The 229131-nt window shown below is 65.7% G+C and carries 201 protein-coding genes, 2 tRNA genes, 6 pseudogenes and 2 riboswitches (1 of these 211 only partly in view); of the genes and pseudogenes, 112 read left to right on the forward strand and 97 right to left on the reverse strand.

All coding sequences use genetic code 11. The features are described from left to right. The 12 genes from NJF35_RS07830 to NJF35_RS07885 form a co-directional block, all read left to right on the forward strand. The coding region (locus NJF35_RS07830) for a hypothetical protein (RefSeq protein ID WP_253090963.1) at positions 1–114 on the forward strand (114 nt) is incomplete at its 5' end. 88 nt (positions 115–202) lie between these two features. After that, positions 203–1735, forward strand: a complete 1533-nt coding sequence (hutH, locus tag NJF35_RS07835; protein ID WP_225790883.1) for a histidine ammonia-lyase — start codon at positions 203–205, stop codon at positions 1733–1735. Between the two features lie 150 nt (positions 1736–1885). Further along, a complete protein-coding gene (locus tag NJF35_RS07840; protein WP_225790884.1) occupies positions 1886–3286 on the forward strand; it encodes an amino acid permease in 1401 nt (466 codons plus the stop codon). Positions 3287–3301: 15 nt separating this feature from the next. Then, complete coding sequence (gene hutI / locus NJF35_RS07845; protein ID WP_225790885.1) at positions 3302–4507, forward strand: imidazolonepropionase; 1206 nt, start codon at positions 3302–3304, stop codon at positions 4505–4507. 10 nt (positions 4508–4517) lie between these two features. Beyond that, complete coding sequence (hutG, locus tag NJF35_RS07850; protein WP_225790886.1) at positions 4518–5321, forward strand: N-formylglutamate deformylase; 804 nt, start codon at positions 4518–4520, stop codon at positions 5319–5321. 145 nt (positions 5322–5466) lie between these two features. Next, the gene (gene pip, locus NJF35_RS07855; protein WP_225790887.1) at positions 5467–6438 is read left to right on the forward strand and encodes a prolyl aminopeptidase; all 972 of its coding nucleotides are present in this window, start codon (positions 5467–5469) and stop codon (positions 6436–6438) included. Continuing rightward, positions 6435–6872: a D-aminoacyl-tRNA deacylase gene (dtd, locus tag NJF35_RS07860; RefSeq protein ID WP_225790888.1), complete on the forward strand. Its 438-nt coding sequence runs from the start codon at positions 6435–6437 to the stop codon at positions 6870–6872. Before pip ends, dtd begins: the two co-directional genes overlap by 4 nt. 261 nt (positions 6873–7133) lie before the next feature. Then, positions 7134–8855: a glucan biosynthesis protein gene (locus NJF35_RS07865; protein ID WP_317235048.1), complete on the forward strand. Its 1722-nt coding sequence runs from the start codon at positions 7134–7136 to the stop codon at positions 8853–8855. Then, entirely contained in the window at positions 8848–11421 is a 2574-nt protein-coding gene (gene mdoH, locus NJF35_RS07870) for a glucans biosynthesis glucosyltransferase MdoH (protein WP_225790890.1), read from the forward strand. The genes NJF35_RS07865 and mdoH overlap by 8 nt, the downstream gene beginning before the upstream one ends. Positions 11422–11769: 348 nt before the next feature. Beyond that, on the forward strand, positions 11770–12567 hold the full coding sequence (locus NJF35_RS07875; protein WP_225790896.1) for a transporter substrate-binding domain-containing protein: 798 nt from the start codon (positions 11770–11772) through the stop codon (positions 12565–12567). Between the two features lie 95 nt (positions 12568–12662). Continuing rightward, complete coding sequence (locus NJF35_RS07880) at positions 12663–13640, forward strand: amino acid ABC transporter permease (protein ID WP_262923773.1); 978 nt, start codon at positions 12663–12665, stop codon at positions 13638–13640. Next, positions 13633–14367 (forward strand): amino acid ABC transporter ATP-binding protein, encoded by a 735-nt coding sequence (locus NJF35_RS07885; RefSeq protein ID WP_225790897.1) that lies wholly within the window; start codon positions 13633–13635, stop codon positions 14365–14367. Before NJF35_RS07880 ends, NJF35_RS07885 begins: the two co-directional genes overlap by 8 nt. Before the next feature lie 93 nt (positions 14368–14460). On the opposite strand, the gene NJF35_RS24820 is transcribed toward NJF35_RS07885, so the two are convergent. The 11 genes and pseudogenes from NJF35_RS24820 to ubiE form a co-directional block, all read right to left on the reverse strand. Next, a complete protein-coding gene (locus NJF35_RS24820) occupies positions 14461–15333 on the reverse strand; it encodes a methyl-accepting chemotaxis protein (protein ID WP_410046044.1) in 873 nt (290 codons plus the stop codon). Further along, positions 15316–16422, reverse strand: a pseudogene (locus NJF35_RS24825) (methyl-accepting chemotaxis protein); the annotation flags it as partial. The pseudogene NJF35_RS24825 and the gene NJF35_RS24820, both read right to left, overlap by 18 nt. A gap of 54 nt (positions 16423–16476) precedes the next feature. Then, the gene (locus NJF35_RS07895; protein WP_225790893.1) at positions 16477–17184 is read right to left on the reverse strand and encodes a 16S rRNA (uracil(1498)-N(3))-methyltransferase; all 708 of its coding nucleotides are present in this window, start codon (positions 17182–17184) and stop codon (positions 16477–16479) included. Then, positions 17181–17972: a twin-arginine translocase subunit TatC gene (tatC, locus tag NJF35_RS07900; RefSeq protein ID WP_253081633.1), complete on the reverse strand. Its 792-nt coding sequence runs from the start codon at positions 17970–17972 to the stop codon at positions 17181–17183. Before tatC ends, NJF35_RS07895 begins: the two co-directional genes overlap by 4 nt. Continuing rightward, the gene (tatB, locus tag NJF35_RS07905; protein WP_253090946.1) at positions 17969–18337 is read right to left on the reverse strand and encodes a Sec-independent protein translocase protein TatB; all 369 of its coding nucleotides are present in this window, start codon (positions 18335–18337) and stop codon (positions 17969–17971) included. The genes tatC and tatB overlap by 4 nt, the downstream gene beginning before the upstream one ends. Before the next feature lie 3 nt (positions 18338–18340). Then, on the reverse strand, positions 18341–18619 hold the full coding sequence (locus NJF35_RS07910) for a twin-arginine translocase TatA/TatE family subunit (protein ID WP_225788828.1): 279 nt from the start codon (positions 18617–18619) through the stop codon (positions 18341–18343). Positions 18620–18744: 125 nt separating this feature from the next. Then, positions 18745–19080 (reverse strand): phosphoribosyl-ATP diphosphatase, encoded by a 336-nt coding sequence (locus tag NJF35_RS07915; RefSeq protein WP_225788829.1) that lies wholly within the window; start codon positions 19078–19080, stop codon positions 18745–18747. A gap of 1 nt (position 19081) precedes the next feature. Then, the gene (hisI, locus tag NJF35_RS07920; RefSeq protein ID WP_225788830.1) at positions 19082–19474 is read right to left on the reverse strand and encodes a phosphoribosyl-AMP cyclohydrolase; all 393 of its coding nucleotides are present in this window, start codon (positions 19472–19474) and stop codon (positions 19082–19084) included. A 73-nt stretch (positions 19475–19547) separates the two neighbouring features. Beyond that, the gene (gene ubiB, locus NJF35_RS07925) at positions 19548–21158 is read right to left on the reverse strand and encodes a ubiquinone biosynthesis regulatory protein kinase UbiB (protein ID WP_225788831.1); all 1611 of its coding nucleotides are present in this window, start codon (positions 21156–21158) and stop codon (positions 19548–19550) included. Then, positions 21155–21778, reverse strand: coding sequence for an SCP2 domain-containing protein (locus NJF35_RS07930; protein WP_225788832.1), 624 nt, complete (start codon positions 21776–21778; stop codon positions 21155–21157). The genes ubiB and NJF35_RS07930 overlap by 4 nt, the downstream gene beginning before the upstream one ends. Continuing rightward, positions 21778–22548 carry a bifunctional demethylmenaquinone methyltransferase/2-methoxy-6-polyprenyl-1,4-benzoquinol methylase UbiE gene (ubiE, locus tag NJF35_RS07935; RefSeq protein ID WP_225788833.1) on the reverse strand — a complete coding sequence of 257 codons (771 nt, stop codon included), beginning with the start codon at positions 22546–22548 and terminating at the stop codon, positions 21778–21780. The genes NJF35_RS07930 and ubiE overlap by 1 nt, the downstream gene beginning before the upstream one ends. 124 nt (positions 22549–22672) lie before the next feature. Here ubiE and NJF35_RS07940 point away from each other — a divergent pair, with 124 nt between their 5' ends. The 3 genes from NJF35_RS07940 to NJF35_RS07950 all read left to right on the forward strand — a co-directional run bounded on the left by NJF35_RS07940 (position 22673) and on the right by NJF35_RS07950 (position 24326). Next, a complete protein-coding gene (locus NJF35_RS07940) occupies positions 22673–22948 on the forward strand; it encodes a polyhydroxyalkanoic acid system family protein (protein ID WP_225788834.1) in 276 nt (91 codons plus the stop codon). Between the two features lie 186 nt (positions 22949–23134). Then, the gene (locus NJF35_RS07945) at positions 23135–23557 is read left to right on the forward strand and encodes a phasin family protein (RefSeq protein ID WP_225788835.1); all 423 of its coding nucleotides are present in this window, start codon (positions 23135–23137) and stop codon (positions 23555–23557) included. 10 nt (positions 23558–23567) lie between these two features. Continuing rightward, on the forward strand, positions 23568–24326 hold the full coding sequence (locus tag NJF35_RS07950) for a phasin family protein (protein WP_225788836.1): 759 nt from the start codon (positions 23568–23570) through the stop codon (positions 24324–24326). A 216-nt stretch (positions 24327–24542) separates the two neighbouring features. Here the strand turns inward: NJF35_RS07950 and NJF35_RS07955 are convergent, their stop codons facing one another. The 14 genes from NJF35_RS07955 to gshB all read right to left on the reverse strand — a co-directional run bounded on the left by NJF35_RS07955 (position 24543) and on the right by gshB (position 38380). Further along, positions 24543–25157 carry a TetR/AcrR family transcriptional regulator gene (locus NJF35_RS07955; RefSeq protein WP_225788837.1) on the reverse strand — a complete coding sequence of 205 codons (615 nt, stop codon included), beginning with the start codon at positions 25155–25157 and terminating at the stop codon, positions 24543–24545. A 4-nt stretch (positions 25158–25161) separates the two neighbouring features. Then, a complete protein-coding gene (gene phaC / locus NJF35_RS07960) occupies positions 25162–26844 on the reverse strand; it encodes a class II poly(R)-hydroxyalkanoic acid synthase (RefSeq protein WP_225788838.1) in 1683 nt (560 codons plus the stop codon). A gap of 60 nt (positions 26845–26904) precedes the next feature. After that, entirely contained in the window at positions 26905–27756 is an 852-nt protein-coding gene (gene phaZ / locus NJF35_RS07965; protein ID WP_225788839.1) for a poly(3-hydroxyalkanoate) depolymerase, read from the reverse strand. 63 nt (positions 27757–27819) lie between these two features. Then, positions 27820–29499 (reverse strand): class II poly(R)-hydroxyalkanoic acid synthase, encoded by a 1680-nt coding sequence (gene phaC, locus NJF35_RS07970; protein WP_225788840.1) that lies wholly within the window; start codon positions 29497–29499, stop codon positions 27820–27822. A gap of 352 nt (positions 29500–29851) precedes the next feature. Beyond that, positions 29852–30229, reverse strand: a complete 378-nt coding sequence (locus NJF35_RS07975) for a gamma-butyrobetaine hydroxylase-like domain-containing protein (protein WP_225788841.1) — start codon at positions 30227–30229, stop codon at positions 29852–29854. A 133-nt stretch (positions 30230–30362) separates the two neighbouring features. Beyond that, entirely contained in the window at positions 30363–31706 is a 1344-nt protein-coding gene (hslU, locus tag NJF35_RS07980; RefSeq protein ID WP_225788842.1) for an ATP-dependent protease ATPase subunit HslU, read from the reverse strand. Positions 31707–31779: 73 nt separating this feature from the next. Beyond that, positions 31780–32310, reverse strand: a complete 531-nt coding sequence (gene hslV, locus NJF35_RS07985) for an ATP-dependent protease subunit HslV (RefSeq protein ID WP_043207181.1) — start codon at positions 32308–32310, stop codon at positions 31780–31782. 150 nt (positions 32311–32460) lie between these two features. Then, entirely contained in the window at positions 32461–33738 is a 1278-nt protein-coding gene (locus tag NJF35_RS07990; RefSeq protein ID WP_225788843.1) for a dihydroorotase, read from the reverse strand. Next, on the reverse strand, positions 33735–34739 hold the full coding sequence (locus NJF35_RS07995) for an aspartate carbamoyltransferase catalytic subunit (protein ID WP_225788844.1): 1005 nt from the start codon (positions 34737–34739) through the stop codon (positions 33735–33737). Before NJF35_RS07995 ends, NJF35_RS07990 begins: the two co-directional genes overlap by 4 nt. 12 nt (positions 34740–34751) lie before the next feature. Continuing rightward, positions 34752–35270, reverse strand: coding sequence for a bifunctional pyr operon transcriptional regulator/uracil phosphoribosyltransferase PyrR (pyrR, locus tag NJF35_RS08000; protein WP_225788845.1), 519 nt, complete (start codon positions 35268–35270; stop codon positions 34752–34754). A gap of 48 nt (positions 35271–35318) precedes the next feature. Next, positions 35319–35750 (reverse strand): Holliday junction resolvase RuvX, encoded by a 432-nt coding sequence (gene ruvX, locus NJF35_RS08005; protein WP_225788846.1) that lies wholly within the window; start codon positions 35748–35750, stop codon positions 35319–35321. After that, a complete protein-coding gene (locus NJF35_RS08010; RefSeq protein ID WP_225788847.1) occupies positions 35750–36319 on the reverse strand; it encodes a YqgE/AlgH family protein in 570 nt (189 codons plus the stop codon). The genes ruvX and NJF35_RS08010 overlap by 1 nt, the downstream gene beginning before the upstream one ends. A 61-nt stretch (positions 36320–36380) precedes the next feature. Continuing rightward, positions 36381–37280, reverse strand: coding sequence for an energy transducer TonB (locus NJF35_RS08015; protein WP_225788848.1), 900 nt, complete (start codon positions 37278–37280; stop codon positions 36381–36383). A gap of 146 nt (positions 37281–37426) precedes the next feature. Next, on the reverse strand, positions 37427–38380 hold the full coding sequence (gene gshB / locus NJF35_RS08020) for a glutathione synthase (RefSeq protein ID WP_225788849.1): 954 nt from the start codon (positions 38378–38380) through the stop codon (positions 37427–37429). Between the two features lie 267 nt (positions 38381–38647). On the opposite strand from gshB, the gene NJF35_RS08025 reads away from it, so the two are divergent. The 7 genes from NJF35_RS08025 (at position 38648) to trhA (ending at position 48141) form a co-directional block, all read left to right on the forward strand. Continuing rightward, positions 38648–39049: a PleD family two-component system response regulator gene (locus NJF35_RS08025; protein WP_225788850.1), complete on the forward strand. Its 402-nt coding sequence runs from the start codon at positions 38648–38650 to the stop codon at positions 39047–39049. A gap of 47 nt (positions 39050–39096) precedes the next feature. After that, entirely contained in the window at positions 39097–39462 is a 366-nt protein-coding gene (pilH, locus tag NJF35_RS08030) for a twitching motility response regulator PilH (RefSeq protein ID WP_225788851.1), read from the forward strand. Beyond that, the gene (locus tag NJF35_RS08035; protein WP_225788852.1) at positions 39459–40013 is read left to right on the forward strand and encodes a chemotaxis protein CheW; all 555 of its coding nucleotides are present in this window, start codon (positions 39459–39461) and stop codon (positions 40011–40013) included. The genes pilH and NJF35_RS08035 overlap by 4 nt, the downstream gene beginning before the upstream one ends. A 10-nt stretch (positions 40014–40023) precedes the next feature. Beyond that, positions 40024–42084, forward strand: coding sequence for a methyl-accepting chemotaxis protein (locus tag NJF35_RS08040; RefSeq protein WP_225788853.1), 2061 nt, complete (start codon positions 40024–40026; stop codon positions 42082–42084). Positions 42085–42094: 10 nt separating this feature from the next. Continuing rightward, positions 42095–46969: an Hpt domain-containing protein gene (locus NJF35_RS08045; RefSeq protein ID WP_253090947.1), complete on the forward strand. Its 4875-nt coding sequence runs from the start codon at positions 42095–42097 to the stop codon at positions 46967–46969. Next, positions 46962–47450: a chemotaxis protein CheW gene (locus NJF35_RS08050; RefSeq protein ID WP_225788855.1), complete on the forward strand. Its 489-nt coding sequence runs from the start codon at positions 46962–46964 to the stop codon at positions 47448–47450. Before NJF35_RS08045 ends, NJF35_RS08050 begins: the two co-directional genes overlap by 8 nt. Positions 47451–47523: 73 nt before the next feature. Further along, on the forward strand, positions 47524–48141 hold the full coding sequence (trhA, locus tag NJF35_RS08055; protein ID WP_225788856.1) for a PAQR family membrane homeostasis protein TrhA: 618 nt from the start codon (positions 47524–47526) through the stop codon (positions 48139–48141). Here trhA and NJF35_RS08060 read toward each other — a convergent pair. Then, positions 48138–48857, reverse strand: coding sequence for a 16S rRNA (uracil(1498)-N(3))-methyltransferase (locus tag NJF35_RS08060; RefSeq protein ID WP_225788857.1), 720 nt, complete (start codon positions 48855–48857; stop codon positions 48138–48140). The genes trhA and NJF35_RS08060 overlap by 4 nt on opposite strands. 143 nt (positions 48858–49000) lie before the next feature. Further along, positions 49001–50407: an adenosylmethionine--8-amino-7-oxononanoate transaminase gene (locus NJF35_RS08065; protein WP_225788858.1), complete on the reverse strand. Its 1407-nt coding sequence runs from the start codon at positions 50405–50407 to the stop codon at positions 49001–49003. A 223-nt stretch (positions 50408–50630) separates the two neighbouring features. Here NJF35_RS08065 and NJF35_RS08070 point away from each other — a divergent pair. The 3 genes and pseudogenes from NJF35_RS08070 to NJF35_RS08080 form a co-directional block, all read left to right on the forward strand. Next, a pseudogene (locus NJF35_RS08070) lies at positions 50631–52148 on the forward strand (flavin monoamine oxidase family protein); the annotation flags it as partial. A 325-nt stretch (positions 52149–52473) separates the two neighbouring features. Beyond that, positions 52474–53025: a cytochrome b gene (locus NJF35_RS08075; RefSeq protein ID WP_225788859.1), complete on the forward strand. Its 552-nt coding sequence runs from the start codon at positions 52474–52476 to the stop codon at positions 53023–53025. Positions 53026–53059: 34 nt separating this feature from the next. Continuing rightward, positions 53060–53635: a YceI family protein gene (locus NJF35_RS08080; RefSeq protein ID WP_225788860.1), complete on the forward strand. Its 576-nt coding sequence runs from the start codon at positions 53060–53062 to the stop codon at positions 53633–53635. Between the two features lie 48 nt (positions 53636–53683). Here the strand turns inward: NJF35_RS08080 and NJF35_RS08085 are convergent, their stop codons facing one another. From NJF35_RS08085 to ahcY, 4 genes are all read right to left on the reverse strand, one after another. Beyond that, on the reverse strand, positions 53684–55567 hold the full coding sequence (locus NJF35_RS08085) for a DEAD/DEAH box helicase (RefSeq protein ID WP_225788861.1): 1884 nt from the start codon (positions 55565–55567) through the stop codon (positions 53684–53686). A 219-nt stretch (positions 55568–55786) separates the two neighbouring features. Continuing rightward, the gene (locus tag NJF35_RS08090; RefSeq protein WP_225788862.1) at positions 55787–56575 is read right to left on the reverse strand and encodes a substrate-binding periplasmic protein; all 789 of its coding nucleotides are present in this window, start codon (positions 56573–56575) and stop codon (positions 55787–55789) included. Positions 56576–56671: 96 nt separating this feature from the next. After that, positions 56672–57517: a methylenetetrahydrofolate reductase [NAD(P)H] gene (gene metF / locus NJF35_RS08095; RefSeq protein WP_225788863.1), complete on the reverse strand. Its 846-nt coding sequence runs from the start codon at positions 57515–57517 to the stop codon at positions 56672–56674. 169 nt (positions 57518–57686) lie between these two features. After that, the gene (gene ahcY, locus NJF35_RS08100; protein WP_225788864.1) at positions 57687–59096 is read right to left on the reverse strand and encodes an adenosylhomocysteinase; all 1410 of its coding nucleotides are present in this window, start codon (positions 59094–59096) and stop codon (positions 57687–57689) included. Between the two features lie 21 nt (positions 59097–59117). Then, positions 59118–59214, reverse strand: a riboswitch (S-adenosyl-L-homocysteine riboswitch). A 179-nt stretch (positions 59215–59393) separates the two neighbouring features. Between ahcY and NJF35_RS08105 the strand changes: the two genes are divergently transcribed. Continuing rightward, positions 59394–59795: an acyl-CoA thioesterase gene (locus tag NJF35_RS08105; protein WP_317235049.1), complete on the forward strand. Its 402-nt coding sequence runs from the start codon at positions 59394–59396 to the stop codon at positions 59793–59795. Between the two features lie 56 nt (positions 59796–59851). Here NJF35_RS08105 and NJF35_RS08110 read toward each other — a convergent pair whose 3' ends face one another. Continuing rightward, the gene (locus NJF35_RS08110) at positions 59852–61090 is read right to left on the reverse strand and encodes a cation:proton antiporter (protein WP_225788865.1); all 1239 of its coding nucleotides are present in this window, start codon (positions 61088–61090) and stop codon (positions 59852–59854) included. Positions 61091–61489: 399 nt separating this feature from the next. Between NJF35_RS08110 and NJF35_RS08115 the strand changes: the two genes are divergently transcribed. Together NJF35_RS08115 and NJF35_RS08120 are read left to right on the forward strand one after the other, a co-directional pair. Beyond that, entirely contained in the window at positions 61490–62323 is an 834-nt protein-coding gene (locus NJF35_RS08115; RefSeq protein ID WP_225788866.1) for an EamA family transporter, read from the forward strand. A 31-nt stretch (positions 62324–62354) separates the two neighbouring features. Next, positions 62355–62741 carry an MAPEG family protein gene (locus NJF35_RS08120; RefSeq protein WP_225788867.1) on the forward strand — a complete coding sequence of 129 codons (387 nt, stop codon included), beginning with the start codon at positions 62355–62357 and terminating at the stop codon, positions 62739–62741. A gap of 84 nt (positions 62742–62825) precedes the next feature. On the opposite strand, the gene NJF35_RS08125 is transcribed toward NJF35_RS08120, so the two are convergent. Continuing rightward, a complete protein-coding gene (locus NJF35_RS08125; RefSeq protein WP_225788868.1) occupies positions 62826–63977 on the reverse strand; it encodes a murein transglycosylase A in 1152 nt (383 codons plus the stop codon). A 117-nt stretch (positions 63978–64094) separates the two neighbouring features. Between NJF35_RS08125 and NJF35_RS08130 the strand changes: the two genes are divergently transcribed. Next, the gene (locus NJF35_RS08130) at positions 64095–64538 is read left to right on the forward strand and encodes a c-type cytochrome (RefSeq protein WP_225788975.1); all 444 of its coding nucleotides are present in this window, start codon (positions 64095–64097) and stop codon (positions 64536–64538) included. Positions 64539–64608: 70 nt separating this feature from the next. On the opposite strand, the gene NJF35_RS08135 is transcribed toward NJF35_RS08130, so the two are convergent. The 5 genes from NJF35_RS08135 to NJF35_RS08155 all read right to left on the reverse strand — a co-directional run bounded on the left by NJF35_RS08135 (position 64609) and on the right by NJF35_RS08155 (position 69610). Continuing rightward, positions 64609–65004: a DUF1090 domain-containing protein gene (locus NJF35_RS08135; RefSeq protein ID WP_225788869.1), complete on the reverse strand. Its 396-nt coding sequence runs from the start codon at positions 65002–65004 to the stop codon at positions 64609–64611. A gap of 132 nt (positions 65005–65136) precedes the next feature. Beyond that, positions 65137–65532, reverse strand: a complete 396-nt coding sequence (locus NJF35_RS08140) for a DUF1090 domain-containing protein (protein ID WP_225788870.1) — start codon at positions 65530–65532, stop codon at positions 65137–65139. Between the two features lie 59 nt (positions 65533–65591). Then, positions 65592–67259, reverse strand: a complete 1668-nt coding sequence (gene ligB, locus NJF35_RS08145) for an NAD-dependent DNA ligase LigB (protein WP_225788871.1) — start codon at positions 67257–67259, stop codon at positions 65592–65594. Between the two features lie 145 nt (positions 67260–67404). Next, positions 67405–68595: a methionine adenosyltransferase gene (metK, locus tag NJF35_RS08150; protein ID WP_225788872.1), complete on the reverse strand. Its 1191-nt coding sequence runs from the start codon at positions 68593–68595 to the stop codon at positions 67405–67407. A 19-nt stretch (positions 68596–68614) separates the two neighbouring features. Continuing rightward, positions 68615–69610, reverse strand: a complete 996-nt coding sequence (locus NJF35_RS08155) for an ArsR/SmtB family transcription factor (protein ID WP_225788873.1) — start codon at positions 69608–69610, stop codon at positions 68615–68617. A gap of 265 nt (positions 69611–69875) precedes the next feature. On the opposite strand from NJF35_RS08155, the gene tkt reads away from it, so the two are divergent. The 7 genes and pseudogenes from tkt to NJF35_RS08190 form a co-directional block, all read left to right on the forward strand. Further along, positions 69876–71873, forward strand: coding sequence for a transketolase (gene tkt, locus NJF35_RS08160; RefSeq protein WP_225788874.1), 1998 nt, complete (start codon positions 69876–69878; stop codon positions 71871–71873). 148 nt (positions 71874–72021) lie between these two features. Then, entirely contained in the window at positions 72022–73083 is a 1062-nt protein-coding gene (epd, locus tag NJF35_RS08165; protein ID WP_225788875.1) for an erythrose-4-phosphate dehydrogenase, read from the forward strand. Between the two features lie 12 nt (positions 73084–73095). After that, positions 73096–74259: a phosphoglycerate kinase gene (locus NJF35_RS08170; RefSeq protein ID WP_225788876.1), complete on the forward strand. Its 1164-nt coding sequence runs from the start codon at positions 73096–73098 to the stop codon at positions 74257–74259. A gap of 32 nt (positions 74260–74291) precedes the next feature. Continuing rightward, positions 74292–74510 (forward strand): hypothetical protein, encoded by a 219-nt coding sequence (locus NJF35_RS08175; RefSeq protein ID WP_225788877.1) that lies wholly within the window; start codon positions 74292–74294, stop codon positions 74508–74510. A 78-nt stretch (positions 74511–74588) separates the two neighbouring features. Further along, positions 74589–74918: an MliC family protein gene (locus tag NJF35_RS08180; RefSeq protein WP_225788878.1), complete on the forward strand. Its 330-nt coding sequence runs from the start codon at positions 74589–74591 to the stop codon at positions 74916–74918. A 99-nt stretch (positions 74919–75017) separates the two neighbouring features. After that, positions 75018–76082, forward strand: coding sequence for a class II fructose-bisphosphate aldolase (gene fba / locus NJF35_RS08185; RefSeq protein WP_225788879.1), 1065 nt, complete (start codon positions 75018–75020; stop codon positions 76080–76082). A 220-nt stretch (positions 76083–76302) separates the two neighbouring features. Next, positions 76303–77658: pseudogene (locus NJF35_RS08190) on the forward strand (diguanylate cyclase domain-containing protein); the annotation flags it as partial. A 1-nt stretch (position 77659) separates the two neighbouring features. Here NJF35_RS08190 and NJF35_RS08195 read toward each other — a convergent pair. The 8 genes from NJF35_RS08195 to NJF35_RS08230 all read right to left on the reverse strand — a co-directional run bounded on the left by NJF35_RS08195 (position 77660) and on the right by NJF35_RS08230 (position 87103). Continuing rightward, positions 77660–78679 (reverse strand): carbohydrate kinase family protein, encoded by a 1020-nt coding sequence (locus tag NJF35_RS08195; protein ID WP_225788880.1) that lies wholly within the window; start codon positions 78677–78679, stop codon positions 77660–77662. A gap of 41 nt (positions 78680–78720) precedes the next feature. After that, a complete protein-coding gene (gene xylB / locus NJF35_RS08200; protein ID WP_225788881.1) occupies positions 78721–80208 on the reverse strand; it encodes a xylulokinase in 1488 nt (495 codons plus the stop codon). Positions 80209–80225: 17 nt separating this feature from the next. Continuing rightward, complete coding sequence (locus NJF35_RS08205) at positions 80226–81701, reverse strand: mannitol dehydrogenase family protein (protein ID WP_225788882.1); 1476 nt, start codon at positions 81699–81701, stop codon at positions 80226–80228. Positions 81702–81725: 24 nt separating this feature from the next. Continuing rightward, complete coding sequence (locus NJF35_RS08210; protein WP_225788883.1) at positions 81726–82838, reverse strand: ABC transporter ATP-binding protein; 1113 nt, start codon at positions 82836–82838, stop codon at positions 81726–81728. A gap of 49 nt (positions 82839–82887) precedes the next feature. Next, the gene (locus NJF35_RS08215; RefSeq protein ID WP_225788884.1) at positions 82888–83721 is read right to left on the reverse strand and encodes a carbohydrate ABC transporter permease; all 834 of its coding nucleotides are present in this window, start codon (positions 83719–83721) and stop codon (positions 82888–82890) included. 10 nt (positions 83722–83731) lie between these two features. Continuing rightward, the gene (locus NJF35_RS08220; protein ID WP_225788885.1) at positions 83732–84655 is read right to left on the reverse strand and encodes a carbohydrate ABC transporter permease; all 924 of its coding nucleotides are present in this window, start codon (positions 84653–84655) and stop codon (positions 83732–83734) included. Between the two features lie 78 nt (positions 84656–84733). Further along, positions 84734–86044, reverse strand: coding sequence for an ABC transporter substrate-binding protein (locus tag NJF35_RS08225; RefSeq protein ID WP_225788886.1), 1311 nt, complete (start codon positions 86042–86044; stop codon positions 84734–84736). 153 nt (positions 86045–86197) lie between these two features. Further along, positions 86198–87103 carry an AraC family transcriptional regulator gene (locus NJF35_RS08230; protein WP_225788887.1) on the reverse strand — a complete coding sequence of 302 codons (906 nt, stop codon included), beginning with the start codon at positions 87101–87103 and terminating at the stop codon, positions 86198–86200. 107 nt (positions 87104–87210) lie between these two features. Here NJF35_RS08230 and NJF35_RS08235 point away from each other — a divergent pair, with 107 nt between their 5' ends. The 5 genes and pseudogenes from NJF35_RS08235 (at position 87211) to NJF35_RS08255 (ending at position 90285) form a co-directional block, all read left to right on the forward strand. Beyond that, positions 87211–87711 carry a M48 family metallopeptidase gene (locus NJF35_RS08235; RefSeq protein ID WP_225788888.1) on the forward strand — a complete coding sequence of 167 codons (501 nt, stop codon included), beginning with the start codon at positions 87211–87213 and terminating at the stop codon, positions 87709–87711. A gap of 12 nt (positions 87712–87723) precedes the next feature. Then, positions 87724–88020, forward strand: coding sequence for a helix-turn-helix domain-containing protein (locus tag NJF35_RS08240; RefSeq protein ID WP_225788889.1), 297 nt, complete (start codon positions 87724–87726; stop codon positions 88018–88020). Between the two features lie 72 nt (positions 88021–88092). Beyond that, positions 88093–88251, forward strand: a pseudogene (locus NJF35_RS08245) (PAS domain-containing protein); the annotation flags it as partial. Positions 88252–88259: 8 nt separating this feature from the next. Continuing rightward, on the forward strand, positions 88260–89237 hold the full coding sequence (locus NJF35_RS08250) for a threonine/serine dehydratase (RefSeq protein WP_225788890.1): 978 nt from the start codon (positions 88260–88262) through the stop codon (positions 89235–89237). 310 nt (positions 89238–89547) lie between these two features. Next, complete coding sequence (locus NJF35_RS08255; protein ID WP_225788891.1) at positions 89548–90285, forward strand: substrate-binding periplasmic protein; 738 nt, start codon at positions 89548–89550, stop codon at positions 90283–90285. 15 nt (positions 90286–90300) lie between these two features. Here the strand turns inward: NJF35_RS08255 and yccS are convergent, their stop codons facing one another. The 7 genes from yccS to NJF35_RS08290 form a co-directional block, all read right to left on the reverse strand. Beyond that, the gene (gene yccS, locus NJF35_RS08260; protein ID WP_225788892.1) at positions 90301–92484 is read right to left on the reverse strand and encodes a YccS family putative transporter; all 2184 of its coding nucleotides are present in this window, start codon (positions 92482–92484) and stop codon (positions 90301–90303) included. Between the two features lie 211 nt (positions 92485–92695). Then, entirely contained in the window at positions 92696–93877 is a 1182-nt protein-coding gene (locus tag NJF35_RS08265) for an NAD(P)/FAD-dependent oxidoreductase (RefSeq protein WP_225788893.1), read from the reverse strand. Between the two features lie 49 nt (positions 93878–93926). Continuing rightward, positions 93927–95264, reverse strand: coding sequence for an ATP-dependent RNA helicase DbpA (gene dbpA, locus NJF35_RS08270; protein ID WP_253080931.1), 1338 nt, complete (start codon positions 95262–95264; stop codon positions 93927–93929). Positions 95265–95376: 112 nt separating this feature from the next. After that, positions 95377–96804, reverse strand: coding sequence for a multidrug transporter subunit MdtD (mdtD, locus tag NJF35_RS08275; protein WP_225788895.1), 1428 nt, complete (start codon positions 96802–96804; stop codon positions 95377–95379). 120 nt (positions 96805–96924) lie between these two features. Then, positions 96925–98256: a TldD/PmbA family protein gene (locus tag NJF35_RS08280; RefSeq protein ID WP_253090948.1), complete on the reverse strand. Its 1332-nt coding sequence runs from the start codon at positions 98254–98256 to the stop codon at positions 96925–96927. Next, positions 98256–99698 carry a TldD/PmbA family protein gene (locus tag NJF35_RS08285; protein WP_225788897.1) on the reverse strand — a complete coding sequence of 481 codons (1443 nt, stop codon included), beginning with the start codon at positions 99696–99698 and terminating at the stop codon, positions 98256–98258. Before NJF35_RS08285 ends, NJF35_RS08280 begins: the two co-directional genes overlap by 1 nt. 34 nt (positions 99699–99732) lie before the next feature. Further along, positions 99733–101535 carry an acyl-CoA dehydrogenase gene (locus NJF35_RS08290; RefSeq protein ID WP_225788898.1) on the reverse strand — a complete coding sequence of 601 codons (1803 nt, stop codon included), beginning with the start codon at positions 101533–101535 and terminating at the stop codon, positions 99733–99735. 1461 nt (positions 101536–102996) lie between these two features. Between NJF35_RS08290 and NJF35_RS08295 the strand changes: the two genes are divergently transcribed. Both NJF35_RS08295 and NJF35_RS08300 read left to right on the forward strand, forming a co-directional pair. Then, a complete protein-coding gene (locus NJF35_RS08295) occupies positions 102997–103617 on the forward strand; it encodes a hypothetical protein (RefSeq protein ID WP_225788899.1) in 621 nt (206 codons plus the stop codon). A gap of 33 nt (positions 103618–103650) precedes the next feature. Beyond that, positions 103651–103815, forward strand: a pseudogene (locus NJF35_RS08300) (IS5/IS1182 family transposase); the annotation flags it as partial. Positions 103816–104060: 245 nt separating this feature from the next. On the opposite strand, the gene putA reads toward NJF35_RS08300, so the two are convergent. Next, complete coding sequence (putA, locus tag NJF35_RS08305) at positions 104061–108014, reverse strand: trifunctional transcriptional regulator/proline dehydrogenase/L-glutamate gamma-semialdehyde dehydrogenase (RefSeq protein WP_225788900.1); 3954 nt, start codon at positions 108012–108014, stop codon at positions 104061–104063. Positions 108015–108374: 360 nt separating this feature from the next. Between putA and putP the strand changes: the two genes are divergently transcribed. The 9 genes from putP (at position 108375) to NJF35_RS08350 (ending at position 119143) form a co-directional block, all read left to right on the forward strand. Further along, positions 108375–109853, forward strand: coding sequence for a sodium/proline symporter PutP (putP, locus tag NJF35_RS08310; protein WP_225788901.1), 1479 nt, complete (start codon positions 108375–108377; stop codon positions 109851–109853). Positions 109854–109979: 126 nt separating this feature from the next. Then, positions 109980–110816 (forward strand): 23S rRNA (adenine(2030)-N(6))-methyltransferase RlmJ, encoded by an 837-nt coding sequence (locus NJF35_RS08315; RefSeq protein WP_225788902.1) that lies wholly within the window; start codon positions 109980–109982, stop codon positions 110814–110816. Between the two features lie 175 nt (positions 110817–110991). Beyond that, entirely contained in the window at positions 110992–112749 is a 1758-nt protein-coding gene (locus NJF35_RS08320; RefSeq protein ID WP_225788903.1) for a carbamoyltransferase, read from the forward strand. Further along, entirely contained in the window at positions 112733–113863 is a 1131-nt protein-coding gene (locus tag NJF35_RS08325) for a glycosyltransferase (RefSeq protein WP_225788904.1), read from the forward strand. The genes NJF35_RS08320 and NJF35_RS08325 overlap by 17 nt, the downstream gene beginning before the upstream one ends. Next, positions 113863–114759: an antimicrobial resistance protein Mig-14 gene (locus tag NJF35_RS08330; RefSeq protein WP_253090949.1), complete on the forward strand. Its 897-nt coding sequence runs from the start codon at positions 113863–113865 to the stop codon at positions 114757–114759. Before NJF35_RS08325 ends, NJF35_RS08330 begins: the two co-directional genes overlap by 1 nt. After that, positions 114756–116159 (forward strand): PIG-L deacetylase family protein, encoded by a 1404-nt coding sequence (locus tag NJF35_RS08335; RefSeq protein WP_225788906.1) that lies wholly within the window; start codon positions 114756–114758, stop codon positions 116157–116159. The genes NJF35_RS08330 and NJF35_RS08335 overlap by 4 nt, the downstream gene beginning before the upstream one ends. A 47-nt stretch (positions 116160–116206) precedes the next feature. Continuing rightward, complete coding sequence (locus NJF35_RS08340; protein WP_225788907.1) at positions 116207–117163, forward strand: glycosyltransferase; 957 nt, start codon at positions 116207–116209, stop codon at positions 117161–117163. Positions 117164–117229: 66 nt separating this feature from the next. Continuing rightward, on the forward strand, positions 117230–118003 hold the full coding sequence (locus NJF35_RS08345) for a glycosyltransferase family 2 protein (RefSeq protein ID WP_225788908.1): 774 nt from the start codon (positions 117230–117232) through the stop codon (positions 118001–118003). Between the two features lie 48 nt (positions 118004–118051). Continuing rightward, complete coding sequence (locus NJF35_RS08350) at positions 118052–119143, forward strand: glycosyltransferase (protein ID WP_225788909.1); 1092 nt, start codon at positions 118052–118054, stop codon at positions 119141–119143. Between the two features lie 3 nt (positions 119144–119146). Here the strand turns inward: NJF35_RS08350 and NJF35_RS08355 are convergent, their stop codons facing one another. Next, positions 119147–119752, reverse strand: coding sequence for a toluene tolerance protein (locus NJF35_RS08355; protein WP_253090950.1), 606 nt, complete (start codon positions 119750–119752; stop codon positions 119147–119149). A gap of 103 nt (positions 119753–119855) precedes the next feature. On the opposite strand from NJF35_RS08355, the gene NJF35_RS08360 reads away from it, so the two are divergent. The 3 genes from NJF35_RS08360 (at position 119856) to hldE (ending at position 124406) form a co-directional block, all read left to right on the forward strand. Next, positions 119856–121031, forward strand: coding sequence for an O-antigen ligase family protein (locus NJF35_RS08360; RefSeq protein ID WP_225788911.1), 1176 nt, complete (start codon positions 119856–119858; stop codon positions 121029–121031). Between the two features lie 15 nt (positions 121032–121046). Next, a complete protein-coding gene (gene msbA / locus NJF35_RS08365; RefSeq protein WP_225788912.1) occupies positions 121047–122855 on the forward strand; it encodes a lipid A export permease/ATP-binding protein MsbA in 1809 nt (602 codons plus the stop codon). A 129-nt stretch (positions 122856–122984) separates the two neighbouring features. Further along, a complete protein-coding gene (gene hldE / locus NJF35_RS08370; RefSeq protein ID WP_225788913.1) occupies positions 122985–124406 on the forward strand; it encodes a bifunctional D-glycero-beta-D-manno-heptose-7-phosphate kinase/D-glycero-beta-D-manno-heptose 1-phosphate adenylyltransferase HldE in 1422 nt (473 codons plus the stop codon). Between the two features lie 174 nt (positions 124407–124580). Here the strand turns inward: hldE and NJF35_RS08375 are convergent, their stop codons facing one another. The 4 genes from NJF35_RS08375 to NJF35_RS08390 form a co-directional block, all read right to left on the reverse strand. Beyond that, entirely contained in the window at positions 124581–125549 is a 969-nt protein-coding gene (locus tag NJF35_RS08375; protein WP_225788914.1) for a metal ABC transporter ATPase, read from the reverse strand. Positions 125550–125586: 37 nt separating this feature from the next. Beyond that, positions 125587–126399, reverse strand: a complete 813-nt coding sequence (locus NJF35_RS08380) for an aldo/keto reductase (protein WP_225788915.1) — start codon at positions 126397–126399, stop codon at positions 125587–125589. Further along, positions 126396–127571 (reverse strand): NAD(P)/FAD-dependent oxidoreductase, encoded by a 1176-nt coding sequence (locus NJF35_RS08385; protein ID WP_225788916.1) that lies wholly within the window; start codon positions 127569–127571, stop codon positions 126396–126398. The genes NJF35_RS08380 and NJF35_RS08385 overlap by 4 nt, the downstream gene beginning before the upstream one ends. 120 nt (positions 127572–127691) lie before the next feature. Beyond that, the gene (locus NJF35_RS08390; protein ID WP_225788917.1) at positions 127692–128024 is read right to left on the reverse strand and encodes a DMT family transporter; all 333 of its coding nucleotides are present in this window, start codon (positions 128022–128024) and stop codon (positions 127692–127694) included. Positions 128025–128112: 88 nt separating this feature from the next. Between NJF35_RS08390 and NJF35_RS08395 the strand changes: the two genes are divergently transcribed. Both NJF35_RS08395 and waaA read left to right on the forward strand, forming a co-directional pair. After that, positions 128113–129003: a LysR family transcriptional regulator gene (locus tag NJF35_RS08395; RefSeq protein WP_225788918.1), complete on the forward strand. Its 891-nt coding sequence runs from the start codon at positions 128113–128115 to the stop codon at positions 129001–129003. A gap of 182 nt (positions 129004–129185) precedes the next feature. Then, on the forward strand, positions 129186–130457 hold the full coding sequence (waaA, locus tag NJF35_RS08400) for a lipid IV(A) 3-deoxy-D-manno-octulosonic acid transferase (RefSeq protein ID WP_225788919.1): 1272 nt from the start codon (positions 129186–129188) through the stop codon (positions 130455–130457). A 31-nt stretch (positions 130458–130488) separates the two neighbouring features. On the opposite strand, the gene NJF35_RS08405 is transcribed toward waaA, so the two are convergent. Beyond that, entirely contained in the window at positions 130489–131925 is a 1437-nt protein-coding gene (locus NJF35_RS08405; protein ID WP_253090951.1) for a TolC family outer membrane protein, read from the reverse strand. A 162-nt stretch (positions 131926–132087) separates the two neighbouring features. Continuing rightward, a riboswitch (TPP riboswitch) is annotated at positions 132088–132194 on the forward strand. A 152-nt stretch (positions 132195–132346) separates the two neighbouring features. On the opposite strand from NJF35_RS08405, the gene thiC reads away from it, so the two are divergent. Both thiC and cytX read left to right on the forward strand, forming a co-directional pair. After that, positions 132347–134233, forward strand: coding sequence for a phosphomethylpyrimidine synthase ThiC (thiC, locus tag NJF35_RS08410; protein WP_225788921.1), 1887 nt, complete (start codon positions 132347–132349; stop codon positions 134231–134233). 116 nt (positions 134234–134349) lie between these two features. Beyond that, positions 134350–135627 carry a putative hydroxymethylpyrimidine transporter CytX gene (cytX, locus tag NJF35_RS08415; protein WP_253090952.1) on the forward strand — a complete coding sequence of 426 codons (1278 nt, stop codon included), beginning with the start codon at positions 134350–134352 and terminating at the stop codon, positions 135625–135627. Here cytX and NJF35_RS08420 read toward each other — a convergent pair. Beyond that, the gene (locus NJF35_RS08420; protein ID WP_225788923.1) at positions 135596–136342 is read right to left on the reverse strand and encodes an RsiV family protein; all 747 of its coding nucleotides are present in this window, start codon (positions 136340–136342) and stop codon (positions 135596–135598) included. The two genes, cytX and NJF35_RS08420, sit on opposite strands and share 32 nt — an antisense overlap. Positions 136343–136526: 184 nt before the next feature. Here NJF35_RS08420 and NJF35_RS08425 point away from each other — a divergent pair, with 184 nt between their 5' ends. The 9 genes from NJF35_RS08425 to NJF35_RS08465 all read left to right on the forward strand — a co-directional run bounded on the left by NJF35_RS08425 (position 136527) and on the right by NJF35_RS08465 (position 145814). Further along, positions 136527–137144: an NUDIX domain-containing protein gene (locus tag NJF35_RS08425; protein ID WP_253081057.1), complete on the forward strand. Its 618-nt coding sequence runs from the start codon at positions 136527–136529 to the stop codon at positions 137142–137144. After that, positions 137135–137587 carry a DUF1249 domain-containing protein gene (locus NJF35_RS08430; protein WP_225788925.1) on the forward strand — a complete coding sequence of 151 codons (453 nt, stop codon included), beginning with the start codon at positions 137135–137137 and terminating at the stop codon, positions 137585–137587. Before NJF35_RS08425 ends, NJF35_RS08430 begins: the two co-directional genes overlap by 10 nt. A gap of 76 nt (positions 137588–137663) precedes the next feature. Continuing rightward, the gene (gene cpdA, locus NJF35_RS08435) at positions 137664–138479 is read left to right on the forward strand and encodes a 3',5'-cyclic-AMP phosphodiesterase (protein WP_225788926.1); all 816 of its coding nucleotides are present in this window, start codon (positions 137664–137666) and stop codon (positions 138477–138479) included. Between the two features lie 133 nt (positions 138480–138612). Continuing rightward, positions 138613–139221, forward strand: a complete 609-nt coding sequence (locus tag NJF35_RS08440; RefSeq protein ID WP_225788927.1) for a YqiA/YcfP family alpha/beta fold hydrolase — start codon at positions 138613–138615, stop codon at positions 139219–139221. Positions 139222–139256: 35 nt separating this feature from the next. Then, positions 139257–141161, forward strand: coding sequence for a DNA topoisomerase IV subunit B (gene parE, locus NJF35_RS08445; protein WP_225788928.1), 1905 nt, complete (start codon positions 139257–139259; stop codon positions 141159–141161). After that, a complete protein-coding gene (locus NJF35_RS08450) occupies positions 141158–142144 on the forward strand; it encodes an esterase-like activity of phytase family protein (RefSeq protein WP_225788929.1) in 987 nt (328 codons plus the stop codon). Before parE ends, NJF35_RS08450 begins: the two co-directional genes overlap by 4 nt. Next, on the forward strand, positions 142141–142659 hold the full coding sequence (locus tag NJF35_RS08455) for a TIGR02281 family clan AA aspartic protease (protein ID WP_225788930.1): 519 nt from the start codon (positions 142141–142143) through the stop codon (positions 142657–142659). The genes NJF35_RS08450 and NJF35_RS08455 overlap by 4 nt, the downstream gene beginning before the upstream one ends. Positions 142660–142669: 10 nt before the next feature. Then, positions 142670–144928: a DNA topoisomerase IV subunit A gene (gene parC, locus NJF35_RS08460; protein WP_225788931.1), complete on the forward strand. Its 2259-nt coding sequence runs from the start codon at positions 142670–142672 to the stop codon at positions 144926–144928. A 175-nt stretch (positions 144929–145103) separates the two neighbouring features. Continuing rightward, a complete protein-coding gene (locus NJF35_RS08465; RefSeq protein WP_225788932.1) occupies positions 145104–145814 on the forward strand; it encodes a membrane integrity-associated transporter subunit PqiC in 711 nt (236 codons plus the stop codon). A 461-nt stretch (positions 145815–146275) separates the two neighbouring features. Here the strand turns inward: NJF35_RS08465 and NJF35_RS08470 are convergent, their stop codons facing one another. Then, positions 146276–147709 carry a histidine kinase gene (locus tag NJF35_RS08470; protein WP_225788933.1) on the reverse strand — a complete coding sequence of 478 codons (1434 nt, stop codon included), beginning with the start codon at positions 147707–147709 and terminating at the stop codon, positions 146276–146278. A 136-nt stretch (positions 147710–147845) separates the two neighbouring features. On the opposite strand from NJF35_RS08470, the gene serB reads away from it, so the two are divergent. Then, a complete protein-coding gene (gene serB, locus NJF35_RS08475) occupies positions 147846–149057 on the forward strand; it encodes a phosphoserine phosphatase SerB (protein WP_253090953.1) in 1212 nt (403 codons plus the stop codon). 97 nt (positions 149058–149154) lie between these two features. On the opposite strand, the gene asd is transcribed toward serB, so the two are convergent. From asd to NJF35_RS08490, 3 genes are read right to left on the reverse strand one after another with little or no spacing between them, the layout of a single operon-like run. Then, positions 149155–150018 (reverse strand): archaetidylserine decarboxylase, encoded by an 864-nt coding sequence (gene asd / locus NJF35_RS08480; protein ID WP_225788935.1) that lies wholly within the window; start codon positions 150016–150018, stop codon positions 149155–149157. 17 nt (positions 150019–150035) lie between these two features. Then, complete coding sequence (locus NJF35_RS08485) at positions 150036–150845, reverse strand: rhodanese-like domain-containing protein (RefSeq protein ID WP_225788936.1); 810 nt, start codon at positions 150843–150845, stop codon at positions 150036–150038. Positions 150846–150891: 46 nt separating this feature from the next. Beyond that, entirely contained in the window at positions 150892–152427 is a 1536-nt protein-coding gene (locus tag NJF35_RS08490; protein ID WP_225788937.1) for an HDOD domain-containing protein, read from the reverse strand. A gap of 123 nt (positions 152428–152550) precedes the next feature. Between NJF35_RS08490 and motA the strand changes: the two genes are divergently transcribed. Next, positions 152551–153402, forward strand: coding sequence for a flagellar motor stator protein MotA (gene motA, locus NJF35_RS08495; RefSeq protein ID WP_253081062.1), 852 nt, complete (start codon positions 152551–152553; stop codon positions 153400–153402). A gap of 3 nt (positions 153403–153405) precedes the next feature. Beyond that, positions 153406–154425, forward strand: coding sequence for a flagellar motor protein MotB (gene motB / locus NJF35_RS08500; RefSeq protein WP_225788939.1), 1020 nt, complete (start codon positions 153406–153408; stop codon positions 154423–154425). A gap of 134 nt (positions 154426–154559) precedes the next feature. Here the strand turns inward: motB and rsgA are convergent, their stop codons facing one another. Next, the gene (rsgA, locus tag NJF35_RS08505; RefSeq protein WP_225788940.1) at positions 154560–155591 is read right to left on the reverse strand and encodes a small ribosomal subunit biogenesis GTPase RsgA; all 1032 of its coding nucleotides are present in this window, start codon (positions 155589–155591) and stop codon (positions 154560–154562) included. A gap of 145 nt (positions 155592–155736) precedes the next feature. Here rsgA and orn point away from each other — a divergent pair, with 145 nt between their 5' ends. Together orn and NJF35_RS08515 are read left to right on the forward strand one after the other, a co-directional pair. Further along, entirely contained in the window at positions 155737–156279 is a 543-nt protein-coding gene (gene orn, locus NJF35_RS08510; RefSeq protein ID WP_225788941.1) for an oligoribonuclease, read from the forward strand. 108 nt (positions 156280–156387) lie between these two features. Further along, on the forward strand, positions 156388–156999 hold the full coding sequence (locus NJF35_RS08515; protein WP_225788942.1) for a trimeric intracellular cation channel family protein: 612 nt from the start codon (positions 156388–156390) through the stop codon (positions 156997–156999). 66 nt (positions 157000–157065) lie between these two features. Here NJF35_RS08515 and queG read toward each other — a convergent pair whose 3' ends face one another. Next, a complete protein-coding gene (queG, locus tag NJF35_RS08520; RefSeq protein WP_225788943.1) occupies positions 157066–158136 on the reverse strand; it encodes a tRNA epoxyqueuosine(34) reductase QueG in 1071 nt (356 codons plus the stop codon). A gap of 65 nt (positions 158137–158201) precedes the next feature. On the opposite strand from queG, the gene NJF35_RS08525 reads away from it, so the two are divergent. The 13 genes and pseudogenes from NJF35_RS08525 to NJF35_RS24835 all read left to right on the forward strand — a co-directional run bounded on the left by NJF35_RS08525 (position 158202) and on the right by NJF35_RS24835 (position 172622). Continuing rightward, positions 158202–159062 (forward strand): NAD(P)H-hydrate dehydratase, encoded by an 861-nt coding sequence (locus NJF35_RS08525; protein ID WP_225788944.1) that lies wholly within the window; start codon positions 158202–158204, stop codon positions 159060–159062. Next, positions 159050–159523, forward strand: a complete 474-nt coding sequence (gene tsaE, locus NJF35_RS08530; RefSeq protein WP_225788945.1) for a tRNA (adenosine(37)-N6)-threonylcarbamoyltransferase complex ATPase subunit type 1 TsaE — start codon at positions 159050–159052, stop codon at positions 159521–159523. Before NJF35_RS08525 ends, tsaE begins: the two co-directional genes overlap by 13 nt. Then, the gene (locus NJF35_RS08535; protein WP_225788946.1) at positions 159524–160963 is read left to right on the forward strand and encodes an N-acetylmuramoyl-L-alanine amidase; all 1440 of its coding nucleotides are present in this window, start codon (positions 159524–159526) and stop codon (positions 160961–160963) included. Continuing rightward, a complete protein-coding gene (gene mutL / locus NJF35_RS08540) occupies positions 160960–162858 on the forward strand; it encodes a DNA mismatch repair endonuclease MutL (protein WP_225788947.1) in 1899 nt (632 codons plus the stop codon). The genes NJF35_RS08535 and mutL overlap by 4 nt, the downstream gene beginning before the upstream one ends. A gap of 1 nt (position 162859) precedes the next feature. Further along, entirely contained in the window at positions 162860–163831 is a 972-nt protein-coding gene (miaA, locus tag NJF35_RS08545) for a tRNA (adenosine(37)-N6)-dimethylallyltransferase MiaA (RefSeq protein ID WP_225788948.1), read from the forward strand. A 94-nt stretch (positions 163832–163925) separates the two neighbouring features. Further along, positions 163926–164186 (forward strand): RNA chaperone Hfq, encoded by a 261-nt coding sequence (hfq, locus tag NJF35_RS08550; protein WP_196176002.1) that lies wholly within the window; start codon positions 163926–163928, stop codon positions 164184–164186. A gap of 12 nt (positions 164187–164198) precedes the next feature. Then, positions 164199–165500 (forward strand): ribosome rescue GTPase HflX, encoded by a 1302-nt coding sequence (gene hflX / locus NJF35_RS08555; RefSeq protein ID WP_225788949.1) that lies wholly within the window; start codon positions 164199–164201, stop codon positions 165498–165500. A 96-nt stretch (positions 165501–165596) separates the two neighbouring features. After that, positions 165597–166775: an FtsH protease activity modulator HflK gene (gene hflK / locus NJF35_RS08560; RefSeq protein ID WP_225788950.1), complete on the forward strand. Its 1179-nt coding sequence runs from the start codon at positions 165597–165599 to the stop codon at positions 166773–166775. Continuing rightward, a complete protein-coding gene (gene hflC, locus NJF35_RS08565) occupies positions 166775–167644 on the forward strand; it encodes a protease modulator HflC (protein ID WP_225788951.1) in 870 nt (289 codons plus the stop codon). The genes hflK and hflC overlap by 1 nt, the downstream gene beginning before the upstream one ends. Before the next feature lie 290 nt (positions 167645–167934). Then, positions 167935–169122, forward strand: coding sequence for an ATP phosphoribosyltransferase regulatory subunit (locus NJF35_RS08570; protein WP_225788952.1), 1188 nt, complete (start codon positions 167935–167937; stop codon positions 169120–169122). 56 nt (positions 169123–169178) lie between these two features. Beyond that, complete coding sequence (locus NJF35_RS08575; protein WP_225788953.1) at positions 169179–170471, forward strand: adenylosuccinate synthase; 1293 nt, start codon at positions 169179–169181, stop codon at positions 170469–170471. A 1032-nt stretch (positions 170472–171503) separates the two neighbouring features. Further along, a pseudogene (locus NJF35_RS24830) lies at positions 171504–171716 on the forward strand (methyl-accepting chemotaxis protein); the annotation flags it as partial. 201 nt (positions 171717–171917) lie between these two features. Then, on the forward strand, positions 171918–172622 hold the full coding sequence (locus tag NJF35_RS24835; protein WP_410896976.1) for a methyl-accepting chemotaxis protein: 705 nt from the start codon (positions 171918–171920) through the stop codon (positions 172620–172622). A 106-nt stretch (positions 172623–172728) separates the two neighbouring features. On the opposite strand, the gene NJF35_RS08585 is transcribed toward NJF35_RS24835, so the two are convergent. The 4 genes from NJF35_RS08585 to NJF35_RS08600 all read right to left on the reverse strand — a co-directional run bounded on the left by NJF35_RS08585 (position 172729) and on the right by NJF35_RS08600 (position 175779). After that, positions 172729–174294: an ABC transporter permease gene (locus NJF35_RS08585; protein WP_225788955.1), complete on the reverse strand. Its 1566-nt coding sequence runs from the start codon at positions 174292–174294 to the stop codon at positions 172729–172731. Then, positions 174294–175307 (reverse strand): extracellular solute-binding protein, encoded by a 1014-nt coding sequence (locus NJF35_RS08590; protein ID WP_225788956.1) that lies wholly within the window; start codon positions 175305–175307, stop codon positions 174294–174296. Before NJF35_RS08590 ends, NJF35_RS08585 begins: the two co-directional genes overlap by 1 nt. A gap of 218 nt (positions 175308–175525) precedes the next feature. After that, positions 175526–175612: transfer RNA gene (locus NJF35_RS08595), tRNA-Leu, on the reverse strand. An 80-nt stretch (positions 175613–175692) separates the two neighbouring features. Beyond that, positions 175693–175779, reverse strand: a tRNA-Leu gene (locus NJF35_RS08600). A 16-nt stretch (positions 175780–175795) separates the two neighbouring features. On the opposite strand from NJF35_RS08600, the gene NJF35_RS08605 reads away from it, so the two are divergent. The 9 genes from NJF35_RS08605 to NJF35_RS08645 all read left to right on the forward strand — a co-directional run bounded on the left by NJF35_RS08605 (position 175796) and on the right by NJF35_RS08645 (position 185639). Next, on the forward strand, positions 175796–176050 hold the full coding sequence (locus NJF35_RS08605; protein ID WP_225788957.1) for a hypothetical protein: 255 nt from the start codon (positions 175796–175798) through the stop codon (positions 176048–176050). Further along, a complete protein-coding gene (rnr, locus tag NJF35_RS08610; RefSeq protein WP_225788958.1) occupies positions 176050–178614 on the forward strand; it encodes a ribonuclease R in 2565 nt (854 codons plus the stop codon). The genes NJF35_RS08605 and rnr overlap by 1 nt, the downstream gene beginning before the upstream one ends. Continuing rightward, on the forward strand, positions 178611–179357 hold the full coding sequence (gene rlmB, locus NJF35_RS08615; protein ID WP_225788959.1) for a 23S rRNA (guanosine(2251)-2'-O)-methyltransferase RlmB: 747 nt from the start codon (positions 178611–178613) through the stop codon (positions 179355–179357). The genes rnr and rlmB overlap by 4 nt, the downstream gene beginning before the upstream one ends. Positions 179358–179599: 242 nt before the next feature. Then, complete coding sequence (gene rpsF, locus NJF35_RS08620; protein WP_225788960.1) at positions 179600–180025, forward strand: 30S ribosomal protein S6; 426 nt, start codon at positions 179600–179602, stop codon at positions 180023–180025. Between the two features lie 29 nt (positions 180026–180054). Further along, positions 180055–180285: a 30S ribosomal protein S18 gene (gene rpsR, locus NJF35_RS08625; protein WP_009403887.1), complete on the forward strand. Its 231-nt coding sequence runs from the start codon at positions 180055–180057 to the stop codon at positions 180283–180285. 33 nt (positions 180286–180318) lie between these two features. Further along, on the forward strand, positions 180319–181212 hold the full coding sequence (locus tag NJF35_RS08630) for a hypothetical protein (protein WP_225788961.1): 894 nt from the start codon (positions 180319–180321) through the stop codon (positions 181210–181212). A 20-nt stretch (positions 181213–181232) separates the two neighbouring features. Then, complete coding sequence (gene rplI / locus NJF35_RS08635; protein ID WP_225788962.1) at positions 181233–181679, forward strand: 50S ribosomal protein L9; 447 nt, start codon at positions 181233–181235, stop codon at positions 181677–181679. 112 nt (positions 181680–181791) lie between these two features. Next, positions 181792–183189 carry a replicative DNA helicase gene (gene dnaB, locus NJF35_RS08640; protein ID WP_225788963.1) on the forward strand — a complete coding sequence of 466 codons (1398 nt, stop codon included), beginning with the start codon at positions 181792–181794 and terminating at the stop codon, positions 183187–183189. A 149-nt stretch (positions 183190–183338) separates the two neighbouring features. After that, positions 183339–185639, forward strand: coding sequence for a YgiQ family radical SAM protein (locus tag NJF35_RS08645; RefSeq protein ID WP_225788964.1), 2301 nt, complete (start codon positions 183339–183341; stop codon positions 185637–185639). A 36-nt stretch (positions 185640–185675) separates the two neighbouring features. On the opposite strand, the gene NJF35_RS08650 is transcribed toward NJF35_RS08645, so the two are convergent. After that, positions 185676–186263 carry a TIGR00730 family Rossman fold protein gene (locus NJF35_RS08650; RefSeq protein WP_225788965.1) on the reverse strand — a complete coding sequence of 196 codons (588 nt, stop codon included), beginning with the start codon at positions 186261–186263 and terminating at the stop codon, positions 185676–185678. 347 nt (positions 186264–186610) lie between these two features. Here NJF35_RS08650 and azu point away from each other — a divergent pair, with 347 nt between their 5' ends. Further along, positions 186611–187060 carry an azurin gene (azu, locus tag NJF35_RS08655; RefSeq protein WP_225788966.1) on the forward strand — a complete coding sequence of 150 codons (450 nt, stop codon included), beginning with the start codon at positions 186611–186613 and terminating at the stop codon, positions 187058–187060. 114 nt (positions 187061–187174) lie between these two features. Here azu and nadE read toward each other — a convergent pair whose 3' ends face one another. Together nadE and pncB are read right to left on the reverse strand one after the other, a co-directional pair. Further along, positions 187175–188002, reverse strand: a complete 828-nt coding sequence (gene nadE / locus NJF35_RS08660; protein WP_225788967.1) for an ammonia-dependent NAD(+) synthetase — start codon at positions 188000–188002, stop codon at positions 187175–187177. Positions 188003–188005: 3 nt separating this feature from the next. Then, positions 188006–189211 carry a nicotinate phosphoribosyltransferase gene (gene pncB, locus NJF35_RS08665; RefSeq protein WP_225788968.1) on the reverse strand — a complete coding sequence of 402 codons (1206 nt, stop codon included), beginning with the start codon at positions 189209–189211 and terminating at the stop codon, positions 188006–188008. 516 nt (positions 189212–189727) lie between these two features. Here pncB and NJF35_RS08670 point away from each other — a divergent pair. From NJF35_RS08670 to NJF35_RS08695, 6 genes are all read left to right on the forward strand, one after another. Next, a complete protein-coding gene (locus NJF35_RS08670) occupies positions 189728–190864 on the forward strand; it encodes a branched-chain amino acid ABC transporter substrate-binding protein (protein ID WP_225788969.1) in 1137 nt (378 codons plus the stop codon). Between the two features lie 154 nt (positions 190865–191018). Further along, a complete protein-coding gene (locus NJF35_RS08675; RefSeq protein WP_225788970.1) occupies positions 191019–191933 on the forward strand; it encodes an ABC transporter permease subunit in 915 nt (304 codons plus the stop codon). 2 nt (positions 191934–191935) lie between these two features. Further along, a complete protein-coding gene (gene livM, locus NJF35_RS08680; RefSeq protein ID WP_225788971.1) occupies positions 191936–193225 on the forward strand; it encodes a high-affinity branched-chain amino acid ABC transporter permease LivM in 1290 nt (429 codons plus the stop codon). After that, a complete protein-coding gene (locus NJF35_RS08685; protein WP_225788972.1) occupies positions 193222–194097 on the forward strand; it encodes an ABC transporter ATP-binding protein in 876 nt (291 codons plus the stop codon). Before livM ends, NJF35_RS08685 begins: the two co-directional genes overlap by 4 nt. Further along, entirely contained in the window at positions 194094–194810 is a 717-nt protein-coding gene (locus NJF35_RS08690; RefSeq protein WP_225788973.1) for an ABC transporter ATP-binding protein, read from the forward strand. Before NJF35_RS08685 ends, NJF35_RS08690 begins: the two co-directional genes overlap by 4 nt. Positions 194811–195420: 610 nt before the next feature. Then, complete coding sequence (locus NJF35_RS08695) at positions 195421–196188, forward strand: SDR family oxidoreductase (RefSeq protein WP_225788974.1); 768 nt, start codon at positions 195421–195423, stop codon at positions 196186–196188. A 25-nt stretch (positions 196189–196213) separates the two neighbouring features. Here the strand turns inward: NJF35_RS08695 and NJF35_RS08700 are convergent, their stop codons facing one another. From NJF35_RS08700 to NJF35_RS08710, 3 genes are all read right to left on the reverse strand, one after another. After that, entirely contained in the window at positions 196214–197323 is a 1110-nt protein-coding gene (locus tag NJF35_RS08700) for an AGE family epimerase/isomerase (RefSeq protein WP_253090954.1), read from the reverse strand. A gap of 132 nt (positions 197324–197455) precedes the next feature. Beyond that, on the reverse strand, positions 197456–198088 hold the full coding sequence (locus tag NJF35_RS08705) for a TetR family transcriptional regulator (protein ID WP_225790595.1): 633 nt from the start codon (positions 198086–198088) through the stop codon (positions 197456–197458). 122 nt (positions 198089–198210) lie between these two features. Beyond that, positions 198211–198666, reverse strand: a complete 456-nt coding sequence (locus NJF35_RS08710) for a phage infection protein (RefSeq protein WP_225790596.1) — start codon at positions 198664–198666, stop codon at positions 198211–198213. Between the two features lie 342 nt (positions 198667–199008). On the opposite strand from NJF35_RS08710, the gene NJF35_RS08715 reads away from it, so the two are divergent. Then, positions 199009–201072 (forward strand): AsmA family protein, encoded by a 2064-nt coding sequence (locus NJF35_RS08715; protein ID WP_225790597.1) that lies wholly within the window; start codon positions 199009–199011, stop codon positions 201070–201072. Positions 201073–201123: 51 nt separating this feature from the next. Here the strand turns inward: NJF35_RS08715 and NJF35_RS08720 are convergent, their stop codons facing one another. Together NJF35_RS08720 and osmE are read right to left on the reverse strand one after the other, a co-directional pair. Then, positions 201124–201654, reverse strand: coding sequence for a bacterioferritin (locus NJF35_RS08720; protein WP_225790598.1), 531 nt, complete (start codon positions 201652–201654; stop codon positions 201124–201126). A gap of 47 nt (positions 201655–201701) precedes the next feature. After that, positions 201702–202043 carry an osmotically-inducible lipoprotein OsmE gene (gene osmE / locus NJF35_RS08725; RefSeq protein ID WP_225790599.1) on the reverse strand — a complete coding sequence of 114 codons (342 nt, stop codon included), beginning with the start codon at positions 202041–202043 and terminating at the stop codon, positions 201702–201704. A gap of 121 nt (positions 202044–202164) precedes the next feature. Here osmE and NJF35_RS08730 point away from each other — a divergent pair, with 121 nt between their 5' ends. From NJF35_RS08730 to NJF35_RS08740, 3 genes are all read left to right on the forward strand, one after another. Continuing rightward, positions 202165–203055: an esterase/lipase family protein gene (locus tag NJF35_RS08730; RefSeq protein WP_225790600.1), complete on the forward strand. Its 891-nt coding sequence runs from the start codon at positions 202165–202167 to the stop codon at positions 203053–203055. A gap of 73 nt (positions 203056–203128) precedes the next feature. Next, a complete protein-coding gene (locus tag NJF35_RS08735) occupies positions 203129–203401 on the forward strand; it encodes a PsiF family protein (RefSeq protein WP_225790601.1) in 273 nt (90 codons plus the stop codon). Between the two features lie 78 nt (positions 203402–203479). Further along, entirely contained in the window at positions 203480–204487 is a 1008-nt protein-coding gene (locus NJF35_RS08740) for an AI-2E family transporter (RefSeq protein ID WP_225790602.1), read from the forward strand. Positions 204488–204721: 234 nt separating this feature from the next. On the opposite strand, the gene NJF35_RS08745 is transcribed toward NJF35_RS08740, so the two are convergent. Further along, positions 204722–205993, reverse strand: a complete 1272-nt coding sequence (locus tag NJF35_RS08745; RefSeq protein WP_225790603.1) for an Hsp70 family protein — start codon at positions 205991–205993, stop codon at positions 204722–204724. Between the two features lie 166 nt (positions 205994–206159). Here NJF35_RS08745 and cbpA point away from each other — a divergent pair, with 166 nt between their 5' ends. Continuing rightward, positions 206160–207107 (forward strand): curved DNA-binding protein, encoded by a 948-nt coding sequence (cbpA, locus tag NJF35_RS08750; protein WP_225790604.1) that lies wholly within the window; start codon positions 206160–206162, stop codon positions 207105–207107. A gap of 2 nt (positions 207108–207109) precedes the next feature. Further along, positions 207110–207415 (forward strand): chaperone modulator CbpM, encoded by a 306-nt coding sequence (locus NJF35_RS08755; RefSeq protein ID WP_225790605.1) that lies wholly within the window; start codon positions 207110–207112, stop codon positions 207413–207415. Between the two features lie 30 nt (positions 207416–207445). Here the strand turns inward: NJF35_RS08755 and NJF35_RS08760 are convergent, their stop codons facing one another. From NJF35_RS08760 to cbiE, 17 genes are all read right to left on the reverse strand, one after another. Continuing rightward, on the reverse strand, positions 207446–207964 hold the full coding sequence (locus tag NJF35_RS08760; RefSeq protein WP_225790606.1) for a GNAT family N-acetyltransferase: 519 nt from the start codon (positions 207962–207964) through the stop codon (positions 207446–207448). 31 nt (positions 207965–207995) lie between these two features. Then, positions 207996–208694, reverse strand: coding sequence for an urea ABC transporter ATP-binding subunit UrtE (urtE, locus tag NJF35_RS08765; RefSeq protein WP_225790607.1), 699 nt, complete (start codon positions 208692–208694; stop codon positions 207996–207998). Positions 208695–208784: 90 nt separating this feature from the next. Next, positions 208785–209642, reverse strand: a complete 858-nt coding sequence (gene urtD / locus NJF35_RS08770) for an urea ABC transporter ATP-binding protein UrtD (protein WP_225790608.1) — start codon at positions 209640–209642, stop codon at positions 208785–208787. Then, complete coding sequence (urtC, locus tag NJF35_RS08775; RefSeq protein WP_225790609.1) at positions 209639–210718, reverse strand: urea ABC transporter permease subunit UrtC; 1080 nt, start codon at positions 210716–210718, stop codon at positions 209639–209641. Before urtC ends, urtD begins: the two co-directional genes overlap by 4 nt. Then, positions 210718–212205: an urea ABC transporter permease subunit UrtB gene (gene urtB, locus NJF35_RS08780; RefSeq protein ID WP_225790610.1), complete on the reverse strand. Its 1488-nt coding sequence runs from the start codon at positions 212203–212205 to the stop codon at positions 210718–210720. The genes urtC and urtB overlap by 1 nt, the downstream gene beginning before the upstream one ends. A 119-nt stretch (positions 212206–212324) precedes the next feature. Next, positions 212325–213590, reverse strand: coding sequence for an urea ABC transporter substrate-binding protein (gene urtA / locus NJF35_RS08785; protein WP_225790611.1), 1266 nt, complete (start codon positions 213588–213590; stop codon positions 212325–212327). A 188-nt stretch (positions 213591–213778) separates the two neighbouring features. After that, a complete protein-coding gene (gene cycA / locus NJF35_RS08790) occupies positions 213779–215194 on the reverse strand; it encodes a D-serine/D-alanine/glycine transporter (protein ID WP_225790612.1) in 1416 nt (471 codons plus the stop codon). A gap of 231 nt (positions 215195–215425) precedes the next feature. Next, complete coding sequence (locus NJF35_RS08795) at positions 215426–216790, reverse strand: PepSY-associated TM helix domain-containing protein (RefSeq protein WP_225790613.1); 1365 nt, start codon at positions 216788–216790, stop codon at positions 215426–215428. Positions 216791–216850: 60 nt separating this feature from the next. Continuing rightward, positions 216851–218917 (reverse strand): TonB-dependent copper receptor, encoded by a 2067-nt coding sequence (locus NJF35_RS08800; protein WP_225790614.1) that lies wholly within the window; start codon positions 218915–218917, stop codon positions 216851–216853. A gap of 67 nt (positions 218918–218984) precedes the next feature. Continuing rightward, positions 218985–219407, reverse strand: a complete 423-nt coding sequence (locus tag NJF35_RS08805) for a DUF2946 domain-containing protein (protein WP_225790615.1) — start codon at positions 219405–219407, stop codon at positions 218985–218987. Positions 219408–219426: 19 nt separating this feature from the next. Then, a complete protein-coding gene (locus NJF35_RS08810) occupies positions 219427–219909 on the reverse strand; it encodes a copper chaperone PCu(A)C (protein WP_225790616.1) in 483 nt (160 codons plus the stop codon). A 48-nt stretch (positions 219910–219957) separates the two neighbouring features. Next, positions 219958–220347 carry a DUF2946 domain-containing protein gene (locus NJF35_RS08815; protein WP_225790617.1) on the reverse strand — a complete coding sequence of 130 codons (390 nt, stop codon included), beginning with the start codon at positions 220345–220347 and terminating at the stop codon, positions 219958–219960. Positions 220348–220697: 350 nt separating this feature from the next. Further along, entirely contained in the window at positions 220698–221555 is an 858-nt protein-coding gene (locus NJF35_RS08820) for an SPFH domain-containing protein (RefSeq protein ID WP_225790618.1), read from the reverse strand. Between the two features lie 26 nt (positions 221556–221581). Next, entirely contained in the window at positions 221582–222019 is a 438-nt protein-coding gene (locus NJF35_RS08825) for an NfeD family protein (RefSeq protein WP_225790619.1), read from the reverse strand. Between the two features lie 232 nt (positions 222020–222251). Continuing rightward, on the reverse strand, positions 222252–222989 hold the full coding sequence (locus NJF35_RS08830; RefSeq protein ID WP_225790620.1) for a cobalt-precorrin-6A reductase: 738 nt from the start codon (positions 222987–222989) through the stop codon (positions 222252–222254). After that, entirely contained in the window at positions 222986–224080 is a 1095-nt protein-coding gene (locus NJF35_RS08835) for a cobalt-precorrin-5B (C(1))-methyltransferase (RefSeq protein ID WP_225790621.1), read from the reverse strand. Before NJF35_RS08835 ends, NJF35_RS08830 begins: the two co-directional genes overlap by 4 nt. Beyond that, the gene (gene cbiE / locus NJF35_RS08840) at positions 224073–225284 is read right to left on the reverse strand and encodes a precorrin-6y C5,15-methyltransferase (decarboxylating) subunit CbiE (RefSeq protein WP_225790633.1); all 1212 of its coding nucleotides are present in this window, start codon (positions 225282–225284) and stop codon (positions 224073–224075) included. The genes NJF35_RS08835 and cbiE overlap by 8 nt, the downstream gene beginning before the upstream one ends. Before the next feature lie 133 nt (positions 225285–225417). On the opposite strand from cbiE, the gene cobG reads away from it, so the two are divergent. The 4 genes in view from cobG to cobJ are tightly spaced (at most 2 nt apart) and all read left to right on the forward strand, a layout consistent with a single transcriptional unit that may run on beyond the window. Beyond that, entirely contained in the window at positions 225418–226749 is a 1332-nt protein-coding gene (gene cobG, locus NJF35_RS08845) for a precorrin-3B synthase (protein ID WP_225790622.1), read from the forward strand. Next, positions 226742–227368 (forward strand): precorrin-8X methylmutase, encoded by a 627-nt coding sequence (locus tag NJF35_RS08850; RefSeq protein WP_225790623.1) that lies wholly within the window; start codon positions 226742–226744, stop codon positions 227366–227368. The genes cobG and NJF35_RS08850 overlap by 8 nt, the downstream gene beginning before the upstream one ends. Then, positions 227368–228099 carry a precorrin-2 C(20)-methyltransferase gene (locus NJF35_RS08855; protein WP_225790624.1) on the forward strand — a complete coding sequence of 244 codons (732 nt, stop codon included), beginning with the start codon at positions 227368–227370 and terminating at the stop codon, positions 228097–228099. Before NJF35_RS08850 ends, NJF35_RS08855 begins: the two co-directional genes overlap by 1 nt. Positions 228100–228101: 2 nt before the next feature. Then, on the forward strand, positions 228102–229131 hold the 5' portion of the coding sequence (gene cobJ, locus NJF35_RS08860) for a precorrin-3B C(17)-methyltransferase (protein WP_225790625.1). 671 nt of this gene lie beyond the right edge of the window; 1030 of the gene's 1701 nt are visible here — the first part of the coding sequence; the start codon lies at positions 228102–228104; its stop codon lies off the right edge, out of view.

Here is a 229131-nt window from a genome sequence, read left to right on the forward strand (position 1 = left end):
GTGCTGACCAACGACCCGGGCACCGGCGTGATGCGCCACGCCGACGCCGGCTATCAGATCGCTATCGACTGCGCCAAGGAGCAGGGCCTGGACCTGCCGATGATCACGGGCTGATCGACGTTCTTTGGGTTGTCGCCGAATTACGTTGATACTGAAATAACAAGAAGGGGCCTGCGGGCCCCCTGCGAATTGGAGTAGCGAAGTGACCGAACTGACCCTCAAGCCCGGCACCCTGACCCTGGCGCAACTGCGCGCCATCCATGCAGCGCCGGTGCGCCTGCAACTGGACGCCAGCGCCGGCCAGGCCATCGACGCCAGCGTCGCCTGCGTCGAGCGCATCATCGCCGAGGACCGTACCGCCTACGGCATCAACACCGGTTTCGGCCTGCTGGCCTCGACCCGCATCGCCAGCCACGACCTGGAGAACCTGCAGCGTTCCCTGGTGCTGTCCCACGCCGCCGGCATCGGTGCCCCGCTGGACGACGACCTGGTGCGGCTGATCATGGTCCTGAAGATCAACAGCCTCAGCCGTGGTTTCTCCGGCATCCGTCGCAAGGTCATCGATGCGCTGATCGCCCTGGTCAACGCCGAGGTCTATCCGCACATCCCGCTCAAGGGCTCGGTTGGCGCCTCCGGCGACCTGGCGCCGCTGGCGCACATGTCGCTGGTCCTGCTCGGCGAAGGCAAGGCCCGCTACAAGGGCCAGTGGCTGCCGGCCAGCGAGGCCCTGGCGGTCGCCGGCCTGGAGCCGCTGACCCTGGCCGCCAAGGAGGGCCTGGCCCTGCTCAATGGCACCCAGGCGTCCACCGCCTACGCCCTGCGCGGCCTGTTCCAGGCCGAAGACCTGTTCGCCGCGGCCATTGCCTGCGGTGGCCTGACCGTGGAAGCGGCGCTCGGCTCGCGCTCGCCGTTCGATGCGCGCGTCCATGAAGTGCGCGGCCAGCGCGGCCAGATCGACACCGCCGCGTGTTTCCGCGACCTGTTGGGCGACAGCAGCGAAGTGTCCCGGTCCCACGAGAACTGCGGCAAGGTGCAGGACCCGTATTCCCTGCGCTGCCAGCCCCAGGTCATGGGCGCCTGCCTGACCCAGCTGCGCCAGGCTGCCGAAGTGCTGGCGATCGAGTCCAATGCGGTGTCGGACAACCCGCTGGTATTCGCCGCCGAAGGCGACGTGATCTCCGGTGGCAACTTCCACGCCGAACCGGTGGCCATGGCTGCCGACAACATCGCCCTGGCCATCGCCGAGATCGGTGCCCTGAGCGAGCGCCGCATTTCGCTGATGATGGACAAGCACATGTCCCAGTTGCCGCCGTTCCTGGTGGAAAACGGCGGGGTCAACTCCGGCTTCATGATCGCTCAGGTCACCGCTGCCGCCCTGGCCAGCGAGAACAAGGCCCTGTCGCACCCGCACAGCGTCGACAGCCTGCCGACCTCGGCCAACCAGGAAGACCACGTGTCCATGGCCCCGGCCGCCGGCAAGCGCCTGTGGGAGATGGCCGAGAACACCCGTGGGGTGCTCGCCATCGAATGGCTGGGTGCCTGCCAGGGCCTGGACCTGCGCGAAGGCCTGAAGACCTCGACCAAGCTGGAGCAGGCGCGCCAGGCCCTGCGCCGCGAAGTGCCGCACTATGACCGCGACCGTTTCTTCGCCCCGGACATCGAAGCGGCCGCCGCGCTGCTGGCCAAGGGCTGCCTGACCGGGTTGCTGCCCGCGGGCGTATTGCCGAGCCTCTAGCTCTGCGGTGCCTCATCGCCGGCAAGCCGGCTCCCACAGGGCTGGCGCCGCTCCCAAGGTCGGCGCGATACCTGTGGGCGCCGGCTTGCCGGCGATGGGGCGCGAAGCGGCCCCTTCGCTTCAGGACCAGAACAAGAATAAGGACGCGATATGCAACAAGAAGGTCTCAAGCGCGGGCTCAATGCCCGCCACATCCGCTTCATGGCCCTGGGGTCGGCCATCGGCACCGGGCTGTTCTACGGCTCCGCCTCGGCCATCCAGATGGCCGGCCCCGCCGTGCTGCTGGCCTACCTGATCGGTGGCGCGGCCGTGTTCATGGTCATGCGCGCCCTCGGTGAGATGGCCGTGCACAACCCGGTCTCCGGCTCCTTCGGTCAGTACGCCAGCACCTACCTGGGGCCCATGGCCGGGTTCGTCCTGGGCTGGACCTACGCTTTCGAGATGATCATCGTCTGCATCGCCGACGTCACCGCCTTCGGCATCTACATGGGCTTCTGGTTTCCCGAGGTGCCCCGCTGGATCTGGGTGCTGGGCATCGTCTTCCTGATCGGCGGGCTGAACCTGTGCAACGTCAAGGTGTTCGGCGAGATGGAGTTCTGGCTGTCGCTGCTCAAGGTCGGCGCCATCGTCGCGATGATCCTCGCCGGGTTGGGCATCATGGCCTTCGGCCTCGGCCAAGTGGGTGCCGACAACGCTATCGGCCTGAGTAACCTGGTGGCCCATGGCGGCTTCATGCCCAATGGCATCGCCGGCCTGGTCGCTTCCTTCGCCGTGGTCATGTTCGCCTTCGGCGGCATCGAGATCATCGGCATCACCGCCGGTGAGGCCAAGGACCCGCAGCGGGTCATCCCCAAGGCCATCAATGCCGTGCCGCTGCGTATCCTGCTGTTCTACATCCTCACCCTGTTCGTGCTGATGTGCCTGTACCCCTGGCCGCAGATCGGCAGCCAGGGCAGCCCGTTCGTGCAGATCTTCAGCCACCTGGGGATCGGCTCGGCGGCGGCCTTGCTGAACGTCGTGGTGATCTCGGCGGCGGTGTCGGCCATCAACAGCGACATCTTCGGCGCTGGCCGCATGATGTACGGCCTGGCCCAGCAAGGCCATGCGCCACGCGGTTTCGCCCAGGTCTCCCGGCATGGCGTGCCGTGGCTGACCGTGTTGGTCATGGGCGCGGCGCTGCTGCTGGGCGTGGTGCTCAACTACCTGATCCCGGAGAACGTGTTCCTGCTGATCGCCTCGATCGCCACCTTCGCGACCGTATGGGTATGGCTCATGATCCTGGTGACCCAAGTGGCCATGCGCCGCAGCATGAGCCGCGAGCAGGTGGCGCAGTTGAAGTTCCCGGTACCGTTCTGGCCGTACGGGCCGGCCATGGCCATCGTTTTCATGTTGTTCATCTTTGGCGTGCTCGGCTACTTCCCGGACACCCAGGCGGCGCTGATCGTCGGCGTGCTCTGGGTGGTGTTCCTGGTCGCCTCCTACCTGCTCTGGTGCAAGCCGCGGGCCGGGCAGGGCGAACCGGTGCGCGAGCCGGCCGAGCTGCACCGCTAGACACGGAGACCTTTTATGAGAACCCTCTGGCAGCATTGTCATGTGGCGACCCTGGCCCAGGGCCGCTACTCGATCATCGAGGACGCGGCGATCATCACCAGCGCTGGCCTGGTCGAGTGGATCGGCCCGCGCGACGATCGCCCTGTGGTCGAGGCCGACCGCACGGTGGACCTGGGCGGTGCCTGGGTCACCCCGGGGCTGATCGACTGCCACACCCACGCGGTGTTCGGCGGCAACCGCAGCGGTGAGTTCGAGCAGCGCCTGCAGGGTGTCAGCTACGCCGAGATCGCCGCCCAGGGCGGCGGCATCGCCAGCACCGTGCGGGCCACCCGCGCGGCCAGCGAGGACGAGCTGCTGGCCAGTGCCCGCCAGCGGGTCCAGGCGTTGATGCGCGATGGCGTCACGACGATCGAGGTCAAGTCCGGCTACGGCCTGGACCTGGCCAACGAGCGCAAGATGCTGAAGGTCGCCCGGCGCCTGGGCGAGGAGCTGCCGTTGACGGTGCGCAGCACCTGTCTGGCTGCCCATGCCCTGCCGCCGGAGTATGCCGGGCGGGCCGACGACTACATCGCGCATATCTGCGACGAGATGCTCCCGGCCCTGGCCGGGGAAGGACTGGTGGACGCGGTGGACGCCTTCTGCGAGCACCTGGCGTTCTCGCCGGCGCAGGTCGAGCGAGTGTTCATCAAGGCGCGGGAGCTGGGCCTGCCGGTCAAGCTGCACGCCGAGCAGTTGTCGTCGCTGCATGGCTCGAGCCTCGCGGCGCGCTACCAGGCGCTGTCGGCCGACCACCTGGAGTTCATGACCGAGGAGGATGCCATCGCCATGGCTGCGGCCGGCACCGTCGCCGTGCTGCTGCCCGGCGCCTTCTATTTCCTGCGCGAGACCCAGTTGCCGCCGATGGATGCCCTGCGTCGCCACGGCGTGAAGATCGCCCTGGCCAGCGACCTCAACCCCGGCACCTCGCCGGCCTTGTCGCTACGGCTGATGCTGAACATGGGCTGCACCTTGTTCCGCATGACCCCGGAGCAAGCCCTGGCCGGCGTCACCCTGCATGCCGCCATGGCACTGGGCCTGGGCGACAGCCATGGTTCGCTGGAGGTGGGCAAGGTGGCGGACTTCGTCGCCTGGCAGATCGAGCGCCCCGCCGACCTGGCCTACTGGCTCGGCGGTGACCTGCCCAAGCGCGTGGTGCGCCTGGGCCATGAGATATCCAATTGAGCGAGGCGACATGGACAAGGTACTGAGTTTTCACCAGGGCCAACTGCCGCTGCTGGTCAGCATGCCGCATGCCGGGCTCGACCTGACCCCTGCGGTGCGCGACGGCCTGGTCGAGCAGGCGCGCAGCCTGCCCGACACCGACTGGCACATCCCGCAGTTGTACGATTTCGCCCAGGAACTGGGGGCCAGCGTGGTGGCGGCGCACTATTCGCGTTTCGTCATCGACCTCAACCGCCCGGACGACGACAAGCCGCTGTACGCCGGTGCCACCACGGGCCTGTACCCGGCGACGCTGTTCGATGGCGAGCCGCTGTTCAAGGCAGGTCTCGAGCCGTCCGCCGACGAGCGCAAGGCCTACCTGGAACAGGTCTGGCGCCCCTACCACGACACCCTCCGCCGTGAGTTGGCACGCCTGCGCGAGATCCACGGCTATGCGCTGCTGTGGGACGCCCACTCGATTCGTTCGCACGTTCCCCACCTGTTCGACGGCAAGCTGCCGGACTTCAACCTCGGCACCTTCAACGGCGCCAGTTGCGACCCGGCCCTGGCCGAGCGCCTGCAAGCGGTCTGCGCCGAAGCGCCGGGCTACAGCCATGTGCTCAACGGGCGTTTCAAGGGCGGACACATCACCCGTCACTACGGCGACCCGGCCAACGACATCCACGCCGTGCAGTTGGAACTGGCGCAGAGCACCTACATGGAAGAGGTCGAGCCGTTCACCTACCGCCATGACCTGGCCCAGCCGACCCAGGTGGTGCTACGGCGGTTGCTGGAGACGGTGCTGGCCTGGGGCAGGGAGCGCTACGGGCGCTGATCTGTCGGTCCTTTTCGCGGGCTTGCCCGCGAAGGGGGCGGTGAGACCGGCGCAAAACCCTGCTGATTCACCACGACACATGCTCAAAGCGCAATTCAGGTTTATGATGCCCAACGGCAGACTAAATCCTCACACGGAGTGCGCAATGCAGACCTTGTACCCGCAGATCAAACCCTACGCCCGGCACGATCTGGCCGTGGAAGCGCCGCATGTGCTGTATGTCGACGAAAGCGGTTCGCCGGAGGGTCTGCCGGTGGTGTTCATCCACGGTGGCCCGGGCGCCGGCTGCGATGCCCAGAGCCGCTGCTACTTCGATCCCAACCTGTACCGCATCATCACCTTCGACCAGCGCGGCTGCGGACGCTCCAGCCCCCACGCCAGCCTGGAGAACAACACCACCTGGCACCTGGTCGAGGACCTGGAGCGTATCCGCAAGCACCTGGGGATCGACAAATGGGTGCTATTCGGCGGCTCCTGGGGCTCCACCCTCGCCCTGGCCTACGCCCAGACCCACCCCGAGCGGGTCCATGGCCTGATCCTGCGCGGCATCTTCCTGTGCCGTCCCCAGGAGATCCAGTGGTTCTACCAGGAAGGCGCCAGCCGCCTGTTCCCCGACTACTGGCAGGACTACATCGCACCGATCCCGGCGCACGAGCGCGACGACCTGGTCAAGGCCTTCCACAAGCGCCTCACCGGCAACGACCAGATCGCCCAGATGCACGCGGCCAAGGCCTGGTCGACCTGGGAAGGGCGCACTGCGACCTTGCGCCCCAACCCGCTGGTGGTCGATCGTTTCTCCGAGCCGCAGCGGGCGCTGTCGATCGCCCGTATCGAGTGCCACTACTTCATGAACAACGCGTTCCTGGAGCCAGACCAGCTGATCCGCGACATGCCGAAGATCGCCCACCTGCCGGCGGTGATCGTGCATGGCCGCTACGACGTGATCTGTCCGCTGGACAACGCCTGGGAGCTGCACCAGGCCTGGCCGAACAGCGAGCTGAAGGTGATCCGCGATGCCGGTCATGCCGCGTCCGAGCCGGGCATCACCGACGCCCTGGTACGTGCCGCCGACCAGATGGCCCGGCGCCTGCTCGACCTGCCCCTGGAAGAAGCATGAAAGGGCTGCTGCAACGTGTCCGCGGTGCGCGGGTCGAAGTGGCGGGGGAGGTGGTCGGTGCCATCGACCAGGGCCTGCTGGTGCTGGTGGCGGTCGAGCCCGAGGACACCCGCGAGCACGCCGACAAACTGCTGCACAAACTGCTCAACTACCGAGTATTCAGCGATGCCCAGGGCAAGATGAACCTGTCGCTCAAGGATATCGGCGGCGGCCTGCTGCTGGTGTCCCAGTTCACCCTGGCCGCCGACACCCGCAACGGCATGCGCCCGAGCTTTTCCACCGCCGCGCCACCGGCCCTCGGCGCCGAGCTGTTCGACTACCTGCTGGCGCAGGCCAAGGCGGCCCATGGCGATGTCGCCAGCGGTCGTTTCGGCGCTGACATGCAGGTGCATCTGGTCAATGATGGCCCTGTAACATTAATGTTGCAAATGTGAGCTTAAAGAACCCTGTGGCTACATGAATCCAGGGGGTTCATACGATAAATAGTGTGTTCAGCCTGATGCGTTGTAACGCGGCCTGCTGGATAATCGCGCGCTGCGAGAGCCCCGTTCGTGGGCTCGTTTCACCTTGACTCGAGCATTGTCTGGATCCGTTTGGGGAATCATTGCGCCCGTACGGGGTCCGAACAGTGCTCGCCAACCCGGCATTTGTCGCTGGCCGTTGGTTTCATGATCTGTTTTCGGCGAGGGTTGCTCGTGATTGTAAGTCCCTGTAATGCACCAAGAATTCCCGGCAATCGGCTGCGCAAGGCCCTGGCGGCTGGCGTGGCGCTGGTCGGCCTGATGAGCGCTGGCCAACTCTGGGCATTCAATCTTGACGATGTTGCAGCCAAGGCAAAGGATCTGGCCGGCCAGAAGTACGAAGCACCGAAGAGCAACCTGCCGGAGGTCTTCCGCGACATGAAGTTCGCGGACTACCAGAAGATCCGCTTCATCCAGGAAAAGGCCGAGTGGGCCAAGGACAAGACGCCGTTCAAGCTGTCCTTCTATCACCAGGGCATGCATTTCGACACGCCGGTGAAGATCAACGAAGTCACCGCCACCACGGTCCAGGAGATCAAGTACGACCCGAGCCGCTTCGAGTTCGGCGACGTCCCGCATGACCCGGAAACCACCAAGCACCTGGGCTATGCCGGTTTCCGCGTGCTCTACCCGATCAACAAGGCGGACAAGCAGGACGAGATCATGACCCTGCTCGGCGCCAGCTATTTCCGCGTGGTCGGCAAGGGCCACGTCTATGGCCTGTCGGCCCGTGGCCTGGCCATCGACACCGCATTGCCGTCGGGCGAGGAGTTCCCGCGCTTCACCGAGTTCTGGGTCGAGAAGCCCAAGCCCAACGACAAGCACCTGGTGATCTACGCGCTGCTCGATTCGCCGCGTTCCACCGGCGCGTACAAGCTGATCCTGCGCCCGGGCAGCGACACCATCGTCGACGTCAAGTCGCGCGTGTTCCTGCGTGAGCCTGTCAGCCGCCTGGGCGTCGCCCCGCTGACCAGCATGTTCCTGTTCGGCCCCAACCAGCCGTCGAAAGTCATGAACTACCGCCCGGCCCTGCACGACTCCGAAGGCCTGTCGATCCATGCCGGCAACGGCGAATGGCTGTGGCGCCCGCTGAACAACCCCAAGCACCTGGCCGTGAGCAGCTTCACCGTGGAGAACCCGCGTGGCTTCGGCCTGATGCAGCGCCAGCGTGACTTCAGCCACTACGAAGACCTCGACGACAACTACCAGAAGCGCCCGAGCGCCTGGATCGAGCCGCGTGGCGACTGGGGCAAGGGCACCGTCGACCTGGTCGAGATCCCCACCGCCGACGAGACCAACGACAACATCGTCGCCTTCTGGAGCCCGGAGAAGCTGCCTGAGCCGGGCAAGCCGTTCGAGTACGACTACCGCCTGCACTGGACCATCGACGAGGCCCGCTTCCAGGCACCGGACCTGGGGTCGGTCAAGCAGACCATGCGCTCTACCGGCGACGTCAAGCAGTCCAACCTGATCCGCCAGCCCGATGGCAGCGTGGCCTTCCTGGTCGACTTCCAGGGCCCGGCGCTGGCGGCCCTGGCGGAGGACACCGCGCTGCGCAGCCAGGTCAGCGTCGGCGACAACGCCGAGGTGGTGGAGAACAACCTGCGCTACAACCCCGAGACCAAGGGCTGGCGCCTGACCCTGCGGCTGAAGGTCAAGGACCCGGGCAAGTCCACCGAAATGCGTGCCGCGCTGGTGCGCGACGTGCCGGTCGAGGCGCCCAAGCCAGCCAAGGCCAGCAAGCAGGACAAGGCCGTCGCCAAGCCCGTCAAGGCCGAGAAGGCCCGCGAGGCTGAACAACCTGCCGCCGATGCGGCGCCCACCAACGGGGCCCCGGCCACCACCGAGAAGGTGCTGACCGAGACCTGGAGCTATCAGTTGCCTGCCGATGAGTAACTCAAGCGCAAGGCCAGAATCGCTTGGCGAATACCTGGCCCATCTCCCCCTGAGCGACGAGCAGCGCGCGGAACTCGCCAGCTGCGCCTCGTTCAGCGAGTTGCACCAACGCCTGGCGGCCCATCCGGCCGCCAGCCCCGACGAGGCCGTGCAGGCCTCGATCGGCCCACGCCTGACCGTGGGCAGCGCCGCCGAGCTGGAGGACGCCGAGATGCTCGGCGTCGATGGCAACGGCCGGCTGTGCCTGAAGATCGCACCGCCGATCAAGCGTACCCGGGTGCTTCCCGAGCCCTGGCGCACCAATATCCTGGTGCGCCTGTGGCGTCGCCTGACCGGCCGCAGCAACGCCCCGCAGCCGCCCAAGCGCGAACTGCCGCCTGCGCGCTGGCGCCGGGTCGGCTCGCTGCGCCGCTACATCCTGTTGCTGCTGATGATCGGCCAGACCCTGGTCGCCGGCTGGTACATGAAGGGTATCCTGCCGTACCAGGGCTGGTCGTTCGTCGACCTCGACGAGATCCTCGCCCAGTCGCTGTGGGACACCGTGGTGCAGGTCTGGCCCTATGCCTTGCAGACCTCCATCCTGATCCTCTTCGGCATCCTGTTCTGCTGGGTGTCGGCGGGCTTCTGGACCGCGCTGATGGGCTTTCTCGAGCTGCTCACCGGCCGCGACAAATACCGTATCTCCGGCAGCGGTGCCGGCAGCGAGCCGATCGCGGCGGATGCGCGTACGGCCATCGTCATGCCCATCTGCAACGAAGACGTGCCACGGGTCTTCGCCGGCCTGCGCGCGACCTTCGAGTCGGTGGCCGCCACCGGTGACCTGGATCGCTTCGACTTCTTCGTGCTCAGCGACACCAACGACACCGACATCGCCGTCGCCGAGCAGCAGGCCTGGCTGGAGGTGTGCCGCGAGGCCAAGGGCTTCGGCCGCATCTTCTATCGCCGCCGCCGTCGCCGGGTCAAGCGCAAGAGCGGCAACCTGGACGACTTCTGCCGGCGCTGGGGCGGCGAGTACAAGTACATGGTCGTGCTCGACGCCGACAGCGTGATGAGCGGCGAGTGCCTGACCAGCCTGGTGCGCCTGATGGAGGCCAACCCGGATGCGGGCATCATCCAGACCGCGCCCAAGGCCTCGGGCATGGACACCCTCTATGCGCGCATCCAGCAGTTCGCCACCCGCGTCTACGGCCCGCTGTTCACCGCTGGCCTGCATTTCTGGCAGTTGGGCGAGTCGCACTACTGGGGCCACAACGCGATCATCCGCATGAAGCCGTTCATCGAGCACTGTGCCCTGGCACCCCTGCCGGGCAAGGGTGCCTTCGCCGGGGCGATCCTGTCCCACGACTTCGTCGAGGCCGCGCTAATGCGCCGTGCCGGCTGGGGCGTATGGATCGCCTACGACCTGCCGGGCAGCTACGAGGAGCTGCCGCCGAACCTGCTCGACGAACTCAAGCGCGACCGCCGCTGGTGCCATGGCAACCTGATGAACTTCCGCCTGTTCCTGGTCAAGGGCATGCACCCGGTGCACCGCGCGGTGTTCCTCACCGGGGTGATGTCGTACCTGTCGGCACCGCTGTGGTTCTTCTTCCTGGTGCTGTCGACCGCACTGCTGGCGACCAATACGCTGATGGAGCCGCAATACTTCATCGAGCCGTTCCAGCTCTACCCGCTGTGGCCGCAGTGGCACCCGGAGAAGGCTATCGCCCTGTTCTCCACCACCATCGTGTTGCTGTTCCTGCCCAAGCTGCTCAGCGTCATCCTGATCTGGGCCAAGGGCGCCACCGAGTTCGGCGGGCGCATCAAGGTCACCTTGTCGATGCTGGCCGAGATGCTGTTCTCCATGTTGCTGGCGCCGGTACGGATGATCTTCCACACCCGTTTCGTCCTGGCGGCGTTCCTCGGTTGGGCGGCGACCTGGAACTCGCCGCAGCGTGACGACGACTCCACCCCTTGGAGCGAGGCGGTACGCCGCCACGGCCCGCAGACGTTGCTGGGCATCGCCTGGGCGGCGCTGGTGGCCTGGCTCAACCCGAGCTTCCTGTGGTGGCTGGCGCCGATCGTCGGCTCCCTGGTGCTGTCGATCCCGGTCTCGGTGATTTCCAGCCGCGTGCGCTTGGGCCTTAGCGCCAAGGACGAGAAGCTGTTCCTCATCCCCGAGGAGTACGCCACGCCGCAGGAGCTGCTGGCCACCGACCAGTACACCCACGAGAACCGCTGGCACGCCCTGCACGACGGTTTCGTCCGGGCCGTGGTCGACCCACGGCAGAACGCCCTGGCCTGCGCCATGGGCACCGCCCGCCACGGCCAGGCCGCACCGATCGAGGCGCTGCGTGCCGAGCGCATCGCCAAGGCGCTGGAGGCCGGCCCCGACGGGCTGGACGGCAACACCCGCCTGGCATTGCTGAGCGACCCGGTGGCCCTCTCGCGCCTGCACGAGCGGGTCTGGGCCGAGCACAACGCGGCGTGGATCGATGTCTGGCGCAGCTCCATCGCCAACGATCCGCACTCGCCGTTGCTGCCATTGCATCCTGAGAACGAGGTAAGGCCTTCGCTGGTGGGGGCCTGATAGCCGCCGGGGCCGCTTTGCGGCCCAATCGCCGGCAAGCCGGCTCCCACAGTCCTCGTTGCTCTTTCGGCCGCTGTTCTGCGCGACAGCGCCGTCCAACGGGCTGGGTGATCCTCCACAGGTTCACCACTGCCCTTGGGCCTGGTGGAGTACCGGTGGAGGCCGGCTTGCCGGCGATTAGGGCTCCCCAATATGCGTGCCTGTATGGATTTTGGCCAACAAAGTCCCCCTCGGCTCTAGGTCCCAGGGCCACCATGCGTTAGCATCCGTCTCCGATATTCCGCTGCGGCCGGTACGGCCGTACCAACAATAAAATTCGCAATTTCTTTGCTAGGGGACCTGGTGATGATGAAGAAATACCTGTCGCGACTGCTGGTGGGTGTCACCGCGCTGGTCGCGGTCTCGGCCGCCCAAGCGGGCGCCATCGACGATGCGGTCAAGCGTGGCAGCCTGCGGGTCGGCATGGACCCGACCTACATGCCGTTCCAGATGACCAACAAGCGCGGCGAGATCATCGGTTTCGAGGTCGATATCCTCAAGGCCATGGCCAAGTCCATGGGCGTCAAGCTGGAGACCGTTTCCACCGCCTATGACGGCATCATCCCGGCCCTGCTGACCAACAAGTTCGACATGATCGGCAGCGGCATGACCCTGACCCAGGAGCGCAACCTGCGCCTGAACTTCAGCGAGCCCTTCATCGTCGTCGGCCAGACCCTGCTGATCCGTAAGGAACTGGCGGGCGAGATCAAGTCGTACAAGGACCTGAACAACGAGAAGTACCGCATCACCTCCAAGCTCGGCACCACCGGCGAGATGGTGGCCAAGAAGCTGATCAGCAAGGCCAAGTACCACGGCTACGACAACGAGCAGGAAGCGGTGATGGACGTGGTCAACGGCAAGGCCGATGCCTTCGTCTACGACGCGCCGTACAACGTGGTCGCGGTGGAGAAGGCCGGTGCCGGCAAGCTGCTGTTCCTGGACGAGCCCTTCACCTACGAGCCGCTGGCGTTCGGCCTGAAGAAGGGCGACTACGACAGCCTCAACTTCATCAACAACTTCCTGCACCAGATCAAGCATGACGGGACCTACGATCGTATCCACGACAAGTGGTTCAAGAACAAGGACTGGCTGAAGGAAATGGAATAAGCAGCTTCAAGCCGCAAGCTGCAGGCGGCAAGAAGAAGCGGATCGGTGCACGGCCCGCTTTTTCTTGCCGCTTGTAGCTTGCGGCTTGCCGCTTAATGGGAAGTATCCACGTGATCAAACACAAGAAAGCCCAGTGGCCCTGGCATGCACTGACCGCCCTGGTCCTGGTGGGCTTGGCGTTCAGCCTGTACCTGGCCACTTCGATGATCTCCTACGAGTGGCGGTGGAACCGCGTACCGCAGTACTTCGTCTACAAGGCCGAGGAAGCGCAGCGTGCCGCTGGCTACGGTACCGTGCAGGACATCGTCGTTTCCGGTGACAGCGCACGTGTCACGCTGAAGGACGAAAACGGCGACGAGCAGGTGCTCGATGTGGCCAAGGACAGCTTGCAACTGAGCCGCGGCGACGATGTCTCCGAGGGTGACCAGGTTGGCGTGACCCGCCACTGGGCCGCCGGCCCGCTGGCCTGGGGGCTGTGGACCACGCTGTGGATCTCGGTGGTCTCCGGCGCCCTGGGCCTGGTGATCGGCCTGTTCGCAGGCCTGTGCCGGCTGTCGAACAACCCGACCCTGCGTGACCTGTCCACGGTGTATGTCGAACTGGTGCGCGGCACGCCGCTGCTGGTGCAGATCTTCATCTTCTACTTCTTCATCGGCACCGTGCTCAACCTGTCCCGCGAGTTCGCCGGGGTGGCGGCGCTGGCGCTGTTCACCGGCGCCTACGTGGCCGAGATCGTCCGCGCCGGCGTGCAGTCGATCGCCAAGGGCCAGAACGAGGCGGCCCGCTCGCTGGGCCTGAACGCCGGCCAGTCGATGCGCCACGTGATCCTGCCCCAGGCCTTCAAGCGCGTGCTGCCGCCGTTGGCCGGGCAGTTCATCAGCCTGGTCAAGGACACCTCGCTGGTGTCGGTGATCGCCATCACCGAGCTGACCAAGAGCGGTCGCGAGGCCATCACCACGTCGTTCTCGACCTTCGAGATCTGGTTCTGCGTGGCAGGTCTGTACCTGCTGATCAACCTGCCGCTGTCGCACCTCGCCAGCCGGCTCGAGCGGAGGCTTGCGCAAAGTGATTGAAGTCCGTGACCTGGTAAAAGTCTTCGACACCCGTGGCCAGGTGGTGCGCGCGGTGGACAACGTCACCACCTGCGTGGCCAAGGGCGAGGTGGTGGTGGTGCTCGGCCCTTCGGGTTCGGGCAAGTCGACCTTCCTGCGCTGCCTCAATGGCCTGGAGCACTTCGACGAGGGCCATGTGTCCATCGACGGCCTGCCGCTGGACGACCCGAAGACCGACATCAACGCCTATCGCCGCGAAGTCGGCATGGTGTTCCAGCATTTCAACCTGTTCCCGCACATGACCGTGCTGGAGAACCTGTGCCTGGCGCAGAAGGTGGTGCGCAAGCGCAGCAAGGCCGAGCGCGAGGCCAAGGCCAAGGCTCTGCTGGAAAAGGTGGGTATCGGCCAGAAGGCCAACGAGTATCCATCGCGCCTCTCTGGCGGCCAGCAGCAGCGGGTGGCTATCGCCCGTGCCCTGGCGATGGACCCGAAGGTCATGCTGTTCGACGAGCCCACCTCGGCGCTCGACCCGGAAATGGTCGGCGAGGTGCTGGATGTCATGAAGACCCTGGCCCAGGAAGGCATGACCATGGTCTGCGTGACCCACGAGATGGGTTTTGCCCGTGAGGTGGCCGACCGCGTGCTGTTCTTCGACCATGGCAAGCTGCTGGAGGACTCCCCACCCCAGCAATTCTTCGCCGCCCCGAAGGACCTACGCGCCCAGGCCTTCCTGCGCCAGGTCCTCTGACTACCCCGGGCTGCAAGCTACAAGCTGCAAGAACAAGCCGAACGAGGATGGAACTGCCATCACCGCTCTGCTCTTTCTTGCAGCTTGTAGCTATCAGAGCCGGAAACGCCCCACCAGCCCCTGCAGGTGAGTGCCCAGTCGGGCCAATTCGACGCTGGAGCTGGCGGTCTCTTCGCTGGCGGCCGAGGTCTGGTCGGAGATATCCCGTACGTTCATCACGCTGCGGTTGATCTCCTCGGCCACGGCGCTTTGCTGCTCCGCTGCCGTGGCGATCTGCTGGTTCATCGCCTGGATCGACGACACGGTGCGGGTGATGGTCTCCAGCGAGCCACCCGCGCGGCGGGTCAGGTCGACGCTGCTGTCGGTCAGTGCCCGGCTGTTGTCCATGACGCTGGCGACATGCTGGGTGCCGTTCTGCAGGCCGGCGATCAACTCCTCGATTTCCTCGGTCGACTGCTGGGTGCGCTGGGCCAGGCTGCGCACTTCGTCGGCGACCACGGCGAAGCCGCGGCCAGCCTCGCCGGCCCGGGCCGCCTCGATGGCGGCGTTGAGGGCCAGCAGGTTGGTCTGCTGGGCCACCGCCTTGATCACGTCGAGCACGCTGCCGATCTTGTCGCTCTCGGCCTTGAGCTGGTTCATGGCCTCGCTGGAGTTGACCACCTCGCCGGCCAGGCGCTCGATCTGGGCGATGGCCTCGGCGACCACCCGGTCGCCTTCCCGCGCCTGCTGGTCGGCCATCACCGCCGCTTCCGAGGCCTGCTCGGCGTTGCGCGCCACCTCGTGGACGGTGGCGGCCATCTGGTTCATGGCGGTGGCCACCTGGTCGGTCTCGACCTTCTGGTTGTTGACCCCGGCGCTGGTCTGCTCGGTGACTGCGGAAAGCTCCTCGGCAGCGCTGGCGATCTGCGTGACGCCGTCGCTGATGCCACCGATCAGCTCGCGCAGGCCTTGGGTCATGCGCTGCATGCTGGCCTGCAGCTGGCCCAGCTCGTCGCGGCGCGCCACCAGCAGGTCCTGGCTCAGGTCGCCGTTGGCCACGCGCTCGGCGGCTGCCAGGGTCTGGCGCAGCGGTACGATGATCTGCCGGGTGATGGCCCAGGCCGCCAACACCCCCAGCAGTACCGCCAGGGCCGTGGCGCCGGCCAGGGTGCGCTTGGCCTGGCGGGTGCCCTGATCGCGCACTTCGGTTTGCGAAACGGTCATGGCCTGGCTGGTGTCCAGCAACACCGTGCCCTCCTCGGCCATGCGCTGCAGGGCCTGCTCGCTGGCGGCCTGGGCATTGCCGACCTGGACCACCGCATCGCGGTAGGCGGCCAGGGCGCTGGCGGCTTCCTGCAGGCTGCTGGCATGCTCGCCAGCCACCTTGTCGGGCAGCGCCTTGAGCACAGGCATGGCCTGGTCGATGGCCTCGAGCGCGGTCTGCTGGAATTGTGCCCGGCCACTGTAGGTGTAGCCGCGTACCTGGAAGCGCGCCTGTTGGAGCTGCGCGGCGACCTTCACGGCTTCATGGTATTGGCTGATATCGCCGGTCTGCAGCAGGCGCTGCTGGACCTTGTCGATCAGCTCGGCCGCCCGGTCGGCGCTGTCGCCCAGCACGTCGCGGCTGGCATTGCGGCGCTGGTCGGCCTGCCTGAACTCGGAGAAGGCCTGGCGATACTGGCGCACGGCCTCCCGCTGCTGCTGCAGGCGCTGCTGATCGGCGGGGTGCTCGATCTGCCCCAGCATGGCTTGCACCTGCTGCTCGAGGCGATCGAGGATCTTCTCCAGCTCTGTCGCGGACGCCGGGTCGCGGTTGCGATCGTACTGCTGCCGGGCAATGCGCAGCTCCTGGGTGCTCTCGTGGATCAGCGAGATGTTGCCCAGCTTGTCGCCACGGTCGATGACGCTGTCCAGGCCAAGCCAACCCGTCAGGGTAATGGCCAGGGTCAGCATCAGCACCAGCCCGAAGCCGAGGCCCAATTTGCGATTGACACTCATATTTCCCAGGAACTGGGCAAACCCACCATGCATGTTCGACTCCCCGGCAACTCGGCAGCAACTGTTGTTGTATTGCATAGACCATCGGCCTGTAGCGAGGAAACTTAATGGGCGATTGGTCTGATGAGAGTGTCAGAAAATTCGCGAAAGCAGGGCGGTCACGGCGGTTTCCACACGCAGGATGCGATCACCGAGTTGCACCGGCGACAGGCCGGCCTTGCCCAGCAGATCGACTTCATAGGGGATCCAGCCGCCCTCGGGGCCGATGGCCAAGGTCACTGGCCCTTCCACGGCACGTGGGCAGGCCGGGTAGGGGCCAGGGTGGCCGACCAGGCCAAGGGTGCCGGCGGCGATGGATGGCAGGCGGTCCTCGACGAACGGCTTGAAGCGCTTCTCGACGATGACCTCGGGCAGCACCGTGTCGCGGGCCTGTTCCAGGCCGAGGATGAGGTTTTCGCGGATCGCCGCGGGGGCGAGGAAGGGCGTCTGCCAGAAGCTCTTTTCCACCTTGTAGCTGTTGACCAGGATCAGCCGTGGCACGCCCAGGGTGGCGACGGTCTGGAACAGGCGGCGCAGCATTTTCGGGCGCGGCACGGCCAGGACCAGGGTCAGGGGCAGCTTGGCGGGCGGTGGCTGGTCGCAGACGACCTGCAGCTCGGCCTCGTGGCCCTCCAGGCGCAGCACCGTGGCCTTGCCCATCGGCCCGTCGATGCGCCCGACACGCAGGGTATCGCCCACCGCGACCCGGTGGATTTCCTGCATGTGAGTGAAGCGGCGGTCGGCCAGGATCACACGGTCGGCCGCGACGAAGTCGGCTTCCTCGAGTAGCAGCAGGTTCACGGCTGGGTCGCTGGTGGTTGGTCGTTGGGGTCGTCCGATGCCGTTTCAGGCGCCCGGCTGCGCTTGCGGATCAGGCTGCCGAACAGTATCCCGATCTCGAACAGCATCCACATGGGCACGGCCAGCAGGGTCTGGGAGAAGATGTCCGGTGGGGTCAGGACCATGCCGACGACGAAACAGCCGATGATCACGTAGGGGCGGATTTTCTTCAGGTACTGCACCTCGACCACGCCGATCCATACCAGCAGCACCACCGCCACCGGGATCTCGAAGGCGACGCCGAAGGCGAAGAACAGCGTCATGACGAAGTCCAGGTAGCTGGAGATGTCCGTCATCATCGCCACGCCTTCAGGCGTGGCACTGGCGAAGAAACCGAAGATCAGTGGGAATACCAGGAAATAGGCGAAGGCCATGCCGGCGTAGAACAGGAGGATGCTCGACACCAGCAGCGGAATGGCGATGCGTTTCTCGTGGCGATACAGCCCCGGCGCGATGAAGCCCCAGATCTGCTGGAGGATGAACGGGATGGCCAGGAACAGCGAGACGATCATGGTCAGCTTGAACGGCGTCAGGAACGGCGAGGCCACGTCGGTGGCGATCATCGTCGCATTGGCCGGCAGGTGCGCGCGCAGCGGCGCCGAGACCAGGGTGTAGATCTGCTGGGCGAAGGCGAACAGCCCAGCGAAGATCAGGAACACGGCGGCAACGCAGCGCAGCAGGCGGGTGCGCAGTTCGGTCAGGTGCGAGACCAGCGGCATCGGCTGGTCGGTTTCCGGTCTATCGCTCATGGGGCTCGTGGCGGTTGGGGCGGCTCAGGGGGCGCGGTCGGGGCCGCGGGCGTGCGGGTGTCGGGGGCGGCCTGGGTGTCGCCGCTTGCCGGAGGGCTGGCCGGTTGCGCGGGCGGCGTTTGCGGGTCGAGGATGCGCCGGGCTTCCTGTTCCATCGACAGGATGTGCTCGTTGTGCAACTGGCGGCGGATCTCGTCGGCACCGATCTCACGCTCGACTTCCATCTTGATGCTGTTGAAGCTGCGCTTGAGCCGGCCGATCCACAGGCCTGCAGTGCGTGCGGCGCCAGGCAGGCGCTCGGGGCCGAGCACCAGCAGGGCGACTAGGCCGACGAGCAGCAACTCGCCGAAGCTGATGCCGAACATGAGTCAGTCTTTCCGCTGCGGTTCTTGGGCCGGCTGGGCCTGGCCTTCGATGGTGTGCGGCGGGTTCAGCGGCGCGCTGTTTTGCTGCTGCGCCTGTTGGGTGGGCTGCACGGGGGGCGGAGCCTGCTCGGCCGGCTTGTGCTCTTCTTCGTTCATGGCCTTGCGAAAGCCCTTGATCGACTCACCCAGGTCGCTGCCGAGGTTCTTCAGTTTCTTGGTGCCGAACACCAGGACCACGACGATCAGCAGGACAACCCAGTGTTTCCAGTCAAAGATACCCATTTCGTACTCCTGAAAAATGTCGGTGGACCTTCGGGGCTGCTCCCACGAGGCCCTCTGTACGACGCAGCCCCCTGTAGGAGTGGCCTTGCGTCGTGAAGGGGGCGTTCAACACCCCCAGGATACCGTCAGGCAGAAGGCTGGCGCGCGGCCTTTTCATCATGCCCGGAAAGCCCGAAGCGACGTTCCAGTTCGTCGAGCACTGCCTGTGGATGCTGCCCCAGCGCACTGAGCATGACCAGGCTATGGAACCACAGGTCGGCGGTTTCATAGATGACATCGCTGCAATCCTTGCTGACGGCGGCGTCCTTGGCGGCGATGATGGTCTCGACGGACTCTTCGCCGAGCTTCTCCAGGATCTTGTTCAGCCCCTTGTGGTACAGGCTGGCCACATAGGAGCTGTCGGGCGCCGCTTGCTTGCGCTCTTCCAATACCTCGGCGAGGCGGTTGAGGGTGTCGCTCATGTCAGTGTCCTGCGCTGTAGATGGCATCCGGGTCCTTGAGGACCGGGTCGACGATTTTCCACTGGCCGTCTTCGAAGACGCGGTAGAAGCAGCTCTCACGACCGGTATGGCAGGCGATATGGCCCAGTTGCTCGACCATCAGGATGATCACGTCGGCATCGCAGTCCAGGCGCATTTCGTGCAGTTTCTGCACATGGCCCGATTCCTCGCCCTTGCGCCACAGTTTGCCACGCGAACGCGACCAGTAGATGGCGCGTTGCTCGGCGGCGGTGAGGGCCAGGGACTCGCGGTTCATCCAGGCCATCATCAGCACGCGCCCGGTCTTGTGATCCTGGGCGATCGCCGGTACCAGGCCATCGCTGTTCCACTTGATCTCGTCCAGCCAGTCTTTCATCGTCGACTCCAAAACCAGGCCCGCTCCCGTACCGGGCCCTTTGCGCTAGTGTGCCAGCCGGCAGCGCGGCTGGCTATCGGCGTACGATCAGGTACAGGCCCGCGGCCAGCATCAGCCAGGCCGGCCAGGCGCTCGGTGCGCTGAGGCTGACGGCTCCGGCGGCGAGCGTGGCGCCGCCAGCGAGCAGGCCGGCACCGAGCAGGCGCAGCGCCCAGCGGTCGCCCTGGCGGCGCCGCTCCGGCAGTTGCGGGTCGTGCAGGTGCGGTTGCGACAGGCGCTCGAGCAAGTCGCGGGTCATGTCGGCCAGGTGCGGCAGTTGCTCCACCTGGCTCTGCAGGTTGCCGAACACCGCTTTGGGGCTCATGCGCTCGCGCATCCAGCGCTCCAGGTACGGCTTGGCGGTGCTCCACAGATCCAGGTCGGGATACAGCTGGCGGCCCAGGCCTTCGATGTTGAGCAGGGTCTTCTGCAGCAGCACCAGCTGCGGCTGGACCTCCATGTTGAAGCGCCGCGCGGTCTGGAACAGGCGCATCAGCACCTGGCCGAAGGAGATGTCCTTGAGCGGCTTCTCGAAGATCGGCTCGCACACCGTACGGATCGCCGCCTCGAACTCGTTGACCTTGGTCTGCGCCGGCACCCAGCCTGAATCGATGTGCAACTGGGCGACGCGACGGTAGTCGCGCTTGAAGAAGGCGATCAGGTTGCGCGCCAGGTAATCCTGGTCCTCGGACGTGAGGCTGCCGACGATACCGCAGTCGATGGCGATGTACTGCGGGCTCCAGGGCTTGACCGTGCTGACGAAGATGTTGCCCGGGTGCATGTCGGCATGGAAGAAGCTGTCGCGGAACACCTGGGTGAAGAAAATCTCCACGCCGCGCTCGGCGAGCATCTTCATGTCGGTGCGCTGGTCGGCCAGGGTCGCCAGGTCGGTGACCGGTACGCCGTAGATACGCTCCATCACCAGCACCTTGGGTCGGCACCAGTCCCAGTACACCTGGGGCACGTACATCAGCTCGGAGCCTTCGAAGTTGCGCCGCAGTTGGCTGGCGTTGGCCGCCTCACGCAGCAGGTCGAGCTCGTCGTAGATGGTCTTCTCGTAGTCGCTGACCACCTCCACCGGGTGCAGTCGGCGGGCATCGGCAGACACCCGCTCGGCGCCCTTGGCGATCAGGAACAGCCAGGCCAGGTCCTGGGCGATCACCGGCTTGAGGCCCGGGCGCACCACCTTGACCACCACTTCCTCGCCGCTCTTGAGGCGCGCGGCATGCACCTGGGCCACCGAGGCCGAGGCCAGGGGCTCGACGTCGAAGCGGCTGAACACCTCGCCGACCTTGGCGCCGAGCTGCTCCTCGATCAGGGCGACGGCGTGCTGGGGGTCGAATGGTGGTACGCGGTCCTGCAGCAGCATCAGCTCATCGGCGATGTCGGTGGGTAGCAGGTCGCGGCGGGTGGACAGCAACTGGCCGAACTTGATGAAGATCGGCCCCAGGTCCTGCAGGGCCAGGCGCAGGCGCGCGCCGCGGCTGAGCTCGGAGGGCTTGCGTGGCAGCCAGCGCCAGGGCAGCAGCAGACGCAGGCTCATCAGCCACCAGGGCAGGGGCAGGTCGAACAGCAGGTCATCGAGGCGGTAGCGGATCACGACGCGCTGGATGCGCAACAGACGGCGGACGGCGAGCAGCTTCATGCGTTATCGCTGGTATCAAGGGATCGGGCGAGACGGCGCAGGCGCGCCTCGAGGCGTTCAGTGTCGACCTTCAGCGCATCGAGCTCGCTGAAGGCCGCTTCGGCTTCGCGCTGGCCGACCAGGGTACGGGATTCCTCCGCCAGGTACTCGGAGAGGTTCTGGGAGAAGCGTGCCAGGCCCTGGCGGGTCCAGCGGGCGCGCAGGCGCAGGTGGCCGGCGAGCAGCGAGGTGGCCACCGGGCCCAGCCAGCGCGACAGCTCGTATTCCCAGTCCAGCTCCAGGTCCTGCAGCACGCCGACCAGGTCCAGCAGCACGGCGCTATCGCCATGCAACTCGACCTGCGGGCTGTGCAGCACGGCGTTCTTGTCCCTGGCCAAGGCCAGCTGGGCCAGGCGGCCGGCGGGGGCGCGCAGGCTGCAGTCGACCTCGCCTTCCCAGTGGGCGGCGAGCATCAGGCCTTCGGCGTCGGGCAGGATGAACAGCTGCAGGGCCGGTTGCTGGCAGTCGATGGCGATCACCTTGCCCTCGAGCGCAGCCAGGCGCGGCAGCGCCGTGCTGTCCATGCGCAGGACACGGTTGAGCCCGTGCTCGACGCTGGCGAGCAGGCCGGCCAGGAGCATCAGGGCTTGATCCCCCGGTGCACGGCGACGATGCCGCTGGTCATGTTGTGGTAGGTGACGCGGTCGAAGCCGGCCTCGACCATCATGGCCTTGAGGGTTTCCTGGTCGGGGTGCATGCGGATCGACTCGGCCAGGTAGCGGTAGCTGTCGGCGTCGTTGGTGATCAGCTTGCCGGCCAGCGGCATGAAGGCGAACGAGTAGGCGTCGTAGGCGCGCGACATCAGCTTGTTGGTCGGCTTGGAGAATTCCAGCACCAGCAGGCGCCCGCCCGGCTTGAGTACGCGCAGCATCGAGCGCAGGGCATCTTCCTTGTGGGTGACGTTGCGCAGGCCGAAGGCGATGGTCACGCAGTCGAAGTGGTTGTCGGGGAACGGCAGCTTCTCGGCGTCGGCCTGGACGAACTCGATGTTGCCGGCCACGCCACGGTCGAGCAGGCGGTCGCGGCCGACCTTGAGCATCGATTCGTTGATATCGGCCAGCACCACCTGGCCGGTCGGGCCGACCAGGCGCGAGAACTTGGCGGCCAGGTCACCGGTACCGCCGGCGATGTCCAGCACCCGGTTGCCGCTGCGCACGCCGGACAGTTCGATGGTGAAGCGCTTCCACAACCGGTGCATGCCACCGGAGAGGACGTCGTTCATCAGGTCGTACTTGGCGGCCACGGAGTGGAAGACCTCGGCGACTTTCTTCGCCTTCTGGCTCTCGGGCACGTCCTGGTAGCCGAAGTGGGTGGTGGGTTCGGCGGGTTCGCCTTTGCGCTGGTCGTTCATATCGCTTCACCGAAAAAAATTACGGCCATTCTAGGGGCAACGGGCGGATTTGTCTTGGCGGGGTGTGTCGTGGGGCGGGCGCGGGCATAATGCGTTCATTGTCTTCATATCCAGGACCGCCCGCATGACCCAGATCAGCGTTGAACGCAAACACTCCCTCGGCCGCGAAGCCGCCCGGGCCAAGGCCGAGGCGCTGGTGGAAAGGCTCAGCCGCGAATACGACCTCAAGGCCACCTGGAACGGCGACCGCGTCGACGTGTCGCGCAGTGGTGCCAATGGCAGCGTGCATATCGGCGAAGACAGCATCCGTGTCGAACTCAAGTTGGGCATGATGCTGTCGATGCTCGGCGGAACCATCAAGGGCGAGATCGAGCGCGCGCTGGACAAGGCCCTGGCCTGACCCGGGCGGGCTACCAGCGACCAGCCGCAAGCTGCAAGATAAAAGCAAGGCGTGCACCATCCGTTTCTTCTTGCCGCTTTGTAGCTGCTCTTAGGGTGAGGATTCTAATTTTTCCCCCTACCTTGTGCTCAAGCCCTCGATCCCGGGGCCGTTTCTCCCTCCCTTTACGAGCATGAGGTGCAGCGCATGGCCAAAGTGAACCTGAAGAAAAAGGACGATGCCCCGGGCAATACCCTGGGCGAGGTGCGCGGCTACGCGCGCAGGATCTGGCTGGCGGGCCTGGGCGCCTATGCCCGCGTCGGCCAGGAAGGTTCGGAGTACTTCAAGGAGCTGGTCAAGGCCGGCGAAGGCGTCGAGAAACGCGGCAAGAAGCACATCGACCAACAGCTCGATGCGGCCAACAACCAGATCGACGAAGCGGGCGCGCAAGTGAGCCGCGTCAGAGGCCGGGTCGAGGTTCAACTGGACAAGATCGAAAAGGCTTTCGATACGCGGGTCGCCCGCGCCTTGAATCGCCTCGGCATTCCGTCTAAACATGACGTTGACGCGTTGTCCATCAAGCTCGAACAGCTGACCGAGTTGCTCGAGCGTGTCGCGCACAAACAATAAGGAGAGCAGGATGGCTGGCAAGAAGAGCACCGAGAAAGAAGGCAGTTCCTGGGTCGGCGGGATCGAGAAGTATTCCCGCAAGATCTGGCTGGCTGGCCTGGGTATCTACTCCAAGATCGACCAGGACGGTCCCAAGCTGTTCGAGTCGTTGGTCAAGGATGGCGAGAAGGCCGAGAAGCAGGCCAAGAAGAATGTCGACTCGGCCAAGGACAGCGCCAAGTCCGCGACTTCGTCGCGGGTCTCCGACGTGAAGGAGCGCGCACTGGGCAAGTGGAGCGAGCTGGAGGAGGCGTTCGACAAGCGCCTGAACAGCGCCATCTCGCGCCTGGGGGTGCCTAGCCGCAACGAGATCAAGGCCCTGCACCAGCAGGTCGACACCCTGACCAAGCAGATCGAGAAGCTGACCGGCGCTTCGGTGACCCCGGTTTCGGCCAAGAAGGCCGCTGCCGGCAAGAGCGCCGCCAAGCCTCTGGCCAAGGCAGCTAAACCTGCGACGAAGACGGCTGCGGCGAAACCGGCCAGCAAGGCGGCCAAGCCGGCGGCAAAACCTGCCGCGAAGACAGCGGCGGCCAAGCCTGCTGCCAAGGCTGCAGCCGCGAAACCGGCAGCGGCGAAGAAGCCTACGGTGAAAAAGGCACCGGCCAAGCCGGCGGCGACCAAGACTGCGGCACCGGCTGCCAGCGCGACCCCGGCCGCGACGCCGGCACCGAGCGCGGCCCCGGTCAGCAATACCCCGTCGGCACCGGTGAGCCCAGCCAACCAAGGCTGATGACCGCGTCGCCGTCTTCGCGAGCACCGGTGTATGGCAAGGGCGCGCTTCGCGCCCCATTGTCGGCAAGCCGGCTCCCACATGATCCTGCAAACCGCATCATTCGCGGTTGAGTCGGACCCTGTGGGGGGCAGCTTGCCGACAATGGGGCGCGAAGCGACCCCAAATGACTGACCAGCACCAGGGTGCCAGCCCAGCCACCGCAGGCCCAACGGCCTACCCCTCCAGATACTTCTCCGCCAATTGCTCCGCCGCCTTCTGCGCCGGCCCTTGCAGGTGCGGTGCCACCAGCATCATCACCTGGTACACCACGATCCCCACATCCCCCTCGCGCCCCAGCACCCGCTGGTAATCCAGGGAAAACATCAAGGTCAGGGTGATCTGCTCAACCAGTTGCCCCAGCGCCTGGGTCCCGCTGGTCACCAGCCCCTGGGCCTTGAGGCTGGCCAGCAGGGCGGCGAGAGTGCGCTTGAGGGCGTTGATCAGGCTGCGCATGCCACGGGCCAGCTTCGGCAGGCGGCCGGTCAGGTTCGACAAGTCCTGGAACAGGAAGCGGTACTGGGCCATGCGCTCGACGATCAGGTGCAGGAACAGCCAGTAGTCCTCGGCATCCAGGCGCACGTCCAGGGGCGGGTCGAGCAGGGGCACCAGCGCTTCCTCGAAACGCTCGAACAGCCCCAGCACCAGCGGCTCCTTGCCGTGGAAGTGGTAGTACAGGTTGCCTGGGCTGATGCCCAGTTCGTTGGCGATCTCCAGGGTCGAGACGTTGGGCTCGCCCTGCCGGTTGAACAACTGCAGGGCGCACTCGAGGATACGGTCGCGGGTTTTCATCGGTTCAGCGCGCCAGCACGTAGCTGCCTGGCGCGGGGCCCAGCACCGGGTAGGTGGCGTTGCCCAGCTCCACGCGCGGCGCCTTGAGGGGGCCGGAGCGTTGGCAGATCCACTCCAGCCACAACGGCCACCAGCTGCCGTCGCTGCGCGTGGCATCGTGGAACCAGGCCCGCGGGTCGCTGGACAGCCTGGAGTTATGCAGGTAGTAGGCCTTGGGGTTGCCGGGTGGGTTGATGATGCTCTGGATATGCCCGCTGTTGGCCAGTACGAAGCGCCGCTCGCCGCCGAGCAGGAGGGCCGAGCGGTACACCGCGTCCCACGGCGTGATGTGATCGTTGCTGCCGGCCACGGTGAAGCTGTCGATGGTGACCTGGCCGAGGTCGATCGGCGTGCCGCACACCTCCAGACCACCCGGCTGGGTCAGCGGGTTGAGCTTGAAAAAATCCAGCAACTCGCCATGCAGGGCGGCAGGCAGGCGGGTGTTGTCGGCGTTCCAGTAGAGGATGTCGAAGGCCGGCGGCGTCTTGCCGAGCAGGTAGTTGTTGACCCAGTAGTTCCAGATCAGGTCGTTGGGCCGCATCCAGGCGAAGATTCGCGCCACCTCGCCGCCGTCCAGCACACCGCGCTGGTACGAGCGACGCTTGGCCGCCTCGATGGTCTGTTCGTCGGCGAACAGGCTGGCGGGGCTGTCGAACTGACTGTCGAGCAAACTGACCAGGTAGCTGGCGCTGCGCACCCGGCGCAACTGGCGCTTGGCCTGCAGGTGGCCTAGCAGGGCGGCCATGGTCAGGCCACCGGCGCAGGCGCCCATGAGGTTGGGGTCGCGGTTGCCACTGATGCTGCGGCAGGCATTGAGCGCCTCTTCCAGCGCCTGCACGTAACTGGAGAACCCCCATTCGCGGTGGCGCGGGTCGGGGTTGCGCCAGCTGACCATGAACACCTGCAGGCCGTTCTTGAGCATGTACTGGACGAAGCTATTGTGTGGCCCGAGGTCGAAGATATAGAACTTGTTGATCTGTGGCGGTACCACCAGCAGCGGCCGGGCGTGCTGTTTCTCGCTCATCGGCTTGTACTGGATCAGCTCCAGCAGCTCGTTGCGAAACACCACCGCGCCCGGCGTGCAGGCCAGGTTGACGCCGACCTCGAAGGCGCGCTCGTCCACCTGGCGCGGCAGGCCGTCGTTGTGGCGCAGGTCGTCGAGCAGGTGGGCCAGGCCACGGACCAGGCTCTGGCCACCGGTGTTGAAGAGCTCCTTGACCGCCAGCGGGTTGAGCAGCGAGTTGCTCGGCGCCAGGGCGTCGTTGATCTGGTTGAACAAGAAGTGCGCCCGGGCACGGTCGTCATCGTCCAGCGAGCTTTCCTCGATCCACAGGCGGGTCTGCTTCTGCCAGGCCAGGTAGGCCTGCAGGCCGCGACGGTAGAAGGGGTTCTGGCTCCAGGTCGGGTCGCTGAAGCGGTTGTCGCGTGGGTGGGGCTGGTACGGAGTGTCGCCCAGCATCACTCGACCCAACTGGCCGCCCAGGGCCAGCAAATGATGGGCGGTGTGCAGCGGATTGCGCAGGCCAAGGCGGCCGACGTGGCGCAGGGTGGAGATCAGGTCGCGACCGCGCAGGCCGGCGATGGCGTTCTGTACATTGATCATCGTGGCGGGGACGGGGGGCACCCCTTTTGCCTTTTTGTCTTTCATGCCAACACTCCGTCGTCAGGCCATCATCCACAGGTTGTATCGAGCGCGCCCGGTGCGGCCTCAGCCACCGGAAGCGGGGCGGGGGTGCATGACCGCGCGCTGACGCTCTTGCTGGAGGAACTTCATGATGATCGGGGCGACGGCCTCGGCCCGGGTGATCAGGAACAGGTGGCCGTCGTCGATTATGTGTAGCTGGGCGTTGGGAATCCGCCAGGCCAACAGGCGCATGTTGATCAGGGGGATCAGCGGATCGTCGTCGCCGGCCAGCACCAGGGTGGGCTGGCGGATCTTGTGCAACCAGTGGATGCTGGTCCAGCCCAGGCCGGCGAACAACTGCCAGTAGTAGCCCATCTTGCCGCCGGAGCGCACCTTGGCGGCATGGTGCAGGGCCAGGTCGGGGTCGCGGCGAAAGCCACCGCCGTAGATCAACGGGGCGATGCGGATCACATGGGAGGGCTGTACGTAGCGCCGGGGGCTGGCCATCATCCACAGCACCTTGGGCTTGCCGGGCACCATGAAGGCGCCCGCGGCGGTGGCGGCCAGCACCAGCTTCTTGCAGCGCTCCGGGTAGTCATGGGCGAACTGCTGGGCCAGCGCGCCGCCCCAGGACACGCCGATGACATTGACCTGGCCGTAGTCCAGGTAATCGAGCATGCGCGCCGTCAGCTTGGCCAGGCCCGGGAAGCGATACGGGTGGCGGGGCGTGGACGAGCCGCCGACGCCCGGCACGTCGAAGGCGATGACCTCGATGTCCGGATCCAGCGCCTCGATGAACGGGAACACCAGCTCCAGGTTGGCACCGATGCCGTTGAAGATCAGCAAGGGCGTCAGGTGCGGCTTGCCTGGGCGGACGGCGGTGCGGATGGACTGGTTGTCCAGCTCGACGGTCCTGAAGATGTACGGTTGCGGCATGCACGGAACTCATGGGTGGGTAAAGCGCCATGGCCTGCGTGCGAGCGGCCATGGCGACGTGGTTCAACGCTCGTGGACGTAGGTCCCCGGCGCCGCCTCGCCTGCGGGATAGGCGCGATTGCCCAGGCGCGTGGGCGCTTTTTTCAGATCACCGGCACGCTCGCCCAGCCAGGCCTGCCAGTGCAGCCACCAGGAGTCGGCGTGCTTGACGGCATTCTCCTGCCAGGCCACTGGGTCGTCCGGGCGGTCCTCGCCGGTCATGAAGCGTGCCTTGGGGTTGCCCGGCGGGTTGAGAATGCTCTGGATATGGCCGCTGTTGGACAGCACGAACTCGATCTTGCCACCGAACAGGTGCGCCGAGCGGTAGCACGATTGCCAAGGGGTGATGTGGTCGGCGGTGCCGGCGACGCTGTAGATGTCGCACTGGACCTGCTTGAGGTCGATCGCCGTGCCGCAAACTTCCAGGGCGCCAGGGCGGGTCAGCGGGTTGTTCTTGAACATCTCGATCAGGTCGCCGTGGAAGGCCGCCGGCAGGCGCGTGGTGTCGTTGTTCCAGAACAGGATGTCGAAGATCGGGGGTTCGTTGCCGAGCAGGTAGTTGTTGACCCAGTAGTTCCAGATCAGGTCGTTGGGGCGCATCCAGGCGAATACCTTGGCCATGTCGCTGCCTTCCAGCACGCCGGCCTGGTAGGAATGGCGCTTGGCCGCCTCGAGGGTCTGCTCGTCGACGAACAGCGCGACCTGGGTATCCACCGTGGTGTCCAGCACGCTGACCAGCAGGGTGAGGGCGTTGACCTTGTGCTCGCCCAGTGCGGCGTAATGGCCGACCAGGGCGGTGCAGGTGATGCCGCCGGAGCAGGCGCCGAGCATGTTCAGGTCCTTGCTGCCGGTGATCGCCAGTACCGCGTCCACGGCCTCCTTGAGCGCGTCGATGTAGGTCGACAGGCCCCACTCGCGCTGGGCCTTGGTCGGGTTGCGCCAGCTGATGATGAAGGTCTGCTGGTTGGAGCGCAGGCAGAAGCGTGCCAGGCTCTTCTCCGGGCTCAGGTCGAAGACATAGAACTTGTTGATCTGCGGCGGCACCACCAGCAGTGGGCGGGCGTGCACCTGCTCGGTGATGGGGCGGTACTGGATCAGTTCCAGCACGTCGTTGCGGTAGACCACCGCGCCTTCGCTGGTGCCCAGGTTCTTGCCCACCTCGAAGGCGTCCATGTTCACCTGGCTGGGCATGCCGCCGTTGTTGACCATGTCCTTGGCCAGGTTGGACAGGCCGTCCAGCAGGCTCTTGCCGCCGGTTTCGAAGAAGCGCTTGACTGCGGCCGGGTTGGCCAGGGTGTTGGTCGGTGCCATGGCCTCGGTCATCAGGTTGATGACGAACTGGCCGCGGCTGATGTCCTGGGGCGAGAGGTCGCTGTTGCCGATCCAGTCGTGCAGCTCCTTGCGCCAGGCCAGGTAGGTCTGCAGGTAGCGGCGATAGAGCGGGTTCTGGCTCCAGGCCGGGTCGTTGAAGCGACGATCGTCGCCCTCGGGGCGCAGGGCGGACTTGCCCAGCAGGACGTTCTTCAATTCCAGGCCGAAATGCGCCACGTGCTTGGCGCTGTGCAGCGGCTGGCGAACGGCTTGGCGCAACACGGTGCGTGCCGATGTCAGCAGGTCCTTGCGGCGGATGCCGATGACCGGGTTCAGGCCCAGGGTGTTTTCCGAGGCTTGCCGCTGCAACTCATCGTTGTTCTTGTTACTCATCTACGACGCTCCGTTGTCCTGAGACGAGTACCGGTTGGCTGTGGCGGGTACACAGACGATTGCCCGGTACTGCTGCTCGGGTGACCAGTGATAAGAAACAGCGGTGCTGCGGGCCGGATGCATTCGGCGATGAGCTGCGGGTTTCTCTGCGTGTGAAGACAGCCTGCTTTCGCTCGCGACCTCTACATACCGGCCAAGCCCTGCCCGTGCTCGAGACGGTGCAGGAAACTTGCCAGCTCCATTGGTTACCCGACTTTCATGTAATGCGCAAGACAGCCCTTCACTGAGCCGTCAATCAGGCATTCAAGCAGATGCGTTTAGAAAATGCGCTCTAAAGCCTGGGGGCCTTGAGCTAGAGCATTAGTTTCACCACCGACTCGGACGGGTCGCGCGACTTGCCGGCCTTGTGCAGTTCATCGAGGTACTCGGCCCACAGCTGTTCCTGGCGCAGGCACAGCTGTTCGAGGTATTCCCAGGTGAACAATCCGCTGTCATGGCCGTCGTCGAAGGTCAGTTTCAGTGCATATTGGCCAGCCGGCTCCAGGCCCGTCAGGCCGACGTTGAGCTTGCCGTATTGCAGGATCGGATTGCCGTGGCCCTGGACTTCGGCGGAGGGGGAGTGCACGCGCAGGAATTCGGCGGGCAGGTGGTAGACCTCATCGGGGCCGTAGGTGAGGGTGAGGGTCCTGGAGGCTTTGTGCAGGTTGATGGCGGTGGGCAGGCGGGCCATGGGCTTCTTCTCTTGGGGCTACAAGCTTCAAGCTTCAAGCTACAAGAGGCGATATTCAAGCCACCGCGAAAAAATCATGCGGTCGCGTAGCTGCAAGCGAAGGAGATCAGCTTGCAGCTTGCCGCTCGAGGCTTCAGAGGATGTAGCGCGACAGGTCTTCGTTCTGCGCCAGCTCACCGAGGTGGCTGTTCACGTAGGCCGCATCGATACGGATCGGCGCTTCGTCGTGGGCGCTGGCCAGGTCGCCGGCGCTGAACGACACCTCTTCGAGCAGGCGCTCGAGCAGGGTGTGCAGGCGGCGGGCACCGATGTTCTCGGTCTTCTCGTTGACCTGGTAGGCGATCTCGGCCAGGCGCTTGATGCCGTCGGCGGCGAACTCGATGTTCAGGCCTTCGGTCTTGAGCAGTTCGCGGTACTGCTCGGTCAGCGAGGCGTGCGGCTCCTGCAGGATGCGCTCGAAATCTTCCGGGGTCAGCGCCTTGAGCTCGACGCGGATCGGCAGGCGGCCTTGCAGCTCGGGCACCAGGTCGCTCGGCTTGCTCAGGTGGAAGGCGCCGGAGGCGATGAACAGGATGTGGTCGGTCTTGACCATGCCCAGCTTGGTGTTGACGGTGCAGCCCTCGATCAGCGGCAGCAGGTCGCGCTGCACGCCCTCGCGGGAGACATCGGCGCCGCCGACGTTGCCGCGCTTGGCCACCTTGTCGATCTCGTCGATGAACACGATGCCGTGCTGCTCGACCGCTTCCAGGGCCTTGGCCTTGAGCTCTTCCTCGTTGACCAGGCGGCTGGCTTCCTCGTCGCGGACCATCTTCAACGCTTCCTTGACCTTGAGCTTGCGTGCCTTGCGGCGGCCCTTGCCCATGTTGGCGAACAGGCTCTGCAGCTGGTTGGTCATTTCTTCCATGCCGGGCGGGGCGGCGATCTCGACACCCATGGACTCGGCCACTTCGATCTCGATTTCCTTGTCGTCCAGTTGGCCTTCGCGCAGGCGCTTGCGGAACAGCTGGCGGGTGTTGGAGTCGGCGCTCGACTGCGACGCCTCCTCGGTGAAGCTGCTGACCCGGGCCTGGGGCAGCAGGGCGTCGAGGATGCGGTCCTCGGCGGCGTCCTCGGCGCGGTGGCGCACGCGGATGATCTCCTGCTCGCGGAGCATCTTCAGCGCGGCGTCGGCCAGGTCACGGACGATCGACTCGACATCGCGGCCAACATAGCCAACCTCGGTGAACTTGGTCGCCTCGACCTTGATGAACGGCGCGTTGGCCAGTTTGGCCAGGCGGCGGGCGATCTCGGTCTTGCCGACGCCGGTGGGGCCGATCATCAGGATGTTCTTCGGCGTGACTTCGCTGCGCAGTTCGGCAGGCAGCTGCATGCGCCGCCAGCGGTTGCGCAGGGCGATGGCCACGGCGCGCTTGGCGTCGTCCTGGCCGATGATGTGGCGGTTGAGTTCGTGGACGATTTCGCGGGGGGTCATGGACATGATGAATATGGTCCTCGGGCGGCGTGATCAGCGTGGAAAAGTCCCGCTGCGAGCGGGACGCCAGAACAGCTGATCACTCGGCCAGGTCCTGCTCCTCGATGGTCAGGTTGTGGTTGGTGAACACGCAGATGTCGCCGGCGATGTTCAGGGCGGTCTCGGCGATTTCGCGGGCCGAGAGGTCGGTCTTGTTCAGCAGGGCGCGGGCTGCGGCCTGGGCGTAGGCGCCGCCGGAGCCCATGGCGATCAGGCCGTCTTCGGGTTCGACCACGTCGCCGTTGCCGGTGATGATCAGCGAAGCGTCCTTGTTGGCGACCGCGAGCATGGCTTCCAGGCGGCTCAGGGAACGGTCGGTGCGCCATTCCTTGGCCAGTTCGACGGCGGCGCGTATCAGGTGGCCCTGGTGTTTCTCCAATTGGCCTTCGAACCGCTCGAAGAGGGTGAAGGCGTCGGCGGTGGCACCGGCGAAGCCGGCGATGACCTGGCCGTGGTACAGGCGACGGACCTTCTTGGCGTTGCCTTTCATCACGGTGTTGCCGAGGGAAACCTGGCCGTCGCCGCCCATGACGACTTTGCCGTGGCGGCGAACTGAAACGATGGTAGTCAAGGGAGAGTCTCCACGCAGCGGGGCGAAAATGCCTGTTGCAGACTCATATGGGGGGAGGGGGGAGCAGTTTCAAGCGCCAAGCTACAAGCGGTGAGAAAAAGCGGATCGGTGGAGGCCCTGCTTTCTCTCTTGCCGCTTGTAGCTCGCAGCTTACGGTTGGCTCTCGTGGCAGAGGTGCCCATCGACCAAGGTATAACGCACCGCACCCGGCAGGCAGTGGCCGATGAACGGGCAGTTCTCGCCGCGCGAGTACCATTGCTCGCCGGCCACGGTCGAGGCCTTCGGATCGAACAGCACCAGGTCTGCCGCGGCGCCTACCTTCAGTTCACCGGCGGGCAGGCGCAGGGCTGCCGCCGGGCCGCAGGTCAAGCGGGCCAGCAGGGTCGGCAGGTCGAGCAGGCCGTCCTCGACCAGGGTCATGGCCAGCGGCAGCAGCAGCTCGACGCTGCTGATGCCCGGCTCGGTGGCGCCGAACGGCGCCAGCTTGGCGTCGCGCTCATGGGGTTGGTGGTGGCTGGAGATCGCCTGGATCACCCCGGCCTTCACCGCCTCGCGCAGGCCGTCGCGGTCAGCGGCGGTGCGCAGCGGCGGTTGCACGTGGTACAGGCTGGAGAAGTCACGCAGGGCCTCGTCGGTAAGAATCAGCTGGTACAGGGCCACGTCGGCGGTGACCGGCAGGCCCAACTGCTGGGCCTGGGCGATCAGGCGCGCGCCGCGGGCGCTGGTGATCTGCGTGAAGTGCGCGCGCACGCCGGTCTGCTCGACCAGCAGCAGGTTGCGTGCCAGGGCCACGGTTTCGGCAGTTTCCGGGATGCCCGAAAGGCCGAGGAAGCTGGCCATGGCGCCTTCGTGGGCCAGGCCGCCCTGGGCCAGGTCGCGGTCCTGGGAGTGGAACACCACGGTAAGGTCGAAGGTGGCGGCGTACTCCAGGGCACGTACCAGGGTGCGGTTGTTGGCGATGCCCTGCAGGCCGTTGCCGAAGGCCACGCAGCCCGTGTCGCGCAGCGCCACCAGTTCGGCCAGTTGCTCGCCCTCCAGGCCCTTGGTCAGGGCGCCGATCGGGTAGACCTTGCTGTTGCCGGCCTCGCGCGCACGGTCGAGGATCAGCTCGGCGACTGCCGAGGTGTCCAGCACCGGGCGGGTCAGCGGCGGGCAGCACAGGCTGGTGACGCCACCGGCGACGGCGGCGCGGGTCTCGCTGGCGATGTTGCCCTTGCGGCTGTAGCCCGGCTCGCGCAGGGCGACGTCGAGGTCGACTAGGCCAGGAGCGGCGACCAGGCCATCGGCCTGGATCGTGCGGCTGGCGCTGAAGCCGGCCGGTGCGGCGCCGATGGCCTGGAGGCGGCCGCCGTCCAGGTGCAGGTCGGTGATCTGGTCCAGGCCGCTGTTGGGGTCGATGACCCGGGCGCCAAGAATGCTGATGCTCACAGGGCGTTCTCCTGGTCGAGTTGACGTTGCGCGGCCTGGCCGCTCATGGCCATGGACAGCACGGCCATGCGCACGGCGATGCCGTAGGTGACCTGGTTGAGGATCACCGACTGGGCGCCGTCGGCCACCGCCGACTCGATCTCCACGCCGCGGTTGATCGGCCCCGGGTGCATGACGATGGCGTCGGGCTTGGCGGCGGCCAGGCGCGCGGTGGTCAGGCCGAACAGGCGGTAGAACTCGCCTTCGCTGGGCAGCAGGCCACCGGCCATGCGTTCACGCTGCAGGCGCAGCATGATCACCACGTCGACGTCCTTCAGGCCTTGGGCCAGGTCGCTGTAGACCTTCACGCCGTATTGCTCGACGCCCACCGGTAGCAGGGTCTTCGGGCCGATCACGCGGATGTCGGGGCAGCCAAGGGCCTTGAGTGCCAGCATGTTCGAGCGGGCCACCCGCGAATGCAGGATATCGCCGACGATGGCCACCGAGAGGTTCTCGAAGCTGCCCTTGTGGCGACGGATGGTCAGCATGTCGAGCATGCCCTGGGTCGGGTGCGCGTGGCGGCCATCGCCGCCGTTGATCACCGCCACGTCCGGGCACACGTGCTCGGCGATGAAGTGCGCAGCGCCGGAGTCGGAGTGGCGCACGACGAACATGTCGGCGGCCATGGCCTCCAGGTTGCGCAGGGTGTCGAACAGGGTCTCGCCCTTGCTGGTCGAGGAGGTCGACACGTTCAGGCTGATCACGTCGGCCGACAGGCGCTGGGCGGCCAGTTCGAAAGTGGTGCGGGTGCGGGTCGAGTTCTCGAAGAACACGTTGCACACGGTCTTGCCGCGCAGCAACGGGACTTTCTTCACGGCCCGGGCGCCGACTTCCAGGAAGGAGTCGGCGGTGTCGAGGATCTCGGTCAGCAGTTCGCGGGGCAAACCGTCGAGCGAGAGAAAGTGGCGCAGCTGGCCCTGGTCATTGAGCTGCAGCGGGCGCTTGGCGTCGAATGGCGTCATCGCGAGGGACTCTTAAAGGGCGGAAGCGGTGGCGAGGTCCTGGCGCTCGAGGGCGAGCGGTGCGGGTCCGGTCAATTTTACCCGTTCATTGGGCGCCAGTGACAAGGTAGCGCCGAGCACGTTGGGGCGGATCGGCAGTTCGCCGGCATCCAGGTCGAGCAAGCAGACCAAGGTCACGCTGGCCGGACGGCCGTAGTCGAACAGTTCGTTGAGGGCGGCGCGGATGGTGCGACCGCTCATCAGCACGTCGTCCACCAGCACCAGGTGCTGGCCCTCGACCTCGAAGGGCAGTTCCGACGGGCGTACCTGCGGGTGCAGGCCGTTCTGGCTGAAGTCGTCGCGGTAGAAGGACACGTCCAGGGTGCCCAGCGCGCTGCTGTCGCCCAGTGCCTGCTGCAGGGCCTGGGCCACCCACACGCCGCCGGTGCGGATGCCGATGAAGCGCGGCTCGGCGATGTTGCGACGGGCCAGGTGGGCGCGAAGGTCGACGGCCATCTGCCGGATCAGGTCGGCGGGATTGGGTAGGCTCATTGCGTGCTCCTCGGGGCGCCGGGTTGGCCCGGCTGCAAAGCGGATGGGTTAGTGCCCGGTGTTGGCCTCCAGCCAGCCTTGCAGGAGCAGGGCGGCGGCGATGGCGTCGACCGGGTTGTCGCGGTAGCTGCCGCGCTGACCACCGCGGGCCAGGCGTTCGCCCTTGGCCTCGAAGGTGGTCAGGCGCTCGTCGTGGGTGTGCACCGGCAGGTTGTAGCGGCCGTGCAGGCGGCGGGCGAATTTCTCGGCACGGGCGCTCATCTCGCTGGGCGTGCCATCCATGTTCAGCGGCAGGCCGACGACGATGGCGTCGGGTTTCCATTCGTCGATCAGTTTTTCCACCTGGGCCCAGTCCGGCACGCCGTTCTGCGCCTTCAGGGTGCACAACTCGCGGGCCTGGCCGGTGATCACCTGGCCGACGGCCACGCCGATCTGTTTGCTGCCGTAGTCGAAGCCCAGCAGCAGGCGCAGTTCGGCCATCAGGCGTGGCCCGCCTGGCTGGTCAGCAGGCTGAGGTTGATCCCCAGGCTGGCGGCGGCAGCCTCCAGGCGCAGGTCGCTGGCCAGGCCGAAGATGATTTCCGGGTCGAACGGGCAGTTGAGCCAGGCGTTGTCGGCAAGCTCGGCCTCCAGCTGGCCGGCTTCCCAGCCGGCGTAGCCCAGGGTGATCAGGCTGCGCTTGGGGCCGATGCCGTCGGCGATGGCGAACAGCACGTCCTGGGAGGTGGACAGCGACAGCCCCTGCAGCTCGACGGTGGCCTGGTAGCTGCATTCGCTGGTGTGCAGCACGAAGCCGCGGTCGGTCTGCACCGGGCCACCCTGGTAGATCGGGATCTGCAGGGTGCTGACGGGCGGCTCTTCGTCCGGGCGCAACTGCTCCAGGATGTCGGCCAGGTTCAGCTCCTGCGGGCGATTGACCACCAGGCCCATGGCGCCGTTGGCGTTGTGCTCGACGATGTAGGTCAGGGTCTGGGCAAAGTTCGGATCGGCCATGTGTGGCATGGCGATCAGGAACTGATGCTTGAGGTAGCTCGGGTTGAGGGTTTTCATGGGTGATAGTGTGGCGTCAGGTGGGCTTGGCTTCAAGCTCCACCACGTTTCGAGCTTCAAGCTAGTTGCTGGACAACCGGTCACCGCGGGCGAAGCGCCAGGTGCGGATGATTTCCAGCCGGTCGAACTCCGCCAGGTCGCCGGTGAACGGTGCGAACGGCGCTGCCAGACGGACGATACGCTGGGCCGCCTGGTCGAGCACCGGCTGGCCGGAGGACTCCAGGACCAGCACCTCGTACAGCGAACCGTCGCGGTTGATCGACACCATCATCCGCAGGTTGCCGTAGATCTGCTGGCGGCGGGCCTGCTCGGGGTAGTTGAGATTGCCGACCCGCTCGACCTTCTTGCGCCACTCCTCCTTGTACCAGGCACCCTTGTCGCGCATCGTCGAGGCCGCGTTGAGGCGGTGGATGCGCGGGCGCTTGGCGTACAGCTGCTGCTCCTGGGACAGCTCCGCCTCGAGGCTGGCGATCTGGCTGGACAACTGCGAACTGTCGAACTCCGGCACCGCCGCCTGGGGCTTGGGCCGCGGCTTGCTTTCCTTGGGCTTGGGCTCCACCTTGTGCGGCTTGGGTGCCTGGGTGGCCACCGCGGATTTTTTCGGCGCAGGTGGCGTCTCGGGTCTGGCCGCCGGCGGCGGGGTGATCTTGTTGATCTTGCTGTCCTGGAACGGCGCGACCTCGGTGGTCTTGGGCACCGCCTTCTTCTCCAGGGTGCCACTGCCCTGCTGGTCGTCCTGGGCCTGGAAGTCAGCCTTCTGCGGCGGCTTCTCGCTCTTGAAGGTGGCCAGGGTGATGTCCATGGTGTGGCGGATTTCGGCCGGCTTGACCACGGTGAAGCCCACGCCGAGGATCAGTGCCAGGTGCACCAGCGCAGCCAGGAACAGGGTGAAGCCGAGCCGGTCCACCGGGCGAACGCGGGGTGGCAGCAGGTCGGCGGGGATGTCGGCGGGCAACGTCATCAGGTATCCACAGTCAGCTTCGAGCTAGAGCTGCAAGCTTCAAGTAGCGGCGGCCAGGCGCAGGCCCGCGTTTTCTTGCGGCTTGCAGCCCGAAGCTTGCGGCTGCGTATCATACCCCACTGCGCGCGTTTGCTCCGCGTCGGTGGTCAGTGCGCCTTGAGCTTGCGATCAATGGCGTCCATCAGTTGGGCGCCGATGCGGGTGTCGTAGGCGGCGTCGATCTCGCGGATGCAGGTCGGGCTGGTGACGTTGATCTCGGTGAGGTAGTCGCCGATCACATCCAGGCCGACGAACAGCAGGCCCTTCTCGCGCAGGGTCGGGCCGACCTGGGCGGCGATCCAGCGGTCGCGCTCGCTCAGCGGGCGGGCCTCGCCACGGCCGCCGGCGGCCAGGTTGCCACGGGTCTCGCCGCTGGCCGGGATGCGCGCCAGGCAGTAGGGCACCGGTTCGCCGTCGATCATCAGGATGCGTTTGTCACCGTCCTTGATCGCCGGCAGGAAGGCCTGGGCCATGATCTGCTGGCTGCCGTGCTGGGTCAGGGTCTCGAGGATCACCGAGAGGTTGGGGTCGCCCGGGCGGTGGCGGAACACCGAGGCGCCGCCCATGCCGTCCAGCGGCTTGAGGATCACGTCGCCATGGGTGGTGGCGAACTCACGCAGGATGTCGGCGCGACGGCTGACCAGGGTCGGCGCCATGCACTGCGGGAAGCGCGTGGCGAACAGTTTCTCGTTGCAGTCGCGCAGGCTCTGCGGGCGGTTGACCACCAGCACGCCCTCGGCCTCGGCCTGCTCCAGCAGGTAGGTGCTGTAGACGAACTCCATGTCGAAGGGGGGGTCCTTGCGCATCAGGATCACGTCGAGCTCGGCCAGGGCGCAGTCCTGCTCCTCGCCCAGCTCGAACCAGCGGGCCGGGTCGGCGAACACGGTCAGCGGGCGCATCTGCGCACGGGCCTGGCCGGCGCCCAGGTAAAGGTCACGCTGTTCCATGTAGAACAGGGTCCAGCCGCGCTCCTGGGCCGCCAGCAGCATGGCCAGCGAGCTGTCCTTCTTGTAGGAAATGGACGCGATGGGGTCCATGACAATCCCGAGGCGAACGCTCATGGGTGAATTCCTCTTGGCGGCACCTGGGCCGCGATGGCTCTAAGACAAAAGTGGTTCAGGGTGGCGCCGCGAGCGCGGATGGTCAAGGGCCGGGCAGATGGAATGGCTATCCGGAGTGTGCTAAAAATGCCCACAGCTTCAAGCTGCAAGCCCCAAGCTGCAAGAAAAGGCCCGCCATGCTCCGATCCGCTTTTTCTTGCCGCTTGAAGCTTGGCGCTTGAGGCCTGAAGCTTGCCGCTCTCCGCGAGCATCGATGGTAGCGAAGATATGGAACAACCCCTGAAGGTGATGGTGATCGACGACTCGCGCACGATCCGCCGCACCGCCCAGATGTTGCTCGGCGAGGCGGGCTGCGAGGTGATCACCGCCAGCGATGGCTTCGATGCCCTGGCCAAGATCGTCGACCACAAGCCACAGATCATCTTCGTCGATGTCCTGATGCCACGCCTGGACGGCTACCAGACCTGCGCGGTGATCAAGCACAACAGCGCCTTCAAGGATACCCCGGTGATCCTGCTGTCCTCGCGCGATGGCCTGTTCGACAAGGCCCGCGGCCGGGTGGTCGGCTCCGACCAGTTCCTGACCAAACCATTTAGCAAGGAAGAACTGCTCGATGCGATCAGGGCTCACGTGCCCGGGTTCGCCGTGCAGGCACAACACGCACCCTGACCCCGTCCGCCATGGCGGTGTCTTCTTTCCTTTGATGGGGAAACAGCATGGCCCGAGTTCTGATTGTCGACGACTCGCCGACAGAAATGTACAAACTGACTGCCTGGCTGGAAAAGCACGGGTACCAGGTGCTCAAGGCCGACAACGGCGCCGACGGCGTGGCCCTGGCCCGCCAGGAAAAGCCCGATGCGGTGCTGATGGACATCGTCATGCCCGGCATGAATGGCTTCCAGGCCACCCGCCAGTTGAGCAAGGACGCCGAGACCAGCGCCATTCCGGTGATCGTGGTCACCACCAAGGACCAGGAAACCGACCGGATCTGGGCCAAGCGCCAGGGCGCCCGCGACTTCCTGACCAAGCCGGTGGAAGAGGCCGCGCTGATCGGCAAGCTGCAAGAAGTGCTCAAGGTTTGACCACCCGCCCCCACGGCGCGTCGCTGACCGCCTTCGAGCTGTTGCTGGACATCGACCGGCGCTGCCGCCTGCTGGTGGCCGACCAGCCCCTCCAGGACACCCGGGTGCAACACTGGAGTGGCATCGGCTTTCGCATCGCCGGGCAGTGGTTCGTGGCGCCCATGGGCGAAGTCGCCGAGGTGTTGCGCGAGCCGCGCAGCAGCCGGGTGCCAGGCGTGCAGCCATGGGTCAGCGGCGTGGCCAACCTGCGTGGCCGGCTGTTGCCGGTGATGGACCTGTGTGCCTTCTTCGGCCTCGGCCCGGCGGCGCCGGGCAAGCAGCGCCGGGTGCTGGTGCTGGACCACGAGGAACTGTTCGCCGGCCTGCTGGTGGACGAGGTGCTGGGGTTGCAGCACTTTGCCCTGAGCAGCCTGGAGCTGGCGCCGCCGCAGCCGCTGCTGCATGCCGCGGCGCCCTTCGTCCAGGGGCATTTCCCCCGTGAGCGCAACTGGGCGATCTTCAGCCCGTTCGCCCTGGCCCAGGCGCCGGGCTTTCTCGATGTGGCGTTGTAGAGGACCGACCGTGAACAAGCCCGTCACCCCCGTCACCCCACCAGCCGTGACGCCGCGTGCCCGTAGCAGTGCGCAGATCACCGTGCTGTTCGTGGTGCTGATCCTGTCGATCATCCTGCTGTTCGCCAACTTCGCCTACCTCAATACCCAGTCCACCTACGACAAGCAGTACATCGGCCACGCCGGCGAGTTACGGGTGCTGTCCCAGCGTATCGCCAAGAACGCCACCGAGGCGGCGACCGGCAAGGCCCTGGCCTTCAAGCTGCTGAGCGATGCGCGCAACGACTTCGAGCGGCGTTGGAGCTACCTGCGCGAGGGCGACAAGGCCACCGGCCTGCCGCCGGCACCGACAACCGTGCGCGATGAGATGGCCGCCGTGCACCAGGACTGGGAGAACCTGCGCAAGAACACCGACACCATCCTGGCCAGCGAGCAGACCGTGCTGTCCCTGCACCAGGTGGCGGCGACCCTGGCCGAGACCGTGCCGCAGCTGCAGGTCGAGTACGAGAAGGTGGTGGAGATTCTGTTGCAGAGCGGTGCGCCCGCCAACCAGGTGGCCGTGGCCCAGCGCCAGTTGCTGCTCGCCGAGCGTATCCTCGGCTCGGTCAATACCGTGCTGGCCGGGGACGACAGCGCGGCCCAGGCCGCCGATGCCTTCGGCCGCGACGCCAGCCGCTTCGGCCAGGTGCTCGAAGGCATGCTCGGGGGCAACCCGGCGATCCAGGTGACCAAGGTCGAGGACCCGGATGCCCGCGCCCGCCTGGCGGAGATCGCCGAGCTGTTCCAGTTCGTCGCAGGCTCGGTGGACGAGATCCTCGAGACCTCGCCCGAGCTGTTTCGCGTACGCGAGGCGGCCGGCAACATCTTCAGCCTGTCGCAGACCCTGCTCGACGAGGCCTCGCACCTGGCCAACGGCTTCGAGAACCTGGCCAACGGGCGCACCCTCGACACCGTCGGCGGCTACGCCCTAGGCCTGCTGGCGCTGGCGTCGATCATCCTCATCGGCCTGGTGATGGTCCGCACCACCCGTCGCCAGTTGCGCGACACCGCCGAGAAGAACGAACGCAACCAGCAGGCGATCATGCGCCTGCTCGACGAGATCGAGGAGCTGGCCGACGGCGACCTGACCGTCACTGTCTCGGTCACCGAGGACTTCACCGGCGCCATCGCCGACTCGATCAACTACTCGGTCGACCAGTTGCGCGACCTGGTGGTGACCATCAATCACAGCGCCGAGCAGGTCGCCGCCGCGGTGCAGGACACCCAGAACACCGCGCGCCAGCTGGCCAAGGCCTCGGAGCACCAGGCCGAGCAGATCAGCGAGGCCTCGCTGGCGGTGGGCGATATGGTCGAGTCGATCGACCGGGTCTCGGCCCATGCCTACGAGTCGGCCAAGGTGGCCGAGCGTTCGGTCGCCATTGCCAACAAGGGCAACGAGGTGGTGCACAACACCATCCAGGGCATGGACAACATCCGCGAGCAGATCCAGGACACCGCCAAGCGGATCAAGCGGCTGGGCGAGTCTTCCCAGGAAATCGGCGATATCGTCAGCCTGATCGACGACATTGCCGACCAGACCAACATCCTGGCCCTTAACGCGGCGATCCAGGCCTCGCTCGCCGGCGAGGCCGGACGCGGCTTCGCCGTGGTCGCCGACGAGGTGCAGCGCCTGGCCGAGCGCTCGTCGTCGGCCACCCGGCAGATCGAGGCGCTGGTGCGGACCATCCAGGCCGACACCAACGAGGCCGTGATCTCCATGGAGCAGACCACCGCCGAGGTGGTGCGTGGGGCCCGCCTGGCCCAGGACGCCGGCGTTGCCCTGGCGGAGATCGAGGGGGTATCGCAGACCTTGGCCGAACTGATCCACAGCATCTCGGATGCTGCCCAGTTGCAGACGTCCTCGGCCGGTCAGATCTCCCACACCATGGCGGTGATCCAGCAGATCACCGCGCAGACTTCCGCCGGCTCCGGCGCCACCGCCGACAGCATCCGCCACTTGGCACGCATGGCCAGTGAAATGCGCCGCTCGGTGTCCGGTTTCACCCTGCCGGCGCCTGCCGAGCGACCTTGAGGAGCCACCGATGGTCGCTGCAGCAGTGAGCCCCGAACGTCACGACACGGTTGCCCTGGCCTGGGCCAAGGCGCCCATCCTCGATTGCCTGGGGCAGGCGCGCCAGGCGCTGGAGCGCTTTGCCAGCGAGCCGGAAGACCCGGCGGTGCTGGCCTTCTTCGTCGACAACCTGCACCAGGTGCAGGGTTGTCTGCGCATGCTCGAACTGCGCGGCGCGGCGCGCCTGGCCGAGGAACTGGAACTGCTCGGGCGGGCCATGGCCGACGGCCAGGTCAGCCCCCGTGGCGACTGCCTGGGGGCACTGTTCCGTGGCCTGGAGCAGCTTCCGCCGTACCTGGAGCGTTTGCGCAGCGCCCGTCACGACCTGCCGCTGGTGATGCTGCCGCTGCTGAACCAGCTGCGCGGCTGCCGCGGTGCCGACCCACTGTCCCAGGGCTGCCTGGTGGGCGATGCGGCGCAGCGCCTGGCGGGTGCCGCCGACCTGGCCAACCTCGACTTGTCCCTGGGCAACTGGCGCGAACAGCTGCAGGCCGGCCAGGGCCGCGATGCCCTGCGCTCGGTGGTGATGGCGCTGTGTGACGACCTGGTGCGCATCAAGGAGCGCCTGGACCAGTTCGTGCGGGGCGACCGCCAGCAGAGCGAGCAGCTCGAAGCGCTGTTGGCACCGCTGCGCCAGGTCGCCGACACCCTGGCCGTACTGGGATTCCAGCAGCCGCGGCGGGTGATCGTCGACCAGGTGCTGGCCCTGCAGGCCCTGGCCCAGGGCGAGCGGGCAGCGGACGACGCGGTATTGATGGATATGGCCGGCGCCCTGTTGTACGTGGAGGCGACCCTCAATGGCATGATCGGCCCGCTGGAGGAGGCCGGCCAGGCAGGGCTGCCCGGAGCGGACCTGGCGCAGATCCGCCAATTGGCGCTGAACGAGTCGTTGGCGGTGTTGCAGCAGGCCAAGGACCTGATCGGCGACTGCCTCGAGTCCGGTTGGCCGCGCCAGCGCCTGCAACCCTTGCCGGGCCTGTTGCAGCAAGTGCGGGGGGCGCTGGCGATGCTGATGCTGCCGGCCGCCGCCGAGGTATTCGGCGCTTGTGCCGGCTATGTGCAGGGCTGGCTGTCGCACCTGGACGAAGAACCGCCGGCGGACGAGCTGAACCACCTGGCCGAGGCCCTCAGCGCCGGTGAGTGCTACCTGCAATGGCAGGTGGCCGACCCCTTGGCCGATGGCCAGCCCTTCATCGACATGGCCTGTGTCAGCTTGGCGGCGTTGGGCGTGCCGTGCCGGCAACAGCAGGCGAGCGTCGAGGCCGAGGCGATCGACGACGAACTGCGCCAGGTGTTCCTCGAGGAAGCCGGCGAGCTGCTCCCGGAGGTCGAGCGCCACTGGCTGCGCTGGCGAGCGGACAATCGCCTGCACGATGCCCTGGTCGAGGTACGCCGTGCGCTGCACACCCTCAAGGGCAGCGGGCGGATGGTCCATGCCGAGGCTGTCGCGGAGCTGGCCTGGGGCGCCGAGCATCTGCTCAACCGCGTACTGGAGGGGCGCATCGCGCTGGGTGCCGAAGGGGTAGTGGCCTTGCAGCAGGTGTTCGTGCGCCTGCCCGACCTGCTCGCCGATTTTGCGGTCGGCCAGTTGCCGCCGCTGGATGAGGTCGAGCAACTGGCCGGCCACCTGCACGCGCTGGCGATGAACGATGCGCCTGTGGCCAGCGAGGTCGAGGGGTTCGATCCGCAACTGCTGGAGATCTTCCGCAACGAGGCGCTGGGCCACCTCGGCCGTCTCGAAGCCTTCCTGCAGGCGGCCGACGGGCAGGGGGCGCCGGTCAGCGACAGCCTGCAGCGCGCCTTGCACACGCTCAAGGGCAGCGCCGCCATGGCCGGCGTCATGCCGATCGCCGAACTGGCCACTGCCTTCGACCGCCTGGTGCGCGAATACAAGGGGCACCAGTTGCGCTTGCAGGTCGCGGAGCTCGAATGGCTGGAGGCGGCCCGCTCATTGTTCCACGTGGGCCTGGCCCAGCTGGACAGCGCGCCGCTGGCGGCCATCCCCGGTGCGGTGGAGCTGATCGAGCAGGTCGGCGAGGCGGTGGATGCGCGCCTGGCGGTCCTGCAGGACGAGCCTCTGCACACGCGCAGGGTCAAGCGCGATCCCCAGTTGATCGCCCGCTTCCTGGCCCAGGGCATGGACATCCTGCTCGATGCCGAATCGTTGCTGTCGTGCTGGCAGGAGCATCCCGGCGAGCGCCAGGAACTGGATGCCTTGCTCGACGAACTGACCACCCTTGGCCACGCTGCCCATCTGGCGGACCTGTGGCAGGTGGATGAACTCTGCGAGGCCTTGCTCGACCTGTACGGTGCGGTGGAAGAGGGTAGCCTGGCGGCCAGTGCGCGCTTCTTCGCCCAAGCTCAGCAGGCCCATGAAGCCTTGATCGACATGCTCGACGAGATTGCCGCCGGCCAGGAGGCGACCGCCCGTCCGGAGTGCCTTGCCGCCTTGCGTGGGCTGCTGGACGACGCCCTCGAGCCAGGTGCCACGGGCCTGGTGGGCCAAGATGCGGTGACACCGCTGGCCTCACCCGGGCCTGTAGCGCAAGAGACGGACAGCCCGGGCGACAACGAACTGCTGGAAGTCTTCCTCGAAGAAAGCTCGGACATCGTCGAAAGCGCTGCCGCCGCATTGGAACGCTGGCAGGCCGACCCGCGCAGCAGCGTCGAGATCGAGAACCTGCTGCGCGACCTGCACACCCTCAAGGGCGGGGCGCGGATGGTCGAGATCGCGGCCATCGGCGACCTGGCCCACGAACTGGAGTTTCTCTACGAGCTGCTGGCCGCCGGACGCCTGCCGCCCAGCCCGGCCTTGTTCGCCCTGCTGCAGAATTGCCACGATCGCCTGGCGCACATGCTCGATGCGGTTCGCCTCGGCCAGCCGCTGCATGCCGCCACGGCGTTGATCGACTACATCCGCAATTTCAGCAGCGCCGCCCTGGCCGACAGCGTGGCCGCCCAGGCCGAGGCGGCGCCTGCCGAGGCGCCTGCCGCCGCCCCCGAGCGCCCGGCGGGCGACATGGTCAAGGTCGATGCCGAGCTGCTCGATGACCTGGGCAACCTGGCCAGCGAGCATTCGGTGATCCGGGGGCGCATCGAGCAACAGATCAACGATGCCCAATTCGCCCTCAACGAGATGGAGACCACCCTGGAGCGCATGCGCGACCAGTTGCTGCGCCTGGACATCGAGACCCAGGGGCGCATGTCCAGCCGCTACCAGCCCGAGGGCGATGCCTACGATGACTTCGACCCCTTGGAAATGGACCGCCACTCCCAGTTGCAGCAGTTGTCCCGGGCCTTGTTCGAATCGGCCTCGGACTTGCTCGACCTCAAGGAAACCCTGGCCCAGCGCGCCCAGGAGACGCACAGCCTGCTGTTGCAGCAGGCACGGGTCAACAGCCAGCTGCAGGAAGGCCTGACGGCCACCTTGATGGTGCCTTTCGAGCGCCTGGTGCCGCGCTTGCAGCGGGTGGTCCGGCAGGTGGCCAGCGAGCTGGGCAAGCAGGTCGAGCTGGTGGTCGGCAATGCCGAGGGCGAACTGGACCGCAGTGTCCTCGAACGCATGGTGGCGCCCCTGGAGCATATGCTGCGCAACGCCGTCGATCACGGCCTGGAAGCCCGCGAGGTGCGCCTGGCCGCCGGCAAGCCGGAGCTTGGGACCATCCACCTCAACCTGCTTCACGAAGGCGCCGACATCGTCATCGAGATGAGCGACGACGGTGCTGGCGTGCCCCTGGAGGCGGTGCGCAACAAGGCGATCAAGCGTGGCCTGCTGTCACCCCGGGCACAGCTCAGCGACCACGAGATCCTGCAGTTCATCTTGCGCCCCGGTTTCTCCACCGCCGAGAAGATCACCCAGATCTCCGGGCGCGGCCTGGGGATGGACGTGGTGCACGAAGAGGTCAAGCAACTGGGCGGCTCGATGAGCATCGAGTCCAGCCCTGGCAAGGGCGCGCGCTTTTTGATCCGCCTGCCGTTCACCGTGTCGGTGAACCGGGCCTTGATGGTGCACCTGGGCGAGGAGCAGTACGCCATCCCGCTCAACACCATCGAAGGCATCGTGCGTGTGCCGCCCGCCGAGCTGGAGGCTTGCTACCAGTTGGACCCGCCGCGCTACACCTACGCCGGCCACGCATACGAATTGCGTTACCTCGGCGAATTGCTGCAGGGGACGGCCCAGCCCAGCCTGCTGGGGCAGAGCGTGCCGCTGCCGGTCCTGCTGCTGCATGCCCAGGCGCAGTCGTACGCGATCCAGGCCGACAGCCTGTCGCCGAGCCGCGAGATCGTGGTCAAGAGCCTGGGGCCGCAGTTCGCCGCGGTACCGGGGCTGTCGGGGGCGACCTTGCTGGGCGATGGCCGGGTGGTGCTGATCCTCGACCTGCTCGGCCAGCTACGGGGCCAGCAGCGCCGCCTGGCCCGCCTGCCGGGCGGCCAGGGTGGGCCGCGCCCGCTGTTCGGCCCGGCGCCACGGCGGCGCTTGCTGGTGATGGTGGTGGACGACTCGGTGACCGTGCGCAAGGTCACCAGCCGTCTGCTGGAGCGCCACGGCATGAGCGTGCTGACCGCCAAGGACGGTGTCGATGCCATGGCTCAGCTTGAGGCGCATCGCCCGGACGTGCTGCTGCTGGACATCGAGATGCCACGCATGGACGGCTTCGAGGTGGCCACCCGAGTGCGTCGTGACACCCGCCTGAAGGATCTGCCGATCATCATGATCACGTCCCGTACCGGCCAGAAGCACCGCGACCGGGCCATGGCCATCGGGGTCAACGAATACCTGGGCAAGCCCTACCAGGAGTCGGTCCTGCTGCAGAGCATCGCCCACTGGAGCCAGCCTCATGCTTGAACATATCGCCGGCCAGCGCAGCAGCCTGACGGGCCTGCTGCTGCCTTTGGGCGACCGCACCCTGGTGCTGCCCAACGTCGCCGTGGCCGAGCTGATCGGCCAGCGTGCCTTCGCCTGCCGCCCGGGCAACCCGGCTTGGCACCTGGGCTGGATCGACTGGCGTCAGCAGCGCTTGCCGCTGATCGGCTTCGAGGCCGCCTGTGGCGGCGAGACTGCCTGCGGGGAGCGCTCGCGCGTCGTTGTGCTCAACGCCCTGGGCGACACCGGGCTACGCTATCTGGCGCTGCTGCTGCAGGACATCCCCCGCTCATGCAAGCTCGACAGCCAGCTCAACTATGTGGACGTGCCCTTGGCCAGCCTGGAACTGGCGGCCGTGCAGGTCGGCGAGCAGGTCGCGCGGGTACCGGACCTGGCGGGTCTCGAGCGGCTAGTCCGCGAAGCCTCCCCAGCTTCAAGCCTCAAGCCGCAAGCTTCAAGCTGATCGCTGCCTGCTTTTTCTTGTAGCTTGCAGCTGCCCCTGGGAACCCGCGTCGACTGCAGAGGTCTGTGCTTGCATGTATCACGGTGAACGTTTCAACGCCTGGACGCACCTGGTCGGTGCCGTGCTGGCCTGCATCGGTGCCATCTGGCTGATCGTCGTGGCCGGGCTGCAGGGCGACCCCTGGAAGATCGTCAGTTTCTCCATCTACGGCGCCACCCTGCTGCTGCTCTACAGCATCTCCACCCTCTACCACAGCACCCGCGGGCGGGCGAAGGTGATCATGCGCAAGCTCGACCATCTGTCGATCTACCTGCTGATCGCCGGCAGCTATACGCCGTTCTGCCTGGTCAGCCTGCGCGGGCCCTGGGGCTGGAGCCTGTTCGGCGTGGTCTGGGGCCTGGCCGTGGTCGGCATGCTGCAGGAGATCAAGCCGCGCTCGGAGGCGCGGGTGCTGTCGATCATCATCTACGCGGTGATGGGCTGGATCGTCCTGGTGGCGGTCAAGCCCCTGCTGTACAGCCTGGGAGCCGCCGGCTTCGCCTGGCTGGCGGCCGGCGGGGCGTTCTATACCATCGGCATCATCTTCTTCGCCTTCGACAGCCGCTTTCGCCACTGGCATGGCATCTGGCACCTGTTCGTCATCGCCGGCAGCCTGTTGCACTTCATCGCCGTGTTCTTCTACGTGCGTTAAAAGTCGCCCCACAACTGCTGCGCCACCGACAACGCCACCACCGGCGCGGTCTCGGTGCGCAGCACACGTGGGCCGAGGCGGGCGGCGTGGAAACCGGCGGCCTTGGCCTGCTCGACCTCGGTATCGCTCAAGCCGCCTTCCGGGCCGATCAGGAAGGCCAGGCGCGCAGGTTTGGCATGGCGGGTCAAGGGCTCGGCCACCGGGTGCAGGACCAGCTTGAGGTCCGCGTCGCTCGCCTTGAGCCATTCGGCCATGGCCACCGGCGGGTGGATCACCGGCAGGGTCGAGCGGCCGCATTGCTCGCAGGCGCTGATCGCTACCTGGCGCCAATGGGCCAGTCGTTTGTCGGCGCGTTCGTCCTTCAGGCGCACCTCGCAGCGTTCGCTGACGATCGGGGTGATTTCAGTGGCGCCCAGTTCGGTGGCTTTCTGGATCGCCCAGTCCATCCGTTCGCCACGGGACAGGCCCTGGCCCAGGTGAATGCGCAGCGGCGATTCGGCCTGGCCGGGCAGGGCCTGGTCGAGGGCGACGCGCACGGTCTTCTTGCCGACTTCGAGCAACTGGCCACGGTATTCCTGGCCGCTGCCGTCGAACAGTTGCACGGCGTCACCGGGGGCCATGCGCAGCACGCGGCCAATGTAGTGGGCCTGGGCCTCGGGGAGTTCGTGCTCGCCGAGGCCCAGGGGGGCATCGATGAAGAAGCGGGACAGTCTCATGAAGGGCTCGACAGTAAAGTGGTGACGCATTCCGTGTGGGAGCGGGCTTGCCCGCGAATGCGTCCGATCAGGCAACGGGGCCGTGCTGGCTGGCGCATTCGCGGGCAAGCCCGCTCCCACAGGGGAATGCGCGATGCTTGTGGTCAACCCGGATCGCGGAAATCGGGGTGGAAGTCCTTCGGCACCGTCACGCTGACGCTGTCGCGGGTGGCGATGTCGATGCCTTCGCTGGCCACTTCGGCCAGGAAGTCGATCTGTTCCGGGGTGATCACGTACGGCGGCAGGAAATACACCACGCTGCCCAGCGGGCGCAACAGGGCACCACGGGTCAGGGCATGCTCGAAGACCTTCAGGCCACGCCGTTCCTGCCAGGGGTAGGCGACCTTGCCGGCCTTGTCCTGGACCATCTCGATGGCCAGGGCCATGCCGGTCTGGCGCACTTCGGCCACGTGCGGGTGGTCGGCCAGGTGCGCGGTGGCGCTGGCCATGCGCGCGGACAGGGCTTTGTTGGCCTCGATCACCTGGTCCTGCTCGAAGATGTCCAGGGTCGCCAGGGCCGCTGCGCAGGCCAGCGGGTTGCCGGTGTAGCTGTGCGAATGGAGGAAGGCGCGCAGGGTCGGGTAGTCGTCGTAGAAGGCCTGGTACACCTCGTCGGTGGTCAGGCAGGCGGCCAGTGGCAGGTAGCCGCCGGTCAGCGCCTTGGACAGGCACAGGAAGTCCGGGCGGATGCCGGCCTGTTCGCAGGCGAACATCGTCCCGGTGCGGCCGAAGCCCACGGCGATCTCGTCATGGATCAGGTGCACGCCATAGCGGTCGCAGGCCTCGCGCAGCAGCTTGAGGTACACCGGATGGTACATGCGCATGCCACCGGCCCCCTGGATCAGCGGCTCGACGATCACCGCGGCGATGCTGGCGTGGTGTTCGGCCAGGGTCTGCTCCATGGCGGCGAACATGTTCCGGGAATGCTCTTCCCAGCCCATGCCCTTTGGGCGCAGGTAGCAGTCGGGGCTCGGGACCTTGATGGTGTCGAGCAGCAGTGCCTTGTAGGTTTCGGTGAACAGCGGCACGTCGCCCACCGACATGGCGGCGATGGTCTCGCCGTGGTAGCTGTTGCTCAGGGTGACGAAGCGCTTCTTGTCGGGCTGGCCCTTGTTCTGCCAATAGTGGAAGCTCATCTTCAGCGCCACTTCGATGCACGACGAGCCGTTGTCGGCATAGAACACCCGCTCCAGCCCGGCCGGGGTCATGGCCACCAGGCGTTCGGACAGCTCGATCACCGGCTGGTGGCTGAAACCGGCCAGGATCACATGCTCGAGCTGGTCGACCTGGTCCTTGATGCGCTGGTTGATGCGTGGGTTGGCATGGCCGAACACGTTGACCCACCAGGAGCTGACGGCGTCCAGGTAGCGCTTGCCCTCGAAGTCTTCCAGCCACACGCCCTCGCCACGGCGGATGGGGATCAGCGGCAGGTGCTCGTGGTCTTTCATCTGGGTGCAGGGGTGCCACAGGACCTTGAGGTCGCGTTGCATCCACTCGTTGTTCAGGCCCATGGGCACTTCTCCTGGCGACGCGGCGTGTATGAACCGGTAAGCCTAAGCAAAGCCGGCGGACGGGACAACCGCAGTGCTGACTGAAACAAAAAATCCAGTGCTGCTAGGCACTTGATGGCGCTGTGCTGGCGAGGTTCGCATACCTGACGTATTCTTAACGCATCACCCCCTGGGGGCTCGTTTCCCCCCTTTTTTCGTCATCTCTGATCCGGAGTTCGCCAAAATGGCTGCTGCTTGGGTGCGCCTGTGCGCGTTGATATTGATCGGTGTGTCCAGCGGTGCCGCGCTGGCAAAGGACAAGACACCGTCGGCGATCGTGGTGGGTGGCGGCCTGGCGGGCCTGACCGCAGCCTACGAACTGCAGAACAAGGGCTGGCAGGTCACCCTGCTGGAGGCCAAGTCCGGCATGGGAGGACGCTCGGGCCTGGCCACCAGCGAATGGATCGGCAACAGCAAGGCTCAGCCGGTGCTCAATCAGTATCTGGAGCGTTTCAAGCTTGAAACACTGCCGGCGCCGGAGTTCGTGCGCACCCCCGGCTACCTGATCGACGGCGAATACTTCAGCGCCGCCGACCTGGCCACCAAGCAGCCAGTCACTGCCGAAGCGCTCAAGCGCTACGAGAAGACCCTCGACGACCTGGCCCGTTCGATCGACGATCCGCTGAACCCGGCGGCCAACAGCACGCTGTTCGCCCTCGACCAGATGAACGTCTCCACCTGGCTGGACAAGCTGCAGTTGCCGACCACTGCGCGCCAACTGATCAACCAGCAGATTCGCACCCGCTACGACGAGCCCTCGCGCCTGTCGCTGCTCTATTACGCCCAGCAGACCCGTGTCTACCGTGGCGTCAGCGACCGAGACCTGCGCGCCGCGCGCCTGCCAGGCGGCAGCCCGGTGCTGGCCCAGGCGTTCGTCAAGCAGCTCAAGACCATCAAGACCAGCTCGCCGGTGACCGCCATCGTCCAGGACAAGAACGGCATCATGGTCAAGGTCGGCGATGTCGGCTACCAGGCCGATTACCTGGTCATGGCCGTGCCGCTGCGTGCGCTGGCGAAGATCCAGATGACCCCGGGGCTGGACAGCCAGCACCTGGCGGCCCTCAAGGGGACCAACTACGGCTGGCGCGACCAGATGATGCTCAAGTTCAAGCAGCCGGTATGGGAAAGCCGTGCGCGCATGTCTGGCGAGATCTTCAGCAACGCCGGCCTGGGCATGTTGTGGATCGAGCCGGCGCTCAAGGGCGGGGCCAACGTGGTGATCAACCTGTCCGGTGACAATGCGCGCCTGTTGCAGGCGTTCGGCGACAAGCAGATGGTCGACCAGGTCCTGATTCGCCTGCACGCCTTCTACCCGCAGGCCCGTGGTGCGTTCACCGGCTATGAAGTGCGCCGCTACAGCACCCAGGCCGGCATGGGCGGCGCGTACCTGGCCTACGGGCCAGGGCAGATCAGCAAGTACTGGCGCCTGTGGGAGCGCCCGGTGCAGCGTATCGCCTTTGCCGGCGAGCACACCGATGCCCTGTACCCGGGCACCCTCGAAGGCGCCCTGCGCAGTGGCCAGCGGGCGGCCAGCCAGGTGCAGGACCTGGCGGCCGGCAAGTCGTTCGAGCCGGCCAAGGCCAAGCCGGTGGCTGCGGCGCCTGCCGTCGGCAAGGACAAGCCAGCCGGCTTCTTCTCACGCCTGTTCGGTGGCGACGACAAGCCGCAGCCCAAGGAAGCCCCCGTCAAGGCGGCGCCCGAGGCGGGCTGATTCGATGTAATGGGCGGGGCTGCTTCGCGCCCCATCGCCGGCAAGCCGGCTCCCACAGGGTGGACTGCCCCCGAAAAGTTGGACAGGTTAGCTAGCGACCTGTGTGGGAGCCGGCTTGCCGGCGATGGGGCGCGAAGCGGCCCCAAGTACGCTCCCCGCGACAACACCTCATCTCCCGTCTACCGTTAATGTTTCCTTAATAGGAAGCTCGCACACTACATATCGGATTTGTCGATAATCCGAAGCAAGTTTTTCCGCTTTTATTCGATACGTTTCGCGCTAGTCTGTGCGCAGCTTTCACGGGGAACATGCCAACATGCAACTGCGCAACTCACCTTCTCGCTATGGCCTGGTCAGCATCGTCCTGCACTGGGGCGTAGCCCTGGCGGTCTTCGGCCTGTTCGGCCTGGGCCTGTGGATGGTCGGCCTCGACTACTACAGCCCATGGCGCAAGTCGGCGCCCGACCTGCACAAGAGCATCGGCCTGATACTGCTGGCGGTGATGCTGCTGCGCGTGCTCTGGCGCTTCGTCAGCCCGCCACCACCGGCACCGGCCAACCACGGGGCATTCACCCGGCTGGCCGCCAAGCTGGGGCACCTGGCACTGTACCTTGGCCTGTTCGCGGTGATGATCGCCGGCTACCTGATCTCCACCGCCGACGGTGTCGGTATCCCGGTATTCGGCCTGTTCGAGGTGCCGGCGCTGCTCAGCGATCTGCCCGACCAGGCGGACACTGCCGGGGTCATCCACCTCTACCTGGCCTGGGGGCTGGTGATCTTCGCCATCCTGCATGGCCTGGCAGCCCTCAAGCACCATTTCATCGACCGTGACGCGACCCTGACCCGCATGCTGGGCCGCAAAGCTTGACTCTCAACCTCAATTGCAAAGGAAGGAAGTAAGGATGTTGAAAAAGACTTTTGCCGCCCTGGCGCTCGGTACCGCCCTGTTCTCCGCCGGCCAGGCCATGGCCGCCGAATACAAGATCGACAAGGAAGGCCAGCACGCGTTCGTCGACTGGAAGATCAGCCACCTGGGCTACAGCTTCATCCACGGCACGTTCCGCGACTTCGACGGTGCGTTCACCTGGGACAGCGCCAAGCCCGAGGCCAGCAAGATCAACGTGGACCTGAAGACCGCCAGCCTGTGGTCGAACCACGCCGAGCGTGACAAGCACATCGCCAGCGCCGATTTCCTGGACGTGAAGAAGTATCCAGAGGCCAAGTTCGTTTCCACCAGCGTCAAGCCGACCGGTGACAAGACCGCCGACGTGACCGGCGACCTGACCCTGCACGGCGTGACCAAGCCGGTCACCTTCAAGGCCGTGTTCAACGGTGAAGGCAAGGACCCATGGGGCGGCGAGCGTGCGGGCTTCAACGCCACCACCACGCTGAACCTGAACGACTTTGGCATCAAGGGCCCGGGCCCAACCTCCCAGACCCTGGACCTGGACATCAGCATCGAAGGCGTGAAGAAGTAACGCGCTGATCCCTTAGGGCTGCTGTGCGCAGCCCCAACGGTTTGCTGGTCAGCGATTGCGGGTCAGCAGGGCAGGGCGCTCGCCCCGCGGACGGCTCGGCAGATCATCCAGTTGCTCGGGCGTTGGGTAACGGTCGAGCTTGGACTCCTTGCGAATGATCACCGGCTGCTGCTGTTCGCGCTGTTCGCGTGGGTTGCGCACCGCTGGCTCCTGCCGGGAGAAGTCATCGCGGCCCGCGCGGTTGCGCCCGGCGTTGCCATCACGGCGCGCGCCACCGTTGTTGTTGCGGGCACGCTTTTCGCCGGAGCCCTGGCGCTGACCACCGCCATTGCGGCCCTGGCCCCCCGCGTTACGCTGGCCGTTGCCCTGGTTGGCGTTGCCGCCATTGCCACCGGGGCGACGGTTGCGGCCCTGGTTCTTGGCGTTCTGGTAGGGGCTTACGTAGTCGGCACGGTTGCCGAAGTTGTCGATATCGTCATCCAGGAATTCCTCCGGGTCACGATCGGCCGGAATCGGCGGGATGCTGGCGTGCGCCTGGCCAGCCTGTTGGCGTGGCTTCTTGTTGTCGCGTGGCTTGCGCGCTTGCTTCTGCTGCTTGTCGCCGGCCTTGGCCTTCTCGGCGGGCTTCTCGGCGGCCTGCTGCTTGGCCTTGCCTTTGTCCTTGCCCTTGTCCTTGCGCCCGCCGCTGCCTTCCTTGCCACCTTCGCCGCGTGCCTGGTTGCGCCCGCCACGACCGCTGTTCTGCGGACGTTCACGGACTTCCGGCTTCTCGGCTTCCACCTGGCTGGGGTCGAAGCCCATCAGGTCGCCATCGGGGATCTTCTGCCGGGTGACGCGTTCGATGCTCTTGAGCAGCTTCTCTTCGTCTGGCGCCACCAGCGAGATGGCTTCGCCCGAGCGGCCGGCACGGCCGGTGCGACCGATGCGGTGGACATAGTCTTCCTCGACGTTGGGCAGCTCGAAGTTGACTACGTGGGGCAATTGGTCGATATCCAGGCCACGCGCGGCGATATCGGTGGCCACCAGCACGCGCACGGTGTTGGCCTTGAAGTCGGCCAGGGCCTTGGTGCGGGCGTTCTGGCTCTTGTTGCCGTGGATCGCGGCGGCGCTCAGGCCGTGCTTTTCCAGGTACTCGGCCAGGCGGTTGGCGCCATGCTTGGTGCGGGTGAACACCAGCACCTGTTCCCAGGCGCCCAGGGTGATCAGGTGCGCCAGCAGGGCGCGCTTGTGGCTGGCTGGCAGGCGGTAGACGCGCTGCTCGATACGCTCGACCGTGGTGTTCGGCGGCGTGACCTCGATGCGCTCGGGGTTGTGCAGCAGCTTGTCGGCAAGGTCGGTGATGTCCTTGGAGAAGGTGGCCGAGAACAGCAGGTTCTGGCGCTTGGCCGGCAGGCGGGCGAGGACCTTCTTGACGTCGTGGATGAAGCCCATGTCGAGCATGCGGTCGGCTTCGTCGAGGACCAGGATCTCCACGTGGGCGAGGTCGACGCTGCCTTGGCCGGCCAGGTCGAGCAGGCGGCCGGGGCAGGCCACCAGGACGTCGACGCCCTTGGCCATGGCCTGGATCTGCGGGTTCATGCCGACGCCGCCGAAGATGCAGGCGCTGACCAGGTGCAGGTCACGGGCATAGACCTTGAAGCTGTCATGCACCTGGGCGGCCAGTTCGCGGGTCGGTGTCAGCACCAATACCCGTGGCTGGCGTGGGCCGTGGCGCTGGGACTTGTCGGGGTGGCCGCCGGGGAACAGGCGCTCGAGGATCGGCAAGGCGAAGCCGCCGGTTTTGCCAGTACCTGTCTGGGCGGCGACCATCAGGTCGCGGCCTTGCAACACGGCGGGAATGGCCCGCTGTTGCACCGGAGTGGGCTGGGTATAGCCCGCAGCCTCGATAGCGCGGACAAGAGCCTCGGAGAGACCGAGGGAAGCAAAGGACATGGGCAATCCTGTTCTCGTGGGGGCTGGGCCCGATGGGATGATCTGCCTGGCGCGACGGGCATCGGAAGGATGCGATCGCGTCCGGTCCAGCAGGGCGTCACTGCGCATCCGGGAAGCGGCGGGCGGGCACTGGGGGGTGCGTTGCCGACGGTCGAGATGCCTGTTGCGAGGCCGAGCGTCCGGGCGTGAGCCGGGCGGGAAGGCCCGAGTATAACAGAGCTATCGCGGTGTGCCGCGTTCCTGCTGCTCAACGGTGTCAGGAATATCGGCGCCATCGCCGTCATAGCGTGCGTTGATCGCTGCATAGGCCGGTTCCAGCTTGAAGCGCCGCAGTTCGGCGGCGAACGCCTGGGCCAGTTGCTCGCGGCCTGGTTTGCGTGCCAGGCCCAGGTACTGCGGGTGGCGGCTGATCACCAGGGGCAGTTCCTCGACCTGCCGCTCGAGCCCCAGTTGGCGGCGTAGGTAGCGCCCGCCACGGCGGTCGGTCACCAGCAGGTCGATGCGGCCCAGGAGCAGTTTGCCGAAGTTCGCCTCGAGGGTGGGCGCCGCTTCCCGGCGAAACAGCGGGGATTCGCTGAACGCGGCACTGTAGGCGTAGCCCGGGGCAGTGCCCACGGTCAGGCCGGCGAGGTCTTCCAGGCGTTCGACGGCATGACGCCGGGCACGGGCCTGGAACAGCACGAACTCGACCTGCGACATGGGCTCGTCCGGGTAGACCAGGTAGGGCCTGCGCGAGTCGAGCCGGAAAATGTCCATCACGCCGTCGGCCTGGCCCTGCTCGACCATGGCCAGGCAGCGCTTCCACGGCAGGAACTGCCAGTCGATGTCGAAGCCCAGGCGTTTGAACACTTCGTTGGTGACTTCGTAATCGATGCCCCGCGGCTGGCCATTGTCCCGGTAGATGTAGGGCGCCCAGTCGTCGCTGACCAGGCGCAGCCGCTCGGCCTGGGCCAGCGGGCCCAGGCAGGCGAGCAGCAGGAGGCAGAAGAGGCGGGTGACATGGCGCATGGCGGGCAGGGTACGCCGTCCGCCGGTCGATGGCCAGAGAGCCGCTGCGCAGGGCCTGGACGCACCTTTTCGGTGCTCATCCAGGCCCCTGCCGGATTAGCGTGGCAGCTTGAGGTTGTTCCAGATCGCCAGGCTCGGCTCGGCCTGGTTCAGGGTGTAGAAGTGCAGCCCGGGTGCGCCGCCTTGCAGCAGTTGCTCGCACATGCGGGTGATCACTTCCTCGCCGAACGCCTGGATGCTGCGGGTGTCGTCCCCGTAGGCTTCCAGCTGCTTGCGGATCCAGCGCGGGATCTCGGCGCCGCAGGCATCGGAGAAGCGTGCCAGCTTGCTGTAGTTGGTGATCGGCATGATGCCGGGTACCACCGGAATGTCCACACCCAGCTTGCGCACGCGCTCGACGAAGTAGAAATAGCTGTCGGCGTTGAAGAAGTACTGGGTGATGGCGCTGTCGGCGCCGGCCTTGACCTTGTGCACGAAGTTGGCCAGGTCGTCCTCGAAGTTGCGTGCCTGGGGGTGCATCTCGGGGTAGGCGGCGACTTCCAGGTGGAAGTGGTCACCGCTTTCCTGGCGGATGAACTCGACCAGGTCGCTGGCGTAGCGCAGTTCGCCATAGGCCATGCCCATGCCCGACGGCAGGTCGCCACGCAGGGCGACGATGCGCTTGATTCCGGCTGCCTTGTATTGGGCGATCAGGGTGCGCAGTTCGTCCTTGCTGTCACCGACGCAGGACAGGTGTGGCGCGGCGGCTACCTTGGCCTCGCTTTCCAGTTGCAGCACGGTGTTGAGGGTACGGTCGCGGGTCGAGCCCCCTGCGCCATAGGTGCAGGAGAAGAAATCGGGGTTATAGGTGGCCAGCTGGCGGGCGACGCCCATCAGTTTTTCATGGCCGGCCTCGGTCTTGGTGGGGAAGAACTCGAAACTGTAGCGGCGTTCTTGTGACATCACTCGTTCCTCGAGCAGCGGGCTTGAGCTTCAAGCGGCGAGCTGCAAGTGAAAGCCAGATCGGTGGTGGCCGATCTGGCTGGGGCATCGTTCAAGGTCCATTCAGCTGCAAGAAGCATCGGCACGCGCTGATTTTTCTTGCCGCTTGCAACTGACAGCTTGCCGCTGGTTAGTAGCGGTAGGTGTCTGGCTTGAACGGGCCGTCGACGGTCACGCCGATGTATTCGGCCTGCTGCGGGGTCAATTGGGTGACCACGCCGCCGAAGCCGCGGACCATCTCCAGGGCCACTTCCTCGTCGAGCTTCTTGGGCAGCACTTCCACGGTCAGGCGCTCGGCCTTCTGCGCGGCCGGCAGTTCGGCGAACTTCTGGCCGAACAGGAAGATCTGCGCCAGCACCTGGTTGGCGAACGAGCCGTCCATGATGCGGCTCGGGTGGCCGGTGGCGTTGCCCAGGTTCACCAGGCGGCCTTCGGCCAGCAGGATCAGGTAGTCGTCGTTCTGCGGGTCGAAGGTGCCGGCGCCGGTGCGGTGGATCTTGTGCACCTGCGGCTTGACCTCTTCCCAGGCCCAGTGCTTGCGCATGAAGGCGGTGTCGATCTCGTTGTCGAAGTGACCGATGTTGCAGACCACGGCACGCTTCTTCAGGGCCTTGAGCATGTTGGCGTCGCAGACGTTGACGTTACCGGTGGTGGTGACGATCAGGTCGATGCGGCCCAGCAGGTCACGGTTGATGCCGTCCTCGGTGCCGGTGTTGATGCCGTTCTTGAACGGCGACACGACTTCGAAACCGTCCATGCACGCCTGCATGGCGCAGATCGGGTCGACTTCGGTGACCTTGACGATCATGCCTTCCTGGCGCAGGGACTGGGCCGAGCCCTTGCCCACGTCGCCGTAGCCGATCACCAGGGCCTGTTTGCCCGACAGCAGGTGGTCGGTACCGCGCTTGATGGCGTCGTTGAGGCTGTGGCGGCAGCCGTACTTGTTGTCGTTCTTGCTCTTGGTGACCGAGTCGTTGACGTTGATCGCCGGGACTTTCAGCTCGCCCTTGGCCAGCATGTCCAGCAGGCGGTGCACGCCGGTGGTGGTCTCTTCGGTGATGCCGTGGATCTTGTCCAGCATCGCCGGGTACTTCTTGTGCAGGATCTCGGTCAGGTCACCGCCGTCGTCCAGCACCATGTTGGCGTCCCATGGCTGGCCATCCTTGAGGATGGTCTGCTCGATGCACCACTCGTACTCCTGCTCGGTCTCGCCCTTCCAGGCGAACACCGGGATGCCGGCGGCGGCGATGGCGGCAGCGGCCTGGTCCTGGGTCGAGAAGATGTTGCAGGACGACCAGCGTACTTCGGCACCCAGGGCGATCAGGGTCTCGATCAGCACGGCGGTCTGGATGGTCATGTGGATGCAGCCGAGGATCTTCGCGCCCTTGAGCGGTTGCTCGGCCTGGTATTTGCGGCGCAGACCCATCAGCGCGGGCATTTCCGACTCGGCGATGATGATTTCCTTGCGGCCCCAGTCGGCCAGGGAGATATCGGCGACCTTGAAATCGGAAAAACCTGCAGGCGTGTTTACAGCGCTCATCGAGAGCCTCCATTCGTAGTGTGCGAATGGGCGCCGTTGTGCGTTGAGCGTCCGCGGGAGCGGACAACGCCCCATCCGAGCCTGACAGGTGGAACCTGCTGCAGCGCCCCTCGGACAGGTGGCGGGCATGACCCCTCTGCGGGTGGTCATGTGAAGCGGCTGGGATTATAGCTGCGGCGCAGGCCCAGGCCCAAGGTTTTCTGTCGATTAATCGCGACGATAGTCGATGTTCAATGGAGAGTGACTGGCGGGTCTGCCATCATTACCGCACGTCAGCCAAGCAGGTCAGGAGCACCGATGAATTTCCACACCCGCAAGTGGGTAAAACCCGAAGACCTCAACCCCAACGGCACCCTGTTCGGCGGCAGCCTGCTGCGCTGGATCGACGAGGAGGCGGCGATCTACGCCATCGTCCAGCTGGGCAACCAGCGGGTGGTGACCAAGTACATCTCGGAGATCAACTTCGTCAGCGCCTCGCGCCAGGGCGACATCATCGAGCTGGGCATCACCGCCACCGAGTTCGGTCGTACCTCGATCACCCTCAAGTGCGAAGTGCGCAACAAGATCACCCGCAAGAGCATCCTGACGGTGGACAAGATGGTCTTCGTCAACCTCGGCGAGGACGGCCTGCCAGCGGCGCACGGGCGCACCGAGATCAAGTACATCCAGGACCAGTTCCCCGATACCGCGGTCGAATGAGCTTCAAGCTGCAAGAGAAGGGCGTGCACACTCACGCTTTTTCTTGCAGCGTACAGCTAGTCAGGCTGGGCGCTGACCCCGCGTACAACGCGGCCGATGCTCAAACCCTGCACCAGGATCGACGACAGCACCACGATGTAGGTGATCGACAGCAGCAGGTCACGCTCGGCGCCGGCCGGTAGCGACAGCGCCAGCGCCACGGACACGCCACCGCGCAGGCCGCCCCAGGTCAGTACCCGCACGGTGCCCTTGGGCACACTGCGCCACCGGCGCAGCAGGACGATCGCCGGCGCCACGGTCAGCAGGCGCGACAGCAGTACCGCCACGGCCAGCACGGCGCCTGCGGCCAGGTGCATCCAGTTGAACGGCAGCAGCAACAGCTCCAGGCCGATCAGGGCGAACAGCAGGGCGTTGAGCATATCGTCGATCAACTCCCAGAAACCGTCCATGTAGCGGCGGGTCATGTCGTTCATCGCCAGGTTGCGCCCCAGGTTGCCAATGATCAGGCCGGCCACCACCATGGCGATCGGCGCCGACACGTGCAGCTCGTAGCACATGGCCGAGCCACCGATGACCAGCGCCAGGGTCAGCATCACCTCGACCTGGTACTGCTCGACGCTCTTGATCATGCGGTAGGTGGCGTAGCCGATCAGGCCGCCGAAGACGATGCCGCCGATGGCCTCGCGGGCGAACAGCACGGCGGTGTCGGCGAAGCTTGGCGTCTCGCCGAGCTGGACGATGCCCAGCAGTACGGTGAACACCACCACCGCGGTACCGTCGTTGAACAGCGACTCGCCGACGATGGTGGTCTTCAGTGGTTTGGAGGCGTTGGCGGTACGCAGAGCACCCAGCACGGCGATCGGGTCGGTGGGCGAGATCAGCGCACCGAACAGCAGGCAGTACATCAGCGGCACGTCCCAGCCGAACAGGGCGAAGATCCAGTGCGCCAGGAAACCGATCACCACGGTGGCGATCAGCACGCCGACGGTGGCCAGCAGGCCGATCGGCCAGCGGTAGCTGCGCAGGTCGGCCAGGTTGACGTGCAGGGCGCCGGCGAACAGCAGGAAAGCCAGCATCCAGTGCATGAGCAGATCGTTGAAGTCGATCTGGTTCATCAGCCCTTCGACGCGTTCTTCCAGGCCAGGGAAGCCGATCAGGCTCAGGCCCTGGATGATCAGGGAGAACAGCAGCGCGGTGACCATCACGCCAATGGCTGGCGGTAGGCCGATGAAGCGGTAGTTGACGTAGGTGAGGAGGGTGGTCAGGCAGATAAATGCGGCAACGAGTTCGAGCATCCCGAATCCTGTGACAGTGGCTTCCAAGTCATTACCCGAATGGCTCGGGCAGTTCTTTGATGATCTGGCGGAGCAGCCGGGACACATCTTATGACCGGTTTTGTTGGAATCGTTCAAGTCTGAGGGGTATGCGGCCTTGAGTCGTACACGGATGAGGCGGGCCGCGAGTGGCTGGCCCTGAGACCCGTGGCGCATGGCAAGGGCTGGTGCCCTTGTCCGCGGGCAAGCCCGCTCCCATAGGGATCTGCAAAACCACATGACGTGTGATCGACGCGAACTCCTGTGGGGCTTGCCGGCGAATGGGCTGCGCAGCAGCCCCCAAGGCCCCACGCGAAACGGATATAGTGTGGATCGCCCCGGCCATTGACGGCCCGAATGCTTTGCAAGGAACCCCTCTGCGTGTTGGCAACTTCTCTGGTGCTGGTCGCGGCCCTGCTGCACGCGACTTGGAATACCCTGATCAAGTTCAGTGGCGAGCGCCTGCTGGTGATCGCCAGCATGGATGCGGTGGCACTGTTGTTCGCTGTGCTGGCGATAGCATTCGTCGAGCTGCCGCCGGCCGAGGTCTGGCCCTGGCTGCTGGCCTCGGCGTTGGCCGAGCAGTTGTACCGTTTCCTGCTGATCCAGGCCTATCGGGTCGGCGACCTGGGGTTGGTCTATCCTCTGATGCGTGGCTTGTCGCCGCTGGTGGTGCTGGGGTTGACCCTGGCGTTCGCCGGCGAGTCGCTGAGCAGCCAGCAGATCATCGGTATCCTGCTGATCCCCTGCGGCATGGCCTGCCTGCTGTGGCAGGGCGGCGGTGGCGATCGCTTGCCCTGGTCGATGTTACCGGTGGTGGCGCTGATCGGCCTGTGCATCGGCTGCTACACCTGGTTCGACGGCCAGGCCGTGCGGCTGTGGGGCAAGCCCTGGGACTACCTGGTCTGGCTGACCCTGCTCAGTGCCTGGCCGTTCCCGTTGCTGGCCTGCGTGGCGCGCCGCGCACCGTTCGTGCTGTTCTGGCGTACCCAGTGGCGCCTGGGGCTGGCGGTGGGGGTATGCGTATTGCTGAGCTACGCCCTGGTGTTGTGGGCCATGCACCTGGGGTCGGTGGCCGAGGCGGCGGCGCTACGTGAGCTGAGCGTGATCCTGGTGGTGCTGATGGGCATGCGCTACCTCAAAGAACCTTTTGGCGGCCCGAGACTCCTAGCTTGCGGGCTGGTCCTGGCGGGCATGCTGGTGATGAAGCTCTGATACCGATCATTCTGAACAAGGAGTCCTGTCCATGACCGTTGCCCTGTGGTGCATTTTGATCGCGATGATCCTGCCGCCGCTGTGTGGCTTGACGGCGAAGCTGAGCAGTGGCCGTTTCGGCATGCGCGACAACCATGACCCGCGTGCCTTCCTAGATACCCTCTCAGGGTTGCCGCGCCGCGCCCATGCCGCCCAGCAGAACGGCTACGAAGCCTTTCCCGCGTTCGCCGCGGCAGTGCTGGTGGCCGATATCGTCGGCAATGCCGAGCAGGTCACCCAAGACGTGCTGGCGGTGCTCTATATCACCAGCCGGCTGCTCTACATCATCTGCTACCTGGCCGACCTGGCCGTCCTGCGCTCCCTTGTGTGGTTCGTCGGGGTGGCCCTTATCGTGACGTTCTTCATCGTTTCGATCTGAGTAGGCGTATTCGCGGGCTTGCACGTGGGGGCGCTTCGCGCCCCGAGATGGCAGTGCTTGCCCGCGAAAACGCTTGGCGCTGATTCAGGGGGCTTTAGGCACTTCGGGCAACGGCTTGCCCTTGGGCCACAACAGCCAGATCTGCCCTTGCTGCTTCATGTTGCCCGCCAGTTCGCCGGCCTCCGGGCCTGTGCCCCAGAACAGGTCGGCACGTACCTCGCCGGTGATGGCGCCGCCGGTGTCCTGGGCGCCGACCGGGCGCACCACCGGGCTGCCGTCCGGGCGGGTGGTGGAGAGCCAGAGCAGGCTGCCCAGGGGAATCACCTTGCGGTCGATGGCCACGCTATAGCCGGCGGTCAGCGGTACGTTGAGCGAGCCGCGTGGCCCTTCGTTGCTGTCCGGGCGGGTGCCGAAGAACACATAGCTGGGGTTGCTCGCCAGCAGCTCGGGCACCCGTTGCGGGTTGGCCTGGGCCCAGGCATGGATGCTGCCCATGGTCACGTCTTCTTTCTTCAACTGGCCCTGTTCTACCAGCCAGCGACCGATCGGCCGGTACGGATGGCCGTTCTGGTCGGCGTAGCCCAGGCGCAGTTGGCGCCCGTCCTCCAGTTGGACACGCCCCGAGCCTTGGATTTGCAGGAACTGCAGGTCCATCGGATCGGTCAGCCAGGCCAGCACCGGCGCCTTGACGCCATCGCGATAGATCGTTTCCGCCGTGTCGTAGGGCTTGAGCACGCGGCCTTCCAGACGCCCGCGCAGACGCTTGCCCTTGAGCTCGGGGTAGATGCTGGCCAGGTCGACCACGACCATGTCTTCCGGGATGCCATAGACCGGTACCTGGGCGCTGTCGGTGCGTTCGAGGCTGCCGGCGTAGACAGGTTCGTAGTACCCGGTGATCAGGCCATTGGCACTGTTTTCGGCCGAGCGCAGGCCGTAGACCTCGAAGTTCTGCTGCAGGAACGCGCGGACTTGGGCGGCATCTTGGGCAAGGGGCTGCGCGGCCTCGCAGGTGGTGGCCCAGACCGGATCGCGCTTGAGCTTCTCGCAACCGTTGCGCCATGCCTGGAAGCCAGCCAGCAGGTCGCTATCGCTGACGGTCGGCAGGTCTTTCCAGGTCGCGGGTGCATAGGTGGCGATGGCATGGGGTTCAGGCTTGGCGCTTTCGCCGCCGTTGCAGCCGGCCAGCAGGGCCAGGGCGGGAAGCGCCCAGGCGAAGTGGCGCAAGGCAGATTTCATGGTCGAATCCTTGAGAGGGAGAGCCTGCTTGGCTGCCCCTGTTTTTCGTAAGGGTATTGGTGTTTGTCGAGCAGGCGAGGATACTGTCGGCCCGTTCCCCGAACCAGTGAGACCATGATGTACAAATGTTTCACCATGCTGCTGGTCAGCCTGTCCCTGGTGGCCTGCGACCGTGTCGATCCTAACTCACCCTTGGGCCAGCGCAAGGCCATCTTCAAGGAGATGCTGAAAACCAGCGAGGACATGGGCGGCATGCTGCGCGGTCGGTTGCCCTTCGATGGCGGGAAGTTCGCCGCGGGGGCGGTGAAGCTCGATGGCTTGGCGCATGCGCCCTGGCAGCACTTCCCTCAGGTCAAGGATGACGGCCAGAGCAGCGCGCGGCCGCAGGTCTGGGAGCGCCAGGCACGCTTCCATGAGCTGGCGCGGCAATTGGAGGACGTGACCGGGGAGTTGGTTGGCGTGACCCGTGCGCAGCCGCTTGAGGCTGCACGGTTGAAATCGCCGATGGACAAGGTGGAGGCCGCGTGCAAGGCCTGCCATACAGAGTTTCGTAATCACTGAGTGGCGGGCTTGCCCCGCCGGCCGCTGGTTCTAATACGACAGCGCGGCCCGGCGGGGCCCGCCAGTCAGGTCACTTGTCCAGTTCGCGTTTCGCCGCTTCCAGTTCCTCCCTGGATTCGGCGAGTTTCTTCTCGCGCTTGCTGATCTTGTCGGCATCGCCCTTGGCCTGGGCTTCCCTCAGGTCGGACTCGCGCTCCTGCACTTCGCGTTCGGCCTTGCGAACCTTCTGCTCGCGTTCCGCCCGCAGCCCGGCGTCGGTGCAGTGTTCCTTGTTTTCCTTCAATGCCTTCTCCAGGCCGCGGATCTCGCCCCAGTTGTCGTGCTTTTTGGCGTACTCGAGCTGGTTCTCGATGGCGCTGCGCTTGGCCGCGCAACCGGTCAGGCCCGGATCGGGCTGCGCGGCCTGCAGCGAGGCCGATGCCAGGCCGAGCACGGTGAATAGGGCGAATGAACAAAGCGGCTTCATGACAGCCTCCTTCCGGGGCAATTGACGATGGATGGGGAAATACTGCCCCCATCCTCCTCGTCAGTGAATCCCGCTGCGATCTTTCGGCTGTTTTTTCAGAAAAGTCTTACATGGTTAGCAGGTAAGCCCCTGTCAACGCTCCAAGTCGTCCACGGCTTCCTGCAGTTCCTTCTTGGCCTCGGCGAGCTTCTCTTTGCGCTTGTTGATCTTCTCTGGGTCACCCTTCTTCATGGCCTTGTCCAGGTCCTTGGTGCGCTGGTTGACCTCATGACGGGACTCGAGCACCTTCTGCTCGCGCTCCTTGCGCAGGCTGGCGTCGGTGCAATGTTCGGTGACTTCGCTCAGGGCTTTTTCCAGGCCGGCCAATTGTTCGGCATCGCCGTGGGTACGTGCCTGGGCGATCTGCTCGGCGATGGCCTGGCGCTTGGCTGCGCAACCGGTCAGGCCTGGCTGCTCCTCGGCGGCCAGCGCGGCATGGGCGGTCAGGCCGAACAGGGCAGACAGGACGAGGGACGAAAGCAGTTTCATCGGGGACTCCATTCGGGGCAGGGCGGCAGAAAAGGAAATGCTGCCTTGATCCGCAGAAATTAGAAACCCTCGATTGCATGCCGGTGCAATTGTTTGGCCAGTATCTGTACATCCTCGTTCTGGAAAAACGCATGCAGTTGCTCGGCCCGGTGGCGGCCGATGCCCGGCTCCGCCATCCATTGCGTGGGGCTCCTGGCTGCCAGGGTCTGCCAGTCCGGCCCCAGTTCGAGATCCTTGGGGGCCGGGACGCCAAGGGCGCGCAGCCAGCGCGGGAAAGGCTGCCTACGCGCCTGGGCGAAGGCCTGCTGCAACTGCTCGGCGCGTGTCTCGGCGATCCCGGGTACGCGCAGTAGTTCATCGCGGGTCAGGGCGAGCCAGCCGTCCAGGGTGCCGACCAGGCCACTTTCGACCAATTGTGCCCAGGCCGCCGTCCCTACGCGTGGCATCGCCAGCCCTTGCTTGCCGCCGAGCCAGGCCAGCCGGGCGATGAACTGCTCCCGGCAGGCCTCGCTGTCCTGCCAGCAGCTCAGCGGGTGATAGCGGCCAGGTTCCGGCACGCTCAGCGGTGCGCGCTGAACACTGCGATGCACCACGTTTTCCAGCCTGGGGATGGTCAGCCCGGCAAGGCTGATCGCCACCTGGTCGCCCGGGCGTATGTCCAGCGCCTGCCAGCGCGCCAGCGAACCCAGGCTGACCTGGCTGATGCGCCGGTCATCCAGCAGTAGTGGCTGCAGGTGCAGCACGGGTGTGACACGCCCGGTTCGCCCGACCCTGAAATGGACCTTGCGCACCTCGGCCATGGCTCGACGGTACGGGTATTTCCAGGCGGCGATCCAGTAGGGCGCCTGGGCGCGCCAGCGTTGTGCGGGCGGGCGACTGTCCTGGCGCAGGATCACGCCATCGCTGGCAAATGGCAGCGGCGAGCGATACCAGTGCTGGCGCCAGTGGGCGGCTTGTGCCGGGCTGTCGATGGCGACGCTGAATTGCTGGCTGTCGGGGAAGCCCAGCGATGCCAGCCGTGCGAGGCGTTCGCCCTGGGAAGCCGGGCCTTCGGGCCAGTCCCAGACGAACAGGCCGATACCGGCGCCTTGCTCGGCGGTCAATTGCCTGCGCGCCATCAGTCCGGCCACGGTACCGCGCGCATTGGCGCCGCCGGCGGTTGCCTGTACGTGCTCATCGAGACGCCAGTAGAGCTCCCCTTGCAGAACCAGGTCGAGCGGCTGGGGCAATTGCCGAACGACCCCCGCCAGTTGGGGAACATGGCGACTCCAATCGTGCCCTCGCACGCCATCGCCACGGCTGAGCAGACGCACCAGCTGGCCTTGGCGATAGACCAGCGATACGGCGACCCCATCGACCTTGGGCTGGATCCAGACGCCGTGCTTGCCGCGCATCCAGCGTTCCATGGCGTGTTCATCGACCAGCTTGGCAACGCCGGTATGGGCGATCGGGTGGGCGATGGTGCCACGGGCGCTGGCCAGCGGGTTGTCGGTGTATGCCAGTGCGAAGCAACCTTGAAGCTGCAGCAGCCGCTGCCGGCTCTGGTCGTACAGCTCGTCCGGCACCAGCGAGATGCCCTGGCGATGATAGTGGTCGTCCCACCGGGCGAGGGTCTGGCGCAGTTGCGCGACCTCCTTGCGAGCGCGCTCGTCAGCCCATGCCGGGCAATCCCCGGCATGGGCCATGGATGACAGGACGAACAGGGCAACGATCAACACGAACGGCATGGCCAGCATCCTTGCGTGGCAACGGGAAATGCTTAGCCTAGGCAAGCCTCGCCCTGGCCGCCGCGCGCAGTTGTCAGCCGATATGTCACGAAAAAGCCCCTGCCGATCACTCGGCAGGGGCTTTGGTCTTGCAGCTTGCCGCTGCTTACAACCCGGCAGCGTCGCGCAGGGCGTCGGCGCGGTCGGTGCGTTCCCAGGTGAAGGTGGTGAAGGTGTCGTCGCCGACGGTCTTCTGCTGCGGAATACGGCCGAAGTGGCCGTAGGCAGCGGTCTCCTGGTACATCGGGTGGAGCAGGTCGAGCATGGTGGTGATCGCATACGGACGCAGGTCGAAGCATTCACGGACCAGTTGCACGATCTTGTCGTCGGCGACCTTGCCGGTGCCGAAGGTGTTGATCGAGATGGAGGTCGGCTGGGCGACGCCGATGGCGTAGGACACCTGGATCTCGCAGCGCTCGGCCAGGCCGGCGGCGACGATGTTCTTGGCCACGTAGCGACCGGCATAGGCGGCCGAACGGTCGACCTTGGACGGGTCCTTGCCGGAGAAGGCGCCGCCACCGTGGCGAGCCATGCCGCCGTAGGAGTCGACGATGATCTTGCGGCCGGTCAGGCCGCAGTCGCCCACAGGGCCACCGATGATGAAGTTGCCGGTCGGGTTGATGTGGAACTGGGTGTCCTTGTGCAGCAGTTCGGCCGGCAGGGTGTGCTTGACGATCAGCTCCATGACCGCTTCACGCAGGTCCTTGTAGGACACTTCCGGGTTGTGCTGGGTCGACAGGACGATGGCATCGATGCCGACCACCTTGCCGTTCTCGTAGCGGCAGGTGACCTGGGACTTGGCGTCCGGGCGCAGCCACGGCAGCAGGCCAGACTTGCGCGCCTCGGCCTGGCGCTCGACCAGGCGGTGCGAGAAGCAGATCGGTGCCGGCATCAGTACGTCGGTTTCGTTGCTGGCATAGCCGAACATCAGGCCCTGGTCGCCAGCGCCCTGGTCTTCAGGCTTGGAGCGGTCGACGCCCTGGGCGATGTCCACGGACTGCTTGCCGATGATGTTCATCACCGCGCAGGTGGCGCCGTCGAAACCGACCTCGGAGCTGTTGTAGCCGATGTCGATGATGACCTTGCGCACCAGTTCCTCCAGGTCGACCCAGGCGGAGGTGGTCACTTCGCCGGCGATGATAGCGACACCGGTCTTGACCAGGGTTTCGCAGGCCACGCGGGCATACTTGTCCTGGGCAATGATTGCATCAAGGACCGCGTCCGAAATCTGGTCGGCGATCTTGTCCGGATGCCCTTCGGACACGGACTCGGAGGTGAAAAGGGAGTATTCGCTCATCTCGACGGGTTCCTAAAATTTACCGATGGTGAGTGTCGCCAGTGGCCCGCTGGAAATGGCGGACCTGGATCTGGAAACCGTTACGCAAGCCCACGTAGAGGCTGTCCCCGGGTGCCAGCCCCGCAACATTGGCCCAACGGGCCAGGTCGTCCTGCTCGAAGCCCAGCCAGAGGTCGCCGCAGGCTTCCCGCGCCCACCCCTGGTCATGGCTGCACAACTCGGTGATCAGCAGGCTGCCGCCGGCCTTCACCCGTTTGGCCAGCAGGCGCAGGGCCAGGGCCGGGTCGCTGAAGTGGTGCAGGACCATGTTCAGCACAACGCAGTCGGCTTCCACATCCGTTGCACCCAGTGCATCGGCCAACTGCAGGGTTACATTGTCCAGGCCTTCGCGCTGGCAGACCTGGCGTGCCAGCTCGAGCATGGTCGGGCTGTTGTCCAGCGCCGTGACCTGGGCGAAGCGCCGCGCCAGGTCCGGCAGGAAACCGCCGTCGCCCGGGCCGACCTCCAGTGCGCTGGCCGTCGGCGCGAAGCTGAGCTTGTCGAGCAGGGCCAGCAGGCTCTCGCGGTACTGCGGCAGGCCGGCGATCAGGTCTTGCTGGGCGCGGAACTTCTCTTCCACGCGCAGGAAGAAATCCTGGCTGGTGGCCGCCCGGCGCTGCTGTACCTGGGCGATGCGCGCCTGCACGTCCTGCGCCAGGGCCAGGCCGTCGACCTCCTCGAGCAGTGCCGCGTGCAGGCGGCCGCCCAGGCGCAGGCTATCGGGCAGGGCGCGGCGATAGAAGATCGCGTTGCCTTCGCGGCGGGTGGCCACCAGATCGGCCTGGGCGAGCACCTTGAGGTGGTGGCTCATGCCCGACTGGCCGATGCCGAAGATCTGCGCCAACTCCAGCACGCCGAACGAATCGCTGGCCAGGGCGCGCAGCACGTTCAGGCGCAAGGGGTCGCCACCGGCCTTGCACAGGGCGGCCAGTTCGTCGCTTCGCTGGTGGTCTGCCGAGGGCGCACGTAGGTTCATGAGGCGGCAGTCTAGACAGGGGATGCTGTCGTCGCAATAGCAATATCAAAAAGTTTTGATATTGCCGATGAGCTGTAAGCTTCGAGCAGCCACGCTGCGAGCGATAAAGCGGGCCGATCACCGCTCTGCCTCCCTTTGTAGCTTGAAGCTCGTCACTCGTGGCTGGATTCGTGGCTGGAAAAGTTTGCCCCCGGACCCGCCTGTGGGCGAAAATGGCCGCCTTTTTTCGTTCCACTACCTTATTCAAGCCCCAGGAGACTCAGCGATGCCCAGCCGTCGTGAACGTGCCAACGCCATTCGTGCCCTCAGCATGGATGCCGTGCAAAAGGCCAACAGCGGCCACCCAGGTGCCCCCATGGGCATGGCGGATATCGCCGAAGTGCTTTGGCGCGACTACCTGAAGCACAACCCGAGCAACCCGAAATTCGCCGACCGCGATCGCTTCGTGCTGTCCAACGGCCACGGCTCGATGCTGATCTATTCGCTGCTGCACCTGACCGGCTACGACCTGTCGATCGACGACCTCAAGGCCTTCCGCCAACTGCACAGCCGCACCCCGGGCCACCCGGAGTACGGCTACACCGCGGGCGTCGAGACCACCACCGGCCCGCTGGGCCAGGGCCTGGCCAACGCCGTGGGCTTCGCCCTGGCGGAGAAGGTGCTGGCCGCCCAGTTCAACCGTGACGGCCACACCATCGTCGACCACAACACCTACGTGTTCCTCGGTGATGGCTGCATGATGGAAGGCATTTCCCACGAAGTCGCCTCGCTGGCCGGCACCCTGGGCCTGAACAAGCTGATCGCCTTCTACGACGACAACGGCATCTCCATCGATGGCGAGGTTCACGGCTGGTTCACCGACGACACGCCGAAGCGTTTCGAGGCCTACAACTGGCAGGTGATCCGCAACGTCGACGGCCATGACGCCGACGAGATCAAGATGGCGATCGAGACCGCGCGCAAGAGCGACCGGCCGACCCTGATCTGCTGCAAGACCATCATCGGCTTCGGCTCGCCCAACAAGCAGGGCAAGGAAGACTGCCACGGCGCGCCGCTGGGCAACGACGAGATCGCCCTGGCGCGCAAGGAACTGAACTGGAACCACGGCCCGTTCGAGATCCCTGCCGAGATCTACGCCGAGTGGGACGCCAAGGCCGCCGGCGCCAAGCTCGAGGCCGACTGGAACCTGCGTTTCGACGCCTACGCCAAGGCCTACCCTGAGCTGGCCGCCGAGTTCCAACGCCGCCAGAGCGGCGAGTTGCCAGCCGATTTCGCCGAGAAGGCCCAGGCCTACATCAACGAAGTCGCTGCCAAGGGCGAGACCATCGCCAGCCGCAAGGCCAGCCAGAACACCCTGAACGCCTTCGGCCCGCTGCTGCCCGAGTTCCTCGGTGGTTCGGCCGACCTGGCCGGCTCCAACCTGACCCTGTGGAAAGGCTGCAAGGGCGTCGAGGCCGATGACGCCAGCGGCAACTACGTGTTCTACGGCGTGCGCGAGTTCGGCATGACCGCCATCATGAACGGCGTCGCCCTGCACGGCGGCCTGGTGCCGTACGGCGCGACCTTCCTGATGTTCATGGAATACGCGCGCAACGCGGTGCGCATGTCGGCGCTGATGAAACAGCGCGTGATCCACGTCTACACCCACGACTCCATCGGCCTGGGCGAGGACGGCCCGACCCACCAGCCGATCGAGCAACTGACCGCCCTGCGCAGCACGCCGAACCTGGACACCTGGCGCCCGGCCGATGCGGTCGAGTCGGCCGTGTCCTGGAAGAGCGCCCTGGAGCGCCGGGACGGCCCGTCGGCGCTGATCTTCTCGCGCCAGAACCTGCAGCACCAGGAGCGCGACGCCCAGCAGATCGCCGACATCGCCCGTGGTGGCTACGTCCTCAAGGACTGCGCCGGCGAGCCTGAGCTGATCCTGATCGCCACCGGTTCGGAAGTGGGGCTGGCGGTCCAGGCGCATGCCACGCTGACCGAGCAGGGCCGCAAGGTGCGCGTGGTATCCATGCCATGCACCAGCGTGTTCGATGCCCAGGATGCCGCCTACAAACAGTCGGTACTGCCGGTCGAGGTGGGCGCGCGCATCGCCATCGAAGCGGCCCATGCGGACTTCTGGTACAAGTACGTGGGCCTCGAAGGCCGTATCATCGGCATGACCACCTACGGCGAATCGGCTCCGGCCGGTGCGCTGTTCGAAGCGTTCGGCTTCACCCTGGAGAACATCCTGGGTACTGCCGAAGAGCTGCTGGAAGACTGATCGGTCGGTGAGGCTGTACCGGCCTTTTCGCGGGCAAGCCCGCTCCCACAGGTATCGCGTGAACCTGTGGGAGCGGGCTTGCCCGCGATGGGCCGTGCAGCGGCCCCATTGGCCTGCCCAGACAACGCACTAGTTCGTGAGCCTGTTCATGCCCCACCAGCGTCCCTACAAAGTTGCACTCAACGGATACGGCCGCATCGGCCGCTGTGTCTTGCGCGCACTGTTCGAGCGAGGGGCGGATGCCGGCTTCGAGATCGTTGCGCTGAACGATTTGGCCGATCAGGCCAGCCTCGAATACCTGACTCGCTTCGACTCCACCCACGGGCGTTTCCCCGGCGAGGTGAAGGTCGACGGCGATTGCCTGCACATCAACGGCGACTGCGTGAAGGTGCTGCGCAGCGCAAGCCCGGAAGGCATCGACTGGGCCGCCCTGGGTATCGACCTGGTGCTGGAGTGCTCCGGCGCCTACCACACCCGTGCCGATGGCCAGCGCTTCCTCGATGCCGGTGCGCCACGGGTACTGTTCTCCCAACCGATGGCCAGCGAGGCGGACGTGGATGCCACGGTGGTCTACGGCATCAACCAGGGTTGCCTGGACGGCAGCGAGCGCCTGGTGTCGAACGCCTCCTGCACCACCAACTGCGGCGTGCCGCTGCTGCGCGTGCTCGACCAGGCATTCGGTATCGAGTACGTGTCGATCACCACCATCCACTCGGCGATGAACGACCAGCCGGTGATCGATGCCTACCACCACGAAGACCTGCGCCGCACGCGCTCGGCCTTCCAGTCGGTGATCCCGGTGTCCACCGGCCTTGCGCGGGGCATCGAGCGCCTGCTTCCGGAACTTGCCGGGCGAATCCAGGCCAAAGCCGTACGCGTGCCGACCGTCAACGTGTCGTGCCTGGACATCACCCTGCAGACCGCCCGCGACACCAGCGCGGCTGAGGTCAACCGGGTGTTGCGCGAGGCGGCGCTGGACGGCCCGTTGAAAGGCTTGCTGGCCTACACCGAACTGCCGCACGCCAGCTGTGATTTCAACCATGACCCGCATTCGGCGATCGTCGATGCCAGCCAGACCCGTGTCTCAGGCCCCCGCCTGGTGAACCTGCTGGCCTGGTTCGACAACGAATGGGGGTTCGCCAACCGTATGCTCGACGTTGCCGACCATTTCCTGCACGTCGTCCACCAAACCCGCACCAAACAGCCCTGAAGGACTGCATTCATGACCGTGTTGAAGATGACCGACCTCGACCTGCAAGGTAAGCGCGTACTGATCCGCGAAGACCTCAACGTCCCCGTGAAGGACGGTGTGGTAGCCAGCGACGCGCGTATCCAGGCTGCGCTGCCGACCATCAAGCTGGCCCTGGAGAAGGGTGCGGCGGTAATGGTCTGCTCGCACCTGGGCCGTCCGACCGAGGGTGAGTTCTCCGCCGAGAACAGCCTCAAGCCGGTCGCCGACTACCTGGCCAAGGCACTGGGCCGCGACGTACCGCTGGTCGCCGACTACCTGGATGGCGTCGAGGTCAAGGCTGGCGACCTGGTGCTGTTCGAGAACGTGCGCTTCAACAAGGGCGAGAAGAAGAACGCCGACGAGTTGGCGCAGAAGTACGCCGCCCTGTGCGATGTGTTCGTCATGGACGCCTTCGGTACTGCCCACCGCGCCGAGGGCTCCACCCATGGTGTGGCCAAGTTCGCCAAGATCGCCGCGGCCGGCCCGCTGCTGGCCGCCGAACTGGACGCCCTGGGCAAGGCCCTGAAGGCCCCGGCCAAGCCGATGGCGGCGATCGTCGCCGGCTCCAAGGTGTCCACCAAGCTGGATGTGCTCAACAGCTTGAGCAGCGTCTGCGACCAGTTGATCGTCGGTGGCGGCATCGCCAACACCTTCCTCGCCGCCGCAGGCCACAAGGTCGGCAAGTCGCTGTACGAGCCTGACCTGGTCGAGACGGCCAAGGCCATCGCCGCCAAGGTCAGCGTGCCGCTGCCGGTCGACGTAGTGGTCGCCAAGGCGTTCGCCGAGAGCGCCGAGGCCACCGTCAAGGCCATCGCCGAGGTGGCCGATGACGACATGATCCTGGACATCGGCCCGCAGACCGCCGCACAGTTCGCCGAGCTGCTTAAGTCGTCGCAGACCATCCTGTGGAACGGCCCGGTCGGTGTGTTCGAGTTCGACCAGTTCGGCAACGGCACCAAGGTGCTGGCCAAGGCCATCGCCGACAGCGCCGCGTTCTCCATCGCCGGTGGCGGCGACACCCTGGCGGCCATCGACAAGTATGGCGTCGGTGCCAATATCTCCTACATTTCTACCGGTGGCGGTGCGTTCCTCGAATTCGTCGAAGGCAAGGTCCTGCCCGCCGTGGCAATCCTGGAAGAACGGGCCAAGGCCTGAGAACGAAGGCGCCTGGCAAAGGGAGCGGCCTGATGGTCAAGCAATTGCCGTGGATGATCGTGGCCCTGTCGCTGGGCGCCTGCTCCAGCAACAAGGGCCAGGATACCGAGCCGTCGCAGCCACCTGCCGGCGGCTGCTACCAGTCCCAGTGGCAGGCGGAGACGGTACCGGTGATCAACAAGCGCCTGGGCCCGGAGGGCCTGGAAAAATACGACGACGAGCACCAGCGCAAGGCGCCGGGATGCCCTTGATCGGGTACCTGGCAACCTGGCGGTTGTTTTGTGGTCTTGAAGAAGGGGCCGCTGTGCGGCCCTTCGCGGGGATATCGAATGAAAGCGCTGATGGCCTCGATGGCCCTGGCGACACTGGCAGGATGCTCGTTGCTGCAGCCGGCGCAACCCGCCCCGGCGGACAACTGGACCCGTTGGGTCTGCGACAGCCAGGCCGAAGTGCTCTGGCGCTTCGCCAACGCCACGCAGGATGCGGTCGACGTGCGCCTGGGCGGTGGCGACCAGGTCTACCGTCTAACGTCCGAGCCGGGCGCCTCCGGCGCGCTGTACAGTGACGGGGTGCTGGCTTTCCACACCAAGGGCGACGAAGGCCTGCTGTACTGGGTGGCGACCAACGATCTGATAGGGCGGGGCTGCAAGGCACCGTGACTGGCCGGGCCGCGATGATGGCCCACACTACTTGAACAGCAACTGCCCCTGCGGCAGGCTTGCACGAAACAACGACGCTTGTCGGGAGAGAGATACACAATGGCACTCATTAGCATGCGCCAGATGCTGGACCACGCCGCCGAGTTCGGCTACGGCGTTCCGGCTTTCAACGTCAACAACCTCGAGCAGATGCGCGCCATCATGGAAGCCGCCGACAAGACCGACTCCCCGGTCATCGTCCAGGCCTCGGCCGGTGCCCGCAAGTACGCCGGTGCCCCCTTCCTGCGCCACCTGATCCTGGCGGCGATCGAAGAATTCCCGCACATCCCGGTGTGCATGCACCAGGACCACGGCACCAGCCCGGACGTGTGCCAGCGCTCCATCCAGCTGGGCTTCAGCTCGGTGATGATGGACGGTTCCCTGCGCGAAGACGGCAAGACCCCGTCGGACTACGACTACAACGTCCGTGTGACCCAGCAGACCGTGGCGTTCGCCCATGCCTGCGGCGTGTCCGTGGAAGGCGAGCTGGGCTGCCTGGGCAGCCTGGAAACCGGCCAGGCCGGTGAGGAAGACGGTGTCGGCGCCGAAGGTATCCTGGATCACAGCCAGATGCTGACCGACCCGGAAGAGGCCGCCGACTTCGTCAAGAAGACCCAGGTCGACGCCCTGGCGATCGCCATCGGCACCAGCCACGGCGCCTACAAGTTCACCAAGCCGCCGACCGGCGACATCCTGGCCATCGACCGCATCAAGGAAATCCACAAGCGCATCCCCAATACCCACCTGGTGATGCACGGTTCTTCCTCGGTCCCGCAGGACTGGCTGGCGATCATCAACGAGTTCGGTGGTGACATCAAGGAAACCTACGGCGTACCGGTCGAGGAGATCGTCGAGGGCATCAAGCACGGCGTGCGCAAGGTGAACATCGACACCGACCTGCGCCTGGCCTCCACTGGCGCGATCCGTCGCTTCCTGGAGCAGAACAAGTCCGAGTTCGACCCGCGCAAGTACTTCGCCAAGACCATCGAAGCCATGCGTGACATCTGCATCGCCCGCTACGAAGCCTTCGGCACTGCCGGCAACGCCTCGAAGATCAAGCCGATCTCCCTGGAAGGCATGTTCCAGCGCTACGCCAAGGGCGAGTTGGCTGCCAAGATCAACTGATCCGGCCTTCGCAACGAAAAAAACCCGCAGTGATGCGGGTTTTTTTTGTGCGTGCATGGGGACTGCGAGGCAGCCCCAGGAACGGGCCATGACCGTTAGTCGGCTCATCGTACTTTTGTTAGCTGATAGCGATCTGATTTCATTGCTTCCTGCAAGGCCGAGTCTAGAGTAATCAATCGGATCCAATCTCAGACGGAATCCCCCTTACAAGAGACGCGGCATGGATGGAGCTCACCCCCAGACCCCGGACGGCCAATCCGTTCTGCTGGTTGTCGACGACTACCCGCAGAACCTGACCAGCATGCAAGCCCTGCTGGCGCGGCACGATCGGCGCATATTGACGGCTGGCTCGGGCAGGGAGGCATTGGATGCCCTGCTGCAGCACGATGTGGACTTGGTCTTGCTGGATGTGTGCATGCCCGGCATGGACGGTTTCGAGGTCGCCCGCCTGATGCGCGGTAGCCAGCGCACGCGCCTGATTCCGATCATCTTCCTTAGCGCCAACGAGCAATCCGAGGCCGCCGTGCTCGAGGGCTATGCCATCGGCGCGGTGGACTACCTGTTCAAGCCCTTCGACCCGCAGATCCTCAAGCCCAAGGTCCAGGCATTGCTGGAGCATCAGCGCAACCGGCGCTTGCTGCAGTGCCTGACCCGCGAACTGGAGTCGGCCAGGGCGTTCAACGCCTCGATCCTGGACAACGCCGCCGAGGGCATCCTGGTGGTGGACGAGGCGGGCATCATCGCCTTTGCCAACCCGGCCCTCTCACGGCTGCTGGCCGCCCCGCAGGGAAAGCTGCAAGGCGTTCCCGTGCTGGAACTGGTCCAGCTGCCAGGCGCCAGCCACTGGTGCGATTCGGACTTCCACCACGCCTACCTGGAGCGGCGGATCATGCGCCTGCACGATGCCTGCCTGCGTACCCTCGATGGCCAGTCGATCCCCGTCGCTCTTTCCTGTGCGCCGTTGCCTGCGGAGCAGCGGGCCATGGTGATCACGGTGCTGGACATGTCGGTGGTGCGTACCCTGCACCAGCAACTGGAGTACCAAGCGGTCACCGATCCGCTCACCGGCCTGCTCAACCGCCGTGGTTTCTACCAGGCTGCCGAAGGGGCACTGTTGCGCAACGAGTGCCAGGGCAAGGTTCAGGCCCTGATGTACATGGACCTGGACGGCTTCAAGCGGATCAACGACTCGCTCGGTCACGAGGCTGGCGACCAGGTGCTGCGTTGGGTCGCCGAACAGCTCGAGGATTGCCTGGGCGGCCACGCCATGCTGGCGCGCATGGGCGGCGATGAGTTCATTGCCTTGTTCGGGGACTTGCCCGACCCGGCGTTGGCCGGGCGCTTTGCCGAGCGGCTGCTCGAACGCATGGCCAGCCACCCGCAACTGGACGGGTTTGGCATGAGCCTTGGCGTCAGTATCTGCATCGCCACCTCTGCGGACTGCGGCGTCACTGTCGAAGGGTTGCTGCGTGCTGCCGATGCCGCGATGTACGCGGCCAAGCGCGACGGGCGCCAGCAGTACCGGTTCCATGACCCGCAACTCACTGGTCGGCCCCATTCGCAGTTGATGCTCGACCTCAAGCTCGACCGCCACCTGAGGGGGCGGCCGATGCCTGCCAACGAAGCAGGGGCTGCTCCGGCGCGCTGTCCATGGCGGGGGCGCTAGCCAGCTCATGGGCGAAGGGCAGTTGCGGGCCGGTTCGCGAACAGGTGATGGCGGCCGCGCGGATGGCGAAGGTGAGTATCCCGTCGATCGTTTCCCGTTCCAGGGCCGCCAGCCCCTCGGCGCTGTCCGCACCGAGGCGGGCGAGGTAGGCGAGCACCGCGGCCTGGAAGGTATCGCCCGCACCGACTGTGTCACGCACCTCCCGCGAAGTGTCGGCGGGCCGTGCCCAGGAGCCATGCGCACAATGCACGCTGGCACCGTTGCCCCCGTGGGTGATGAACACCAGCCGGCAGCGCTCGTTGAGCCAGCCACGCGCCACCTCTGCGGGAGAACGGGTCGGGTAGAGCAGGGCCAGGTCTTCCTCGCTGACCTTGATGAGGTGGGCATGGCGGGCGAAGGCTTCGACCTGGTGCCGCCAACGCTGTACATCCGGTTGCGGGTTGAGGCGTACGTTGGGGTCGAGGCTGATGAAGCGTCGGTGGCTTTCGCGTTGCACCAGCGCCAGCAGCGTTTCGGCCACCGGCGTCACCACCAGGGTGTAGGAGCCCACATGCAGGCCGCGCACCCGCTTGTCCAGCGTCGGTAGATGCTCGAGGCGAACCTGCCGGTCGGCACAACCTTCGCCGCGGAACTGGTACTGCACCGCTCCCTTTGCATCCAGGCCCACCATGGCCAGGGTAGTGGGCGCGTCGCTGGGGACCAGGAAGCGGCAGTCCACGTGCTCCTCTTCCAGCACGCGGCGCAGGCGCTCACCCAGGTAGTCACTGGACAACCCACCGAACAGCGCCGCCTCTGCGCCCAGCCGACGCAGGCCGACGGCGACGTTGAACGGCGAGCCGCCAGCGATCGCGGTGAAGCCCAGTTCGCCGCTGCGAGGGGCATTTTCCAGGCTGAAGACATCGAACAAGGCTTCGCCACAGACCAGGTACATGAAGTGCTCTCCGACACGAAAGAGGGGAAAGGGGCCTGCGATCAGCGTCCAGGTAGATGCTCCCGGTAACGTTGGTAGGCCATTTCATAAGCGGCCTGCTGAGCGGGCCGTGGCACCGTGCGGGTGCGCTCGTCGAGGCTCACGCAGCGCTGGCACAAGGCATCCAGGCTGTCGCCATCGCCCTGCTGGCGGCCCAGGCTCCAGGCGGCCTGGATCGCCGCGCCAAGGGTAGCGGCTTCGGTCTGCCGGGGACAGACCACCGGCAGGCCGAGCAGGTCGGCGAGCACCTGGCGCCACAGCGGGCTTTTCGCCGCGCCGCCGACCAGGCGGATCTCTTCGCCTGGCAGGCCGCTGGCGCGCAGCAGGTCCAGGCCAAGGCGCAGGCTGAAGCAGGTGCCCTCCAGCACCGCCCGGCAGAGATTGGCGCGGGTCAGGTTGTTGCTGGTCATGCCGTGCAGGCTGGCGCTGGCGTCGGGCAACGCGGGCACCCGTTCGCCGTCGAAGAACGGCAGCATGAGCAAGCCTTCGGCGCCGATCGGCGCCTGCCCGGCGAGCTGGGCGAAGTGCTCCCGATCCAGTTGCAGCAGCGCCTGCACCAGGCCACAGGCGCTGGTCAGGTTCATCGTGCAGATCAGCGGCAGCCAGCCACCGCTCGAGGCACAGAACGTCGCTACCTCGCCCTGTGTGACCAGCGGATGATCGGCGTGGGCCGCCAGGGTGCCAGAGGTGCCCAGGCTGAGGGTGATCATGCCGGGGTGGATATTGCCGGTGCCGATGGCCCCGAGCATGTTGTCGCCACCACCACTGGCCACCCAGGCCTGGGGGCTGAGGCCGAGCAGCTCGGCGGCCTGCGTGCGCAGCGTGCCGATGCAGTCACCGGGCTCGACCAGTTCGGGCAGCGCTGCCAGCAAGCGCTCGCCCGGTTCGATCAGTTGCAGCACATCGGCTGCCCAGGCCCGGCGGCGCACATCGTAGTAGCCGGTGCCCGACGCATCGCCGGGTTCGCTGCAGGCGCGGCCGGTCAGCCAGTGATTGAGGTAGTCGTGGGGCAGCAGGATATGGGCGGCGCGTTCGAACAGTTCGGGGAAGCGGCGTTTGCTCCACAGCAGCTTGGACACCGTGTAGCCCGGCGCGATCACCAGCCCCAGTCGCTCCAGCGAACCCGGGGCGCCGCCGAGGGCCTCGAGCAGTTCGAGGTTTTCCGGCGTGCTCTGGGTATCGCACCACAGCTTGGCCGGACGCAGCACCTGGCCCTGGGCGTCGAGCAGCACCAGCCCGTGCTGCTGGCCGGACACCGCCAGCCCACGGATTGCCTTGCCGCTCACGCCCGCTTCACGCAAGGCACCGCCCACGGCGGTACGCAGGGCGGCCAGCCAGTCGCCGGGGTCCTGTTCCCGGCGTCCGCCAGTGCCCTGCGGTGGCTGATGCGCGGCGCTGCCCAGGCCGAGCACGTGGCCGCTGCCGGCGTCCAGCACCAAAGCCTTGGTGCCTTGGGTGCCGCAATCGATGCCGAGGAACAGTCCGTCCATGTCGTCGTGCTCCGGGTTCAGTCGCCGAGTACTCGGCGCAGGGTTTCGCTCACGCCGAATTCGCGCAAGCTGTCGTACATCCGCTCGAACGCCGCGACGAAGGCCTTGGAGGCCGGTATCAGCGTGCCGAAGATCGCTTCGTCGCCCAGCACCCTGGCGGCCAGCCCATCGCGTTGCACGGCGCGGGCCTGGCAGTCCGAGGCGCGCGGGTCGGGAATCGCATAGGTCGTGCCGTTCTCGTCCACCCCGCGCAGGTACAGCGCCCAGGCCGCCACCACCAGGGCCACGCGCTCCAGCGGCTGGCCGTCGGCGATCAGGCGATTGGCGGTGGGCACGATGAACTTGGGAAACTTCGACGAGCCGTCCGAGCACACCCGCTCCAGTTGGTCGGCGATGGCGCGGTTGGCGAAGCGCTCGGCCAGGCTGTCCTTGTAGCATTCCAGGTCGATACCAGGCACTGGCGCGAGCTGCGGGGTCACGTCCCGGTCCATGAAGGTGCGCACGTAGCGGCGCAGCAGCGGGTCGGCCAGGGTTTCGTGGACGAAGCGGTAGCCCTGCAGGAAGCCCAGGTAGGTCAGGGCCAGGTGGCTGCCGTTGAGCAGCTTGATCTTCATCTGTTCGTAGGGCGTGACATCGTCGGTGAACTGTACGCCAACCTGTTCCCAGGCCGGGCGCCCGGCGACGAACTTGTCTTCCAGCACCCACTGCACGAAGGGTTCGCAGACCACCGGCCAGGCATCCTCGATGCCATGCCGTTCGGCCAGCGCCACGCGGTGGGCGCTGCTGGTCATCGGCGTGATGCGGTCGACCATGGCGTTGGGGAAACTCACGTTGCCGTCGATCCACTGGGCCAGGTCGGGGTCGAGGTGATGGGCGAAGGCCAGCAGCGCCTTGCGTGTCACCTCGCCGTTGTGCGGGAGGTTGTCGCACGACATCACCGTGAATGCCCCCACCCCGGCTGCACGGCGGCGGCGCAGCGCTTCGCAGAGAAAGCCGAAGACACTGCGCGGTGCCTGCGGATTGGCCAGGTCGTGCTGGATCTGCGGCAGGTCGGCGCGAAACTCGCCGGTGCTGTCGTCCATGCAGTAGCCGCCCTCGGTGATGGTCAGCGAGACGATGCGGATGGCAGGCTCGGCCAGCTTGGCCAGCAGCGCCTCGGCGCCATCTTCGGCCAGCAGCATGCCGTTGATGGCGGCGATCACGCGCACGTCGGTGTCGGCCTGGTCGCCCAGCTCGAACAAGGTGTAGAGGTGGTCCTGCGCGGCCAGGGCATCACGCATGGCGCGATCCTCGCTGCGCAGGCCAACGCCGCAGATGGCCCAGTCGAGGCCCTCGCCACGGTTCATCAGGGCGTCGGTGTAGGCGGCCTGGTGGGCACGGTGGAAGCCGCCGACGCCGATGTGCACGATGCCCTGACGCAAGTGCGCCGGATCATAGGAAGGACAGGCGACCGTGGTCGCCAGCAGGCCGAGGTTGTGCTGGTTGAGTTTCATCTTGAACATCCTTGGAAGGCGGCTTCAGGCCACCTGTTGCAGGCGTTTGTCGAGGGCCTGGCCGTGGCTGTCGAACAGGTGGCAGTGCCCCGGGTCGAAGTTCAGTTCCAGTTGCTCGCCGAAGGCTGGCGCGAAGTCGCCGCGCACGCGCACGGTGAGCATCTCGGCGGAGGCGGTACGCACATGGCAGTAGCTGTCGCTGCCCAGGCGTTCGCTGACATCGGCGGTGACCTGCAGCGAACCCAGGGCGCCGTGCCCGCTGCGGGTGATGTTCAGGTGTTCGGGGCGGATGCCCAGTGTCACCTGGCTGCCGGTCGGCAGCTCGCCCACGCACAAGGGCAGGGCGACGCGTGTGCCGCACTCGAGGGCGACCTCGCATTGGTTGCCTTGGTGGCGGCTCAGGTGCCCGCGCAAGAAGCCCATCTTCGGCGTGCCGAGGAAGCCTGCGACGAACAGGTTGGCCGGGTGGTGGTAGAGCTCCAGGGGCGAGCCGACCTGCTCGATGCGCCCGCCGTTGAGCACCACCACCTTGTCGGCCAGGGTCATCGCCTCGACCTGGTCGTGGGTCACGTAGATCATGGTCGCGGCCAGTTCCTGGTGCAGGCGCGCCAGCTCCAGGCGCATCTGCACCCGCAGCGCCGCGTCGAGGTTCGACAGCGGCTCGTCGAACAGGAAGATCTTCGGGTTACGCACGATCGCCCGGCCGATCGCCACTCGCTGGCGCTGGCCACCGGAGAGCTGGCGTGGCTTGCGTTCGAGCAGTGGCTGCAGCTCGAGGATGCGCGCGGCGTTGTCCACCTTGGCGGCCACGTCGCGCTTGTCCACGCCCGCCAGGTCCAGGGCGAACGACAGGTTCTTGCGCACGGTCATGTGCGGGTAGAGCGCGTAGGTCTGAAACACCATGGCCAGGTCGCGCTTGGCCGGGGCGGTGTCGGTGATGTCGAGGCCATCGAGGGTGATGCTGCCGCTGCTGACCTCCTCAAGGCCGGCGATCAGCCGCAGCAGGGTCGACTTGCCGCAGCCGGACGGGCCGACGAACACGACGAACTCGCGGTCGCGCACGTCCAGGTCGATGCCCTTGATGATGGCGTGCCCATCGAAGCCTTTTTGCAGGTTGCGGATCTTCAGGTCAGCCATGTCGAGTTACCTCCGCGTTGGCCGGGAACATTAGGGGAGAACGGGCGATTCATTTCACGGCGCCGAAGGACAGGCCGCGGACCAGTTGCTTCTGGCTGATCCAGCCGAAGATCAGGATCGGTGCGCAGGCCAGGGTGGAAACGGCCGAGAGCTTGGCCCAGAACAGGCCTTCGGGGCTTGAATAGGAGGCGACCAGCGCGGTCAGCGGGGCGGCGGCCGAGGAGGTCAGGTTGAGCGACCAGAAGGCCTCGTTCCAGCACAGGATCAGCGACAGCAGCAGGGTCGAGGCCAGGCCGCCACGGGCGATCGGCAGCAGCACGCGGATGATTTCCTGCCAGGTACCGGCGCCGTCCAGGCGTGCCGCTTCGAGGATGTCGACGGGGATGTCCTTGAAGTAGGTGTACACCATCCAGACCACGATCGGCAGGTTGATCAGGGTGTAGACGATGACCAGCGCCAGGCGCGAGTCGAGCAGGCCGAACTGCTTGGCCAGCAGGTAGATCGGCATCAGCACCCCGACCGGCGGCAGCATCTTGGTCGACAGCATCCAGAGCAGCGTGCGCTTGGTGTGGCGCGTCTCGAAGAAGGCCATGGAGTAGGCGGCGGGCACCGCGATCAGCATGCACAGCAAGGTGGCGGAGAAGGAAATCAGCACCGAGTTCCAGGCATAGGCGAAGTAGTCGCTGCGCTCGTTGATGTGCAGGTAGTTCTCCAGGGTCGGCTGGAAGAGGAACTGCGGCGGCGTGGCGAATGCGTCGAGCTCGGTCTTGAAGCTGGTCAGCAGCATCCAGAAGATCGGGAAGAAGATCACCAGGGCGATGCCCCAGCACAACAGGCCGATCGATGCATCGCGCAGGCGACGGGTTTGCTTGAGTGTCAGCATGGCGGGCTCCTCAGCTGCGCTCGGTGAGGTTCTTGCCGATCATCCGCACCAGCACGATGGCGGCGATGTTGGCGATCAGCACGGCGATCAGGCCACCGGCCGATGCCATGCCGACATCGAACTGCAGCAGTGCCTGGTTGTAGATCAGGTAGGCGAGGTTGGTGGACTCGTAGCCGGGGCCGCCGCTGGTGGTGGTGAAGATCTCGGCGAACACCGAGAGCAGGAAGATCGTCTCGATCATCACCACCACGGCGATGGGCCGCGCCAGGTGCGGCAGGGTCAGGTGCCAGAAAATGGCCAGCGGGCCGGCGCCGTCCAGGCGCGCGGCTTCCTTCTGCTCCTGATCGAGGGATTGCATGGCGGTCATCAGGATCAGGATGGCGAACGGCAGCCACTGCCAGGAGACGATCAGGATGATCGACAGCAGTGGATAATGCGCCAGCCAGTCCACCGGCTGGGCGCCGAACAGGCGCCACACGGCGGCGAGAATGCCCGACACCGGGTGGAAGATCAGGTTCTTCCACAGCAGCGCGCTGACCGTGGGCATGATGAAGAACGGCGAGATCAGCAGCACCCGCACCACGCCCCGGCCCCAGAATTCACCCGCCTCCAGCAACGCGGCGATGAGCACGCCGAACACCACGCTGATCGCCAGCACGCTCCCGACCAGCGTCAAGGTGTTCAGGGCGCCGGGCAAGAAGCCGGCGTCGGTGACGAAGAAGCTGAAGTTCTCCAGGCCGACGAATGCGTTCTCGCCAGGGTACAGCAGGTTGTAGCGGATCAACGAAAAATACAGGGTCATGCCCAGGGGGACGATCATCCACAACAGCAGCAGCGCCACCGAGGGGCTGACCAGGAACCAGCCAGGGCCGACACGGCGTTTGCCGGGGCGCGTGGCGGCGAGGGTCGGGGTATCGAGGGCCGAAGTGTTCATGGCGACTCCGTGTGCATCGAAAGAGGGCGAGCGGCCAGCCACCGCGCCGGTAGCGGCGCGGCAACGGTCAGGGGCGGGTTACTTGGGATAACCGGCGCGTTTCATCTCGCGGGCGGTGGATTGCTGGGCGGCGGCGAGCACCTGGTCGACCTTCATCTGCCCGGTCAGGGCGGCGGAGAACAGCTTGCCGACCTGCGTGCCGATGGCCTGGAACTCGGGAATGGTCACGAGCTGGATACCGACATAAGGCACCGGCTTGAGGGTGGGGTGGTTCGGGTCGACCCGTTTGAGCGACTCCAGCGTCACCTGGGCGAAGGGCGCGGCCGCCAGATAGGCATCGCTGTAGGTCGAGGCGCGGGTGCCTGGCGGCACGTTGGCCACGCCTTCCCTGTCGGCCACCAGCTTGCCGTATGCCTCGGAGGTGGCCCAGGTGCTGAAGGTCTTCGCCGCCTCCTTGGCCTTGGAACTGCTGGGAATCGCCAGCGCCCACGCATACAGCCAGGAGGCACCCTTGTCGGTCACTTCCTTCGGCGCGAAGGTGAAGCCGACCTGGTCGGCGACCTTGCTCTGGCGCTTGTCGGTGACGAACGAGCCGGCAACGCTGGCATCGACCCAGATCGCGCACTTGCCGCTGTTGAACAGCGCCAGGTTTTCGTTGAAGCCGTTGCTGGAGGCGCCGGGCGGGCCGTACTGCTTCAGGGTGTCGACGTAGAAGTTCAGGGCGTTCTTCCACTGCGCGCCGCTGAACTGCGGTTGCCACTGCTCGTCGAACCAGCGCGCGCCGAAGGCGTTGGCCACGGTGCCGACCAGGGCCATGTTCTCGCCCCAGCCGGCCTTGCCGCGCAGGCAGATGCCGTACTGGTCCTGGTCGGGGGCGTTCAGCTTGGCGGCGAACCCGGCGAGCTGGGTCCAGGTCGGCTGCTCGGGCATGTCCAGCCCGGCCTGCTGGAACAGGTCCTTGCGGTAGTAGGTGATCGAGGCTTCGGCGTAGAAGGGCAGCGCGTACAAGGTGCCTTGCACCGACAGGCCGTCGCGCACCGAGGGGAACACGTCGTCCAAGTCGTAGTCGGCGGGCAGGTTCGTCATCGGCTCCAGCCAGCCCTTGGCACCCCACAGCGCGGCTTCGTACATGCCGATGGTCAGCACGTCGAACTGCCCACCCTGGGTGGCGATATCGGTGGTCAAGCGCTGGCGCAACACGTTCTCTTCGAGCACCACCCACTTGAGCCTGATGTCTGGATGCTGCTCCTCGAACACCTTGGACAGCCGCTGCATGCGGATCATGTCGTTGTTGTTGACCGTGGCGATGGTCAGGGTTTCGGCGGCCTGGGCGAACAGCGGCAGGCTCAGGCAGGCGGCGGCCACACAGGCCTTGATCGAGTCGTTCATCTGTGAACTCCCCTCCCGGACCGGGGGCGGTGCGGGAGACATTATTGTTTTTGTGTCGCTCGCCGCCGATTACACCGCCATGCAGCGGAGCCGACAAAGCCTCGACTGCACTTTGGCTGATACTTTTTTGCACTGGGCGGCACGGGGATTCGTTCAGAGCCGGTTCTGCTCGGTCAGCCGCTGGGTCACCAGGCTGCGGTAGTCGGAAGGGGTCATGCCTTTGAGCTGCTGGAAGCGCCGGTTGAAGTTCGACAGGTTGCTAAAGCCCGACTCGAAGCACACTTCGGTCACCGGCAGGTCGCTCTTGGCCAGCAGTTCGCAGGACTTGCTGACCCGCAGGCGGTTGACGAACTCGACGAAGCCGCGCCCTGCGGCCTGCTTGAAGAAGCGCGAGAAGTAGGTGGGCGTCATTCCCAGGTGTTCGGCGACCTCGCTCTGGGTGAGGTCCTGGGCGTAGTGCTGGAAGATGTAGTCCACGGCCCGGTTGATGCGCTCGACGTGGTGTTCGTCGGCCAGCTGCGAGGAGGTGACGGTGGACAGCAGTTGGTAGTCCTCGCAGGCCGCGAGCTGTTCCATGAGGATAAAAAAGTATCCCAGGCGCGTCATGCCACGGCTGTCGGCGATGCGTTGCAGCAACTGCCGGCTTTCGGCGATCAGCGCAGGGTCGCGGAATTCGATGCCGTAGCGCGCCCTGGCCAGCAGTGGCGTGAGCTGGTTCAGCTCGGAGAACACGCTGCTGCCGTCCTCGAGCACCTCGTCGGTGAAATTGACCAGCATGTCGCGCTTGCTCACCACTTCGTCGGGGGCGACCTGGCTGATCCAGTTATGCGGCAGGTTCGGGCCTGTGAGGAACAGCGTGTCGGGGGCGAAGTTGCCGATATAGTCGCCGATGAATACCTTGCCGGAGCTGGCGACGATCAGGTGCAGCTCGTATTCCTTGTGGAAGTGCCAGCGCACCAGCGGGCTGGGAAAACCGTGCTGACGGTAGATCAGCGAGTGGCCTTCGTGGTCGTCCATCAGTTCGTAGGACGGGTCGGTGACTTTGCTGACTTTTGGCATGGCGGTGGCGTCGACCGGGGGCGAGTGAACATCCTAGCCAAAAAATGCCGGTCAGTGCGGGCTGCATATTCGCTAGAATCCCTTATCGCCCCAGCAGACACGACGCCATGACCGCCCTACGCTACCTGCAAGCCTATCCCCCGCATCTGCAGGAACAGGTACGCCAGATGATCGCCAGCGACCGCCTGGGCGACTATCTGCAGCAGCGTTATCCCGGCCGTCATGACGTGCAGAGCGACAAGGCGCTGTACGCCTATGCCCAGGACCTGCGCCAGGAGTACCTGCGCACCGCACCGGGCCTGGACAAGGTACTCTATGACAACCGCCTGGACCTGACCCACCGTGCCCTGGGCCTGAACACCGCGGTGTCGCGGGTCCAGGGTGGCAAGCTCAAGGCCAAGAAGGAAATCCGCATCGCCTCGTTGTTCAAGGAGGCGGCGCCGCAGTTCCTGCGCATGATCGTGGTGCATGAGCTGGCGCACCTGAAGGAGCGGGATCACAACAAGGCGTTCTACCAGCTCTGCCAGTACATGGAACCGGATTACCATCAACTGGAGTTCGACCTGCGCGTCTACCTGACCTACCGGGAGCTGCCGGGCATTACCTGAGGAACGAGCAGCATGGATGTAAGCAAGACCAAGAGCAGTTTCTACCGCCGCCTGTACGTGGCCTGGCTGATCGACAGCCAGACCGCCACCAGCGTGCCGGCGCTGATGGAGGCCACCGGCATGCCCAGGCGCACCGCTCAGGACACCATCGCTGCCCTGGCCGACCTGGACATCATCTGCGAGTTCGAGCAGCAGGTGGGGGCGCGCAATCATGCCGGGCACTACCGCATCCTCGACTGGGGGGCGATCGACAAGCAGTGGATCATCCAGCACCTGCGCAGCATCCGTGAGGTGCTGGGGTACCCCTGAGCAGCAGCGCCGCTTTCCACGGCTTTTCCCGGTGGATTAGCATTGGCAACCCTTCGCTCCAGGAAACCCCAGATGCCAGCACGACGGCAGGCCACCCGCTTCAGCAACTACGCCGCCATGGCCGACGGTATCGCCACCTTGCTGTTCCCCCATGCCGAGGTGGTGGTCCACGACCTCTCGACGCAGACGGTGGTGCACATCGCCAACAACCTCTCCAAGCGCAAGCTGGGGGCATTGCAATGACCGTCGACGACGCCTACCTCGATGCGCTGTACCAGGCGATCACCGAGGCGCACCGTGAAGTGCGCCCACAAGTGGCCGTGACGCCGCTCGAGCACAGCGCCCGACTTTCGGCCATGAGCGGGTGCGAGGTCTTCCTCAAGTGCGAACACCTGCAGCACACCGGCTCCTTCAAGTTTCGCGGCGCCAGCAACAAGCTGCGGCTGCTGGACGCCTCGCAGCGGCGCCTGGGCGTGATCACCGCGTCATCGGGCAACCATGGGCAGGGGCTTGCCCTGGCGGGGCGCACGCTGGGCGTGCCGGTGACGGTCTACACCACCCGCGACGCCTCACCCTACAAGCTCGAGGCCATGCGTGCGCTGGGCGCGCAGGTGGTGAGCCTGGACATGGACCCGCTGGGCGTGGAGCTGGAGGCGGGCAGGCAAGCACGGTTGCAGGGCAAACCCTTCGTCTCGCCCTACAACGACCGCGACATCATCGCTGGGCAGGGCACCATCGGCATGGAACTGTTCGAGCAGGCGCCTGACCTTGCGGCGGTCTTCGTCGCGGTCGGGGGTGGCGGCATGATCTGCGGCATTGGCGCCGCTCTGCGGCGTCTTGCTCCGTCGGTGGAAGTGATCGGCTGCTGGCCGGCCAACGCCCCGACCCTGCAGCGCTCGCTGGAGCAAGGGCGGATCATCGAGATGGAGGAGGCGCCGACGATCTCCGACGGTACCGCCGGCGGCGTCGAGCCCGACAGCATCACCTTCCCCCTCTGCCAGCAACTGCTGGACCGCACCGTGCTGGTCAGCGAACAGCAGATCAGGGCGGCCATGCGTGACGTTGCCGCCAGCGAACGCTGGATCATCGAGGGCGCGGCAGGTGTCGCCCTGGCGGGCATGCAGCATTTGGCGCAGGCCTATCGGGGCAGGAAGGTGGCGGTGGTGTTGTGTGGGCGCAACATCGTGCTGGACAAGTACCTTGAGGCGATCGCATGAAGGCCTGGTCAGGCCGGTAATGCTGTGCGCTTAAGCAATGGGGCCGCCTTGCGGCCCTTCGCGGGCAAGGCAGCCCCAATCGATGTCACATCAGACTTAAGTGAACAGCATTATGGTCAGGCCGGCGGTTTTTCCTCGTGTGCCTGAGCATCGCGGCAAGCCGGTATTTTCCCTGAAATCGGCTAAATTAGAGGCTAATTGACATTATTGTCGGCTGCCGATGGCGTCCACCGTTGTGTAATCTGCAAAACCTGTAGTCGTGAGGATCGCCTTCAAAGGCGTGGGTCTTCAACTGCGAAAGGACTTGAGCATGCGGCCACTGCTTCACGTTCTGGGTTTGCTGGGCATGCTGTTGGCGACCTGCGCCTCGGGTTACGAGAAGCTGCGCCTGGTGGCCGACAACTGGCCGCCTTTCACGGGCAGTACGATGCCCGGTGGTGGCCTGGCCACCCATATCGTCACCACGGCGCTGACCCGTGCCGGCTATGCCTGCGACGTCGAGGAGGTACCCTGGGCCAGGGCCCTGCTGGGTATCGGCGAGGGCCGCTACGATGTGCTGGTCAATGCCTGGTACAACGACTCGCGGACCCTTGTCGGCCAGTTCTCCCAGCCCTACCTGAGCAACCGCATCCGCCTGCTCAGGCAGCAGGATGCGGCCTTCAGCTACAAGCAGCTGTCCGACCTCTACCCCTACGCCATTGCCGTGGTGCGCGACTATGCCTACTCGCCTGAGTTCGACAGCGATAGCCGTCTGCGCAAGGTGCCGGTGCGCGACTTCTCGTCCGCGGTGCGCATGCTGGCGGCAGGGCGGGTCGACCTGGCGGTGGAGGACGAGTACGTGGCGCGCTACCACCTGCAGCGTGAGGCACCGGCGGTGCATGATGCGGTTGCGTTCGTCGAGCCTGCGCTGGGCGAGAACAGCCTGCATATCCTGGTCAGCCTCAAGTATCCCGGGCATGCGCAGGTCGTCGAACGCTTCGAGCGGGCCATCGCAGCGATGAAAGCTGACGGCAGTTACGCCCGGTTATTGCACGAGCATGGTTTCTGATCAGGCGTGACGGCTTCAGGCCGGCGCGCTTTCCTTGATCAGGTGTGCCGCCAGGGTCCGCAGCGGGCCGAGCTGGCGGCAGATCAGGGCCAATTGGGTCTGCACCAGGCGTTGGTGTTCATCCAGGTCTTCGGGCATCTGCTCCAGGGTCGCGGCCAGGGCTTCCTCGGCATCGCTGTGGATGGCGACCGGCAAACGCGCGGCGAGGCCATTGGCGATCTCGTCGAGGCTGTTGGCCAGGCCCTGGCCGGCACCGTCGATCAACTGCTCCTGGACGTCGGCCGGCAGTGCCGTGTCGCGGTGCGCGCCAAGCCCGGAGAGGTAGCTGAGCAGGGTGTGCGACAGCACCAGGAAGCGAAAGCCAACGTCCGCTTCCTTGCGAAAGTGCCCCGGCTCCATGAGCATGTTGGCCAGGGTGGTGGACAGTGCTGCATCGGCGTTGTGGGCATTGCGCCGGGCCAGGCGGTAGGCCAGGTCGTCACGCTTGCCATGGGCGTACTGCTGCATGATCTGGCGCAGGTAGACGCTGGCGCAGGCCAGGGTATTGGCCAGCACCTTGTTCAAGCGCCGGCCCTGCCAGTCGGGCAAGAACAGGAACACCGCGAGGATGGCGATCAGGCTGCCGACCAGGGTATCGAACAGGCGCGGCAGGAACAGGCCGTAGCCGTCGCCGATCTGGTTGAAGCAGAACAGCACCATCAGGGTGATCGCCGCGGTGGCCAGGGTGTAGCGGGTGGTGCGGTTGACGAAGAACACCACCCCGGCGACCACGGCGAACATCGACTGGATGACCGGGTTGGGGAACAGGTCGAACAGCGCCCAGCCGACGGTCAGGCCGATCGCCGTGCCGAAGATCCGCTGCACCAACTTGCGCCGTGTCGCGCCATAACTGGGCTGGCAGACGAACAGGGTGGTGAGGATGATCCAGTAGCCCTGGGTCGGGTGGATCAGGTGCACCATGCCGTAGCCGACCGACAGCGCCAGAGGCAGACGCAGGGCATGGCGGAACAGCAGCGAGGTCGGGGTCAGCTGGGTACGCAGGCGGCTCCAGACATCCTTGAGGCTGCGTGGCGAACGGTCGAGCAGGCTGCTGTCGCTGGCGTCGGCCAGGCTGTCCGGGTTGCTGGCGGCGCCGAGCAGGCGGTCGAGGGTGGCCAGGTTCGCCGCCAGTGCCCGCAGCGAGCGCAGCAGGCCACGCCAGGCCGGGTTGCTCTGGATGCGCAGGTGCTCCAGGGAGGCGTCGAGGTCCTCCAGGGCTTCGGTGAAACCGGTGTCGTAGACGAACGGCTGGCGCAGGCGGATCGACTGGGCCAACTGCTGGCAGGCCGAGCCCTGCTGGCGCAGCAGGCGCTGGCAGCGGAACATCACGTCGCTGTGGAAGAACGCCTCGGCCAGGGCGTTGTAGGGGTAGTGCGAGGCGCTGACCCGCTCATGGATATCCTGGGCCAGGAAGTACAGCTTCAGGTAACGGCTGACCTTGGCGTTCGGCTGGCTGTTGCCGACCCGGTGCAGGATGATTTCCTTGGCCGCGTTCAGGGCTGCGACGACCTTGCCGTTCTGCTGGGCCAACTCCAGGCGCCGAGCTTCCACGTCGAGGTTGCGGATCGGTTCGAACAGGTTGGCCTTGAGCTTGAGGTAGCGGCCCAGTTCGAGGAACAGCTTGGCCAGGCTCTGCTGCACCGGTTGGTTGGAGAACAGCGCCTGCCACAGCACCGAAAGCAGGCCATACCAGGCCGCGCCGGCCACCAGCAGCATCGGCTCGTGCCAGAAGTCGCTGACCTGGCCGCCGCGTTGGTCCACGCCGATCATGGTGTACACCGAGAGGATCAGTGTCGCCGAGGCGATGGTGCCATAGCGCTCGCCCAGGGCGCCGAGCATGGTCAGGGCGAAGGCCGCCAGGGCCAGGGCGCCGGCGAATATCCAGGGGTAGGGGAACAGCAGCTCGACCGACAGCGCGGCGATGGCGAAGCACACCAGGGTGACGGCCAGGGCGCTGAGGCGGCCTTGCCAGCTGTCGTCGGTCTCGGCCAGGGCGCTGGCGATGATGCCGAGGAACAGCGGGATCAGCAGGCCCATCTCGTTCTGGTACCAGCACAGGGCCAGGCTGCCGGTGAGGGCGACCGTCACCCGGATGCTGTAGCTGAACTTGTCTTGGCCCCACAGGCGACGCAATGAATGGCGGAACGAGCTCGATGACATGATGGCCTTGGCGGTGATCGATGAAGTCGCTTTCGAGGCCGTGCAGCTGGGGCCGCCCATCGCCGGCAAACCGGCGCCCACAGGTTGTGCAACACCGCGGACCTTGTGGGAGCCGGCTTGCCGGCGATGGGCTGCGAAGCAGCCCCATGCAATGCCGGCTCTGCCGCACGGACCAGCAAGAAGCGTTCCGTGCTGCTGAATGGATTCTACTCTACACGAACTGCGCCGCAGCGTTGGCCGATGCCCAGGCCCACTGGAAATTGAAACCGCCCAGGTGGCCGGTGACATCGAGCACCTCGCCGATGAAGTACAGCCCCGGGCTCTTGAGCGACTCCATGGTCTTGGAGGACACCTCGCGGGTATCCACCCCACCGAGGGTGACCTCGGCGGTGCGGTAGCCCTCGGTCCCTGCCGGAACCACTTGCCAGGCCGCCAGCTTCTCGGCGATCTGTGCCAGTTCCGCCGGGGTGTACTGCTTCATCGGCCTGGACTCGAACCACTGCTCGGCCAGCAGGTTGGCCAGCTTGCGGGTGAACACCTCGCCCAGCACGGTCTTGAGCTCGGCATTGGCGCGCTCGGCTTGCTGCTGTTGCAGCCACTGCAGGGCGTCGCGGTCCGGCAGCAGGTTGATCTGCACCGTATCGCCGGCTTCCCAGAACGACGAGACCTGCAGGATGGCCGGGCCGCTCAGGCCACGGTGGGTGAACAGCAGGTTTTCGCGGAAGCTGGCGCCATTGCAACTGGCGGTGCAGTCCAGCGAGGTGCCCGACAGTTCCGTGCACAGTGCCTTGAGCTGGGGCTCGGTGATGGTGAACGGCACCAGGCCGGCGCGGGTCGGCAGGGTGTGGTGACCGAACTGGCGGGCGACCTGGTAGCCGAAGCCGGTGGCGCCGAGGGTGGGAATCGACAGGCCGCCGGTGGCGATCACCAGGGACTGGCAGGCGAACGGGCCGGCGCTGGTGTCCAGGAGGTAGCCCTCGTCGGTCTTCTCGATCCGCTCGATGCTCGTGTGCATGCGCAGCTCGGCGCCGGCCTCGTCGCACTCGGCCAGGAGCATGTCGAGGATGTCGCTGGCCTTGTTGTCGCAGAACAGCTGGCCAAGCTTTTTCTCGTGGTAGGGCACGCGGTACTTGGCCACCAGCTCGAGAAAATCCCACTGGGTGTAGCGAGCCAGGGCCGACTTGCAGAAGTGCGGGTTCTGCGAGAGGAAGTTGGCCGGCTCGGTGTACAGGTTGGTGAAGTTGCAGCGCCCGCCGCCGGACATGAGGATCTTCTTGCCCGGTTTGTTGGCGTGGTCGAGCAGCAGCACCCGCCGGCCGCGACGGGCGGCGAGCTGGGCGCACATCAGGCCGGCGGCGCCGGCGCCGATGATGATCACGTCGGTGGTGTGCACGGTGTTACCTCTTCAAGAACCAGGGCCCCACGGCAGCCCAGGAAGAATCTCAGACGATGCGGACCTTCAGGGAGCGCCCCTTGATCTTGCCGCTGTTGAGCCGCTGCATGGCTTGCCTGGCCACGTCGCGCTCCACCGCCACGAAGGCTTGGAAATCGAAGATGGCGATCTTGCCCACCTGCTTGCCAGGGATGCCGGCGTCACCGGTCAGTGCGCCGAGAATGTCGCCCGGGCGCAGCTTGTCCTTGCGCCCCGCAGCGATGCACAGGGTGCTCATGGGGGGCAGCAGCGGCTCGCCGCCCTTGTTCTTCAGGCTGTCCAGCTGGTCCCAGCGCAGCGGGGCCTTCTGCAGCGTTTCGATGGCCTGGGCACGATGGCCTTCGGCCGGGGCCACCAGGCTGATCGCGATGCCCTTCTCGCCCGCACGGCCGGTACGGCCGACGCGGTGCACGTGGATTTCTGCATCACGGGCCAGCTCGACGTTGATCACCATGTCCAGGCCGTCGATATCCAGGCCACGGGCGGCCACGTCGGTGGCCACCAGCACCGAGCTGCTGCGGTTGGCGAACATCGTCAGGACCTGGTCGCGGTCGCGTTGCTCCAGGTCACCGTGCAGGGCCTGGGCGGCGATGCCCTTGGCCTTGAGGTGGGCGACCAGGTCTTCGCACTGCTGCTTGGTGAAGCAGAAGGCGACGCAGGACTGTGGCCGGTAGTGGCCGAGCACGCGGGTCACCGCCTCCAGGCGCTGCTGCGGGTCGATCTCGATGAAGCGCTGCTCGATCTGGTTGTCGGCGTGCAGGCTCTGGACCTTGACCTGTTGTGGCTGGCGCATGAAGTCGGCGGCCAGTTGCTCGATGCCAGCCGGGTAGGTGGCGGAGAACAGCAGGGTCTGGCGCCGTGCCGGGGTGCGGCCGATGATGCTGGCGATGGCGTCGAAGAAGCCCATGTCGAGCATGCGGTCGGCCTCGTCGAGGACCAGGGTGTTGAGCCCGTCGAGCACCAGGGTGCCTTTGTCCAGGTGCTGCTGCACGCGCCCTGGCGTGCCGACGATGATGTGCGCACCGTGTTCCAGGGAGGCGATCTGCGGGCCCAGGGACACGCCGCCGCAGAGGGTGAGGACCTTGATGTTGTCCTCGGCGCGGGCCAGCCGGCGCAGCTCCTTGGCCACCTGGTCGGCCAGCTCGCGGGTCGGGCACAGGACCAGCGCCTGGCAACCGAAGTAGCGCGGGTTGATCGGGTTGAGCAGGCCGATGCCGAAGGCGGCGGTCTTGCCGCTGCCGGTCTTGGCCTGGGCGATCAGGTCCTGGCCCTTGAGGATGACCGGCAGGCCCTGGGCCTGGATCGGGGTCATCGAGGTGTAGCCGAGGGCGTCCAGGTTGGCCAGCATGGCGGCGGACAGCGGCAAGGTGGCAAAGGCGGTGGAGTCGGTGGTCACGAGGCGGGCCTGCGGTGCGAAGCGAAAAATGCCGCACAGTCTACCAGCCTCGTGGCCATTCGCCCTACGGTTCCCTCTGCGCTTCCAGACGACGGGCACGCCTCCCGTCCGTCGGCGACAGCTGCAGGAAGATCGCCGCCGCCAGCATGGCCATCAGGCCGATGGTCAGGAAGGTCAGTTGGAAGGCGCCCAGGGTGCTTTCCACGCCCTCGGTGCTGCCAGCCGCGCTGAAACCGCCGAGCAAGGCGCCGGCACAGGCCACGCCCAGGCTCAGCGACAGCTGCGCGACCACCGACAGCAGGCTGTTGCCGCTGCTGGCGTGGGCGTCGTCCAGGTCGATCAGGGTGACGGTGTTCATGGCGGTGAACTGCATGGAGTTCACCGCGCCGAGCAGGGCCAGTTGCACCAGCAGCAGGGCGTAGGGCGTCTGTTCGTCCACCAGCCCGAGGCTGGCCAGCAGCACGCCGAGCAGCAGGGTATTGCCGGTGAGGATGATGCGATAGCCGAAGCGCTCGATCAGCGGCCGGGCGATGGACTTGGCGACCATCGCCGCGGCGGCCAGGGGGATCATGCTCATGCCGGCCTGGGCGGGCGAATAACCCAGGGCCACCTGCAGCAGCAACGGCACCAGGAAGGGCAGGGCGCCGCTGCCCAGGCGGGCGAACAGGTTGCCGAGGATGCCGATGGCGAAGGTGCGCACGCGGAACAGGCTGGGCGAGAACAGCGGCTCCGGGTCGCGCCCGGCGCGCAGCCAGTAGGCGGCCAGGCAGGCCATGCCAGCGAACAGCAGAAGCATCACCCGCAGGTGCGGCAGGTGCAGTTCGCCCAGGCCTTCCATGGCGATGGTGATCAGCACCATCGCCGCGCCGAACAGCAGGAAGCCGGGGCCGTCGAAGCGGGTGCGCTCGGCACCGCGCAGGTCGGGAATGAACTTCCACACCGCATAGCAGCCCAGGGCCCCGACCGGCAGGTTGAGCAGGAAGATCCAGTGCCAACTGAGGATTTCCACCAGCCAGCCGCCCAGGGTCGGCCCGAGCAGTGGGCCGAGCAGGCCCGGGATGGTGATGAAGCTCATGATCCGCACCAGTTCCGAGCGCGGATAGGCGCGCAGCACTACCAACCGCCCGACCGGCAGCATCAGGGCACCGCCCAGCCCCTGGACGACCCGGGCGGCGATGAGAAAGGCTAGGCTGTTGGCCATGGCGCAGAGCAATGAGCCGAAGCTGAACAGCACGATGGCGCTGAAGAAGATACGCCGGGTGCCGAAACGGTCGGCGATCCAGCCCGAGGCGGGGATCAGCAGGGCCACGGTGAGCATGTAGGCGATGATCACCCCCTGCATGCGTAGCGGGTCCTCGGCCAGGTCGCGGGCCATGGCGGGCAGCGCAGTGTTGAGGATGGTGCCGTCCAGCGACTGCATGAAGAAGGCGATGGCCACCACCCAGGGGATCCAACGGGCGGTGACGGGGTCCAGCGGGGGGCGTTCGGGCATGGGAACCTCAATGTTCAGCATTGCCTGCACCGCCCCGATCGCCGGCAAGCCCCCGCAAGGTTCGTGGCGCTGCAAAACCTGTGGGAGCCGGCTTGCCGGCGATAGGGGCGGTTCGATCAATCACAAGGTCAGGGTCAGGGCTTTGACCAGCGCCCCCGGCAAATGACTCGATCCGGTACTGCGCTGCCCATAGGTACTGGTCGACAAGATGAGCTCGCGTTCGCAGGTCAGGTCTTCCAGCTGGCTACCCAGCAGGCTGTACAGGCTGTCGTCGAAACGCATGGTGCTGACCGGGCCCTGGATCTCGCCGTTCTCCACCCAGAAGGTGGCGAAGCGGGTCAGGCCGGTCATGCGCGCGGCTGGCAGGTCCGAGTAGTTCAGGTACCAGAGGTTGCTGATGTACAGGCCGGTGCCCAGGCGTTCGAGAATCTGGTCATTGGCCAGGTTGCCTGGTGCCAGGCTGAGCGCGCAGGGCGACTCGTAGCTGTCGGCACCATTGGCGGCCAGCGCGAACTCGGCGGCACTGCGCGCGCTGACCAGTCGCTGCAGCGCCCGGCCTTGGTGGATCAGCGGTACGTCCAGGCGCGGCGAGCCTTCATCGGAAAACGCCGGGCTCAACGAGCCGCTGACCTGCTCGTCGAAGCTGACCAGCGGGCTCAGGCTCGCATCGCCGTTGTACAGGCGCTGCAAGGCGCTGTTGCCGGTGGCCAGGGCCTGTGCGCAGAAGCCGCCCCAGCACAGCATGCCGGTGATTTCGTCCATGGCGGCAGGCGCCAGGTAGGCGCGGTAGCCGCCTGGCGCGAGGGTGATGGCCGGGCGGCCGAGCAAGCCCAGTTGTTCCCGCGCTTGGCGCAGGCGCGCGGTGAACGCCTCGGGGTTCCACGCTTGGCCGGCATAGTTGGCCTTCACCGCCTGGCCATTGTCGTGGAACAGGCTCCAGTCGAAGTTGAAGCTGTTGGCCTGGTGCCAGCCGAAGGACCCGAAGGAGCTGGCAAAGCCCCGGCAGATCGGGCCGGCGGCATAGATGCCAACCAGGTCCAGGTCGCCGGCTTCACGGTCGAGCAGCGTCAGCACCTCGTCCAGGGCGGGCAACGCTCGGTCCTGCAGGCTGTGGCTGTGCCAGGCGTTCTCGTCCAGGCTCAGGTAAGGGTCGATCGCCAGCAGCGGCAGGGTCTGGCGCAGTTGCTCGAGAGCATCGTCCAGGCGCTGGCGATCCAGCTGTGCATCGCCGCTCAAGGTGACCTGCTGTTCTGCCTGGCGCCCATCGCGGATCAGCCGCAGTTGCGCGCTGGCCTGGCTGACCTCGCCGGCCTGGCGCACCTTGGCATGGTTGAAACGCACGAATTGCGACTGTTCGGCGCTGTAGCCGAGGGTGAATTGCTCTTCGGGGCGCAGCGCATCGCGCACGGCGCTGACCAGCGCTTCGAAGCGTTGTTGGGGCGTGGCGCTCATCAGGCGTCTCCTCCGAATACGTCGATCTGGCGGAACACGCAAGCCGGCGAGGCGTGGCCGACCCGTACCACCTGGTTGGGTTCGCCCTTCCCGCAATTGGGCGTGCCCAGGACCTGGAAGGTGCTGCGGTCGCCGACCGCCGCGAGGTTGCGCCAGAACTGCGCGGAAATGCCACGGTAGTTGGGGTTCTTGACGATGTCCTTGAGTTCGCCGTGCTCGATCAACTGGCCCCACTCGCAACCGAACTGGAACTTGTTGCGCGCATCGTCGATGGACCAGGAGCGGTTGGTGCGCATGAGGATGCCATGCTCGATACCGGCGACCAGCTGCTGCAGCGACTGGTCGCCGGGCTCGATGTTGAGGTTGGCCATGCGGTCGATCGGCGCACGGTTCCAGCCGCAGGCGCGGCTGTTGGCCACGCCGTCGAGGCCAGAGCGGAACTGCGAGAGGGCGCCACCCAGCGGGCGTAGCAACAGGCCGTTGCGGATCAGGAACTGCTTGCTGGCCTGGCTGCCGTCATCGTCGTAGCTGTAGCTGGCCAACTCTTCGCCGATGGTCGGGTCGAAGGTCACGTTGAGCAGCGGCGAGCCGTACTGCAGGTGGCCGAAGTCGCTGGCCTTGACGAAGCTGGTGCCGGCGTAGTTGCGCTCGTCGCCGAGGATGCGGTCCATCTCCAGCGGGTGGCCGATGGACTCGTGGATCTGCAGCATCATCTGGTCGGGCATCAGCAGCAGGTCGCGCGGGCCACTGGGGGTGTTGGGCGCCAGCAGCAGTTGCAGCGCCTCGTCGGCGACACGGCGGCCGGCGCCGACCAGGCCGCAGCGTTCGATGATCTCGAAGCCGCCCTGCTGGCCGAAGTTGTCGCGGCCCAGGCTGCGGCACTGGCTGTCCTGGCCGTCGCTGGCGGTGACGCTCAGGCCCGGGAACAGGAAACGCTGGGCGTGCCGCAACTCGGCGCCGGCCGAGTTGAGGTAGGTCTGCTCGACCAGGCTCATGCCGAGGCTGGCCTGCCAGTCCACCAGGCGGCTGTCCTTGGGCACGCTGGCCGATTCGGCGGCGAGCAGGCCGAGGCAATCGGCAAGGGTGGGAACGGGTTGGTCGAGGTTGGGTGAGAGATGATCGTGACGCGCGCAGGTCACCGGTTGCTCGCGCAGGTCGAGCAGGCTATGCGCGGCGATCTGCCGGGCCAGTGCCTCGGCGTGTTCCAAGGCGCGCTGCAGGCCCGCCTGGGACAGGTCGGCGGTGGCGGCATAGGCTTCCACGCCCTTGACCCGTACGGTGAGCATGGCGCCCTCGTCCTGGCTGAAGAACGGTGGCTCGGCGACATTGCGCCGTACCGACAGGGCCTGGTGCGATTGCTTCACGTGGCGCAGGGAAAACATCTCGGCCGTGCTGCGCAGTGCGCTGAAGCGCTGGCGCAGCAGGGCGCTGGAATCGAACATGCGGAAAAACCTCCGTGTGCGCGGTGGCTCCCCCTCAGAACCACCCCTCTTGCATGCCCTGGCAGGTGTCGTCGCGGGCCTCGAGCAATGCCAGCTCATTATGGCAGCCTGGTACCTCCCAGGTCAGGAAATAACGTGCGGCCTGCAGCTTGCCGAGGTAGAAGTCGCGGTCCGCGGCATTGCCCTGGAGCAGGCCGAGTTCGGCGTGGATCGCCTGTTCCAGCCAGCGCCAGCCGATCACGCAGTGGCCGAACGCCTTGAGGTACAGGGCGGAATTGGCCAGGGCGGTGGTGACCTTGCCCTGGGCCAGGTCGCCGAGCAGGGCCAGCGTCACGCCTTGCAGGCGGTTGACCAGGTGCTCCAGCGGCTGGCGCATGGCGTCCAGGCTTGGATGGTGGCTGGCACGCTCGGCGGTGCTGGCGATCAGGCGGATCAGTCGCTTGAGGCCGGCACCGTTGTCCTGTGCCAGTTTGCGGCCCAGCAGGTCGAGCGACTGGATACCCTCGGTGCCTTCGTGGATCGGGTTCAGGCGGTTGTCGCGGTAATACTGCTCGACGGGGTATTCGCGGGTATAGCCGTGACCACCAAGGACCTGGATGGCCAGTTCGTTGGCCTTGAGGCAAAAGGCCGAGGGCCAGGACTTGACGATCGGCGTCAGCAGGTCGAGCAGAGCCTGTGCCTGCTGGCGGGCGCTTTCGTCGCTGGCCGTCTGGGTGTCGTCGAACAGGCGCGCGGCGTACAGGCCCAGGTCGAAGGCGCCTTCCACGTAGGCCTTCTGTGCCAGCAGCATGCGTTTCACGTCACTGTGGCCAATGATCGGCACGGCAGGGCTGCGCGGGTCCTTGTTGTCCGGCAGCCGGCCCTGTGGTCGCTGGCGGGCGTACTCCAGGGAATAGAGGTAGCCAGCGTAGCCCAGCATCACCGCGCCCATGCCGACGCCGATGCGCGCCTCGTTCATCATCTGGAACATGCACGCCAGGCCCTGGTGCGGCTGGCCGACCAGGTAGCCGACGCACTGGCCGTCGTCGCCGAAGTTCAACGCCGTGGAGGTGGTGCCGCGCCAGCCCATCTTGTGGAACAACCCGGCCAGCGACACATCGTTGCGCTGGCCACGGCTGCCATCCGGGTTGACCAGGTACTTGGGCACGATGAACAACGAAATGCCCTTCACGCCGGGAGGTGCATCCGGCAGCTTGGCCAGGACCATGTGCACGATGTTTTCCGACAATTCGTGGTCGCCACCGGAGATGAAGATCTTGTTGCCCTTGATCCGGTAGGTGCCGTCGCCGGCGGCTTCGGCACGGGTACGGATATCGGCCAGCGACGAGCCTGCGTGCGGCTCGGTCAGGGCCATGGTGCCGAAGTAGCGGCCCTCGATCATGGGCTGTAGGAACAGGCGTTTCTGCTCGTCGCTGCCGAAGCTCTCGATCAGGTTGGCCGCGCCCATGGTCAGGAACGGGTAGGCCGTGGTACCGGCGTTGGCCGCCTGGAAGTGGGCGAAGCAGGCTTGCGAAACCAGGCTGGGCAACTGCATGCCGCCGACCTCGAAGTCGCGATTGGCGTTGAGAAAACCCGCTGCGAGGAAGGCATCGACGGCAGGCTTCACCTCGGGGATCAGCTCGGCCCGGCCATCCACGTAGCGCGGCTCGTTCTCATCGGCCTTGCGATTGTGCGGGGCGAAGTACTTCTCGGCGATGGTGCGGGCGGTGGCGAGCGCCGCGTCGAAGGTCTCGCGGCTGTGCTCGGCGAAGCGCGGGCGCTGGGTCAGGGCTTCGGCGTCGAGGACTTCGTAGAGTTCGAAAGCGAGGTTGCGGGAACTGAGCAGGGTCTCGGGCATATGGGGAGGTCCTGGGGCGGGATACTGCGAGTCTAGGTGGAGGATGGGATGGAGGACAGGTTAATAGGTTTGAGTGATATGGGATTAGAAGGTAAGGATGCGCTGTCGCGTGTTTGCATAGGTTGCAAGTTGAGTTGTTAGAAAAAGGAAATTTCCCACAAGATTTTAGGATGCGCTGTTGAGACACCACTGAGCTGATTAGGGTAGATGTTGGGCTTTTGATCAGGAGGCTGGGTGATGGAAAGGCTTTCTCATTGGGGTGAAGTTTGGAAGGAGGATTTGTGTAACGTCGAAGATCCTTTTCTGGCGGTTATAAATGTTCGCAGGAATTTACGAAGCAGGGGATATGTGCGGGAAATAGAAGGGTGACAGGGCTTTTGAGGTCCTGCGGTCTTTATACTTCTCGAAGCCTGACCGGGGATGAAGTTGAAATGGCGCTTCGGCCAGTTGGGACGGGTGAATGGATGCTGTTGAAGAAAGAGCCATTTCTCTCCATTGATCCTGATAGGTATTGGTTTGCAAGGATGTGTAGGTCAAAGTCTGAGCGTGAGCGTCTTGTATCTGCTGGTTTTGTTGATAGTGGTCCCGGCAAGTGGAAAATAGTGGACATTAGAATAAACAAGGGGGGCATCGAGTGCGGCCTTTATTGCAAATTTTCTGGCGTCGCGAGGAGATGAGGGGCGAGTGTTCTTATCCTCGGGGAAGGACTACGCTAACACAACGAGAACTGTAACTCAGAAGTGGGTGGCTTTGGACAGCCAGGAGCGCGATTTTGCTCCGTCATCTGCAATTCATAGATACGGAGTGCTGCGGAAAACTATACAAGTTTATGTGGAGGCTGATGAACACTGGGATATTTCAGGGGCTTCGTGGCACTGGCGTCCGGTCATTGCAAATGAAGTTTATGAATTTAAAGGCGAGTGAGATGAAACGTGCCGATGATCAAGCTAAGGCGGTTGGTGCAATTGTTTTGGAGTTGTATGGACGCTTTTTATGTATGTTTCGTGGTGGTTGCTAGTCTCAGGCGAGGTGTAATACCATTTTTGAGTGACTTTGATGCGGCACTAACAACTATGGGGGATTGGGGAGGCGGGCTTGAGGTTTTAATATGGATGGGAGTGTTTGTGCAGCTCTCCGTTGTTGCTAGTGGCATATTGCTTTATCAAGGTCGAACGTCTGGGGTTTACTTGGCCGCTGCGCAAATGCCATTTCGTATCTTGTTCGTAGTTCCCTCTGTTTCCGTGATTCTGTTATTGCCAGGTATCAGTACCTGGCTCTGGCTGAGTCTCCTGGTTGCTTCCGAGGGGGTTAAAGGCTGGAGTCTTTGGTGGCTTTGGCGAAGCCGTAATGCCTAGCAACTGAAGTGAGAATGCTCGGGAACGCATTATCCAATGCTCTGTGCACACAAATTGTAGAGATATTTCCTACGGGGACGATCGAAAATGGATTGCTGCGCCTGAAATGATGATCGTCTTGAATGAGTGCTTTGAGTTTTTCAAGGGGATCTTTCTAATGGGTGATCTGGCTAGTGCCGGTCTCGATGTAGATAACGTCAAGACTGATGGCGCGCCATTCTTCGTGGTGTCGCCCGTGAAGCTGGGTGTGATGACATTCTTCACATTTGGCCTCTATTGGTGGTACTGCTTCTACCAAAGCTGGAGATTGCACAAGGTGCGTACAGGGGAGCGGGTGATCCCAATCTTGCGCTCGGCTTTCGGTATTTTCTTTATTTACCCCTTGTTGAGTCGAGCGAACGATTTTATACGTGAGTCGGGAGGGAGTTATCCCTGGTCAATCCTGCGGCTAACGTTGACCTACTATGCGTTGTCAATCATGACGGCTGTTGCCGGTTTTTTTCTGGATGGTCACCTGGCTACCGTCTTGGCCGTAGAGCTTATCCTTCAAATTGCTTGGATCTCTATTATGGTGGCCATGCAGAAAGGTATAAATTTCAGCGCGGGTGATGCGTCAGGCGAGTCGAATAGCCGTTTCACACTGGCCAATTGGCTCTGGATGATTCCCGGTTGCGTAATGGAGCTGGTCAAACTGTACGCTCTCTTCATGACTCCACTCATGGCTTGAAGCATGGCTACATGGCGCTCTTGATGCCAGTGTAGACGCAGTACCTACAAGCATTTGATAAAACGCAGTGCGCTTTACAAGGCCAGGCGCAATATTGAAAAGTCAGAAGCCCAGGTATGTGCGAAGGTCAAGCACCCGTTCCGGGAGATCAAGCGCCAGTTCGGTTATGTGAAGACCCGCTTTCGTGGCTTGGCCAAAAAAAGGAGAGCCTAAGCTCAATGCCGGTCAGTTAAGACTTTCAGTTGTCATTTGGGGCCGCTTCGCGCCCCATCGCCGGCAAGCCGGCTCCCACACTGTCCGTGCAAACCGCACATGTGTGTCGCCGCGGTCCCTGTGGGAGCCGGCTTGCCGGCGATGGGCTGCAAGGTAGCCCCAAAAATGACAAAGCGCCGCTTAACTGACTGACATTGAGCCTAAGCTCTCCTTCTTCCATTCAACGACCGTCAGCCAATGGTCATCAAGCTGGCGTTACCCCCCGCCGCAGCGGTGTTCACACTCACCGCCCGCTCGATCACCAAACGCTCCAGCGCAATCTGGTGATCGCCGCTGGACAGCCCATGCACACCCACGATCGCCCCGGCACGCTTGGCCACCTGCTCGCAGACGCGGCGCAGTTGGTCGGAGTCGCCGTGGTGGATGACCGCGTCGAACGCGACTTCATCCTTGTTCCAATCCGCCACCAGCTTGACCTTCGCTTGCAGCTCCTTCGGCAGGCGGGCGCGCAGGGCCTTGCCTGGCTCGCCATCGACCCACACCGCCGAGCTACCGACGGCCAGTACGGCTGCCAGTTGGGCCAGCAGATCGGCTTCGTTGTCGGCCAGGCACAGCACGTGCTCGCGCGGCAGCACGGTGTAGGTGTTGCGCTCGCCGGTCGGGCCGGGCAGCACGCGGGTGATGCCACTCTGGGACTGCTCGGCGAACTGCTCGCACAGCTCGGCCAGGCCCGTCAGCTGGCTGCTGTCGGCCCAGGTTTTGAAGGTGTGCAGCGGCTTGATCAACTGGTCGCGCAGGGCGCCGTCGACCTTGCTGTCACCGTCGGTACGCTGGAAGTGACGGGCGATGGCGTCGGCCGGGCGGGTCGACAGCAGGCGGTACAGGTACAGCGGGCCGCCGGCTTTCGGGCCGGTGCCAGACAGGCCTTCGCCACCGAACGGCTGCACGCCGACCACCGCACCGACGATGTTGCGGTTGACGTACATGTTGCCGGCGTTGACGTTGTCCACCACCTTGGCGATGGTCTCGTCGATGCGGGTGTGCACGCCCAGGGTCAGGCCGTAGCCGGAGGCGTTGATCTGCTCGATCAACTGGTCGAGGTTACGACGGTTGTAGCGCACCACATGCAGCACCGGGCCGAAGATCTCGCGCTTGAGCTCGTCGAAGCTTTCCAGTTCGATCAGGGTCGGCATGACGAAGGTGCCGCGCTTGCATTCCTCGGCATCGGCGATGGCCACCTGGTAGACCGAGCGGCCTTTCTCGCGCATGCCCTGGATGTGTTTCTCGATGCCGGCCTTGGCCTCGGCGTCGATCACCGGGCCGATGTCCACCGGCAGGCGCTCCGGATTGCCCAGGCGGTTCTGCGCCATGGCGCCCTTGAGCATCTCGATCACGCGGTCGGCGGAGTCTTCCTGCAGGCACAGCACGCGCAGCGCCGAACAGCGCTGGCCGGCGCTGTCGAAGGCCGAGGACACCACGTCGATCACCACCTGCTCGGTCAGGGCCGAGGAGTCGACGATCATGGCGTTCTGGCCGCCGGTCTCGGCGATCAGTGGGATCGGGCGGCCCTGGGCATCCAGGCGGCCAGCGATGTTGCGTTGCAGCAGGCGCGCCACCTCGGTGGAGCCGGTGAACATCACGCCCTTGACCCGCTCGTCGCCGACCAGGCCGGCGCCGACGGTCTCGCCACGGCCTGGCAGCAGCTGCAGCACGCCTTGCGGAATGCCGGCTTCCAGCAGCAGGCGCACGGCCTGGGCGGCGACCAGCGGGGTCTGCTCGGCAGGCTTGGCCAGGACCGGGTTGCCGGCGGCCAGGGCAGCGGCTACCTGGCCGGTGAAGATCGCCAGGGGGAAGTTCCACGGGCTGATGCACACCACCGGGCCCAGCGGGCGGTGGGCGTCATTGCTGAAGTCGTTGCGTGCCTGCACCGCGTAGTAGCGCAAGAAGTCCACCGCCTCGCGTACTTCGGCGATGGCGTTGGCGAAGGTCTTGCCGGCCTCGCGGATGAGCAGGCCCATCAGCGGCTGGATCTCGGCTTCCATCAGGTCGGCGGTGCGCTCGAGGATCGCAGCACGCTCGGCCGGCGGGGTGGCCTGCCAGATCGGCGCGGCATTGAGGGCGCACTGGATGGCGTTGTCGACGTCGGCGACGGTGGCTTCCTGCACATGGCCCACCACGTCGCGGTGGTCGGCCGGGTTGAGCACCGGCGCGGCAGCCTGCTCGCTGGCGGCGCAGGCCAGCAGCGGGGTGGCTTTCCAGTCGTTGTGCGCGGTGGCCAGCATGGCGCAGGACAGCGACGCCAGGCGGTGTTCGTTGGCCATGTCGATGCCGGCCGAGTTGGCCCGCTCGCTGCCGTAGAGGTCACGCGGCAGGGGGATGCGCGGGTGCGGCAGGCCGATGGCGCCTTCCTGGGTGGCCATGCGCTCGATGCTGACGACCGGGTCGGCGACCAGTTCCTGGATGGAGATCGAGTGGTCGGCGATGCGGTTGACGAACGAGGTGTTGGCGCCGTTTTCCAGCAGGCGGCGCACCAGGTAGGCCAGCAGGGTCTCATGGGTGCCGACCGGCGCGTAGACGCGGCACGGGCGGTTCAGCTTGCCTTCGGAAACCTTGCCCACCACCTGCTCGTACAGGGGCTCGCCCATGCCGTGCAGGCACTGGAACTCGTATTGGCCCGGGTAATAGTTCTGACCGGCAATATGGTAGATGGCCGACAGGGTGTGGGCGTTGTGCGTGGCGAACTGCGGGTAGATGGCATCCGGTACCGACAGCAGCTTGCGTGCGCAGGCGATGTAGGACACGTCGGTGTACACCTTGCGGGTGTACACCGGGTAGCCTTCCAGGCCTTCGACCTGGGCGCGCTTGATCTCGCTGTCCCAGTAGGCGCCCTTGACCAGGCGGATCATCAGGCGGTGGCGGCTGCGCTTGGCCAGGTCGATGACGTAGTCGATCACGTACGGGCAGCGCTTCTGGTAGGCCTGGATGACGAAGCCGATACCGTTCCAGCCGGCCAGCGCAGGCTCGAAGCACAGGCGCTCGAGCAGGTCCAGGGACAGCTCCAGGCGGTCGGCTTCCTCGGCATCGATGTTCAGGCCGATGTCGTACTGCTTGGCCAGCAGGGTCAGCGACAGCAGGCGTGGGTACAGCTCTTCCATCACACGCTCGTACTGGGCGCGGCTGTAGCGCGGGTGCAGGGCCGACAGCTTGATGGAGATGCCCGGGCCTTCATAGATGCCACGGCCGTGGGACGCCTTGCCGATCGAGTGGATCGCCTGCTCGTAGGAAGCCAGGTACTTCTGTGCGTCGTGCTCGGTCAGTGCGGCTTCGCCGAGCATGTCGTAGGAATAGCGGAAACCCTTGGACTCGAAGCGGCTGGCATTGGCCAGGGCCTCGGCGATGGTCTCGCCGGTGACGAACTGCTCGCCCATCAGACGCATGGCCATGTCGACGCCCTTGCGGATCATCGGTTCGCCGCTCTTGCCGATGATGCGGGTGAGCGAGGAGGTCAGGCCGGATTCGTTGTGGGTGGAAACCAGCTTGCCGGTCAGCAGCAGGCCCCAGGTGGCGGCGTTGACGAACAGCGACGGGCTGTTGCCCAGGTGCGGTTGCCAGTTGCCGGTGCTGATCTTGTCGCGGATCAGGGCATCGCGGGTGCCCTTGTCGGGAATGCGCAGCAGGGCTTCGGCCAGGCACATCAGGGCCACGCCCTCCTGGGACGACAGGGAGAACTCCTGCAGCAGGCCCTGGACGATGCCGGCACGGCCGCTGGCGCTCTTCTGGTTGCGCAGCTTCTCGGCGATGCCGGAGGCCAGCTTGTTGGTGGCCTCGGCCTGGGCGGCCGACAGGCGGGCCTGCTCCAGCAGCATCGGCACCATTTCCTGTTCCGGGCGGCGGTAGGCGGCGGTGATGGCCGAGCGCAGCACCGACTGCGGCAGGATGCTCTCGGCGAACTCGAGGAAGCACTGGTGGCTGTGGTCGGGCTGGATTTCCCCGGCATCGTCGGCCGGGTGACCGGCCTGGCCGTTGAGTTCGGTCAGGGTGGCGCCACCCTCGAGCTTCTCCAGGTAGCTGAAGATCGCTTGCTTGATCAGCCAGTGCGGTGTGCGGTCGATGGACTGCGCAGCGGCTTTGAGTCGCTCACGGGTCGGGTCGTCGAGTTTGACCCCAAGGGTGGTCGTCGCCATTTCTTATTCCTCGATATTGCCACGGGTGTGGCCTAAGCTGTCGGCAAGATTAGCTGTAGGACAATTCGGGTGCAACCGGGTGCAACCCGTTTTTTTGGAGGAAAAGGTGCAACTCGTCCGGTGGTATTTCCCACATGGCGAAAAAGGTCGTTGTCGGTGCGTTTTCTTATGAAAAACGTGCCGCATGCTCCGAAAAGGAGCAAAAAAGGCACTTTTTCTGAAAAGGTGCGTCCAGGTGCAACTTGGCATTGAAAAATGGTTGCACCCTGTTCGTGTTGTTGCATAGGATGCGCCGCCTGGGTGCAACCACCTTTACCGAGGCGGTTCGCAAGAGATAAAAACAAACGCCAGGGCACAACCATGGGCAATCCACTCACGATCACCTTCGTGGTCTACATCGCGGCAATGGTGCTGATCGGCTTCGTGGCCTATCGCTCCACCAAGAACCTCTCCGACTACATCCTCGGCGGCCGTAGCCTCGGCAGCGTGGTCACCGCGCTCTCCGCCGGCGCTTCCGACATGAGCGGCTGGCTGCTGATGGGCCTGCCGGGCGCCATCTACCTGTCGGGCCTCTCGGAGGCCTGGATCGCCATCGGCCTGACCATCGGCGCCTACCTGAACTGGCTGTTCGTGGCCGGCCGCCTGCGCGTGCAGACCGAGTACAACGGCGACGCCCTGACCCTGCCGGACTACTTCACCAGCCGTTTCGAAGACAAGAGCGGCCTGCTGCGGGTGATCTCGGCCGTCGTCATCCTGGTGTTCTTCACCATCTACTGCGCTTCCGGCATCGTCGCCGGCGCCCGCCTGTTCGAAAGCACCTTCGGCATGTCGTACGAGACCGCCCTGTGGGCCGGTGCCGCGGCGACCATCGCCTACACCTTCGTCGGTGGCTTCCTGGCGGTGAGCTGGACCGACACCGTGCAGGCCTCGCTGATGATCTTCGCGCTGATCCTCACCCCGATCATCGTGCTGATCTCCACTGGCGGCTTCGACACCACGTTCCTCGCCATCGAGGCGCAGAACCCGGCCAACTTCGACATGTTCCGCGGCGCCACCTTCATCGGCATCATCTCGCTGCTGGGCTGGGGCCTGGGCTACTTCGGCCAGCCGCACATCCTGGCGCGCTTCATGGCCGCCGAGTCGGTCAAGTCGATCGCCAACGCCCGCCGCATCTCCATGACCTGGATGATTCTGTGCCTGGCCGGCACCTGCGCCGTGGGCTTCTTCGGTATCGCCTACTTCTCGGCCAACCCTGGCCTGGCCGGCCCGGTCACCGAGAACCACGAGCGTGTGTTCATCGAGCTGGCGAAGATCCTGTTCAACCCATGGATCGCCGGTGTACTGCTGTCGGCCATCCTGGCGGCGGTGATGAGTACCCTGAGCTGCCAGCTGCTGGTGTGCTCCAGTGCCCTGACCGAAGACTTCTACAAGGCCTTCCTGCGCAAGAACGCTTCCCAGGTCGAGCTGGTCTGGGTCGGCCGCCTGATGGTCCTGGCCGTGGCCCTGATCGCCATCGCCCTGGCCGCCAACCCTGAGAACCGCGTGCTGGGCCTGGTGGCCTACGCCTGGGCCGGCTTCGGCGCCGCCTTCGGTCCGGTGGTGCTGATCTCTGTGCTGTGGAAGGGCATGACCCGCAACGGCGCCCTGGCCGGTATCCTGGTCGGTGCCGTGACCGTGATCGTGTGGAAGAACTATGTCGGCCTGGGTCTGTACGAAATCATCCCGGGCTTCCTGCTGGCGACCCTCGCCATCGTCGTGGTGAGCAAGCTGGGGCGTCCTTCGGCCAGCATGGTCTCGAGCTTCGAGAAGGCCGACGAGGCCTACCATATCGGCAAGTGATGTTTCGCTGACGCCTGCCTGAAGCGGCCCGCGCCTCGCCGAGACGCGGGCCGCTGTCGTTTCGGCGGGCGCGACCTGACGGCGTCGGCGCGACAAGGTAAACTTGCCGGCTTCGCAGGAGTTGCCATGAACTATCGTCACGCCTTCCACGCCGGCAACCATGCCGACGTCTTCAAGCACATCGTGCTGACCCGCCTCATCGCCCTGATGTCGCGCAAGGAGCAGCCGTTCGCCTACCTCGATACCCATGCCGGCCTGGGGCTGTACGACCTGCAGGGCGACCAGGCGACGCGCACCGGCGAATACCTCGAAGGTATCGCCCGGCTGTGGAACCGCGACGACCTGCCGGCCATCACCACCGACTACCTGCGCATCGTCAAGCGCCTGAACGCCGACGGTGAGCTGCGCTACTACCCTGGCTCGCCAGAGCTGGCCCGGCGCTTGATGCGCCAGCAGGACCGCGCCCTGCTCAACGAGAAGCACCCCGAGGACGGGCCGCTGCTCAAGGAGAACATGAAGAAGGACCCACGGGTCGTCGTTCACCTGGGCGAGGGCTGGCACGTGCCGCGGGCCCTGCTGCCGGTGCAGGAGAAGCGCGCGATCATGCTGGTCGACCCACCATTCGAGCAGCCCGACGAGCTCAAGCGCTGCACCGTGGCGATGAAGGAGGCGATCGGGCGCATGCGCCAGACCGTCGCCGCGATCTGGTACCCGATCAAGGACCAGCGCTCGCTGACCCGCTTCTACCAGGACCTGACCAGCACCGGTGCGCCCAAGCTGCTGCGCGCAGAGCTGTACGTGCACCACCAGGACAGCCCGCAGGGGCTCAATGGCTCGGGCCTGGCCATCGCCAACCCGCCTTGGGGGCTGGAAGAGGAACTGCGCGAGTTGCTGCCTTGGCTGGCCAAGGAGCTGGCGCAGACGGCGGGTAGCTGGCGGATGGACTGGTTGATCGCGGAGTAGCCTGTAGACCTCTTTGGGGCGCGAAGCGGCCCCGGCATTGGTGCAGGCCCGCAATCGAAGGCGCAGCCCTCGCAGAGGCATCCGCACACAGCGCTTTGCGTTATAATCCCGCTCTTTAGTCGCCGTCCGCCCGCGAGCCGGCGGCGCATTTCTACCGAATGAAGAGGCTAGACCCTTGGCATTGACGATTCTTGGCCTGTCCGGCGCCCTTAGCCATGACCCTTCCGCGGCCCTGTACATCGACGGCAAGCTGGTTGCCGCCGCCGAAGAAGAGCGCTTCGTGCGTGACAAGCATGCGAAGAACCGCATGCCCTACGAGTCGGCGAAGTTCTGCCTGGAGCAGGCCGGCATCAAGCCGTCCGACGTCGACGTGGTGGCCATTCCGTTCGCCCCGATCAGCCTGTTCGGCAAGGCCCGTTGGCACTACGCCAAGCGCTACTGGTACGCCCCTGACCGCGCGCTCGATGCGATCCTGATGGGCAACCGCCGCTACAAGCGCTACCGCAAGAAGATCGTCTGGTGTCTGGAGCAACTGGGCTTCGATCCGAAAAAGATCAAGATCGAGCCGGTCGAGCACCACCTGGCCCACGCTTCCAGCGCCTATCACTGCTCGGGCTTCCAGGAAAAGACCGCGATCCTCGGCATCGACGGCAAGGGCGAGTACGCCACCACCTTCTTCGGCTACGGTGAAAACGGCCGTATCCACAAGATCAAGGAATTCTACGACCCGGACTCGCTCGGTGGCCTGTACGGCGCGATCACCGAGTTCCTCGGCTTCGAGATGCTCGACGGCGAGTTCAAGGTCATGGGCATGGCCCCGTACGGCGATGCCAGCAAGTACGACTTCTCCCGCCTGGCCAGCTTCGAGAATGGCGAACTGGTGATCAACACCGAATACGCCAACGTCATCGGCCTGCGTCGCTATAAAGAGAAGGGCAAGGGCTTCTACTTCTCGCCCAAGCTCATCGAATGGCTTGGCCCCAAGCGCGAGGGCGACATCGCCGACGAGCCGTACATCCACTATGCGGCGAGTATGCAGGCGCTGTTTGAGAAGCTGGCCCTGCAGATGATCGACCATTACCTGGGCGATATCCTCAAGCAGACCGGCAAGCTGGCCTTCGCCGGCGGTTGTGCGCTGAACGTCAAGCTGAACCAGAAGATCATCGCCCGCCCGGACGTCAAGGAGCTGTTCGTCCAGCCTGCCTCCGGTGACGCCGGTACCGCGGTCGGTGCGGCGGCCTATGTGTCCCATGCCCGTGGCGTGCCGGTCGAGAAGATGGAGCACGTCTACCTCGGTCCTTCGTATTCCAACGAAGACGTGATCGCCGCCTGCGCCCGCCACCCAAGCGCGCCGAAGTGGCGCAAGATCGACGACATGCCCCAGCGCATCGCCAAGATCATGGTCGATGGCAACCCGGTGGCCTGGTTCCAGGGCCGCATGGAGTTCGGCCCGCGTGCCCTGGGCGGCCGCTCGATCATCGGTTGCCCGAGCGTGCCGGGCGTGGCCGACCGGATCAACGAGCAGATCAAGTTCCGCGAGCGCTGGAGACCATTCTGCCCGTCGATGCTCGACACCGTCGCACCGCAGATGATCAAGGTCGACCATCCGGCACCGTTCATGACGTTCACCTTCGAAGTCGCCGAGGAGTGGAAGACCCGTGTCCCGGAAGTGGTCCACGAGGACGGCACGTCGCGCGCCCAGGTGCTCAAGCGGGAGTACAACCCGCGCTACTACGACATGATGAAGGCCCTCGAAGACCTGACCGGCAACGGCGTGTCGCTGAACACCTCGCTCAACCGTCGTGGCGAACCCATGATCTGCTCGCCGACCGATGCCTTGAACATGTTCTTCGGCTCGGACCTGCAGTACCTGATCATGGAAGACATCCTGGTGGTCAAGGATGGCGCGGCGCCTTATGACCAACCGCTCTGAACAGCGCATCCTGCAGTTCTGCCATGGCTATGACGGGCCTTTCCTCGATTGCGCCCGTCAATACGCCAGTCTGTTCCAGGGCACGGGCTACCGGGTCACCACGGTCTTTCTCACTGGCAAGGCCGACCCACGGGTAGCCGCCGGCTGCGCGTCCGACGAGGTCTTGTTCCTGGCGTTCAGTTCCAAGGCTGTACGCGGGCTGAAGCTGGGTGCCATCCAGGCGCTGCGCAAGATCGCTGCCGAGCGCAACTTCAGCTTCTGCATCGCCCACCGCTTCAAGCCCATCTACGTGACGCTGCTGGCCACCGGCCTGCCGGTGATCGGCGTGCACCATGCCTTCGGCGACTACGCACGCGGCGGGCGGCGGCTGTTCGCCAACCTCTTTCGCAAACGCCTGAGCCTGCTCGGGGTCTCGGACGCGGTGCGCGACGACATGCGTCGCTGCCTGCCCACGTGGCCCGCCGAGCGTATCCAGACCTTGTACAACCGCATCGACGTCGAGGCCCTGCAGGCAGCCCTCGTGCCGCGTGACGAGGCGCGCCGTGCGTTGGGCCTCGACCCGCAGGCCTGGATCGTCGGCAACGTCGGTCGCCTGCACCCTGACAAGGACCAGGCCACCCTGCTGCGTGGCTTCGCCGAGGCGCTGCCGGGCCTGCCGGCCAGCGCCCGCCTGGTGCTGCTGGGCCAAGGCCGCCTGGAAGACAAACTCAAGGCCCAGGCCGCGGCACTGGGGATCGCCGGGCAGGTGGACTTCCTCGGCCAGGTGGCCGATGCCCGCCGTTATTTCCAGGCGTTCGATGTGTTCGCCCTGAGCTCCGACCACGAGCCGTTCGGCATGGTCCTGCTGGAGGCCATGGTTGCTGGAGTCCCGCTGCTGGCCACGGCCTGCGGTGGTGCCCGCGAGGTGGTCGAGGGCGTGGGCGTGCTGTTCCCCTTGGGCGATGCCGGGCAGTTGGCCCAGGGCCTGCAGCACCTGGCAGGGCTGGACGAGGCACAGCGCCAGGCGTGCGCCGAGCACATGCTGCAACGCCTGCGCGAGCGCTTCAGCGACCAGGCCGTGCGCGAGGCATTCTGGCAGCTTGCGCAGGTGCGCGCGTTGGTGGTGCAGGCGTGATGCTCAATCATATCCAGGCCTTTCGCGAACGCGGCTGGCAGGCCATCGACCCAGCAGACTATGCCGCCGCCTGGCAGCGTTTCGGCGGCAGCGTGGCGACGCACCCCCTGGTGGTCGAGCAACTGGCCGACCTGGCGCAAATCCCGGTGCGCTACCTGGGCTGGCGACAGGATGGCGAGCTCAAGGCCGCCATTCCTACCTGGGGACGCCACCTGGCGCTGTCCAAGGACGTGCTCAAGCGCATGGGCAAGAAGGGGCTGTTCGACCTGGGCAATGCGGAGATCATCCTGCCGGCCACCGCCGACGCCGGTGCGCCGCTGCGGCACGCCGGGCGCTACCTGTCCGAGCTGAACCAGGGGCGTTTCACCGGCCTCAAGGCGCAGCCCGAGCAGTTGGCCATGGCCCGCCCCCACGAAGACCTGTCGAAGAAGTTCCGCTACAACCAGCGTCGCGAGCTGCGCCTGCTGGAAGAGGCGGGCGGCCAGGTGCGACCGATCGGCGACTTCAGCGCCGCGCAGCTCGCCGCCATGTACTGCGACCTGTTCCAGCGGCGCTGGGGCTTTCCGGCCACTGGCGCTGCGCGCATGGCAGAGGTGCTGGAGCGTTTGCGCGAGCTGATGATCGGTTCGGTGCTGTTGCTCGAAGGCGCACCCATCGCCATCCAGCTGGTGTACCGGGTCGAGGCGCCGGAATGGATCAGCGTCGAGTACGTCAATGGCGGCGTCGACCCTGAAACCAAGGCCTTCAGCCCCGGCAGCGTGCTGAGCTTCCTCAATACCCAGGCCGCCTGGGAGGATGCCCGCGCCCGCAACAAGCCGCTGCGGTTCTCGTTCGGTCGTGCCGACCGCGAGTACAAGGACCGCTGGTGCAACCCTGTGCCGGTGTTCCAGGCATGAGCCGCAAGCAGGCGCTGCTCAGGCGCCACCGGCGCAACAAGCGCTTCGGCCTGCTGGCGGGCCTGGTCCTGCTGGTCGTGCTCGGGGTCGCCACGTACTGGTGGCTGCCGCTGGTACTGCTGCCGCTGATCTGGGTGGCCCACGAGGCCTGGTTCGCCGATCACCTGTTCTATTCCCCGGCCGAGGACTACGAGTACCGCTTCGGTGAGCAGACCCGCGAGGCGTCCGTGACCCTGCGCGGCGGCCTGCTCGAGGTAGATGCCGCGCTGGCCGGGGACGAGACGCTGGTCCTCGAGGTCCGGGTGAAGAGCACCTGGCTGGGCCGCCTGCTCGATCCGCAGGTCGAACTGCTTGCAGAGGGGCAGGGTGACCGGCAGACGTTCGAACGCGGGGTCGAGGGTGTGCGCTTTCTCAACCTGACCGGCCTGGCGGCCCCCCTGATGGCGGGCACCCTGCGGCTGCGGGGACGGCACTGCCGGCTGGTGGGGGCGCCACGGTTGTGGATTGCACCGGGTGTCGAGCTGCGCCAACGCCGAGTCATGGTCATCGCCCCCCATGCCGACGATGCCGAGCTGGCCGCCTACGGGTTGTACAGCCAGGCCGACGAAGCCTGGGTGGTGACCTTGACCGCCGGTGAAATCGAAGCCGAGCATTACCAGCGGATGGGCATGGCCAAGGCCGAGGCCGCACGGCTGAAAGGGCGACTGCGGGCCTGGGACAGCATCGCCGTGCCACGCTGGGCTGGCGTGCCCGAGTCGCGCTGCGTGCAACTGGGTTACTTCTGCCTGCAACTGCCGGCCATGCAGGCGGCGCCCGACCAGCCCGTGGACTCGCGTGAGGCTGACATGGCCGATATTCGCCCATTCCGCCGTTTCAATCCGTTTGCGCTGCCAGCCGATGCCGACGGTGCGCCGACCTGGAACAACCTGTTGGCCGACCTACGCGTCCTGCTGGAGCGGGCCAGGCCGCAGGTACTGGTCATGCCCCATCCGCAGCTCGACCCGCACCCCGACCACCTGTGTGCCCGGGCGGCGGTGCTCGAGGCCTTGCAGGGCTTGGCCTGGCAACCGGAAACCGTACTCTGCTACGCCAACCACCTGCATGACAACGACCGCTGGCCCATGGGCGACAGCGGCGATGGCGTGGCGTTGCCGCCGCAACTGCATGCCGACCAGGCCTGGGCCCCCTGCAGCCTGGTCCTGGACGTGCCGACCCAGCGCGACAAGGCCATGGCCTTGGGCATGATGCACGACCTGCAGCCGCCCGCACCGTTCAAGCGTCGCGTGCGCCGGGCCTTGCAGCGCTGGTTGGCAGGGCGCCGCCCATCGCCGTACGGGGAGAACGAGTTCTTCCGCAAGGCGGTGCGCCGGCACGAATTGTTCTGGCGCCGAGACTCCTGAGTGCCACCTATGATTGAGCGTCTGACGCAAAGAGCCCAAGGAAAGCCATGAAAGTCCTATTTCTGGTGCAGAAAGAACAGCGGGCAATCCTCGACCGGCTGTACGATGGCGTCGCGGCGAACTGCGATTGCGACCTGCGCTGGCTGAGCAGCGAGGACCAGCGCAACCTGCGCCGTTATTTCCGGCGCGAGGTGGATGTCTCGCGCTACGATCGCATCGTCTTCTTCCTGCGCTTCAAGCAGGAGATGCGTCAGGCCGGCTTCATCCGCACGGTGCCGAACCTGGTGATCCTCGAGCATGACGCCTACCAGAACTACATCCCTTGCAAATACACCGGCAAGTTCAGCGCGCATTACCGCAAGCTGCCCTGGGCGCGGGTGATCAGTTCCGGCTACCGTGTCAGCGAGCGCCTGCGCGAGGAGGGCTTCGACGCGGTGTTCGTGCCCAAGGGCTACGATGAGCAACTGCTCAGCGACCAGGGGCGTGAACGCGATATCGAACTGGCGTTCGTCGGCAGTACCAAGAGCGTGGCCTACAGTGGGCGCAAGGCGCTGCTGGACGAACTGGGGCGGGTGGAGAACCTGGTGGTGACCCGCACCAACTCGGGTGAGGACTACTGCAACACCCTCAACCGCATCCGCTTCTTCGTCAGTGCCGATGTCGGCATGGGCGAATACATGATCAAGAACTTCGAAGCGATGGCGTGCGGCTGTGTCTTGCTGGCGTTCGACCAGGGCGAGGAGGAGAATCGCGCCCTGGGCTTGCAGGACATGCACAGCGTGGTGCTGTACGACAGCATCCCTGTATTGCAGGAGAAGCTCCGGCTTTTACGGGCAGACCCTGCGTTGACCGAGCGAATCGCCGCGAATGGACGCGAGCTGGCGGTTTCGCGTTTCAGCTTTGCCCAGGTTGGGCGTAGCATCGTCGAACACATGACCCCTCCATTGAGGCCACACCCGCCGCTGACGGGATGGCAGCGCCTGCGCCTGAGGCTTGGGCTGTGAGTGACGAATCGCAGGTCCCGGGGGTTGGGCATCAACAATTCAAGACCGTAAGGTGGAGGGAGCCCCGTGCGCTTCTCGGAAAACAGTGACATTACCCTGGTGGTGACCAGTTGCGGGCGCTTCGACCTGCTCAAGGAAACCCTGGAGAGTTTCGACCGCTACAACACGGCGCCCATACGCGAAGTCTTCATTACCGAGGACTCCGGCGACGATGCCGTGCACGACGCGGTGCCCGCGCACTGGAAGGATCACTGCACGGTGTTCGTCAACCGGCCGAAGCTGGGCCAACTGGCCTCGATCGACCTGGCCTATGGCCGGGTCAAGACGCCCTACATCTTTCACTGCGAGGATGACTGGCGGTTCTACCGGCAGGGCTTCGTCGAGGACTCACGGGCCATCCTGGAAGCGAGCCCGGACGTGCTGCAGGTCTGGTTGCGCAGCCATGCCCATGACCTGGCGATCCACAGCCCCTACATCCACCTCGGCGATCGCCAGGTGATCGCCGGCGTACCCTGCTACCCGCTGCTCTCGGACAAGGCCGAGTGGCAAGCCTTCTCGCTCAATCCAGGCCTGCGCAGGCTGAGCGATTACCAGCGTTGTGCGCCTTTCGCTGATTATGCCGGTGAAAAAGCGCTGTCGCGGCGCTACGCTGAATTGAACCTGACCGCCATCACCCTGGAGGGTGACGCGGTGCTGCACACGGGCTTTGGTAGCCACGTGACCGTCCCCGAGGAGGTCCAGCGCAAGGCCAAGCGACGACAGCGCGACCGGGTCAGGCTGGCAGCGGTATTGGTGGCAGGGGTCTTGATTGGTACGGGAATCGGTTTTCTTGTTCACTGAATCTGCTGGCCTGGCAGATAGCCTGCCAGGTGCAAGGGAGCTATTCCGATGAACATCGTCAACGTGATGTGGTCGGGCGGAGCTCCGTATATCTCCGTGCATGAGGTCCACCGGCAAATGCTCAAGCACGCCGGTGACGATGCCCGCATCAGCAACTGGTTGCTGCTTGGCGATGGCCTGTGCTGCGGCCTCGGCACCACGCGTGAGTGGCACATGCCACAGCGCGCGCTCAAGGGACGGTACTTCTGGCGGCTGTTGCGGCCGTGGCTGCGCCTGCGTCTGCGCAAGGCATTGGAGCAGGCCGAGGCCGACGTGCTGTTGCTCGATGGCCTGGGCGTCGCCCGTCTGGTACTGCCGTTGTTGCGCCATCTGCCGAATGTACGGGCGACGGTGCTGTTCCATGGCTCGACCCGCCTGCGCCGCCGGGATATCCGTTTGCTGTGTGACGTGGGTGTCGAGCGCCTGAGCGTCGCCGCGGTGTCCCGCACGCTCGCCCGGGAGCTGGAACAGACCCTTGGGTGTCCAGTGCAGACCCTGCGTATCGCGCTCGACCCCCGGGCGTTCGCCGACGGGTTGCTCGATCAGGCGTCGGCCCGGCGCTCCCTGGCCTTGCCCGCAAACCCTGGTCGCCTGTTCGGTGCGGTGGGGCGGTTGGTCGAGAGCAAGGGTTTCGAGATGCTGATCGAAGCATTCGCCAAGGCGCGGGCGCAGCAACCGGACATCCAGTTGGCGATTCTCGGCGAGGGTGAACTGAAAGCGCACCTGGTGGCACGCAGCGAGGCGCTGGGGCTGGGGGGGAGCGTGTGGTTCTGCGGCTACCGCCCGGACATGTCGCAGTTGTACCGGGCCTTCGACTGGCTGCTCGTGCCCTCACGGTCAGAGGGCCTGGGGCTCGTGCTACAGGAAGCCGTGCTGGCCGACGTGCCGGTGTTGTGCAGCGACCTGCCGGTATTTCGCGAGCAATTGGGCGAGGCGGGCTATTACCTGCCGATCGGCGACGAAGCCGCCTGGACTGCGGCGATCGAGCGCTGCGTCACGCTCGACGCCAGCGACACGGCCGGCCAGCAACGCCAGGCCCTGGCGCCGGAGCTGGCCTGGCAGGCATTTCGCCAGGGTTCGGCCAACTTGCTGCGCCGCTGAGGTTCAGCGCCCGAGCAGGGCCGCCTGGAAGTCGGCGAGGGGGAAGCGGTCGGCGAGTTTCTCCCGCTCGATATAGCTGGCCAGGTGCTGCACGTTACGCCGTACCATGCGCGCCGACAGCGGTGGGCGCAGGAAACGCATGTCCGCCACGTCGATCAGGCCCAAGCGCTGCTCGGGGGTGACGACCACGTTGCCCAGGTGCAGCGAGCGAAAGTAGATCCCTGAACGGTGCAAGCGGCGGACCAGTTCGATCAACTGGGGCAGGTACTTGTCCCAGCTGAAGCCCTCTTGGCGCGACAACTGCAGCAGCGTCTCGCCCGGCAGCGGGCGGTAGAGCACGGCCGTGCGCCCAGGCATTGGCAGCTTGTACTGGCTGATCACCTCGAGCGTTGGAATGCCCAGCTGGGCCAGGCGCCTGGCGTTGTCGACGAAGCGCTGCGAGTACGGGCGTAGCAGCGCAGATGAAATCAGGCGCTTGCGACGAAAAACCTTCAGGATATTTCCATCGCCGAGCAGGTAGACTTTAGCGCCATAGCTATCTGCCTCTAGAACCTTGGCGCCGAGTGTCAGCTGATCGAAGTCGACTTGGGAGAGCCGGGAGCATTGCATGGATAGGGCCTTGTCGTCTTGCAAGCGAAAATGACCGGCCATAATGCCGAATTTGAAGCTGTAGCACCATGATGGTGTCTTGTTGATCTACCGGGGGGAATGGATGTCGTATCAGAATCGCTGGGCCCAGGCCTGGTTTGGGCTCGGCTTTGTCTGGTTTTTGGGAGGGATTGCCCTGGCGCCCAGCAACAAGCTCTACCAGCAGGGGCTCATCCTCTTTCTCTGGTTGCCGACGCTGCTGTTGGCCTGGCCTGCGCGCCGCGTGCTGGTGGAGGCCTGGCGCCGTCAGCCCGCCCTGTGGATCGGCGTCGCGTTGCTGGTTGGCTGGAGCGCCGTGAGCCTGGCCTGGTCGGCCTCCGAGCAGCCCGGGCGGGACGCCAAGAGGCTGCTGTACATCCTGCTGTTTCTCCTCGCCTTTCCTCTCCTGGCCCAGGCTGGCCTGGCGCGCTGCCAGGCCCTGCTACGCATGGGGGGCGCCCTGCTGGCAGTGGCCGCGCTGGCGTCGATCGTTCATTACTATGGCCTGCAGCCAAATCGACTGACGGCTCGCCTGGAGGGGATCGGCGAGATCTCCCACCCTATCCTGGGCGCCTATGTCATTGCCGCCGCGATCTTCTGGACGCTTTACGACGTACCCCGACAGCGTGGCCTGCAAGTCGCCTGGGCCGTGGCGCTGGCCTGTCTGGGCGCGTTCGTGGTGTTCAGCCAGAGTCGCGGGGCGGCCCTGGCGCTGGTCATGACCGTGGTCCTGGCGCCGCTGTGGTTCCGTGACCGCAAGAGCGGCCTGTATGCCATCCTGGCCCTGGTCGCCACCGTCGTTGCTTTCGGCGTGATGCACGAGCTGATCCTGCGCCGTGGGGCGTCCTTCCGTCCAGAGCTGTTCCAGTCGGCGTTGCAGATGATCGCCGAGCACCCTTGGACCGGCTTGGGGCTGGGCGAGGTCTATCGGGTCGAGGCGTTCGGCAAGTCCTTCGACCATACCCACAACATGTTCACCCACGTTGCCGTGGAGCTTGGCCTGCCAGGCCTGCTGCTATGGACAGCGGTATGGCTGTTCACCCTAGGCGAGATCGTGCGGGTCCGCCATACGGCGTTCGGCAAGGCCCTGCTGGCGTTCTGGGTGTTCGCCACCCTGGCCATGCAGTTCGACGCCGCGAGCCTGACCGACACGCCGCGTGCCGAGTGGTTCATCAGCTGGCTGCCGGTGGGGCTGGCGATGTTGTTGCCCTGGGTGCGTGCCGAGGATCGAGCCTGTGGTAAAATTTCCGGTTCAACCTGAACAGCGAGTTCGATGATGGCCGAAACACCGCGAACCGCGGAGCATGCCTCCAGCCTGAAGATCTACTTCCGGCTGCTGGGCTACGTGAAACCCTACATTGGCATCTTCCTGCTGAGCATCGTAGGTTTCGTGATCTTCGCCTCGACCCAGCCGATGCTGGCCGGGATCCTCAAGTACTTCGTCGATGGGCTGAGCAATCCGCAAGCGGTGCTGTTCCCCGACGTGCCCTACCTGCGCGACCTGCAGCTGCTGCAGGCGGTGCCGCTGCTGATCATCCTGATCGCCGCCTGGCAGGGGCTGGGCTCGTTCCTGGGCAACTATTTCCTGGCCAAGGTATCCCTGTGCCTGGTGCACGACCTGCGGGTGGAGCTGTTCAACAAGCTGCTGGTACTGCCCAACCGCTATTTCGACAACCACAACTCCGGGCACCTGATCTCGCGGATCACCTTCAACGTGACCATGGTCACCGGCGCCGCCACCGATGCGATCAAGGTGGTGATCCGCGAGGGCCTGACCGTGGTCTTCCTGTTCGCCTACCTGTTGTGGATGAACTGGAAGCTGACCCTGGTGATGGTCGCCATCCTGCCGATCATCGCCCTGATGGTGAGCACCGCCAGCAAGAAGTTCCGCAAGCAGAGCAAGAAGATCCAGGTGGCCATGGGCGACGTGACCCACGTTGCCTCCGAGACCATCCAGGGCTACCGCGTGGTGCGCAGCTTCGGTGGCGAGGCCTACGAGGAGCGGCGCTTCCAGCAGGCCAGCCAGGGCAATACCGACAAGCAGCTGCGCATGACCAAGACCGGCGCGCTGTACACGCCGTTGCTGCAACTGGTGATCTACAGCGCCATGGCGGCGCTGATGTTCCTGGTGCTGTTCCTGCGGGGCGATGCCTCTGCGGGCGACCTGGTCGCCTACATCACGGCGGCGGGCCTGTTGCCCAAGCCGATTCGCCAGTTGTCGGAAGTCAGCTCGACCATCCAGAAAGGCCTGGCCGGTGCCGAGAGCATCTTCGAGCAACTGGACGAGCAGCCGGAGGTGGATGCCGGCACCGTGGAGATGGAGCGGGTCGAAGGTCGCCTGGAGGTGCGCAACCTCAGCTTCACCTACCCAGGCACCGAGCGCGAGGTGCTGAGCGACATCAGCTTTACCGCCGAGCCTGGGCAGATGATCGCCCTGGTCGGTCGCTCCGGCAGCGGCAAGTCGACCCTGGCCGGGCTGATTCCACGCTTCTATCACCATGACAAGGGGCAGATCCTGCTCGATGGCGTGGAGATCGAGAACTACCGCCTGCGCAACCTGCGCCGCCACGTGGCCCAGGTGACCCAGCACGTGACCCTGTTCAACGACACGGTCGCCAACAACATCGCCTATGGCGACCTGGCCGGTGCGCCGCGCGAGGCCATCGAGGCCGCGGCTGCCGATGCCTACGCCAAGGAGTTCGTCGACCAGTTGCCCCAGGGCTTCGACACCCAGGTCGGCGAGAACGGCGTACTGCTGTCCGGCGGCCAGCGCCAGCGCCTGGCGATCGCCCGTGCCCTGTTGAAGAACGCGCCGTTGTTGATCCTCGACGAGGCCACCTCGGCCCTGGATACCGAGTCCGAGCGCCACATCCAGGCCGCGCTCGACCATGTGATGGAAGGCCGCACCACCCTGGTGATCGCCCATCGCCTGTCGACCATCGAGAAGGCCGACCAGATCCTGGTCATGGATCAGGGCCGGCTGGTGGAGCGCGGCACCCACGCCGAGTTGCTCCAGGCAAATGGCCATTATGCCCGCCTGCATGCCATGGGCCTGGATCAGCCGGAAAAGGCCGATATCACCTGAAGCCTACTGAATCGGGGCCTGGCCGGCCCCGATTGTCACTGGAGTTGTCGCGAGCGCAGGTGGCCATAAAGCCGTCGCTTGCCCTGTGCTAATATCCTGCCCCTGTTCATTTTTCCATTTGGGTTGCCCATGAAGTTGTCCATGCCGCGTTTCGATCAAGCCCCGGTACTGGTGGTCGGCGATGTCATGCTCGACCGCTACTGGCATGGCGGTACCTCGCGGATTTCTCCCGAAGCGCCGGTGCCGGTGGTCAAGGTCGAGCAGATCGAGGATCGCCCCGGCGGCGCGGCCAACGTCGCACTGAACATCGCCGCGCTCGGTGCGCCGGCCGCGCTGGTCGGCGTGACCGGCCAGGACGAGGCCGCCGATAGCCTGTCCAACAGCTTGCAGGCCGCGGGCGTGCGTTCGATCTTCCAGCGCATCGCCCACCAGCCGACCATCGTCAAGCTGCGGGTCATGAGCCGCCACCAGCAATTGCTGCGCATCGATTTCGAAGAACCCTTCGCCACCGACCCATTGTCGCTGGGGGAGGAAGTCGACGACCTGCTCGAGGGCGTCAAGGTGCTGGTGCTGTCGGACTACGGCAAGGGCGCGCTGAAGAACCACCAGAGCCTGATCCAGGCGGCGCGGGCCAAGGGCATCCCGGTGCTGGCCGACCCCAAGGGCAAGGACTTCTCCATCTACCGGGGCGCCAGCCTGATCACGCCGAACCTGAGCGAGTTCGAGACCATCGTCGGGCGCTGCGTCGACGAGGCCGACCTGGTCGCCAAGGGGCTGCAACTGCTGCACGATCTGGAGCTCGGCGCCTTGCTGGTGACCCGTGGCGAGCATGGCATGACCCTGCTGCGCACCGGCCATCCGGCGCTGCACTTGCCGGCACGTGCCCGCGAGGTGTTCGATGTCACCGGTGCCGGCGATACCGTGATCTCCACCCTGGCGGCGGCCATCGCCGCCGGCGAGGACCTGCCCCACGCGGTCGCCCTGGCCAACCTGGCTGCCGGCATCGTGGTCGGCAAGCTCGGTACTGCAGCTATCAGCGCCCCCGAACTGCGTCGGGCGATCCAGCGCGAGGAGGGCTCCGAGCGCGGCGTGTTGACCCTCGACCAGCTGTTGCTGGCCATCGACGATGCGCGGGCGCACAACGAGACGATCGTCTTCACCAACGGCTGCTTCGACATTCTCCATGCCGGCCACGTGACCTACCTGGAGCAGGCACGTGCCCAGGGCGACCGCCTGATCGTGGCGGTCAACGACGACGCTTCGGTCAGCCGCCTGAAGGGGCCGGGCCGGCCGATCAACAGCGTCGATCGGCGCATGGCCGTGCTCGCCGGCCTGGGTGCGGTGGACTGGGTCATCAGTTTCCCCGAGGGGACGCCCGAGAACCTGCTGCGCCAGGTCAAGCCGGATGTGCTGGTCAAGGGGGGCGACTATGGCATCGACCAAGTGGTCGGCGCCGATATCGTCAAGGCCTATGGCGGGACGGTGAAGGTGCTGGGGCTGGTGGAAAACAGCTCGACCACGGCGATCGTCGAGAAGATCCGCAAGCACTGAGAGTGCCGGGGCCGCAATGCGGCCCATCGCCGGCAAGCCGGCTCCCACAAGGGCCTGCGTAAACCGCAGATAGCGCAGCGCATGATCTCCCACAGATAGAGCGCAGGGCTTGAATCCAGCGGGAAACCTGTGGGAGCCGGCTTGCCGGCGATGGGCTGCGCAGCAGCCCCATGATCACTTGTGCAAGGTGGTCCGTGCCCGGGCCAGCAACTCCCGCGCTTTCTCACCGAAGCGCTCCAGGTGCGATGCCGGCTCCCGCTTCGGCTCCACCAACCCCTGCCGTTTCACCCAGTCCTTCCAGCGCACCCGCTCATCCTGCACCACCCAACCCTCCTGTCGGGCGAAGCTCTCGGCCAGGTACAGGCCACGGGTGCTGGCGGGCACCAGTTCGTCCTTCTTCAAGGTATAGAGCTCGGCCAGCGGCCGACCGTCCTTCAGCGGCATCAGGTACAGGTCCGGGCGCTTGCGGTTGAGCCGGGCCACCAGGTGCTCACCCTCCAGCCGCTCGTCGACATGGAACAGGCTCAGCGACTTGGCTTCCCTGGGCACCTGCAGGCGCAGGTCGTAGATCAGTTGCAGCGATGCCGTGGGCAGGTGCACGTAGGCCCGTGGCCGCTCCAGCAGCATCAGGTTGGCGCAATGCACCGGCCGTGCGGCACCGGACTCGGGTGTAAGGACGAAGGGCAGGGCCTCGCGGTAGTGCAGGGCGGTGGCGTAGGGCGCCGGCAGCCAGGTGTCGTTGAAACGCCCGCCGAGCCAGCCTTCGGGGGTTTCCAGCAGGCACTCCTCCGCCACTTCCTGGATGGCGGTGTGCAGCGGCAGGTTGAGTTCCTGGGCGGGCACGTAGCCTGAGATCAGCTTCAAGACCACATCGCCACGGTCCTGCCGGCGCTGGCGTACCAGCACCCAGTAGTCGCGGTGCTGCCAGTGCAGGGTCAGGCGCACCGAGACGCCGAGGTTGGCCAGTTCCACCACGAAACGCTCGGTGTCGGCCAACTGGATGGCCTTGCGCCGTTGCTGGACCTGGGCGAAGTTCAACGGCATGCCGATGCTCTGGTAGGTCAGGCCGTCGGGGGTGGCTTCTACATGCAGCGGCAAGGTCTTGAAGTTGCTCGGGTTCTTGCGGATCAGCATGCGCGGCACGAGGCTCCTCCTTGCGTTGGGCGCCCTGGTGGTTGGCTCAAGACTGGCCCAGGATGCGGGCGACGGTGGCCACGTTATGGGCCAGGTGCAACGGATTGATGGTGCCGACGATAGCACTGCTCACGCCAGGGTGGGAGAACAGCAGCTCGAAGCTGGCCTGCACCGGATCGACCCCAGGCGCCAGGCAAACGTGCCCGCTGGCCAGGGCCTTTTTCACCAGGATGGCCTTGCCGTGCTCGGCAGCGTAGTCCAGTACCGGGCGTTCTGCCTGCTCGTTGAGGTTGTAGGTGACCATGGCGCAGTCGCCTTGTTCCAGGGCCTTGAGGCCGCCGGCCACGGTCTTGCCGGAGAGGCCGTAGCCGAGGATCTTGCCCTCCTGCTTGAGGGCGGCGAGAGTCTGGTAGACCTCCTGCTGCTCGAGTATCGCCAGGTCGTTGCCATCGGAGTGCACCAGCACCAGGTCGATGCGATCGGTTTCCAGGCGGCGCAGGCTGCGTTCCACCGAAAGTCGGGTGTGGGCGGCGCTGAAATCGAAATGCGACTGGCCATTCTCGAACTCTTCGCCCACCTTGCTGACGATCACCCACTCATCGCGCTGGCCACGCAGCAGCGGGCCCAGGCGTTCTTCGCTGCGGCCATAGGCCGGCGCGGTGTCGATCAGGTTGATGCCCAGCTCACGGGCCTGGGCCAGCAGCAGGCGGGCTTCGTCGTCGCCGGGGATGGTGAAGCCGGTGGGGTACTTGACGCCCTGGTCGCGGCCAAGCTTGACCGTGCCCAGGCCCAGGGGCGACACGGTCAGGCCGGTGCTGCCCAACGGGCGGTGGAAGTCGTGCAGGGTCGGCAGGCTCATGGCAGCAGTTGCTCCCAGGCAGGCACGCCCAGCGCGGGGCGGGGCAGGTCGGCAAGGTTCGGTTGCGCGCTTGGGCGGATGCCATCACGCTCCAGGCTCGCCAGCACACGGTCGCAGAAGTCGGGCGCCAGGGCCAGCTTGGTTGGCCAGCCCACCAGCAGGCGTTGTTGCTCGGCCAGGAAGGCATTGTCCGGGCGCACCAGGCCGGACTGCGCCGGCTCGGCGCGGTCGACCCGCAGGGTGGCCCAGCGCACCTGGCGCTGGTCGACCCAGGGCAGCAGGTTGGCGATTTCCTTTTGCGCTGCGGCGATCTGCGCCGCCGGCTCGCGGGCCACGCCGTCGGCTTCGGCCAGGTCGCCACCGAGGTACCAGACCCACTGGCCGTCTGCGGCCGGGTGGGTGGTGATGGTGACCCGCGGCTTCGGCCCGCCGCCCAGGCAGTGGGCATAGAGCGGCTTGAGGTTCGGCCCCTTGGCCATGACCATGTGCAGGGGACGGCGCTGCATGGCCGGCTGCTCCAGGCCCAGGGCCTGGAGCAGTGCCTCGGTGCCGGCACCGGCGCTGAGCACGATGCGCTGGGCGCGGATCTCGCGATCGTCCACGCGCAGGCCGAGCAGTTCGCCGCCCTCGCGCAGCGGCTCGATGCGCTCGCCGGCCAGCAGGCTGTCACCGGCCAGCTCGGCCAGGTTGGCGAGCAGGCTGGGTACATCGATGACCAGCTCGGCCAGGCGGTAGACCTTGCCCTTGAAGGCGCGGTCTTGCAGGGCGGGGGGCAGTTGCTCGCCCTTGACTTGGTCGACCCGGCCGCGCACGGCCTTGCTGGCGAAGAAACTGGTGAGGTTGCCTGCCAGGGTGCCTGGGGACCAGAGGTAGTGGGCATCGGACAACAGGCGGGTGTTGCCCAGGTTAAGCTCGCCGCTGCCGGCCAGGGCCTCGCGCCAGCGCCGCGGCATGTCGGCGATGGCCTCCGAGGCACCGGTCAGGGCGCCGTGCAGCGCGTACTTGGTGCCACCATGGATGATGCCCTGGGACTTGATGGTCTGTTCGCCGCCAAGGCTGGCGCGCTCCACCAGCACCGTCGAATAGCCCAGGCGCCGCAGGCGGGCGTTGAGCCAGAGGCCAGCGACCCCAGCGCCGACGATCAGCACGTCAGTGGAAATGGCGGTTGGCATGCGGGCACCTCGAGGATTGGGACAGCTGGCAAGTATACAGGCTGTGAAGGCAGGCTTCCCAATGCCGGGCTCAGGGCTTGCAGTTGCCATTTGGGGCTGCAAAGCAGCCCCGGATACGGATCAGTGCCCTGCGGTCCGGGAGAATACCTGGATCACCACCACGCCGCCGACGATCATGGCCATGCCGAGCATGGCCGGGAAGTCCAGCTTCTGCCCATAGATCACCAGTGCCACCGCGCTGATCAGCACGATGCCCAGGCCCGACCAGATCGCATAGGCGATGCCTACCGGAATGCTGCGCACTACCAGGGTCAGCATCCAGAACGCCACGGCATAGCCGCAGACCATCAGCAGCAGCGGCAGCGGCGTGCTCAAGCCCTTGACCGCCTTCATGGAAGCGGTGGCGATGACTTCGGCGCAAATGGCGATGGCCAGGTAGGTGTAGGCGTTCATGGTGCAGGTCCTCCGTTGCTGGGCTGGCATTCTAGACGCTCCATGGATGCGGTAAAGTCATTACCTATCTGTTATGGAGATAGCTTGCATGGCCGAGCATTGGAACCTGGAGCAACTGCGCCTGTTCGTGCGGGTTGCCGAGCTGCGTTCGTTTTCCGCTGTCGCCCGCGAGCAGCGCAAGGCCCAGTCGGCGATCAGCAATGCCATCGCCCTGCTGGAAACCGACCTGGGCGTGGTCCTGTTCGAGCGCAGCAGCGGCCGCCAGCCGCGCCTGACCGAGCGGGGCGCCGCATTGCTGGAGGACGCCCGGGAACTGTTGCGCCAGTGCGAGCGCCTGGACGGTCGCGCGCTGGCCCTGATGCGTGGCCAGGAGGCCCAGTTACGGGTCGCCCAGGACGAGGCCATGCCGTATCAGCCGGTCATCGACAGCCTGGACGAGCTGGCCAGCCACTACCCGTTTCTCGAAGTGCAACTGGCCAGCGGGGCCCAGGGCGACGTGGCGCGCAAGCTGGTGGAGCGCCGCGCCGACCTGGGGCTGTTCTTCCATCACGAGCAGATCCCGGCCTCGCTGGAGCGGCGTGCCCTGGGCAGCGTCGAGATGATCACGGTCTGTGCCGTGGACCATCCCCTGGCCCGCCAGGGCCGGGTCTCGCGCCAGCAACTGGCGCGTCACCGGCAGTTGCTGATCACCCCGCAGCAAAGCGGCTACCCAGGCGGAGAGGCGATCAGCCCGCAGGTGTGGCGCGCGGACAGCTTCTACGCCATGGCCGAGTTGCTCATGCGCGGCCTGGGTTGGGCCTGGTTGCCGCGGCATGTGGTGCAATACCCAACCTACCAGGCGCAGATGGTCGAGCTGGACAGCGAATGGCGGCCACCGGCGCTGGTGGCCGAACTGGCCTGGCGCCGCGACCAGCCACTGGGGCCGGCGGCACAGTGGCTGGCCGAGCGCTTTGCCGTGCACCTACGGGCAATCGGCTAGGGGACCATGCGCTGTCGCACACAGAACATACGGTTGACGGAGGCTCTTGTGGGAACGGGCTTGTCGGGGCGCCGAACCGCTGCGAATAGGCCTGCCTTGACACCCTGGATTCCCTGTCCATCACCTGAACGAATGACCTGGACACAGGCCTTTTCATCCCGTTCCTAGTAAACTGCGCCGCCATGAACAGAACTCTTTATACCTTGCTGTTTCACCTGGGCCTGCCGCTGGTCGCGCTGCGCCTGTTCCTGCGTGCACGCAAGGCGCCGGCCTACGGCCAGCGGATCGCCGAGCGTTTCGCCTGCAAGCTACCGCCCATGCGCCAAGGCGGCATCTGGGTGCATGCGGTGTCGGTGGGCGAGAGCATCGCCGCAGCGCCCATGGTCCGTGCCTTGCTCAAGGCCTATCCGGACCTGCCGATCACCCTCACCTGCATGACCCCGACCGGTTCGCAGCGGATCCGCGCGATGTTCGAAGGCGAACCGCGCATCCAGCACTGCTATTTGCCCTACGACCTGCCATGGGCGGCCGGGCGCTTCCTCGATCATGTCCGGCCACGGTTGGGCATCATCATGGAGACCGAGCTGTGGCCCAACCATATTCACCAGTGCGCCAGGCGTGGCATCCCGGTGGCCCTGGCCAACGCGCGGTTGTCGGAGCGTTCCGCCCGAGGCTACGGGCGTTTCGCCGGCCTGACCCGGCCGATGCTCGCCGAGATGAACCTGATCGCCGTGCAGACCGAGGTCGAGGCCGAACGCTTCCGCAGCCTGGGCGCTCGCCCCGCGTGCGTGCAGGTGACCGGCTCGATCAAGTTCGACCTGAAGATCGATGAGCAACTGCTGCCGCGCGCGCGCCAGTTGCGTGAGCAATGGGGCGCCGAGCAACGCCCGGTCTGGATCGCCGCCAGCACCCACGAGGGCGAGGATGCCTTGGTGCTCCAGGCCCATCGGCAATTGTTGCAGGCCCATGGCGATGCGCTGCTGATCCTGGTGCCGCGCCATCCCGAGCGGTTCGAGGCGGTGCATGCGCTGTGCCGCGAGCAGTTCGCCACGGTGCGCCGCTCCAGCGGTGCACCCGTCGACGGGCAGACCCGCGTGTTGCTCGGCGACACCATGGGCGAGCTGCTGTTCCTCTATGCCTTGGCCGACATCGCCTTCGTCGGCGGCAGCCTGGTACCCACTGGCGGGCACAACCCGCTGGAGCCGGCAGCGCTGTCACTGCCGGTGATCACCGGGCCGCACGTGTTCAACTTCCTCGAGATCAGCGCGATGCTGCGCGAGGCAGGAGCGTTGCAGGAAGTGGACGATGCCGAGGGCCTGGCCACGGCCGTGCGCCGCCTGGTCGAGTTGCCCCAGGATGCCCGGCGCATGGGTGAGGCGGGCAACCAGGTGATGCGTGCCAACCAAGGGGCATTGCAGCGCTTGCTGGATGGGTTGGCTCGCCTTTTGGGGTGACGGAGCCGCTCCTACAGGCCAAGGGTTGCGTTCACGGTCGGCGTTCGAAGTTCTTCGCCGCCGCCTCTGCCAGGTCCGGTGGCAGGAAGTCCCGGTCCGGGTTGTAGTCGGCCTTCAGGTAGCGCCCCAGGTCCTGCAGGTCTTGCGGGCTGAGGGTGCCGGCGGCCTGCTTGAGGCGCAGGTTGTCGAGGATGTAGTCGTAGCGGCTGTTGTTGTAGTCGCGTACCGAGGTGTACAGCTGGCGCTGGGCATCGAGCACGTCGACGATGTTGCGGGTGCCGACCTGGTAACCGATCTCGGTGGCTTCCAGAGCGCTCTGGTTGGAAATGATCGACTGCTTGCGCGCCTGCACCTGTTCCACATCGGTGTTCACCGCCCGATGCAGGTTACGGGTATTTTCCACCACCTGGCGGCGCAGGCTCTCACGCTGTTGCTCGGTCTGGTTCAGGCGCTGGTAGGCCTCGCGTACCTGGGAACTGGTCAGGCCACCGCTGTAGATCGGGATGTTCAGCTGCAGGCCGATGCTGGTCTGCTCCACGTCGCCGCTGTAGCGCACGCCCGGTTGGGGGGCGGGGTTGGTGAAACCCAGGTTGTCGTTGTCGCCCCGCTGGTAGCGTGCCACCGCGTCCAGGGTCGGGGCGTGACCGGCCTTGCGCTGGCGCAGGGTTTGCTCGGCGGCGCTGACGGCATGGTTGGTCGCCAGCAGGTTGAGGTTCTGGCGTGCGGCGGTCTCGACCCAGGCCTTGGCGTCATTGGGTGTCGGCACTTGCACCGGCAGGCTGTGGACCACGCCCTGGATCGACGAATACTGGCGGTTGGTCAGGGTGATCAGGGCCTCGAAGGCGTCCTGCACCTGGCGCTCGGCGATGATCCGGTTGGCCCGGGCGGTGTCGTAGCTGGCCTGGGACTGCAGCACGTCGGTCTTGTCGGAAAGCCCGACGTCGAAGCGCTCGTTGGACTGGTCCAGCTGGCGCTTGAAGGCCGCCTCCTCGGCCTTGGTCGAGGCCAGGTTGTCCTGGGCGCGCAGCACTGCGAAGTAGTTCTCGGCCGTCTGCAGGATCAGGTTCTGTTCGGTGGCCGACAGCTCCAGCGCGGCCTGTTCGTTGACCGCCTCGGCCGCTTGCAGCTGGAACCAGCGGTCGGCACGGAAGATCGGTTGCGCCAGGGTGGCGCTCCAGGCATTGCCGCTGCGGTTGGAGGTGATCGACGGTTCATCGAGCTTGGTGCGGGTACTCATCATCTCGGCACCGGCCGACAGGTTCGGCAGCAGGCCGGCCCGGGCCTGGGGCACCACTTCGCGGCGGGCGCCGTAGTCGGCGCGGGCGGCGGCCAGGTCGGCGTTGTTGTCGACCGCTTCCCGGTAGACGCTGATCAGGTCGGTCTTCACCGTCGTGGGCACGTCCGCTGCCCAGGCCACCGTGTTGGACGCACAAGACACGGCGATCGCCAGTGAGAGTTTGCGCAGCATAGGGGCAATCCTTGTACGAAATTGAATTACTGAACTGTTGAGTATCGGGCGATGGACCAGTGTAGTGCCGCGCGCAGCCGGCAACAATCCGCCTGTTGCGCCTTTCATCATTCCCCCTGCTGACACGCTTGGCTTTGCCGACCACTTGAGTCTAGACTGCGCATGTTCTTGTCGGGGTGCCTTGAATCAAAGGCTGAGATCGGAGAGGTCCGGGTCCCGTTGAACCTGATCAGGTTAGCGCCTGCGTAGGGAACAAGATTGCTCGCTTTCCCGGCGAGACTCTTGTGCCAGGTCCGGGATCGTCGAGCTCGCGCTCGAGGCCCCCCGTGCATCCGGCACCGCACCCGTGGAGGGTGCATCCACGCCATTCAGGTTCTCCCCCGACATTCCACCCGCTAGGAAGCTGTCTGGAGAGCCTGTGATGAGCAAACAAGAAAAAACGATCCACCTCAGCGAGTCGGCGCAAGTCGACCAGCAGTCCGTGCAACCCTTCCCCCGTTCGCGCAAGGTCTATGTCGAGGGCTCTCGTCCCGACATCCGCGTGCCCATGCGCGAGATCAGCCTGCACGATACCCCCACCGACTTCGGCGGCGAGCAGAACGCCCCGGTGCTGGTGTACGACACTTCCGGCCCCTACACCGACCCCAGCGTCATCATCGACGTGCGCAAGGGCCTGGGCGATGTGCGCTCGGCCTGGATCGAGGCCCGTGGCGACACCCTGCGCCTGGACGGCCTGAGCTCGAACTTCGGCCAGCAGCGCCTGAGCGACCCGGAGCTGACCCGACTGCGCTTCGCCCATGTGCGCAACCCACGCCGCGCCAAGGCCGGCGCCAACGTCACGCAGATGCACTATGCGCGCAAGGGCATCATCACCGACGAGATGGAATACGTCGCCATCCGCGAGAACATGAAGCTGCAGGAGGCCCGCGAAGCCGGCCTGCTGGCCCAGCAGCACGCTGGCCACAGCTTCGGCGCGGCGATCCCCAAGGAAATCACCCCTGAGTTCGTGCGCCAGGAGATCGCCCGTGGTCGCGCGATCATTCCAGCCAACATCAACCACACCGAACTCGAGCCGATGATCATCGGCCGCAACTTCCTGGTGAAGATCAACGGCAACATCGGCAACAGCGCCCTGGGCTCGTCCATCGAGGAAGAGGTGGCCAAGCTGACCTGGGGTATCCGCTGGGGTTCGGACACGGTCATGGACCTGTCCACCGGCAAGCACATCCACGAGACCCGCGAGTGGATCATCCGCAACTCGCCGGTGCCGATCGGTACCGTGCCGATCTACCAGGCCCTGGAGAAGGTCGGCGGCATCGCCGAGGACCTGACCTGGGAGCTGTTCCGCGACACCCTGATCGAACAGGCCGAGCAAGGCGTGGACTACTTCACCATCCACGCAGGCGTCTTGCTGCGCTATGTGCCGCTGACCGCCAAGCGGGTCACCGGCATCGTCAGCCGCGGTGGCTCGATCATGGCCAAGTGGTGCCTGGCCCATCACCAGGAGAACTTCCTCTACACCCACTTCGACGAAATCTGCGAGATCATGAAGGCCTACGACGTCAGCTTCTCGCTGGGCGACGGCCTGCGTCCGGGTTCGATCGCCGACGCCAACGACGCTGCCCAGTTCGGCGAGCTGGAAACCCTCGGCGAGCTGACCAAGACCGCCTGGAAGCATGACGTGCAGACCATGATCGAAGGCCCCGGCCACGTGCCGATGCAACTGATCAAGGAGAACATGGACAAGCAGCTGGAGTGTTGCGACGAGGCGCCGTTCTACACCCTCGGCCCCCTGACCACCGACATCGCCCCAGGCTACGACCACATCACCTCCGGTATCGGTGCGGCGATGATCGGCTGGTTCGGTTGCGCCATGCTCTGCTACGTGACGCCCAAGGAGCACCTGGGCTTGCCGAACAAGGACGATGTCAAGACCGGCATCATCACCTACAAGATCGCCGCGCACGCCGCCGACCTGGCCAAGGGGCACCCCGGGGCGCAGATCCGTGACAATGCCTTGTCCAAGGCGCGTTTCGAATTCCGTTGGGAAGACCAGTTCAACCTGGGCCTGGACCCGGACACCGCGCGTGCCTTCCACGATGAGACGCTGCCCAAGGAGTCGGCCAAGGTCGCCCACTTCTGCTCGATGTGCGGGCCGAAGTTCTGCTCCATGAAGATCACCCAGGAAGTGCGCGAGTACGCCGCTAACCAGCGCATCGACGCGGTGGACGTGTCGGTCGAGGAGGGCATGCGCGAGCAGGCCGAGCGGTTCCGCCAGGAAGGCAGCCAGCTGTATCACAAGGTGTGATGGCAGCGACTGACTGATCGTTGGGGGCCGCCTTGCGTCCCATTCGCGCCGGAGCGCCGCGAATGGGACGCAAGGCGGCCCCTGTGATTACAGTTTCAACGTGTGGACGAATTCCAATGAGCAGCCACTTCTCCCCCGACCATCCGGTCCCTTCCAACCAGCGCCTGTTCGGTGCCCGCGACCTGTTCTCGCTCTGGTTCTCCCTCGGCATCGGCCTGATGGTCCTGCAGGTCGGTGGCTTGCTCGCGCCGGGCCTGGGGCTGGCCGGGGCAATCCTGGCGATCGTCCTCGGCAGCGCTGTGGGGGTGATGCTGCTGGCGGCGGCCGGGGTGATCGGCAGCGATACCGGCCTGTCGGCCATGGCCACCCTGCGCCTGAGCCTGGGGCGCCACGGTGCCCGCCTGCCGGCGCTGCTCAATTTGCTGCAACTGGTCGGCTGGGGCTCGTTCGAGATCATCGTCATGCGCGACGCCGCCAGCCTGCTCGGCGCCCGTGCCTTCGGCGAGGGCAGCCACTGGAGCAGCCCGCTGCTCTGGACCCTGTGCTTCGGCGCCCTGGCCACCCTGTTGGCCGTCAGCGGGCCGCTGGCCTTCGTGCGCAAGGTGTTGCGCAAGTGGGGCATCTGGCTGTTGCTCGGTGCCTGCCTGTGGCTGACCTGGAACCTGTTCGCCAAGGCCGACCTGGCCGCGTTGTGGGGGCGTGGCGGGGATGGTTCGCTGTCCTTGGCGGTGGGCTTCGACATCGTCATCGCCATGCCGCTGTCCTGGCTGCCATTGATCGCCGACTATTCACGCTTCGGCCAGCGTGCCAGGCGGGTGTTCGGCGGTACGGCTCTGGGCTTTTTCATCGGCAACGCCTGGTTGATGAGCCTGGGCGTGGCCTACACCCTGGCCTTCGCCCCGAGCGGCGAAGTCAATGCGCTGTTGCTGGCGCTGGCAGGGGCCGGGTTGGGGATCCCGCTGCTGCTGATCCTGCTCGACGAGTCGGAAAACGCCTTTGCCGACATCCATTCGGCGGCGGTCTCCACCGGCCTGCTGGTACGCCTTAAGGTCGAGCACCTGGCCCTGGCCATCGGTGCGCTGTGCACCCTGGTGGCCCTGCTGGCGCCCTTGGCGCAGTACCAGAACTTCCTGCTGCTGATCGGCTCGGTGTTCGCGCCGCTGTTCGGCGTGGTCCTGGTGGATCACTTCGTGATCCGCCGCCGGCAGATGCCGGTGGCGATCGGCGGGCTGCACTGGCAGGCTCTGGTGGCCTGGGCGGTGGGGTTGGCGGCTTATCACCTGATGGCGAATGCCGCACCGGAGCTGGGGGCGACCCTGCCGGCATTGCTGCTGGCAGGGGGGGTGCACGCTGTGCTGAGCCTCAGCCGCGGCCGGGAAACAGCTCGGGCCTGAGAATGCCGTTCAGGCGCGGGTAGGGGATCTTCAATTCGATGTGGCCCATGGAGTAGGGTGCGATGGCATAGACCTCGTACTTGAGCACCACCGCGCCGTAGGTCAGGGCCACGTGCGGGGTCTGGCGGAACGGCCAGGTCTTGACGAATTCCGGGTCCTTGTCCATGCCGGTGCTGGCCAGCCAAGCCTGGTGGGATTGTTCGGCGGTCTTCCAGAAGGTCTCCTCCTGGCCCGGCAGCAGCATGTCCTGCAGGGTCAGGACCTTGTCCAGCTTGCGCGAGTAGTTGATGAAGCCACGCCCGGGCATGCCGTGGGCGCCGCCGCTGTCCAGGTAGCTGGACAGCTCGATGATCACCAGCCCGTCATGCTGCTCGCGTACCTTGGCCTGCAGGTAGCTGCTGTTGCGCTTCTCGGCGCTGGCCAGGTACTGCTCCTCGTAGGCCTTGAGCGAGGTCGGCGCGTTGGCGCGCTGGTTGTCCTCGGTCAACTGCAGCAGGCGGCGTTCGACGATGCCGTCGAGCTTGGGCAGGTCCGGGAAGTGGATGGTATCGATGTTCACCAGCGGGCAGTCACGCTCGCTGCAACCGGGCTTGACGTGTTCCCAAGCGTCGCGCTTGACCTCGAGCGGTGCCCGGTAGTTGGGCTCGAACAGGCTCTGGCAGGCGCCCAGGGCCAGTGCCAGCACGGCCACGGAAGTGAGTTTGACAAGCGTCATGATGATCCTTGCAGGTCAAAGGTAGTCGGCCTTGGACCGTCGGCGGAGCCTTCGGTTCGCCACTAAGCTAACAGAGAGGCGCCAGCCTGTCCCGGCTGCCCGAACGGTCGCCGGAAAGGGATGAAACCCGGCGGCACGCAGAGTAGGATGGCGCGATGCGGCACACGAGGTCATGAGGATTTCCATGTCAGATACGTTGAATTCGCAGCCCAGGACGGTCGAGATCGTCGAACAGGCCAACTGCTTCCAGGGTTTCTACAGGCTCGACAAGCTGCGCCTGCGCCACGAACTGTTCGCCGGGGGCATGGGGCGTGAGATCAGCCGCGAGTTGTTCGTGCGCCACGACGCGGTCTGCGTGCTGCCCTACGATCCGCAGCGCGACGAGGTGGTGCTGATCGAGCAGTTCCGGGTCGGCGCGCTGGGCAAGGTCGACAATCCCTGGCTGATCGAGATGGTGGCTGGCCTGATCGACAAGGACGAAGTGCCCGAGGAGGTCGCCCATCGCGAGGCCGAGGAAGAGGCCGGCCTGGCCTTCAGCGCGCTGTGGCCGATGACCTGTTACTTCCCTTCGCCGGGCGGCAGCGACGAGTATGTCCACCTGTTCCTCGGCCGTTGCAGCAGCGAAGGTGCCGGTGGCCTGCATGGCCTGGAGGAGGAGGGCGAGGACATCCGTGTGCGTGTCTGGGCGTTCGAGGATGCCCTGCAGGCCGTGCGGGACGGGCGGATCTGCAACGCCGCCACCATCATCGGCCTGCAATGGCTGGCGCTGAACCGTAGCGAAGTGCGAGGTATGTGGTCGTGAACCTGCTGCGTGAGCGCTATCGGGTCGACCTGGCCGGGCTGCAGGCGGCCTGCGAAGCCAACTATGCCCGCTTGATGCGCTTGCTGCCGGACATGCGTACCGCTCAGAGCTCGCGCCGCATCGGCATGACCCAGGGCGACCAGATGCTCGGCGTGCTGGTGCTCGACGTGCTGCTGGCCTGCCCCTACACCACCACCCTGCGGGTGCGCCAGGAGCACAGCCTGCCCTGGTTGCCGGTGCCGCACCTGGAGGTGCAGGTGTACCACGACGCGCGCATGGCCGAGGTGGTCAGCGCCGAGCACACCCGGCGCCTGCGCAGCATCTACCCGTATCCCAACGCCGCCATGCACCAGCCGGACGAGAAGGCCCAGCTCAACCTGTTCCTCGGTGAATGGCTGAGCCACTGCCTGGCCTGTGGCCATGAGTTGGAAACCGTGCGCTGAAATGAGCGCTTTCGCGTATTTGCTCGAACCCGCATAGCCGCCATAATCGCGCTGAATCCGTTCGAGGAGACGGCCGTTGCCGCAGCCCAATCATTGCCAAGACCCTGCACCCGTCCATGTGGTGCAATTGTCCGATGCCCACCTGTTCGCCGAGCCAGGCGGTACCCTGCTGGGCATGAATACCCGCGACAGCCTGCGCCATGTGATCGACCAGGCTCGCCGCGAGCAGCCGCGCATCGACCTGCTGTTGTGTACCGGGGATCTCTCCCAGGACGGCAGCGTCGCTTCCTATGAGGCCTTTCGCCAGTTGACCGCCGACTTCGGCGTGCCGACCCGCTGGTTGCCCGGCAACCATGACGAGGCCCGGGTCATGGCGCAGGTGGCGCGTGGTAGCGACCTGGTGCGGGCGGTGACCGATATCGGCGCCTGGCGCATCGTCATGCTCGACTCGGCAGTGCCCGACGCGACCCACGGCTGGCTGGCCGATGACCAGCTCGCCTGCCTGGACCAGGCCCTGGCCGGCGCGGGCGAGCGCCATTGCCTGGTGTGCCTGCACCATCAGCCGGTGGATATCGGCTGTGCCTGGATCGCGCCGATCGGCCTGCGCAATGCCGAGGCGTTGCTCCAGCGGCTGCAGGGGCATCCGCGGGTGCGGGCGGTGCTCTGGGGGCACATCCACCAGGAGTGGGACGAAGTGCGCGACGGGCTGCGATGGCTGGCATCGCCTTCCACCTGCATCCAGTTCGCCGCGCGCAGCGAGGAATTCAAGGTGAGCGAGGAGTTGCCGGGCTACCGCTGGTTGCGCCTGCATGCCGACGGGCGGGTGGAAACCGGTGTGGAGCGGGCACGGGACTTCGAGGTGAGGCTGGACTTCGACAGCGCAGGGTACTGACACGCCAGGCCCCTGGCCCCAGTGAAATTTGTTGCGAAAAACCCGATGCTGCGCCAAAGCCCTGCGAACAGGCTACACTGCGCGTCCCTGCGCCCGCACGGACGGGCGTACCGCAGCAGACACCGGGGGCAGCATGTCGGGTTCCATCCTCTATATCCATGGTTTCAACAGCTCGCCACTGTCGAGGAAGGCGCGTCAGCTCGAGGCGGTGATGCAGCAGTTGGGCCTGGCCGAGCGTTTGCGCGTCCCGGCGCTGCATCACCAGCCGCGCCAGGCCATCGCCCAGCTGGAAACCGCCATCGACGAACTCGGCGCGCCCTTGCTGGTCGGCAGTTCGCTGGGCGGCTACTATGCCACCCATCTGGCCGAGCGCCATGGCCTCAAGGCCCTGCTGATCAACCCGGCGGTCGCGCCGCACCGGCTGTTCGACGGCTACCTCGGTACCCAGCGCAACCTGTACACCGACGAAACCTGGGAACTGACCCTGGACCACGTGCAGGCCCTGGCCGAACTGGAAGTGCCGCCGCCGCAGGACGCCAGCCGCTACCAGGTATGGTTGCAGACAGCCGACGAAACCCTGGACTATCGCCAGGCCGAGCGTTATTACCGGGCCTGCGCCCTGCGCATCCAGGCCGGCGGCGACCACGGTTTCCAAGGCTTCGCCGAGCGCCTGCCGGCCTTGCTGGCCTTCGCCGGGATTGCCCGGGGGCAGTATGCGGCGCTCGATTTTTCTGTATTTTGATCTTTTTGCATTCACCAGACTGACGACGAGAACCCATGGCCAATCCCAGCGCTAGCGCCTATAACGCAGACGCCATCGAAGTCCTCTCCGGCCTTGACCCGGTCCGCAAGCGGCCAGGCATGTACACCGATACCAGCCGGCCCAACCACCTGGCCCAGGAAGTCATCGACAACAGCGTCGACGAAGCCCTCGCCGGCCACGCCCGCTCGGTGCAGGTGATCCTTCACGCCGACCATTCGCTGGAGGTCTGCGACGACGGCCGTGGCATGCCGGTGGACATCCACCCCGAGGAGGGCGTGTCGGGGGTCGAGCTGATCCTCACCAAGCTGCATGCCGGCGGCAAGTTCTCCAACAAGAACTACCAGTTCTCCGGCGGCCTGCACGGTGTCGGTATCTCGGTGGTCAACGCCCTGTCGAAGCAGGTGCGCGTGCGCGTCAAGCGCGACGGCAACGAGTACCAGATGACCTTCGCCGATGGCTACAAGTCCAGCGAGCTGGAGGTGGTCGGCACGGTCGGCCGGCGCAATACCGGCACCAGCGTGTTCTTTTCCCCCGATCCGAAGTACTTCGACTCGCCGAAGTTCTCCGTCAGCCGCCTCAAGCATGTGCTCAAGGCCAAGGCCGTGCTCTGCCCCGGCCTGCTGGTCAGCTTCGAGGACAAGGCCAGCGGCGAGAAGGTCGAGTGGCACTACGAAGACGGCCTGCGCTCCTACCTGGTCGACTCGGTCAGCGAGTTCCTGCGCCTGCCCGACGAGCCGTTCTGCGGCAGCCTGGCCGGCAACAAGGAAGCCGTGGACTGGGCCCTGCTGTGGCTGCCCGAAGGTGGCGACAGCGTCCAGGAGAGCTATGTCAACCTGATTCCTACCGCCCAGGGCGGTACCCACGTCAATGGCCTGCGCCAGGGCCTGCTGGATGCGATGCGCGAGTTCTGCGAGTTCCGCAACCTGCTGCCGCGTGGCGTCAAGCTGGCGCCCGAGGACGTCTGGGAGCGCATCACCTTCGTGCTGTCGATGAAGATGCAGGAGCCGCAGTTCTCCGGGCAGACCAAGGAGCGCCTGTCGTCCCGCGAGGCGGCGGCGTTCGTCTCCGGTGTGGTCAAGGATGCCTTCAGCCTGTGGCTCAACGCCCACCCCGAGCTGGGCATGCAACTGGCCGAGCTTGCCATCAGCAACGCCGGTCGGCGCCTGAAGGCGAGCAAGAAGGTCGAGCGCAAGCGCATCACCCAGGGCCCGGCGCTGCCTGGCAAGCTGGCCGATTGCGCCGGCCAGGACCCGATGCGCGCCGAGCTGTTCCTGGTCGAGGGTGACTCGGCCGGCGGTTCGGCCAAGCAGGCACGGGACAAGGAATTCCAGGCGATCCTGCCGTTGCGCGGCAAGATCCTCAACACCTGGGAGGTCGATGGCGGCGAGGTCCTGGCCAGCCAGGAAGTGCACAACATCGCCGTGGCCATTGGCGTCGACCCGGGGGCCACCGACCTGTCCCAACTGCGCTACGGCAAGATCTGCATCCTCGCCGACGCCGACTCCGACGGCCTGCACATCGCCACCTTGCTGTGCGCCCTGTTCGTCCAGCATTTCCGCCCGCTGGTGGAGGCAGGCCATGTCTACGTGGCCATGCCGCCGCTGTATCGCATCGACCTGGGCAAGGAGATCTACTACGCCCTCGACGAGGCCGAGCGCGATGGCATCCTCGATCGGCTGGTGGCCGAGAAGAAGCGCGGCAAGCCGCAGGTCACCCGCTTCAAGGGGCTGGGTGAAATGAACCCGCCGCAGCTGCGTGAAACCACCATGGACCCGAACACCCGGCGCCTGGTCCAGCTGACCCTGGACGACCTGCAGGGCACCACCGAGATCATGGACATGCTGTTGGCCAAGAAGCGCGCGGGCGATCGCAAGAGCTGGCTGGAAACCAAGGGCAACCTGGCCGAGGTACTGGTTTGATCCGTCTGCTGCTCGCGGCGTGCCTGACGTTGCTCGCCATGCCGAGCCTTGCCGGCAACTGGCCGGAGCTCAAGCTTGTCGACGAGCACCCGGTCGAAGGCATGCGTGGCGCCAACCTGTCGGGCCTGGCCGAGTGCCGTGGCGCCCTGTGGGCCATCTCCGACCGGGACGACGATCGTATCTACCGCCTCGACCAGACGAACCGGGTCATGCGCGCCCAGCCATTGGTGTTCACGCCGCCACCGGCACCGGAGAGCGGACTGCCCTGGGGCCTGAAGTCGCGTAACTGGGCGGTGTCCTTCCTGCGCGGTGGCGAGCTGGACTTCGAAGGTGTCAGCTGCGACCAGGCTGGCAATTTCTACCTGGTCAGCGAAGCCCATGCGGCGGTGCTGCAGGTGCCGGCCGAGGGCGAGCCGGAGTGGTTGAAGATCGACCAGGCCATGGTCCGCCAGGCGCGCGCCAGCGGCATGCTCCTGCATTTCAATGCGCTGTTCGAGGGCCTGGCGGTCAACCCGGCGGGTGACCGCCTGTGGCTGGCTGCCGAGCGTGAGCGGCGCGGGCTGGTGGCGATCCAGCGCCAGCAGTCGGTATGGACTTGCGGGCGCAGTTGCGTGCTGCTCAGCGAAGCCGGGGTCGAGATGCAGCCACCGCAGATGCCGTCGCCCCAGGCACGGTCGCGGGATTTTTCCGACCTGGCGCTGTACCAGGGCAAGCTGTTCACCCTCGAGCGCAACGCGTTTCGCATCTGCCGGCGGGATGCCGACAGTGGCAAGGTCGAGCGCTGCTGGTCGTTCGCCGCCGATGCGCTGGTGGACTCGCGCCGCTACGACCAGCCGTTCGGCCTGGCCGAAGCCCTGGTGATCGACGCCAAGGGGGCCTGGATCGGCCTGGACAACAACGGCGGCGACCGTGCCGATGGCGAGACACGCCCGATCGTGTGGCGCTTCGCGGCGCCTGAAGGCGGCTGGAGCGCCAAGCCGTGAGCCAGCCGCCGGGCAAGCGTGCGGGCAAGGTGCTGCTGATCGTCGCCTGGGCGGCGGCGCTGTTCCTTGCCACGCGCTTTTTCGGGCAGTGGGAGGCGCGCCAGCAGAACCCCAACGCCCAGGTGCAGTCTTCGCACGGCGAAGGCTTCATCGAGGTCCGCCTGCTGAGCAATGGCCAGGGCCACTTCGTCGCTGACGGGGTGATCAACGGCCAAAGGGGGCGCTTGCTGCTCGACACCGGCGCAACCGACGTGGCGATCCCCGAGACGCTGGCCCGCGAGCTTGACCTGCAACGTGGCGCACCGGTGATGCTCAGTACCGCCAATGGTCGTACCCAGGGCTACCGGACCCGCCTGGACAGCCTGCAACTGGGCGACATCCACCTGCGCAACGTACGCGCCCTGGTGGTTCCCGGGCTGGACGGCGAGCAGGTGCTGCTGGGCATGAGCGCCCTGAAACAACTTGAATTTACCCAGCGCGGCGGTACCTTGCTGCTGCGCCAGAACCTGAAATGACGAGGCCCGCATGAGCGACTCACTGGAACTCAGTCTCGACGGCGTCGAACGCCGCTCACTGGCTGACTTCACCGAACAGGCCTACCTCAACTACTCCATGTACGTGATCATGGACCGCGCCCTGCCGCACATCGGCGACGGGCTCAAGCCGGTCCAGCGGCGCATCGTCTATGCCATGAGCGAGTTGGGCCTGGATGCCGACGCCAAGCACAAGAAGTCGGCGCGTACCGTCGGCGACGTGCTCGGCAAGTTCCATCCCCACGGCGACTCCGCCTGCTACGAGGCCATGGTGCTGATGGCCCAGCCATTCAGCTACCGCTACACCCTGGTCGACGGCCAGGGCAACTGGGGGGCTCCAGACGATCCCAAGTCGTTCGCCGCCATGCGCTACACCGAGGCGCGCCTGTCCCGCTATTCCGAGGTGCTGCTCAGCGAGCTGGGCCAGGGCACTGTCGACTGGGTCGCCAACTTCGACGGCACCCTGCAGGAGCCGGCGGTACTGCCCGCACGCCTGCCGAACATCCTGCTCAATGGCACCACCGGCATCGCCGTGGGTATGGCCACCGACGTGCCGCCACACAACCTGCGCGAAGTGGCCAGCGCCTGCGTGCGCCTGCTCGACGAGCCCAAGGCCACGGTCGAGCAGCTGTGCGAGCATATCCAGGGGCCGGACTATCCGACCGAGGCCGAGATCGTCACCCCACGTGCCGAGATCCTCAAGCTCTACGAGAGTGGCAGGGGCTCGATCCGCATGCGTGCCGTCTACCGGGTCGAGGATGGCGACATCGTCGTCACGGCGTTGCCGCACCAGGTCTCCGGCGCCAAGGTGCTGGAGCAGATCGCCGCACAGATGCAGGCCAAGAAGCTGCCGATGGTCGCCGACCTGCGTGACGAGTCGGACCATGAGCACCCCTGCCGTATCGTCATCATCCCGCGCTCGAACCGCGTGGATGCCGACGAGTTGATGCAGCACCTGTTCGCCACCACCGACCTGGAGAGCAGCTACCGGGTCAACGTCAACATCATCGGCCTGGACGGTCGCCCGCAGTTGAAGAACCTGCGCACCCTGCTGCAGGAGTGGCTGCAGTACCGCATCGGCACCGTCCGCCGCCGCCTGCAGTTCCGCCTGGACAAGGTGGAAAAGCGCCTGCACCTGCTCGAAGGCTTGCTCACCGCCTTCCTCAACCTGGACGAAGTGATCCACATCATTCGCACCGAGGACCACCCCAAGCAGGCACTGATCGCCCGCTTCGACCTCAGCGAAGTCCAGGCCGACTACATCCTCGAGACGCGCCTGCGCCAGTTGGCTCGCCTGGAAGAGATGAAGATCCGTGGCGAACAGGACGAGCTGCTCAAGGAACAGGCCAAGTTGCTTGCCCTGCTCGGCAGCGAGGCCAAGCTACGCAAGCTGGTGCGCAGCGAACTGATCAAGGATGCCGAGACCTATGGCGACGAACGGCGCTCGCCGATCGTCGAGCGGGCCGAGGCCAAGGCCCTCTCGGAAAACGAGCTGATGCCGACCGAGCCGGTCACCGTGGTGCTCTCGGAGAAGGGCTGGGTGCGCTGCGCCAAGGGCCACGACATCGATGCCGGCGGCCTGTCGTACAAGGCCGGCGACAGCTTCAAGGGCGCGGCTGCCGGGCGTTCCAACCAGTTTGCGGTGTTCATCGACTCGACCGGGCGCAGCTACTCGGTGGCGGCGCATACCCTGCCGTCGGCCCGTGGCCAGGGCGAGCCACTGACGGGGCGCCTGACGCCACCGCCGGGAGCGAGCTTCGAGTGCGTGCTATTGCCCGATGACGATGCGCTCTATGTGGTAGCCTCCGATGCCGGCTACGGTTTCGTGGTCAAGGGCGAGGACCTGCAGGCCAAGAACAAGGCCGGCAAGGGCCTGCTCAGCCTGCCCAGCGGCGCCAAGGTCATGACCCCACGGCCGGTGGTCGACCGTGAGCAGGACTGGCTGGCGGCCGTCACCACCGAAGGGCGCCTGCTGGTGTTCAAGGTTGGCGACCTGCCGCAGTTGGGCAAGGGCAAGGGCAACAAGATCATCGGCGTGCCGGGCGATCGGGTGGCCAGTCGTGAAGAGTTCGTCACCGACCTGGCCGTGCTCGGCGAGGGCTCGACCCTTGTGTTGCAGGCTGGCAAGCGTACCCTGTCGCTCAAACCGGACGATCTGGAGCACTACAAGGGCGAGCGCGGGCGTCGCGGTAGCAAATTGCCACGTGGCTTCCAGCGGGTGGATGGCATGGCGGTAGAGCGCCCGGTGTGAACCGGCTGTCTGCCTGGAGCGGCATTTTCAGCGTCGTTCCAGGCAGAAATGCTGGAGTCGGACGCATATTTCGCGGATGATAGTGCCCTTGCGGTGCCGGCGTGGCCGTGTGCCCGTAAGAATCTACATGAGTATCACTGCGGTATGCCTGATGGCGACCGCTTGGATGGGATGAATGAAATTTCTGCGCCTTCCATTTGCGCTGTTGATCACTGGCCTGCTGGGCTTGAGCGGATGCAGCATGCATCAGCAGGTGGCCCTGTATCAGCTCGACAGCGGTGATCCTGGCCAGCCTTCGCAGAGTGCGGGCATGGCCGTGGTGCTTGGCCCGGTGTCGCTGGCCGACTACCTGCAACGCGAGACCTTCCTGCAGCGCCAGGCCGATGGCAGCCTGACGTCGGCGACCGACGGTCGCTGGGCGGGTAGCCTGTCGTCGGATATCGACCAACTGCTGGTGCGCCAGCTGGCCTGGCGCCTGGACAGCCAGCGCGTGGTCCTGGCCCCGGCCAGTGCCGGCTTCTCGCCGGACGTGCAGGTGCTGCTGTCGATCACCCGCCTGGACTCGGGCAAGAACCAGCCGGCGATCCTGGATGCCCAGTGGCGCCTGCTGGATCGTCGTGGCCAGGTGCGTGACAACCGCATCGTCCACCTGGAGCAGCCGCACGAGGGCTCCGAGGCGTCCCAGGTCCAGGCCCAGGGGCAATTGCTGCAAAAGCTGGCCGAGCAGCTCAGCACTGCGGTCAAGCCGCTGGCCAACCAGCCGGCCCTCGCCGAGGAGACACGCAAGAAGCCAGCAGCGCCCACCCAGGTCAAGAAGGCGCCCGAGAAGCCGAAGATCCCCATGGCTTCGCCTATCCGTACCGATATGGAAGTCTATCGGTTCTGATTGCCCAAGCATGAAAAACCCGCAGCGATGCGTAATGCTGTTCACTTAAGCAATTGGGGCCGCTTTGCGGCCCTTCGCGGGCAAGCCCGCTCCCACAAGTACGCTGCAAACCTCAAGGAATGCACGATCCTGTGGGAGCGGGCTTGCCCGCGAAGGGCTGCAAGGCAGCCCCTATCGATGTCACATCAGACTTAAGTGAACAGCATTACGCAGCGATGCGGGCTTTTTCATGTCTGCTGGTTCTGAGGATCGGTGTCGGTTGGGGGCCGCTTCACGCCCCATCGCCGACAAGCCCTACAGGTACTCCGCTGGGTTCAAGGGCAGTGATGAACCTGCGGGAAGCCGGCTTGCCGGCGATGGGCTGCAAGGCAGCCCCAAGCCACACGGTAAGAGCTGTGCCCTTGTTCTCGAGGCAAGCCCGTTCCCACAAGCCCGGCCAGCTCAGTGGGAGCGGGCAGGTATCAGGCCCGGCGCTCGTGCATCCGTGCCAGCTGGCGCTCGAGCATCGAAGGATAAGGCTCCATCAGCCGCTCGACACAGCAGGCCCCTTCGGGGCTGGCGATCGGCCGGATGCGTGCCCGCTGGCGAATCAGGGCGTCATCGCTGATCTGGCGTTCCACCAGCAGCAGGTTGCGGCTGTGCTGGGACAGCGCCAGGGCATCCTGGGCCTTCTCGGCCATCAGCAGGTCCACCTGTTCCAGGCCCTGCAGGTCATCGCCCAGGGCCAGGCCCAACTGCAGTTGCAAGGTGATGCCGCTGTCGGCCACCTCGATCTGCAAGGCATGGCCCAGGGCGCGCAGCAGCTCGCCGCAGCAGATGGCGTTGGTCAGGTAGTCCTCGCCACAGTCACGGCTGTGGAACAGCACCAGGGTGCTGCCGTCGTTAAGGGTGTGGGTCTCGCCTTCATACAGCGAGGCGGCCTGCTCCAGGCAGTCGCGGTAGCGCTCCAGCAGCTCGGTCAGGCGCGTGCGCGGCAGGCGGCGCAACTGCTCCTGGGAGCCCAGTTGCACGGCCAGCACAGCACTGTACTGTGGTTCGTCCGACTCGACGACGGCAGGCTTGGCTGCACTGTCTTCGGCATCGATCAGGCCGGCGAAGGCCTCATCGTCCTCGTCGTCCTGCAGCCGTGGCGTGGCCTTGGGGGCCTGGTCGTCGCCGAGCTCGTCGAAATCGTCCTCGTCTTCTTCCTCGGGCTCCGGTGGCGGTGGCGCCAGGCGCGCGTGCAACTGCCTGGCCAGGTCGCCGATCTCGTCCTGGCGATCGATCGCCGGGGTGTAGGGATGCGGGTCGCGCAGCCACACGCGCAGTTGCAGCAGCGGGGTGGAGATGAAGCGCCCCAGGCGCAGGCTCAGGGCCAGCGCCAGGGCCAGCAGGATGGCGGCAAGGATGCCCATGCTCTGCAGGCTGATCGTCATCGGTTGCTGGAACTGGTTCATGTCCAGGCTGATGCGCAACTGCCCGGCGGTGACGTCCTGGAAGGTGATCTTGGTCTGGTACAGGCCTTCGGCCTCGCCCAGCAGGCTGTTCTTCGGCCGTTGGCCGGCCTCGGCGAGGATGCGGTTGTCCACGCTGTAGATCGCCGCATGGGCCACCAGCGGGTTCTTCACCAGGTTGCCCAGCAGCACGTTGAGGCTGAGGATGTCGTTGGACACCAGCAGCTCGGTGGCCGAGGTGGCGGTCTGGATGGTCAGGCTCTGGCCAAGGGCATCGGCCTGGTCGTGCATGGCCTGCCTGAACTGCAGGCCCATCACGCAGGCATAGATCACCAGCGCCAGGGCCACCAGGAAAATGTTGTGGCTGGCGATGCGCAGTGCCAGGGGAATGCGACGCTGGCGCAGGGCACGGAAGATCATCAGGAAGAAATTATCGGGTTTGACTGGCGTGGGCCGGTTCACAGAGCGCGGCTCTTCATGGCGGAAAAGGTGTTGCGCAGTATAGCGAGCCGTGTTTTGTCGGCAAAGTATCGGCGGTGCCCGATGATCACGGAAAATCGGTAGAATGCGCATTTTTCATCGAAGTCGGAGCCCGGTCTTGCGCGAAATCGTCCTGATCAACATCACTGGTGAAGACCGTCCAGGTCTCACCGCGGCCATCACCGGCGTCCTGGTCCAGGGCGGAGTGAACATTCTCGACATCGGCCTGGCGGTGATGCACGGCACCCTGTCCTTCGGCATCTTGGTCGACATTCCGGACAACGAGGTGGCCACCGCCCTGTTGCAGAGCGTGCAGGCCAAGGCCCACGAGCTGAACCTGCAGGCGCGCTACACACCGATCTCCGAGGCCGACTACCAGCACTGGGCCGATAGCCAGGGCGAGGCACGCCATATCGTGACCCTGCTCAGCCGCAAGGTGACCCCCGAGCAACTGCAGCGGGTCAGCGCGGTCATCAGCCAGTACGGCCTGACCATCGAGCGGATCGAGCGGCTGTCTGCGCGCATGGTGCTGGATGCCCCGCGGGAGAAGGGCAAGGCCAGCATCGAGATTTCCGTGCGTGGCGAGCCGAGCGACGCCCAGGCCCTGCGTGCGGACTTCTTCGCCCTGGCCGAGGAACTGAGCGTCGACATCGCCTTCCAGAAGGATGACCTGTTCCGCCGCAATCGCCGCCTGGCGGTGTTCGACATGGACTCGACCCTGATCGAGGCCGAGGTGATCGACGAACTGGCCAAGGCTGCCGGGGTTGGCGAGCAGGTGTCGGCGATCACCGAGCGGGCCATGCGCGGCGAGCTGGATTTTCGCGCCAGCTTCAAGGAGCGCATGGCGCTGCTCAAGGGCCTGGACGTCGGCGTGCTGGATGAGATCGGTGCTTCCCTGCGCCTGACCGAAGGCGCCGAGCGCCTGTTCGCCGAGCTCAAGCGCCTGGGCTACAAGACAGCGATTCTCTCCGGTGGCTTTTCCTACTTCGCCAAGCAGGTGCAGGCGCGCCTGGGTATCGACTACGTCTTCGCCAATGAACTGGAAGTGGTCGATGGCAAGGTCACCGGCGTTGCCGTCGAGCCGATCGTCGATGCCCAGCGCAAGGCCGAGCTGCTCCAGGAACTGGCGAGCCGGGAGGGCCTGCGACTGGAGCAGACCATCGCCGTGGGCGATGGCGCCAACGACCTGCCGATGTTGTCGCTGGCCGGGCTGGGCGTGGCCTTCCGGGCCAAGCCGCTGGTGCGCCAGTCGGCCAAGCAGGCGATCTCCACCTTGGGGCTGGATGGCGTGCTGTACCTGCTGGGTATCCGTGACCGCGACGCGCGCTGAGGCTACGGGGTAGCGGGCTGCAAGGCAGCCCCGACAGCCCATGAAAAAGGCCCTGCCTGACGCACGCCAGGCAGGGCCTTTTTGTATCAAGCGGCGATCACGCCTGCGCCGGCGCCGCCAACTGCTGCCCCATGCGCACTGCCGAGCCCGCACCCAGGCCCTCGGCCCATTTCACCTGCTCCGGCCCGAACAGCACGATGGCGGTCGAACCCAGCTTGAAGCGTCCCAGCTCGGCGCCTTTTTCCAGGTGGATCGGCGTGCGGCTGGCTTCGTCGTAGCGGAAGGTCTTGAGCTCACGCTTCGGCGGGGTGACCAGGCCAGCCCAGACCGTCTCGATCGAGGCGACGATCATCGCGCCGACCAGCACCACGGCCATCGGCCCGCGCTCGGTGTCGAACAGGCACACCACCCGCTCGTTGCGAGCGAACAGCTCCGGTACGTTCTCGGCGGTGGTCTGGTTGACCGAGAACAGCCGCCCCGGCACATAGACCATCTCGCGCAGGGTGCCGGCCAGCGGCATGTGCACGCGGTGGTAGTCCTTGGGCGACAGGTAGATGGTGGCGAACTCGCCGCCCATGAACGGTGCGGCCAGGGCCGGGTCGCCACCGAGCAGCTCCAGGGCGCTGAAGCTGTGGCCCTTGGCCTGGAAGAGGCGTCCGTGCTCGATCGGGCCGAGCTGGCTGACCGCGCCGTCGGCCGGGCAGAGGATGGCGCCCGGGGTCTCGTCCAGCGGCCGCGCGCCTGGCTTGAGGGCGCGGGTGAAGAAGGCGTTGAAGTGCTCGTAGGCGGTCAGGTCCTCGACCAGCGCCTCGGACATGTTCACCTGGTAGCGCTTGGCGAACCAGGCGGTGAAGGCGTTCTTGAACCAGCGTGCGCGGCATTCGGCGATGCAGCCGGCCAGGCGCGACAGCAGATGGTGCGCCAGCAGGTACTGGCTGAGGATGAACAAGCGGGATTTCATTGGGTTTCCTTGGAATTTCAGACTTCTACAGGCGTATCCGGGTGGTTGCCCCATTCGCCCCAGGAGCCGGCGTAGGCCTTGACCCGTGGGTAGCCCAGGGCCTTGGCCACCAGGTAGGTGAAGCCGGAACGGTGGTGGGTCTGGCAGTGGGTGATCACTTCCTTGTCGGGAGTGATGCCAAGCTGCTGGAGGATGTCGGCCATGTCCTGGCGGATGCGCAGGTGGTCGTTGAGGTCCATGCCGGCGGTCCACTCGAAGTTGACCGCGCCGGGGATGTGTCCACCCTTGGCCGCCAGGACCTTCTCGCCGCGGTACTCGCCGGGGCTGCGGGCGTCCCAGATGGCCAGGTCGGTCGCGCCCAGGCGGCTTTGCAGGTATTCGCGGGTGGCCGTGGGTTCCGGGTGCAGTTGCAGGTGGACCGGGCCGCCGGCGCTGGGTGGCACCTCGGTGGAGAGCTTGTCCGCCGGCCACGCCTGGATACCGCCATTGAGGTAGTGGTAGGCCTTGTGGCCGATGACATCGAGCATCCAGATGAAGCGCCCGGCCCAGCCGCCGCCTTCGTCGTCGTAGACCACATAGACCGCGTCGTCGCGGTGGCCGAGCTCGCCGAACAGCTTCTCCAGGTCGGCGCGCGCCGGCAGCAGGCCGGGGGCTGGCGGCTGGCCCAGCTGGGTGCGCTTGGGATCGACGAAGCGGGCGCCAGGGATATGCCCGCTGCCATAGCGGTTGGCGCAGGTCAAGTCGACCAGGATCAGCTGTGGCGAAGCCAGGCGTGGCAGCAGGTCGGCCGGTTCGATCACCAGAGGCAAGCCGGAAAAGTCAGTCATCCACGGTCTCCAGGGTGGAATAGAGGGGGCGATTGTAGCGCAAGGCTCAGGCGTTGCGGTTGGCAAAGGTGGCCAGGGCGCGCTCCAGGCATTGCGCGGTCTTGCCGAACGCCTGCACGCCGATATCGGCCAGCGGTTTGCCACCCTGGTCGGCGATCACCAGCATCAGCGGCTGGCCATCGACCGCCAGCGAACGCAGCAGCAGGTGCTCGCTGCGCCAGAAGGTGCGCAGCGGCGCTGGCATCAGCGCGCAGAACTGGGCGTGGTTCTCCGGCGTCAGACGTAACTGCGCCGCCTGGCTCATCAGGCGTTGCAACAGTTTGCTCTGGGCCAGCGGCAGCACCAGGGCAGAGGCCTCCTTGGGATGGCCGGCGGCCTGTTGCACGCGCAGGCACTCGTTGGGCTTGTCGAGCATCAACAGCATGACCCGTTGCATGCCGCAGGCCAGCAGGGCGTCGCTGCCTTGGGTGGCGAGGTGAATGGCGTTGCTGAACGGGCTGGGGGTCACCAGCAGTTCGCCGCACAGCCTGCGCCAGCGCTCCAGGTCCTGGCTGGGTGGTGGCGGCGGGGCGAGCATGTCCGGGTGTGGGCGGCGCTGCTGCCATGGCCAGATCAGTGCCTCGGCGGGATGGAATAGCGCGTGCCGGGCATGCTGGCGGGCACTGGCCGCAGCCTGCTGGTGGACTTGCTGCTGCACGTCGTCCAGGGACGTCTGCAGGTACAGGGCGGTCAGCAACTGCCAGCGCAGCAGGTGTGGGTGGTCCCAGCCGACCTGGGCCGCCAGGGCCAGGCCGTTGGCCAGCAGCACGGTGTTGGCCGGCTGGTTGAACCAACGCCGCAGCCCGGGCTCGTCGTCCAGGCGCTGTTGCTGGCTGAGGCGGTCCTGGTCACGGGCGATGTTCAGCACCTGGGCCAGTCGTTCGCGTTCGTCCATCAGCAGGCGGTAGCCCTGGGTCACCCATTCGGGTAGGCGCCAGTGCTCGGCCATGGCCTGGCACAGTTGCATGATGCGCACGCCGAACAACTCGTGCTCGACCTCGGCGGCCTCCTCGTCCTTGTGGATGACCCGCAGCTCCCAGGCGTCGAGCAGCCTGGGATAGGCCAGCGCCAGGGGCCAGAGCGGGGAGAGAAACAGCAGGCTGCCCCAGTGGATCTCTTGCCACAGCCGTGCCAGGCGGCTGGCGAACAAGCCGTTGGCCTGCTGGGTGGCGTGCTGGCTGATCAGCAGGAACTGGCGCAACACCGGTGGGATCTCCTCGCCCGGCACGGCGGGCAGGCGCGCCAGCAACTCGGCGCTGCGCGCCAGGCCCAGGCGGTTGAGGGCGATCTCGAGGCTTTCGGCGGGCTCGGCCAGGCTGGCATTGGCCGGATGGTTGGCCTCGCGCATGACCGACAGCACCAGGGCCGGGCTGTCCTGCATCAGTTCGGCGATATCGCGCAGGGAGCGGCGGCTGTCGTTGATGGCCGACAACACCTGGTCATGGCTCTGCTTCGGCACCGGCAGGCGGATGCCATCGAGCAGCTTTACCCAGGCCTGGAGCGTGCGCGGAGCCTGATTTGGCACCTTGGTTTCGATTGGCATTTTGATATCAGTCCGAACTGGCTTTTCACGTTTAGTGGCTATAGTCTGGCGCAGTTCTGCCGATAAGTAGAAGAGCGTTCCAATGCGCCCGCCCCTGACCCTGACTGCAAGTGCTTTGAACCTATGGCTAAAATTATCGGCATCATCGTCGTAATCGCGAGCGTGCTCGGCGGATACGTGCTTTCCCACGGCAAGATCGCGGCACTGATCCAGCCGTTCGAAGTGCTGATCATCGGTGGTGCCGCCTTCGGTGCGTTTCTTCAGGCCAACCCTGGCCACATGACCCTGCATGTGATGAAGAAGTCGCTGAAGATGTTCGGCACCCGCTTCACCCACACTTTCTACCTGGAGGTGCTGGGCCTGATCTACGAGATCCTCAACAAGAGCCGCCGCGAAGGCATGATGGCCATCGAGGGTGACATCGAAGACCCGGCCGCCAGCCCTATCTTCGCCAAGTACCCGACGGTGCTGGGCGACGAGCGCATGACCGCGTTCGTCTGCGACTACCTGCGCATCATGTCCACCGGCAACATGGCCCCGCACGAGCTCGAGGGCCTGTTCGACATGGAACTGATGAGCCTGAAGGAAGAGCTGGACCACCCTGCGCACGCGGTGAACAGCGTTGCCGACGGCATGCCGGGCTTCGGTATCGTCGCGGCGGTCCTGGGCATCGTGGTGACCATGGCGTCCCTGGGCGATGGCGACCAGACGTCCATCGGCCTGCATGTGGGCGCGGCGCTGGTGGGTACCTTCTTCGGTATTCTCGCCGCCTATGGCTTCTTCGGCCCGCTGTCCAACGCCTTGCGCCACGACGCCAAGGAAGAACTGAACGTCTACGAGGCGATCAAGGCCTCGCTGGTGGCCTCGGCTTCCGGCATGCCGCCGTCGTTGGCCGTGGAGTTCGGCCGCAAGGTGTTGTACCCGGCGCACCGTCCGAGCTTCGCCGAACTGGAACAAGCGGTCCGCGGTCGCTAAGCCATGGAGAACAATCAACCCATCATCGTCAAGCGCGTCAAGCGCTTTGGCGACGGCCACCACGGTGGTTCCTGGAAGATCGCCTTCGCTGACTTCGCCACGGCGATGATGGCGTTCTTCCTGGTGCTCTGGTTGCTGTCCACGGCCACGCCCGAGCAGAAGATCGCCATCGCCGGCTACTTCAAGGACCCGATTGGCTTTTCCGAGAGCGGTACCCCCTACATCATCGACCTGGGCGGCTCGCCGAAACTGGCGCCGGAGAAGACCATCAACCCGGAGGCGGAGTCCGAGCCTATGCCCGACACCAGCATCCAGCTGGACAAGGACCGGGTCGAGAGCCTGGCCGAGCAGGTCGAGCAGGAACGCCTCCAGTTGCTGTTGCAGGAACTGCAGAACAAGGTCGAGGAAAATCCCCAGCTGCAGAAGTTCAAGGACCAGATCCTGTTCGAGATCACCCAGGATGGCCTGCGCATCCAAATCATGGACGCCGAGAACCGGCCGATGTTCGACCTGGGCAGTGCGCGCCTGCAGCCGTACTTCGAGGACATCCTGCTGGCCATGGCCGACACCATCAAGGCGGTGCCGAACAAGATCAGCATCAGCGGCCATACCGATGCCAAGCCCTATGCCGGCACTGGCGAGTTCGGCAACTGGGAGCTGTCGGCCAGCCGTGCCAACGCCGCGCGCCGGGCGCTGGTCGCCGGTGGCTATCCAGATGCGCAGGTGGCGCGGGTGGTCGGCTATGCCTCGTCGTCGCTGTTCGACCGCAAGGATCCGTTCAACCCGGTCAACCGGCGTATCGACATCATCGTCCTGACCAAGAAGGCCCAGCGCACCATCGAAGGCGAGCAGGGCACACAGCAAGCGCCGGAGACGCCCGCCGATGGCGCACCGGGTGCCTCGGCTTCGCCGGCGCCGGGCCAGGGCGATGCCGCCCAGGCGCCGATGCAGCCACGCGAGCTACGTCAAAAGCTGAATATCTTCGAGGATGGCGTGCTGAAGATGGATGACGCCCAGGAATAATTCCTGCTGTCAGTGCTGGCCCTTTTGCGGGCAAGCCCGCTCCCACACGGGGCTGCAACCCGCCTCATTCATGATCGACTCGGCCCTTGTGGGAGCGGGCTTGCCCGCGAAAAGGCCAACGCCGATGCCCGGGCTCAGTAGCTGTCCTGCGCCAAGCTGGCAATGATCGAGCGGTAGCTGCTCATCCGCTGCGGCTTGATGCGCCCTTCCTCCAGCGCCTGGAGCAGGGCGCAGCCAGGCTCGCGGTCGTGCTTGCAGTCGCGGAAGCGGCAATGGCCGAGCAGGTCGCGGAACTCGATGAAGCCTGCCTCGACGTCGTCGCGGCTGACATGGCCCAGGCCGAACTCGCGGATGCCGGGCGAGTCGATCAGGTCGCCGCCATTGGGGAAGTGATAGAGGCGGGCAGTGGTCGTGGTGTGGGTGCCCTGGCCGGACCACTCGGAGAGATCGCCCACGCGGGTCTGCGCCTGCGGCAGCAGGCTGTTGACCAGCGATGACTTGCCCACCCCGGACTGGCCGACGAAGACGCTGATATGCCCGTCCAGCGCCTGTTGCAGGCGCTGCATGCCATCGCCCTGGTGGGCCGAAACCTCCAGCAGCGGGTAGCCCAGCTCGCGGTACACCGCCAGCAGGGCCTCGAGCGTCGAGGCATTGCCCTCGTCGATCAGGTCGGCCTTGTTCAGCAGCAGCAGGGGGCGGATGCCCGCATGCTCGGCCGCCACCAGGTAGCGATCGATCAGGTTGGCCTGGGGCTCGGGGGCCGGGGCGAAAACGATCACGATCAGATCGACGTTGGCCGCTACCGGCTTGAGCTGGCCATGGTTGTTCGGTCGGCACAGCTCGGCGCTGCGCGGCATCTGCGCGACGATCACGCCGTTGCCCTGGTTGCCGGCACGCCACACCACCCGGTCGCCGGTGACCAGCGCCGGCAGGTTGGCCCGCAGGTGGCAGCGGAACACCTGGCCTGCCGCCTCGCTGTCCTGGGCCTCGACCTCCACCTGCACGCCGAAGTGGGCGATCACCAGGCCCAGTTGCTCAGGTCCCAGGTCGCCACCTTCCAGTTCCTGCAGGGCATGCTGCTCGCGTTTGGCAGCGCGGGCGGCGCGTTCGCCCTGGATCTTTTCGATGCGCCAGTTCTGGCGGCGGTTGAGCTGGCGTTTGGCCATGGAGGTTCCGTGTCGGCGGGGCAGAAGGAAAAACGGCAGGCAGTTTAGCACGCCCGGCTGGCGTGCCATTCCGTTACCTTTCCAGCGCGAATGCATCGGCAGCGACCGCTAGGCTAATATGACGGCCTATTCGAGGAGCTCTTTCATGCAGAACCCACAGAACCTGATCTGGATCGATCTGGAAATGACCGGCCTGGATCCGGACAACGACGTCATCATCGAGATGGCCACCATCGTCACCGACAGCGAGCTGAACACCCTGGCCGAGGGCCCGGTAATCGCGATCCATCACAGCGACGAGGTGCTGGCGCGCATGGACGAGTGGAACACCCGCACCCACGGTGCCTCGGGCCTGACCCAGCGCGTGCGCGAAAGCCGCATCGGCATGGCCGAGGCCGAGGCGCAGACCCTGGCGTTCCTCGAACAATGGGTGCCCAAGGGTAAGTCGCCGATCTGCGGCAACAGCATCTGCCAGGACCGGCGTTTCCTGTATCGCCACATGCCGGCGCTCGAAGGCTACTTCCACTACCGTAACCTCGACGTCTCCACCCTCAAGGAACTGGCCGCACGCTGGGCCCCGCAGGTGCGCGACAGCTTCAAGAAGGGCGGTACCCACCTGGCGCTGGACGATATCCGCGAGTCGATCGCCGAGCTGCGTCACTACCGCGAACATTTCATCAAACTCTAAGCTTCAAGCCCCGAGCTGCAAGCTTCAAGTTGAGCAACGGCGCGCTCGAGCGCGCGTATTGCTTTTGGCTTGGCGCTTGCAGCTTGTCGCTTCTTCTGGACCTGCACCATGCTGTTGATGCTTTACCTGATTGCGATTACCGCTGAAGCCATGACCGGAGCCTTGTCGGCAGGCCGGCGAGGCATGGACTGGTTCGGCGTGGTGTTGATCGCCTGCGTCACCGCCCTGGGCGGCGGCTCGGTGCGCGACGTGCTGTTGGGGCACTATCCGCTGACCTGGGTGAAACACCCGGAGTACCTGGTGCTGACCAGTTTCGCGGCCTTGTTGACGATTTTCATCGCACCGCTCATGCGCCATCTGCGCTCGCTGTTTCTGGTGCTCGATGCCCTGGGGCTGGTGGCCTTCACCCTCATCGGCTGCATGACCGCCCTGGAGATGGGGCAGGGCCTGCTGGTGGCTTCGATCAGCGGGGTCATTACCGGGGTGTTTGGCGGCATTCTGCGGGACATCTTCTGCAACGACATCCCCTTGGTATTCCGTCGCGAACTGTATGCCAGCGTGTCCTTCGCCGCGGCCTGGTTCTACCTGGGGTGCGTGCATTTCAAGGTGCCAGCCGAACAGGCCATGCTGCTGACCTTGTTCGGCGGGTTCCTGGTGCGCCTGCTGGCGATTCGCTTCCACTGGGAAATGCCCAAGTTCCACTACAACGATCAGCCGTGAATTTCGAGCTGCAGGCGGATTGGCGTTGGTGCCGAGGGCGTGCCCGGCTTGGTTGAGCGGCGCAAGTCAGCTGGAGGCTTGGCCATGCTGCGCCAGGGCCCAGGCCACGTGCTCGCGCACCAGATCCGAGGGGTGCTCGCGCCGCGCTCGCAAGGCCTCCAGCACCGGTATGGTCGTCGGCGCATTGCCCAGCCCCACCGCCAGGTTGCGTAGCCAGCGCTCGTAGCCTGCTCGGCGCAGCGGCGAACCCTCGGTATTGCTGAGGAAGGTGCTTTCGTCCCAGAGAAACAGCTCCGCCAGCTCGGCGTTGTCCAGACCGTGGCGCGGCTTGAAGTCGTTCTCCTGGGTCGGCCGGGCGAAGCGGTTCCACGGGCAGACGATCTGGCAGTCGTCGCAGCCGAACACCCGGTTGCCGATCAGCGGGCGCAGTTCCACCGGGATCGCTTGCTTGAGCTCGATGGTCAGGTAGGAAATGCAGCGCCGTGCATCGAGCACGTAGGGGCCGACGAAGGCCTTGGTCGGGCAGATGTCCAGGCATGCCTGGCAGCGGCCGCAGTGCTCGCTGGCCTGGGCCTCGTCCACCGGCAGCGGCAGGTCGACGAACAGCTCGGCGAGGAAGAAGTAGCTGCCGGCCTTGCGGTTGAGCAGCAAGGTGTTCTTGCCGATCCAGCCCAGGCCGGCCTGCTGGGCGATGGCCTTCTCCAGCACCGGGGCGCTGTCGACGAAGGCGCGAAAGCCGAACGGGCCGATCGCCTGTTGCACGCGCTCGGCCAGGTGCTGCACACGCTTGCGTACCAGCTTGTGGTAGTCGCGGCCCAGGGCATAGCGCGAGACATAGGCCTTCTCGGGCTGGGCGAGCTGTTGCGCCATGCGCGTGTCGCCGGGCAGGTAGTCCATGCGCAGCGACACCACGCGCAAGGTGCCGGGTACCAGTTGCTCGGGGTGGGAGCGCTTGCTGCCATGGGCGGCCATGTAGTCCATCTCGCCCTGGTAGCCGGCCGCCAGCCAGCGTTGCAGGTGCTGTTCATGCTCGCCAAGGTCCACGCCGGCGATACCGACGTGGGCGAAACCGAGTTCCCGGCCCCAATCCTTGATCGATTGGGACAGCGCGGCGAGGTCAGGGGTGTGAGCGGACATGGATGGACAAGGCAATACAGGCTCAGGTGCGTATAATTCTGCCAGACATCGGAGCCTTTGACCCCATGCCCCAGACCAAACACCCTGCCAATGCCCCACAACTGCTCAGCAGCGTGAGCATCGCCAGCCTGCCGCCACGCCGTGCGCACGCCCACAAGGGCGATTTCGGCCATGTGCTCATCGTCGGTGGCGACCTGGGTACCGGCGGCGCGGTGCTGCTCAGCGCCGAGGCCGCGCTGCGCTGCGGGGCCGGCCTGGTGAGCGTGGCCACCCGCCCGGAGCACGTCGCCGCTGGCCTGACCCGCCTGCCCGAGACCATGTGGCTGGGGACGAACTCGGCCAACCAGTTGCAGGGCCTGCTCGAACGGGCTTCGGTGCTGGTGGTCGGCCCGGGCCTGGGCCAGGCCGCCTGGGGCCGCAGCCTGCTATCGGCGGTGGCCAATGCCCACCTGCCGCAGGTATGGGACGCCGACGCGCTGAACCTGCTGGCTCATACGCCCCTGGCGTTGCCCAGTGGCAGCATCCTCACCCCTCATCCGGGTGAGGCGGCGCGTCTGTTGGGTATTTCCACCGAGGCCGTGCAGGCCGACCGGCCGGGCGCGGCCCGCAAGCTGGCTCGCAAGCATGCCAGCGTCTGCGTGCTCAAGGGGGCCGGTACGCTGGTGGCCGACCCGGCCGGGCAACTGGTGCTGTGCGGGCGCGGCCATCCGGCGATGGCCGGTGCCGGCCTTGGCGACGTGCTCACTGGCGTGCTGGCCGCCCTGCTGGCCCAGGGGCTGGACGCCTGGTCGGCGGCCGGCCTGGGGGTGTGGCTGCACGCCTGTGCCGGCGAGCGCCTGGGGGTGAAAGGAAGAGGGCTGGCAGCCAGCGACCTGGTGCCGGTCATTCGTGAATTGTTGGAGGAGCATTCAGCGTGTCAGGCATAACCCTGTTTCTGGCCGACGAGGCGGCCACCGTCGCCTTCGGCGCTCGTCTGGCCCAGCTGACGGGCGGTCATGGCGTGATCTTTCTCGAGGGTGACCTGGGTGCCGGCAAGACCACGCTGTCGCGTGGGTTGATCCGCGGCCTGGGCCATACGGGCCCGGTCAAGAGCCCCACGTTCACCGTGGTCGAGCCCTACGAGATCGGCGAGGTGCGCGCCTTCCATTTCGACCTGTACCGCCTGGTCGACCCTGAGGAACTGGAGTTCATGGGGATCCGCGACTACTTCGAGGGCGACCCGCTGTGCCTGTTCGAATGGCCGCAAAAGGGTGCGGGCGTTTTGCCAAAGCCCGACCTGACCATTACCATAAGCCCGCAGGCGGGCGGGCGCTCGCTGATCCTGTCACCGCAGGGGGCTCGCGGTGAGTCCTGGTGCGCCGCTCTGGCCGTAGAATTCAAACAGTAAATGGGGTTAGGTATGCGCATACGCGCACTGGTCGCCGTCGTTGGGCTGCTGCTGACAGCGGTGACCGTTGACGCTCTGGCCGTCACGCAAGTCAAGAGCATGCGCCTATGGCGCGCACCGGATAACACGCGGCTGGTCTTCGACCTGTCCGGTCCCGTGCAGCACAGCGTCTTCACCCTGACCGCGCCAGACCGCCTGGTCATCGACATCAATGGGGCGACCCTGGGCGGGCCGCTGAACGTCTCCACCTCCAACACGCCGATCAGCAACGTGCGTTCGGCCCAGCGCACGCCCACCGACCTGCGCGTGGTGGTCGACCTCAAGCAGGCGGTCACTCCCAAGAGCTTCACCCTGACCCCCAACGCCCAGTACGGTAATCGCCTGGTGGTCGACCTGTACGACCGAGAAGCCGACGCCATCGCCGCCAGTGCGCCGACGCCACCGCCGGCGCGTGCGCCTGCCACCACCCCGGCGGTGCCGGTGACCCCCGCGCAGCCGGCGATCAAGTTGCCGCCGGTGTCCAGCGGCAAGCGCGATATCGTCATCGCCATCGACGCCGGCCACGGCGGCGAGGACCCGGGCGCCTCGGGCTCGCGTGGCCAGCATGAAAAAGACATCGTGCTGCAGATCGCCAAGGAACTGCAGCGCCAGATCAACACCGAGAAGGGTTACCGCGCCGAGCTGACCCGTACGGGCGACTACTTCATCCCGCTGCGCAAGCGCACCGAGATCGCCCGCAAGAAGGGCGCCGACCTGTTCATCTCGGTCCACGCCGATGCCGCGCCGTCCAAGGCCGCCTTCGGTGCTTCGGTATTCGCCCTGTCCGACCGTGGCGCCACGTCCGAGACCGCGCGCTGGCTGGCCGACACGGAGAACCGTTCCGACCTGATCGGCGGCGCTGGCAACGTCAGCCTGGACGACAAGGACCGCATGCTGGCCGGTGTGCTGCTGGACCTGTCGATGACCGCTACCCTCAGCTCCAGCCTCGATGTCGGCCAGAAGGTGCTGGGCAACATGGGCCGTATCACTCCGCTGCACAAGCGGCGTGTGGAGCAGGCTGGCTTCATGGTGCTGAAGTCGCCGGACATCCCATCGATCCTTGTGGAAACCGGGTTCATCTCCAACGCCAACGAGGCTGCCAAGCTGGCCACCCGGAGCCACCAGCAGGCCCTGGCGCGTTCGATCCATACCGGCGTGCGCCAGTACTTCCAGCAGAACCCGCCGCCGGGCACCTACATCGCCTGGCTGCGTGACAGCGGCAAGATCGCCCAGGGGCCCCGCGAGCATACGGTACGCCCGGGCGAGACCCTGGCCATGATCGCCGTGCGCTACCAGGTCAGCGTGGCCAGCCTGCGCAGCGCCAACAGCCTCAAGAGCGATGAGCTGAAGGTCGGCCAGCACCTCGATATCCCCAGCACCACCCTGGCGTCCCAGCGATGAGTGGTGGTTCTCGTATCCAGTTGCTCAGCCCTCGGCTGGCCAACCAGATCGCCGCCGGCGAGGTGGTCGAGCGCCCGGCATCGGTGGCCAAGGAACTGCTGGAAAACAGCCTGGACTCCGGCGCCCGGCGTATCGACATCGATGTCGAGCAGGGCGGGGTCAAGCTGCTGCGCGTGCGTGACGACGGTGGTGGCATCGCCCCCGACGATCTGCCTTTGGCCCTGGCCCGCCATGCCACCAGCAAGATCCGCGAGCTGGAGGACCTTGAAGGGGTGCTCAGCCTGGGGTTCCGTGGCGAAGCGCTGGCCTCGATCAGTTCGGTGGCGCGCCTGACCCTGACCTCGCGCACGGCCAGTGCCGGCGAGGCCTGGCAGGTGGAGACCGAAGGCCGTGACATGACGCCGCGGGTGCAGCCGGCCGCGCACCCGGTCGGCACCTCGGTGGAGGTGCGCGACCTGTTCTTCAATACCCCGGCCCGGCGCAAGTTCCTCAAGTCGGAGAAGACCGAGTTCGACCACCTGCAGGAAGTCATCCGGCGTCTGGCCCTGGCGCGTTTCGACGTCGGCTTCCACCTGCGGCACAACGGCAAGAGCGTCCTCAGCCTGCACGAGGCGCCCGACGAGATCGCCCGGGCCAGGCGGGTCGGTGCCATCTGCGGGCCGGGCTTCCTCGAGCAGGCGTTGCCGATCGATGTCGAGCGCAACGGCCTGCGTCTGTGGGGCTGGGTCGGTTTGCCGACCTTCTCGCGCAGCCAGGCAGACCTGCAGTACTTCTTCGTCAATGGCCGCGCGGTGCGCGACAAGCTGGTGGCCCACGCCGTGCGCCAGGCATACCGCGACGTGCTGTTCAACGGCCGGCACCCGACCTTCGTGCTGTTCCTCGAGCTGGAGCCGAACGGGGTCGACGTCAACGTGCACCCGACCAAGCACGAAGTGCGCTTTCGCGAAGGACGCATGGTCCACGACTTCCTCTACGGCACCCTGCACCGAGCCCTGGCGGACGTGCGTCCGGAGGACCAGGTGGCCGCGCCGGCGGCGGTGAGCGAGATCGTTCGCCCCACGGGCCAGCAGGCGGGCGAGTTTGGCCCCCAGGGCGAGATGCGCCTGGCCTCGCCGGTGCTCGAGCAGCCCCAAGCCGAGCCACGCCAGGCGTTTTCCGGTGGTAGTGGGGCGGGCTATCAGTACAGCTACAGCCCGCGCCCCGCGCAGCCCGTGCCGGCCGCCGAGGCCCAGGCGGTCTACCGCGAGTTCTTCGCCCCGCTGGAGAGCGGCGTGGCCAGCCCCGTGGCGCTGCCGGAAAGCCAGGGCGACATACCGCCGCTGGGCTATGCGCTGGCCCAGCTCAAGGGCATCTATATCCTGGCCGAGAACGCCATCGGCCTGGTGCTGGTGGACATGCACGCGGCCCATGAGCGGATCATGTACGAACGGCTCAAGGTGGCCATGGCCAGCGAGGGCCTGAGCGGCCAGCCGCTGCTGGTGCCCGAATCGCTGGCGCTCAGCCAGCGCGAGGCGGATTGTGCCGAGGAGCATGCGCAGTGGTTCCAGCGCCTGGGCTTCGAGCTCCAGCGCCTGGGCCCGGAAACCCTGGCGATTCGCCAGATCCCGGCGTTGCTCAAGCAGGCCGAGGCCAATCGCCTGGTCCAGGACGTGCTCGGCGACCTGATGGAGTACGGCACCAGCGATCGCATCCAGGCGCACCTGAACGAACTGCTCGGTACCATGGCCTGCCACGGCGCCGTGCGCGCCAATCGTCGCCTGGCCATCCCCGAGATGAACGCGCTGCTGCGCGACATGGAGAACACCGAGCGCAGCGGCCAATGCAACCATGGCCGGCCGACCTGGACCCAGCTTGGCCTGGACGACCTGGACAAACTCTTCCTGCGCGGTCGATGAGATGAGCGGCAAGCCCCCAGCGATATTCCTCATGGGCCCGACGGCGGCCGGCAAGACCGACCTGGCCATCGAGCTGACCAAGGTGCTGCCCTGCGAGCTGATCAGCGTCGACTCGGCGCTGGTCTACCGTGGCATGGACATCGGTACCGCCAAGCCGTCGAAGGAAGTGCTGGCCGCCCACCCGCACCGGTTGATCGACATCCTCGATCCGGCCGAGAGCTATTCGGCCGCGCAATTCTGCACCGATGCCCTGCAGGCCATGGCCGAGATCACCGCGCGGGGCAGGGTCCCGCTGCTGGTCGGCGGCACCATGCTGTACTACAAGGCCCTGGTCGACGGCCTGGCGGACATGCCGGCGGCCGATGCCGCGGTACGCGCCGAGCTGGAGGCCCAAGCCCGGGAGCTGGGCCTGGCCGAGCTGCATCGGCAATTGGCCGAGGTCGATCCGGAGTCGGCGGCGCGTATCCACCCCAACGACCCGCAGCGGCTGATCCGTGCCCTGGAAGTCTACCGGGTCAGTGGGCAGAGCATGACCGCGCATCGGCGGCGTCAATTCGCGGAAAGTCGCGAGGCAGACGCAGGCGCGGGCGGGCATTTGCCCTATACTGTCGCCAGCCTGGCCATCGCGCCTACAGATCGTCACATTTTGCATCAGCGAATTGCGTTACGATTTTCGCAGATGCTGGAACAGGGTTTCGTCGACGAGGTCCGAAAGCTGCGAGCCAGAAGTGACTTGCACGCCGGGCTGCCGTCTATACGGGCAGTGGGGTATCGGCAGGTCTGGGATCATCTGGACGGCAAGCTGACGGCCGAAGAGATGCGCGAGCGGGGTATCATTGCCACGCGCCAGCTGGCCAAGCGGCAATTCACCTGGTTGCGCGGCTGGTCCGGCGTGCATTGGCTGGATAGCCTGGCCTGCGACAATCTGTCCCGCACCTTGAAATACCTGGGGACCGTCTCCATATTGAGCTGAGTCCCTGCAAATGCCGTCTATTCTTGCGAAAGGGCGGCCGGAATTATCGAATTTTCTTGTTTTTCTACTATTGATCCTTACAGGAGTGCGGCATATGTCAAAAGGGCATTCGCTACAAGACCCTTACTTGAACACCTTGAGAAAAGAAAAGGTCCCGGTTTCGATCTACCTGGTCAACGGGATCAAGCTGCAGGGCTCGATCGAATCCTTCGACCAGTTCGTGGTGCTGCTGAAGAACACTGTCAGCCAGATGGTCTACAAGCACGCCATCTCGACCGTGGTACCTGCCCGTCCGGTTCGCCTGCCAAGCCCGTCCGATTCCGACCACGGCGACGCCGAGCCAGGCAACGCCTGATAGGAGCCTGCATTGTTCTTTGAGCGCCACGGTGGTGGTGAACGGGCCCTTCTCGTTCACTTGGAAGGTCAGAACCCTGAGGCGCGCGAAGATCCGCAGGAGTTTCGGGAACTGGCACTGTCGGCCGGAGCGGACATCGTTTCGCTGGCGACAGTGGCACGGCACCAACCTACAGCGAAATACCTGATTGGCAGCGGCAAGGTCGAGGAACTGCGCGACCTGGTCCACGCCGAGCAGGTAGACCTGGTGATTTTCAATCACACCCTCACGCCCAGCCAGGAGCGCAACCTCGAACGTGTCTTCGAGTGTCGCGTGCTCGACCGTACCGGGCTGATCCTCGACATCTTCGCCCAGCGGGCGCGTACCCATGAAGGCAAGCTGCAGGTCGAACTGGCCCAGCTCGAACACATGAGCACGCGGCTGGTGCGCGGCTGGACCCACCTGGAGCGGCAGAAGGGCGGTATCGGCCTGCGCGGCCCGGGCGAGACCCAGCTGGAAACCGACCGTCGCCTGCTGCGGGTGCGCCTGCGGCAGATCAAGGCACGTCTGGAGAAGGTGCGCAGCCAGCGCGAGCAGGCCAGGCGCGGGCGCCGGCGCGCGGACATCCCGTCGGTCTCGCTGGTGGGCTACACCAACGCCGGCAAGTCCACGCTGTTCAATGCCCTGACCGCTTCGCAGGTGTATGCCGCCGACCAGCTCTTCGCCACCCTCGACCCGACCCTGCGCCGGCTCGAGCTGGACGACCTGGGGCCGATCGTGCTGGCCGATACCGTGGGCTTCATCCGCCACCTGCCGCACAAGCTGGTCGAGGCATTTCGGGCTACGCTCGAGGAATCGAGCAACGCCGACCTGCTGCTGCACGTGATCGACGCCCATGAGCCCGAGCGCATGGAGCAGATCGAGCAGGTACTGGCGGTATTGGGCGAGATCGGTGCCGAAGGCTTGCCGATCCTCGAGGTCTATAACAAACTCGACCTGCTCGAAGATGTCGAGCCGCAGATCCAGCGCGATGCCGACGGCAAGCCGCAGCGGGTTTGGGTATCGGCACGTGATGGACGTGGCCTGGAATTGATCGGCCAGGCGATTGCCGAGTTGCTGGGGGATGATCTGTTTGTCGGAACCCTGCGCCTGGAGCAGCGATTTGCCCGCTTGCGCGCGCAATTCTTCGCTCTCGGCGCGGTGCAAGGCGAGGTGCATGATGAACACGGCAGCAGCCTGCTGAGCGTGCGACTGCCCCGGGTCGAACTCAATCGGCTGGTCAGCCGCGAGGGTATGGAGCCGCAGGTGTTCATCGAGCAACACACTTTGCAATAAATGCCCGTCGAGGTCGCCGGGCAGCCGTGACAGGCATTCTGTAGCATTGGACGGCGCGCCGTGGGCGCGTCTTTGCTTTATCAGATGGAGAGCGCTATGGCTTGGAACGAGCCGGGTGGCAACTCGAACAATCAGGATCCCTGGGGCGGCCGCCGTGGCGGTGGTGGTGGCGACAAGAAAGGTCCACCGGATCTCGACGAGGCCTTCCGCAAGCTGCAGGACAGCCTGAACGGCATGTTCGGCAGCGGCAAGAAACGCGGTGGTGGTGACAGGAACATCGGCAAGGGTGGCGGCTTCGGCTTGCTGGGCATTGGCCTGGCGGTGCTGGCTGCGATCTGGCTGTACAACGCCGTGTACGTGGTGGACGAGCAGGAGCAGGCCGTGGTGCTGCGCTTCGGCAAGTACTACGAGACGGTTGGCCCGGGCCTGAACATCTACTTCCCGCCGATCGATCGCAAGTACCTGGAGAACGTGACCCGCGAGCGGGCCTACACCAAGCAGGGGCAGATGCTCACCGAGGACGAGAACATCGTCGAGGTGCCGCTGACCGTGCAGTACAAGATCACCAACCTGCAGGACTTCGTGCTCAACGTCGACCAGCCGGAGGTCAGCCTGCAGCATGCGACCGACAGCGCCCTGCGCCACGTGGTGGGCTCCACCTCCATGGACCAGGTGCTGACCGAGGGTCGTGAGCAGATGGCCGTGGACATCCGCGAGCGCCTGCAGCGCTTCCTCGACAACTACCGCACCGGTATCACCGTCACCCAGGTCAACGTACAGAGCGCGGCAGCCCCGCGTGAGGTGCAGGAAGCCTTCGACGACGTGATCCGTGCCCGTGAGGACGAGCAGCGTGCGCGCAACCAGGCCGAGTCCTATGCCAACGGCGTGGTGCCGGAAGCCCGAGGCCAGGCCCAGCGCATCATCGAGGATGCCAACGGCTACCGCGACGAAGTGATCGCCCGCGCCAAGGGTGAGGCCGACCGCTTCACCAAGCTGGTCGCCGAGTACCGCAAGGCGCCCGACGTTACCCGTCAGCGTCTGTACCTGGAGACCATGCAGGAGGTCTACAGCAATTCGAGCAAGGTCCTGGTGGCGACCAAGGATGGGCAGAACAACCTGCTCTACCTGCCGCTGGACAAGATGGTCGAGGGCAGCCGCAGCAGCTCTGCCGCGTCGGGTGGCAGCGTACCGGCGTCGGTCAACGATGCGGCCGTGCGCGCAGCGCAGGACATGCAACAGCAACAACAGTCGCTGCGTTCTAGGGAGAGCCGCTGATGAGCAATAAATCGCTGATCGTCCTGATCGCCGCCGTGGTGCTGGCGATCGTGGCCTGGAACAGCTTCTACATCGTGGCCCAGACCGAACGTGCGGTATTGCTGCAGTTCGGCCGTGTGGTCCAGGCGGATGTCCAGCCGGGCCTGCATGTGAAGATTCCATACGTCAACCAGGTGCGCAAGTTCGACGCCCGCCTGATGACCCTGGATGCCCCGACCCAGCGCTTCCTGACCCTGGAGAAGAAAGCGGTGATGGTCGATGCCTACGCCAAGTGGCGCGTCCAGGACGCCGAGCGCTTCTATACCGCGACCTCGGGCCTCAAGCAGATCGCCGACGAGCGTCTGTCCCGTCGTCTGGAAAGCGGCCTGCGTGACCAGTTCGGTAAGCGTACCCTGCACGAGGTGGTCTCCGGTGAGCGTGACGCGCTGATGGCCGACATCACCGCTTCGCTGAACCGCATGGCCAGCAAGGAGCTGGGCATCGAGGTCATCGACGTGCGCGTCAAGGCCATCGACCTGCCGAAGGAAGTCAACCGCAGCGTGTTCGACCGGATGAGCACCGAGCGTGAACGGGAAGCCCGCGAGCACCGCGCCAAGGGTAACGAGTTGGCCGAAGGTATTCGCGCCGATGCCGACCGTCAGCGCCGGGTGCTGCTGGCCGAGGCCTATCGCGAGGCCGAGGAGACCCGTGGTGACGGCGACGCCCAGGCGGCCGCCATCTATGCCAAGGCCTACACCCAGGACGCCGAGTTCTATGCGTTCTACCGTAGCCTGCAGGCGTACCGCGAGAGCTTCGCCAGCAAGAGCGATGTACTGGTCCTGGATCCGAAGAACGAGTTCTTCCGCTTCCTGGACAAGAGCAAACCCTGATGCTCTGATTCGGGAGCGCCCCGCCTGGCAGCTAAAACACCAGTCGGGGTGCATCCTGAATGAAAAGGGGTGTATGATGAGGCAGCCGGGAAATTTCCCGGCTTTTTTGCGTCTGCAAGGTTGATTGGCAAACGGCCAGTTGACGGTTGGGTCAGGTCGCAAGGCAATTCGAGGGTATTGGGTACGGTGGTAGCGCTGGGATCGGTGCTGCCCGCTGCTGTGCGCCAATGCCTGCTTCACTGACGGCTCGCCTGCAGGCAAGCCGCCCGGACCAGAGGGGAAATGGCGTAATGGCAACGGTAGACCGCTGGCTGCTGCCAGATGGCATCGAGGAAGTACTGCCACCTGAGGCTGCGCGCATCGAGATCGCGCGCCGCCAGGTGTTGGACCTGTTCCAGAGTTGGGGTTACGAACTGGTCGTCACCCCGCATATCGAGTACCTGGAATCGCTGCTCACCGGTGCCGGCCAGGACCTGGACCTGCGGACCTTCAAGGTGGTCGACCCGCAGTCCGGTCGCCTGATGGGCTTTCGTGCCGACTTCACCCCCCAGGTGGCGCGCATCGATGCCCACACCCTGCGCCGCGAAGGCCCGAGCCGCCTGTGCTATGCCGGTAGCGTCCTGCATGCCCAGCCGCGTGCCCTGTCCACCTCGCGCAGCCCGATCCAGCTGGGTGCCGAGCTGTACGGCGATGCCAGCCCCACCAGCGACGTCGAAGTGATCAGCCTGATGCTGGCCATGCTGCAACTGGCCGATGTGCCGGACGTGCACATGGACCTGGGCCACGTCGGTATCTACCGCGGCCTGGCCCGTGCCGCCGGCCTCTCCGGTGCGGTCGAGCAGCAGCTGTTCGACGCCCTGCAGCGCAAGGCCAGCGACGAAGTGCATGCATTGACCGCTGACCTGCCGGCGGACCTGGGCAACATGCTGCGCGCGCTGAGCGAACTGTGCGGCGGCCGCGAAGTGCTGGCCGAGGCCCGCGTGCGCCTGGGCCGGGCACCGGCCAGCGTGCTGGCGGCTCTGGACGATCTGCTGGCGATCGCCGATCGCCTGGCCACGCGCTACCCGGACCTGCCGCTGTACTTCGACCTGGGCGAGCTGCGCGGCTACCACTACCACACCGGCGTGGTGTTCGCCGTGTTCGTCCCGGGCGTCGGCCAGTCGATCGCCCAGGGTGGGCGCTATGACGACATCGGCGCCGACTTCGGCCGGGCGCGCCCGGCCACTGGTTTCTCCACGGATTTGAAGACCCTGGTCACACTGGGGCGAGCGGAGGTCGTGCTGCCCTCTGGCGGGATCTGGATGCCCGACAGCGGCGACACGGCCCTCTGGCAGATGGTCTGCCAGTTGCGCAACGAGGGCCAGCGTGTGGTCCAGGCCCTGCCTGGCCAGCCGCTGAGTGCTGCCTTCGAGGCGGATTGTGATCGTCAATTGATTCAGCAGGACGGGCGCTGGCAGGTACTGCCGCTGACCCATTGAGATTCTTCGCCGGCAGCAGGCCGGCAACCAAGTTTGCGTGAATGAGGACAAGTGTTATGGGTAAGAATGTCGTCGTCCTGGGCACCCAGTGGGGTGATGAGGGCAAAGGCAAGATCGTCGATCTGCTGACCGAACATGCTGCCGCCGTCGTGCGTTACCAGGGCGGCCACAACGCAGGTCACACCCTGGTGATCAATGGTGAGAAGACCGTGCTGCACCTGATCCCCTCCGGCATCCTGCGTGAAGGCGTGCAGTGCCTGATCGGCAACGGCGTGGTCGTTGCCCCGGATGCCCTGATGCGTGAAATCACCAAGCTGGAAGAGAAGGGCGTACCGGTGCGCGAGCGCCTGCGTATCAGCCCGGCTGCCCCGTTGATCCTGTCCTACCACGTGGCCCTCGACCAGGCCCGCGAGAAGGCCCGTGGCGAAGCCAAGATCGGCACCACCGGCCGTGGCATCGGCCCAGCCTACGAAGACAAGGTGGCCCGTCGTGGCCTGCGCGTGGGCGACCTGTTCCACCGCGAGCGTTTCGCCGCCAAGCTCGGCGAGCTGCTGGATTACCACAACTTCCAGCTGGTGAACTACTACAAGGAACCGGCCATCGACTTCCAGCAGACCCTGGACGAGTGCATGGCCTACGCCGAGCAGCTCAAGCCGCTGATGCTCGACGTCACCGCCGAGCTGCACAACCTGCGTCGTGCCGGCAAGGACATCATGTTCGAAGGCGCCCAGGGCTCGCTGCTGGATATCGACCACGGCACCTACCCGTATGTCACCAGCTCCAACACCACCGCCGGCGGTATCTCCACCGGCTCCGGCGTTGGCCCGATGTACCTGGACTACATCCTCGGCATCACCAAGGCTTACACCACTCGTGTGGGTTCGGGCCCGTTCCCGACCGAACTGTTCGACGAGACCGGTGCCACCCTGGCCAAGCGCGGCCATGAGTTCGGTTCCACCACCGGCCGTGCCCGTCGCTGCGGCTGGTTCGATGCCGTCATCCTGCGCCGCGCCATCGACGTCAACAGCATCTCCGGCCTGTGCCTGACCAAGCTGGACGTCCTGGACGGCCTGGAAACCATCAGCATCTGCGTGGGCTACGAGGATGAAAACGGTGCGGTCATCGACGCCCCGACCGACGCCGACAGCTACATCGGCCTGAAGCCGGTGTACGAAGAGATGCCAGGCTGGAGCGAGTCGACCGTGGGCGCCAAGACCCTGGAAGAACTGCCTGCTAACGCTCGCGCCTACATCAAGCGCATCGAAGAGCTGGTCGGCGCGCCGATCGACATCATCTCCACCGGCCCGGACCGCAACGAGACCATCGTCCTGCGTCACCCGTTCGCCTGATCCGCTGCCTCGCAAGCTGATCGAACGCCGCGTTCCCGCAAGGGGCGCGGCGTTTTTCATAGTCCCCGAAAGTCTTGCTACGCAAAAAAGCCGACCCTGACAAACACAGTCAGTGCATTTGGCGTTTATGCCTGCTGCCTGCGGCACAACCCTTGCTGTAAGAAATGTCTGTAGTTGCCATCAAAATAGTGGCGCCAGAAACACGAGGGTTACAACGTGTCTGCCATCCTTTCACTGTTACGAAGCCGCCTCCTGCGGCCTGTGTTTGTTGCGCTCGGTATCGCTCTTCTGGTGCAGGTGCTGGTTGCCGTTGCACTGACCCGGAGCACGGTCACGGCCCTGGAAGCCGACCTGGGGGAGCGTCTGGGCAACGACAGCCGCAAGCTCGCCACGGAGCTGGAGCAGGCTGGCCAGGACGTGCGTTCAGGCCTCGACAGCCTTTCCGCCAGCACCCGCCAGCGCCTGAGCGCCGGGTTGTCGTCGCGCCTGGAGAGCGAGCAGCAGCAACTGCGCGCCACCCTGGAGAAGAACCTGAAGGACTCGGCCAACGACATGGCCGAATTGCTCGCCTCGGTCGCACCCCGGGCCATCTGGGACAATGACGTGCCAATGCTCTCGGACTTCGCCCGTCGTGCCCAGCGCAATCCCAACGTACTGTTCGTCATTTACGACGACGCCCAGGGCCAGCACCTGACGCGCTACCTCAACCGGCAGAACCCGATCAACCAGGCGCTGATCGAGAAGGGCCAGGGCGAGCGGGCATTGGACAAGGTGCTGGATGCCGCGCGCAAGGATCCATCCGTCTATTACGTCGAGGCCTCGATCAACCCCAATGGTGCCGAGATCGGCAAGGTGCTGATGGGGGTGTCCACCGCCGGTGTCGAGCAGGAACTCAAGGCCCTGGACCAGCGTTTCACCGCCTTGATCGCCAGCGGCGAGCAATTGGTGGGCGACAGCCTGGTAGCGGCGGCTGCCGACAGCGGCAAGGCCTTGCGCGCACGCCTGGAGACCGCACAGAACAGCGCCACGGCCATGCAGGCCAACACCGCGCAGACCGTCCGCGATGCCGCCGCCGAACTGCGCTGGCGCATCGGCCTGGGGTTGGTGCTGGTGGGCCTGGGTGTGCTGCTGGTGGTGGCGGTGGTCCTGGGGCGGCGAGTGGTCAGCAAGCTGCGCCTGCTGATCGCGGCCCTCGATGACCTGGCCGCTGGCGATGGAGACCTGACCCGGCGCGTGCCCCTCGACAGCCGTGACGAGATCGGCGACATGGCCTCGGCGGTCAACCGTTTCGTCGACAAGCTGCAGCCCATCGTCCGTGAGGCCGGTGAGGTGGCCCAGCGCACCGGCGTGGAAATCGGTGCCATGGCCCAGCGCAATGCCGGTGCCGATGCCGCCGCCGCGTTGCAGCGTGACGAGGTCGCGGCCAGCCTGCGCGATCTGTCGAGCATGGCTGACGAGGCCCAGGCCGAGAGCCAGGCCATGCAGGCCGCGTTGCAGCAGGTGGTCGACATCCGCCAGGCCACCGATGACAACAGCCGCGCCTCGACCCAGTTGGCAGGGTTGATCGAGAACCTCGCCGGGCAGGTAGAGACCGGCTCCGAGGTGATCGAGCGGCTGGCCAGGCAGAGCGAGCAGATCGAGGTGGTGCTGACGGTGATCCACGGTATTGCCGAGCAGACCAACCTGCTGGCGCTCAATGCGGCCATCGAGGCGGCCCGGGCTGGCGAGACCGGTCGTGGTTTCGCCGTGGTGGCCGACGAGGTGCGGGCCCTGGCGAGCAAGACACAAAGCTCCACCGGGGATATCCAGGCGCATATCGCTGCGCTGCAGCAAGGGGCGAAGGAGGCTGTGGCGACCATCAGTCAGGCGGGGCGCCAGGCCAGCGAGGGCTTGCTGGTACTGCGCGAGAACGAGCGTCGCCAGCAATCGGTGCAGGCCGCGGTGGAGCAGGTGCATGCGGCCATCGGCCTGGCCACCCGGGCCGCCGAGCAGCAGGCCCATGGCGCCCAGGCGGTGCGCGGGCGGGTGGAGAATATCCATGCCCAGGCCGAACGCTCGGCCGAGGTGGTGATGCAGACGACGGCCAGCAGCAAGGTACTGGATGACCTGGCGGCACAGTTGCGGGCCAGCCTGGGGCAGTTCCGCGCCTGAGGACCGAAGGCGGGGCTGCAAAGCAGCCCCAATGTCGCTCGACCGAAAACCGCATCATCCATGATCGGTTCGGCCCCCGTGGGAACGGGCTTGTCCGCGAAGAGGCCTACGCCTTGTTCAGGTACATCCGTGTGGTCAGCAGGTACACCGGCAGTCCCGACACCACGATCAACAGCGCCGCATAGGGCGCTGCCGCGGCGAACTCGACATTGGCCGTATGCGCCCACACTTCGGTGGCCAGGGTCGTCATGCCCGTGGGGCTGAGCAGCAGGGTGGCGGTCAGCTCCTTCATGGCATCGAGGAACACCAGGGCGAAGGCGGCGGCCAGGGCCGGGAAGATGATCGGCAAGGTCACCCGGCAGAAGGCACCAAAGCTGCTGGCACCGAGGGTGCGCGCGGCTTCCTCCAGCGTCGGCGAGGCCTTGTTCAGCGCCGTGCGCACCGGCGCCTGGGCCAATGGCAGGAACAACAGGGCATAGGCCAGCAGCAACAGCGCGGTGGTCTGGTACAGCACCGGCACATAGTGCAGGGCGAAGAACACCAGGGTCAGGGCGATCACCAGGCCCGGCAGGGCATGCAGCAGGTACGGCAGGCGCTCGGCCCAGAGTGCCAGTCGCCCCTTGTAGCGCACCACCAGGAAGCTGACCGGCAGCGCCAGCAGCACGCAGAAGCCTGCGCCACCGAGGGATACCGACAGCGACGTGAGCAGCGCCTTGCCGATTTCCGCGACCGGGAAGGCGGCCGAGGAACCGACGCTCAGCCAGTAGCCGAGCATGGCCAGGGGGATGCCGCTACCCAGCACCGCCAAGCCCAGGCAGAACGCCTGCGCCAATGGCATCCAGCCCCGCAGGCGCAGCGGTTGGGCACGGCGCGCCACGCCCTGGCCAATGCGCACGTGGCGGGCCTTGCCGCGTACCCGCAGCTCCAGCCAGAGCATCGCCAGGCACAGCGCCAGCAGCACCGCCGAGAGCATGGCGGCGTTGGCGTTGCTGAATTCCAGCTCGAACTGCTGGTAGATCGCCGTGGTGAAGGTCTGCAGGCCGAGGATCGACAGGGCGCCGAACTCCACCAGCATGTGCAGGGCGATCAGCAGTGCGCCGCCGAGGATCGAGGGCCACAGCAGCGGCAGGGTGACCTTGAGGAAGACGCCCCAGCGCCCGCAGCCCAGGGTGCGCGCCGACTCCTCCAGGGAGGTGTCGAGGTTGCGCAGGGTCGCCGCCACCGGCAGGAACACCAGCGGGTACTTGGACAATGCCATGACCAGGATCGCCCCGCCCAGGCCCTCGAAGTCGGAGCTCAGCGAGACCCAGGTGAAGCTACTGACGAACGCCGGCACGGCGAACGGCAGGCACAGCACCACACCCCACAGGCGCCGGCCGGGCAGGTCGCTGCGTTCCAGCAGCCAGGCCAGGGCCAGGCCGACCACCATGCAGGCCAGCGTGACCCCGACCATCAGCATCAGGGTGTTGCGCAGCAAGCCCCAGACGAAAGGGCGCCAGAGCAGGCGCAGGGCTTCGTGCCAGCCGGCCTGCCAGGCCTTGAGGGCGACGTACAGCAGCGGCAGCAAGCTCATCGCCACCAGGAACAGGACAGGCAGCACCACCCAGATCGAGGGGCGCTTGCGGCGTGGCACGAAACGCGCCAAGGCCGGCTGGGGCAGGGCGGCAGTCATCAGAGCAGGCCGACCTCGCGCTCGAGCTCCAGGGCTTCCTCGGCATTGCCCAGGTCGGCGGGAGTGATCTTCGGCGGGCGCAGTTCCTCGAACGGCTTCAGGCCCTGGTCGGAGACCATGCCTTTGTGCAGCGGGTATTCGGCGGTGGTCTGGGTGATCACCCGTTGGCCTTCTTCGCTGGCCATCCAGTTGAGCAGGGCCTGGGCCTCTTTCGGGTGCTTGCTGGCCTTGACCGCGGCGGCGCCGGAAATGGTCACCAGGCCGCCAGCGTCGCCGTCGGCCAGGTAATAGAGCCTGGAGTCCAGTTGCCCGCGTTCGCGCTTGAGGGCATACCAATAGTAGTTGTTCACCAGCACAGCATCGACTTCACCCTTTTCCACGGCTTTCAGCGCGACCATGTTGTTGGTGTAGGTCTTGCCGAAGGCCTTCAGGCCGGTGAGCCAGTCCTCGGCTGCGTCACGCCCGTGCAGTTTGAGGATGGCCACGGCCTGCTCCTGGAACGCGCCGCTGGTCGGCACGAAACCGACCCGGCCGTCCCATTCGGGGTTGGCGAAGTCCATGACCGATTGCGGCAGGTCCTTTTCATCGATCTTCTTGGGGTTGAAGACGACCACGCGGGTGCGGGCGGTGACGCCCATCCAGGTACCGTTGGCGGCGACGTACTCCTTGGGCAGCATGTCCAGGGTGGCATCGTCGATCTTCGCCAGCAGGCCCAGCTCGCCCAGGTTGTTCAGCGGCGGCGATTCCTCGGTATAGATGACATCGGCTGGCGAGCGATCACCTTCCTCGATGATCTGGCTGGCCAGCTGGTTGCTGCTGCCCTTGCGGATATTGATGTGGATGCCGGTCTTGGCCTCGTAGGCCTTGGCGATGGCTTCGCCGATTTCCTTGTGCTGGCCGTTGTATAGGGTCAGGGTGACCGGTTCGTCTGCCAAGGCGGCCGGAGCGCCGATCGCCAGGCCCAGGACAGCGGCGGCCAGGATGCGCATCAGCGGTTGCGGGCGGATCGTCATGCGGGTACTTCCTCGCTTACGGCTACATATTTGGAAACAATGGTAAACGAAATCGTTTCTCAAGTGGCCGTGTGAGGGAAAATTCATGAGCAGACTATCGAATGAGATGGACTGCGGGGCCACTAGGAGATCGCCCCGTGGTCTGGACGATCTTTTTCATGTGGCTGATTAAATCGCGGGCAAGAAAAAACCCACTAGCAAGCTAGTGGGTTTTTATATGGTGCCCAGGAGAAGACTCGAACTTCCACGGCCGTTAAGCCACTGATACCTGAAACCAGCGCGTCTACCAATTCCGCCACCTGGGCAAATCTTTTACGTCTACAGCGTGCAAGATGCATCACTTGCTGAGTGACAGACAAACCTGTTATCTATCGCTCGAAAATTTTGGTGCCCAGGAGAAGACTCGAACTTCCACGGCCGTTAAGCCACTGATACCTGAAACCAGCGCGTCTACCAATTCCGCCACCTGGGCACATCGTCGAGATCACATGATGCTTTACAACATCGCTTCTCTCAACTACAACGTCGGGGGTGTCCGTCGTCGTGGTGCGCACTATACGGATGCCCCGGTGGGCTGTAAAGCCCCGGATCGAAAAAAATTTCAAAAAATTCAACTTGTTGATTCCGCAGGCCTTCTACCGACCCCCGGGACTCCGACGGGGCTGTCCAAGGCTGACATTTCCGGTTTCAATACGCCTATGCCAAACTTCTTCTCTATATATACCAAGGTGAACCCCTCCTGATGGCCGATTGGCAATCCCTCGACCCCGAGGCCGCCCGTGAAGCGGAAAAATACGAGAATCCCATCCCCAGCCGTGAGCTGATCCTGCAACACCTTGCCGACCGCGGCGAACCGGCTGCGCGCGAGCAGCTGGCGGCGGAGTTCGGCCTCTACGAGGAAGACCAGATCGAAGCCCTGCGCCGTCGCCTGCGGGCGATGGAGCGCGATGGCCAGCTGATCTACACCCGGCGCGGCACCTATGCCCCGGTGGACAAGCTGGACCTGATCTGCGGCCGCATCTCCGGCCACCGCGACGGTTTTGGTTTCCTCATCCCCGATGATGGCAGCGACGACCTGTTCCTCAGCCCGGCGCAGATGCGCCTGGTGTTCGACGGCGACCGCGCCCTGGCCCGGGTTTCCGGCGTCGACCGCCGTGGCCGCCGCGAAGGTGTGCTGGTGGAGGTCATCTCCCGTGCCCACGAGAGCGTGGTCGGCCGCTACTTCGAGGAAGGCGGCATCGGCTACGTCACCCCCGACAACCCGAAGATCCAGCAGGAAGTGCTGGTCACCGCCGGGCGCAACGGTGGCGCCAAGATCGGCCAGTTCGTCGAGATCAAGATCACCCACTGGCCAACCCCGCGCTTCCAGCCCCAGGGCGACGTGGTCGAGGTGATCGGCAACTACATGGCGCCGGGCATGGAGATCGATGTCGCCCTGCGCAGCTACGACATCCCGCATGTCTGGCCCAAGGAGGTGATCAAGGAAGCGCGCAAGTTCCGCTCCGAAGTCGAAGAGAAGGACAAGGAAAAGCGCATCGACCTGCGCCACCTGCCGTTCGTCACCATCGATGGCGAGGACGCCCGCGACTTCGACGACGCCGTCTACTGCGAGCCACTGGGCAAGCTGCGCCTGTTCTCGGGCGGCTGGCGCCTGTACGTGGCGATCGCCGACGTGTCCAGCTATGTACGCCTGGGCTCGGCCCTGGACACCGAGGCGCAGCAGCGCGGCAACTCGGTGTACTTCCCCGAGCGGGTGGTGCCGATGCTGCCGGAGGAGCTGTCCAACGGCCTGTGCTCGCTGAACCCGCACGTCGATCGCCTGGCCATGGTCTGCGAGATGACCATCAACAAGGCCGGCCAGATGGTCGACTACCAGTTCTACGAGGCGGTGATCCACTCCCATGCCCGGCTGACCTACAACAAGGTCAGCAGCATGCTCGAGCACGCCCGCACCCGCGAGGGCAAGGCGCTGCGCGAGGAGTACAGCGCGGTGCTGCCAGACCTCAAGCACCTCTACGCCTTGTACAAGGCGCTGGTGGCGGCCCGTCATACCCGGGGTGCGATCGACTTCGAGACCCAGGAAACCCGCATCATCTTCGGCGAAGAGCGCAAGATCGCGGAAATCTGCCCGACCGTGCGCAACGATGCCCACAAGCTGATCGAGGAATGCATGCTGGCGGCCAACGTGGCCACCGCCGAGTTCCTGCAGAAGCACGGCGTGCCGGCCCTGTACCGGGTGCATGACGGCCCGCCGCCGGAGCGCCTGGAAAAACTGCGCGCCTTCCTTGGCGAACTGGGCCTGTCGTTGCACAAGGGCAAGGAACCGTCGCCGAAGGACTACCAAGCGCTGCTGGCGAGCATCGCCGAGCGCCCGGACTTCCACCTGATCCAGACCGTCATGCTGCGCTCGCTCAGCCAGGCGGTGTACAGCGTCGAGAACAATGGCCACTTCGGCCTGAACTACGAGGCCTACACCCACTTCACCTCGCCGATTCGCCGCTATCCGGACCTGCTGGTGCACCGCGCCATCCGCAGCGTGATCCGCTCGCGGGTCGACACCCCGCACGTCAAGCGTGCCGGCGCCATGAGCATCCCCAAGGCGCGCATCTACCCGTACGACGAGCATGCCCTGGAGCAGATGGGCGAACAGTGCTCGATGACCGAACGGCGTGCCGACGAAGCCACCCGCGACGTGGTCAACTGGCTCAAGTGCGAGTACATGCGCGACCGCGTCGGCGAGACCTTCCCGGGCGTGATCACCGCGGTGACCGGTTTCGGCCTGTTCGTCGAGCTGACCGACATCTACGTCGAAGGCCTGGTGCATGTCAGCGCCTTGCCGGGTGACTACTACCACTTCGACCCGGTGCACCATCGCTTGTCCGGCGAGCGCAGCGGGCGCAGTTTCCGCTTGGGCGACACGATCGAGGTCAAGGTCATGCGGGTCGACCTGGACGAGCGCAAGATCGACTTCGAACTGTCGGAGAAGGCAGCCACCGCACCGGTCGGGCGCAAGTCGCGCAGCCCTTCGCCCGAGCCTGCGGCAGAGCCGGCGCCTGAGCCCAAGGCCACACCCAAGCCGCGCAGCGGCAAGCGCGAGTCCGCCGAGGCGTACTTCCCCAAGGATGCCGTGCAGCGTAACGCCGAAGTGCGCAAGAGCCGCGAAATGAAGAAGGCGCTGATGAGCGAGGCCCGCCACGGCCAGGCTGGCGCCAAGGCCGAGAAGGGCGCCAAGGCCTCCGGCAAGACCAAGCATCGCAAGGGGCCGTCGAAGTCCGGCGCGCCACGTAAAGGCAAGAACAAGTCATGAGCCAGCTGGAAAAGATCTACGGCGTGCACGCCGTACAGGCGTTGCTGCAGCATCATCCCAAGCGGGTCAAGCAGATCTGGTTGTCCGAGGGGCGTAGCGAGCCACGCATCCAGGCCTTGCTGGCGCTGGCGGCGGAGTACCGCGTGCCGGTCGGCCAGGCCGAGCGGCGCGAGCTCGATGCCTGGGTCGAAGGCGTGCATCAGGGCGTGGTCGCCGAGGTCAGCCCCAGCCAAGTCTGGGCCGAGGCCATGCTCGACGAACTGCTCGAGCGCACCGAGCAGCCGCCGCTGATCCTGGTGCTCGATGGGGTCACCGACCCGCACAACCTCGGCGCCTGCCTGCGCACGGCCGATGCCGCCGGCGCCACGGCGGTGGTGATCCCCAAGGACAAGTCGGCGACCCTCACTGGCGTGGTGCGCAAGGTCGCCTGCGGCGCCGCCGAGGTGATCCCGCTGGTGGCCGTGACCAACCTCGCCCGCACCCTGGAGAAGCTCCAGCAGCGCGGCCTGTGGGTGGTCGGCACCGCCGGCGAGGCTGAGCAGGAGCTGTACCAGCAGGACCTGACCGGGCCGCTGGTCATGGTCATGGGCGCCGAAGGCAAGGGCATGCGCCGGCTGACCCGCGAGCACTGCGACTTTTTGGTCAAGCTGCCGATGGCCGGCAGCGTCAGCAGCCTGAACGTCTCGGTGGCCACCGGGGTGTGCCTGTTCGAGGCTGTCAGGCAGCGCCGCCAGCAGCCTTGAGCTGCGGGCGCCAAGCGGCAGGAGAAAGCAGAACCGTGGTGGATCTGCTTTCAACGTGCCGCTTGCCGCTTGTAACTTGAAGCTTCCGGCGCCTTGCTTGTCCGCCCCGCCTTCTCTACAATTGCGCCCCTTGCCGTGCAGGCAGGCGCGCATGTGCCTTCTTTCCAAGGCAAGACATACAGTGTCATTCACTCCTTGTCTGACCAGATCGCTGGCAGACTACTAACCCGTAAGGAGCATTCATGCGTCATTACGAAATCATCTTCCTGGTCCACCCTGACCAGAGCGAGCAAGTCGGCGGCATGGTCGAGCGTTACACCAAGCTGATCGAAGAAGACGGCGGCAAGATCCACCGCCTGGAAGACTGGGGCCGTCGTCAGCTGGCCTACGCCATCAACAACGTTCACAAGGCTCACTACGTGATGCTGAACGTCGAGTGCACCGGCAAGGCCCTGGCCGAGCTGGAAGACAACTTCCGCTACAACGATGCCGTGATCCGTAACCTGATCATCCGTCGCGACGAAGCCATCACCGGCCCGTCCGAGATGCTGAAGGCCGAAGAGAACCGCAGCGAGCGCCGTGAGCGTCGTGAGCGTCCTGAAGCTGCTGATGGCGCCGAAGGCGACGACAGCAACGACAGCGACAACAGCGATAACGCTGACGAGTAATCCACGGACCTTTTTGAGGAGCCTATTACATGGCACGTTTCTTCCGTCGTCGTAAATTCTGCCGCTTCACTGCCGAAGACGTGAAAGAGATCGACTACAAAGATCTCAACACCCTGAAAGCTTACGTATCCGAAACCGGCAAAATCGTTCCAAGCCGTATCACCGGTACCAAAGCTCGTTATCAGCGTCAGCTGGCTACCGCTATCAAGCGCGCCCGCTTCCTGGCCCTGCTGCCCTACACCGACAGCCACGGCCGCTGAGACCGGGTCGTCGACAAGTAGCAAGGGATAAGCATGCGAGCGTTGGCTGATTTCATCATGCGCGGTCGCGTGCAGGCCTCCATCGTGGTGGCCGGTTGTGCGGCATTGCCGCTGTTGTTCTGGTTGAGTGCCGCTGCCGGGAGCCTGGTGTTCCTGCGGCGCGGTTTCAAGGACGCTTCCTCGGTGATCGTCTGGGGCATCCTGCCGGCATTGGCCTGGTGGATCTTCGGCGAGCCGCGCACCTTGATGGTGCTGCTGGGGACGCTGGGGCTGGCTGCGCTGTTGCGCGCCGGGCATTCCTGGAACCGGGTGCTGTTGTCCAGCATCGCCTTGGGCCTGTTGTACGGTGTCATCCTGGGTTCGGTGTTCCGCGAACCGATCGAAGCTCTGGCGCGAGCGCTTGAAAAAGCCCTGCCGCAGATGCTCGGCGGTCTCTACCAGCAGTTGTCGGTGGAGGAGCAGGCACACCTCGGGAGCCTCATCGTACCGGTGCTCAACGGCCTGATCGCGGCGTTGCTGCAGGTGGTCAGTGTGCTGGCCCTGATGTTGGGGCGCTACTGGCAGGCCGCGTTGTACAACCCGGGAGGTTTCGGCCGCGAGTTTCAAGCGGTGCGGATTCCCCTGGTGCCGGCACTGGTGCTGCTGGCGTGCATGCTGTTCGGGCCGAACTTCGGTTCTGCCCTGGCATTGCTGACGCCGCTGTGCAGCGTGCCGCTCATGTTCGCGGGGATCGCCCTGCTGCATGGGCTGGTGGCCCAGAAACGCCTGGCCAGGTTCTGGCTGGTGGGGTTGTACGTGACGCTGGTGCTGTTCATGCAGCTGACCTATCCGTTGCTCGTGGTCTTGGCCATTGTCGATAGCCTGATTGATTTTCGCGGTCGCAAGTCCCCTCACCAGGGTGACGATTCCGCGAACGGTGAAGGTTAAAAGTTAAGAGGTTTTACCAAATGGAACTGATCCTGCTGGAAAAAGTCGCCAACCTGGGCAACCTGGGCGACAAAGTAAAAGTAAAAGGTGGTTACGGCCGTAACTTCCTGCTGCCTTTCGGCAAGGCCGTCGTTGCCAACGCCGCCAACCTGGCCGCGTTCGAAGAGCGCCGCGCCGAGCTGGAAAAAGCTGCTGCCGACCGTAAGGCTTCGGCTGAAAGCCGCGCTGCCCAACTGGCCGAGCTGGAAGTGACCATCACTGCCACCGCCGGTGACGAAGGCAAGCTGTTCGGTTCGATCGGCACCCACGACATCGCTGACGCCCTGACCGCCTCCGGCGTCGAAGTGGCCAAGGCTGAAGTTCGTCTGCCGAACGGCACCATCCGTAACGTCGGCGAATACGACGTTGCCGTGCACCTGCACAGCGACGTCGAAGCCACCGTACGCGTGGTTGTCGTCGCAGCCTAAGCTGCAGCGATCGGTTGGCTCCTCGTGGGCCAGCCGGTAACATCGGGCACGGTCCTGCTTCATGCAGGTCGTGCCCTTTGTCTTTTTCATCACCCAGATTTTTCGCGTGGACATGAACGAGATCAGCAACCCCGAGCAACTCGACCTGCAGACCGCCGCCCTCAAGGTGCCGCCGCATTCCATCGAGGCCGAACAGGCCGTGCTCGGTGGCCTGATGCTGGACAACAACGCCTGGGAACGGGTGCTGGACCAGGTCTCGGACGGTGATTTCTATCGGCATGACCACCGCCTGATCTTCCGCGCCATCCACAAGCTGGTGGACCAGAACCAGCCGTTCGACGTGGTGACCCTGCACGAGCAGTTGGACAAGGAAGGCCTGTCGTCCCAGGTCGGTGGCCTGGCCTACCTCGCCGAGCTGGCCAAGAACACCCCGTCGGTGGCCAACATCAAGGCCTATGCGGCGATCATCCGCGAGCGGGCCACGCTGCGCCAGTTGATCAGCATCAGCACCGACATCGCCGACAACGCCTTCAACCCGCAGGGGCGCAACGCCGAGGAAATCCTCGACGATGCCGAGCGGCAGATCTTCCAGATCGCCGAGGCGCGGCCAAAGACCGGCGGCCCGGTGGGCGTCAACGAGCTGCTGACCAAGGCCATCGACCGCATCGACACGCTGTTCAACTCCGACAGCGACATCACCGGCCTGTCCACCGGCTACACCGACCTGGACGAGAAGACCAGCGGCCTGCAGCCGGCCGACCTGATCATCGTTGCCGGTCGTCCGTCGATGGGCAAGACCACCTTCGCCATGAACCTGGTGGAGAACGCCGTGCTGCGCAGCGACAAGGCGGTGCTGGTGTTCTCCCTGGAGATGCCCGGCGAGGCGCTGATCATGCGTATGTTGTCGTCGCTGGGGCGGATCGACCAGACCAAGGTCCGCTCCGGCCAACTGGACGACGACGACTGGCCGAGGCTGACCTCGGCGGTCAACCTGCTCAACGATCGCAAGCTGTTCATCGACGATACCGCCGGCATCAGCCCCTCGGAAATGCGCGCCCGTACCCGTCGCCTGGTGCGTGAGCACGGCGATGTCGCCCTGATCATGGTCGACTACCTGCAGCTGATGCAGATCCCCGGCTCCAGCGGCGACAACCGCACCAACGAGATCTCCGAGATCTCCCGCTCGCTCAAGGCCCTGGCCAAGGAGTTCAACTGCCCGGTGATCGCCCTGTCGCAGCTCAACCGCTCCCTGGAGCAGCGGCCGAACAAGCGCCCGGTGAACTCCGACCTGCGTGAATCCGGGGCGATCGAGCAGGACGCCGACGTGATCATGTTCGTCTACCGTGACGAGGTGTATCACCCGGAGACCGAGCACAAGGGCATCGCCGAGATCATCATCGGCAAGCAGCGTAACGGCCCCATCGGCTTCATCCGCCTGGCGTTCATCGGCAAGTACACCCGCTTCGAGAACCTTGCGCCGGGCATGTACAACTTCGACGACGACGAATAACCGCGGAAGGCCCCCTGGGGAGCGCTTGCCCTGCGGCCCCACAGGGTTCTGTGTCTTTCATGAATCCGACCCCTGTCGTCGGATTTGATCAAAATTTGTGCTATATTCCGCGCCCGCGATTTCCCTGCACACCAGAACCGGTCACTGACATGCAAGCAGCCAAGCCACTCTACGACTATCCCAAGTACTGGGCCGAATGCTTCGGACCAGCGCCGTTCCTGCCCATGAGCAGGGAGGAGATGGATCAGCTCGGCTGGGATTCCTGCGACATCATCATCGTGACCGGTGATGCCTACGTCGACCATCCCTCCTTCGGCATGGCCATCATCGGCCGCCTGCTGGAAGCCCAGGGCTTTCGCGTGGGCATCATCGCCCAGCCGAACTGGCAGTCGAAGGACGACTTCATGAAGCTCGGCGAGCCGAACCTGTTCTTCGGCGTCGCGGCCGGCAACATGGACTCGATGATCAACCGCTACACCGCGGACAAGAAAATCCGCTCCGATGACGCCTACACTCCCGGTGGCATGGCCGGCAAGCGGCCCGATCGCGCCAGCCTGGTGTACAGCCAGCGTTGCAAGGAAGCCTACAAGCACGTGCCGATCGTCCTCGGTGGCATCGAGGCCTCCCTGCGCCGCATCGCCCACTACGACTACTGGCAGGACAAGGTCCGTCATTCGATCCTGGTCGATGCCAGCGCCGACATCCTGCTGTTCGGCAACGCCGAACGCGCGGTGGTCGAGGTGGCCCAGCGCCTGGCCAATGGCGAGAAGATCGAGAGCATCACCGACGTGCGCGGCACGGCGTTCATCCGTCGCGACACGCCCCAGGGCTGGTACGAGATCGATTCGACCCGCATCGATCGCCCTGGCAAGGTCGACAAGATCATCAACCCCTACGTCAACACCCAGGACATGGACGCCTGCGCCATCGAGCAGGCCAAGGGCGAGGTCGAGGACCCGAACGAGGCCAAGGTGGTGCAGATCCTCGACAGCCCGCGCATGACCCGCGACAAGACGGTGATCCGCCTGCCGTCGTTCGAGAAGGTGCGCAACGACCCAGTGCTCTACGCCCATGCCAACCGCGTGCTGCACCTGGAGACCAACCCGGGTAACGCCCGTGCCCTGGTGCAGAAGCATGGCGAGGTGGACGTCTGGTTCAATCCTCCGCCCATTCCCATGAGCACCGAGGAAATGGACTACGTGTTCGACATGCCCTATGCGCGCGTGCCGCACCCGGTGTATGGCAAGGAGCGCATCCCGGCCTACGAGATGATCCGCTTCTCGGTGAACATCATGCGGGGCTGCTTCGGTGGCTGTACCTTCTGCTCGATCACCGAGCACGAGGGGCGGATCATCCAGAACCGCTCCCACGAATCGATCATCCGCGAGATCGAGGAGATGCGCGACAAGGTGCCGGGTTTCACCGGGGTCATCTCCGACCTCGGTGGGCCGACCGCCAACATGTACCGCATCGCCTGCAAGAGCCACGACATCGAGAAGCACTGCCGCAAGCCGTCGTGCGTGTTCCCTGGCATCTGCGAGAACCTCAACACCGACCACAGTTCGCTGATCGAGTTGTACCGCAAGGCTCGTGCCTTGCCGGGGGTGAAGAAGATCCTGATCGCCTCGGGCCTGCGCTACGACCTGGCCGTGGAATCGCCGGAGTACGTCAAGGAACTGGTGACCCACCACGTCGGCGGCTACCTCAAGATCGCCCCGGAGCACACCGAACGTGGCCCGCTGGACAAGATGATGAAGCCGGGCATCGGTACCTACGACCGCTTCAAGCGCATGTTCGAGAAGTTCTCCAAAGAGGCGGGCAAGGAGCAGTACCTGATCCCGTACTTCATCGCTGCGCACCCGGGCACCACCGACGAGGACATGATGAACCTCGCCCTGTGGCTGAAGAACAACGGCTTCCGCGCCGACCAGGTGCAGGCGTTCTATCCCTCGCCGATGGCCTCGGCCACGGCCATGTACCACTCGGGCAAGAACCCGCTGCGCAAGGTCACCTACAAGAGCGAAGGGGTGGACATCGTCAAGAGCGAGGAGCAGCGCCGGTTGCACAAGGCGTTTTTGCGCTACCACGATCCGAAGAACTGGCCGCTGCTGCGCGAGGCCCTGCAGCGCATGGGCCGTGCCGACCTGATCGGGCCTGGCAAGCATCAGTTGATCCCGCTGCACCAGCCGCAGACCGACCACTACCAGAGTGCCCGGCGCAAGAATTCGACGCCGGCGGGTAGCCACAAGGTGGGCAAGGAGCAGAAGATCCTGACCCAGCACACCGGCCTGCCTCCGCGCGCCAGCGATGGCAGCAAGCCGTGGGACAAGCGTGAGAAGGCCAAGGCCGAGGCGTTCGCCCGCAACCAGCAGGCTGCCAAGGAGCGCAAGGAAGCGGCCAAGGGCGGCAAGGGCAAGAAGAAGCCGCGCCAGCCAGTCATTCCGCGCTGAAGGGGGCATGTGGGGCTGCGAAGCAGCCCCCGGGTATCAGTCAGGCTTGCGGTCGACCCATTTTGGCAACACCGGCGCCTCGAACGCTTCCATCCCGTCCAGCAGCTCATCCGGCTGCTTGCCGAGCAACAGCATCGCCCGGTGCTGCGGTCGCACGAAGCCTTCCTCGACAATATGGTCGAGGAACCCACCAAGCTTTTCATAGAAGCCATTGACGTCCAGCAGCCCCAGCGGCTTGGCGTGATAGCCCAACTGCCCCCAGGTCCACACCTCGAACAGCTCCTCCAGCGTGCCCAGGCCACCGGGCAGGGCGATGAAGGCATCGCTGAGCTCTGCCATGCGCGCCTTGCGGGCATGCATGCCGTCGACCACCTCCAGGCGGGTCAGGCCGGTGTGGCCGATCTCGGCATTCATCAGGCTCTGCGGGATGATGCCGATGACCTCGCCACCAGCGGCCATGGCCGCGTCGGCCACGGTGCCCATCAGGCCGACCGCGCCGCCGCCGTAGACCAGGGTCAGGCCACGGCGGGCGATGGCCTGGCCGAGTGCGATGGCCGCCTCGCGATAGGCTGGGTTGGCGCCGATGCTGGCACCGCAGAAGACACAAACGGAACGTACAGGCATTGCTTATCTCCAGTTACATGCGTAAACAGGGTAAGGCGCATGCCTGCCGCTTCCAAGGCCAGTTTCACTCCGGGCGCGAGAATTCGTGGACGGCACCGCTCGCACCATGGGCGTAGGCGGCCAACAGACTGTTCATCAAGCTACCGAGGGACATGTTCATTGCTCCTTAATGAGAGGTTGTCTCATCGTCCGCTAAGAAGGCATGATGTGCACTTAGATTGGTTGTATACAATCCATTGAACAAATCAACTGGCTGACCACTTGACGCCCCTTGACGCACATCAGGAAGGGGCATGGCGGTTTCAGGCAGTCTCGCAATTGATAAAACCCTGCCAAGGAGATTCACGATGTTTGCGAAAGCTGTAGCGGTATCCCTGCTGACCCTCGCCAGCGCCTCTGTCTTCGCAGCCGAGTGTTCGGTGACTGTCGACTCGACCGACCAGATGTCTTACAACACCAAGGAATTCACCGTCGACAAGAGCTGCAAGGAGTTCACCGTCAAGCTGACCCACTCCGGCAACCTGCCGAAGAACGTCATGGGCCACAACCTGGTGATCAGCAAGACAGCCGACATGCAGGGCATTGCCACCGAAGGCATGACCCAGGGCATCGACAAGGGCTACCTGAAGGAAGACAACGCCGCGATCATCGCCCACACCGCGATGATCGGTGCGCCAGAGAAGGAAACCGAGGTGAAGTTCGACACCTCCAAGCTGGAAGCGGGCGGTGACTACAGCTTCTTCTGCACCTTCCCGGGCCATATCTCGATGATGAAGGGCAAGGTTATCGTCAAGTAAGTAAAGCCATGTAGGGCTTACTGGCCTCTTCGCGGGCAAGCACGCTCCCACAGGTTGACCACTGGTCTCGAGGACAGTGATGACCCTGTGGAGCGGGCTTGCCCGCGAAGCTTTTCAGGGGGCGAACGGCAGCTCGCGCTTGTGCTGGGTCTTGCGGTAGGTGGCGACGATGATGTCGAACGCCTCCTGGCTGACCGGCTCGCCATGCAGGAAGGCATCGATCTGCTGGTAGGTCACGCCATGGGATGCTTCGTCCGGCTTGCCCGGCGCCAGGTCTTCCAGGTCCGCCGTCGGCACCTTTTCCACCAGCGACTCCGGTGCGCCGAAGCTACGGGCGATGGCGCGCACCTGGTTTTTCACCAGGCCGCTCAGCGGCGCCAGGTCGCAGGCTCCGTCACCGAACTTGGTGAAGAAGCCCATCACCGCCTCGGCGGCATGGTCGGTGCCGATCACCAGGCCCTGGCGGGCGCCGGCGATGCTGTATTGGGCAACCATGCGCATGCGCGCCTTGACGTTGCCGACGACGAAGTCGACCAAGGTCGGCGAACCGCCTTCCAGGGCCTTCACCTCTCCCGCCAGGGCGCGCACTGCCGGTGCGATGTCGACGGTATGGACCTCGTCGGCCTTGATGACATCCAGGCAGGCCTGGGCGTCGTGCTCGTCGTGCTGCACCTGGTAGGGCAGGCGCACGGCGATGAAGCGGTAGCCGTCATCGCCGGTCTCGGCGCGCAATTCGTTGACGGCGCGCTGGGCGAGCAGGGCGGCGGTCAGCGAGTCGACTCCGCCACTGATACCCAGGACCAGGGTCTTGAGCCGGGCATTGGCCAGGCAGTCCTTGATGAAGGCCACGCGCCGGGCGACTTCGGCCTCGAGCGCCGCGGCGTCGGCGAACGGCGGCTGCACCTTGAGCGCTTGCGCAATCTCTCGCTGGACGGCTTGCATGGGTTACTCCTTGCTGGGGACTTTGAATACGTGACGCAGGTAGGCAACGAAATTCTCGTCGCGGCATTGGGTCTTGGCGGCCTCGTCGGAGATCTTCGCCACCGGCGAGCCATTGCAGTCGGTCATTTTAAGCACGATGCTCATCGGTGCCACACCGGGGATATCGCAGGTCAGGTTGGTGCCGATGCCGAAGCTGACGTTGATGCGGCCGCGCAGGGCACGGAAGATTTCCAGCGACCGGGTGAGGTTGAGGCCGTCGGAAAACACCAGTGTCTTGGTCATGGGGTCGATACCCAGTCTCTGGTAGTGGGCGATGGCCTTCTCGGCCCAGGCCACCGGCTCGCCCGAGTCGTGGCGCAGGCCATCGAACAGCTTGGCGAAGTACAGGTCGAAATCGCCCAGGAACGCATCCATGGTGATGCAGTCGGTCAGGGCGATGCCCAGTAGCCCGCGGTACTCGCGGACCCAGCAGTCCAGGGCGGCGATCTGGCTGTCGATCAGCCGCGGGCCGAGCTGCTGGTGGGCCATGATCCATTCATGAGCCATGGTGCCCAGTGGCTTGATATCCAGTTTCCATGCCAGGTCGACATTGCTGGTGCCGACGAAGCGCGCCGGGAAGTCGTCGCGCAGGACCCGCACCACCTCCTCCTGGACCCGGCTGGAGAAGCGCCGGCGTGTGCCGAAGTCGGCGACTTGCAGTTCGGCCAGCTCGTCGTCGCTGGCGTGGGCGCGCAGCCAGTCGAACTTGCGGTACAACTGGTCACGGGCCTCGGCCAGGCGCATGCGCGGATGCAGGTGGCGGTTGCGCACCTCGCTGATGATCGCCAGCAACGGCACCTCGAACAGGATCACATGCAGCCAGGGGCCGCGCAGGCGCAGGCACAGCTGGTCGTTCTCGATCCCCAGGTGCAGGTAGCGCAGGTTGAAGCGGAACAAGCCGAGAAAGCGCAGGAAGTCTGGCTTGAGGAAGCTGATGCGTTCGAGAAAGGCCAGTTGGCCGTCGTCCAGGGTCAGCTCGCCGAGCCGTTCGACCTGGGTGCGGATCTCGTCCAGGTAAGGGCGCAGGTCCTCGCCGTTGCGGCAGCGAAACTCCCATTCCACGTCGGCGTCCGGGTAGTTGTGCAGCACCGCCTGCATCATCGTCAGCTTGTAGAAGTCGGTGTCGAGCAGGTTATGCACGATGCGCTCGGCGAATGCGCTCACGCTCATGGGCAGGCTCCAGGTCGGTGGCGCTCGCTGGAACGGCGCAAGCGCGGGGTTGGCAGCCATTGTGCCAGCCTTTTGCGTGGAGCGTGCAGATGAGCCCTTTGCGCTGGCTGGGCTGGCCCATTCGCGGGCAGGCCCGTTCCCACATACCCGTTGCGCGACAGCGCAGCCCAGGTCGTTTCGCCATGCACCAGCTAGGCTCTAAACGGTGCCGCCTGTAGCAGTTGCGCACCAGTTGTGTGCAGTTCGGTGACGTCGGCTGTTACAGGTTGGTTGCACGTTAACACTTGCCAGGGTTGCAATGATGGCACTCGATGGTTGCTCCTTTCCTCCTTGCTGGGTGGCGCCTGCTGTGTGGCAGACGGTTGCACGCTCAATAAAGAAAAGGCCGTCGGTCGCCTTTTGCCTGCCTTTCCCTGGCGTTTTCCTACAAGACAAAACCAATGGCACGGCCCTTGCTCGGAGCACAGGGCTGAGAAGTTGTAGTGCCAATCAAAAAAACTCTAGGAGCACCACCTCATGTCGCAGACGTTTTACAAGAAAGGTTTCCTGGCTCTGGCCGTAGCTTCGGCACTGGGTGTTTCTGCGTATGTTCAGGCCGACGTCAAGATCGGCGTCGCAGGCCCCATGACCGGGGCCAACGCAGCGTTTGGCGAGCAATACATGAAAGGTGCCCAGGCGGCGGCCGACAAGATCAACGCCGCCGGTGGGGTCAACGGCGAGAAAATCGTCCTGGTGAGGGGGGACGATGCCTGTGAGCCGAAGCAGGCCGTGGCGGTGGCCAACCGCTTGGTCGATCAGGAGAAGGTCGTCGGGGTGATCGGCCACTTCTGTTCCTCGTCCACCATCCCGGCCTCGGAGGTCTACGATGAAGCCGGCATCATCGCCGTCACCCCCGGCTCCACCAACCCGCAGGTGACCGAGCGCGGCCTGTCGGCGATGTTCCGCATGTGCGGCCGCGACGACCAGCAGGGCATCGTCGCCGGCGACTACATCGTCGACGTGCTCAAGGGCAAGAAGGTCGTCGTGCTGCACGACAAGGACACCTACGGCCAGGGCCTTGCCGACGCGACCAAGGCCCAGCTGGAGAAACGCGGCGTCAAGCCGGTGCTGTATGAAGGCCTGACCCGTGGCGAGAAAGACTTCAGCGCCGTGGTCACCAAGATCCGCGCTGCCGGTGCCGATGTCGTCTACTTCGGTGGCCTGCACCCGGAAGCCGGCCCGCTGGTGCGCCAGCTGCGCGAGCAGGGCCTGAAGGACATTCCGTTCATGTCCGACGATGGCATCGTCACCGACGAACTGGTGGCCACTGCCGGCGGCCCACAATACACCAACGGTGTGTACATGACCTTCGGCGCCGACCCACGCCTGCTGCCAGACAGCAAGGCGGTGGTCGACGAGTTCCGCAAGGGCGGCACCGAGCCTGAGGGCTACACCCTGTATGCCTACGCTTCCCTGCAGGTGCTGGCCGCAGCCTTCAACGGCGCCAAGTCGAACAATGGCGAGGATGCCGCCAAGTGGCTCAAGGCCAACTCGGTCAAGACCGTCATGGGCGAGAAGAAATTCGATAGCAAGGGCGACCTGACCGTCTCCGACTACGTGGTCTACCAGTGGGATGCCAACGGCAAGTACCACCAACTGGAAAAACAAAAATAACAAAGGCACAAGCCCGGGCAGGTGCCCGGGCCGCTGCCCCTGCGGTACCCGTTCCTACTCGTAGATCTGCACCAGTTCTGCGCTGCGAGGGCCGCGTCATTCCAGGCCCGCCGTGGTCGGCGCTCGTGCAATCTCAATCAGGTGAGATTGCGTTATGGATGGTATTTTCCTGCAGCAACTGATCAATGGGCTGACCCTCGGGTCGGTCTATGGTCTGATCGCCATCGGCTACACAATGGTCTATGGCATCATCGGCATGATCAACTTCGCGCACGGCGAGGTGTATATGATCTCCGCGTACCTCGCGGCGATCAGCCTGGCATTGCTGGCTTATTTCGGTATCGAGTCGTTTCCGCTGCTGATGCTGGGAACCTTGTTGTTCACCATCGTCATCACCGGCGTCTATGGCTTCACCATCGAACGCATCGCCTACAAGCCCCTGCGTAACTCCACCCGCCTGGCGCCGCTGATCAGCGCCATCGGCATCTCGCTGATCTTGCAGAACTACGCGCAGATCAGCCAGGGCGCCCGCCAGCAAGGCGTGCCGACCCTGCTCGAAGGCGCCTGGCGCGTCGAGGTGGGCACAGGCTTCGTGCAACTGACCTACACCAAGATTTTCATCCTGGTCGCGGCCTTCGTCGGCATGGCCCTGCTCACCTACGTGATCAAGTACACCAAGCTCGGACGCATGTGCCGTGCCACCCAGCAGGACCGCAAGATGGCCTCGATCCTGGGGATCAACACCGACCGGGTGATCTCCTACGTGTTCGTCATCGGCGCGGTGATGGCCGCCCTGGCTGGCGTGCTGATCACCATGAACTACGGCACTTTCGACTTCTATGCCGGCTTCATCATCGGTATCAAGGCGTTCACCGCCGCGGTGCTCGGCGGTATCGGCTCGCTCCCTGGCGCCATGCTGGGCGGGATCGTCCTGGGGATTTCCGAGTCGCTGTTCTCCGGTTTGATCAACTCCGACTACAAGGATGTGTTCAGCTTCTCGCTGCTGGTGCTGATCCTGATCTTCCGTCCCCAAGGCCTGCTGGGTCGCCCGCTCGTGGCTAAGGTGTGAACATGTCCGCTGCCAATATTGCTTCTTCCGGTTTCGACATCAAACGCAGCCTGCTGGAAACCGTCGTCGCGGGCTTGCTGGCCCTGATCGTGTTCGGCCCCGTGGTCGGGGTGGTGCTCGATGGCTACAGCTTCAATGCCGAACCCACCCGTGTGGCCTGGCTGGTCGGCGGGGTGATGGTGGGGCGCTTCTTGCTCAGCCTGTTCTTCCAGAGCGGCACTGGCCGGCACATCCTGCACGGCTTCGAGAGTGGCGGTTCGGGCGTGCACGTGCGGGCGCCGGACTACAAGTCGCGACTGCGTTACATCATCCCCCTGCTGATCGTGGTCGCCATCGTCTTCCCGGTTTTCGCCAACAAGTACCTGCTGACCGTGGTCATCCTCGGCCTGATCTACGTGCTGCTGGGCTTGGGCCTGAACATCGTGGTCGGCCTGGCCGGGCTGCTCGACCTGGGCTACGTGGCCTTCTACGCCATCGGCGCCTACGGCCTGGCGCTGGGCTACCAGTACCTGGGGCTCGGCTTCTGGAGCGTGCTGCCGCTGGCGGCGATCGCGGCGGCGCTGGCGGGGTGCATCCTCGGGTTCCCGGTGTTGCGCATGCACGGCGACTACCTGGCCATCGTGACCTTGGGCTTCGGCGAGATCATCCGCCTGGTGCTGAACAACTGGCTGTCGTTCACCGGCGGCCCCAACGGCATGCCGGCGCCATCGCCGACCTTCCTGGGCCTGGAGTTCGGCCGTCGGGCCAAGGATGGCGGGGTGCCGTTCCATGAGTTCTTCGGCATCGACTACAACCCCAACCTGAAATTCCTGTTCATCTACGTCGTGCTGTTCCTGGTGGTGCTGGCGGTGCTGTACATCAAGCACCGGCTGACCCGCATGCCGGTGGGGCGCGCCTGGGAAGCCCTGCGCGAGGACGAGATCGCCTGCCGTTCCATGGGCCTGAACCATGTGCTGGTCAAGCTCTCGGCCTTCACCATCGGCGCTTCCACCGCAGGCCTGGCCGGGGTGTTCTTCGCCACGTACCAGGGCTTCGTCAACCCGTCGTCGTTCACCTTCTTCGAGTCGGCGCTGATCCTGGCCATCGTCGTACTCGGCGGCATGGGCTCGACCGTGGGCGTGGTGATCGCGGCGTTCGTGCTGACCGTGGCGCCGGAGCTGCTGCGCAGCTTCTCCGAGTACCGGGTGCTGCTGTTCGGCGTGCTGATGGTGCTGATGATGATCTGGCGACCGCGTGGGCTGATCCGCATCAGCCGCACCGGTGTGGTCCCGCGTAAAGGAGTGGCGCCATGAACGACGAAGTCATTCTCTCGGTCGACAACCTGATGATGCAGTTCGGCGGCATCAAGGCGCTCAGCGATGTCAGCCTCAAGGTCCGGCGCAACCAGATCTTTGCCCTGATCGGCCCCAACGGTGCCGGCAAGACCACGGTGTTCAACTGCTTGACCGGCTTCTACAAGGCCAGTGGCGGGCGCATCGAGCTGAATGTGCGCGGTACCCGTACCGACGTCATCCAGTTGCTCGGCGAGCGCTTCCAGGTGGCGGACTTCGTGTCGCCGGCGCGTTTCGCCAACCGCTTGTACTACAAGATGTTCGGCGGTACTCACCTGGTCAACCGCGCGGGGCTGGCACGCACCTTCCAGAACATCCGCCTGTTCAAGGAAATGTCGGTGGTGGAGAACCTGCTGGTGGCCCAGCACATGTGGGTCAACCGCAACCTGCTGGCCGGCGTGCTCAACACCAAGGCCTACCGCAAGGCCGAGAGCGATGCCCTGGACCACGCGTTCTACTGGCTGGAGGTGGTGGACCTGGTCGACTGCGCCAACCGCCTGGCCGGCGAACTCTCCTACGGCCAGCAGCGCCGCCTGGAGATCGCCAGGGCCATGTGCACGCGGCCGAAGATCATCTGCCTGGACGAGCCGGCCGCCGGCCTCAACCCCCAGGAAACCGAGGCCCTGAGCCGCATGATCCGCGTGCTGCGCGACGAGCACGACATCACCGTGGTGCTGATCGAGCACGACATGGGCATGGTCATGAGCATCTCCGACCATATCGTCGTGCTCGACCACGGCAAACTGATCGCCGAGGGCGCGCCACAGGAGATCCGCAACAACCCGACGGTGATCGCCGCCTACCTGGGTGCCGACGAAGAGGAACTGGTATGAGTGCACCCATTCTCGAACTGAAGGATCTGGACGTGTTCTACGGGCCGATCCAGGCATTGAAGAAAGTCAGCCTGCACATCAACGAAGGCGAGACGGTGAGCCTGATCGGCGCCAATGGCGCCGGCAAGTCGACCCTGCTGATGTCGATCTTCGGCCAGCCACGGGCGGCGTCCGGGCAGATCGTCTATCGCGGCACCGACATCACCCGCAAGTCGTCGCACTTCATCGCCTCCAACGGCATCGCCCAGTCGCCGGAAGGGCGCCGGGTGTTCCCCGACATGACCGTCGAGGAAAACCTGATGATGGGCACCATCCCTATCGGCGACAAGCACGCCGACGAGGACATGCAGCGCATGTACGAGCTGTTCCCGCGGCTCAAGGAGCGGCGTAACCAGCGTGCCATGACCATGTCCGGCGGCGAGCAGCAGATGCTCGCCATCGCCCGTGCGCTGATGAGCCGGCCCAAGCTGCTGCTGCTCGACGAGCCCTCGCTGGGGCTGGCGCCGATCGTGGTCAAGCAGATCTTCGCCACCTTGCGCGAACTGGCCAAGACCGGGATGACCATCTTCCTGGTGGAGCAGAACGCCAACCATGCGCTGAAGCTGTCCGACCGGGCCTACGTGATGGTCAACGGGCAGATCCGCATGACCGGGACGGGGCATGAACTGCTGGTCAACGAGGAGGTGCGTAACGCCTATCTGGGCGGGCATTGATTGCGTTCGATACGGGGGCCGCTTCGCGCCCCCGGCTGTTCATGGCCATGTGGACAACTTGTCGCACAACTCACACGAAGCACACTAGGATCGCCTCGCAAGTCATTGTTTCCACAGGCCCGAATTTTCCACGGAAAATGTGGAACCGGCTGTGGAAAACATGGTGGCATATCGCTCTAGCCCTTGATATACCTGCCCTGTAGCCTGCTGGTCATCTTTTGATCAAAGTTCCCATGTGGATGATTTCACTGCGTTTTCCGGATCATGCGCACGTATTTCCAGTGCCGTCGATTCCTGTGGATAACTCTGTGTGAAAGCCTTGGACAGACCGCTGCAGGCGGCATCCTTGAAAGCGTTGCGCCATCACTCGACCATCGTTGCCCAGCGCTCCGATGAAAAAGGGTTCCAGCGACCCGACGAGTTGCCCCCAATCCGTGGGGAAAGCCCTGTGGATAAGATGCGTATAGCACGCGTCAGCCCCTCTACCACAAGGGTTCTACCATGCTGTTCATTTATTGGGCAGTACCATCGACGACTTGCTGGCAACGCCGGTGGCGGGCATGCTTCAAGACCTGCCGAGGCAATTCACAGCACAGCGAAGGAGAACAGCATGACGTCCACCGTATTCATCACTGGCGCGACTTCCGGGTTCGGCGAGGCCGCCGCCCGCCGTTTCGCCGAAGCGGGCTGGAAGCTGGTGCTCACCGGCCGGCGCAAGGAGCGCCTGGACGCCCTGTGCGCCGAGCTGTCGGCCAAGACCGAGGTGCATGGCCTGGTGGTCGATGTGCGCGACCGCAAGGCCATGGAGCAGGCCATCGCCAACCTGCCGCCGGCCTTCGACACGCTGCGCGGCCTGGTCAACAACGCCGGCCTCGCCCTGGGCGCGGAGCCGGCGCAGAACTGCGACCTGGACGATTGGGAAACCATGGTCGACACCAACATCAAGGGCCTGATGTACACCACCCGCCTGCTGCTGCCACGGCTGATCGCCCATGGCCGTGGCGCGACCATCCTCAATGTCGGTTCGGTGGCGGGCATCTACCCCTATCCGGGCAGCCATGTGTACGGCGGCACCAAGGCCTTCGTCGGTCAGTTCTCCCTGAGCCTGCGTTGCGACCTGCGCGGCACGGGCGTACGGGTCAGCAATATCGAGCCTGGGATGTGCGAGAGCGAGTTCTCCCTGGTGCGCTTCGGCGGCGACCAGGCGCGCTACGACGCGACCTATGCCGGTATCGAGCCGATCCAGCCGCAGGATATCGCCGAGACCATCTTCTGGATCCTCAACCAGCCGGCGCATATCAACATCAACAGCCTCGAGCTGATGCCGGTGAGCCAGGATTGGGCGGGGTTTGCGATCGATCGGTCGGCCAAGGGGTGAATTCAGGGGGCGCGTCGCGAACGCTTCAGCCCAGCTGCCGCAAGCTTTCCAGGCAGGTCGCCAGGTGATAGGGCGTGGTCGACGGCATGTCATGCCGGCTGACCGCGCCGTTGCCATCGCGGCACTCGTGCCAGCCGCCTGGATGCAGGAAGCGCGTTTCCAGCGCCTGCAACTGGCGTAGCAACCTTTCCTCGCTACCCGGTCGAAGCGCCAGTGCCCGCAAGTACTCGGCCTGGGCCCAGATGCGCTGGGTCGGATCGGTCACATTGCCCTGCACATCCAGCATCGCCAGCACCGCCGAATCCGTCACGCCCTGTTGTTCGGCGTATGCGAAGGCGCGGGCAAGGGAGCCGTGCAACGGGCCGCCACGCAGCAGTGGCGAGGTATCGAGCAGGTAGAACCACTCGAATTGATGCCCAGGCTCGAACCAGTTATCCACAGCACCGCGGGGTTTCTCCAGCATCAGGCCGTGGGCCGGGTCGATGAAATGCACCTGCAAGGCTTCGCACAGCTGCAACAGCGCCTGTCGTACCTGCTCGTCCTCGCGTACTGCCAGCGTTTGCAGGAAGGCTTCGGCCAGATGCATCTGCGGGTTCTGCAAAGGGCCGCTGCCCAGTGCCGACCAGTCTTCGTCCAGGCTTGCCTCGTACAACCCATCATCCCGGGCGAAACGCTCGGCGACGATGCTCAGCGCCGCATTCAGCTTGGCCTCGACCAGTGGCTCGCGCACCTTGCCCCAGTAATGGGCGCAGGCGAAGACGATGAAGGCATGGGTGTAGAGGTCCTTGCGCCGGTCGAGGGGCTGGCCTTCGGCATCGATGCTGTAGAACCAGCCGCCGTGCTCGGCATCATGGAAATGCCGTTGCAGCGAGCGGAACAGCGCTGCGGCCCGCTCGGCCGCGCCCGGCTGCTCGATGCGACTGCTGAACAGGTACAGTTGGCGGGCGCAGGCCATGGCCCGGTAGCGCTGCACCGGCAGTGGCCGGTGCTGACCGTCGAGCGCCTCGTAGGGCAGGGCCATCTCGGCATTCCAGCCAGGGCCTTGCCACAAGGGCACGATACGCTCGGCGAAATGCTGGCGGAAACGGGCCACGTAGGGGCGTAGCTCGGGCGGGGTGGGGCGGGGGTCGGACATGGGGCGTGCTCGTCGCAATCGGGCAGTGCGTCATGGTAGCAGCTAGCGGCAAGCTGCAAGCTGCAAGCTGCAAGAAAAAGCATGCCTGCGCAGATTTTGATTTTTGCTTTTACTTACAGATCCCCGCTGTGCTTACCCCGGGTTACCGAGGCCCTGCCAATGCCGCGCGCCGACGAAGATGAAACGCAGCTGCTGGGTGATCTTTTCCTGGGGCGTAAGCGCTTGCGGGTCGTCGGGGCCTGGGCTGTCGATCAGTTCCGGCAGGGTGGCGAACACCGTCTTGACCACCAGGTCGGCCATCACCGCCAGGGCGGCGGCATCCAGGTGCTGCCAGCGGGGCATGCGGGCGAGGTCGGTGGCCAGGTCGGCGCTGATGTCCTGGCGCAAGCGGGCGATGGCCTGGCGCACCGCCTGGGAGCCGCCGTACTGCTCGCGGGCGAGGAACAGGAACTGGGCGCGGTGGGCGGCGACCACATCGAGGAAGATGCGTACCGAGGCGTCGGTGATGCCGCCCAGCTCGAATTCGTTTTGCCGCACCAGACGGATGGTTTGGCGGAAGGTCGCGTCGACCTCGGCGACCAGGGCAAGGCCCAGCGCGTCCATGTCGGGGAAGTGTCGGTAGAAACCGGTGGGCACGATGCCGGCGGCCTTGGCCACTTCGCGCAGGCTGATGCTGCCGAAGCCACGGCCGCTCTCCATGAGCTGGCAGGCGGCATCCAGCAGGGCCTGGCGTGTCTGTAGCTTCTGTTCGGCGCGCGGCAGCATGGGGCGGGCTTCTGTGGTTGTACGGCTGGGCATTCTGGATAAAAAAACGAAGCCCGGTCAATGGACCGGGCTTGGGGGAGAGCAGGTGCTGCGCGGCGGGTTGTTGTTCTTGGCCATGACGATCAGCTCATGCGGCTGATTTCGATCAGGCGGTCGGAGCCCCCTTCGGCGACACGGTTGTTGCGTTCGATCAGGCGGTCGGAGCCACCCTCGGCGACACGGTTGTTGCGCTCGATCAGGCGATCGGAGCCCCCTTCGGCGACACGGTTGTTGCGCTCGATCAGGCGGTCGGAGCCCCCTTCGGCGACACGGTTGTTGCGCTCGATCAGGCGGTCGGAGCCCCCCTCGGCGACGCGGTTGTTGCGTTCGATCAGGCGGTCGGAACCCCCTTCGGCGACGCGGGCGGCACGTTCCTGCAGACGATCAGCGCCACCCTCGGCCAAGGTCTTCAGCGGTTGGGCGATTTCGGCCGAGCTGGTACGGGACTCGGCGCTCAGGTGCTGTTCTTCGGCTGGCAGGGCGAAGGCATTGGCGGCCAGGATGGACAAGGTCAGGCTCAGCAGCAGGTGGCGTTTCATGATATCGGTGCTCCTCTGGGGGGCTGGAAAGTGGGTACGAAGCCAATGCTACGCTCGGTAACGCCAGAGAAAAGTTCATACGGATAATGGTGACAATCGACCGCGTTGATACAGGGTCGTGAAGGCTCTAAGGCAAGGCTGGCAGAGGATTTGAAGGCAATGTGCTAGCAGGTTTTTCAGCTGACGCCGGATCTGTTTCTCGGCCAGAAACTGAGAAAGGGGTCAGGAAAGTCGTCATTCCAGGGGTGGTGAATTAAACCCAGCGGACTTTCATCAGTCCGACATAATGTGTGCCATCGTCACGCCCGCTTTGTGCCATGTCGTCGTCAGGAGAATCACGCAATGATGCGTCCCGTCAGAATCCTCACCTGGAGCCTCGCCAGCCTGTTGACCCTGTTGGCGATACTGGTGGTGGTGATCGCCACGTTCGACTGGAACCGCATCAAGCCGCTGCTCAACGAGAAAGTCTCCGAGGCCCTGCACCGGCCGTTCGCGATCAACGGCAACCTCGCCGTGCAGTGGCGTACCGAGCCGCAGGAGGGTGGTTGGCGGGCCTGGGTGCCCTGGCCGCACTTCATCGCCGAAGACCTGACCCTGGGCAATCCAGACTGGCTGAAGACGCCGCAGATGGTCGGCCTGGAGCGCGTGGAGTTCCGCCTGTCGCCCGTGCCTCTGGCGTTCCAGCAGATCGTCATCCCGCGCATCGACCTGACCAAGCCCACCGCCAGCCTTACCCGCCTGGCCGATGGCCGGGCCAACTGGACCTTCGACTTCGGGCCCGAGGACGAAAATGCCGAGCCGTCCAAGTGGGTGCTGGACATCGGCGCCATCGGCTTCGACCAGGGCAACGTCAGCTTCGACGACCAGATCCTGAAAACCAGCATGAAGGTGCAGATCGACCCGCTGGGCAAGCCGATCCCGTTCAGCGAGATCGTCGGCAAGGCCAGCGCCGAGAAGGCCGGGGGCGCCCAGGACTATGCCTTCGGCCTCAAGGCCCAGGGCCGCTACAAAGGCCAGGCGGTGTCCGGCACCGGCAAGATCGGTGGCCTGCTGGCGCTGCAGGATGCCAGCCAGCCGTTCCCGCTGCAGGCCGACGTGCGCATCGGCGACACCCGGGCGGCCCTTGCCGGTACCCTGACCGACCCACGCAACCTCGGCGCGCTCGACCTGCGCCTGCGCCTGTCCGGCAGCAGCCTGGGCAACCTGTATCCCCTGACTGGCGTGACCTTGCCGGACACGCCGGCCTATTCCACCGACGGCCACCTCACCGCCAACCTGCAGGACCCGGACGGCGCGCGGTTCCGCTACGAAGGCTTCAACGGCAAGATCGGCGACAGCGACATCCATGGCGACCTGGCCTTCGTCGCCAGCCAGCCGCGGCCGAAGCTCGCCGGCAACCTGGTGTCCAACCAACTGCTGTTCAAGGACCTGGCCCCGTTGATCGGCGCCGACTCCAACGTCGAGCAGAAGGCCCGTGGTGGCGCCAGCAAGCAGCCGGCAGGCAAGGTCTTGCCGGTGGAGGAGTTTCGCACCGAGCGCTGGCGGGCGATGGATGCCGACGTTACCTTCAGCGGCAAGCGCATCGTGCACAGCGAGCAACTGCCGTTCAACGACCTGTCCGCCCGTGTCTTGCTCGAGGACGGCCTGTTGCGCCTGGAGCCGCTGCGCTTCGGCGTCGCCGGGGGCAACCTCAATGCCAACATCCGCCTGGACGGTCGCACGGTGCCGATGCAAGGCCGCGCCCGGCTGACCGCCCGGGGCTTCAAGCTCAAGCAACTGTTCCCCAGCTTCGCGCCCATGCAGACCAGCTTCGGCGAACTCAACGGTGATGCCGACCTGGGTGGGCGCGGTAATTCGGTGGCGGCCCTGCTCGGCACCTCCAATGGCGACCTGCGCCTGCTCATCAACGATGGCGCCATCAGCCGGGGCCTGATGGAAATCGCCGGGCTCAACGTGGGCAACTATGTGATCGGCAAGTTGTTCGGCGACGAGGAGGTGAAGATCAACTGCGCGGCGGCCGACGTGGGCATCAAGGATGGCCTGGCGACCACGCGGTTGTTCGTCTTCGATACCGAGAACGCGATCATCCATGTCGACGGTACGGCCAACTTCGCCAGCGAGCAGTTGGACTTGAAGATCACCCCCGAATCGAAGGGCGTGCGCTTGTTCTCGCTGCGTTCGCCGTTGTACGTGCGTGGGCCGTTCGCCAAGCCCAGCGCCGGGGTGCAGGCGGTGCCGCTGGCCCTGCGAGGCGCCGGGATGGTGGCGCTGGGCGTGGCGATCGGCCCTGCGGCAGGGCTACTGGCACTGATCGCGCCGAGTGGGGACGAGCCGAACCAGTGCACGCCGCTGCTCGAACAGATGCAGGCCGGCAAGGCGCCGGCGGCGGTGAAGGGGCGCAAGTAGCTTCGGGCAGGGGGCTGGCAAACGCTGGGGCCGCACAGCGGCCCCAGTGGATCACAAGCCTTTGAGCAGGTCCGCCATGTCGTCGGCGTGCTCTTCTTCCTGGGCCAGGATGTCTTCGAAGATGCGCCGGGTGGTCGGGTCTTTCTCGCCGATGTACTGGATGATCTCGCGGTAGCTGTCGATGGCGATGCGCTCGGCCACCAAGTCCTCCAGGACCATCTCTTTCAAGGTACTGCCCGCGACGTACTGGGCGTGGGCGTTCTTGCTCAGGTTGTCCGGGTTGAAATCCGGCTCGCCACCGAGCTGGACGATGCGCTCGGCCAGCTTGTCGGCGTGCTCGGCCTCCTGGTTGGCATGCTCGAGGAACTCCTCGGCGGCGACGCTGGCCTTGATGCCGCTGGCCATGAAGTAGTGGCGCTTGTAGCGCAGGGTGCAGACCAGCTCGGTGGCCAGCGATTCATTGAGCAGGCGCAGGATCCTGTCGCGATCGGCACTGTAGCCCTCGGTCACGGCGCCTTGCTCGACATGCTGGCGGGCGCGCTCGCGCAGGGTCTGCACATCGGTCAGTTCGGTAGCGTTCATGTTCATCTCCGAAAGGATCAGGGTGGTCACGGGGTGTCAGGGAGGGCTCACGCGCCGGGTACGGCCTCGCGGTCCTCTTCTCGTTGCTGGCAGGTCTTGAAGCCCTTGGCATCGACATGGCCGGTGGCGTCGAAGCGTACGTAGTAGGGCTGCTGGTGGCCGTCGCGGTTGAGGATGTAGTCGTTGCAGGTGCCGCCATGGGGCAGGTCGCTCACCTTCGACGGGCTGCCGCCGATGGCGATGACCTTCTGCATGGTCATGCCGTTCTCGACCTGCTTGACCAGCGGCTCGTCGCGGTAGGTGACGTAGTCCACCGGGTTTTCCGGGCGGCTGCCGCAGGCGGCCAGGGTCGCGCCCGCCAGAAGGATTGCCAGGGTCTGCTTGTACATGGTCCCGCTCCTTGCTCAGGGTCTGTTCTGGTTGGAACCGCATGGCGCGCCAGGAGTTCGATTGCGATGCCTGGCCCCGGCCCTGTAGTGTTGGCCGACTGACCAAGGAGAGGGAGAGGCCATGAACCAGGACCTGGCCACGCGCTACCCACTGGTGCTGGTACCGGGCATGCTCGGTTTCGTGCGGGTGCTGCTCTATCCGTACTGGTATGGCATCGTTCCGGCGCTGCGCCGGGGTGGAGCGCAGGTATTCCCTGTGCAGGTGTCGCCGCTGCATGCCAGCGAAGTCCGTGGCGAACAGCTGCTGGCGATCATCGAGGACATCTGCCGGCGGACCGGGGCCGAACGGGTCAACCTGATCGGCCACAGCCAGGGGGCCCTCAGCGCCCGCTACGCGGCGGCGAAGAGGCCCGACCGGGTGGCGTCGGTGACCTCGGTGGCCGGGCCCAACCAGGGCTCGGAGCTGGCCGACTACCTGGCGCACAAGGCCCCGGGCGACTCACCCCAGGGGCGGATACTCAAGGCTGTGCTGCATGGCCTTGCGGTGTTGCTGGTATGGCTGGAAACCGGCTGGCGGCGCGAGCCGCTGCCGATCGACGTGCACGCCTCGCACCAGTCCCTCACTAGCGCCGGCGTGGCCCTGTTCAACCAGGCTTATCCACAGGGCCTGCCGACCTCCTGGGGGGGCGAGGGCCCGGCCGAGGTCGATGGCGTGCGCTATTACTCGTGGTCCGGCACCCTGCAACCGGGGCGTACCGACCAGGGGCGCAACCGCTTCGACGGCAGCAACCGCTTCTGCCGGTTGTTCGCCCGCACCTTCACGCGCGAGAAGGGCCAATGCGACGGCATGGTCGGGCGCTACAGCTCGCACCTGGGCCAGGTCATCGGCGACGACTATCCGCTCGACCACCTGGACATCGTCAACCAGTCCCTCGGCGCGGTGGGCAAGGGCGCCGACCCGGTGCGGCTGTTCACCGAGCACGCTGCACGGCTCAAGGCCGCAGGCTTGTAGGGAGATGTAAAAATTCTTGTCTACACTCTGCACGACGACCGTGCAGCGGGCACGGAGACAAGGAGACCACTCCATGAAAGTGCTGCAAGTGCCGTTGTTGGTGTTGGGTGTGTTGATCAGCGCGCAGGGATTCGCCGCCACCGCCCAGCAGGAAAAGATGAAGACCTGCAATGCCGAAGCCACCGAACAGGCCCTGAAAGGGGATGAACGCAAGGCGTTCATGAGCAAGTGCCTCAAGGTCACCCAGCAGGAGAAGATGAAGACCTGCAACGCCAACGCCACTGCCAAGGCCCTCAAGGGCGATGAGCGCAAGGCGTTCATGAGCGACTGCCTGAAGAAGAAGTGAGCTGCGCCGAGTCACTATGTTTGTAGGACGAAGGCTGGCAGACTGCGGGTCTTTTCTGTTGTCTGCCGTTGAGGCTGTATGACCTTCACCCCTCGCCAGATCACCCTGGCCAGTTGGATCATCGTGCTTGCCGGCCTGCTGCTGGCGCTCCCCCTGAAGTTGCTGCCCAGCCTGCTGGCCGGCCTGCTGGTGTTCGAGCTGGTCAACATGCTCACCCCCAGGCTGCAGCCGTTGATCGCCGGCCAGCGTGCGCGCTGGTTGGCCGTGGCCCTGCTCGGCACGCTGGTGGTCAGTACCCTGACCTTGGTGTTCGCCGGTGCCTTCAGTTTCCTCCTGCACGAGGCCGAGAACCCCGGTGCTTCGCTGGACAAGTTCATGGCCCTGGTGGAGCGGGCGCGCGCCCAGTTGCCGCCGTTCATCGACGGCTACCTGCCGGCCAGCGCTGCGGAGTTCAAGGTGGCCATCGGCGACTGGCTCAAGAGCCACCTGGGCGAGCTGCAACTGGTGGGCAAGGGCATGGCGCACATGTTCGTCACCCTGCTGATCGGCATGATCCTCGGTGCCATCGTCGCCTTGCAGCGCATTCCCGACATATCCCGGCGCAAGCCCCTGGCCGCGGCGCTGTTCGAGCGCCTGAGCCTGCTGGTGCAGGCGTTTCGCAACATCGTCTTCGCCCAGATCAAGATTTCCCTGCTCAACACCTTCTTCACCGGCATCTTCCTGGCGGTGGTGTTCCCGTTGTTCGGGGTGCACCTGCCGCTGACCAAGACCTTGATCGTGCTGACTTTCCTGCTGGGCCTGTTGCCGGTGATCGGCAACCTGATGTCCAACACCCTGATCACCATCGTCGGGCTGTCCCTGTCGATCTGGGTGGCGGTGGCCGCCCTGGGCTACTTGATCGTGATCCACAAGGTCGAGTACTTCCTCAATGCGCGGATCGTCGGCGGGCAGATCAGTGCCAAGTCGTGGGAGTTGCTGTTGGCGATGCTGGTGTTCGAGGCGGCATTCGGCTTGCCGGGCGTGGTGGCGGGGCCGATCTACTATGCCTACCTCAAGAGCGAGCTCAAGCGTGCCGAGCTGGTCTGAAGTGGCGACTCCACTGGCCTAATGCTGTTCACTTAAGCCATTGGGGCCGCCTTGCGGCCCTTCGCGGGCAAGCCCGCTCCCACAAGTACGCTGCAAATGCACGATCCTGTGGGAGCGGGCTTGCCCGCGAAGGGCTGCAAGGCAGCCCCAATCGATGTCACATCAGACTTAAGTGAACAGCATTACCCCACCGGCCTGCTTTTACTTGCAGCTTGTGGCTTGTAGCTAGAAGCTTCAGAGCGCGCCGTAGCGTTTGCGGGCTTCGATCGCCAGGCCGCTGCCGATGCTGCCGAAGATATTGCCTTCCACGTGGCGGGCGTTGGGTAGCATCGCCGCGACGCTGTTGCGCAAGGCCGGGATGCCGCTGGAGCCGCCGGTGAAGAACACCGTGTCCACCTGGCTTTCGCGCACGCCGGCCTTGGTCAGCAGTTCGCCGACGCTGCCACGCACACGCCCCAGCAGCCCCTCGATGGCATCCTCGAACAGCGCACGGGTCAGGTCCACACCCAGCGCCGGTTCGATGCGGCCCAGGTCGATGTGCCGGCGCTCCTGTTCGGTCAGCTCGATCTTGCTGGCCTCCACTTCCATGGCCAGCCAGTGCCCGGCACGCTGCTCGATCAGCTTGAACAGGCGATCGATACCCAGGGTGTCCTCGATGTCGTAGCGCATGCTGCCCAGGGCCAACTGGGATTTTTGCGAATACAGCGCGTTGATGGTGTGCCAGGTGGCCAGGTTCAGGTGGTAGCTGGTGGGCATCAACGCCTGGCTTTTCATCCGGCTGCCGTAACCGAACAGCGGCATCACGCCTTGCAGGCTCAACTGCTTGTCGAAGTCGGTACCGCCGATGTGCACGCCGCCAGTGGCGAGGATGTCGCTGTGGCGCTCATCGAGCAGGTGACGCTCGGGCGACAGGCGGATCAGCGAGAAGTCCGAGGTACCACCGCCGATGTCGACGATCAGCACCAGTTCCTCACGGTCGATGCCCGACTCGTAGTCGAACGCCGCGGCGATCGGCTCGTACTGGAACGAAACCTCCTTGAAGCCGACCTTGCGCGCCACCTCGGCCAGGGTGTCCTCGGCCTCCTGGTCGGCGGTCGGGTCTTCGTCGACGAAGAACACCGGGCGGCCCAGCACCACCTCGTCGAAGCTGCGGCCGGCATTGGCCTCGGCGCGTTTCTTCAGCTCGCCGATGAACATGCCCAGCAGGTCCTTGAACGGCAGGGCGGTGCCCAGCACGCTGGTGTCGTGCTTGATCAGCTTGGAGCCGAGCAGGCTCTTGAGCGAGCGCATCAGGCGTCCTTCGTAGCCCTCCAGGTATTCGTGCAGGGCCAGGCGGCCGTATACCGGACGGCGTTCCTCGATATTGAAGAAGACCACCGAGGGCAGGGTGATCTTGCCGTCTTCCAGGGCGATCAGCGATTGCACGCCGGGGCGGTGCCAGCCGACCGTGGAGTTGGAGGTGCCGAAGTCGATGCCCAAGGCACGGGCCGGGGATACGTCAGACATGGGGGGGAAGGCTTCCGGAGGCAAAACGGCCGCGCAGTTTATGCCAGTGGCCAGCAGAATCAAGACCGATCGTCTGCTCTGGAGCAACCCCAAGCAGGCCTTGAAAGGCTATGCTTGACCCTTATCTTCAGATGCAACGCACACATTCTGAACGGTGATCCCCTAGATGGACTTCAAAGACTACTACAAGATACTCGGCGTCGAGCCGACGGCGGACGAGAAGGCGATCAAGACCGCCTACCGCAAGCTCGCGCGCAAGTATCACCCCGACGTCAGCAAGGAGCGCGACGCCGAGGAGAAATTCAAGGAGGCCAACGAGGCCTACGAAGTGCTGGGCGATACACAAAAGCGCGCCGAGTACGACGAGATCCGCAAGTACGGCGGCCAGCACGGCCGGCCCTTCCAGGCACCGCCGGGCTGGGAGGCCCGTGGGGCTGAGGGTGGCTTCGAGGCAGGGGATTTCTCGGAATTCTTCAGTTCGATCTTCGGTGCCCGGGGCGGCAACCCCTTCGGCCGTGGTCAGCAACGCAGCGCGGGCAGGCGAGGGCAGGACGTGGAACTGGAGCTGGCGATCTTCCTCGAGGAAACCCTGAGCAAGGAGTCCAAGCAGATCAGTTTCCAGGTGCCGCAGACCAACGCCGCTGGCCAGCGTACCGGCTTCACCACCAAGACCCTCAACGTGCGTATCCCTGCCGGGGTCACCGATGGCGAGCGTATCCGCCTCAAGGGCCAGGGGGCGCCGGGCGTCGCTGGCGGGGCCAACGGCGACCTGTTCCTGACCATCCGCATGGCACCGCACCCGCTGTTCGATGTCGAAGGTCATGACCTGATCATCACCGTGCCCCTGGCGCCTTGGGAGGCTGCCCTGGGCGCCAAGGTGGAGGTGCCGACCCTCACCGGCAAGATCAACCTGACCATCCGCCCCGACAGCCAGAGCGGCCAGCGCCTGCGGGTCAAGGGCATGGGCCTGGCCAACAAGCAGGGCCAGCGTGGCGACCTCTATGCCCAGCTCAAGGTGGTCATGCCCAGCCAGTCGGATGCGGCCGCCCGCGAACTCTGGAGCAAGCTCGCCGAGAAGGCTGCGTTCAATCCGAGGACACAATGGAGTAGTTGATCATGAGCAGCACCCTGATCGTTCAACTGGACATGCGAACCCTCTGTCAGGAGGCCGACCTCACGGCCGACTGCGTGATCGAAATCGTCGAGCACGGCATCGTTGAACCTTCGGGGCGAACGCCGGAGGACTGGTTGTTCGACGACCAGGCACCCTGGCTCGCCAAGCGTGCGGCCAAGCTGCACGAGGAGCTGGAGCTGGAATGGGAAGGCGTGGCGCTGGCGCTGGAGCTGCTGGAAGAGGTGCAGCAACTGCGCAGCGAGAACAGCATGCTGCGCCAGCGGTTGGGCAGGTTCATCCAGATGTGAGCGGATTGGGGCCGCCTTGCGGCCCTCGCCTCAGCGCTTGGGTTCGGCCCCCGGGTCGAGCATCAGTTGCATGAAGGTCAGGTCCAGCCACTTGCCGAACTTCACCCCTACCTGCGGCATCTGCCCTGTCACCACGAACCCCAGCCGCTCATGCAGGCGGATCGACGCCGCGTTGCCGCTCTCGATGGCGGCGACCATCACATGCTTGCCACATGCCCGCGCCCGCTCCACCAGCGCCTGCATCAGCAGCGGCCCCAGGCCCTTGCCGCGCTGGTCATCGCGGATGTAGACCGAGTGCTCCACGGTATGCCGAAAACCCTCGAACGGCCGCCAGTCGCCGAACGAGGCGTAGCCCAGCACGCCACTGTCATCCACCGCCACCAGGATCGGGTAGCCCTGCTGCGCCCGGGCCTCGAACCAGGCCTGGCGGTTGGCCAAATCGACCGGCGTTTCGTTCCAGATCGCCGTGGTGTTGCGCACGGCGTCGTTGTAGATGTCGAGGATCCCCGGCACGTCGTCGGGCAGGGCGTCGCGGATTACGTGGTTCATGACAGCGTCTCGCAGGGTGGATCGGTGCAGATTAAATGGTTACCAGGCCGCGCACACCTTCAGCTTGCATGTTTTCGCCACGGCCACGCTGGACGATCTCACCCCGGGCCATCACCAGGTACTGGTCGGCCAGGGCCTCGGCGAAGTCGTAGAACTGCTCCACCAGCAGGATGGCCAGGTCGCCGCGATCGGCCAGCTGGCGGATCACCGCGCCGATCTCCTTGATCACCGACGGCTGGATGCCTTCGGTGGGTTCGTCGAGGATCAGCAGGCGTGGGCGGCTGGCCAGGGCACGGCCGATGGCCAGTTGCTGCTGCTGGCCTCCGGACAGGTCGCCGCCACGGCGTTGCTTCATCTGCTCCAGCACCGGGAACAGTTCGTAGATGAAGGCCGGTACCTCGCGCGCTTCGCGGGCGGGGAAGCGCGACAGGCCCATCAGCAGGTTTTCCTCGACGGTGAGCCGCGGGAAGACCTCGCGGCCCTGCGGCACATAGGCGATGCCAGCCTGGACCCGCTGCTGGGGCTTGAAGCGAGTGATGTCCTGCTGCTCCCAGTGCACGCTGCCCTCGCGTGCCGGCACCAGCCCCATCAGGCAGCGCAGCAGGGTGGTCTTGCCCACGCCGTTGCGGCCGAGCAGGCAGGTGACTTCGCCGACCTTGGCCTCGAAGGACAGGCCGCGCAGGATGTGGCTGCCGCCGTAGTACTGATGCAATTCACTGATTTGGAGCACTTCGACATTCCTCGTTACTGGCAGATCCGAGCGGCAAGCTGCAAGTAAAAGCCGCTCGGGACATCTTGCCGCTTGGCGCTTGAGGGCGCGTCAGCGCCCGAGATAAACCTCGACTACCCGTTCATCCGCCTGCACCTGCTCCAGCGAGCCTTCGGCCAGTACGCTGCCCTGGTGCAGCACCGTGACATGGTCGGCAATGCTGCCGACGAACCCCATGTCATGCTCCACCACCATCAGCGAATGCCGGCCGGCCAGGCCCTTGAACAGTTCGGCGGTGAACTCGGTCTCGGCATCGGTCATGCCCGCCACCGGTTCGTCGAGCAACAGCAACTGCGGCTCCTGCACCAGCAGCATGCCGATCTCCAGGAACTGCTTCTGCCCATGGGACAACAGGCCCGCCTGGCGCTGCGCCAGTGGCAGCAGGCGCAGGGTCGCCAGCACCTGCTCGATGCGCTGGCGCTGTTCGCCCGACAACCGCGTGACCAGGCTGGCCCATACCGACTTGTCCATCTTGAGTGCCAGCTCCAGGTTCTCGTAGACGCTCAGGGCTTCGAATACCGTGGGCTTCTGGAACTTGCGGCCAATGCCGGCCTGGGCGATCTGGTACTCGCTCAGGTGCGTCAGGTCGAGGGTGTCGCCGAAGAACGCGCTGCCGGTGTCCGGGCGGGTCTTGCCGGTGATCACGTCCATCAGCGTGGTCTTGCCGGCGCCATTGGGGCCGATGATGCAGCGCAGCTCGCCAACGCCGATGTACAGGTTCAGCGCGTTGAGCGCCTTGAAGCCATCGAAGCTGACACTGATGTCCTCCAGGCTCAGCACCGTGCCATGGCGCGCATCGAGGCCGGCGCTGCGGCGCTGGCCGAGGCCGATGGCGTCGCGGCCGGCACCGAGCTGATCGAACACCGGTTCGAGCATGAATTCCGGATGCACCGGGGGCACGCCTTTCATGGCTGGCTCCTTTTCTTCAGCAGGCCGACCACGCCCTTGGGCAGGTACAGCGTGACCAGGATGAACAGGGCGCCGAGGAAGAACAGCCAGAACTCCGGGAAGGCCACGGTGAACCAGCTCTTCATGCCATTGACCAGGCCTGCGCCGAGCAACGGGCCGAGCAGCGTGCCACGCCCGCCCAGGGCGACCCACACGGCGGCTTCGATAGAGTTGGTCGGCGACATCTCGCTGGGGTTGATGATGCCCACCTGCGGCACGTACAGGGCTCCGGCCAGGCCGCACAACACGGCGCTGAGCACCCACACCAGCAGCTTGAAGCCGCGTGGGTCGTAGCCGCAGAACATCAGGCGGTTCTCGGCATCGCGCAGCGCGGTGAGCAGGCGGCCGAACTTGCTTTGGGTCAGGCGCCAGCACAGGTACAGGCTGCCCAGCAACAGGGCCACGGTGAGCAGGAACAGCACTGCCCGGGTGCCCGGGGCGGCGATGTCGAAGCCCAGCAGGGTGCGGAAGCTGGTGAAGCCGTTGTTGCCACCGAAGCCCGTCTCGTTGCGAAAGAACAGCAGCATGGCGGCGAAGGTCAGGGCCTGGGTCATGATCGAGAAGTACACGCCCTTGATCCGCGAACGGAAGGCGAACCAGCCGAACACCAGGGCCAGCAGCCCAGGGGCGAGCACCACCAGGCACAGGGCCCAGGCAAAGTGCTGGGTGCCGGCCCAGTACCAGGGCAGCTCGTTCCACGACAGGAAGGTCATGAACCCGGGCAGGCCGTCGCCCGCCGCCTGGCGCATCAGGTACATGCCCATGGCGTAGCCGCCGAGGGCGAAGAATAGGCCGTGGCCCAGGGACAGCAACCCGGCATAGCCCCAGACCAGGTCCAGCGCCAGGGCGACGATGGCGTAGCAGAGGATCTTGCCGACCAGGGTCAGGGTGTAGGCCGAGACCTGCAGCGGGTGCGTCGCCGGTAGTAGCGACAACAGCGGCAGGGCCAGCAGCACCAGGACGACGACGGCGCCGATGGCCAGTGCCAGGCGTGGCCCGGCCTTTTGCGTGGCAGTGACAAGCAGTGGCTGGTTCATCAGTCGATTACCCGTCCCTTGAGGGCGAACAGGCCTTGCGGACGCTTCTGGATGAACAGGATGATCAGCGCAAGGATGAGGATCTTGCCGAGTACCGCACCGATCTGCGGCTCCAGCAGCTTGTTGGCGATCCCTAGGCCGAAGGCGGCCCAGAGGCTGCCGGCGAGCTGGCCGACACCGCCGAGCACCACCACCAGGAACGAGTCGATGATGTAGCCCTGGCCAAGGTCGGGGCCGACGTTGCCCACCTGGCTCAGGGCCACGCCGCCCAGCCCGGCGATGCCCGAGCCAAGGCCGAAGGCGAGCATGTCCACCCGGCCGGTGGCGACGCCGCAGCAGGCAGCCATGTTGCGGTTCTGGGTCACGGCGCGTACGTGCAGGCCCAACCGTGTGCGGTTGAGCAGCAGCCAGGTGAGCAGCACCACGGCCAGGGCGAAGCCGATGATCACCAGGCGGTTGTAGGGCAGCACCAGGTTCGGCAGCACCTGGATGCCGCCGGACAGCCAGGCCGGGTTGCCCACTTCGACGTTCTGCGCGCCGAACAGCAGGCGGATGGCCTGGATCAGGATCAGGCTGATGCCCCAGGTCGCCAGCAGGGTTTCCAACGGCCGGCCGTACAAGTGACGGATCACCGTGCGCTCCAGCGCCATGCCGACCCCGGCGCTGACGGCGAAGGCCACCGGCAGGGCGATCAACGGGTAGAACTCGATGGCCCCGGGGGCGTGGCGCTGCACCAGTACCTGAACCAGGTAGGTGGTGTAGGCGCCCAGCATGAGCATCTCGCCATGGGCCATGTTGATCACCCCCAGCAGGCCGAAGGTGATCGCCAGGCCCAGGGCCGCCAGCAGCAGGACCGAGCCCAGGGACAGGCCGCTGAAGGCCTGGCCGAGCAGCTCGCCGACCAGCAACTTGCGCTTGACCTGGGCCAGGCTGGTTTCGGCGGCGGTACGTACGGCCGGGTCGCTTTCCGCGTCCGGTTGCAGCAGGGCCTCCAGGCGCGTGCGGGCCAGCGGGTCACCGGTTTCGCCGAGCAGGCGCACGGCCGCCAGGCGTACCGCAGGCTCGCTGGCGCCCAACTGCAGGTTGGCCAGGGCCAGGCCGAGGGCGGCATGCACGGCGGCGTCCGGCTCGCTGGCCAAGCGCCGGTCGAGGAAGGCCACCTGCGCCGGCTGCGCGCTCTTTTGCAATTGACGGGCAGCGGCCAGGCGCAGGTCGCTGTCGTCGCTGAACAACTGGTGGCTGGCCAGGGCGTTGTCGATCAGCCCGCGCAGTCGGTTGTTCAGGCGCACCTTGCGGGTGTCGCCTTCGGCGATGCGGCCCTGCTTGAGCGCGCTCAGCAGCGCCAGCCGCGAGGGCTCGGGTTGCGCTGCCCAGCCCAGGAGCAGGCGGGCCTGTTCGTTGGCTTTGGCGGCGAGGAAGAATTCGCCCTCGCTGGCCTGGGTTGCCAGGGGCAGCAGGAGCAAGAGCGTGAGCAGGAGTCGGTACATGAGGGTATCCCGGATCAGCGGTGAATTCATCGCCGGCAAGCCCACCACGACGCCGCAGCGCTTGAGGGCAGTGGGCGCGGGCTTGCCGGTGACTGGGCCGCAGAGCGGCCCCTGGGCACTCAGTTGCCTTTCACTGCATAGTCAGGCCGCTTTTCGTTGCCCGGAATGAACGGGCTCCAGGGCTGCGCCCGCAACGGCTGTTCGGTTTCCCAGACCACGCTGAACTGCCCGTCGTCCTGGATTTCGCCGATCATCACTGGCTTGTGCAGGTGGTGGTTGCTCTTGTCCATGGTCAGGGTGTAACCCGACGGTGCCTGGAAGCTCTGCCCGGCCAGGGCCTCGCGGACCTTGGCGACCTCGGTGCTGCCGGCCTTCTCCACGGCCTGTGCCCACATATGGATGCCCACGTAGGTGGCCTCCATCGGGTCGTTGGTCACCGCCTTGTCGGCGCCCGGCAGGTTCTTGGCCTTGGCATAGGCCTTCCAGTCGGCGACGAAGCGTTGGTTGACCGGGTTGTCCACCGACTCGAAGTAGTTCCACGCCGCCAGGTGGCCCACCAGTGGCTTGGTGTCGATGCCACGCAGCTCCTCCTCGCCCACCGAGAACGCCACCACCGGTACCTCGGTGGCCTTCAGGCCCTGGTTGGCCAGCTCCTTGTAGAAGGGCACGTTGGAATCGCCGTTGACCGTGGAGATCACCGCCGTCTTGCCGCCGGCGGCGAATTTCTTGATGTTGGCGACGATGGTCTGGTAGTCGCTGTGGCCGAACGGTGTGTACACCTCTTCGATGTCCTTGTCGGCCACGCCCTTGCTGTGCAGGAAGGCGCGCAGGATCTTGTTGGTGGTGCGCGGGTAGACGTAGTCGGTGCCGAGCAGGAAGAAGCGCTTGGCTTCGCCGCCGTCTTCGCTCATCAGGTATTCCACCGCCGGGATGGCCTGCTGGTTCGGTGCCGCGCCGGTATAGAAGACGTTGGGCGACATCTCCTCGCCCTCGTACTGCACCGGGTAGAACAGCAGGCCGTCGAGCTCCTCGAATACCGGCAGCACCGACTTGCGCGACACCGAGGTCCAGCAGCCGAACACCACCGCGACCTTGTCCTGGGTCAGCAACTGGCGGCTCTTCTCGGCGAACAGCGGCCAGTTCGAGGCCGGGTCCACCACCACGGGCTCCAGCAGCTTGCCGTTCACCCCGCCCTTGGCGTTGATCTGCTCGATGGTCATCAGGGCCATGTCCTTGAGCGACGTCTCGGAGATCGCCATGGTCCCGGACAGCGAATGCAGGATACCGACCTTGATGGTCTCGGCGGCCTGGAGGGTCCAGCTCAGACCCATGGCGGCCAGGCTGGCGCTGAGGGTGACGGCCTTGATCAGACTGCGACGCTTCATGTGCTCTCTCCGTTGAGTTCGGTGGGGTGTGGCGACTCGGGGAGGGCGATTGCAAGGGCTGTGCCGAAGGCGCAAAGGCTTGAGGCAGGCGGGGTTGGCGACGATCTGGGGCACCGGGGCGGTCCAGCTTGGTGCCTGCAGGGCAGGTGTGCACGGCATTGGGGCCGCGAGGCGGCCCCAAATGGGCCTCAGTTGTCCTGCACACCGCCCACCGTGCTACGCAGCTGGCGTTTGCTGCGCACGAACTGGTAGGTGACCGCCAGGATCACGAACCACAGCGGCGTGACCACCAGGGCCGCACGGGTGTCGTCTTCCAGGCTCAGCAGCACCAGGATGAAGGCGAAGAACGCCAGGCACACGTAGCACATCACGCGCCCGCCAGGCATCTTGTACTTCGACGCCTCATGCAGGGCGGCGCGCTGCTTGCGGTAGGTCAGGTACGACAGCAGGATCAGCGTCCAGACGAACATGAACAACAGCGCCGAGACGGTAGTGACCAGGGTGAAGGCCTCGACCAGGTCGGGGATCACGTAGATCAGCACGGCACCGAGCAGCAGGCAGGTGCAGGAGAAGTACAGGCCGTTGGCCGGCACGGCGCGGCGCGACAGTTTCTCGAAGGCCTTGGGCGCGTCGCCCTCCTGGGCCAGGCCATAGAGCATGCGGCTGGTGGAGAACACGCCGCTGTTGGCCGAGGACGCGGCCGAGGTCAGCACCACGAAGTTGATGATGCTCGCCGCCGCCGGCAGGCCAGCCAGGACGAACAACTCCACGAACGGGCTCTTGCCCGGCACCACGTCGCGCCACGGGGTGACGGCCATGATGGCGATCAGCGCCAGCACATAGAACACGATGATGCGGACCGGGATCGAGTTGATCGCCCGTGGCAAGGTGCGCTCGGGGTTCTTCGCCTCGGCGGCGGTGGTGCCCACCAGCTCGATGCCGACGAAGGCGAACACGGCGATCTGAAAGCCCGCGAAGAAGCCCATCAGGCCATGAGGGAACATGCCGTCGTCGTTCCACAGGTTGGCCAGGCTCGCGGTGCGGCCAGCCGGCGACTCGAAGCCGCTGACGACCATGTACAGGCCGGTGGCGACCAGGCCGAGGATGGCGACGATCTTGATCATGGCGAACCAGAACTCGATCTCGCCGAACATCTTCACGGTGATCAGGTTCAGCGACAGCAGCACGCCGACGCAGGCCAGCGCCGGTACCCACTGGGGCAGGTCGGGAAACCAGAACTGCGAGTAGGCGGCGATGGCGATCACGTCGGCGATGCCGGTGATGACCCAGCAGAACCAGTAGGTCCAGCCGGTGAAATAGCCGGCCCAGGGGCCGAGCAGGTCGGAGGAGAAGTCGATGAACGACTTGTAGTTCAGGTTCGACAGCAGCAGTTCGCCCATGGCGCGCATGACGAAGAACAGCATGAAGCCGATGATCATGTAGACGAAGATGATCGACGGCCCCGCCAGGCTGATGGTCTTGCCCGAGCCCATGAACAGGCCGGTGCCGATGGCGCCACCGATGGCGATCAGCTGGATGTGGCGGTTGGTCAGGTTGCGTTGCAGGTGCTGGTCATCTGCTGGTGTGGGAGAGGTCCGTGTCATGGGCTTGTATTCCATCGAGGGTCGGTCTTGTTGTCGGGAAGCCGGGTAGGCTAACACGCGTGTTCCGGTCGGGGGACGCGGCAGATCGACTCCAGCGGGGATCGCGCAAGGGGCTGCTGCGCAGTCCAATCGCGGGCAAGCCCGCGCCCACAGGGGCGGCGCCGCTCTCGAGGGCAGCGGTTACCTGTAGGCGCGAGCTTGCCCGCGATGGGCCGCAAAGCGGTCCGGGGCTCAAGCCCTGGCAAGCACCTTGCGGCGCACCGCCAGGCTGTCGACCAACCACATCACCAGCATCGACACCCCGACCAGCGGGAAGGCGAGGCCCAGCACCAGCATCACCCCCACGGCGGTCTTCCAGCGCGGCAGGTCATGCCGCAGCGGTGGCACTCCCAGCCCACCGGTCGGCCGGCGCTTCCACCACATCACCAGGCCACTGACCGAGCCCAGCAGGATCATCAGGCACACCACCAGGATAATGAACTGGTTCAACGGCCCGAACATCCGCCCCTCATGCAGCATCACCCCGAGTTCGGTGGCACGGGCGACCGGGCCGTAGTCCTGCCAGCGCACATCGGCCAAGACCTTGCCAGTGTACTGGTCCACATGCAGGGTGGCGTCGTTGCGCGGATCGTCGGCGAACACCGCGACAGTGAACACCCCATCCGCCGTGGTCGGCAGGGTGATGCTGTAGCCGGGCTCGACCTGGCGTGCGCTGGCGATGTCCTCGACCTGCTGCAGGCTCACCTGCGGCGCGGCCGGTGCGCTGGCCATGGTGTGGTGCCTGGCATGCTCGGCATGGGCGCCGGAGACCGGCATCGGCGTGTTCTCCAGGGCCCAGGGCACGGTCTGGCGGTGGGCCTGGTTGAGCGCGCCGGCCTGCTGGTCGGAGGTGGGTACGTCGTTCCACATGGCGGCGGGAAAGCGGTTCCACAATTCGGCGTACTGCTTGCCCCACAGGCCGGTCCAGGTCATGCCACTGAGCAGCATCAGCAACAGCAGGGCCGAGCCCCAGAAACCGCTGACTGCATGCAGGTCGCGCCACAGCACACGGCCGCGTGCCGACAGGCGGGGCCACAGCACGCCGGCGCCGTTGCGCCCGCGCGGCCACCACAGGTACAGGCCAGACACCACCAGCACGATGCCCCAGCCGGCGGCCAGTTCCACCAGGCGATCGCCCAGTGTGCCGACCATCAGCTCGCCATGCAGGGCGCGGGCGATCGCCTGCAGGTTGTTCTTGCCGTCCTGTTCGCCGAGTACCTTGCCGCTGTAAGGGTCGACGAACACGTTCAGCTCGCGCCCGCCGTCGTGCACCACGAACTGTGCGCTGCGCTCGGCATTGAGCGGCGGCAGGTACTGCCCCACATGCCCTTGTGGATAAGCCTGGCGCACCTCGGCCAGCAAGGTGTCGGCGCCTTGCCGGTGATGGCCGGCCTCGACCACCATCAGGTCGCGGTACATCAGCGGGTCGAGCTGCGGCTTGAACAGGTAGACGATCCCGGTGATCGCCAGCAGGATCATGAACGGCGCGACGAACAGCCCGGCGTAGAAATGCCAGCGCCAGGCCAGGTTGTAGAAGGAGATGCGTGGTGTGCTCATGGGAACCTCCCCATATGACCAGGTTGGGGCGCGGTGCTGGCCGCGCTCGGTTCGTTGTTGTCAGAAGCTGATGTCGACCTTGGTCCAGAAGGTCCTGCCTGGCTCGTTCACCGGCCGCGGGTCCGTGGCCGGGTAGCCGAACCCGGCGTTCCCGGCCAGGTTCAGGTGCTCGGCGTAGGCCTTGTCGAACAGGTTGTCGACGCCGGCGCTGAGCTTGAGGTTGCGGCTGACCTTGTAGGCGCCGTTGAGCGAGAACACGCCGAAGCCGGCGCTCTTCTCATAGTCCTTGCCGACCACGTTGCCCTGGTTCTCGGCGATACGGTTCTGCGCCGCCACCAGCCGCCACAAGGCACCGACGCTCCAGGTATCGCGGCTGTAGGTCAGGCCCAGCCGACTTTCCAGGGGAGGCATCTGCGGCAGCGCCTTGCCATCGCTGCTGTTCTTGCCCCAGGCGTAGGCCAGGGTGGCGTCGGCCTTCCAGCGCTCGGTCAGCTTGTAGGCCGCGCCCAGTTCGCCACCCATGATGCGGGCGTCGATGTTCTGGGCTTGGGAGCTGAGCATGCCCATCATGCCGGGACGGTAGTCGAACAGAATGTAGTCGCGGACCTGCCCGACATAACCCGAGGCCCAGGCTTCCAGGCGCTCGTCGCGGTACTGCAGGCCGAAGTCGAGCTGGGTGGTCTTTTCTGGCTTGATGCCGTCGAAGGCGTTGGCCGCGCCGTCCGGAGCCAGCTTGGGCGAGAACAGCTCCCAATAGTCAGGGAAACGCTGGGCATGGCCGAGGCCGATGTAGGTGGTCGCCGGGATCGAGGCCAGGTCGTGCTCGTAGCGCACGAAACCGCTGGGCAGGGTGTCGGCGCGGGTGTCGCCTTCGGTGGCGCTGCCTTCACGCAAGTCCCTGGCCGAGGCTCGGTCGAGGCGCACGCCAGTGACCAGGCGGTCCTCGCCGGTGGCGTACCAGGTCAGCTCGCCGAACGCACCGTAGTTGTGGAAGTCGGCGTCCTTGGTCCAAGGCTGGCCCTTGTGCGCATCGACCCCCATGCCACCGCGCGCGCGGTGTTCGTTGGTCTGTGCGTCGATGCCGCTGACCAGTTGCACGTCGGCCCAGCGCCAGGTGGCCTTGATGCGCGCGCCCAGGGTGCGACGGTCGACGTTGCTGACCATGGGCATGCCCATCATGCCGCTGCCCGACGGGGTGCGCAGGCTGTAGTTGTCCATCACGTGGTCGGCGTAGTTGTAGTAGACCTGCGCCTCGACCTTGTCGAGCACCTCGCCGAGGTTGGACTTCTCGAAGCGCAGGCCCAGGCTCTCGCGCTTGAACTGCGAGCCGTCCATGCCGCGCCCGGCGTAGCGGGCCTCGCCGTCGCCCTTGCCGGCGGTCAGCTCCAGCAGGGTGTCGGCGTCTGGCGTCCAGCCGAGGGTGACATCGCCGTTCCATTTGTCCCAGCGCGACGGCACGGTGTCGCCATTGCCGTCCTCGTAGTCGTCCGAGCGCGACTGGTTGCCGACGAAGCGCGCATAGGCCTGCCTGTTGCCGGCGGCGGCGTCCAGCACCTTGTCGAAGCGGCCATTGGAACCGGCCAGCAGGCTCGCGTCGACGCGGCTGCCCAGTTCGCCGAAGCGTTCTGGTTCGCGCTCGAAGAGAATGGTCCCGGCCGAACCGCCGGGGCCCCAGATCACGCTTTGCGGGCCTTTGATCACGGTGAGGCGGTCGTAGGTTTCCGGCGAGATGTAGGAGGTCGGGGCGTCCATGCGGTTGGGGCAGGCGCCGAGCATCACGCCGCCGTTGGTGAGGATGTTCAGGCGCGAGCCGAACATGCCGCGCAGCACTGGGTCGCCGTTGGTGCCGCCGGAGCGGATCGCCGAGAAGCCGGGGATGGTCTTGAGGTAGTCGGCGCCGTCGCTGGCCGGCACGGGCTGGCGTGGGTCCTTGGGGTTGGTGACCACGGTCAGCGGCGAACTGGGCGCGATGGCGGTGATGACTGTGGGGCTCAGTTCGGCCGGGTCGTGCTCGTGGCCTTCGTGGCCGGTTTCGGTGGCCAGGGCCAGGGGCGCGAGCAGCGAGCCGCAGAGCAAGGCGATGGTCCCACGCAGGGACAAGGCGAAAGCAGGGGTACAGCCGGACATGGAATTTTCCGTCGATCAGTCGTGAGTGGGCGCGAAGCCTCCTGGCTCCGTGCGACAAAAAAAGTGTTCAGACGCTGATCGGGAGGGGCGGCGCGCGGCTGCGCGCACCGGGGAACACGGCCTGCCGGGCATGGCCCTGGCGCGTTGGGGTGAAGAGGTGCGTGGAGGGAATGACGAGGCCGACGCTGAGCGGGCTGAGGGCTTGGGGCAGGGCTGGGCAGTTGAACAGCAGGCTGCAGTAGCCGCACTTTTCCCAAAGGGCATGCTGGTGGCCGTCGCCGTGATGCGCGTCATCGCCATGGTGATGGCCGGCGGACATGGACATGTCCATCGGCATGGGCATGCTGGCGTGGTGCTCCATCGGCATCGACTGGGAGACCAGTGGGCCGATGAAGATCATCCACATGGCGAACAGGCTCAGCCAGCCGCCACCGACGCGCCTGCGAACAGGGCGGGTGGAGCGGGTGATCCGGTTGCGCGGCAGGCTCATGGCGAGCGCCCGTCAGCGGTCAGTGCGCGTGGTCGTGCCCTGGCTGATCGGCCGGCGGCTGCTGTTGCACGGCGACCTCGACGGTGATGTCGCCGGCCTTCTCGAAGTGCAAGGTCAGCGGGAAGCGCTTGCCATCGACGAGCAGGCTGCGGTCCTTCGGTTGCATCAGCATCACGTGGTAGGCGCCGGGAGAGAAGGTCAGGTCCTTGCCGGCGGGGACGAGCACGTTGGGCACCTGTTGCATCTTCATGGCGCCGCTGGCGGCCTTGGCGTGTTCGTGCAGTTGCACGTCATCGCTCAGCGGGCTGTCGGCGCCCAGCAGGCGGTCATCGGCCTTGCCGTTGTTGTGCACGATGAAGTACGCGGCCACGTTGGGGGCGTTCGGTGGCAGCTGCAACGACCAGGGGTGGGCGATGTGCAGGTCGCCCTGGGTGTATTCATGGGCGTTGGCGAAGGCGCCGGGCAGCAGCAGGGCGGCCAGGACGAGGGCGTGCTTGAACATGGTTGAGATCTCCGGTCTGTTCGGGTTCAGGGCGACGGTGCGGTGAACTCAAGCCAGGGGAGAGGCGCGGGGATTGAGCGCGGGCCATTGCTGGCGCGGTGTGGGCTGGTAGGCGGCGAGTTGGGGGGCATGGCCCAAGAACTGCGCCGCAGGGCTGCGCAACTGCGGGGCATGGCCCGGCAGGGCCAGCAGCGGCGCGGTGCCGGAGCAGCACCAGCAGTGCTGCATGGCCGAATGATCGTCGCCTTGCTGGCCAAGGTCGATCTTGGCCAGGGCCTGTACATCGACCTTGGCCTTGCCGGCGACGCTGGAACAGAAGGCACCCCACAGCAACTGCTCGGCCGGCCCCTTGGGCGCGGCCGAGGACAGCGGCATGGCCAGCAGGTTGAACAGCACTGCCAAGCAGGCTATCCAGGCGATGTGCCGACGTGAGGTCATGGAGAGATCCGGTCAGGAATCAGGTGGTCATTGTAAGGCCGAGTATAGGAAAAAATGCCGGGGTGCGGTGAAGTGCCGCAGGCTGGGGCGGCCCTTCGGTATAAGGCCGGGGTGTTGTGCACAGCGCGGTCGATTGGGCTTACCCCCATGATGGTCAGTTCACTGCCATTTTGGGGCCGCTTCGCGCCCCATCGCCGGCAAGCCGGCTCCCACAGGGCCGGTGGTGCTCACGAATCATGTGCCTTGCAGAGGACTCTGGTGGGAGCCGGCTTGCCGGCGATGGGCTGCAAAGCAGCCCCAATGCCGCACCGGTGTCTGGCAAGGGCTTGCCCGCGAAGAACGTTGCTCGATCAGACCGCCTTGTTGCGCCCCAGCAGCCCGCGCACGGTCTCCTGCAGGTCGGCGGGCAGCACCACGACCTTGGCATTGTCGCTGCCCGCCAGGTTCTCCATGGCGCCGATGTAGCGCTCGCCCAGCAGGTACATGGCCGGCACGGTCTCGCTGCCGACCGCTTCCTTGACCAGCGAGATGGCCCGGGCCGAGGCCTCGGCCAGGTTGATCTGCGCCTCGGCGTCCAGCTTGGCCGCCTGCAGGCGCGCCTCGGCCTCGAGGATCGCGGCCTGCTTGGCGCCTTCGGCGCGGGTCACGTCGGCCTTGCGCTCACGCTCGGCCGCCGCCTGGCGCTCCATGGCGACCTGCATGTTCTCCGACGGCTTGATGTCCTGGATCTCCACGGAGCGCACGGTCACGCCCCAGTCCTCGGTCTGCTCGGACATGGCTTCGCGCAGGCGCGCCTTGATCTGCTCGCGGCTGGACAGCGCTTCGTCCAGGTCCATGGCGCCGACGATGGCTCGCAGCGAGGTCATGGTCAGGCTGGTGACGGCGAAGGAGAAGTTCTGCACGCCATAGGAGGCCTTCTGCGGGTCCACCACCTTGGCGAAGCACAGGGCGTTGGCGACGATCACCGCGTTGTCGCGGGTGATGATCTCCTGCTCCTGCACGTCGAGGATGATGTCCTTGGTCGGCAGGCGGTAGGCGACCACGTCCATGTAGGGGATGACGATGTTCAGGCCGGGCTTGAGCGTGTTGTGGTAGCGGCCCAGGCGCTCGACGATCCATTCCTCGCCCTGGGGCACGATACGTACCCCCTTGAACACGGTGACGAGGACGAACAGGGCCAGGGCGGCGACGACGATGAGGCTGGTCATGGGGTGAACTTCCTTTTAATGCGGGTTCAGGCCCGGGTGACCCGGGCGGTGTTGCCTTCGATGGCGGCCAGGCGCACGCGCTCGCCGGCGGGGATCTCGCTGTCGGCGATGCACACCCATTCCTCGTTGCCGAGCACAGGCTTCTGGAAACGCACGCGGCCTTTCTGAAACTCCGAGACGCCCAGGGTCAGCAGGCCGACCTCGCCGATCACGCTGTCGGCGGTCCAGCGCACGTCCGGCTTCTTGCGCCGGAACAGCTTGAACCACAAGGCGGTGGTGACGGAGGAGAGCAGCACCCAGAGCAACACCTGCATGTCCAGCTGCAGGCTGGGCGCGAGCAGGGCGATCAACGCCACCAGCACGGCACCGATGCCGAACCAGAGGATGAAGAACGTCGGCAGGACCAGTTCCAGCAGGATCAACGCCACGCCGAAGACGAGCCAGATCCACCATTGCATTTCCATATGGGCAAGGCCTTCCAAGAGAGGGGGAAAGAGTTTAAGGCATGGGGGCGGCAAACGGCCATCCGATGCCGCCCGCTGTGCAGGGAAGGTTTTCCGTTTTCGCTGTCAGGGGATTCGCTGGAGCGGGTCAGTTGGCTGACGCCAGTCAGGCTCCCACGCGCAAGATGGCGAGCTTCCCTGGCAATGAACGTCCGTTCTATGCCGAGGTGCACATACATCAATGGAATCTATGTTACACCCGAGCGGATACGAAGCAGCCAATGGCCTCCCGCAACAGGCGAACATCCGAGAACTCGCGATCCACGCCAGGCAGCACCGGCCGCTTCAGCACCAGTACCGGCACGCCCCGTTCCCGGGCCACCTCCAGCTTCGGTTCGGTGGCGGCGCTGCCGCTGTTCTTGCTCACCAGCACATCGATCCGCCGTCGTTCGAACAGCGCGCGCTCGTCCTCGAGGCGAAACGGTCCACGGGCGCCGATCACCTCGCAGCGTGCGTTGCCCGGGCAGGCCTCCAGAGCACGCAGGGTCCAGAACTGCCGTGGCGGGATCTCGTCCAGGTGCTGCAGGGGTTCGCGGCCGAGCGTGAACAGCGGGCGCTGGAAGGGCGCGAGGGCTTCGATCAGCTCGGCCCAGCCCGCCACCTCGCGCCAGTCGTCACCGGGTTGCGCCTGCCAGGCCGGACGGCGCAGGGCCCAGCAGGGGATGCCCACGGCTTGCGCGGCCTGCGCGGCATTGCGGCTGATCTGCGCGGCGTAGGGGTGGGTGGCGTCGAGCAACAGGTCGATGCCGCCCTGGCGCAGGTAGGTCGCCAGCCCTTCGGCGCCGCCATAGCCGCCGACCCGCACCTGGCAGGCCAGGTCCTGGGGGACGCGGCCGATGCCGGCCAGGCTGTAGACATGCTCAGGGCCCAACTGGCGAGCGATGGCCAGCGCCTCGCTGATGCCGCCCAACAGCAGGATGCGCCTGCTCATTGCACGCCCGCCTGGCCGACGATGCCGCCTTGGCGGTCGATGGCGAACACCTCGACCTGCACCTGGGCGGGCACCACGCTGCGGGCGAAGGCCAGAGCATGGGTGCACACCGCATCGCCCAGGGGCACGCCTGCCGCATGGGCCAGGGCCAGGGCCTGCTGGCTGGTGTTGGCGCCGACGATCGCCGCCTGCAGGGCCGCGTCGGCGCCGATGTGTGCCGCCCAGCCGGCCAGTTGCGGCAGGTCGATGCTCGAACTGCGGCTGTGCAGGTCCATGTGCCCGGCGGCCAGCTTGCTGATCTTGCCGAAGCCGCCGCACAGGCTCAGGCGCGCCACTGGCACCTTGCGCAGGTGCTTGAGCACCGCGCCGACGAAGTCGCCCATCTCGATCAAGGCGATTTCCGGCAGGCCGTAGACCCGGCGCATGGTGTCCTCGCTGGCATTGCCGGTGCACGCGGCGATATGCGTGTAGCCATTGGTATGGGCGACATCGATGCCCTGCTGGATCGAGGCGATGTAGGCCGAGCAGGAGAACGGCCGGACGATGCCGCTGGTGCCCAGGATCGACAGCCCACCGAGGATGCCTAGGCGCGGGTTCATGGTCTTCAGGGCGAGCTGCTCGCCGTCGCGCACGTTGACCGTCACTTCGAAGCCGCCATCGTAGGCGCAGGCATCGGCCAGTTGTTGCAGGTGCTCGCTGATCATCCGCCGTGGTACCGGGTTGATGGCGGGCTCGCCCACCGGCAGGACCAAGCCTGGGCGCGTGACGGTGCCCACCCCCTTGCCGGCGACGAAGCGGATGCCGGGCTCGGCGAGCAGGCGCACCTGGCTGTAGAGCAGGGCGCCGTGGGTCACGTCCGGGTCGTCGCCGGCGTCTTTCAAGGTGCCGGCCTCGGCGCTTTCGCCCTCGCGGCGGCAGAACTCCAGGCGCATCTGCACCTGCCTGCCCTTGGGCAGGGTGATGCGCACGGCATCGTCGCACTGGCCGGTCAGCAGCAGGCGCGCCGCGGCCAGGCTGGTGGCGGTGGCGCAGCTGCCAGTGGTCAGGCCGCTGCGCAGGGGCGCGGGCCGTTCGCGGGTTTCTTCACGCATCGGCGGGCTTCACCACCTCGAGCAGGGTGATCGGCAAGGCCTGGCGCCAGGTGTCGAAGGCACCCAGCGGCTGGGCCTGGGCCACATGGATACGGGTCAGCTCGCCGCCATGGGCCTGGCGAAAATGCGCCAGGGCCAGTTCGCTCTGCAGGGTCACGGCGTTGGCCACCAGCCGTCCGCCGGGGCGCAGCCGTTCCCAGCACAGGGGCAGCACGCCTTCACGGGTGACTCCGCCGCCGATGAAGATCGCATCGGGCCGTTCCAGGCCGACCAGGGCTTCGGGCGCCTTGCCCCGGATCAGTTGCAGGCCGGGCACGCCGAGCTCATCGCGGTTGTACTCGATGAACGCCTGGCGGCCTTCGTCGGCCTCGATGGCCAGGGCTCGGCAACTGGGGTGGGCGCGCATCCACTCGATGCCGATGGAGCCACAGCCTGCGCCCACGTCCCAGAGCAGTTCGCCTGGGGTGGGCGCCAGGCGGGCCAGGGTGATGGCGCGTACGTCGCGCTTGGTCAGTTGGCCATCGTGGCGCAAGGCGCTGTCCGGTAGGCCGGCGGTGCAAGGCAGGCGAGGTGCGTCGGGTGCGGCGAGGCATTCGAGGGCCACCAGGTTGAGGGCGGCGACGTGCGTATGCGGCCAGTCCTCGGCGGTACCGGACAGCTGACGCTCCTGTGGCCCGCCGAGGTGTTCCAGGACATGCATCCGGCTCGGCCCGAAACCGCGCTCGCGCAGCAACGCGGCGATCGCGGCCGGGCTGTCGCCGTCATTGCTCAGGACGAACAGGCGCACGCCGCTGTGGAGCTGGGCGTTGAGCGTGGCCAGGGGGCGGGCGACGATCGACAGCACCTGCACCTCCTGCAGGGGCCAGCCCAGGCGGGCGGCGGCCAGGGCGCAGGAGGACGGCATCGACAGCACCTGCATTTCCCCGGCGGGGAGCTGCCGCGCCAGGCTGGCGCCGACGCCATAGAACATCGGATCGCCGCTGGCCAGCACGCAGACCGGCTCGCCGCGCAGGGCCAGCAGCGGGGCCAGCGCGAAGGGGCTGGGCCAGTGGTTGCGTTCGCCGACCACGCAGCGCGGGAGCAGCGCCAACTGGCGCGGGCTGCCGAAGATCCGCGAGGCCGAGAGCAGGGCGCGGCGGGCCTGCTTGCCCAGGCCGCTGAAGCCGTCTTCGCCGATGCCTACTACTGTCAGCCAGGGGGTCATTGTTTGCTTGCTCATCCATCAATCGGGGGCGCGAAGCGGTCCCGGAATCATCACGCTCGACCGCCGGTTTTTCATGCCGTCGAGCAAAGCAGGCATAATACCGCGCCTTCTACACTCAAGCGCACTTTCACGATTGCCGGATGCCCCTTTGACGCAGGTCCTCGCCCCCGACGTTTCGCCCCGCCCCTCGGCCTGCCCGGGGTTGTGGCGCATCGTCACGGCCCGTGACGGCGGGATCTGTCGGATCAAGCTGCCCGGTGGCGTGCTGCTGGCCGACCAGGCCGACGCCGTGGCCGATGCCGCCGAGCGTTTCGCCGGCGGTGTGATCGAGGCGACCAACCGTGGCAACCTGCAGGTCCGTGGCATCGGCGCCGACCACCACGGCCTGCTCGACGCCTTGCTGGCCGCCGGCCTGGGCCCACGCGAGGCGGCTGGCGACGATGTGCGCAACCTGATGCTCAGCCCCCTGGCCGGCCTCGACCCCCTCATGCTGCTCGATGTTCGCCCGCTGGCGGCGCAGCTCCTGCGGATGCTGGAAACCACCCCGCGCCTGCACGAGCTGTCGGCCAAGTTCGCCGTGCAGCTCGATGGCGGCGAAGGCCTGGCGATGCTCGAACACCCCCATGACCTATGGCTGTCGGCCGTGCGGCTGGAGCAGCGTACCTGGCTGGCCTTCGGCCTGGCGGGTTGCCCGGCGCAGCAGCGGGCATTGGGCGCCGTGCCGGTGGAGCAGGGCCTGGCCCTGGTTCGCGCGGTGCTGGAGCGCTTCCTCGACCTGGCGAGGCCGGAGCAGTCGCGGATGCGCCATCTGCTCGATGCGTGCCCGGCCGACGCCTTCGTCGCGGGGCTGGGGCTGGCTATCCGGCGTGATGCGGCCGTGCTCGCTTGGCGGCGCCCGGCATCCCGGGCCAAATGGCTGGGTGTTTTGCCCCAGCGCCAGGGCCTTGCCCTGGGCGTCGCCCCGCCCTTGGGGCGACTGACCCCGGCCATGCTGCGCGGCGCTGCCCGGCTGGCGCGCGAGGCCGGCGATGGCAGCCTGCGCCTGAGCCCCTGGCAAAGCCTGCTGCTGCCCGGCTTCGACCCTGCGCGTGCCCACGAGGGCCTGGCCGAACTGGCGGCGCTGGGCCTGCTGTGCAGCGCCGGGCAACCGTTGACACGCCTGGTCGCCTGCACCGGCAGCCGTGGCTGCGCCAAGGCCCAGGCCGATACCAAGGCCGATGCCGTCGTGCTCGCCGGCCTGCTGCACCAGGGCGGCCCGGGCAGCGTGCACCTGTCTGGCTGCCCCCGTTCCTGCGCCGTGGCCCATGTCGCCCCGGCCACCCTGCTGGCCCGTGCACCGGGCCGTTACGACCTGTATTTGCGTGATGCGCGCCTGCCAGGATTCGGTGTGCTGCGCGCGACCGACCTCACCCCAGAAGAAGCAGGCGCCCTGCTCGACCTGCCCACGGAGCACCTTGATGATTGACTACATCCGCGATGGTCAGGAGATCTATCGCAATTCCTTCCGGATCATCCGCGAGCAAGCCCGTCTCGAGCGGATTCCCGCCGACCTGGAGAAGCTCGCCGTGCGGGTGATCCATGCCTGCGGCATGGTCGAGGCCATCGATGGCCTGCAATTCTCCGAGGGCGCTGGCCGTGCCGGGCGCGAAGCCCTGGCCAAGGGCGCGCCGATCCTCTGCGACGCGCACATGGTCGCCGAAGGCATCACCCGCGCACGCCTGCCGGCCCACAACGAGGTGATCTGCACCCTGCGCGACCCGAGCGTGCCGGACCTGGCCCGCGAGCTGGGCAACACCCGTTCGGCGGTGGCCCTGGAACTGTGGCGCCCGCACCTGGAGGGCAGCGTGGTAGTGATCGGCAATGCCCCGACCGCGCTGTTCTACCTGCTGGAGATGCTCGACGCCGGCGCACCCAGGCCGGCACTGATCCTCGGCTTCCCGGTGGGCTTCGTCGGTGCGGCCGAATCCAAGGCCATGCTCGCTGCCGACAGCCGTGGCGTGCCGTTCGTGATCATGCAAGGCCGCCTGGGCGGCAGCGCCATGGCCGCCGCCGCCGTCAACGCCCTGGCCACGGAGGTGGAGTGATGCAGCCACGTGGACGTCTGCTCGGCCTGGGCGTCGGCCCCGGCGACCCGGAGTTGATCACGGTCAAGGCCCTGCGCCTGCTGCGCGAAGCGCCGGTGGTGGCCTACTTCGTGGCCAAGGGCAAGCGCGGCAATGCCTTCGGCATCATCGAGGCGCACCTGCAACCGGCGCAAACCCTGCTGGCGTTGGTCTACCCGGTGACCACCGAGGTGCTGCCGGCACCGTTGTCCTACGAGCAGGTGATCAGCGACTTCTACGACGAAGCCAGCCTGCAGGTGGCGGCGCACCTGGATGCTGGCCGCGACGTGGCGGTGATCTGCGAGGGCGACCCGTTCTTCTATGGCTCCTATATGTACCTGCACGACCGCCTTGCCCAGCGCTACCCGGCCGAGGTGGTGCCGGGCGTCTGCTCGATGCTCGGTGGCGCCTCGGTGCTGGGCGCGCCGCTGGTGTATCGCAACCAGAGCCTGTCGGTGTTGTCGGGCGTGCTGCCCCACGACGAGCTCAAGCGTCGCCTGGCCGATGCCGATGCGGCGGTGATCATGAAGCTGGGGCGCAACTTCCCCAAGGTGCGCCAGGTGCTGGGCGAGCTGGGGCTGGAGCGGCGTGCGCTGTACGTCGAGCGGGCGACCATGGCCAACCAGAAGATCGTCCCGCTGGACGAGGTGGACCCGCAGTCGTCGCCGTACTTCTCGCTGATCGTCGTGCCGGGTGAAAAATGGCAGGGATGAACATGCACAAGGCACCCGCCATCGTCGTGCTCGGCCCCGGCAGCCTGGCCACGGCGCGGCGTATCCAGCAGTGTTATCCACGGGCGTCGATCCATGGCCTGCAGGGCCGTGTCGAGGGCGTCGACGTGCAGTACCTGCGCTTCGGCGACACCCTGCGCCAGCTCTACCAGCAGGACACCCCGATCATCGCCCTGTGCGCGGCGGGCATCGTCATCCGTAGCCTGGCCCCGATGCTGGACGCAAAGGGCGCCGAGCCGCCGGTGCTGGCGGTGGCCGAGGACGGCAGCGCCGTGGTGCCGCTGCTCGGTGGCCTGGGCGGGGTCAACGCCATGGCCCGGGTGCTCGGCGAGGCGCTGGGCGTGGCAGCGGCGATCACCACCAGTGGCGAGCTACGCTTCGGCACGTGCCTGCTCGATCCGCCCGAGGGTTATGCCCTGGCGGATCTGGAGCAGGGCAAGCGTTTCGTCTGCGACCTGCTCGCGGGCGAGGCGGTACGTATCGAGGGCGATGCGCCCTGGCTCGAGCAGGCGCAGTTGCCGGCAAGCGACAGCGCCCAGCGCATCATTCATGTGGGCTGCGCCGCGCGCCCGGCCAGCCGTGACGAACTGCTGATCCATTCGCGCTGTGTCGTGGTGGCTGTCGCTGCCGGTGTCGCTGACCTGACGCAGCGCGTGCGGGCCGCGCTGCAAGCGGCGGGCATCGCCGAACCTGCGTTGGCCTGCCTGTTGGCGAGCGAAGCCGACATGGCCGAGCCTGCCTTGCACGAGGCTGCGCAAGCGCTGGGCGTTGCCCTGCGTTTCGCCCCCGCTGCGGCGAGCCCGGCGCAGATGCTCGCCGAGGCGCTGCCCCAGGCACGCCTGGAGAGCGCCGGCGCTCTGGCCTTGGCCATCGCCGCTGCGCCGGTGGCGATCGAACGGATCGGCCGCCGGCGTGGTCGCCTGGCCGTGATCGGCCTGGGCCCAGGCGCCGCCGAGCTGATGGTGCCGGCGGTCAAGGCCGAACTGGCCCGCGCCCAGGACGTGCTCGGCTACG

It is taken from the genome of Pseudomonas guariconensis, assembly GCF_024127895.1.
GTDB lineage: Bacteria > Pseudomonadota > Gammaproteobacteria > Pseudomonadales > Pseudomonadaceae > Aquipseudomonas > Aquipseudomonas guariconensis_B.

Coding starts and splice junctions, on each gene's coding strand:
- NJF35_RS08390 (WP_225788917.1), bottom strand. CDS start 128,024: ATGAACGCCTACACCTACCTGGCCATCGCCATTTGCGCCGAAGTCATC.
- parC (WP_225788931.1), top strand. CDS start 142,670: ATGAGCGACTCACTGGAACTCAGTCTCGACGGCGTCGAACGCCGCTCA.
- trhA (WP_225788856.1), top strand. CDS start 47,524: ATGTATCACGGTGAACGTTTCAACGCCTGGACGCACCTGGTCGGTGCC.
- putA (WP_225788900.1), bottom strand. CDS start 108,014: ATGGCGACGACCACCCTTGGGGTCAAACTCGACGACCCGACCCGTGAG.
- NJF35_RS08210 (WP_225788883.1), bottom strand. CDS start 82,838: ATGGCTGACCTGAAGATCCGCAACCTGCAAAAAGGCTTCGATGGGCAC.
- NJF35_RS08515 (WP_225788942.1), top strand. CDS start 156,388: ATGCTGTTGATGCTTTACCTGATTGCGATTACCGCTGAAGCCATGACC.
- pncB (WP_225788968.1), bottom strand. CDS start 189,211: ATGAGCGTGAGCGCATTCGCCGAGCGCATCGTGCATAACCTGCTCGAC.
- hflK (WP_225788950.1), top strand. CDS start 165,597: ATGGCTTGGAACGAGCCGGGTGGCAACTCGAACAATCAGGATCCCTGG.
- queG (WP_225788943.1), bottom strand. CDS start 158,136: ATGTCCGCTCACACCCCTGACCTCGCCGCGCTGTCCCAATCGATCAAG.
- NJF35_RS08590 (WP_225788956.1), bottom strand. CDS start 175,307: ATGACGATCCGCCCGCAACCGCTGATGCGCATCCTGGCCGCCGCTGTC.
- NJF35_RS08730 (WP_225790600.1), top strand. CDS start 202,165: ATGAACCAGGACCTGGCCACGCGCTACCCACTGGTGCTGGTACCGGGC.
- NJF35_RS08175 (WP_225788877.1), top strand. CDS start 74,292: ATGGTCAAGCAATTGCCGTGGATGATCGTGGCCCTGTCGCTGGGCGCC.
- putP (WP_225788901.1), top strand. CDS start 108,375: ATGGGCAATCCACTCACGATCACCTTCGTGGTCTACATCGCGGCAATG.
- NJF35_RS08695 (WP_225788974.1), top strand. CDS start 195,421: ATGACGTCCACCGTATTCATCACTGGCGCGACTTCCGGGTTCGGCGAG.
- NJF35_RS07910 (WP_225788828.1), bottom strand. CDS start 18,619: ATGGGTATCTTTGACTGGAAACACTGGGTTGTCCTGCTGATCGTCGTG.
- NJF35_RS08280 (WP_253090948.1), bottom strand. CDS start 98,256: ATGAGCGCCACGCCCCAACAACGCTTCGAAGCGCTGGTCAGCGCCGTG.
- NJF35_RS08205 (WP_225788882.1), bottom strand. CDS start 81,701: ATGAAACTCAACCAGCACAACCTCGGCCTGCTGGCGACCACGGTCGCC.
- NJF35_RS07995 (WP_225788844.1), bottom strand. CDS start 34,739: ATGACGCCATTCGACGCCAAGCGCCCGCTGCAGCTCAATGACCAGGGC.
- dbpA (WP_253080931.1), bottom strand. CDS start 95,264: ATGCTGGCCAACCTGGACGCCCTCGGCTACACCTCGATGACCCCGATC.
- NJF35_RS08490 (WP_225788937.1), bottom strand. CDS start 152,427: ATGCCAATCGAAACCAAGGTGCCAAATCAGGCTCCGCGCACGCTCCAG.
- pip (WP_225790887.1), top strand. CDS start 5,467: ATGCAGACCTTGTACCCGCAGATCAAACCCTACGCCCGGCACGATCTG.
- xylB (WP_225788881.1), bottom strand. CDS start 80,208: ATGGACGGACTGTTCCTCGGCATCGATTGCGGCACCCAAGGCACCAAG.
- NJF35_RS08010 (WP_225788847.1), bottom strand. CDS start 36,319: ATGAAAACCCTCAACCCGAGCTACCTCAAGCATCAGTTCCTGATCGCC.
- osmE (WP_225790599.1), bottom strand. CDS start 202,043: ATGTACAAGCAGACCCTGGCAATCCTTCTGGCGGGCGCGACCCTGGCC.
- hutI (WP_225790885.1), top strand. CDS start 3,302: ATGAGAACCCTCTGGCAGCATTGTCATGTGGCGACCCTGGCCCAGGGC.
- NJF35_RS08335 (WP_225788906.1), top strand. CDS start 114,756: ATGAGCCGCAAGCAGGCGCTGCTCAGGCGCCACCGGCGCAACAAGCGC.
- metF (WP_225788863.1), bottom strand. CDS start 57,517: ATGTCACAAGAACGCCGCTACAGTTTCGAGTTCTTCCCCACCAAGACC.
- msbA (WP_225788912.1), top strand. CDS start 121,047: ATGGCCGAAACACCGCGAACCGCGGAGCATGCCTCCAGCCTGAAGATC.
- ligB (WP_225788871.1), bottom strand. CDS start 67,259: ATGCCGTTCGTGTTGATCGTTGCCCTGTTCGTCCTGTCATCCATGGCC.
- NJF35_RS08045 (WP_253090947.1), top strand. CDS start 42,095: ATGGTCGCTGCAGCAGTGAGCCCCGAACGTCACGACACGGTTGCCCTG.
- dnaB (WP_225788963.1), top strand. CDS start 181,792: ATGAACGAGATCAGCAACCCCGAGCAACTCGACCTGCAGACCGCCGCC.
- asd (WP_225788935.1), bottom strand. CDS start 150,018: ATGAAATCCCGCTTGTTCATCCTCAGCCAGTACCTGCTGGCGCACCAT.
- NJF35_RS08315 (WP_225788902.1), top strand. CDS start 109,980: ATGAACTATCGTCACGCCTTCCACGCCGGCAACCATGCCGACGTCTTC.
- NJF35_RS08395 (WP_225788918.1), top strand. CDS start 128,113: ATGGCCGAGCATTGGAACCTGGAGCAACTGCGCCTGTTCGTGCGGGTT.
- NJF35_RS08835 (WP_225790621.1), bottom strand. CDS start 224,080: ATGCGTGAAGAAACCCGCGAACGGCCCGCGCCCCTGCGCAGCGGCCTG.
- NJF35_RS07945 (WP_225788835.1), top strand. CDS start 23,135: ATGGCCAAAGTGAACCTGAAGAAAAAGGACGATGCCCCGGGCAATACC.
- NJF35_RS08685 (WP_225788972.1), top strand. CDS start 193,222: ATGAACGACGAAGTCATTCTCTCGGTCGACAACCTGATGATGCAGTTC.
- NJF35_RS08295 (WP_225788899.1), top strand. CDS start 102,997: ATGATGATCGTCTTGAATGAGTGCTTTGAGTTTTTCAAGGGGATCTTT.
- NJF35_RS08050 (WP_225788855.1), top strand. CDS start 46,962: ATGCTTGAACATATCGCCGGCCAGCGCAGCAGCCTGACGGGCCTGCTG.
- NJF35_RS08465 (WP_225788932.1), top strand. CDS start 145,104: ATGAAATTTCTGCGCCTTCCATTTGCGCTGTTGATCACTGGCCTGCTG.
- pilH (WP_225788851.1), top strand. CDS start 39,097: ATGGCCCGAGTTCTGATTGTCGACGACTCGCCGACAGAAATGTACAAA.
- NJF35_RS08125 (WP_225788868.1), bottom strand. CDS start 63,977: ATGAAATCTGCCTTGCGCCACTTCGCCTGGGCGCTTCCCGCCCTGGCC.
- NJF35_RS08350 (WP_225788909.1), top strand. CDS start 118,052: ATGAACATCGTCAACGTGATGTGGTCGGGCGGAGCTCCGTATATCTCC.
- NJF35_RS08215 (WP_225788884.1), bottom strand. CDS start 83,721: ATGCTGACACTCAAGCAAACCCGTCGCCTGCGCGATGCATCGATCGGC.
- NJF35_RS08690 (WP_225788973.1), top strand. CDS start 194,094: ATGAGTGCACCCATTCTCGAACTGAAGGATCTGGACGTGTTCTACGGG.
- tatB (WP_253090946.1), bottom strand. CDS start 18,337: ATGTTCGGCATCAGCTTCGGCGAGTTGCTGCTCGTCGGCCTAGTCGCC.
- hflC (WP_225788951.1), top strand. CDS start 166,775: ATGAGCAATAAATCGCTGATCGTCCTGATCGCCGCCGTGGTGCTGGCG.
- motA (WP_253081062.1), top strand. CDS start 152,551: ATGGCTAAAATTATCGGCATCATCGTCGTAATCGCGAGCGTGCTCGGC.
- hutG (WP_225790886.1), top strand. CDS start 4,518: ATGGACAAGGTACTGAGTTTTCACCAGGGCCAACTGCCGCTGCTGGTC.
- NJF35_RS08355 (WP_253090950.1), bottom strand. CDS start 119,752: ATGCAATGCTCCCGGCTCTCCCAAGTCGACTTCGATCAGCTGACACTC.
- tatC (WP_253081633.1), bottom strand. CDS start 17,972: ATGAGCGATAGACCGGAAACCGACCAGCCGATGCCGCTGGTCTCGCAC.
- rsgA (WP_225788940.1), bottom strand. CDS start 155,591: ATGGCCAAACGCCAGCTCAACCGCCGCCAGAACTGGCGCATCGAAAAG.
- NJF35_RS08235 (WP_225788888.1), top strand. CDS start 87,211: ATGACCGCCCTACGCTACCTGCAAGCCTATCCCCCGCATCTGCAGGAA.
- azu (WP_225788966.1), top strand. CDS start 186,611: ATGTTTGCGAAAGCTGTAGCGGTATCCCTGCTGACCCTCGCCAGCGCC.
- NJF35_RS07880 (WP_262923773.1), top strand. CDS start 12,663: ATGGGAAGTATCCACGTGATCAAACACAAGAAAGCCCAGTGGCCCTGG.
- NJF35_RS07915 (WP_225788829.1), bottom strand. CDS start 19,080: ATGAGCGACACCCTCAACCGCCTCGCCGAGGTATTGGAAGAGCGCAAG.
- phaC (WP_225788838.1), bottom strand. CDS start 26,844: ATGAAAGACAAAAAGGCAAAAGGGGTGCCCCCCGTCCCCGCCACGATG.
- cbpA (WP_225790604.1), top strand. CDS start 206,160: ATGGACTTCAAAGACTACTACAAGATACTCGGCGTCGAGCCGACGGCG.
- urtB (WP_225790610.1), bottom strand. CDS start 212,205: ATGTACCGACTCCTGCTCACGCTCTTGCTCCTGCTGCCCCTGGCAACC.
- NJF35_RS08075 (WP_225788859.1), top strand. CDS start 52,474: ATGCAACTGCGCAACTCACCTTCTCGCTATGGCCTGGTCAGCATCGTC.
- NJF35_RS08795 (WP_225790613.1), bottom strand. CDS start 216,790: ATGAGCACACCACGCATCTCCTTCTACAACCTGGCCTGGCGCTGGCAT.
- phaC (WP_225788840.1), bottom strand. CDS start 29,499: ATGAGTAACAAGAACAACGATGAGTTGCAGCGGCAAGCCTCGGAAAAC.
- NJF35_RS08340 (WP_225788907.1), top strand. CDS start 116,207: ATGAAAGTCCTATTTCTGGTGCAGAAAGAACAGCGGGCAATCCTCGAC.
- NJF35_RS08745 (WP_225790603.1), bottom strand. CDS start 205,993: ATGTCTGACGTATCCCCGGCCCGTGCCTTGGGCATCGACTTCGGCACC.
- mdtD (WP_225788895.1), bottom strand. CDS start 96,804: ATGCCCGAACGCCCCCCGCTGGACCCCGTCACCGCCCGTTGGATCCCC.
- cycA (WP_225790612.1), bottom strand. CDS start 215,194: ATGACACGGACCTCTCCCACACCAGCAGATGACCAGCACCTGCAACGC.
- NJF35_RS08405 (WP_253090951.1), bottom strand. CDS start 131,925: ATGCTGCGCAAACTCTCACTGGCGATCGCCGTGTCTTGTGCGTCCAAC.
- gshB (WP_225788849.1), bottom strand. CDS start 38,380: ATGAGCGTTCGCCTCGGGATTGTCATGGACCCCATCGCGTCCATTTCC.
- NJF35_RS08130 (WP_225788975.1), top strand. CDS start 64,095: ATGTACAAATGTTTCACCATGCTGCTGGTCAGCCTGTCCCTGGTGGCC.
- NJF35_RS08135 (WP_225788869.1), bottom strand. CDS start 65,004: ATGAAGCCGCTTTGTTCATTCGCCCTATTCACCGTGCTCGGCCTGGCA.
- NJF35_RS08230 (WP_225788887.1), bottom strand. CDS start 87,103: ATGCCAAAAGTCAGCAAAGTCACCGACCCGTCCTACGAACTGATGGAC.
- hfq (WP_196176002.1), top strand. CDS start 163,926: ATGTCAAAAGGGCATTCGCTACAAGACCCTTACTTGAACACCTTGAGA.
- NJF35_RS08110 (WP_225788865.1), bottom strand. CDS start 61,090: ATGCTCGAACTCGTTGCCGCATTTATCTGCCTGACCACCCTCCTCACC.
- NJF35_RS08105 (WP_317235049.1), top strand. CDS start 59,394: ATGAATTTCCACACCCGCAAGTGGGTAAAACCCGAAGACCTCAACCCC.
- ruvX (WP_225788846.1), bottom strand. CDS start 35,750: ATGGCCGAACTGCGCCTGCTGCTGGGCTTCGACTACGGCAGCAAACAG.
- ahcY (WP_225788864.1), bottom strand. CDS start 59,096: ATGAGCGCTGTAAACACGCCTGCAGGTTTTTCCGATTTCAAGGTCGCC.
- NJF35_RS08425 (WP_253081057.1), top strand. CDS start 136,527: ATGTCAGATACGTTGAATTCGCAGCCCAGGACGGTCGAGATCGTCGAA.
- NJF35_RS08815 (WP_225790617.1), bottom strand. CDS start 220,347: ATGACCTCACGTCGGCACATCGCCTGGATAGCCTGCTTGGCAGTGCTG.
- mdoH (WP_225790890.1), top strand. CDS start 8,848: ATGAGTAACTCAAGCGCAAGGCCAGAATCGCTTGGCGAATACCTGGCC.
- NJF35_RS08830 (WP_225790620.1), bottom strand. CDS start 222,989: ATGAGCAGGCGCATCCTGCTGTTGGGCGGCATCAGCGAGGCGCTGGCC.
- NJF35_RS08025 (WP_225788850.1), top strand. CDS start 38,648: ATGGAACAACCCCTGAAGGTGATGGTGATCGACGACTCGCGCACGATC.
- NJF35_RS08850 (WP_225790623.1), top strand. CDS start 226,742: ATGATTGACTACATCCGCGATGGTCAGGAGATCTATCGCAATTCCTTC.
- hslU (WP_225788842.1), bottom strand. CDS start 31,706: ATGTCCATGACCCCCCGCGAAATCGTCCACGAACTCAACCGCCACATC.
- NJF35_RS08385 (WP_225788916.1), bottom strand. CDS start 127,571: ATGCCAACCGCCATTTCCACTGACGTGCTGATCGTCGGCGCTGGGGTC.
- motB (WP_225788939.1), top strand. CDS start 153,406: ATGGAGAACAATCAACCCATCATCGTCAAGCGCGTCAAGCGCTTTGGC.
- ubiB (WP_225788831.1), bottom strand. CDS start 21,158: ATGAAGCTGCTCGCCGTCCGCCGTCTGTTGCGCATCCAGCGCGTCGTG.
- phaZ (WP_225788839.1), bottom strand. CDS start 27,756: ATGCCGCAACCGTACATCTTCAGGACCGTCGAGCTGGACAACCAGTCC.
- NJF35_RS08670 (WP_225788969.1), top strand. CDS start 189,728: ATGTCGCAGACGTTTTACAAGAAAGGTTTCCTGGCTCTGGCCGTAGCT.
- NJF35_RS08140 (WP_225788870.1), bottom strand. CDS start 65,532: ATGAAACTGCTTTCGTCCCTCGTCCTGTCTGCCCTGTTCGGCCTGACC.
- rnr (WP_225788958.1), top strand. CDS start 176,050: ATGGCCGATTGGCAATCCCTCGACCCCGAGGCCGCCCGTGAAGCGGAA.
- NJF35_RS08240 (WP_225788889.1), top strand. CDS start 87,724: ATGGATGTAAGCAAGACCAAGAGCAGTTTCTACCGCCGCCTGTACGTG.
- NJF35_RS08575 (WP_225788953.1), top strand. CDS start 169,179: ATGGGTAAGAATGTCGTCGTCCTGGGCACCCAGTGGGGTGATGAGGGC.
- NJF35_RS08180 (WP_225788878.1), top strand. CDS start 74,589: ATGAAAGCGCTGATGGCCTCGATGGCCCTGGCGACACTGGCAGGATGC.
- thiC (WP_225788921.1), top strand. CDS start 132,347: ATGAGCAAACAAGAAAAAACGATCCACCTCAGCGAGTCGGCGCAAGTC.
- NJF35_RS08820 (WP_225790618.1), bottom strand. CDS start 221,555: ATGACCAGCCTCATCGTCGTCGCCGCCCTGGCCCTGTTCGTCCTCGTC.
- NJF35_RS08650 (WP_225788965.1), bottom strand. CDS start 186,263: ATGCCTGTACGTTCCGTTTGTGTCTTCTGCGGTGCCAGCATCGGCGCC.
- pyrR (WP_225788845.1), bottom strand. CDS start 35,270: ATGAGCCTACCCAATCCCGCCGACCTGATCCGGCAGATGGCCGTCGAC.
- yccS (WP_225788892.1), bottom strand. CDS start 92,484: ATGTCATCGAGCTCGTTCCGCCATTCATTGCGTCGCCTGTGGGGCCAA.
- NJF35_RS08485 (WP_225788936.1), bottom strand. CDS start 150,845: ATGACTGACTTTTCCGGCTTGCCTCTGGTGATCGAACCGGCCGACCTG.
- NJF35_RS08710 (WP_225790596.1), bottom strand. CDS start 198,666: ATGAAACGCCACCTGCTGCTGAGCCTGACCTTGTCCATCCTGGCCGCC.
- NJF35_RS08800 (WP_225790614.1), bottom strand. CDS start 218,917: ATGTCCGGCTGTACCCCTGCTTTCGCCTTGTCCCTGCGTGGGACCATC.
- NJF35_RS08535 (WP_225788946.1), top strand. CDS start 159,524: ATGGGGTTAGGTATGCGCATACGCGCACTGGTCGCCGTCGTTGGGCTG.
- NJF35_RS08735 (WP_225790601.1), top strand. CDS start 203,129: ATGAAAGTGCTGCAAGTGCCGTTGTTGGTGTTGGGTGTGTTGATCAGC.
- NJF35_RS08330 (WP_253090949.1), top strand. CDS start 113,863: ATGCTCAATCATATCCAGGCCTTTCGCGAACGCGGCTGGCAGGCCATC.
- cytX (WP_253090952.1), top strand. CDS start 134,350: ATGAGCAGCCACTTCTCCCCCGACCATCCGGTCCCTTCCAACCAGCGC.
- NJF35_RS08065 (WP_225788858.1), bottom strand. CDS start 50,407: ATGGGCCTGAACAACGAGTGGATGCAACGCGACCTCAAGGTCCTGTGG.
- NJF35_RS08585 (WP_225788955.1), bottom strand. CDS start 174,294: ATGACTGCCGCCCTGCCCCAGCCGGCCTTGGCGCGTTTCGTGCCACGC.
- parE (WP_225788928.1), top strand. CDS start 139,257: ATGGCCAATCCCAGCGCTAGCGCCTATAACGCAGACGCCATCGAAGTC.
- urtC (WP_225790609.1), bottom strand. CDS start 210,718: ATGAACCAGCCACTGCTTGTCACTGCCACGCAAAAGGCCGGGCCACGC.
- NJF35_RS08440 (WP_225788927.1), top strand. CDS start 138,613: ATGTCGGGTTCCATCCTCTATATCCATGGTTTCAACAGCTCGCCACTG.
- NJF35_RS08085 (WP_225788861.1), bottom strand. CDS start 55,567: ATGTCCTTTGCTTCCCTCGGTCTCTCCGAGGCTCTTGTCCGCGCTATC.
- dtd (WP_225790888.1), top strand. CDS start 6,435: ATGAAAGGGCTGCTGCAACGTGTCCGCGGTGCGCGGGTCGAAGTGGCG.
- urtA (WP_225790611.1), bottom strand. CDS start 213,590: ATGAAGCGTCGCAGTCTGATCAAGGCCGTCACCCTCAGCGCCAGCCTG.
- NJF35_RS08605 (WP_225788957.1), top strand. CDS start 175,796: ATGATGCTTTACAACATCGCTTCTCTCAACTACAACGTCGGGGGTGTC.
- NJF35_RS08700 (WP_253090954.1), bottom strand. CDS start 197,323: ATGTCCGACCCCCGCCCCACCCCGCCCGAGCTACGCCCCTACGTGGCC.
- NJF35_RS08060 (WP_225788857.1), bottom strand. CDS start 48,857: ATGAGACTGTCCCGCTTCTTCATCGATGCCCCCCTGGGCCTCGGCGAG.
- NJF35_RS08810 (WP_225790616.1), bottom strand. CDS start 219,909: ATGTTCAAGCACGCCCTCGTCCTGGCCGCCCTGCTGCTGCCCGGCGCC.
- NJF35_RS08170 (WP_225788876.1), top strand. CDS start 73,096: ATGACCGTGTTGAAGATGACCGACCTCGACCTGCAAGGTAAGCGCGTA.
- NJF35_RS08420 (WP_225788923.1), bottom strand. CDS start 136,342: ATGACGCTTGTCAAACTCACTTCCGTGGCCGTGCTGGCACTGGCCCTG.
- NJF35_RS08080 (WP_225788860.1), top strand. CDS start 53,060: ATGTTGAAAAAGACTTTTGCCGCCCTGGCGCTCGGTACCGCCCTGTTC.
- NJF35_RS08255 (WP_225788891.1), top strand. CDS start 89,548: ATGCGGCCACTGCTTCACGTTCTGGGTTTGCTGGGCATGCTGTTGGCG.
- orn (WP_225788941.1), top strand. CDS start 155,737: ATGCAGAACCCACAGAACCTGATCTGGATCGATCTGGAAATGACCGGC.
- NJF35_RS08220 (WP_225788885.1), bottom strand. CDS start 84,655: ATGAACACTTCGGCCCTCGATACCCCGACCCTCGCCGCCACGCGCCCC.
- NJF35_RS08855 (WP_225790624.1), top strand. CDS start 227,368: ATGCAGCCACGTGGACGTCTGCTCGGCCTGGGCGTCGGCCCCGGCGAC.
- NJF35_RS08720 (WP_225790598.1), bottom strand. CDS start 201,654: ATGAACGCTACCGAACTGACCGATGTGCAGACCCTGCGCGAGCGCGCC.
- NJF35_RS07975 (WP_225788841.1), bottom strand. CDS start 30,229: ATGGCCCGCCTGCCCACCGCCATCAACCTGCACAAAGCCTCCAGGACC.
- NJF35_RS08715 (WP_225790597.1), top strand. CDS start 199,009: ATGATGCGTCCCGTCAGAATCCTCACCTGGAGCCTCGCCAGCCTGTTG.
- NJF35_RS08645 (WP_225788964.1), top strand. CDS start 183,339: ATGCAAGCAGCCAAGCCACTCTACGACTATCCCAAGTACTGGGCCGAA.
- miaA (WP_225788948.1), top strand. CDS start 162,860: ATGAGCGGCAAGCCCCCAGCGATATTCCTCATGGGCCCGACGGCGGCC.
- NJF35_RS07950 (WP_225788836.1), top strand. CDS start 23,568: ATGGCTGGCAAGAAGAGCACCGAGAAAGAAGGCAGTTCCTGGGTCGGC.
- NJF35_RS08285 (WP_225788897.1), bottom strand. CDS start 99,698: ATGTTCGATTCCAGCGCCCTGCTGCGCCAGCGCTTCAGCGCACTGCGC.
- NJF35_RS07940 (WP_225788834.1), top strand. CDS start 22,673: ATGACCCAGATCAGCGTTGAACGCAAACACTCCCTCGGCCGCGAAGCC.
- NJF35_RS07875 (WP_225790896.1), top strand. CDS start 11,770: ATGAAGAAATACCTGTCGCGACTGCTGGTGGGTGTCACCGCGCTGGTC.
- fba (WP_225788879.1), top strand. CDS start 75,018: ATGGCACTCATTAGCATGCGCCAGATGCTGGACCACGCCGCCGAGTTC.
- NJF35_RS08120 (WP_225788867.1), top strand. CDS start 62,355: ATGACCGTTGCCCTGTGGTGCATTTTGATCGCGATGATCCTGCCGCCG.
- NJF35_RS08740 (WP_225790602.1), top strand. CDS start 203,480: ATGACCTTCACCCCTCGCCAGATCACCCTGGCCAGTTGGATCATCGTG.
- NJF35_RS08290 (WP_225788898.1), bottom strand. CDS start 101,535: ATGCCCGAGACCCTGCTCAGTTCCCGCAACCTCGCTTTCGAACTCTAC.
- mutL (WP_225788947.1), top strand. CDS start 160,960: ATGAGTGGTGGTTCTCGTATCCAGTTGCTCAGCCCTCGGCTGGCCAAC.
- NJF35_RS07840 (WP_225790884.1), top strand. CDS start 1,886: ATGCAACAAGAAGGTCTCAAGCGCGGGCTCAATGCCCGCCACATCCGC.
- NJF35_RS08380 (WP_225788915.1), bottom strand. CDS start 126,399: ATGAGCCTGCCGACCCTGCACGACTTCCACCGCCCGTTGGGCAGCACC.
- NJF35_RS08705 (WP_225790595.1), bottom strand. CDS start 198,088: ATGCTGCCGCGCGCCGAACAGAAGCTACAGACACGCCAGGCCCTGCTG.
- rlmB (WP_225788959.1), top strand. CDS start 178,611: ATGAGCCAGCTGGAAAAGATCTACGGCGTGCACGCCGTACAGGCGTTG.
- hisI (WP_225788830.1), bottom strand. CDS start 19,474: ATGAAAGACTGGCTGGACGAGATCAAGTGGAACAGCGATGGCCTGGTA.
- urtD (WP_225790608.1), bottom strand. CDS start 209,642: ATGAAAGGCGTGCCCCCGGTGCATCCGGAATTCATGCTCGAACCGGTG.
- waaA (WP_225788919.1), top strand. CDS start 129,186: ATGAACAGAACTCTTTATACCTTGCTGTTTCACCTGGGCCTGCCGCTG.
- tkt (WP_225788874.1), top strand. CDS start 69,876: ATGCCCAGCCGTCGTGAACGTGCCAACGCCATTCGTGCCCTCAGCATG.
- hldE (WP_225788913.1), top strand. CDS start 122,985: ATGAAGTTGTCCATGCCGCGTTTCGATCAAGCCCCGGTACTGGTGGTC.
- NJF35_RS08015 (WP_225788848.1), bottom strand. CDS start 37,280: ATGACGTTGCCCGCCGACATCCCCGCCGACCTGCTGCCACCCCGCGTT.
- NJF35_RS08825 (WP_225790619.1), bottom strand. CDS start 222,019: ATGGAAATGCAATGGTGGATCTGGCTCGTCTTCGGCGTGGCGTTGATC.
- NJF35_RS24820 (WP_410046044.1), bottom strand. CDS start 15,333: ATGCAGCGCATGACCCAAGGCCTGCGCGAGCTGATCGGTGGCATCAGC.
- rpsF (WP_225788960.1), top strand. CDS start 179,600: ATGCGTCATTACGAAATCATCTTCCTGGTCCACCCTGACCAGAGCGAG.
- NJF35_RS24835 (WP_410896976.1), top strand. CDS start 171,918: ATGGCTGACGAGGCCCAGGCCGAGAGCCAGGCCATGCAGGCCGCGTTG.
- epd (WP_225788875.1), top strand. CDS start 72,022: ATGCCCCACCAGCGTCCCTACAAAGTTGCACTCAACGGATACGGCCGC.
- NJF35_RS08090 (WP_225788862.1), bottom strand. CDS start 56,575: ATGCGCCATGTCACCCGCCTCTTCTGCCTCCTGCTGCTCGCCTGCCTG.
- NJF35_RS08225 (WP_225788886.1), bottom strand. CDS start 86,044: ATGAACGACTCGATCAAGGCCTGTGTGGCCGCCGCCTGCCTGAGCCTG.
- NJF35_RS08675 (WP_225788970.1), top strand. CDS start 191,019: ATGGATGGTATTTTCCTGCAGCAACTGATCAATGGGCTGACCCTCGGG.
- NJF35_RS08325 (WP_225788904.1), top strand. CDS start 112,733: ATGACCAACCGCTCTGAACAGCGCATCCTGCAGTTCTGCCATGGCTAT.
- ubiE (WP_225788833.1), bottom strand. CDS start 22,548: ATGAACGACCAGCGCAAAGGCGAACCCGCCGAACCCACCACCCACTTC.
- NJF35_RS08570 (WP_225788952.1), top strand. CDS start 167,935: ATGGCAACGGTAGACCGCTGGCTGCTGCCAGATGGCATCGAGGAAGTA.
- NJF35_RS07955 (WP_225788837.1), bottom strand. CDS start 25,157: ATGAAAACCCGCGACCGTATCCTCGAGTGCGCCCTGCAGTTGTTCAAC.
- NJF35_RS07930 (WP_225788832.1), bottom strand. CDS start 21,778: ATGCTCCTGGCCGGCCTGCTCGCCAGCGTCGAGCACGGGCTCAACCGT.
- livM (WP_225788971.1), top strand. CDS start 191,936: ATGTCCGCTGCCAATATTGCTTCTTCCGGTTTCGACATCAAACGCAGC.
- NJF35_RS08760 (WP_225790606.1), bottom strand. CDS start 207,964: ATGAACCACGTAATCCGCGACGCCCTGCCCGACGACGTGCCGGGGATC.
- NJF35_RS08360 (WP_225788911.1), top strand. CDS start 119,856: ATGTCGTATCAGAATCGCTGGGCCCAGGCCTGGTTTGGGCTCGGCTTT.
- rplI (WP_225788962.1), top strand. CDS start 181,233: ATGGAACTGATCCTGCTGGAAAAAGTCGCCAACCTGGGCAACCTGGGC.
- NJF35_RS08155 (WP_225788873.1), bottom strand. CDS start 69,610: ATGAACCTACGTGCGCCCTCGGCAGACCACCAGCGAAGCGACGAACTG.
- cbiE (WP_225790633.1), bottom strand. CDS start 225,284: ATGACCCCCTGGCTGACAGTAGTAGGCATCGGCGAAGACGGCTTCAGC.
- NJF35_RS08525 (WP_225788944.1), top strand. CDS start 158,202: ATGCCCCAGACCAAACACCCTGCCAATGCCCCACAACTGCTCAGCAGC.
- NJF35_RS08805 (WP_225790615.1), bottom strand. CDS start 219,407: ATGAGCCTGCCGCGCAACCGGATCACCCGCTCCACCCGCCCTGTTCGC.
- NJF35_RS08630 (WP_225788961.1), top strand. CDS start 180,319: ATGCGAGCGTTGGCTGATTTCATCATGCGCGGTCGCGTGCAGGCCTCC.
- metK (WP_225788872.1), bottom strand. CDS start 68,595: ATGAGCGAATACTCCCTTTTCACCTCCGAGTCCGTGTCCGAAGGGCAT.
- NJF35_RS08755 (WP_225790605.1), top strand. CDS start 207,110: ATGAGCAGCACCCTGATCGTTCAACTGGACATGCGAACCCTCTGTCAG.
- NJF35_RS08195 (WP_225788880.1), bottom strand. CDS start 78,679: ATGTACCTGGTCTGTGGCGAAGCCTTGTTCGATGTCTTCAGCCTGGAA.
- rpsR (WP_009403887.1), top strand. CDS start 180,055: ATGGCACGTTTCTTCCGTCGTCGTAAATTCTGCCGCTTCACTGCCGAA.
- nadE (WP_225788967.1), bottom strand. CDS start 188,002: ATGCAAGCCGTCCAGCGAGAGATTGCGCAAGCGCTCAAGGTGCAGCCG.
- NJF35_RS08250 (WP_225788890.1), top strand. CDS start 88,260: ATGACCGTCGACGACGCCTACCTCGATGCGCTGTACCAGGCGATCACC.